This is a genomic window from Agrobacterium sp. 22-210-1 (genome assembly GCF_053522525.1).
The window spans coordinates 684,526-913,324 of sequence record NZ_JBNWCI010000002.1; the positions used below are offsets into that span (position 1 = coordinate 684,526).

Annotated in this window: 211 protein-coding genes, 2 tRNA genes, 1 other RNA gene, 2 pseudogenes and 1 riboswitch (2 of these 217 running past the window's edge); of the genes and pseudogenes, 95 read left to right on the forward strand and 121 right to left on the reverse strand. The window is 59.1% G+C overall.

From position 1 onward, the window contains the following. From ACQZ5F_RS16175 to rfbA, 15 genes are all read left to right on the forward strand, one after another. Positions 1-416, forward strand: partial view of a hypothetical protein gene (locus tag ACQZ5F_RS16175; protein WP_225338683.1) — the 3' end only. It extends 460 nt beyond the left edge of the window; only the last 416 of its 876 coding nucleotides appear in the window; its start codon lies off the left edge, out of view; its stop codon occupies positions 414-416. Positions 417-545: 129 nt separating this feature from the next. After that, entirely contained in the window at positions 546-2,801 is a 2,256-nt protein-coding gene (locus ACQZ5F_RS16180) for a polysaccharide biosynthesis tyrosine autokinase (protein WP_225338684.1), read from the forward strand. Next, positions 2,794-3,471 carry a hypothetical protein gene (locus ACQZ5F_RS16185; protein ID WP_137086772.1) on the forward strand — a complete coding sequence of 226 codons (678 nt, stop codon included), beginning with the start codon at positions 2,794-2,796 and terminating at the stop codon, positions 3,469-3,471. Before ACQZ5F_RS16180 ends, ACQZ5F_RS16185 begins: the two co-directional genes overlap by 8 nt. Before the next feature lie 80 nt (positions 3,472-3,551). Next, positions 3,552-5,177 carry an O-antigen ligase family protein gene (locus ACQZ5F_RS16190; RefSeq protein ID WP_225338685.1) on the forward strand — a complete coding sequence of 542 codons (1,626 nt, stop codon included), beginning with the start codon at positions 3,552-3,554 and terminating at the stop codon, positions 5,175-5,177. A 291-nt stretch (positions 5,178-5,468) separates the two neighbouring features. After that, on the forward strand, positions 5,469-8,438 hold the full coding sequence (locus tag ACQZ5F_RS16195) for a DUF4838 domain-containing protein (protein ID WP_225338686.1): 2,970 nt from the start codon (positions 5,469-5,471) through the stop codon (positions 8,436-8,438). A gap of 185 nt (positions 8,439-8,623) precedes the next feature. Further along, positions 8,624-9,844, forward strand: a complete 1,221-nt coding sequence (locus tag ACQZ5F_RS16200; protein ID WP_225338687.1) for a hypothetical protein — start codon at positions 8,624-8,626, stop codon at positions 9,842-9,844. Between the two features lie 272 nt (positions 9,845-10,116). Continuing rightward, positions 10,117-11,124: a polysaccharide pyruvyl transferase family protein gene (locus ACQZ5F_RS16205; protein ID WP_448730607.1), complete on the forward strand. Its 1,008-nt coding sequence runs from the start codon at positions 10,117-10,119 to the stop codon at positions 11,122-11,124. 15 nt (positions 11,125-11,139) lie between these two features. Beyond that, positions 11,140-12,597 carry a flippase gene (locus tag ACQZ5F_RS16210; RefSeq protein WP_225338689.1) on the forward strand — a complete coding sequence of 486 codons (1,458 nt, stop codon included), beginning with the start codon at positions 11,140-11,142 and terminating at the stop codon, positions 12,595-12,597. Positions 12,598-12,760: 163 nt separating this feature from the next. Further along, positions 12,761-13,630 (forward strand): glycosyltransferase family 2 protein, encoded by an 870-nt coding sequence (locus tag ACQZ5F_RS16215; protein WP_448730606.1) that lies wholly within the window; start codon positions 12,761-12,763, stop codon positions 13,628-13,630. Between the two features lie 339 nt (positions 13,631-13,969). After that, positions 13,970-15,001, forward strand: coding sequence for a glycosyltransferase family 4 protein (locus ACQZ5F_RS16220; protein WP_225338690.1), 1,032 nt, complete (start codon positions 13,970-13,972; stop codon positions 14,999-15,001). A 28-nt stretch (positions 15,002-15,029) separates the two neighbouring features. Beyond that, positions 15,030-15,920, forward strand: coding sequence for a glycosyltransferase family 2 protein (locus ACQZ5F_RS16225; RefSeq protein ID WP_225338691.1), 891 nt, complete (start codon positions 15,030-15,032; stop codon positions 15,918-15,920). Positions 15,921-15,949: 29 nt separating this feature from the next. Continuing rightward, entirely contained in the window at positions 15,950-16,537 is a 588-nt protein-coding gene (gene rfbC / locus ACQZ5F_RS16230) for a dTDP-4-dehydrorhamnose 3,5-epimerase (protein ID WP_137086786.1), read from the forward strand. A 5-nt stretch (positions 16,538-16,542) separates the two neighbouring features. Then, positions 16,543-17,610: a dTDP-glucose 4,6-dehydratase gene (gene rfbB / locus ACQZ5F_RS16235; protein ID WP_225338692.1), complete on the forward strand. Its 1,068-nt coding sequence runs from the start codon at positions 16,543-16,545 to the stop codon at positions 17,608-17,610. Then, positions 17,607-18,506 (forward strand): dTDP-4-dehydrorhamnose reductase, encoded by a 900-nt coding sequence (rfbD, locus tag ACQZ5F_RS16240; RefSeq protein WP_225338693.1) that lies wholly within the window; start codon positions 17,607-17,609, stop codon positions 18,504-18,506. The genes rfbB and rfbD overlap by 4 nt, the downstream gene beginning before the upstream one ends. 34 nt (positions 18,507-18,540) lie before the next feature. Next, positions 18,541-19,404 carry a glucose-1-phosphate thymidylyltransferase RfbA gene (gene rfbA / locus ACQZ5F_RS16245; RefSeq protein WP_225244174.1) on the forward strand — a complete coding sequence of 288 codons (864 nt, stop codon included), beginning with the start codon at positions 18,541-18,543 and terminating at the stop codon, positions 19,402-19,404. A 144-nt stretch (positions 19,405-19,548) separates the two neighbouring features. On the opposite strand, the gene greA is transcribed toward rfbA, so the two are convergent. Further along, positions 19,549-20,031: a transcription elongation factor GreA gene (gene greA, locus ACQZ5F_RS16250; protein WP_225338925.1), complete on the reverse strand. Its 483-nt coding sequence runs from the start codon at positions 20,029-20,031 to the stop codon at positions 19,549-19,551. A gap of 215 nt (positions 20,032-20,246) precedes the next feature. Here greA and eglC point away from each other — a divergent pair, with 215 nt between their 5' ends. Beyond that, positions 20,247-21,644: an endo-1,3-1,4-beta-glycanase EglC gene (gene eglC, locus ACQZ5F_RS16255; RefSeq protein WP_225338694.1), complete on the forward strand. Its 1,398-nt coding sequence runs from the start codon at positions 20,247-20,249 to the stop codon at positions 21,642-21,644. Between the two features lie 78 nt (positions 21,645-21,722). Here the strand turns inward: eglC and ACQZ5F_RS16260 are convergent, their stop codons facing one another. The 6 genes from ACQZ5F_RS16260 to ACQZ5F_RS16285 form a co-directional block, all read right to left on the reverse strand. Continuing rightward, complete coding sequence (locus ACQZ5F_RS16260) at positions 21,723-22,637, reverse strand: TIM barrel protein (RefSeq protein WP_225338695.1); 915 nt, start codon at positions 22,635-22,637, stop codon at positions 21,723-21,725. 33 nt (positions 22,638-22,670) lie between these two features. After that, positions 22,671-23,387 carry a glycerophosphodiester phosphodiesterase family protein gene (locus ACQZ5F_RS16265; protein WP_225244172.1) on the reverse strand — a complete coding sequence of 239 codons (717 nt, stop codon included), beginning with the start codon at positions 23,385-23,387 and terminating at the stop codon, positions 22,671-22,673. 11 nt (positions 23,388-23,398) lie between these two features. Continuing rightward, positions 23,399-24,511 carry an ABC transporter ATP-binding protein gene (locus ACQZ5F_RS16270; RefSeq protein ID WP_225244171.1) on the reverse strand — a complete coding sequence of 371 codons (1,113 nt, stop codon included), beginning with the start codon at positions 24,509-24,511 and terminating at the stop codon, positions 23,399-23,401. A gap of 5 nt (positions 24,512-24,516) precedes the next feature. Next, the gene (locus ACQZ5F_RS16275; protein WP_225338696.1) at positions 24,517-25,599 is read right to left on the reverse strand and encodes a carbohydrate ABC transporter permease; all 1,083 of its coding nucleotides are present in this window, start codon (positions 25,597-25,599) and stop codon (positions 24,517-24,519) included. Next, positions 25,599-26,510 carry a carbohydrate ABC transporter permease gene (locus ACQZ5F_RS16280; RefSeq protein WP_046799793.1) on the reverse strand — a complete coding sequence of 304 codons (912 nt, stop codon included), beginning with the start codon at positions 26,508-26,510 and terminating at the stop codon, positions 25,599-25,601. Before ACQZ5F_RS16280 ends, ACQZ5F_RS16275 begins: the two co-directional genes overlap by 1 nt. Positions 26,511-26,577: 67 nt before the next feature. Continuing rightward, positions 26,578-27,951, reverse strand: coding sequence for an ABC transporter substrate-binding protein (locus ACQZ5F_RS16285; RefSeq protein WP_225338697.1), 1,374 nt, complete (start codon positions 27,949-27,951; stop codon positions 26,578-26,580). A gap of 163 nt (positions 27,952-28,114) precedes the next feature. Here ACQZ5F_RS16285 and ACQZ5F_RS16290 point away from each other — a divergent pair, with 163 nt between their 5' ends. Continuing rightward, the gene (locus tag ACQZ5F_RS16290; protein WP_046799795.1) at positions 28,115-29,254 is read left to right on the forward strand and encodes an ROK family transcriptional regulator; all 1,140 of its coding nucleotides are present in this window, start codon (positions 28,115-28,117) and stop codon (positions 29,252-29,254) included. 28 nt (positions 29,255-29,282) lie between these two features. Here the strand turns inward: ACQZ5F_RS16290 and ACQZ5F_RS16295 are convergent, their stop codons facing one another. Together ACQZ5F_RS16295 and ACQZ5F_RS16300 are read right to left on the reverse strand one after the other, a co-directional pair. Further along, positions 29,283-29,606, reverse strand: coding sequence for a hypothetical protein (locus tag ACQZ5F_RS16295; RefSeq protein WP_448739320.1), 324 nt, complete (start codon positions 29,604-29,606; stop codon positions 29,283-29,285). A gap of 181 nt (positions 29,607-29,787) precedes the next feature. Beyond that, entirely contained in the window at positions 29,788-30,279 is a 492-nt protein-coding gene (locus ACQZ5F_RS16300) for a hypothetical protein (RefSeq protein WP_046799796.1), read from the reverse strand. A gap of 172 nt (positions 30,280-30,451) precedes the next feature. On the opposite strand from ACQZ5F_RS16300, the gene ACQZ5F_RS16305 reads away from it, so the two are divergent. From ACQZ5F_RS16305 to ACQZ5F_RS16335, 7 genes are all read left to right on the forward strand, one after another. After that, the gene (locus ACQZ5F_RS16305; protein ID WP_225338698.1) at positions 30,452-32,404 is read left to right on the forward strand and encodes a BTAD domain-containing putative transcriptional regulator; all 1,953 of its coding nucleotides are present in this window, start codon (positions 30,452-30,454) and stop codon (positions 32,402-32,404) included. An 8-nt stretch (positions 32,405-32,412) separates the two neighbouring features. Continuing rightward, positions 32,413-32,841 carry a hypothetical protein gene (locus ACQZ5F_RS16310; protein WP_046799798.1) on the forward strand — a complete coding sequence of 143 codons (429 nt, stop codon included), beginning with the start codon at positions 32,413-32,415 and terminating at the stop codon, positions 32,839-32,841. Between the two features lie 37 nt (positions 32,842-32,878). Continuing rightward, positions 32,879-34,072: a YcaO-like family protein gene (locus tag ACQZ5F_RS16315; RefSeq protein ID WP_137087987.1), complete on the forward strand. Its 1,194-nt coding sequence runs from the start codon at positions 32,879-32,881 to the stop codon at positions 34,070-34,072. After that, the gene (locus ACQZ5F_RS16320) at positions 34,069-34,782 is read left to right on the forward strand and encodes a TfuA-like protein (protein ID WP_225338699.1); all 714 of its coding nucleotides are present in this window, start codon (positions 34,069-34,071) and stop codon (positions 34,780-34,782) included. Before ACQZ5F_RS16315 ends, ACQZ5F_RS16320 begins: the two co-directional genes overlap by 4 nt. Continuing rightward, on the forward strand, positions 34,779-35,897 hold the full coding sequence (locus tag ACQZ5F_RS16325; RefSeq protein WP_225338700.1) for a hypothetical protein: 1,119 nt from the start codon (positions 34,779-34,781) through the stop codon (positions 35,895-35,897). Before ACQZ5F_RS16320 ends, ACQZ5F_RS16325 begins: the two co-directional genes overlap by 4 nt. 139 nt (positions 35,898-36,036) lie before the next feature. Beyond that, entirely contained in the window at positions 36,037-36,474 is a 438-nt protein-coding gene (locus ACQZ5F_RS16330) for a helix-turn-helix domain-containing protein (protein WP_046799801.1), read from the forward strand. Between the two features lie 94 nt (positions 36,475-36,568). After that, positions 36,569-36,802 (forward strand): hypothetical protein, encoded by a 234-nt coding sequence (locus ACQZ5F_RS16335; RefSeq protein WP_046799802.1) that lies wholly within the window; start codon positions 36,569-36,571, stop codon positions 36,800-36,802. A gap of 177 nt (positions 36,803-36,979) precedes the next feature. On the opposite strand, the gene metE is transcribed toward ACQZ5F_RS16335, so the two are convergent. The 4 genes from metE to xylF form a co-directional block, all read right to left on the reverse strand. Then, a complete protein-coding gene (gene metE, locus ACQZ5F_RS16340) occupies positions 36,980-39,331 on the reverse strand; it encodes a 5-methyltetrahydropteroyltriglutamate--homocysteine S-methyltransferase (protein ID WP_448730604.1) in 2,352 nt (783 codons plus the stop codon). 100 nt (positions 39,332-39,431) lie between these two features. Beyond that, positions 39,432-39,648: riboswitch (cobalamin riboswitch) on the reverse strand. A gap of 60 nt (positions 39,649-39,708) precedes the next feature. Continuing rightward, on the reverse strand, positions 39,709-40,491 hold the full coding sequence (locus ACQZ5F_RS16345) for an ATP-binding cassette domain-containing protein (protein ID WP_046799804.1): 783 nt from the start codon (positions 40,489-40,491) through the stop codon (positions 39,709-39,711). 18 nt (positions 40,492-40,509) lie between these two features. Further along, positions 40,510-41,814: a sugar ABC transporter permease gene (locus ACQZ5F_RS16350; protein WP_404801044.1), complete on the reverse strand. Its 1,305-nt coding sequence runs from the start codon at positions 41,812-41,814 to the stop codon at positions 40,510-40,512. An 87-nt stretch (positions 41,815-41,901) separates the two neighbouring features. Then, complete coding sequence (gene xylF / locus ACQZ5F_RS16355) at positions 41,902-42,942, reverse strand: D-xylose ABC transporter substrate-binding protein (protein WP_046799806.1); 1,041 nt, start codon at positions 42,940-42,942, stop codon at positions 41,902-41,904. A gap of 245 nt (positions 42,943-43,187) precedes the next feature. On the opposite strand from xylF, the gene ACQZ5F_RS16360 reads away from it, so the two are divergent. Then, the gene (locus ACQZ5F_RS16360; protein ID WP_225338702.1) at positions 43,188-44,414 is read left to right on the forward strand and encodes an ROK family protein; all 1,227 of its coding nucleotides are present in this window, start codon (positions 43,188-43,190) and stop codon (positions 44,412-44,414) included. 24 nt (positions 44,415-44,438) lie between these two features. Here the strand turns inward: ACQZ5F_RS16360 and ACQZ5F_RS16365 are convergent, their stop codons facing one another. From ACQZ5F_RS16365 to ACQZ5F_RS16405, 9 genes are all read right to left on the reverse strand, one after another. Further along, the gene (locus ACQZ5F_RS16365) at positions 44,439-45,983 is read right to left on the reverse strand and encodes a glycerol-3-phosphate dehydrogenase (protein WP_225338703.1); all 1,545 of its coding nucleotides are present in this window, start codon (positions 45,981-45,983) and stop codon (positions 44,439-44,441) included. A 267-nt stretch (positions 45,984-46,250) separates the two neighbouring features. Next, complete coding sequence (gene mce / locus ACQZ5F_RS16370) at positions 46,251-46,667, reverse strand: methylmalonyl-CoA epimerase (protein WP_052819576.1); 417 nt, start codon at positions 46,665-46,667, stop codon at positions 46,251-46,253. A gap of 13 nt (positions 46,668-46,680) precedes the next feature. After that, the gene (scpA, locus tag ACQZ5F_RS16375) at positions 46,681-48,822 is read right to left on the reverse strand and encodes a methylmalonyl-CoA mutase (protein ID WP_046799809.1); all 2,142 of its coding nucleotides are present in this window, start codon (positions 48,820-48,822) and stop codon (positions 46,681-46,683) included. 142 nt (positions 48,823-48,964) lie between these two features. Continuing rightward, the gene (locus ACQZ5F_RS16380) at positions 48,965-50,968 is read right to left on the reverse strand and encodes an acetyl-CoA carboxylase biotin carboxylase subunit (RefSeq protein WP_225338705.1); all 2,004 of its coding nucleotides are present in this window, start codon (positions 50,966-50,968) and stop codon (positions 48,965-48,967) included. A 4-nt stretch (positions 50,969-50,972) separates the two neighbouring features. Beyond that, positions 50,973-51,374: a hypothetical protein gene (locus tag ACQZ5F_RS16385; protein ID WP_197283327.1), complete on the reverse strand. Its 402-nt coding sequence runs from the start codon at positions 51,372-51,374 to the stop codon at positions 50,973-50,975. 35 nt (positions 51,375-51,409) lie between these two features. Beyond that, a complete protein-coding gene (locus ACQZ5F_RS16390; protein WP_225244159.1) occupies positions 51,410-51,970 on the reverse strand; it encodes an RNA 2'-phosphotransferase in 561 nt (186 codons plus the stop codon). A 35-nt stretch (positions 51,971-52,005) separates the two neighbouring features. Next, complete coding sequence (locus ACQZ5F_RS16395; protein ID WP_046799812.1) at positions 52,006-52,383, reverse strand: hypothetical protein; 378 nt, start codon at positions 52,381-52,383, stop codon at positions 52,006-52,008. Between the two features lie 122 nt (positions 52,384-52,505). Beyond that, positions 52,506-53,402, reverse strand: a complete 897-nt coding sequence (gene yghU / locus ACQZ5F_RS16400) for a glutathione-dependent disulfide-bond oxidoreductase (protein WP_225338706.1) — start codon at positions 53,400-53,402, stop codon at positions 52,506-52,508. 102 nt (positions 53,403-53,504) lie between these two features. Next, complete coding sequence (locus tag ACQZ5F_RS16405; RefSeq protein ID WP_225244157.1) at positions 53,505-55,037, reverse strand: acyl-CoA carboxylase subunit beta; 1,533 nt, start codon at positions 55,035-55,037, stop codon at positions 53,505-53,507. Positions 55,038-55,156: 119 nt separating this feature from the next. Here ACQZ5F_RS16405 and ACQZ5F_RS16410 point away from each other — a divergent pair, with 119 nt between their 5' ends. Next, entirely contained in the window at positions 55,157-56,575 is a 1,419-nt protein-coding gene (locus ACQZ5F_RS16410) for a helix-turn-helix domain-containing protein (RefSeq protein ID WP_225338707.1), read from the forward strand. Positions 56,576-56,588: 13 nt separating this feature from the next. Here ACQZ5F_RS16410 and ACQZ5F_RS16415 read toward each other — a convergent pair whose 3' ends face one another. Beyond that, on the reverse strand, positions 56,589-57,236 hold the full coding sequence (locus tag ACQZ5F_RS16415; protein ID WP_225244155.1) for a DNA-3-methyladenine glycosylase family protein: 648 nt from the start codon (positions 57,234-57,236) through the stop codon (positions 56,589-56,591). A gap of 54 nt (positions 57,237-57,290) precedes the next feature. On the opposite strand from ACQZ5F_RS16415, the gene gluQRS reads away from it, so the two are divergent. Further along, complete coding sequence (gene gluQRS / locus ACQZ5F_RS16420) at positions 57,291-58,190, forward strand: tRNA glutamyl-Q(34) synthetase GluQRS (protein WP_225338708.1); 900 nt, start codon at positions 57,291-57,293, stop codon at positions 58,188-58,190. Here gluQRS and ACQZ5F_RS16425 read toward each other — a convergent pair. Further along, the gene (locus ACQZ5F_RS16425) at positions 58,158-59,075 is read right to left on the reverse strand and encodes a YihY/virulence factor BrkB family protein (protein WP_225338709.1); all 918 of its coding nucleotides are present in this window, start codon (positions 59,073-59,075) and stop codon (positions 58,158-58,160) included. The genes gluQRS and ACQZ5F_RS16425 overlap by 33 nt on opposite strands. A 180-nt stretch (positions 59,076-59,255) precedes the next feature. Here ACQZ5F_RS16425 and ACQZ5F_RS16430 point away from each other — a divergent pair, with 180 nt between their 5' ends. The 7 genes and pseudogenes from ACQZ5F_RS16430 to ACQZ5F_RS16460 all read left to right on the forward strand — a co-directional run bounded on the left by ACQZ5F_RS16430 (position 59,256) and on the right by ACQZ5F_RS16460 (position 64,571). Continuing rightward, entirely contained in the window at positions 59,256-60,089 is an 834-nt protein-coding gene (locus ACQZ5F_RS16430) for an SDR family oxidoreductase (protein ID WP_046799818.1), read from the forward strand. 17 nt (positions 60,090-60,106) lie between these two features. Further along, positions 60,107-60,304: a twin transmembrane helix small protein gene (locus ACQZ5F_RS16435; protein ID WP_046799819.1), complete on the forward strand. Its 198-nt coding sequence runs from the start codon at positions 60,107-60,109 to the stop codon at positions 60,302-60,304. Position 60,305: 1 nt separating this feature from the next. Further along, positions 60,306-60,884, forward strand: coding sequence for a cob(I)yrinic acid a,c-diamide adenosyltransferase (locus ACQZ5F_RS16440; protein WP_225338710.1), 579 nt, complete (start codon positions 60,306-60,308; stop codon positions 60,882-60,884). Positions 60,885-60,919: 35 nt separating this feature from the next. Beyond that, positions 60,920-61,692, forward strand: a pseudogene (locus ACQZ5F_RS16445) (rhomboid family intramembrane serine protease). Positions 61,693-61,875: 183 nt separating this feature from the next. Continuing rightward, positions 61,876-62,622, forward strand: coding sequence for an electron transfer flavoprotein subunit beta/FixA family protein (locus tag ACQZ5F_RS16450; RefSeq protein WP_003520827.1), 747 nt, complete (start codon positions 61,876-61,878; stop codon positions 62,620-62,622). Between the two features lie 25 nt (positions 62,623-62,647). After that, positions 62,648-63,577, forward strand: a complete 930-nt coding sequence (locus ACQZ5F_RS16455) for an electron transfer flavoprotein subunit alpha/FixB family protein (RefSeq protein ID WP_052819560.1) — start codon at positions 62,648-62,650, stop codon at positions 63,575-63,577. A 112-nt stretch (positions 63,578-63,689) separates the two neighbouring features. Continuing rightward, on the forward strand, positions 63,690-64,571 hold the full coding sequence (locus ACQZ5F_RS16460) for a 3-hydroxybutyryl-CoA dehydrogenase (protein ID WP_052819558.1): 882 nt from the start codon (positions 63,690-63,692) through the stop codon (positions 64,569-64,571). Between the two features lie 51 nt (positions 64,572-64,622). On the opposite strand, the gene tlpA is transcribed toward ACQZ5F_RS16460, so the two are convergent. After that, positions 64,623-65,291 carry a thiol:disulfide interchange protein TlpA gene (gene tlpA / locus ACQZ5F_RS16465; protein ID WP_225338712.1) on the reverse strand — a complete coding sequence of 223 codons (669 nt, stop codon included), beginning with the start codon at positions 65,289-65,291 and terminating at the stop codon, positions 64,623-64,625. Positions 65,292-65,315: 24 nt separating this feature from the next. Here tlpA and argH point away from each other — a divergent pair, with 24 nt between their 5' ends. The 4 genes from argH to ACQZ5F_RS16485 all read left to right on the forward strand — a co-directional run bounded on the left by argH (position 65,316) and on the right by ACQZ5F_RS16485 (position 71,195). After that, complete coding sequence (argH, locus tag ACQZ5F_RS16470; RefSeq protein WP_225338713.1) at positions 65,316-66,716, forward strand: argininosuccinate lyase; 1,401 nt, start codon at positions 65,316-65,318, stop codon at positions 66,714-66,716. 94 nt (positions 66,717-66,810) lie between these two features. After that, a complete protein-coding gene (gene lptM, locus ACQZ5F_RS16475; protein ID WP_003497438.1) occupies positions 66,811-67,014 on the forward strand; it encodes an LPS translocon maturation chaperone LptM in 204 nt (67 codons plus the stop codon). A 13-nt stretch (positions 67,015-67,027) separates the two neighbouring features. Then, on the forward strand, positions 67,028-68,296 hold the full coding sequence (lysA, locus tag ACQZ5F_RS16480) for a diaminopimelate decarboxylase (RefSeq protein ID WP_225338714.1): 1,269 nt from the start codon (positions 67,028-67,030) through the stop codon (positions 68,294-68,296). Between the two features lie 175 nt (positions 68,297-68,471). After that, positions 68,472-71,195 (forward strand): TIGR02302 family protein, encoded by a 2,724-nt coding sequence (locus tag ACQZ5F_RS16485; protein ID WP_448730603.1) that lies wholly within the window; start codon positions 68,472-68,474, stop codon positions 71,193-71,195. 258 nt (positions 71,196-71,453) lie between these two features. Here ACQZ5F_RS16485 and ACQZ5F_RS16490 read toward each other — a convergent pair whose 3' ends face one another. From ACQZ5F_RS16490 to ACQZ5F_RS16500, 3 genes are all read right to left on the reverse strand, one after another. Continuing rightward, positions 71,454-71,813, reverse strand: coding sequence for a response regulator (locus tag ACQZ5F_RS16490; protein ID WP_046799828.1), 360 nt, complete (start codon positions 71,811-71,813; stop codon positions 71,454-71,456). A gap of 142 nt (positions 71,814-71,955) precedes the next feature. Beyond that, positions 71,956-72,498 carry a hypoxanthine phosphoribosyltransferase gene (hpt, locus tag ACQZ5F_RS16495; RefSeq protein WP_003497442.1) on the reverse strand — a complete coding sequence of 181 codons (543 nt, stop codon included), beginning with the start codon at positions 72,496-72,498 and terminating at the stop codon, positions 71,956-71,958. 70 nt (positions 72,499-72,568) lie between these two features. Next, entirely contained in the window at positions 72,569-73,237 is a 669-nt protein-coding gene (locus ACQZ5F_RS16500; protein WP_225338716.1) for a hypothetical protein, read from the reverse strand. A gap of 199 nt (positions 73,238-73,436) precedes the next feature. Here ACQZ5F_RS16500 and ftsE point away from each other — a divergent pair, with 199 nt between their 5' ends. From ftsE to ACQZ5F_RS16520, 4 genes are all read left to right on the forward strand, one after another. Further along, on the forward strand, positions 73,437-74,096 hold the full coding sequence (ftsE, locus tag ACQZ5F_RS16505) for a cell division ATP-binding protein FtsE (protein WP_046799830.1): 660 nt from the start codon (positions 73,437-73,439) through the stop codon (positions 74,094-74,096). Then, complete coding sequence (locus ACQZ5F_RS16510; RefSeq protein WP_225338717.1) at positions 74,089-75,096, forward strand: cell division protein FtsX; 1,008 nt, start codon at positions 74,089-74,091, stop codon at positions 75,094-75,096. Before ftsE ends, ACQZ5F_RS16510 begins: the two co-directional genes overlap by 8 nt. Positions 75,097-75,223: 127 nt before the next feature. After that, entirely contained in the window at positions 75,224-75,940 is a 717-nt protein-coding gene (locus tag ACQZ5F_RS16515; RefSeq protein ID WP_175414656.1) for a YdcF family protein, read from the forward strand. A 115-nt stretch (positions 75,941-76,055) separates the two neighbouring features. Continuing rightward, positions 76,056-76,856 carry a lysophospholipid acyltransferase family protein gene (locus tag ACQZ5F_RS16520; protein ID WP_052819537.1) on the forward strand — a complete coding sequence of 267 codons (801 nt, stop codon included), beginning with the start codon at positions 76,056-76,058 and terminating at the stop codon, positions 76,854-76,856. On the opposite strand, the gene ACQZ5F_RS16525 is transcribed toward ACQZ5F_RS16520, so the two are convergent. Next, positions 76,826-77,380, reverse strand: coding sequence for a gamma-glutamylcyclotransferase (locus ACQZ5F_RS16525; protein WP_137086847.1), 555 nt, complete (start codon positions 77,378-77,380; stop codon positions 76,826-76,828). The genes ACQZ5F_RS16520 and ACQZ5F_RS16525 overlap by 31 nt on opposite strands. A 49-nt stretch (positions 77,381-77,429) precedes the next feature. Here ACQZ5F_RS16525 and ACQZ5F_RS16530 point away from each other — a divergent pair, with 49 nt between their 5' ends. Continuing rightward, the gene (locus ACQZ5F_RS16530) at positions 77,430-78,431 is read left to right on the forward strand and encodes a DUF2125 domain-containing protein (RefSeq protein WP_137086849.1); all 1,002 of its coding nucleotides are present in this window, start codon (positions 77,430-77,432) and stop codon (positions 78,429-78,431) included. On the opposite strand, the gene ACQZ5F_RS16535 is transcribed toward ACQZ5F_RS16530, so the two are convergent. The 4 genes from ACQZ5F_RS16535 to ACQZ5F_RS16550 all read right to left on the reverse strand — a co-directional run bounded on the left by ACQZ5F_RS16535 (position 78,428) and on the right by ACQZ5F_RS16550 (position 81,738). Beyond that, complete coding sequence (locus tag ACQZ5F_RS16535; protein WP_225338718.1) at positions 78,428-78,847, reverse strand: GNAT family N-acetyltransferase; 420 nt, start codon at positions 78,845-78,847, stop codon at positions 78,428-78,430. The two genes, ACQZ5F_RS16530 and ACQZ5F_RS16535, sit on opposite strands and share 4 nt — an antisense overlap. 9 nt (positions 78,848-78,856) lie before the next feature. Beyond that, positions 78,857-79,786, reverse strand: coding sequence for a prephenate/arogenate dehydrogenase family protein (locus ACQZ5F_RS16540; RefSeq protein ID WP_137086853.1), 930 nt, complete (start codon positions 79,784-79,786; stop codon positions 78,857-78,859). After that, on the reverse strand, positions 79,786-80,892 hold the full coding sequence (hisC, locus tag ACQZ5F_RS16545) for a histidinol-phosphate transaminase (RefSeq protein WP_225244143.1): 1,107 nt from the start codon (positions 80,890-80,892) through the stop codon (positions 79,786-79,788). The genes ACQZ5F_RS16540 and hisC overlap by 1 nt, the downstream gene beginning before the upstream one ends. 84 nt (positions 80,893-80,976) lie before the next feature. Beyond that, positions 80,977-81,738: a class I SAM-dependent methyltransferase gene (locus tag ACQZ5F_RS16550; protein WP_225338720.1), complete on the reverse strand. Its 762-nt coding sequence runs from the start codon at positions 81,736-81,738 to the stop codon at positions 80,977-80,979. A 119-nt stretch (positions 81,739-81,857) separates the two neighbouring features. Here ACQZ5F_RS16550 and gloB point away from each other — a divergent pair, with 119 nt between their 5' ends. Together gloB and ACQZ5F_RS16560 are read left to right on the forward strand one after the other, a co-directional pair. Continuing rightward, positions 81,858-82,628, forward strand: a complete 771-nt coding sequence (gene gloB / locus ACQZ5F_RS16555) for a hydroxyacylglutathione hydrolase (protein WP_225338721.1) — start codon at positions 81,858-81,860, stop codon at positions 82,626-82,628. Then, the gene (locus ACQZ5F_RS16560; protein ID WP_046799840.1) at positions 82,628-83,068 is read left to right on the forward strand and encodes a cupin domain-containing protein; all 441 of its coding nucleotides are present in this window, start codon (positions 82,628-82,630) and stop codon (positions 83,066-83,068) included. Before gloB ends, ACQZ5F_RS16560 begins: the two co-directional genes overlap by 1 nt. A 207-nt stretch (positions 83,069-83,275) precedes the next feature. Here ACQZ5F_RS16560 and ACQZ5F_RS16565 read toward each other — a convergent pair whose 3' ends face one another. Continuing rightward, positions 83,276-84,049 carry a DUF3108 domain-containing protein gene (locus ACQZ5F_RS16565; protein ID WP_448730602.1) on the reverse strand — a complete coding sequence of 258 codons (774 nt, stop codon included), beginning with the start codon at positions 84,047-84,049 and terminating at the stop codon, positions 83,276-83,278. A gap of 252 nt (positions 84,050-84,301) precedes the next feature. Here ACQZ5F_RS16565 and rpmB point away from each other — a divergent pair, with 252 nt between their 5' ends. The 3 genes from rpmB to ACQZ5F_RS16580 all read left to right on the forward strand — a co-directional run bounded on the left by rpmB (position 84,302) and on the right by ACQZ5F_RS16580 (position 85,791). Next, the gene (gene rpmB / locus ACQZ5F_RS16570; RefSeq protein WP_003509888.1) at positions 84,302-84,592 is read left to right on the forward strand and encodes a 50S ribosomal protein L28; all 291 of its coding nucleotides are present in this window, start codon (positions 84,302-84,304) and stop codon (positions 84,590-84,592) included. Positions 84,593-84,703: 111 nt separating this feature from the next. Then, positions 84,704-85,342 (forward strand): queuosine precursor transporter, encoded by a 639-nt coding sequence (locus ACQZ5F_RS16575; protein ID WP_046799842.1) that lies wholly within the window; start codon positions 84,704-84,706, stop codon positions 85,340-85,342. Between the two features lie 113 nt (positions 85,343-85,455). After that, positions 85,456-85,791 carry a pentapeptide repeat-containing protein gene (locus ACQZ5F_RS16580; RefSeq protein ID WP_137086859.1) on the forward strand — a complete coding sequence of 112 codons (336 nt, stop codon included), beginning with the start codon at positions 85,456-85,458 and terminating at the stop codon, positions 85,789-85,791. Between the two features lie 3 nt (positions 85,792-85,794). On the opposite strand, the gene ACQZ5F_RS16585 is transcribed toward ACQZ5F_RS16580, so the two are convergent. The 4 genes from ACQZ5F_RS16585 to ACQZ5F_RS16600 form a co-directional block, all read right to left on the reverse strand. Then, complete coding sequence (locus tag ACQZ5F_RS16585; protein ID WP_175414657.1) at positions 85,795-86,772, reverse strand: esterase-like activity of phytase family protein; 978 nt, start codon at positions 86,770-86,772, stop codon at positions 85,795-85,797. Between the two features lie 37 nt (positions 86,773-86,809). Beyond that, entirely contained in the window at positions 86,810-88,714 is a 1,905-nt protein-coding gene (gene cobT, locus ACQZ5F_RS16590; RefSeq protein WP_046799845.1) for a cobaltochelatase subunit CobT, read from the reverse strand. Between the two features lie 105 nt (positions 88,715-88,819). Beyond that, on the reverse strand, positions 88,820-89,809 hold the full coding sequence (gene cobS / locus ACQZ5F_RS16595) for a cobaltochelatase subunit CobS (RefSeq protein ID WP_003509875.1): 990 nt from the start codon (positions 89,807-89,809) through the stop codon (positions 88,820-88,822). Positions 89,810-89,877: 68 nt separating this feature from the next. After that, a complete protein-coding gene (locus ACQZ5F_RS16600; RefSeq protein WP_046800025.1) occupies positions 89,878-90,513 on the reverse strand; it encodes a J domain-containing protein in 636 nt (211 codons plus the stop codon). A gap of 114 nt (positions 90,514-90,627) precedes the next feature. On the opposite strand from ACQZ5F_RS16600, the gene ACQZ5F_RS16605 reads away from it, so the two are divergent. Next, positions 90,628-90,909: a BolA family protein gene (locus ACQZ5F_RS16605; protein WP_046799846.1), complete on the forward strand. Its 282-nt coding sequence runs from the start codon at positions 90,628-90,630 to the stop codon at positions 90,907-90,909. A gap of 217 nt (positions 90,910-91,126) precedes the next feature. Here the strand turns inward: ACQZ5F_RS16605 and aroB are convergent, their stop codons facing one another. Both aroB and ACQZ5F_RS16615 read right to left on the reverse strand, forming a co-directional pair. Then, positions 91,127-92,260 (reverse strand): 3-dehydroquinate synthase, encoded by a 1,134-nt coding sequence (gene aroB, locus ACQZ5F_RS16610; RefSeq protein WP_448730601.1) that lies wholly within the window; start codon positions 92,258-92,260, stop codon positions 91,127-91,129. A gap of 5 nt (positions 92,261-92,265) precedes the next feature. Further along, positions 92,266-92,847 carry a shikimate kinase gene (locus ACQZ5F_RS16615; RefSeq protein WP_046799848.1) on the reverse strand — a complete coding sequence of 194 codons (582 nt, stop codon included), beginning with the start codon at positions 92,845-92,847 and terminating at the stop codon, positions 92,266-92,268. 188 nt (positions 92,848-93,035) lie between these two features. On the opposite strand from ACQZ5F_RS16615, the gene ACQZ5F_RS16620 reads away from it, so the two are divergent. The 5 genes from ACQZ5F_RS16620 to ACQZ5F_RS16640 all read left to right on the forward strand — a co-directional run bounded on the left by ACQZ5F_RS16620 (position 93,036) and on the right by ACQZ5F_RS16640 (position 96,926). Beyond that, on the forward strand, positions 93,036-93,209 hold the full coding sequence (locus ACQZ5F_RS16620; RefSeq protein ID WP_225338723.1) for a histidine kinase: 174 nt from the start codon (positions 93,036-93,038) through the stop codon (positions 93,207-93,209). Then, positions 93,206-94,189, forward strand: a complete 984-nt coding sequence (xerD, locus tag ACQZ5F_RS16625; protein WP_225338724.1) for a site-specific tyrosine recombinase XerD — start codon at positions 93,206-93,208, stop codon at positions 94,187-94,189. Before ACQZ5F_RS16620 ends, xerD begins: the two co-directional genes overlap by 4 nt. Positions 94,190-94,251: 62 nt before the next feature. Then, entirely contained in the window at positions 94,252-95,205 is a 954-nt protein-coding gene (locus ACQZ5F_RS16630) for an acetyl-CoA carboxylase carboxyltransferase subunit alpha (RefSeq protein ID WP_046799851.1), read from the forward strand. A gap of 192 nt (positions 95,206-95,397) precedes the next feature. Beyond that, positions 95,398-96,693 carry a L,D-transpeptidase family protein gene (locus tag ACQZ5F_RS16635; RefSeq protein WP_225338725.1) on the forward strand — a complete coding sequence of 432 codons (1,296 nt, stop codon included), beginning with the start codon at positions 95,398-95,400 and terminating at the stop codon, positions 96,691-96,693. Further along, positions 96,690-96,926: a sulfurtransferase TusA family protein gene (locus tag ACQZ5F_RS16640; RefSeq protein WP_225338726.1), complete on the forward strand. Its 237-nt coding sequence runs from the start codon at positions 96,690-96,692 to the stop codon at positions 96,924-96,926. The genes ACQZ5F_RS16635 and ACQZ5F_RS16640 overlap by 4 nt, the downstream gene beginning before the upstream one ends. Positions 96,927-97,142: 216 nt before the next feature. Here ACQZ5F_RS16640 and ACQZ5F_RS16645 read toward each other — a convergent pair whose 3' ends face one another. After that, entirely contained in the window at positions 97,143-98,273 is a 1,131-nt protein-coding gene (locus tag ACQZ5F_RS16645; RefSeq protein ID WP_225338727.1) for a CobW family GTP-binding protein, read from the reverse strand. Positions 98,274-98,465: 192 nt separating this feature from the next. Further along, positions 98,466-99,524, reverse strand: coding sequence for a D-alanyl-D-alanine carboxypeptidase family protein (locus ACQZ5F_RS16650; RefSeq protein WP_225244296.1), 1,059 nt, complete (start codon positions 99,522-99,524; stop codon positions 98,466-98,468). A 223-nt stretch (positions 99,525-99,747) separates the two neighbouring features. Here ACQZ5F_RS16650 and ACQZ5F_RS16655 point away from each other — a divergent pair, with 223 nt between their 5' ends. Continuing rightward, a complete protein-coding gene (locus tag ACQZ5F_RS16655) occupies positions 99,748-100,911 on the forward strand; it encodes a M20 aminoacylase family protein (RefSeq protein ID WP_225338728.1) in 1,164 nt (387 codons plus the stop codon). 603 nt (positions 100,912-101,514) lie between these two features. Here the strand turns inward: ACQZ5F_RS16655 and ACQZ5F_RS16660 are convergent. From ACQZ5F_RS16660 to ACQZ5F_RS16690, 7 genes and pseudogenes are all read right to left on the reverse strand, one after another. Beyond that, positions 101,515-102,531, reverse strand: a complete 1,017-nt coding sequence (locus ACQZ5F_RS16660) for a class 1 fructose-bisphosphatase (protein ID WP_225338730.1) — start codon at positions 102,529-102,531, stop codon at positions 101,515-101,517. Next, positions 102,482-103,539: pseudogene (gene fba, locus ACQZ5F_RS16665) on the reverse strand (class II fructose-bisphosphate aldolase). Before fba ends, ACQZ5F_RS16660 begins: the two are co-directional and overlap by 50 nt. 32 nt (positions 103,540-103,571) lie before the next feature. After that, positions 103,572-104,546, reverse strand: a complete 975-nt coding sequence (locus ACQZ5F_RS16670; protein ID WP_225244295.1) for an ABC transporter permease subunit — start codon at positions 104,544-104,546, stop codon at positions 103,572-103,574. 27 nt (positions 104,547-104,573) lie between these two features. After that, positions 104,574-106,097, reverse strand: coding sequence for a sugar ABC transporter ATP-binding protein (locus ACQZ5F_RS16675; protein ID WP_225338732.1), 1,524 nt, complete (start codon positions 106,095-106,097; stop codon positions 104,574-104,576). 67 nt (positions 106,098-106,164) lie between these two features. Further along, the gene (locus tag ACQZ5F_RS16680) at positions 106,165-107,100 is read right to left on the reverse strand and encodes an ABC transporter substrate-binding protein (protein ID WP_225338733.1); all 936 of its coding nucleotides are present in this window, start codon (positions 107,098-107,100) and stop codon (positions 106,165-106,167) included. A gap of 237 nt (positions 107,101-107,337) precedes the next feature. Then, on the reverse strand, positions 107,338-108,120 hold the full coding sequence (locus ACQZ5F_RS16685) for a class I fructose-bisphosphate aldolase (protein WP_137086885.1): 783 nt from the start codon (positions 108,118-108,120) through the stop codon (positions 107,338-107,340). A gap of 358 nt (positions 108,121-108,478) precedes the next feature. Then, entirely contained in the window at positions 108,479-109,255 is a 777-nt protein-coding gene (locus ACQZ5F_RS16690; RefSeq protein ID WP_137086887.1) for a GntR family transcriptional regulator, read from the reverse strand. Positions 109,256-109,711: 456 nt separating this feature from the next. Here ACQZ5F_RS16690 and ACQZ5F_RS16695 point away from each other — a divergent pair, with 456 nt between their 5' ends. From ACQZ5F_RS16695 to ACQZ5F_RS16725, 7 genes are all read left to right on the forward strand, one after another. After that, positions 109,712-111,076, forward strand: coding sequence for an ABC transporter substrate-binding protein (locus ACQZ5F_RS16695; protein ID WP_225338734.1), 1,365 nt, complete (start codon positions 109,712-109,714; stop codon positions 111,074-111,076). Between the two features lie 72 nt (positions 111,077-111,148). Continuing rightward, positions 111,149-112,078 carry a carbohydrate ABC transporter permease gene (locus ACQZ5F_RS16700; protein WP_225338735.1) on the forward strand — a complete coding sequence of 310 codons (930 nt, stop codon included), beginning with the start codon at positions 111,149-111,151 and terminating at the stop codon, positions 112,076-112,078. After that, entirely contained in the window at positions 112,075-112,896 is an 822-nt protein-coding gene (locus ACQZ5F_RS16705; protein ID WP_137086893.1) for a carbohydrate ABC transporter permease, read from the forward strand. Before ACQZ5F_RS16700 ends, ACQZ5F_RS16705 begins: the two co-directional genes overlap by 4 nt. Continuing rightward, a complete protein-coding gene (locus tag ACQZ5F_RS16710) occupies positions 112,893-113,924 on the forward strand; it encodes an alcohol dehydrogenase catalytic domain-containing protein (protein WP_225338736.1) in 1,032 nt (343 codons plus the stop codon). The genes ACQZ5F_RS16705 and ACQZ5F_RS16710 overlap by 4 nt, the downstream gene beginning before the upstream one ends. A gap of 31 nt (positions 113,925-113,955) precedes the next feature. Then, a complete protein-coding gene (locus ACQZ5F_RS16715; protein ID WP_225338737.1) occupies positions 113,956-115,290 on the forward strand; it encodes an FGGY-family carbohydrate kinase in 1,335 nt (444 codons plus the stop codon). Positions 115,291-115,344: 54 nt separating this feature from the next. Further along, positions 115,345-116,439 (forward strand): ABC transporter ATP-binding protein, encoded by a 1,095-nt coding sequence (locus ACQZ5F_RS16720; RefSeq protein WP_225338738.1) that lies wholly within the window; start codon positions 115,345-115,347, stop codon positions 116,437-116,439. Positions 116,440-116,457: 18 nt separating this feature from the next. Further along, on the forward strand, positions 116,458-118,149 hold the full coding sequence (locus ACQZ5F_RS16725) for a dihydroxyacetone kinase family protein (protein WP_225338739.1): 1,692 nt from the start codon (positions 116,458-116,460) through the stop codon (positions 118,147-118,149). Between the two features lie 181 nt (positions 118,150-118,330). On the opposite strand, the gene ACQZ5F_RS16730 is transcribed toward ACQZ5F_RS16725, so the two are convergent. Beyond that, complete coding sequence (locus tag ACQZ5F_RS16730) at positions 118,331-119,212, reverse strand: LysR family transcriptional regulator (RefSeq protein WP_225338740.1); 882 nt, start codon at positions 119,210-119,212, stop codon at positions 118,331-118,333. Between the two features lie 167 nt (positions 119,213-119,379). Between ACQZ5F_RS16730 and ACQZ5F_RS16735 the strand changes: the two genes are divergently transcribed. Then, positions 119,380-120,432, forward strand: coding sequence for an alkene reductase (locus tag ACQZ5F_RS16735; protein ID WP_448739321.1), 1,053 nt, complete (start codon positions 119,380-119,382; stop codon positions 120,430-120,432). Between the two features lie 320 nt (positions 120,433-120,752). On the opposite strand, the gene ACQZ5F_RS16740 is transcribed toward ACQZ5F_RS16735, so the two are convergent. From ACQZ5F_RS16740 to ACQZ5F_RS16770, 7 genes are all read right to left on the reverse strand, one after another. Beyond that, complete coding sequence (locus ACQZ5F_RS16740) at positions 120,753-121,442, reverse strand: DUF4405 domain-containing protein (protein WP_225338742.1); 690 nt, start codon at positions 121,440-121,442, stop codon at positions 120,753-120,755. After that, positions 121,439-121,894 (reverse strand): cytochrome P460 family protein, encoded by a 456-nt coding sequence (locus ACQZ5F_RS16745; RefSeq protein ID WP_225338926.1) that lies wholly within the window; start codon positions 121,892-121,894, stop codon positions 121,439-121,441. Before ACQZ5F_RS16745 ends, ACQZ5F_RS16740 begins: the two co-directional genes overlap by 4 nt. Positions 121,895-121,908: 14 nt before the next feature. After that, positions 121,909-122,397 carry a (R)-mandelonitrile lyase gene (locus ACQZ5F_RS16750; protein WP_225338743.1) on the reverse strand — a complete coding sequence of 163 codons (489 nt, stop codon included), beginning with the start codon at positions 122,395-122,397 and terminating at the stop codon, positions 121,909-121,911. Between the two features lie 3 nt (positions 122,398-122,400). Further along, a complete protein-coding gene (locus tag ACQZ5F_RS16755) occupies positions 122,401-122,757 on the reverse strand; it encodes a carboxymuconolactone decarboxylase family protein (protein ID WP_225244292.1) in 357 nt (118 codons plus the stop codon). A gap of 189 nt (positions 122,758-122,946) precedes the next feature. Next, entirely contained in the window at positions 122,947-123,957 is a 1,011-nt protein-coding gene (locus ACQZ5F_RS16760) for an alpha/beta hydrolase (protein WP_225244120.1), read from the reverse strand. A 152-nt stretch (positions 123,958-124,109) separates the two neighbouring features. After that, positions 124,110-125,195 carry an alpha/beta hydrolase gene (locus ACQZ5F_RS16765; RefSeq protein WP_225338744.1) on the reverse strand — a complete coding sequence of 362 codons (1,086 nt, stop codon included), beginning with the start codon at positions 125,193-125,195 and terminating at the stop codon, positions 124,110-124,112. A 120-nt stretch (positions 125,196-125,315) separates the two neighbouring features. After that, on the reverse strand, positions 125,316-126,209 hold the full coding sequence (locus tag ACQZ5F_RS16770; protein ID WP_225338745.1) for a LysR family transcriptional regulator: 894 nt from the start codon (positions 126,207-126,209) through the stop codon (positions 125,316-125,318). 133 nt (positions 126,210-126,342) lie between these two features. Here ACQZ5F_RS16770 and ACQZ5F_RS16775 point away from each other — a divergent pair, with 133 nt between their 5' ends. Together ACQZ5F_RS16775 and ACQZ5F_RS16780 are read left to right on the forward strand one after the other, a co-directional pair. Next, the gene (locus ACQZ5F_RS16775; protein WP_225338746.1) at positions 126,343-127,782 is read left to right on the forward strand and encodes an MFS transporter; all 1,440 of its coding nucleotides are present in this window, start codon (positions 126,343-126,345) and stop codon (positions 127,780-127,782) included. 15 nt (positions 127,783-127,797) lie between these two features. Next, positions 127,798-128,787, forward strand: a complete 990-nt coding sequence (locus ACQZ5F_RS16780; protein ID WP_225338747.1) for an aldo/keto reductase — start codon at positions 127,798-127,800, stop codon at positions 128,785-128,787. A 130-nt stretch (positions 128,788-128,917) separates the two neighbouring features. On the opposite strand, the gene ACQZ5F_RS16785 is transcribed toward ACQZ5F_RS16780, so the two are convergent. The 5 genes from ACQZ5F_RS16785 to iolD are packed head-to-tail and all read right to left on the reverse strand — an operon-like array spanning position 128,918 to position 134,718. Further along, a complete protein-coding gene (locus ACQZ5F_RS16785) occupies positions 128,918-130,081 on the reverse strand; it encodes a Gfo/Idh/MocA family protein (protein WP_225338748.1) in 1,164 nt (387 codons plus the stop codon). Continuing rightward, on the reverse strand, positions 130,078-131,139 hold the full coding sequence (locus ACQZ5F_RS16790; protein ID WP_225338749.1) for a sugar phosphate isomerase/epimerase family protein: 1,062 nt from the start codon (positions 131,137-131,139) through the stop codon (positions 130,078-130,080). The genes ACQZ5F_RS16785 and ACQZ5F_RS16790 overlap by 4 nt, the downstream gene beginning before the upstream one ends. Positions 131,140-131,142: 3 nt before the next feature. Beyond that, positions 131,143-131,955 carry an SDR family oxidoreductase gene (locus tag ACQZ5F_RS16795; protein ID WP_137086913.1) on the reverse strand — a complete coding sequence of 271 codons (813 nt, stop codon included), beginning with the start codon at positions 131,953-131,955 and terminating at the stop codon, positions 131,143-131,145. After that, the gene (gene iolE, locus ACQZ5F_RS16800; RefSeq protein ID WP_225338750.1) at positions 131,952-132,845 is read right to left on the reverse strand and encodes a myo-inosose-2 dehydratase; all 894 of its coding nucleotides are present in this window, start codon (positions 132,843-132,845) and stop codon (positions 131,952-131,954) included. The genes ACQZ5F_RS16795 and iolE overlap by 4 nt, the downstream gene beginning before the upstream one ends. Before the next feature lies 1 nt (position 132,846). Then, positions 132,847-134,718, reverse strand: coding sequence for a 3D-(3,5/4)-trihydroxycyclohexane-1,2-dione acylhydrolase (decyclizing) (gene iolD / locus ACQZ5F_RS16805; RefSeq protein ID WP_225338751.1), 1,872 nt, complete (start codon positions 134,716-134,718; stop codon positions 132,847-132,849). Between the two features lie 105 nt (positions 134,719-134,823). Here iolD and iolG point away from each other — a divergent pair, with 105 nt between their 5' ends. From iolG to ACQZ5F_RS16835, 6 genes are all read left to right on the forward strand, one after another. Continuing rightward, on the forward strand, positions 134,824-135,831 hold the full coding sequence (gene iolG, locus ACQZ5F_RS16810; protein ID WP_225338752.1) for an inositol 2-dehydrogenase: 1,008 nt from the start codon (positions 134,824-134,826) through the stop codon (positions 135,829-135,831). A gap of 3 nt (positions 135,832-135,834) precedes the next feature. Next, a complete protein-coding gene (locus ACQZ5F_RS16815; protein WP_225338753.1) occupies positions 135,835-137,265 on the forward strand; it encodes an NAD-dependent succinate-semialdehyde dehydrogenase in 1,431 nt (476 codons plus the stop codon). A gap of 131 nt (positions 137,266-137,396) precedes the next feature. Next, entirely contained in the window at positions 137,397-138,209 is an 813-nt protein-coding gene (locus ACQZ5F_RS16820; protein WP_225338754.1) for an HpcH/HpaI aldolase family protein, read from the forward strand. Continuing rightward, on the forward strand, positions 138,210-139,178 hold the full coding sequence (locus ACQZ5F_RS16825) for a hydroxyacid dehydrogenase (protein WP_225338755.1): 969 nt from the start codon (positions 138,210-138,212) through the stop codon (positions 139,176-139,178). It abuts the gene before it with no gap. After that, positions 139,171-140,295 carry a Gfo/Idh/MocA family protein gene (locus ACQZ5F_RS16830; protein WP_225338756.1) on the forward strand — a complete coding sequence of 375 codons (1,125 nt, stop codon included), beginning with the start codon at positions 139,171-139,173 and terminating at the stop codon, positions 140,293-140,295. Before ACQZ5F_RS16825 ends, ACQZ5F_RS16830 begins: the two co-directional genes overlap by 8 nt. Before the next feature lie 75 nt (positions 140,296-140,370). Next, the gene (locus ACQZ5F_RS16835) at positions 140,371-141,255 is read left to right on the forward strand and encodes a MurR/RpiR family transcriptional regulator (protein WP_225338757.1); all 885 of its coding nucleotides are present in this window, start codon (positions 140,371-140,373) and stop codon (positions 141,253-141,255) included. Positions 141,256-141,268: 13 nt separating this feature from the next. On the opposite strand, the gene ACQZ5F_RS16840 is transcribed toward ACQZ5F_RS16835, so the two are convergent. The 11 genes from ACQZ5F_RS16840 to ACQZ5F_RS16890 all read right to left on the reverse strand — a co-directional run bounded on the left by ACQZ5F_RS16840 (position 141,269) and on the right by ACQZ5F_RS16890 (position 156,283). Then, positions 141,269-142,024, reverse strand: coding sequence for a sulfite exporter TauE/SafE family protein (locus ACQZ5F_RS16840; protein ID WP_225338758.1), 756 nt, complete (start codon positions 142,022-142,024; stop codon positions 141,269-141,271). Between the two features lie 57 nt (positions 142,025-142,081). Further along, a complete protein-coding gene (locus ACQZ5F_RS16845) occupies positions 142,082-143,095 on the reverse strand; it encodes an ABC transporter permease (RefSeq protein ID WP_046799878.1) in 1,014 nt (337 codons plus the stop codon). Between the two features lie 35 nt (positions 143,096-143,130). Beyond that, positions 143,131-144,666: a sugar ABC transporter ATP-binding protein gene (locus ACQZ5F_RS16850; protein WP_448730599.1), complete on the reverse strand. Its 1,536-nt coding sequence runs from the start codon at positions 144,664-144,666 to the stop codon at positions 143,131-143,133. 86 nt (positions 144,667-144,752) lie between these two features. After that, positions 144,753-145,679, reverse strand: coding sequence for a substrate-binding domain-containing protein (locus tag ACQZ5F_RS16855; RefSeq protein ID WP_225244291.1), 927 nt, complete (start codon positions 145,677-145,679; stop codon positions 144,753-144,755). Continuing rightward, the gene (locus ACQZ5F_RS16860) at positions 145,679-145,816 is read right to left on the reverse strand and encodes a hypothetical protein (RefSeq protein WP_225338760.1); all 138 of its coding nucleotides are present in this window, start codon (positions 145,814-145,816) and stop codon (positions 145,679-145,681) included. Before ACQZ5F_RS16860 ends, ACQZ5F_RS16855 begins: the two co-directional genes overlap by 1 nt. Positions 145,817-146,161: 345 nt before the next feature. Then, a complete protein-coding gene (gene pbpC, locus ACQZ5F_RS16865; RefSeq protein ID WP_225338761.1) occupies positions 146,162-148,240 on the reverse strand; it encodes a penicillin-binding protein 1C in 2,079 nt (692 codons plus the stop codon). Next, positions 148,237-153,690: an alpha-2-macroglobulin family protein gene (locus ACQZ5F_RS16870; RefSeq protein ID WP_225338762.1), complete on the reverse strand. Its 5,454-nt coding sequence runs from the start codon at positions 153,688-153,690 to the stop codon at positions 148,237-148,239. Before ACQZ5F_RS16870 ends, pbpC begins: the two co-directional genes overlap by 4 nt. 121 nt (positions 153,691-153,811) lie before the next feature. After that, positions 153,812-154,000 (reverse strand): Trm112 family protein, encoded by a 189-nt coding sequence (locus tag ACQZ5F_RS16875; protein WP_006310303.1) that lies wholly within the window; start codon positions 153,998-154,000, stop codon positions 153,812-153,814. 10 nt (positions 154,001-154,010) lie between these two features. Beyond that, positions 154,011-154,682 carry an LON peptidase substrate-binding domain-containing protein gene (locus ACQZ5F_RS16880; RefSeq protein ID WP_052819468.1) on the reverse strand — a complete coding sequence of 224 codons (672 nt, stop codon included), beginning with the start codon at positions 154,680-154,682 and terminating at the stop codon, positions 154,011-154,013. Between the two features lie 69 nt (positions 154,683-154,751). Next, a complete protein-coding gene (trxA, locus tag ACQZ5F_RS16885) occupies positions 154,752-155,720 on the reverse strand; it encodes a thioredoxin (protein WP_046799884.1) in 969 nt (322 codons plus the stop codon). 53 nt (positions 155,721-155,773) lie between these two features. Beyond that, on the reverse strand, positions 155,774-156,283 hold the full coding sequence (locus tag ACQZ5F_RS16890) for a prolyl-tRNA synthetase associated domain-containing protein (RefSeq protein ID WP_225338763.1): 510 nt from the start codon (positions 156,281-156,283) through the stop codon (positions 155,774-155,776). Between the two features lie 256 nt (positions 156,284-156,539). Here ACQZ5F_RS16890 and ACQZ5F_RS16895 point away from each other — a divergent pair. Beyond that, a tRNA-Gly gene (locus ACQZ5F_RS16895) sits at positions 156,540-156,614 on the forward strand. An 833-nt stretch (positions 156,615-157,447) separates the two neighbouring features. Here the strand turns inward: ACQZ5F_RS16895 and ACQZ5F_RS16900 are convergent. From ACQZ5F_RS16900 to ruvC, 24 genes are all read right to left on the reverse strand, one after another. Next, positions 157,448-157,524: transfer RNA gene (locus tag ACQZ5F_RS16900), tRNA-Met, on the reverse strand. Positions 157,525-157,659: 135 nt separating this feature from the next. Next, positions 157,660-158,856 (reverse strand): tRNA 2-thiouridine(34) synthase MnmA, encoded by a 1,197-nt coding sequence (gene mnmA / locus ACQZ5F_RS16905; RefSeq protein WP_225338764.1) that lies wholly within the window; start codon positions 158,854-158,856, stop codon positions 157,660-157,662. A gap of 209 nt (positions 158,857-159,065) precedes the next feature. After that, entirely contained in the window at positions 159,066-160,256 is a 1,191-nt protein-coding gene (locus tag ACQZ5F_RS16910) for an OpgC family protein (protein WP_052819464.1), read from the reverse strand. Between the two features lie 493 nt (positions 160,257-160,749). Then, positions 160,750-161,829 carry a Tim44 domain-containing protein gene (locus ACQZ5F_RS16915; RefSeq protein WP_225338765.1) on the reverse strand — a complete coding sequence of 360 codons (1,080 nt, stop codon included), beginning with the start codon at positions 161,827-161,829 and terminating at the stop codon, positions 160,750-160,752. Positions 161,830-162,055: 226 nt separating this feature from the next. Beyond that, on the reverse strand, positions 162,056-163,651 hold the full coding sequence (serA, locus tag ACQZ5F_RS16920) for a phosphoglycerate dehydrogenase (RefSeq protein WP_046799887.1): 1,596 nt from the start codon (positions 163,649-163,651) through the stop codon (positions 162,056-162,058). 83 nt (positions 163,652-163,734) lie between these two features. Further along, positions 163,735-164,913: a phosphoserine transaminase gene (locus tag ACQZ5F_RS16925; protein ID WP_225338766.1), complete on the reverse strand. Its 1,179-nt coding sequence runs from the start codon at positions 164,911-164,913 to the stop codon at positions 163,735-163,737. Positions 164,914-165,120: 207 nt separating this feature from the next. After that, positions 165,121-165,966: an outer membrane protein gene (locus tag ACQZ5F_RS16930; protein ID WP_052819461.1), complete on the reverse strand. Its 846-nt coding sequence runs from the start codon at positions 165,964-165,966 to the stop codon at positions 165,121-165,123. Positions 165,967-166,150: 184 nt separating this feature from the next. Further along, on the reverse strand, positions 166,151-167,503 hold the full coding sequence (glmM, locus tag ACQZ5F_RS16935) for a phosphoglucosamine mutase (RefSeq protein ID WP_046799890.1): 1,353 nt from the start codon (positions 167,501-167,503) through the stop codon (positions 166,151-166,153). A 192-nt stretch (positions 167,504-167,695) separates the two neighbouring features. Further along, entirely contained in the window at positions 167,696-169,660 is a 1,965-nt protein-coding gene (ftsH, locus tag ACQZ5F_RS16940) for an ATP-dependent zinc metalloprotease FtsH (protein WP_046799891.1), read from the reverse strand. A gap of 154 nt (positions 169,661-169,814) precedes the next feature. Then, positions 169,815-171,152 (reverse strand): tRNA lysidine(34) synthetase TilS, encoded by a 1,338-nt coding sequence (gene tilS / locus ACQZ5F_RS16945; protein WP_225244099.1) that lies wholly within the window; start codon positions 171,150-171,152, stop codon positions 169,815-169,817. Between the two features lie 30 nt (positions 171,153-171,182). Then, the gene (gene ybgF, locus ACQZ5F_RS16950) at positions 171,183-172,196 is read right to left on the reverse strand and encodes a tol-pal system protein YbgF (protein WP_225338767.1); all 1,014 of its coding nucleotides are present in this window, start codon (positions 172,194-172,196) and stop codon (positions 171,183-171,185) included. 158 nt (positions 172,197-172,354) lie between these two features. Then, positions 172,355-172,885 carry a peptidoglycan-associated lipoprotein Pal gene (pal, locus tag ACQZ5F_RS16955; protein WP_046799894.1) on the reverse strand — a complete coding sequence of 177 codons (531 nt, stop codon included), beginning with the start codon at positions 172,883-172,885 and terminating at the stop codon, positions 172,355-172,357. Positions 172,886-173,095: 210 nt separating this feature from the next. Then, positions 173,096-174,403: a Tol-Pal system beta propeller repeat protein TolB gene (tolB, locus tag ACQZ5F_RS16960; RefSeq protein WP_052819686.1), complete on the reverse strand. Its 1,308-nt coding sequence runs from the start codon at positions 174,401-174,403 to the stop codon at positions 173,096-173,098. Between the two features lie 20 nt (positions 174,404-174,423). After that, complete coding sequence (locus ACQZ5F_RS16965; RefSeq protein WP_052819458.1) at positions 174,424-175,593, reverse strand: hypothetical protein; 1,170 nt, start codon at positions 175,591-175,593, stop codon at positions 174,424-174,426. A gap of 9 nt (positions 175,594-175,602) precedes the next feature. Further along, a complete protein-coding gene (tolR, locus tag ACQZ5F_RS16970) occupies positions 175,603-176,064 on the reverse strand; it encodes a protein TolR (RefSeq protein ID WP_003506238.1) in 462 nt (153 codons plus the stop codon). A gap of 61 nt (positions 176,065-176,125) precedes the next feature. Continuing rightward, positions 176,126-176,845 (reverse strand): protein TolQ, encoded by a 720-nt coding sequence (gene tolQ / locus ACQZ5F_RS16975; protein WP_003497570.1) that lies wholly within the window; start codon positions 176,843-176,845, stop codon positions 176,126-176,128. A gap of 261 nt (positions 176,846-177,106) precedes the next feature. Beyond that, positions 177,107-177,547, reverse strand: coding sequence for a tol-pal system-associated acyl-CoA thioesterase (ybgC, locus tag ACQZ5F_RS16980; protein ID WP_225338768.1), 441 nt, complete (start codon positions 177,545-177,547; stop codon positions 177,107-177,109). Then, complete coding sequence (locus ACQZ5F_RS16985; protein WP_225338769.1) at positions 177,544-178,080, reverse strand: NUDIX hydrolase; 537 nt, start codon at positions 178,078-178,080, stop codon at positions 177,544-177,546. The genes ybgC and ACQZ5F_RS16985 overlap by 4 nt, the downstream gene beginning before the upstream one ends. Further along, positions 178,077-178,604 (reverse strand): NUDIX hydrolase, encoded by a 528-nt coding sequence (locus ACQZ5F_RS16990; RefSeq protein ID WP_225244097.1) that lies wholly within the window; start codon positions 178,602-178,604, stop codon positions 178,077-178,079. The genes ACQZ5F_RS16985 and ACQZ5F_RS16990 overlap by 4 nt, the downstream gene beginning before the upstream one ends. Beyond that, positions 178,604-179,182, reverse strand: a complete 579-nt coding sequence (locus ACQZ5F_RS16995) for a DinB family protein (protein WP_225338770.1) — start codon at positions 179,180-179,182, stop codon at positions 178,604-178,606. The genes ACQZ5F_RS16990 and ACQZ5F_RS16995 overlap by 1 nt, the downstream gene beginning before the upstream one ends. Before the next feature lie 36 nt (positions 179,183-179,218). After that, entirely contained in the window at positions 179,219-179,437 is a 219-nt protein-coding gene (locus ACQZ5F_RS17000; protein ID WP_082178892.1) for a hypervirulence associated TUDOR domain-containing protein, read from the reverse strand. Between the two features lie 52 nt (positions 179,438-179,489). After that, complete coding sequence (gene ruvB / locus ACQZ5F_RS17005; RefSeq protein WP_225338771.1) at positions 179,490-180,530, reverse strand: Holliday junction branch migration DNA helicase RuvB; 1,041 nt, start codon at positions 180,528-180,530, stop codon at positions 179,490-179,492. 127 nt (positions 180,531-180,657) lie between these two features. After that, on the reverse strand, positions 180,658-181,275 hold the full coding sequence (gene ruvA, locus ACQZ5F_RS17010; RefSeq protein ID WP_046799902.1) for a Holliday junction branch migration protein RuvA: 618 nt from the start codon (positions 181,273-181,275) through the stop codon (positions 180,658-180,660). Between the two features lie 29 nt (positions 181,276-181,304). After that, positions 181,305-181,817, reverse strand: coding sequence for a crossover junction endodeoxyribonuclease RuvC (gene ruvC, locus ACQZ5F_RS17015; RefSeq protein ID WP_003523217.1), 513 nt, complete (start codon positions 181,815-181,817; stop codon positions 181,305-181,307). 249 nt (positions 181,818-182,066) lie between these two features. Between ruvC and ACQZ5F_RS17020 the strand changes: the two genes are divergently transcribed. Beyond that, on the forward strand, positions 182,067-184,376 hold the full coding sequence (locus ACQZ5F_RS17020) for a methyl-accepting chemotaxis protein (protein ID WP_448730597.1): 2,310 nt from the start codon (positions 182,067-182,069) through the stop codon (positions 184,374-184,376). Between the two features lie 128 nt (positions 184,377-184,504). Beyond that, entirely contained in the window at positions 184,505-185,506 is a 1,002-nt protein-coding gene (locus ACQZ5F_RS17025) for an LLM class flavin-dependent oxidoreductase (RefSeq protein WP_046799904.1), read from the forward strand. Between the two features lie 55 nt (positions 185,507-185,561). Here ACQZ5F_RS17025 and ACQZ5F_RS17030 read toward each other — a convergent pair whose 3' ends face one another. Further along, entirely contained in the window at positions 185,562-186,308 is a 747-nt protein-coding gene (locus tag ACQZ5F_RS17030) for a YebC/PmpR family DNA-binding transcriptional regulator (protein ID WP_052819453.1), read from the reverse strand. A 199-nt stretch (positions 186,309-186,507) separates the two neighbouring features. On the opposite strand from ACQZ5F_RS17030, the gene ACQZ5F_RS17035 reads away from it, so the two are divergent. Continuing rightward, positions 186,508-187,011 (forward strand): pyridoxamine 5'-phosphate oxidase family protein, encoded by a 504-nt coding sequence (locus ACQZ5F_RS17035; protein ID WP_142841537.1) that lies wholly within the window; start codon positions 186,508-186,510, stop codon positions 187,009-187,011. A gap of 64 nt (positions 187,012-187,075) precedes the next feature. Here the strand turns inward: ACQZ5F_RS17035 and ACQZ5F_RS17040 are convergent, their stop codons facing one another. The 7 genes from ACQZ5F_RS17040 to ACQZ5F_RS17070 form a co-directional block, all read right to left on the reverse strand. Beyond that, on the reverse strand, positions 187,076-187,918 hold the full coding sequence (locus ACQZ5F_RS17040; protein ID WP_225338774.1) for an MBL fold metallo-hydrolase: 843 nt from the start codon (positions 187,916-187,918) through the stop codon (positions 187,076-187,078). 119 nt (positions 187,919-188,037) lie between these two features. After that, positions 188,038-188,862: a TIGR00282 family metallophosphoesterase gene (locus ACQZ5F_RS17045; RefSeq protein WP_046799908.1), complete on the reverse strand. Its 825-nt coding sequence runs from the start codon at positions 188,860-188,862 to the stop codon at positions 188,038-188,040. Positions 188,863-188,932: 70 nt separating this feature from the next. Further along, a complete protein-coding gene (locus ACQZ5F_RS17050) occupies positions 188,933-189,550 on the reverse strand; it encodes a 5-formyltetrahydrofolate cyclo-ligase (RefSeq protein WP_225338775.1) in 618 nt (205 codons plus the stop codon). Continuing rightward, positions 189,550-190,812 (reverse strand): hemolysin family protein, encoded by a 1,263-nt coding sequence (locus ACQZ5F_RS17055; protein ID WP_046799910.1) that lies wholly within the window; start codon positions 190,810-190,812, stop codon positions 189,550-189,552. Before ACQZ5F_RS17055 ends, ACQZ5F_RS17050 begins: the two co-directional genes overlap by 1 nt. A 231-nt stretch (positions 190,813-191,043) precedes the next feature. Further along, a non-coding RNA gene (ssrS, locus tag ACQZ5F_RS17060) (6S RNA) lies at positions 191,044-191,202 on the reverse strand. Between the two features lie 78 nt (positions 191,203-191,280). After that, positions 191,281-191,658, reverse strand: coding sequence for a cell division protein ZapA (locus tag ACQZ5F_RS17065; protein WP_046799911.1), 378 nt, complete (start codon positions 191,656-191,658; stop codon positions 191,281-191,283). A gap of 10 nt (positions 191,659-191,668) precedes the next feature. Beyond that, complete coding sequence (locus tag ACQZ5F_RS17070; RefSeq protein ID WP_046799912.1) at positions 191,669-191,941, reverse strand: DUF4164 domain-containing protein; 273 nt, start codon at positions 191,939-191,941, stop codon at positions 191,669-191,671. Positions 191,942-192,266: 325 nt separating this feature from the next. Between ACQZ5F_RS17070 and tkt the strand changes: the two genes are divergently transcribed. Both tkt and gap read left to right on the forward strand, forming a co-directional pair. Further along, positions 192,267-194,249 carry a transketolase gene (tkt, locus tag ACQZ5F_RS17075; RefSeq protein ID WP_052819449.1) on the forward strand — a complete coding sequence of 661 codons (1,983 nt, stop codon included), beginning with the start codon at positions 192,267-192,269 and terminating at the stop codon, positions 194,247-194,249. A gap of 62 nt (positions 194,250-194,311) precedes the next feature. Then, positions 194,312-195,322 (forward strand): type I glyceraldehyde-3-phosphate dehydrogenase, encoded by a 1,011-nt coding sequence (gene gap / locus ACQZ5F_RS17080; protein WP_046799914.1) that lies wholly within the window; start codon positions 194,312-194,314, stop codon positions 195,320-195,322. A 186-nt stretch (positions 195,323-195,508) separates the two neighbouring features. Here gap and ACQZ5F_RS17085 read toward each other — a convergent pair whose 3' ends face one another. After that, entirely contained in the window at positions 195,509-195,769 is a 261-nt protein-coding gene (locus ACQZ5F_RS17085; protein ID WP_046799915.1) for a hypothetical protein, read from the reverse strand. A gap of 421 nt (positions 195,770-196,190) precedes the next feature. Between ACQZ5F_RS17085 and ACQZ5F_RS17090 the strand changes: the two genes are divergently transcribed. From ACQZ5F_RS17090 to ACQZ5F_RS17100, 3 genes are all read left to right on the forward strand, one after another. After that, positions 196,191-198,056 carry a potassium/proton antiporter gene (locus ACQZ5F_RS17090; RefSeq protein WP_225244091.1) on the forward strand — a complete coding sequence of 622 codons (1,866 nt, stop codon included), beginning with the start codon at positions 196,191-196,193 and terminating at the stop codon, positions 198,054-198,056. A gap of 67 nt (positions 198,057-198,123) precedes the next feature. Then, entirely contained in the window at positions 198,124-199,326 is a 1,203-nt protein-coding gene (locus ACQZ5F_RS17095; protein ID WP_448730596.1) for a phosphoglycerate kinase, read from the forward strand. A gap of 191 nt (positions 199,327-199,517) precedes the next feature. After that, positions 199,518-200,543 carry a class I fructose-bisphosphate aldolase gene (locus tag ACQZ5F_RS17100; protein WP_046799917.1) on the forward strand — a complete coding sequence of 342 codons (1,026 nt, stop codon included), beginning with the start codon at positions 199,518-199,520 and terminating at the stop codon, positions 200,541-200,543. Between the two features lie 57 nt (positions 200,544-200,600). Here ACQZ5F_RS17100 and ACQZ5F_RS17105 read toward each other — a convergent pair whose 3' ends face one another. Beyond that, entirely contained in the window at positions 200,601-200,756 is a 156-nt protein-coding gene (locus ACQZ5F_RS17105) for a hypothetical protein (RefSeq protein ID WP_003497629.1), read from the reverse strand. A gap of 136 nt (positions 200,757-200,892) precedes the next feature. Between ACQZ5F_RS17105 and ACQZ5F_RS17110 the strand changes: the two genes are divergently transcribed. The 3 genes from ACQZ5F_RS17110 to rcdA all read left to right on the forward strand — a co-directional run bounded on the left by ACQZ5F_RS17110 (position 200,893) and on the right by rcdA (position 203,289). Further along, entirely contained in the window at positions 200,893-202,182 is a 1,290-nt protein-coding gene (locus ACQZ5F_RS17110; protein WP_137086953.1) for an MFS transporter, read from the forward strand. After that, complete coding sequence (locus tag ACQZ5F_RS17115) at positions 202,179-202,370, forward strand: DUF1192 domain-containing protein (protein WP_046799919.1); 192 nt, start codon at positions 202,179-202,181, stop codon at positions 202,368-202,370. Before ACQZ5F_RS17110 ends, ACQZ5F_RS17115 begins: the two co-directional genes overlap by 4 nt. Before the next feature lie 403 nt (positions 202,371-202,773). After that, the gene (gene rcdA, locus ACQZ5F_RS17120; protein ID WP_046799920.1) at positions 202,774-203,289 is read left to right on the forward strand and encodes a protease adaptor protein RcdA; all 516 of its coding nucleotides are present in this window, start codon (positions 202,774-202,776) and stop codon (positions 203,287-203,289) included. A gap of 148 nt (positions 203,290-203,437) precedes the next feature. Here rcdA and rpmE read toward each other — a convergent pair whose 3' ends face one another. Next, positions 203,438-203,659 (reverse strand): 50S ribosomal protein L31, encoded by a 222-nt coding sequence (gene rpmE, locus ACQZ5F_RS17125; RefSeq protein ID WP_046799921.1) that lies wholly within the window; start codon positions 203,657-203,659, stop codon positions 203,438-203,440. A 259-nt stretch (positions 203,660-203,918) separates the two neighbouring features. Between rpmE and ACQZ5F_RS17130 the strand changes: the two genes are divergently transcribed. Beyond that, positions 203,919-205,718, forward strand: coding sequence for an ABC transporter transmembrane domain-containing protein (locus ACQZ5F_RS17130; protein ID WP_225338779.1), 1,800 nt, complete (start codon positions 203,919-203,921; stop codon positions 205,716-205,718). Positions 205,719-205,723: 5 nt separating this feature from the next. On the opposite strand, the gene ACQZ5F_RS17135 is transcribed toward ACQZ5F_RS17130, so the two are convergent. From ACQZ5F_RS17135 to ACQZ5F_RS17160, 6 genes are all read right to left on the reverse strand, one after another. Next, positions 205,724-207,370, reverse strand: coding sequence for an FAD-binding dehydrogenase (locus tag ACQZ5F_RS17135; protein ID WP_448730595.1), 1,647 nt, complete (start codon positions 207,368-207,370; stop codon positions 205,724-205,726). Between the two features lie 88 nt (positions 207,371-207,458). Further along, positions 207,459-208,490 carry a peptidoglycan -binding protein gene (locus ACQZ5F_RS17140; RefSeq protein WP_046799924.1) on the reverse strand — a complete coding sequence of 344 codons (1,032 nt, stop codon included), beginning with the start codon at positions 208,488-208,490 and terminating at the stop codon, positions 207,459-207,461. A gap of 2 nt (positions 208,491-208,492) precedes the next feature. Then, positions 208,493-209,512: a flagellar motor protein MotA gene (locus tag ACQZ5F_RS17145; protein WP_137086961.1), complete on the reverse strand. Its 1,020-nt coding sequence runs from the start codon at positions 209,510-209,512 to the stop codon at positions 208,493-208,495. A 200-nt stretch (positions 209,513-209,712) separates the two neighbouring features. Then, positions 209,713-210,513, reverse strand: a complete 801-nt coding sequence (locus ACQZ5F_RS17150; RefSeq protein ID WP_046800033.1) for an inositol monophosphatase family protein — start codon at positions 210,511-210,513, stop codon at positions 209,713-209,715. Between the two features lie 164 nt (positions 210,514-210,677). Beyond that, a complete protein-coding gene (locus ACQZ5F_RS17155) occupies positions 210,678-211,778 on the reverse strand; it encodes a tetratricopeptide repeat protein (protein ID WP_225338781.1) in 1,101 nt (366 codons plus the stop codon). 8 nt (positions 211,779-211,786) lie between these two features. Beyond that, entirely contained in the window at positions 211,787-212,440 is a 654-nt protein-coding gene (locus ACQZ5F_RS17160; RefSeq protein WP_137086963.1) for a thiamine phosphate synthase, read from the reverse strand. A gap of 104 nt (positions 212,441-212,544) precedes the next feature. Between ACQZ5F_RS17160 and ACQZ5F_RS17165 the strand changes: the two genes are divergently transcribed. Further along, entirely contained in the window at positions 212,545-213,309 is a 765-nt protein-coding gene (locus ACQZ5F_RS17165) for a sulfite exporter TauE/SafE family protein (RefSeq protein ID WP_046799927.1), read from the forward strand. Positions 213,310-213,414: 105 nt separating this feature from the next. On the opposite strand, the gene ACQZ5F_RS17170 is transcribed toward ACQZ5F_RS17165, so the two are convergent. Then, complete coding sequence (locus ACQZ5F_RS17170) at positions 213,415-213,591, reverse strand: YdcH family protein (protein ID WP_225338782.1); 177 nt, start codon at positions 213,589-213,591, stop codon at positions 213,415-213,417. A gap of 235 nt (positions 213,592-213,826) precedes the next feature. On the opposite strand from ACQZ5F_RS17170, the gene ACQZ5F_RS17175 reads away from it, so the two are divergent. The 5 genes from ACQZ5F_RS17175 (at position 213,827) to ACQZ5F_RS17195 (ending at position 216,602) form a co-directional block, all read left to right on the forward strand. Continuing rightward, positions 213,827-214,030 (forward strand): YdcH family protein, encoded by a 204-nt coding sequence (locus ACQZ5F_RS17175; protein WP_006314698.1) that lies wholly within the window; start codon positions 213,827-213,829, stop codon positions 214,028-214,030. A gap of 14 nt (positions 214,031-214,044) precedes the next feature. Further along, positions 214,045-214,545: a 5-(carboxyamino)imidazole ribonucleotide mutase gene (gene purE / locus ACQZ5F_RS17180; RefSeq protein ID WP_077767952.1), complete on the forward strand. Its 501-nt coding sequence runs from the start codon at positions 214,045-214,047 to the stop codon at positions 214,543-214,545. Further along, positions 214,545-215,630: a 5-(carboxyamino)imidazole ribonucleotide synthase gene (locus ACQZ5F_RS17185; RefSeq protein ID WP_225338783.1), complete on the forward strand. Its 1,086-nt coding sequence runs from the start codon at positions 214,545-214,547 to the stop codon at positions 215,628-215,630. The genes purE and ACQZ5F_RS17185 overlap by 1 nt, the downstream gene beginning before the upstream one ends. Positions 215,631-215,769: 139 nt before the next feature. Continuing rightward, positions 215,770-215,895 (forward strand): type B 50S ribosomal protein L36, encoded by a 126-nt coding sequence (gene ykgO, locus ACQZ5F_RS17190; RefSeq protein WP_003497670.1) that lies wholly within the window; start codon positions 215,770-215,772, stop codon positions 215,893-215,895. 101 nt (positions 215,896-215,996) lie between these two features. Beyond that, positions 215,997-216,602 (forward strand): hypothetical protein, encoded by a 606-nt coding sequence (locus tag ACQZ5F_RS17195; RefSeq protein ID WP_225338784.1) that lies wholly within the window; start codon positions 215,997-215,999, stop codon positions 216,600-216,602. A gap of 66 nt (positions 216,603-216,668) precedes the next feature. Here the strand turns inward: ACQZ5F_RS17195 and ACQZ5F_RS17200 are convergent, their stop codons facing one another. The 3 genes from ACQZ5F_RS17200 to ACQZ5F_RS17210 all read right to left on the reverse strand — a co-directional run bounded on the left by ACQZ5F_RS17200 (position 216,669) and on the right by ACQZ5F_RS17210 (position 218,187). Continuing rightward, complete coding sequence (locus ACQZ5F_RS17200; protein WP_006314683.1) at positions 216,669-216,926, reverse strand: DUF2312 domain-containing protein; 258 nt, start codon at positions 216,924-216,926, stop codon at positions 216,669-216,671. A gap of 151 nt (positions 216,927-217,077) precedes the next feature. After that, entirely contained in the window at positions 217,078-217,383 is a 306-nt protein-coding gene (locus ACQZ5F_RS17205; protein WP_052819442.1) for a DUF1244 domain-containing protein, read from the reverse strand. A gap of 15 nt (positions 217,384-217,398) precedes the next feature. Continuing rightward, positions 217,399-218,187 (reverse strand): N-formylglutamate amidohydrolase, encoded by a 789-nt coding sequence (locus ACQZ5F_RS17210; protein WP_046799932.1) that lies wholly within the window; start codon positions 218,185-218,187, stop codon positions 217,399-217,401. 279 nt (positions 218,188-218,466) lie between these two features. Between ACQZ5F_RS17210 and ACQZ5F_RS17215 the strand changes: the two genes are divergently transcribed. Both ACQZ5F_RS17215 and pyk read left to right on the forward strand, forming a co-directional pair. Next, complete coding sequence (locus tag ACQZ5F_RS17215) at positions 218,467-218,865, forward strand: DUF1036 domain-containing protein (protein ID WP_225244082.1); 399 nt, start codon at positions 218,467-218,469, stop codon at positions 218,863-218,865. After that, on the forward strand, positions 218,865-220,304 hold the full coding sequence (pyk, locus tag ACQZ5F_RS17220) for a pyruvate kinase (RefSeq protein WP_062653036.1): 1,440 nt from the start codon (positions 218,865-218,867) through the stop codon (positions 220,302-220,304). The genes ACQZ5F_RS17215 and pyk overlap by 1 nt, the downstream gene beginning before the upstream one ends. 85 nt (positions 220,305-220,389) lie before the next feature. On the opposite strand, the gene ACQZ5F_RS17225 is transcribed toward pyk, so the two are convergent. Then, positions 220,390-222,267 (reverse strand): DUF882 domain-containing protein, encoded by a 1,878-nt coding sequence (locus ACQZ5F_RS17225; protein WP_052819439.1) that lies wholly within the window; start codon positions 222,265-222,267, stop codon positions 220,390-220,392. Positions 222,268-222,476: 209 nt separating this feature from the next. Beyond that, complete coding sequence (locus ACQZ5F_RS17230) at positions 222,477-224,021, reverse strand: sigma-54-dependent transcriptional regulator (RefSeq protein WP_137086973.1); 1,545 nt, start codon at positions 224,019-224,021, stop codon at positions 222,477-222,479. A 169-nt stretch (positions 224,022-224,190) separates the two neighbouring features. Between ACQZ5F_RS17230 and ACQZ5F_RS17235 the strand changes: the two genes are divergently transcribed. Both ACQZ5F_RS17235 and ACQZ5F_RS17240 read left to right on the forward strand, forming a co-directional pair. Next, positions 224,191-226,041, forward strand: a complete 1,851-nt coding sequence (locus ACQZ5F_RS17235; protein WP_225338785.1) for a M3 family oligoendopeptidase — start codon at positions 224,191-224,193, stop codon at positions 226,039-226,041. A gap of 101 nt (positions 226,042-226,142) precedes the next feature. Then, entirely contained in the window at positions 226,143-226,778 is a 636-nt protein-coding gene (locus tag ACQZ5F_RS17240; RefSeq protein ID WP_225338786.1) for an aminotransferase class IV family protein, read from the forward strand. Here ACQZ5F_RS17240 and ACQZ5F_RS17245 read toward each other — a convergent pair. Beyond that, positions 226,775-227,683, reverse strand: coding sequence for a sensor domain-containing diguanylate cyclase (locus ACQZ5F_RS17245; protein WP_225338787.1), 909 nt, complete (start codon positions 227,681-227,683; stop codon positions 226,775-226,777). The two genes, ACQZ5F_RS17240 and ACQZ5F_RS17245, sit on opposite strands and share 4 nt — an antisense overlap. Positions 227,684-227,926: 243 nt before the next feature. Between ACQZ5F_RS17245 and ACQZ5F_RS17250 the strand changes: the two genes are divergently transcribed. Continuing rightward, positions 227,927-228,799: the 5' portion of a homospermidine synthase gene (locus tag ACQZ5F_RS17250; RefSeq protein ID WP_137086979.1), read on the forward strand. Its footprint extends 573 nt past the window's final position; the window shows 873 of its 1,446 coding nt (coding positions 1-873); it begins with the start codon at positions 227,927-227,929; the stop codon falls past the right edge of the window.

Sequence of the window (228,799 nt, forward strand, 5' to 3'; positions counted from 1 at the left end):
ACTTCTCCGAGGTCGTCGGCGAAGGTTTGGCGCTTGCCTATTCCACGGCGATGCAGAGGGGCGACACGATACTCGCAGCCGCGATACAGCTGCAGACCAAGAGCGTCGGCGTGCCATCCGATCTTCTTATTGCATTTAGCGAAAACGTTCAGGGCACGGCCGCCGGCCCTGCAGCTCCCGCAGCCGCCGCTGCAGCTGCCTCACCGATCGGTGGCGCCGGTTCCACACCTGCGAGCGGCAACAGCATTGGTGGCTCGGCGGCCGGAGGCGGTTCAGCCGGCACGGCACAGGCCGGAGGCGGAGCAGCTCCGGCTGGCGGTGGCGGCAGTGGAGCGTCGGGCAGCGCGGCAACTTCGCCGTCGATAACGGTTTCAATCGGCAGCGTAAGTATACAGACAAGCACAAGCCCGATTTGACACTGGCTTCCGCGGTTTCCTTGGGGTATCGCGGTTTTCTGTCTTATGACGCAACGGGACTTGGCGACCGCGGCGCCCGCTAAAAAACAACGAGGCTGACAGTTGTTGCAAAGGCACGATCCCCTGGCGATGGCCGACTACGACAAAAGCGCGTTTACGGCCGATATTATCGATATCGAAACCGCTCTCGCGGCGATCCGTCGGCAATGGCGTATTGTCATCGCTGCTATTGCTGTCGCTGCAGCAATTGGTTTGACCTATATCGTGACCGCCGTCCCGATTTATTCTGCTACGGCAACCCTGCTGATCGACCGCAACAACAGCCAGATCGTCGAGCAACTTTCGACGATCGGCGGCGTCGTGGAGGACGAGGCATCCATTCTCAGCCAGGTCGAGGTTCTGCAATCGGAAACCATCGGGCTTGCGGTCATCAATAGTCTGAATCTGGCGGAAAACCAGGAATTCGGAGCCGCACGCGCGTCGCTTCTAAGCTCGATATTCGATACCATCCGTTCGCTCGTAAATGTTTCCCAATGGTTTTCGCCCGAAAAAGAAACCGTCATCGATGACGAAACCCTGAAACGAGCGCTGTCGGACCAGTTGCTGTCGAACCTTTCCGTCAAACGCATAGGCCGCACTTATGCACTGGAACTTACCTACAGCTCTACATCGCCGGTGCTTGCCGCCCAGATCGTCAATGCGGTAGCTTCCGCCTATCTGGTCGACAAGCTGAACTCCAAATACGAGGCAACGAAGCGAGCCAGCGACTGGTTGTCCGATCGCATAGCCGAGTTACGCCAGAGGGCTCTCGAAACCGATCTGGCCGTGCAGAAATTTCGCGCCGAGCACAATTTGATCTCGGCCGGCAGTAACGGCCTGCTCTCCGATCAACAGCTCGCCGAATCCAACAGCGCGCTGATCCTGGCACAATCGGAAACGGCAAGGGCGCGGGCGCGGGTGCAACGGATCGACCATATCCTCGCTACTGACGATGTCGATGCCGTCGTAACGGATATTCTCGACAGCTCCGTCGCAAATGATCTGCGCAAGAAATATCTCGAATCCTCCAAGGTCGAGGCGGAAATCACCGGCCGGCTTGGCGGCAACCACGTTCAGGCCGTGCGTCTGCGCAACGAAATGCAGGAATACCGCCGGCTGATGTTCCAGGAAGTCAGTCGGATCGCACAAAGTTACAAAAGTGATCTTGAGGTCTCGGAAGCACGCGAAAAATCACTGGCGGAGAGCGTCGCCAGGGCCACTGACGTCAGTAATTCGGCCAGCCAGACACAGGTTCAGTTGCGCGAATTGCAGCGCGAAGCGGAAACCTACAAGAACATGTATCAGACCTTCCTGCAGCGCTACCAGGAGGCGATGCAGCAGCAATCATTCCCTGTGACGGAAGCGCGCGTGATCTCCAAGGCAATGCCGCCTGAGGGGCCGAGCAAGCCAAATAAGCCGCTCGTTTTGGCGTTGTTCATGTTCATGGGCGCCGTAGCCGGCGGCGGCATGGCCGCATTCCGCGAATTCCGCGATCGCTTCTTCCGCACCGGCGAACAGGTTCGCGATGTTCTCGGGCTGGAGTTTCTGGGGAATACCCCTCTCATTCAAAACAAGCCTGCCACGGACAACCTACCGACAGGAAAAGAGAGCAATCCTGCTGCCACACGCCCCTCCAGCATTGGGCGCCACGCTGTAGACCACCCACTATCCTCCTTTGCAGAAACGCTGCGTAGCACCCGGCTCGCAATAGATCTCGGCATTGCTGCGAAAAGCGGAGCGCGGGTGGTGGGGGTAGTATCAGCCTTGCCGAGTGAGGGAAAATCAACGATCTCCATCAATCTGGCGCAGCTTCTCGCCGGGCAGGGCGCGAGAGTGCTGCTGCTGGATGCCGATATTCGCAATCCGGGCGCCACGCGCGCCCTGGCGCGTCACGCCGGAGAAGGCCTGCTCGAAGTGTTGCTGGAAGGTCGCAATGTTCGGGACGTGCTGCTGCACGACGAAAAGACGCGGCTCGCTTTCCTGCCCACAGTCGTCAAGCAGCGCGTACCACATTCCTCTGAGCTGCTGACATCGGCTCAGATGCATAAATTGCTGGCCGAAGCGAGTAATGCCTTCGATTATATTGTCGTAGACCTGCCACCTCTCGGGCCGGTGATTGACGCTCGAGCAATGGCTGGACGAATTGATGGTTTCATCTTCATCACCGAATGGGGTAAAACCGCCCGCAGGGCGGTACGCAATACGATCGAAAACGAAGTCCACATCCGCAAGAAGTGCCTCGGCGTCATCCTGAACAAGGTAGACACGGAAAAGCTGAAGCTCTATCGGGCTTATGGTTCGAGCGAATATTATCATTCGCGCTATACCCGATATTATCATGACTAGACGGGACTATGTGACGCGTCTGCGTAAGTTCTTGGCAGTCGCGCCGGTTCTGATCATTTCCGCGTTTGTTTTATCCATCGCAGCACAAGCATTTTCCGAAAGCCGGCGTTTTTCCGATATTGTCGCGATGGCGAAGATCGCGGACGATAAGAACGGTCTGGCACCCGGTCTTCTGGCGAAAACTGTCAAAGGGCTGCATCCCGTCGTCGCAGAAAAAATCTGCCGTTCAGATATTATCAAGGGTGGATTGCGGCTGGTTCTCGCCGATCTCGATATAAATGGCAAAGATCAGGCCTCCGAGACAGCAGCCGCGCGTCTTGGTTTTGCCGAGACTTATATTCGTCATGCGCTTTTTTGTTTTCCTGCCAATGGCGACGTATGGCTGCGTCTTGCCATGGTTCGTGCATTGCGCAACGCCTCGCCCATGGAAATTGCCGTGCTGATGAATTTTTCTCAGCTTTACGGACCGGCCGACGCCAATCTGATACGTGGACGCTTCGTGATGTGGCAGCAATTTCCAAAAGAAGCCCTACCACAGGCAGACACGGCCCGCGATGCCGACACCGCGATCGTGTGCAGCAAAGGAGGGGAAGTCCTGCGCTGGACCTTGCGTAATATCTGCCCACAAAAGCCGCCGGACAGGATGAAACGCCCAGTCCCGCATCCTTGATCTAAAAGGGCGGCGCGGTCAGGTCTCACCTTCCTTTGAGGCACCGCCACAGCAGCCAATTCCCACAAAGCCGAAAAACCATGCAGCCCACCGAAGCCCTGCCAGAACCACTGTCCTCCTCGCAGCCCCAGCCGCTCGCATTTCAGGACTATTTCCGGGCAATTGCCATCGCCGCGTTCTGGGCGATCTTCCTGCTCACGCTTCTCAATCGGGGCGCGGTTGAGATTGAGAGCCGTATCGTCGTCACGGCGGCAATCTATCTTTTGCTGGTGTCCGCAATCCTTCTACTTGGCCCCCCTCGGGCCGGTGCCGGCAAGGCCATCGCAGCGGCCTGCCTTTTGTTGGGGGGGCTTATCGTTCAGCTGCTGTTTCAGGCATTATTCCTGCCGGGCATCACTCCCTCGCATCCCGCCTGGTCTGTTGCCGCGATGTTCACACAGACCGCGCCCACCGCCACGATATCACTTACCCCGGCTGACGATCGTCTCGGCCTGCTGAGCGCCGCCCTGCCCTTCGGCGCCTTCATAACTGGCCTCGTGATTTTCGATACGAATGAGCGAGCGGCAAAAGCACTGCGATGGTTCGCAATAGGCGGCGGTTGGCTCGCATTGTGGTCAATCATGCAGTTTCTGTTTTTTCCTGAAATGCTCGGCTTCATTCAGAAACGCTTTTATCTTGACAGTCTGACCGGTCTCTTCGTCAACCGAAATACCGCTGCAACCTTTTTCGGCCTCATCCTGCTCACACTTGTTGTGCTGCTGCATAAAAGGCTCCTGGCTCCCAACTGGCGCATGGTGAGGGCTCTGGTGGCAAATCGTCTGACCGTGCCGGATGAACAGAAACGTCTCATCCGCAGCGCGGCTTTCGCCAGTGCGCTTACTGCTTTTTGCTTCATCGCATTGATGCTGACCGGATCGCGCGCAGGGATCATGTCGAGCTTTGCGGCACTGTTGTTGCTTATCCTTTTGACCGTCTTCAACTCCCCCATTCGAAGAGGACGGAATGCGGCACCCCTATGGGGCGGACGGCACGGATCGAAACGACGAGCAGCGATCATGCTTGTCATCGCCATCGGGCTGTTCTCGCTTTTCGCCAATAGGGTGGCGCTTCGCATGGAAGCGCGGTTGGAAGACGACCTGCGCTTCTGCTACATGCCGGGCATCACACGCGCCATCGCCGATAATTGGCCGTGGGGATCGGGGCTTGCAAGCTTTAAGGAAACCTACGCCCCCTATCATGCGGCGCAATGCGGCGTGAACAGCGTTGTCACCCATGCTCACAATGTCTATGCCGAGGGCCTGCTGACGCTGGGCATCGTATTCCCGTTTTACGTAGCTTTTTTTGTGCTCACCCAATTGGCCATATTTTTTCGCGGGGCACGTAAACGCAAACGTTATCGTTACGCTTCCCATCTGGGCTTTGCTGGGCTCCTGCTTGTCGCACTACATTCGACGCTTGATTTTTCGCTACAGATCCCCGGCTTCGCAATGGCTTACGCCGTCTTCCTCGCCCCCGTTGTAACCCTTTGTCTGCATCCGCCGGGAACAGAACGGGATGGGCGGCAACGCCGGAGCCGACCTTCGGCCGATCCCCAGACAAATGAAAGGCTCATGCCGGTAACCCGTTTTACCGATGTCTTTACAGCAGCATCGGAAATCGTCGACACGGTCCCAACATTGGCAACCGGACCCAACAGGCAAAATTGATCAACCGATGAAGACAGGCGACATCAGTTTTCCCTGATGATAGAGTGGATACGGAAAGTGTTTAAACCCGTTTCATAAACGCCTAAGAGGACTTGAAGTAGTCCGTTCGGTTAAAACCAAACAGCATAACGTACTTTATATATTTTTATTTACTGCACTTTCCGGATAATAAAACCAAAATACTCCACTGGAATTGCCTTTGAGTCGAAATTAAGAGGCATTTCCTGACTGAACTAGACTGGTTTTTCAAAAATATATTTTCCATAAATTTAAACAATTTAAGGAATGCCAATGAAAAGGTTTTTACAAAGATCTCTTATCTGCCTTTTCGCGGCATTCAGTCTTCTTTCTCTTCCTGCATTTGCACAACAGTCCGAACTCGTCAAAAACGGCTCTTTCGCCGGCCATATCTTCCCATGGTGGCCGCAAGGCTCGGCTATACGGTTGCAGAAAATAGCCGGACGCGAGGCTGCCTTGATTCCGTCCGGCATGGTCGTACAGGAGAAAATCAGCGTCTCCGGCGGGCGCAACTACCGCCTCTCAATGGATATCCGTAGTGAAGCCACGCAGCCGGGCACGGTTTATGCGCAGATGAGCTTTCGTGGGGCGGGCGTCACGGATGAATGGCAAGGGCCAGCCAAAGTCACATTAGATGGCCGCGAGAATGGGAAATGTACCGCCGATAAAGTTCCGCGGACCGAGAAAGCAGCTTTCGTTACAGGCGGCGATGCGGCCAAATGGCAATCCCACGCCATTGTCTTTACCGCACCGCCTGAAGCCGATCAGATGGTTCTTTACCTTCGTAAAGCTCCGTGCACCCCGGGCGCAGCGGCATTCACCGGCATCTCCATGACACAGACAGAGGAGCCGGCAACCTCAGTTGCCGAAGCCACACGTCAGACCTTGGTGGCAGAGTGGCTTCCACCGCCCGCGGAGCAGGCTTCTAACGCCGAACTCATAAGAAACCAGCTTGCTCGTCCCGCTCCACAGGATGGTCGACATCGCCTGGCGACAGCAAGAGACATGGCAATGCGTGTGCATGTTGGTGTCGATGAAGACGTGATGACGCTTCAGGCCGCCAGCGATCTCTCAAATTTTTCTGCGCAGGTTGCAGGTGCTGTTGGACCCAAACATCTGTCCATAGATGAAGCTGTCGCAGAGCAGCCGCTGCTCGTCGTCGGCCGCCTCAACGCATTTGCCCGTAAAGCGTTCACTGAGGCCGATTTTGAAGAACTGGGAGACGATGGCTTCCTCATACGTTCTTCCGGTCCCCACATCCTGATTGCCGGGCGTACACCGCGCGGCACCATGTATGGCGTCAACTGGTTCCTAGACCGTAAACTCGGCATTCGATGGTTGGCGCCGGATGCGACAACCCTTCCGCTGACGCCAGACATCACGCTACCGTTTCAACACGAGCGACAAATCCCGCGCTTTGGCTTTCGGGAGGTGCTCAGTGTCGAGGCGGAAGACAAGGCATGGCGTCAGCGCAACCTCATGAACGGTGAATCTCACGGCCCCTCCTTCCAATCGTCACCGCCGGCGCTTGATAGCTGGGATAGAAGCTGGGCAAGCCAGGGCATCATAGCCAATTTCTATCAATTATTGCCTCCGGCCATCTATAAGCCGGCTCATCCGGACTGGTATGCGGGCGGGCAACTGGCGATGATGAACGAGGAGATGCGCGCGGAGATGGCCCGGGTGGTTATCGAACGACTACGTGCCTTGCCAGGCTATCGCAGTATCTGGTTTTCCATTCACGATATGGATTGGGGCTGGGATATGGACGCAAGCAGCAAGGCATTCGCCGATCGTCATGGAGGGCATGCTTCGGCGCCACGGCTGGACATGATGATCGACATTGCCCGACGCGTCCGCGCCGAACTACCTGGCGCTCGTCTCGCCTTTAATGCCTATCACTGGAGCTTCACACCGCCGGAAGGCATGACCGTCCCCGATCACATCCTTGTCTATCCGATGACGATCCACGTTAACTACCGCGACGCGCTCGACGGCTCCGCTAACGCCGCCCTCGGCAAGGACATTGCCGGCTGGAACACGATTGCCCGCAATGTTCTTATTTGGGATCACATCACGAATTTCGCCGGCTTCATTCAACCTACTCCAAACATCTTCCCAATCGGCAGATCGATCCAATGGCTGGCCTCACTGGACCACGTTGGGGGATATATGGGTGAAGGCAGCTTCAATACGCCGGGCGCCGAATTTGCCAGCCTGAGAGCGTGGGTGATCGCCCGCCTGCTCTGGGACCCAGAACAGGATATTAATGAACTGGTTCGTGAGTTCTGCGAGGCTTATTACGGGCCTGCGGCTTCTGATATCATCGAATATATCCGTTTCTACCATGAAAAGATCAGCCGCACCGATGATGTTCTGGCAGAAAAGACGACTGTCGATATGGCTATGTTTGACGCCGAGTTTGTCAAACGGGCCGACAGCCTGTTTGACAAAGCCGAGGCATCGGTCCGCGGAACCCGCTATGAAGCCCGGGTGCAGACCGCCCGCATGCCGGTCGATTATGTAATCCTCCTGCGGCGGAACGAATATTCGGACTTGAAAGATCAGATAGGCTTCGACGTAAACACCGACAAAAATCAGCGCTCTGCCCGTTTTTGGAAGGCGATCTCGCAAGCCGGTGTTACCCAATACATTCAAAACGACAAGATTGCAGCCCTGGCTCCTCTTCTGGCCATAGAAAGGCGACTGCCCGAAAAGCCGGATATCGCCATGGATGGGGTGAGCTGGAAAGACATACAGGATATCTCATTTCAACGTTTCGCCGGAGCGAAAAGCGCGATCGTGGCCGATCCCCTTGCCTCTGACGGGGCAGCGGTGGCACTCGATCGGAGCTCGCCGGGTTGGAATATGCAGTTGAAGTTTGACAAATTACCCAAGTCCGGCGAATGGTGGCTTTATGCCGCCCTTCGTACGGATGACACGACGAAAAATGAAGCCGTCGCCAAACTCGGCGCGGCCCCCCCGATGGATTGTTTCGATACAATTGGGCCCGATCAGCTGACTTCCGCTGCATACTCCTGGTTCCAGGTGCCAGGTGGACCTTTTTCATACACGGCCGACCATGCTCGCAGTATTTATCTGGATCCGTTACGCGGGCCTGAGGGATCGAAGGTTATTATCGACAGAATAGTTGCATTATCTCGCCCGTGGCGTGAAACAACCGTTGATCTGCCCGGCAAAAATTTACCGCATGTCAGAACATCCTCCACGCAAAAATGCTAATATTCGCGCAGTGGGATGTGAACTCAGTTACATTCGAAATGCAAAGAAACAAATATAATTTAAGTGAAGACCGCGTTCGTACATGGATATACAAATTTTGATAAATCCATCCTGCTCCGCTCTGTTCACTTATTGCCTAAACATTTAGCGATACGAAAATGCCCCATTTTTGAAGGAATTTATGGGTGAATACCACCTACAGCCAGCCTTGGTCTTTGCCACGGAAAGATGCGATCCCCAAGCGACGAATGCTTCTTCTGGAGATAATTCTGGTCGGCGGCCTGCTTTTATTGCCGCTGCAGGCAGTGAAGCTTTCCATTGCACAACCCGCACATCTCTGGGTGTTAATCGCGCTGGTGGTGATGCTGTTTTATGAACGGCCTCGACTATCGGGAACAGAACTTATCGCCTATGCCGCATTCGTCTATTTTACGCTGGCTCTAACCTTCACGCAGGATTACACGCGCATAAAGGAAATGGATCAGCTCGTTAAATTTGTCCTTTTTTATCCGGCGTTTTATGTGGTGGGAAAATGGTTGGGATGGCACTTCGGTGACCGTTCGCTGCCATTGGCGTACGGCTTCCTATTTATCTTCCTGATTTTTCAATATGCAGCGCAGGCGCTGCATATACCCGTGATCTATGAGGAAATCAGCTTTGGGCAGGGTGCGCTCCATGGAACGTTCAAGGAGCGTAATTGGCTGGCGGTCTATTTTCTCCTTCTCTCCTATGTATTGCTCCTGAAGGATCGCTCAAATCGAGGCTTCTTGCTGTTCTTCGGTCTTAACATTGTTGTCATGCTTCTATCCGGCTCAAAGACGACGTTCATAGCTGCTGGAATCGTGTTTCTCCTGCAATCAAGGCTGCCTTTGTGGATAAAGATCCTGCCGGTTATCATCGGCGCAATGTTTTATCTGTCCATTTTTTCGGAAGAGCTCACCGGCGACAGATTGGCGGTCAAACTGGAGGAAGAACGGGGACTTGCATTCACTGTCAGCCTCGATCTGCTGCGCGCCAATCCGTTTGGTTACGGGCTGGGATTTGTGGAGGCGTTTTTCTCCAACACCTGGATTCAGGTAAGAGGGCTGGGAGAAGGCACAAACTCGGTATTCTCGGTCCCGCTTGATCTCTGGCTAATTGCCGGACCTTTCGGTTTTGCGATGTGGTTGGTGATCTTTGCCGGAGTGGGAAACTCTGCAACCAGGGTGTTGGCGCCAATTGCAGCCTTGTCGTTGCTTAACCCACTACACCAGTCCGAACTGGTCTATTTTTTTATGGGATTTTTGGTATCGCAGGACAAGTTCCAGCGACTTGCACTTCAAAGAGCGAGGAAAATCGCGGAAAGTATCAACGCAACGAATGAATTCAGTCGCGAATACAAGCATAGGGCGGAGAAACTCCCGTAATGTCGGGGGTTTGCCCTCACTCCGCGGCGCATCCCGCTATGGGGGCCCAAGAATAGGCAATCGTCAATTTGGACGTCGCAGTATCACTTGATTGGTTATTTCTCGAAGTCGTTAATGTTGTCCGTGAATATCTGCAAATTCTGCGAACAGGGGAATTTTCGGTCGGCCACCAATCGCAAATTTGTCTGGTCAAAGCGATTTATTTCGCATATGCGAGAAGCAGTTCTATATTTATTTTATTTCTTAAATTCTTACAAAGCGGATTATAAGCCATGTTGGCACCAATTCACAGTGAGCTAGAAGCGCACGCTGCTGTAATGCGGGACCTCAAATCAAAGTTTTCGCAAATTAACGAATGTATCGGAACAGGGGCGAAGGTTGCATACATTGATTACCCCGCACATTTCAATACAGGAGACCTGCTGATTAATATTGGCACCGAAGCATTTTTTTCTCGAAATGGAATTAATGTCGTAAGTCGCTATGCAATCGGAGATCTTGGCAAATATTATTACGAATCCGATAAATTCATTCTAGGAAGACGCCTCCCTCAACTTGATGCGGATATCGCCGGCGGTGCGGTTCTGGTATTCCATGGGGGTGGGAGTTTCGGAGATGTATGGCCGCATCATCAAAAGCTCCGTGAAGCCCTGTTGGAGCGATATAGTGGCGTTAAAGCCATCGTGTTTCCCCAATCGATTCAATTTGGCGACCGAAGAAAATACGACGAAGCCGCCAAATTGTGCGGCAGGCATGGCAACCTGACAATATTCGTGCGGGACCAGGAATCGCTTGAATTTCTGGCTGCCAGTGGGGTACCGGGTGAGATATTGCCCGATATGGCACATGAGCTTTGGGAAAACGCGGCGTTTTTTCCATTCCCTTACACGATCGGAACTGGCGAGCTCCAACAAACACGCATCGACTTGGAGGGGGGCAGTCAAGCTGGCGCCAAAGGTGCTTTCGATTGGGATGACACCCAATCTTCTCGCGACAGGGTATTATACAAGGTATTTTGTGCTTGGCGGCGCCTCAATCCCGTTCCGCGATCAGCTCCCAGCTATAAGGCATGGTATGTTTTGCGGGATCGCGTCATCGGCAATGGCGTCGAACATTTCCAGAAGTTTGAAAGTGTCAGGACCGACCGCTTACACGGTATGATTTTGTCATCACTGCTTTCCAAGCCGATATATTTTGATGATCGCAACAACAAATATCGGAAACTCCATCGATATCATTCCAAGTGGCTCTCAGGGTCGCCGTTAGTTACATCGGCTTGAGCTCTCGGAGGGACCATGAGCTCAAGACTGATATTTGGCCTTTCAGCCAACCTGGCAGGCGGCCTCGTGCCGATGGCGGTGACGTTGATCGTCACACCATTTTACCTTCATTTGGTCGGCCTGGAGCGTTTCGGCGTATTATCTCTCATTTGGCTGCTGCTCGGATATCTCGGCATCTTTGACTTTGGTTTTGGGCGGACTGTAGCGAGTGCGGTCGCTCGCGAAAGTGACGAGCACCGACGGGCGGATTTTTTTTGGACCGGGCTTGCACTTAGCACTCTTGGCGGACTAGCGGGTGCATTTCTCGCTTATTGCATCAGCCGTTTCTTCTTCGACCGCATCTTTTCCGTGAGCGCTGACTTAAGTGGCGAAATTGGAAAGGCACTCCTGACACTTGTGGCCATTTTGCCATTCGTGACCATTTCCTCGGTGCTGACTGGATACCTTCAGGGACGGGAACAATTCGGAAAACTCAATATCGCCCAGTCGGCAGGCACAATTTTGTTTCAGACTGCTCCGCTTCTGGCGGGGTGGCTGGTTTCGGTCGAACTTCCGTGGCTCGCAGTGGGCGCTCTTCTGGGAAGGGTCGGAGGCGTTGTTCTGCTCTTTGCGTACTGCCTGTCATTGTCAAAAGAAGCGCGAGTGCCGCGTTTTAGTATCTCCGATGTCCGCCCCATGCTCAGCTTCGGCGGCTGGACGATGGTCTCCGGCGTCATGAACCAGCTTATGCTAACCATGGACCGGTTTGTTATCGGTGCAGTTTCCTCCCTGCACGCGGTTGCCATATATAGCTTGCCGTATAATGTAATCATTCGGGTCACGCTCATCCCATATAGCTGGTTCTCGGTATTATTCCCGCGCTTCGCCGCAGCCAAACACGATGAAGAAGCTCGGCAGATACTTGAATTCGGAAGCCGTGTGATGTTTCTTACCATCACCCCGATTACCGTCTGCGGCTTAATCTTTCTTAAGCCTTTTCTGGACCTTTGGGTTGGCAGAGAAATAGCTGACCAGGCCGTCCCTCCGGGCACCATACTCATGGCTGGGTTCTGGTTCTACGCAATGACATTCATGCCCCTCGCATTCTTCCAGTCACGCGGCAAGGCTCGCGTGCCGACCCTTGCATATGCGATCGAGTTTGTTGTTTTCGTTCCACTTCTATACTTCGCCGTTGCCAAGGCTGGCGTAATTGGCGCTGCTGGCGCGTGGGTTTTTCGCACCATGCTCGACGGGATCATTCTTTACTGGGCTGCAAATAGAGTGACGGTCTACTGGAAGAATTTCGCCCTCGCCATGCCCTGTCTTTTACCAGTTTCACTGTTTGAGTTACTGGGACGCGATCTGGAATATTACAACGCCCTGAAATCCGTCCTTCTGATCGGATCGCTTGTTTATATCGCATTTTGTCTCCTGCCCTCCGAACGTGGGATGGTGGTGCAGTTCATAAGATCCGTAAGGCGGAAGGCTCTTTGATTAAGGCACTTCGTAATTAAACATATTTCAAAATTTTCATGCACTGCAAAACTTCACCTTGCGATAGCGAAATGAATTGATAGACTACGGCTAAATTCATATCTGCCTGCTTTTTTTACTTTTATCTTTTTTTAGAAAAATACATTGTTTGATAGGGTTACTTTTGAACATTTCACTTGTGACGTCCACAATGCATCGCCCTCGACAAATCGGCGAGCTTTTGGAATCCCTAAAAATCCAGTCGGTACCAGCAACTCAGATCATTGTCGTTGATCAAAGTTCTGATGACGGTACCGAGGAGGTCGTAAAGCGCTTTGAAGGCAGTCTTCCGGTTCTTTTTATCCGGGACAGCCGCAAAGGGCTTTCTCGCGGCCGCAATCTAGGGCTTGAACACGTTACCGGCGATATCGTCGCCTTTCCAGACGACGACTGCATCTATCTGACGGATACCTTAAAACGGGTAAGCTCCGCATTCCTCGATGACGGCGACCTAGGTGTCTACACGGGCATGAGCATCACTCCTGCCGGCGTGCCTTCGCAAGGCCGTTGGGGGATGGTGCCGCATGTCATCAATCGCTTCAATATCTGGACCAGCCAAACCTCCTACACAACGTTCTACCGAGTGCCGACCCTCAAAAAAGCAGGCCGGTTCAACGAAGATCTTGGCGTTGGTTCTGGCACGGTATGGGGTGCTGGCGAAGAAACGGAACTATTGCTACGCGCACTGCGCGACGGTGCAAAGGGTTTTTATGATCCGGGTCTGCGCATCATGCATCCCGAACCGCTGGCGATTTTTGACGACGTCGCGATGAAACGTGGGCGCCTTTATAACCGAGGCTTTGGGCGAGTAATGCGCATGGAGGCGTATCCGCTCTGGTTCATCACCTATATGGCGGGCCGTCCGCTCATCGGCGCCATGGCCGCCCTCGCCAAAGGACAGCTGGGGCAAGCGCGTTATCGTGCCAGCGCGTTTCGCGAGCGCCTGCGCGGCTGGGCCGACGATCCTAACCGGCAAACACAGCGTAATCACTAACTCTCGAAAACGGCTCTAACGGGATGGTATTGGTTTGACCGCATTACAGCCCAAACATTTCATTGCCATGATTGCGGACACCGTGTTGTCGGCAAGAGAGCCGTTTGGCTGCGCGAAAGTGATTGGGGCCGCACCGTCCCTGGTAAGTGGTCGCTATGCCGGATGGAGCGCATCTGTTGTTCCACAACAGAAAACACCCCCCGGTCTGCGGGTAGATTCTTCCGATGGCTTTCCTGAAATCGATCATTCGAGGGTCAACTACGCTTGCCATGAAGCAAACCTCCATCAGCACAGCAGCTCAGGCGCGCGCGCCAGGGCAACAACCAAGGAACCCTTAACGTGCGTCTGAGAAGTGGTGACACATATGCGCCCACCACGACTGTTTTTGCAGACCGGCGGTGGCCTGAAGAAACGGGCATCGGAAAGGTGCAGACCGAAATTGAGGCACGGCTTCCGGCCGACCTGCGCATAGTCGATGTTAAGGTGCGCGGACGGATAGGTTCGCCCTTGTCGCCGCTCTCTATCAGTCACTCGCTTGCCGGACGTGGCGGCAAAGGCGTGTTTTTCAGCGCGGGCTTCGTACCACCGTTAGTTACTAAACTTCCATCAGTGGTCGTTGTGCACGATCTGACCCATCGCCGTTTCTACGGCAAAACCAAGCGCGCTTATTATGACCTGATCTATAGGCCGCTGTACCGACGCTGCGCGGCAGTTATTTGTGTTTCAGAATATACAAGACAGGAGTTCATGGACTGGTCTGGAATGCCTTCAGACAAAGTCCATCTTGTCTATAATGGCACTGAACAGATGTTCCGCGAAGACGGGCTGAGACACAGCCCCGGCTACCCTTACATCTTCTACGGCGGCAATCACCGCAGCTACAAGAACCTGGACAGGCTCGTGCGAGCCTATGCAACCTCCAGCCTGCCCGGCCGGGGAATAAGACTGGTTCTGACCGGAAATCCCAATAATGAGCTTCAGGCGCTGGCCACCGAGCTTGGCATCGACCGGAATTTGATTTTCACGGGCCGACTGCCATCCGAGCAGATCCCTTCACTCTACAGAGGGGCACTCGCAGTCGCCTATGTCTCGCTGTTCGAGGGCTTCGGACTTCCAATCGTCGAGGCATATGCGTGTGGGGTACCGGTCATAACCTCAGATGTTTCGGCCATGCCGGAAGTCGCAGGCGGGGGCGCGCTTCTGGTGGATCCACAGTCCGTGGAAGAGATCAGGGAAGGGCTTGATCGGATCACCTCTGACGAAGCCTTCCGGCAACACCTTATCACGAGCGGCCGCAAGAGACGGGAAGATTTCGATTGGGGCGTATCGGCTCGACACCTTTGGGAAATAGTGAAGGGGGCTGCCATCTAGGCGGTAATTCGGAAACATGGTGAATATTATGGCCAAACGACAGAGACTTCACGTCATCCTTGTCAATTTCCGTACGCCAGAATTGACGATCCGCAGCGTCGGTTCGATACGGGAACGGGGTATCGCCAAGGCTGAAAATATTACTGTCGTCGAGAATTGCTCGGGCGACGATTCAATGCGCCTGATGCAAACCGTCATGCCGGATATCGAGATCAAGGCATCACTGGTCAATGGCGGTTTCGGTGCCGGTGTTAATTTTGGTGCTGCGGGAATAGACGCGGACTATTTGCTGATACTCAATCCCGACACCTATTTCGAGATGGATAGCGTAACACCTGTACTTGATCACATGGACGCCATGCCGGACATCGGAATTGCGGGTCTGGATTTGATCAATCCCGATGGTAGTCGGCAATACGGCGCCCGACGCTTCTACTCGGTACTGGACATCGCTACCCGACGCTTCGGTCAACTTCGTCCATTGATGAAGAGCCGTATAAATCGCCATCTCATGCTCGACGAAACCGATAGAGGCGAACCATTCAATGCTGAATGGGTGATGGGTACGGGTTTCATCATAAGGCGCGACCTGTTTAATCGGCTCGGCGGCATGGAGGAAAACTACTTCCTCTATATGGAGGACGTAGACCTGTGCGCACGCACCTGGATGAGCGGCCGTCGTGTGGTCTATTTCCCAGGCCTTCCACTTGTCCATGATCACCAGCGCCAAAGCGCAGCAAGCCCGTTAAGTTTCGCCGGCCGAGCACATATCCGCAGCCTATTGTTGTTTGCGCGGCGCTTCCATTTGCCACTGTTTCGCTCTCCCGGAATTGCAAACATCATCAGCAGCGGCCGCAAAAAACGGTGGTCGGAAGAACCGCCGACTAACGTGTTTACAACGACGTCTATTGATCTCTGAAGTCGATAGAACAAGCGGAAGATGGAAAAATGCAGTTTGAAAGACTGGATATACCTGACGTGATTTTGATCACGCCGAAGAAGTTCGGGGATGAGCGCGGATACTTTATGGAGTCTTTCCGGAAGAGCCTGTTCGAGGAAGCCGTCGGAAATTTTGACTTCGTTCAGGACAATCAATCCCTGTCAGCGGACGCAGGTACGATCCGTGGACTCCATTTCCAGCTGGAACCCAAAGCGCAGGGTAAACTGGTCTCCTGCGTCACTGGCGCCATCCTTGATGTAGCGGTCGATATCCGCACCGGATCTCCTACCTACGGACACCACGTGACGGCCGAACTTACCCCCGACAATGGGCAAATGCTCTGGGTTCCGGCAGGCTTCGCGCATGGCTTTTGCACGCTCGAGGCGAATACCAAAGCCAGTTACAAGGTAACAGAATATTATAGTCCCGAACATGATCGCGGTCTCGCATATGACGACCCCGAGATCGGCATAAACTGGCCGATCGCCAGCGGCAAAGCGGTCTTGTCAGCCAAAGACCGCCGCCAGCCTGCACTGGCGGAGCTTGGCGCCGTGTTCACCTATTCACAGAGTTCTATCTGTTCATTGGAAGGGTAGCCCATATGCGTGTTCTGGTAACCGGGGGTGCCGGCTTCATAGGTTCTGCTGTTGTTCGTCACCTGGTGCTCGACAAAGGCTACGAGGTTCTAACGGTCGACAAGCTTACCTATGCGGGTACACTGGCCTCTCTTCAGAAGATTATCGATCATCCCAGACACCATTTTTTGAAAGCGGATATATGCGACAGTTCGGCGATCCATGATGCGTTCGAAAGCTTCCGTCCGCAACGTGTCATGCACCTCGCCGCTGAAAGCCACGTGGATCGCTCAATCACCGGCGCGCGCGATTTTGTCGAGACCAATGTGTTGGGCACATTCAATATGCTCGAGCATGCACGTCGTTTTTGGTCGAGCCTGAAGGCCGACGAGAAAGAACCATTCAGATTTCTGCACGTCTCCACCGACGAAGTCTACGGCTCGCTCGGACAGGAAGGTCTTTTCACGGAGGAGACCCCCTACGATCCGAGTTCGCCTTACTCGGCATCCAAGGCTTCTTCCGATCATCTGGCGAAAGCCTGGGCCCGGACCTATGGTCTGCCGGTCATCGTCTCCAACTGCTCCAACAACTACGGCCCGTACCATTTCCCGGAAAAACTCATCCCACTCGTGATCCTCAACGCCCTGGCGGGAAAGGCGCTGCCAATATACGGGACTGGCGCCAATATTCGGGACTGGCTCTATGTCGAGGACCACGCCCGGGCGCTTGATCTCATCTCCGAGAAAGGCCGCATAGGCGAGACCTATAATGTGGGCGGTCGAAACGAGAGACGCAACATTGATGTTGTCGAGCGAATTTGTGCGTTGATGGACGAGTTTAATCCATCAGGTGCGCCACATGCACGGCTGATAACTTATGTGACCGACCGCCCCGGTCACGACGCTCGTTATGCCATCGACGCCACCAAGCTCGAAGTCGAGCTTGGATGGACGGCGCAAGAGAATTTCGACACCGGCATCGAAAAGACCGTCAAATGGTACCTGGACAATCAGTGGTGGTGGGAGCCGCTGAGACAAGATTACTCTGGAACACGGCTCGGATTGATTGAACAGCAGATCAAGGTCGCGTCATGAGCCAGCGGCTGCTTGTTACTGGAATACACGGACAGATCGCAACGGCGCTGGCTGAACGTGCTGTGCTCAACGGATCTTTCGAGATTGTCGCCCTTGGTCGCCCTCAACTTGACCTCGCCGACCCTTCAACGGTGGGTGCAGCGATCGAAATGGCGTCGCCAGACATTATCGTATCGGCGGCAGCGCATACTGCGGTTGATCAGGCAGAATCGGAAGAGGATCTTGCCACACGCATCAACAGTCTCTCAGCAGGAGAGATTGCAAAGGCCGCCCATCGGCTTGGCGTGCCAGTCATCCAGATTTCCACCGACTATGTTTTTGACGGCCAAAAGAGCACGCCGTATTTGGAAGACGATCCCGTCGCTCCAGTCAGCGTTTATGGACGCTCCAAGCTTGCTGGAGAAATAGCGGTTCGCGCCGCAACAGACGAGCATGTGATCCTTCGCACTGCCTGGGTTTACAGCCCATTCGGCAAAAATTTTCTGAAGACGATGTTACGGCTGGCGGAAACGCGCGAAAACCTTTCAGTTGTCGACGATCAGATCGGTAATCCGACCTCAGCTCTCGATATCGCCGATGGCATACTCACAGTGGCCTCCAATCTTCTATCGGATCAATCACGCAGGCTCCGCGGCACTTTCCACATGAGTGGATCCGGTGCAGCAAGCTGGGCTGACTTTGCCGAAGAGATTTTTTCCCACGCCCGCTTGCAAAACGGTCCGTTTGCGACAGTGACGAGGATCGCAACAAGCGACTATCCCACGCCTGCAAAACGTCCGGCGAACTCGCGGCTCGATTGCTCGCGACTGCGGGATCTGCACGGCATCGTTTTACCCAATTGGCAAAGTTCGACCGCTCAGATTGTCGAACGTTTGATCGCCGAATTGCGAGCATAAGTCACCTTATCAAGACAAACGGAGAAAGCACGGCATGAAGGGCATCATACTTGCGGGCGGAAGCGGAACACGATTGCATCCGATGACTTCGGTCCTCTCGAAGCAACTCATGCCGATCTACGATAAACCGATGATTTTTTATCCGCTGTCGACGCTAATGTTGGCCGGCATCCAGGACATATTGATAATCTCGACACCCCGCGACCTGCCCAATTTCCAGGCGCTTCTGGGGGACGGTTCACGCCTCGGGATTTCATTGACCTACGCCGCGCAGCCGACGCCCGACGGCCTTGCCCAAGCCTTCATTATCGGCGCAGATTTCATAGGCTCCTCGCCCTCATGTCTCATTCTGGGTGATAACATCTTCTACGGCCATGGTATAAGCGACGTGATCAAGGATGCGGCCTATCGCCTGGACGGAGCAACAGTGTTCGCCTACCAGGTTAACGATCCAGATCGATATGGCGTCGTTGAGTTTGATAGCTCCATGAAGGCAATTTCGATCGAGGAAAAGCCTGCCGTACCGAAATCCAACTGGGCGGTAACCGGGCTCTACTTTTACGACAATGACGTCATCGACATCGCGGCTAACCTGAAGCCGTCGGCGCGAGGCGAATTGGAGATCACCGACGTCAACCGTGAATATCTTGACCGTGGAAAGCTCAACGTCGAACTTATGGGCCGCGGTTACGCTTGGCTCGATACCGGAACACCCGATAGTCTTTTGGAAGCCAGTGAATTCGTAGCGACACTCGAACGCCGCCAGGGCTTCAAAATCTGCTGCCCAGAAGAAATTGCCTATCGCATGGGCTTCATAACTGAAGATCAAACGCGAAAACTCGCGGAGGGCTACGGAAAGAGCAGTTACGGTCGCTATCTTTCCAAACTGCTTGGCTAGAGCATTTCCAGGAAGAGTGCGTAGCGGCTGTACGCCCAGAAAATACGCGAAACAAATCTGGAGCGCGTCCGACGTTTCACCGTAACAGGATGCGCTCTAAGCTGTTTATGTGTCTACGTTTCCCAAACTCCCGGGTACAAAGCACTATGCCACGTCGATGATTTCAATTTCCTTCCCACCCAAACTGACCAGATCACCGGCCGCTTTGCTCATCAACGCCCGTGCGACAGGGGAAACATAAGACATCGATCCCGCAGAGGGATCGGCCTCGTCTTCACCGACAATCCGGAATTGTTGCGTCCGTCCGTCATCGCGGCTGAAGGTTACCAGGCTGCCAAAGGCGACGATGCCGTCCGCAGGCGGGTGCGGTATGAGTTGGGCGGTGCGGAGACGCTCCGCGAAATACCTGATATCGCGCAGGGGGCTGGCGGAAAGCCGCCTCCTTTCATTGACGTCCTCAATGGCGTTGGCCGCTTCGCAAGCTTCACGCGCGGCGTGCAGTTGCAGTTCCAGCGCTTTCAGTCCGGCCTCGGTCACCAGATTGGGATGTGGCGAAATCACCCGATCGGGCAGAACCGTCTCGGCTGCTGTTTCGGCACTGTCTTCCTTGGTAAAGGCTACACTCAATCCTGGCACTCCAATGTCGTTGAGATGCCGCTTGGATATCTCTCTCCAGTCCAGTTTTGCCATTGCTCCCCGCGACGGAGCAAGAGCGCAACCACAAGAAACCCGCATAGAGGGAACATACCCCTCATTTCTGGCTCTAACGGGAGGCTTTTTGCCCTGCTAGGTTGTCTTGCAGGAGGAGTGAGGACACCAACGCTAACGAACAGGAGACGGCAATGGCCCGGACAGTAGTGAATGCGCTTGGGGATACGCTCTATTATAGCGACAGTTCCACCGGATTTTTCTCCGCCACGGGTTCCGGCCCACTGCTCACCGGCACCGGCGGTAACGATTCCATGTGGGGCGATAGTTCCGTCAATGTGACGATGGCGGGCGGCACGGGCGATGATATCTATTATCTCTATTCCAGCATCAACCGCGCTGTGGAGAATGCCGGGGAAGGCATCGATACGATCGATACCTGGATGAGCTACACCCTGCCCGACAATTTTGAGAATCTCAGGGTGACGGGCGATGGCCGTTACGCTTTCGGAAACGCGCTCGATAACATCATCACCGGTGGATCGGGCAGCCAGACGATCGATGGCGGAGCTGGCAATGATGTTCTGATCGGCGGCGGTGGAGCCGACACTTTCGTCTTCACAAGCGGCAACGGCACCGATCTCATCATGGATTTCAGCGCCAACGATACGATCCGGCTTAACGGTTACGGCATCACATCCTTCGATCAGCTCGTCAGCAATGCCACGCAGCAAGGCAGCGATCTGTGGCTGAATTTTTCGAATGGCGAAGCCGTCGTTCTTGCCGGAACGACCATCGACGACCTTCAGGCGAACCAGTTCGAACTCAGTCTCGACCGGTCATCCCTGACCCAGACCTTTGCCGATGAATTCGATGCGCTGTCACTGCGTAGCGGCGATCAGGGAACCTGGGATGCCAAATATTGGTGGGCTCCGGAAAAGGGAAGTTCGCTGACGACGAATGGCGAGGCGCAATGGTATATCAACCCTGCTTATGCCGGCACGTCGGAGGTCAATCCGTTCAGCGTCGAAAACGGCGTGCTGACCATCACTGCTGCGGAAACGGCACAATCAGTCGCCGATGAAGTCGAGGGTTATGATTATACCTCCGGCATGCTGAACACCTATTCCTCCTTCAGCCAGACCTATGGATATTTCGAAATCCGCGCCGATATGCCGACCGACCGCGGCGCATGGCCAGCCTTCTGGCTTCTGCCGGAAGACGGCTCCTGGCCTCCGGAACTCGATGTCATTGAAATGCGCGGCCAGAATCCCAACACGCTCATCATGTCCACCCATTCGAACGCCACCGGTGAACAGACATCGGTCGTCAACAATGTCAGCGTGCCGAGCACGGAAGGGTTTCACACCTACGGCGTATTGTGGGATGCCGAACATATCACCTGGTATTTCGACGATGTCGCGGTGGCGCAGACGGATACGCCTGATGATATGCACGACCCCATGTATATGGTCGTCAATCTTGCCGTCGGCGGCATGGCGGGAACGCCGTCAGCCAATGATTTCAGCGACGGCTCACAGATGATGATCGATTATATCAGGGCCTATTCACTTTCAGACTGGGCCGCCTGACAAAAACGCCGGCAGTCGCGTCCAGAACTGCCGGCGTTTAGACATCAGCCTGCAGAGGCTGCGTCTTTTTCAGGTTCTTTATTCAGCCGCAAGCTGCGTGCCTACAGCGTTCAGCGACATCAGATGCTGCGCCGTTTTGAGGCTTGCGGGCTGCTCGGCCCGGTAACGGCGGCCGATTTCCATCATCAGCACCGTACCCGGCAGGAAGGTGAGCTCCGAGAAGATGCTCTCCCACTCAATATCACCCCAGCCGAGCGGCATGTGGAGGTCGCCGATACCGAGCGCTGTATTTTCCTGTGTGAAATAGGCCTCGTAGAAGCCCTGCGGCCGGCCGAAGGAATCGTGCACATGCAGGTGGCCGGCGACCGGAGCCATGGCGCGAAGCTGCTCGCGGAAATCGAGACCACGATAGGTGGATTCGAGATAGGCATGGCTGAAATCGATCAGCGCCACGAGATTATCGTGACCCACGGCCTTAACGGTCGCCGCCACTTCGGCCGGCGTCTGGCGATATTGCCCCGGTTCGGTGGTGAAGATGTTCTCCAGTGCAACGCGCACGCCATTGGGCTTGCAGAATTCCGCAAGTTCGAAAAGCGCTTCCCGCTCACGGCTGTCTGCATCGGCCCGCTCGGCAATCTGGTCGGCACGCAACGCACCACCATGCTGAACCAGGATGCCCGCGCCGATACGGTTACAAAGGACAGCGAGCGCCTTGGCGGCATCGATCTGGTAACGGCACGTCACCGGGTCCATGAAATTGGACGAAACCAGGCCATGCACGGTGTAACGAAAATCGAACTGCTTTGCGAGCGCCACGAAACGGTCGGCGCGCTCCTCGATGATGCGGCCGCCCGCAATCAGATCGAGGCTCGTCACGGCGATTTCAACGGTATCGCAGCCAATATCCGCAAGTGCGCGCAGATCACTTTCAAGCGTGGCCAGTTCACCGTCGTCGGAGCCGGCGTTGAAACCGGTACCAATAAGATTGCTCATGTCATCATCTCCAGGGATAGAAATTATGCAAGTTCACGCCGCCGCACGGGCGCGGCGCGCCGTATCGAACAAATCCGGTCTGTCGATATTGACGTAGTCTACCCCGGCCAATGCAATCTCATTATGAAGGTCGACGTCATCCCCGCCATAATAAACCATGACTTCGAGACCGGCCTTGCGGCACGCCGCGACAAGCCCCGGCCGCCGCATCTGCTCCGGCGTGATCTCTATGATCGAGGCATGGTGCACGGCCGCCGCCAGCGAGGGAGACTTGGCGATATCGAGCAACATCATCTTGCGGAATTCAGGCGCGGCTGCCTGCAGGCCCCGGCGCATATCCTCCGAAAATGAAAAGAAGAAAGTATCGCGCACCATGCCGAGATCCCGTACCAGCGCGGCAACCTTGACGGGATCGCAATATTTCAGCTCGACATAAACACCGCAGCGGCCTCGCAAATGGCGCAGATAGGCATCGAGACGCGGCACGACCGCCCCTTTGAACCCTTCCCCGAACCAACTGCCCGCATCCAGCGCATCGATCTCGCCCGACAGGGCATGGCCGATCGGCCCCTTACCATCGGTGGTACGGTCCAGCGTTTCGTCGTGGAAGACATAGAGCACCCCATCCGCACTCTCGCGCACGTCAAGCTCGATATAGTCCGCACCCTGCTGCAAGGCGAGATCGGCGGCGGCAAAGGTATTTTCGGGCGCGAACTTGTTGGCGCCGCGATGGGAGACGATTTTGGGCATGGAATTTCCTGTCAATTTACGGGCTCCGGCTCTCGCGCCGGAATGGTCGAATTGTGAGAAAGATCGGCGTGCAGCCCGGCAATGCGATTGCCGGTAGCATCAAAAACGAGGGTGAGGCCTGATTTGCAGCTGATGCCGACCCGATCACCCGGCGCGTGCCTTATCGTCTCGCCATATTCCAGCGCGTGGATCACGCCCGCGGGCGTGTCGATCGTGTAGAACACCTCACGCCCCATCGGCTCGACGGTGGTGACCGGTCCTTCCAGCCGCGCTTCGGCGGATTTGACGAGCGTAATATCCTCCGGGCGCAAACCGAAAGTGATCTCGCCGTCGCAACGGGCATTGATGTCGAACCTGGCGTCGCCAATCTGCAACTGCTCGCCTTTCGCCTGCCCCTTCAGCAGATTCATCGGGGGAGTACCGATAAAACCGGCGATGAACAGATTGTCGGGCCGGCGATAAAGATCATCGGGCGTGCCGATCTGGGCGATAGAGCCGTTATTCATGCAGATGATCCTGTCCGCCATGGTGATCGCTTCGATCTGGTCATGGGTGACGATCAGCGTCGTGATGCCAAGACGCTTCTGGATGTTTTTCAGCTCGGCGCGCATGGCGATGCGCAGGGTGGCGTCGAGATTGGAGAGCGGCTCGTCGAGAAGCAGGATATTCGGCTCCTTGACCAGCGCCCGGGCCAGCGCGACACGCTGCTGCTGACCGCCGGAAAGCTGCGAAGGTCGCCGGTCGAGCAGCGCGCTGATCTGCACCAGGCTCGCAGCCTCTTCCACCCGCCGCGCCACGTCCTCGCGCGGCACATTCTTGAAACGCAGCGGAAAGGCGATGTTCTGCCGTACCGTCAGGTTGGGATAAAGCGCATAGGACTGAAAGACGATGCCGACATTGCGATCGCGTGCATCGATGCGGTTTACATTGTGGCCGTCGAAAGCGATCTCACCGCCGCTCGGCGCGTAAAGCCCGGCCAGCAGGAAAAGTGTGGTCGATTTTCCGCATCCGGAAGGACCGAGAACGGCGACGAATTCACCATCTTCGATGGAGACCGTCATCGGTTGCAGAACCCGGGTGTCGCCCCAGCTCTTGGTGACTTTGTCGAGAGTGATCCTGGCCATGGTGATTATCCTTTGATCCCGCCGATATTCATCTGGGTGATGTATTTCTGCGTGAAGACGTAAATGATCAGCACAGGCAGCAGATAAACGACGCCGACGGCGGCGATCATGCCGAAGTTCACGCCCACGCTGTCCTGTGCCACGAAGAAGAGATAAAGGCTCATCGTCATCTGGCTTTTTTCGATGAGCAGGGTCTGGACGAAGACATATTCCTCCCAGCCACGCAGAAAGGTGAAGGTGGCGACCGCGATCAGCCCGCCTCTCACCTGCGGCAGAACCACCATGCGGAAGGCCTGAAAGCGGGTCGCGCCATCGGTGACGGCGCTCATTTCGATGTCCCAGGGAACATTGTCGAAGAAGCCCTTGAGAACGAAGATGGCGAAGGGCAGCTCCAGCGCGCTCATGACCAGCACGACGCCGAAGAGATTGTTGAGCAGGCCCATGTAATGCAACTGCACGAAGATCGCGACGGTGAGCGCCAGCGCCGGAAAGGCATGCAGGAGCAGAAGCCCGCGCAGGACGTTTTCACGCCCGGCGAAGCTGAAGCGCGACAGGGCATAGGCGGCGGGCGTGGCGACCAGCGCGACGATCAGGGTCTGGGAAGCGGCAAACAGCAGCGAACTCTGCAGGGCTGTCCAGACGGATGGCATCAGCGCGATGCGCGTGCTGCCGGTTTTCTCGATATCGCGGCTCCACAGAAAGCTGTAGTTCTCGATGGTCAGATGCGGCAGAACCAGAACGAAAACCAGTGTCGCCACCACGGCGGCGAGCGCCAGCCAGAGCAGCATGGGATTGCGCAGGCGAGTGGAAAAAAGCGCAACTGCAACCGCCCCGCAATAGGCAAGAGCCGCGATTGCGCCGCTGCGCCACAGCACAAGCCGGCTGAGATTGTCGTCTGAGGTCGTGAACGACTTCACCACCAGCCATAGATAGGGCAGGAGAACAGGGGCCGAAACCACGGTCAGGAACACGAGGATGACAGGCAGAAAGCTGGCGCGATGGGCAAGGCCGCGCCTTTCAAGCCGCGTCCAGTCCGGCTGCAGACCAGGCACGCGCCCGGCATGGGTTTGGGTATCGGCGAGCGTCATCACAGCACCTCGATTTTAGGGGGAGCAAAGGTCGAGCGCATATTGGTGAGGCGCCATTGAACCAGCGTCACCGCGACGCCGATGGCCATCAGGCCGAGCGCGAGTGCGGCGCCATAGGCATAAGCACCGTTTTCGAAGGCGCGACGGTAGATATAAAGCGCATAGGTGGTGCTGTCGTAGACCGGGCCGCCGCCGGTGATCAGCAGAATATATTCATAGGTCGTCATCAGTGAGAGCGCCTGATAAAGCGTGACAAAACGGATCGGCGCGGAGAGAGCCGGTGCAACGACATGGCGAAGCACGCCCCACTCGCTGGCGCCGTCGATGCGCGCGGCATTGGCAAGGTGCGACGGTATGGAGCGGATAGACGACGTCAGGATGACCATGGCGAAGGACGCACCGACGACGCCGTTCGCCACCACCACCAGAATAAGCGGAAAGTCGTTGCGCAGGTTGAGCACGGGTGCGCCGAGCGCGCCAAGGAACTGGTTGAGCAGTCCGGAAGATGTGGGATCGGCGATCCAGATCCAGAGCACGCCGTAGAGCACGGCCGGACTCATGCGCGGCAGAAGCCACAGGCCGCGAAAGAAATTGCCAAGCCGGTCCGGCATCGCCGTCGTCGTAACGGCCAGAAGCGCACCGAGGCTGATATTGAAGATGAACAGGGTCGCTCCGACATAGATGAGCGTCGTCAACAGCACGATCGGCAGGCGTATGTCGCGCTGGACCATACGCTGGAAATTCTCGGCCGTGAATTTGCCGATCTTCAGATTGGCGCCCATATCGGTGAATGCGATCACCAGATTGACGACGATCGGGGCCAGAAAGAAAAGGCCGAGCAGAAGAAGAGCCGGCGCCAGATAAAAGATCGGCCGGGCCGGGCGGCGCGCCCTGAGCTGAAATTGGGACATCACAATATACCGGTGAGAGCGCAAAAGTGCCGCCCGGCAAGGCCGGGCGGCGTGGTCGAGGGCAAACTCAGTTGCTTGCGGTTTCGCGGATTTCGACGTCTGCGCCGAATTGCAGTTCCAGTTCGTCGGCAATGAAATCGACCGCCTGGGCCGCCGTCATCTTGCCGGTTTCGACCGCCTGCAGACCGCTGAACAGCACCTTGTTATAGCTGCTGAACTTGGTGTGGTTGGGCACGAACTTCGCGAATTTCATCATCGGCGAGGCGGCGGAGAGTGCCCAGTTGTCCTTGTACTTCGGCATCGCCGTCTGGGCGTTGCTGATGGCCGTGTGATAAGAGGTCACGGCGTGTTCGTTGTTGAAATAGGGCAATGTCGCGAGCGCCACGAGATCGGCGGCTATATCGGGATTGGTGCCCTTCGGGTTGAGGGTATAGAGCAGCGGATGCGACAGGTTGGCCGGCTTACCGCCCTTTTCGGCGGCCGGAGCGGCGATCCAGCCGATCTTGTTGAAATATCCCTTGCCGTCGGTCGGCCAGGTCGCGCCGTTCTTTTCACCCACCTGCCAGGCAACCGCCCAGACGCCCTGATGGAAGATGAAGGACTTTTCCGTTTTGAAGGCGGTCTGGATCGCTTCCCAGCTCATGGCCGTATTGTCGACCGGGGTGACGCCCTGCTTGGCATTGCGCTCGTACCAGCCGAGCGCCTTGACCATCTCGGCCTTGGGGAACAAGAGCTTGCCGGTCTTTTCGTCCATGAACTTCACGCCATAGGACTGGAACACCATCAGGTAGTCGATGCCGACATTCGGACGGTGCAGCATGCCGTATTGCGCAACCTTGCCGTCCACCACTTCCTTCGACAGCGCCGTCAGATCGTCGAGCGTGAATTCACCGGCGTCGACCTTGGCCGGCAGGCCCTCGATGAAAGCCTCATCCTTGCCGATCTTGCGCAGCATGTCCTTGTTGTAGAAGAACATGCGGATTTCCGCATCCTGCGGAACGCCGTAAATCTTGCCGTCCGTCGCCCTGGCGGAATCCCACAGAACCGGCAGGATATCGCCATAGACCCAAGGCGTAGCGGCGATCTTGCCTTCCATCGGCATGGCGTAACCGTCCTGCGCGAACTGGCCGATCCACTCATGCGGCAGAACGTATATGTCCGGCCCCTGGCCGACAGAAAACGCCTTCAGCGTATCGAGTGCCAGGGCGTCCCAGCCCTGTACGCTACTGTTGTTGACGTCGATGACAATGCGCTTGTCGACGCCTGCGGCCTTGAACTGCGCGTTCATGATGCCGGCGGCGGCTTCGATGTTGGTGACGCGGCCAGGTCCATTCTTGTCGGCGAGCGTCCAGAGTTTGATTTTGATGTCTTCGGCAAAGGCAACAGCCGGCAAAAGCGTGCCGAGAGCGACTGTCGCCATCAAAGAAAGAAACTTGAACATGTGAATTATTCCCGTTGAAACTTTTTACTTAATTAACTTGCTTAATTAACAGCCTTATGACAGTTTTCGTCGCGAACCATTTCCGATGAAAACATCATTTAATTAAGTTGCTTAATTTACATCTTCATGACAATTCCGTGGGTGGAGTCTGGAGAGCGAAACTTTGACTGAGCGACGAAACGGCGGACTTACGGGCATCGGCACGACGCAGGGCGCGCTTCTGGGTTACATCAGGCGCAAGGGTTCGGCCTCGCGGGTCGAGCTTGCCGATCATTGCAACATAACGCCGGCCGCCGTCAGCATGATGACGCGCAATCTGCTCGAGCGTGGAATCATCGTGGAGGGCGCGCGACGGCAGGAGGGGCGCGGCGCGCCCCATATCGATCTGCTGCTCAAGAAAAACGTCGGTTATGCCCTTGGCGTGCACGCCAATTGTTATCTGGTGATGTTGACGCTCCTGAATTTCGGCGGCGAGATCGTCGGCGAATTGCGGCTGCGCGGCTCCTATCGTGCATTTTCCGATGTGCAGAAGGCGCTTCAGGAAGGATCCGAGGAACTACTGGCAAAAAACGCGATCGACAGGAAGGACCTGATCGGCGCCGTGATTGCCATGCCGACCCGCTTTCACAGAGAGGCCGCGTCGCTCGATCTGGCCGAAGAGGTGATTTCCTGGGCAGATTCGGACCTTTCCGCCATGCTGCGCGAAGCGTTGCCCTGCCCGGTGATCATCGAAAACGACGCCAACGCCGCCGCCATGGGCGAACTCACGCTCGGCAACACGGCCGGGCATGAAAATTTTGCCTATATCTACCTGTCCGAAGGCATTGGCGGCGGCGTCATCATCAAGAACGAGCTTTATCGCGGTTATCTCGGCAATGCCGGCGAGATCGGTGCCTTGCGCAACCGCAACGTTTCGCGACCCTCCTTCGAAGATCTGGCTGCATGGTGCCTCAAGCATGTGGGCGAAAAACCCGCAGGGCGCGCGCCCGATGTCTGGACGGATTATCTGTCGCGCAATCCGGCCGTGCTTGATGCGTGGCTTGAGCGGGCAGGCCCGGAGGTCGCCAGCCTTGGCTTCGCCGTCAGCGCCGTACTTGCACCCACCGCCATCTATGTCGGCGGCACATTACCGAGGATCGTGCGTGAAAAACTGGTGGACTGGCTGGATTTCAAACGCTCGGACCCGTTCAACGGCTCGAAGGTGATACAGCCGCAGATCCTGCTGCCTGAAGTGATCGCGACAGACCCCGTTGCTTTCGGCGCGGCGGCGATGATCCTCCACGGCGTCAGCGAAACGGGCTGACGCCCCGGACCTTCCGGGTTGTCGTGCCCTAACCGAGATTGGTCACCATGAAATAGATCAGCCAGCAATGTGCGATCGCCAATGCCGCCCAGGCCCATTTTGCGACCTTGATATCGGCGTCGACGACGGTATTGCTGATCTCGCCCCCGCCAAGAGCCTCTTCCCCAACCCGATCCTCCCGCGTCAGAGACGTGGAAGAAGCCTTGGAATCCGGCTCGCTGACAATATAAAGCCTGTCGCTGCGCATCAAAGCACGCGGCTCGGCATCGACGCTTTCCGTATGGGAAAGTGCGGCCTGACGGGAGACGCCGTTCACCGCAGGAAGCTGCGATGACACCCGCCTGTTACGCATGTTACCTCGATTGGGCATCATAATTTTCCACATAATAAAAATAAAAATATTCACCGGTAAGCCCGGATAAAGCCGTGGCTTTTCCGGGCATGTCAGAAAGAGCGGCAGCTCACGCCCCGCCTATCGACCAGGTATTCCCCCATGCCCCTGCGTCTCCCCGGACACAAAGACGCCCTTGCATTCAGCGTGCCGGACTTCCCGGCAGATCACGCCTGACCGCGTAAGGCTTGGCCTCCCGCTGGATCAGGAAGACGGATTTCTCGACCGGCAGCGGCTCGACCGTCCGGTACCGTTGAAACCGCCTGGAATATTCGAACCGGATCAGCCTGCCTTCGAACTTCCCGGCCAGAACACGATAGCCGTTGACGAATTCGTTCAGGATTTCCAGTTCCTCTCCCCACAGCCAGCCACCGTAAGAGGTGCCTTCGTTCGAACGCAGCACGATCTCGAAAAAATGCCCGCCCGCCACCACCGGCATGCGGAAAAGAATATCGAGATTATCCTCGTCCTCATCGTCGCATTTTTCAGCCGATAACCTGGCATGGGCAACCTTCGCATGAACCAGCGCCGAGACCGGATAGAACGGGCGTCCCTTGAACCACATGAACTCGCTGACCGCATATCCGACATCGTCGGCACGCTGGTAAGGTTCAATACGCGGCTCGAACGCCATGTAGCTTCCGTTAAACGCTATCACTTTCGAAAATTCCCGATGCCTGCCCGCTGCATATTCGCTGCTTTCAGCCCGTCCTTCATGCTTCTGCCTGCGACAATAGGCAGGCCGCGTCACACCAGCGTCAAATGGAGCGCTATGATGACTTTCAATTTCCCGGACACGTTGTTAGATGGTGATTCATGAGGGGACAAAAGTGGCTGGGAACGCTGAACTGATACCGATCCGGCTTTTTGGCACCCCGCGCTGTGATGCGGTGCGGGAAGCATTTTTCCCGTCCAAGGGCTTTGCGCTCATCGCAGCCCTCATTCTTGCGCCCAACCAGTCGCTTTCCCGCCAGCACGCCGCATCGCTCCTGTGGGAAAATGTCGAGCAGAAACGCGCACTCGGCAATTTACGACAGCTGATTCTGCGCCTTCAGAAGCTGCCCAATGAAGACGAGTCCATCCTTCTGACCGAAGGGAACGATCTGAAGGCGGGAAAGCTGGCGCAGCGGACCGACCTTGCGATCTTTCTTGTCGGCGCGAGAGCCGAAGACCCGATGCGGCGGCTGCAGGCCCTGCTCGAATTTAGCGGCGACCTGCTGGATGGGCTGGATGCCGGGCAAGATCATCTCTACCTCTGGCTGTTGTCGGAACGCCGTCGTCTCAAGGACCTGTTCTTCTCAAGCTACACACAGCTTCTGGAGGAGCTGACCCGCTTCGGCCGCGCCAGCTCCAACGATATCGCGAGACTTGCCGAATGCGCGTGCAAGATCGAACCGGAACGCGAGGAAACCTACCGCGCCGCCATGGCCGCCTATGCGCGGATCGGAAATATCAGCGCCTGCGAGGGCATGTTCGTGCTGTTGCAGGAGCAGCTGCGTCAGGAGGCACGCTCGCCGGAAGCCGAGACCGTGGCGCTGAGACGCCGGATACAGAGCCTCGCCTCAACGATAACCACCCCCGCCGAGCCTGACGAAGCCAGCCGGCGAAAAACCACCACGAAACCGCGCGTCGCCTTCGGCCTGCCGGCCCGGGTGGACGGGCTGCCGGCATCGCCGGTCATGCACGCCTTTATCGAGGATGTCGCCAACAGCCTGGTGCGCTACCGGACCTTTACCGTCCTTTCACCACACAGCACCTTTGCGCTCTCGCGGGACCGGGCCGATGATGGTTACGCCATGCTGCGGACCGACTACAGGATCATGTCGTCGGTTTTCGACGATACCGGCATGTCAGTGGCGCTGATCGAGGAGGCGACCGGCGAAATCGTCTGGTCGCTGGAAGTGGTTCTCACCGAGCGGCACATCCACACCGCATTTCGCCTGCTCTCCAAACAGGTGGCTGCGGCGCTTGCCCGCGAGATCGAGCGGCTACAGGTGGAACCCGACCGGAACCATAGCGGCGAGGCCTACCGGCAATTGCTGGAGGGCCAACAGCTCCTGCGCGGCAAATGCGACCTGCCGCTTCTGCGCAGAGCCCGCTCCATGTTCCGCAGAGCCGTCGATCTCGATCACGGCATGGCCGTCGCCCGCGCCCGGGTGGCGCAGAGCCTGCAGCTGGAATGGTTGATGCTGGGCGGCAACGACCCTCACCTGCTGCACCGCGCCAAGGCGGAGGCCGACGCTTCCGTGGAGATCGACCCTGCCCTCGGCGTTGGCCACTGGATGTGCGCGGTGGTGGCGCTCTACCAGCGGGATTTCGACATATCCGCCGAAAAATTCTTCGAGGCAGAGGCGCTTGCTCCCAACTCCGCCGACCTCCTGCTCCAGCATGCCGATGCACTCGCCCACTTTGGCGATGCCGAAACCGCCTGGGAGAAGTTCCAGCAGGCGATCGATCTCAACCCGCTCGCACCCGATATCTACTGGTGGGCCGGCGCCAGCATCGCCTTCAAGCGCGAGGATTACGGCGCGGCGGTGGAATTATGCGCGCGAATGGAAAATGACGAGCCGGCCCTGCGGGTTTTGACCGCAAGCCACGCGCTGCATGGCGATTTGGCCGCTGCCCGGGAAACCGGCGGCAGGCTTCAGGAAAACTATCCGGGTATGTCGGCGAGGGAGATCAGCAGCCTTTCTCCAGACCGTGACCCGATAGCGAATGAAAAATTCTATCACGCACTTCGATTAGCTGGGATCAAATAGGAGATATTATGTCCTCGCATTTCTTCATTGTCGGAAAAAAGGGCTTCGGCGTTCTTTTCATTCGCACGACGCCGCTCAGGGTTGCGTCCGTATCGCATGAGACGATCGCGGCCTATGAAGCCAGCCACCCCGGCGTGGATGGCTATGCACGCGTCGCGGCTGCGGCAAAGGCCATGCTCGTTCGCCAGGACGGCCAGCCCGAGGCTGAGCTGGACCAGGTCCAGATCCAGGGCATCGAAGCCCTCGTCGCCGGTGGCGCCGTGGTTTCCGAAGCCGATTTCGCCTTTATCGGTGAAGTGACCGACGCCGGCTGGGATTTCAACCGCATGGTGCAGGCGCCAATCGGCGCGGCGCTGAAGGCTGTCGGTCCGGCGGGTTCGGTCACCGGCGAGCTGTTCGACGCCATCCTTGCCGACGACGCCAACTCTGCGCCCTGATCGCGGTTCCGCAGCCTTGACCGCTGCCGGTGCTCCCATATCAGCGACAGCGGCTTCAAGGCATGCAGACGCATCGTTCTTCGATCCCGAACTGCTCCGGCAGTTCGGGATTACCCGTGTCGGTGACGTGACCGGTCTCGATATTATCGGCATACCCGTCTGGTTTGCGGTGCGCCCCAATTCGCGCGGGCTTTCGGTTTCGCAGGGCAAGGGACTTGTTGCGGAACAGGCGCGGCTCTCGGCGATCATGGAAGCAATCGAGGGTGCCGTCGCTGAAGATACCCGCAAACATGTCTCCGCCTTCGGCTCTCTCGAGCAGATGCGGGCAAAAGGCGTTCCTCTCATTCCTTTCGAAACCGTCGGCCGCGTCGATCCGGAAAGGCTGGATCCTCGGCGCGAACGCGGCTGGGTGAAGGGAATATCCGTTCGCCAGCAGCAGGACGTATTTGCTCCTTACGAACTCATCGGAATGGATTTTCGCGCAGATTTCCCCTGGGATCGGCAGGCTTTCCTCATGAGTTCGCAGGGTCTCGCAGCGGGGTTTAATCATGACCATGCGGTTCTCCACGCCTTGCTCGAACTCGTTGAAAACGACGCCTGCTTTCTCGTCGATACTTTCGAAACCCGCACGATCGCGCCAGATCCGGTCACGTTTCCGGCCGGTATCAATGCGTCGTTCGACAGCCTTGTTGAACGCCTTTCAGACATTGACCTGACACCGTCCTTCTTCGACATGACGAATACACTCGGCGTGCCGGTGGTGATGGCAAGCCTTCCCCGCTCGGTTAACGCGCTGGACGGCCCCGCAACCCGCAATGCGGCGGGCGCCGCCTGCCGACCCGCAACCTATGACGCCGCTGTTGCAGCGCTGCTCGAAGCGATCCAGTCGCGACTGACGGATATCAGCGGCGCGCGGGATGATCTCTCCCCGCTGCGTTACCAGCGAGACATGTTGACTGCGCCCGCTTTCGGGCGGCAACCGGTAGAACGGACGCCGGTGCAGCTTGATCTTGCAACGGATGACAGAGCTTTGCCGCCCTGGCGCCAGCTTGCCGAGCGCCTTTTCACCGCAGGAATCGAGGATATTTATGTCTTCGCACTGGAAACGGGTGTCCCGGGCCTCAATGTCGTGCGGGTTCTGGCGAGCGGCCTTACCCCGACCAGTGGAGGCCTGCAAAACATATCGCCGCGGGCGCTCGATCATTTCCTGAACGCCGGAGGTCTTCGATGAAAACCGTGGTTTTTGCAGGCCCCTCCATCCACAGTGTCACTGGCGAAAAAATATCAGGTCTCGATCTTCGCGGACCGGCGGCCTGCGGTGATATTTTCGATGCCGTGCAGCAAGGCGTCCGGACAATCGGTCTCATCGACGGCCTTTATGGGGACTGCGCCGCCGTCTGGCACAAGGAAATCCTGCATGCCCTGTCATCCGGCGTCACTATTCTCGGGGCCGCCAGCATGGGAGCGCTCCGGGCGACGGAATGTGCCGCCTTCGGCATGATCGGCATCGGCGAAATCTTCACGGCCTATCGTGACGGACGACGGTTTTCCGACGCCGATGTGGCGGTCAGCCACGCGCCGGGTGAACTTGGCTATCGTCCAATGACGATCGCGCTGGTCGACGCCGAGGCAACGCTGGAAGCGTGCCGCGATAAAATCGCCACGGAAGAACACGATACTCTGCTGCGCGTTGCCCGACACCTGCATTTTAGCCGCAGAACATGGCGTACCATTGCCGCCGAAGCCGGACTTGCTTCAGAAGTGGCAAATTTTCTGGCCAAAGAGGCCGTTTCCGTAAAAAGAAACGACGCGGTCGAGCTTCTGGAGGTGCTCAAAGCCGGGGACCTGCCATCCCCGCCATCGCCATCATGGAAATTCCAGAACACGGTGTTTTTTCAGCAATTGGCGGCGCGGCGGATGACGGGAGAAAAGATGCCGTGACAATTTCCCGGTCTCCGTCTTTCGTAGCCGATTGTGGTGGACTGATTGACACGATCGCGTTCGCGCTTCCGGCATCGTTTTTTACCGATGATCACGACAGGCATCGCGTCTCGCCACTGCTTCCCATCGGAAACCTGCTTTCGGCTCTGCCCCACGAAATGATGGCGGCCATCATCATTGACCGGGACTGCATTCCATCGGCGCAGGACTGGCTCGAAAGGCTGGCTCCCCCCTGCGCCGCCGAGTTGCTGCCGCTTGATGAAAACAGCCGCATTTCGCATCCGTGGATACAGGATATGGTCCATGTTCGGACCGATGAAAAAGGCGCTGCGACCGAACTGGTTTCGGCAGCGGGAAACGCCAGCGCCAGCGCGCTTGCCACGCGTTTCGGGCTCGTAGCGGCCGTTCCGGACGTCCTTTTGGACGGCGGCAACCAGTTGGTTGGCCCGGATTTTCGGCTGGTAGGCCATTCGAGCCTTGAGGACGGCAGCGGGACAGGTGTCAGGAACAACACTTTAGAATGCTCGCAGCAGTGGCAGAAGGTTCAGGCTCTCGACGGCAGAACAGTCTACAGCTTTGGGTACCGGCCGGAAGACCTTTCTTCGGCAAGACCGGCCCCCATGGCGATGGCCTCCCGGAGAATGCACCAATGCGGTTTCCACGTTGACCAGTTCGTTTCGGTGACCGGTCTGAGACAGGATAACCGTCCGCTGCTCCTGGTCGCCGATCCGGTGGCGCATGCGGGATGCGGCAGCCGTGCAGCGACGGATCTGAAACAAAAACTCGACGCCTCGGTGCATTCGCTGATCCGGCAGGGTTTCGCGGTAAGGCGAAATCCCATTCCTGTTTCCCCGGCCATCGACAGCAACAAATGCATTCCGCGACTTTACAACAATGTCATTCTTGAAAATGTCGTACGATCAGGCCAAAAGCAGCCATTCGTCTGGTTGCCGCATTTCGGCGATGAGGAGGCGCTCGGGGAGTTCGACGAAGACAACAGGCAAATCTGGGCAGGGCTCGGTTTCGATCCCATCTGCGTGACCGGGTGGAGCCATCTTGCAAGCCGCAACGGGGCGTTGCGTTGCGCCACAAAGGTTATAAGCCGGGCTTCGTAGCGTGTTCCGTATCTGTAAAACTGCATTCTTTTGTCAATAAAGGTTCATATTACCCGTGGAAATTGTGTTGAATGTCTACCTTCAACAATATTAATTGATAATTATCCGATTTAAGACCCTCAACATGGAGGAATTTATTATGCAGCCCAAACTTCCCAGCCCGATCGACGTGCATGTCGGCACCCAGATCAGAATGCGGCGCAAGTCGCTCGGCATGAGCCAGAGCGCTCTGGCCGGCCGGCTCGGTATCACCTTTCAGCAGGTCCAGAAGTACGAAAAAGGTGCAAATCGCGTTGGTGCATCGCGTTTACAGGCCATCGCATCCGTTCTCGGTGTCGATGTCAGCTCGCTTTTCGCCAATGCCACGCCCGATGTCGGAAACGACAATCCGGCCATCGGCTCGATAAACGCCATGCAGTCCTTCGTCGCTTCGAATGAAGGATTTTCGCTCAATCAGGCCTTTTCGCGAATCAAGAGCGCAAGCATCCGCCGAAGCATTGTCGCCCTCGTGACATCGCTTGCAGCGACCGAAACGGCGGAAAATACGACCGCGCCAGAGAAGAAGAACGATGAGTAACGCAGGTGTGACGCTCGCGTGACGCTCGATATGGTCGAAAATGAATAACGCGGGATCAACGCGTTTTCATACTGTCGATTGTCGAGAGGGAAGCATGGCGGCGTCTACCACAGCAATACTTGAACAGGACAATGCAGACGAGATTCTGGCGCTTGGAAGGATGGTTTCATACCTTTGCCAGCGCTCGAAATCCATGGAACTGGGCATGTCGACCTATTTCCTGGAAATGGCATTGTTGTCGCTGGCTCAGGATATCAATCAGCACGGCCTGCCGCCTGCAGGCGCAGAGTTGAATTCCAGCGGTTTCGCACCGGCCGATCTGCATTGAGCAATTTCCTATCCGCAGCCGCATAGATGCGTAGCACGAAGCGTTCCCGCACCTTCCTCCAGCCGGGAACGCCTTGAAATGAATTGACGCATCTTGCATCTGCCTGCGCATAACCCCTCCCAAGGGATTTCATCGTAAATGATGATCGAGGCCCGGTTTTTCGCCGGGCCTCGCCTATTATCGGGGCAGCGCGCGCCGAAGTTCCGCAGCTGCGGCGACCATGTTGACGAGCGCCGGCCTCACCTCTACCCATTTGCGGGTTTTCAGGCCGCAATCCGGGTTGATCCAGAGTTGCCGATCGTCAAGCCGCTCCCGCGCCAGTGCCAGAAGGTCAACCATTTCGCCGACGGCCGGTACACGCGGCGAATGGATGTCGTAAACGCCGGGGCCGATCTGGTTCGGATATTTGTAGGTCCGGAAAGCATCCAGCAGTTCCATCTTCGAGCGTGAGGTCTCGATGGAAATCACGTCGGCATCCATTGCGGCAATCGCATCGATGATCTGGTTGAACTCCGAATAGCACATATGGGTGTGGACCTGTGTGTGATCGCCCACGCCGCTCGAGCAAATGCGGAAGCACTCCACCGCCCAGCCGAGATAGTGCTGCCAATCCCGATGCCGAAGCGGCAGACCTTCACGAAGAGCTGCTTCATCGATCTGGATCATCTGCGCGCCTGCCGCCTCGAGATCATTGACCTCATCACGGATGGCCAGCGCGATCTGCCGGCATGTCAAGCTTCTGGCGATATCGTCGCGCACGAAAGACCAGTTGAGGATCGTTACCGGACCGGTCAGCATGCCCTTGACGGGTTTATCAGTGAGTGACTGCGAATATTCCCACCAGCGGACTGTCATCGGTTTCGGCCTCGACACATCGCCGAAGATGATCGGCGGGCGGACATAACGCGAGCCGTAACTCTGCACCCATGCGTGCTGGGTGAAAGCGAAGCCGGAAAGCTGCTCGCCGAAATATTGCACCATGTCGTTGCGCTCGAACTCGCCGTGAACGAGGACATCGAGACCTATTTCTTCCTGCCAACGGATGGTTGCTTCGGTTTCCTTTTGCAGAAAGCCTTCATATTGCGCATCTGTCAGGGCACCTTTCGCATGCGCGGACCGGGCCTTGCGCACCTCCGGCGTCTGCGGGAAGGAGCCGATGGTCGTCGTCGGGAAGAGCGGCAGGGTGATGGCCTGCGCCTGCACCTTCTGCCGTTCGGCAAAGGCGCTCGTCCGCTGCCTGTCGGCCTCGCCGATCGTTCCGATACGTTTCTGCACGGCTGTATTCGTCACCTTTGGCGACGAGGCGCGTGTGGCAGCTGCCTTCGAAGCCGCGCCCAGTTCAGCCGCAACCGCAACCTTGCCCTCACCGAGCGCCCTGCCGAGCGTCGCAAGCTCGCCGAGCTTCTGGGTGGCGAAGGAAAGCCAGCTTTTCAGGTCGGCATCAAGGCCGGTTTCCAGTTCGAGATCGACGGGAACATGCAGCAGCGAGCAGGAAGGGGCAATTTGAAACGCTTCTACGCCCCGTGCGGCAATGGCCGCTTCCAGCCGATCAACGATTGCCGCAAGATCGGCACGCCAGATGTTACGACCATCAATGACACCAAGCGAAAGGACGCGATTTGCGGGCAAAGCCTTCAGCACAGCCTCGAACTCATTGGACGCACGCACCAGATCAATATGAAGACCTGCGACCGGAAGTGCCACAACGGATTCCAGATTGTCCTCAAGCCCACCGAAATAGGTGGCAACGAGGATTTTCAAATCCGGCGCGGCTTTCGACAAGGTCTGATAGGCCATCGTGAGCGCATGGCGTTCACCCTCGGAAAGGTCCAACGCCGCAACTGGTTCGTCGATCTGTACCCAGTCCGCACCGGCCGCATGCAGGCGGCGCAGCAGTTCTTCGTAAACAGGCAATAGCTTCGCCAGCAGATCGAGCGGCTTGAAAACGGCCTCCCGCGCCTTGGCAAGCTTCAGGAAGGTGACCGGACCGAGGATGACGGGACGAGTGTGAATGCCGAGCGCCTTCGCCTCAAGAAAATGCTCGACCGGCTTTTGCGAGGTGAGCACAAAATGCTGATCCTCGGAAACCTCCGGCACCATGTAATGATAATTCGTGTCGAACCACTTGGTCATCTCCAGCGCCCGAACGCCCAACCCGAGAAGGTCATCTGCCCCGTGGGCGTGGCCGCAATCCGCATGGGCCTCGCTCTGGCTGCCACGCGCCATGGCAAAATAGGTCGACAGGGAAACGTCTCCACCTTCCCATCCGTAAACCGAGGGAATGGCACCCACCATCACGGCTGCATCAAGAACATGATCATAGAGGGAGAAATCATTGGAGGGGATGTGGGTGATTCCCTTCTTGCGCTGAAGCACCCAGTTTTCGGCGCGCAGCCTGGCGGCGGTTTCAAGAAGTTCCGTCTCGGGGATCTTTCCCGACCAGAAGCCTTCAAGCGCGAACTTCAATTCGCGATGGCGGCCAATTCTCGGAAAACCGAGCGATGCGACTGGAATGGTCTTGTTTGGCATTGTCATACCCCATTTGGTTGTGGGGGCATGGGTAAAGCGGACGCGTGCAGGCCCGACCTTTGCCGAACCATTGCAGCAACCACCGGGACACCCCGCCCGTGGACGTTATTTTGTCCTGGCAGGTCTCCTGGCTTACGGGTCGTCGCCTTTGCCCGTCTTCCCGGGGGTTTTCACCCCAGTGACGTGGATGGACAAAGGCTCGCCGCTTACAGTTGCGGGGGCAGCTCCGGCCTTGCCGATCGTCGGCGCACCGGATTCCCTCTTAGCTCCGAGATTGAAACATTCAGGCCCGGAGAACCATGACGCCAGCATTTCTCACCACAGGCGTCACGATGTCAATAGACATAAAGAAATCTTTATGTCTTTATTTCCCCAGTTCAGGATGCGACCGCGCCCGGCCCCGGAACAGCACCTGAGGGCACCTTGCCCAGAATGATCATGCCCAGAACCTCGTCTTTAGTGACATCCTCAGTCCGGGCATGGCCGACAACCTTGCCGTTTTTCATCACGAAGACCCGGTCGGCAAGATCGAAGACATCGTGAATATCGTGGCTGATGAGGAAGATGCCGATGCCCTGCCGTTTCAGCTCCTTGACGAGATCGCCCACCTGCGCCGTCTCCTGCGGCCCGAGTGCCGCCGTTGGCTCATCCATGATCAGGATACGGGCATCGAACAGAATGGCGCGGGCAATGGCGACGGACTGCCGCTGGCCACCGGACAGCGCCTTCACCGGCTCCTTGAACCGCCGGAAATTGGGATTGAGACGCCCCATCACCTCGCGGGCTGAGGCTTCCATGGCGACATCATCAAGCGTGCCCCATTTCGTTTTCAGCTCGCGACCGAGATAAAGATTGGCCGCCGCATCGACATTGTCGGCCACGGCAAGCGTCTGGTAGATGGTCTCGATGCCGTATTTCTTGGCATCGCGGGGATTACGGATATCCGCATCCTCGCCATTGATGAGGATATCGCCGCCATCGCGCCGGTAGGCGCCGGAGAGGATCTTGATAAGGGTCGATTTGCCCGCGCCGTTGTGGCCGAGAAGGGCGACCACCTCACCGGGGAAAAGGTCAACAGAGGCGTTTTCCACCGCATGGATGCCGCCGAAGGAAATGGAAATATTGCGCATTTCCACGAGGGGCGTGACTTGGTCCGTCATAGGAGTTCTCCTCGGTTCTTACTTGGCGCGGGCGCGGTAGATGGTGTCGAGCCAGACGGCGACGACCAGAACCACACCGACGACGATGCGCTGGAAGGGCGTATCAATACCCACCAGCACCATGCCGGATTGCAGCGACTGCATGACGAGCGCGCCGAGCATCGCGCCCGCTATGGTTCCGACACCGCCGGCAAGCGAGGTGCCGCCGATGACAGCCGCCGCGATGGTGTAAAGCTCGTCCAGCTCCCCTTGCGCATTGGTGGCCGCGTTGAGGCGGGCGGTGGAGATGGCCGCGGCAATGGCGCAGAGAACGCCCATCAGCGTGAAGATCTTCACCGTGACCCAGCGGGTCTTGATACCGGCGAGTTCCGCCGCTTCCGGGTTGCCGCCAATGGCGAAGACATAACGCCCGAAGCGCAGCCGCGTGGCGATGAAGGTCATGACCGCACCAACCGCAAGCGCCATCAGCACCGGAACGGCAATGCCGTGCGCAATGAACAACCCGCCTTCCGGCCAGGTTATGCCATTGGCGTCAGCATAGTTGCGGGCAATGTTGATCGGCCAGGGATAGCTGTTCACCACCGCCACGAAACCGATAACAATGAGGCAGCCGAGCGCCACCAGAAAATATTCCGCCCAGACCGGCCGCAGCGGAAAACCGAAACGGCGACGCTGATGGCGGGAATTCAGGATGGCCGCCACGATGGCGACGCAGGCGACGACGGCGGCGATCCAGCTCCATGTCGCGCCAATCGAGCCATTGGTGCCGCCACCCATCAGACGGAAGGTGGAATCCATCGGCGCAACGGTACGCCCGCTGGTAATAAACCAGGTGCCACCGCGCCAGACCAGCAACCCGCCGAGCGTGACGATGAAAGATGGCACGTTCAGGAAAGCGATGATCGAACCCTGCAACATGCCGATCGCGCCGCCGACGAGAATGCCGGTGAGAAGCGTGACGATCCATGTCGCCCAATGTTCGAAACCGAGAAGCTGCGGCAGGATTTCCGCCTGCATGACCCCCATGATCATGCCGGAAAAACCGAGGATCGACCCGACCGACAGATCGATATTGCGGGTGACGATGACAAGCACCATGCCGGTTGCCATGACAGCCACGGACGCGGTCTGCACTGAAAGGTTCCAGAGGTTTCGCGGCGTCAGGAACAGGCCGCCAGACAGGATATGAAATCCGATCCAGATCAGAAGAAGCGCCCCGACCATGCCGAGCAGCCTGGTATCCAGCTCCGTGGCACTGATGAAGCGCGTTATCGAGCCTGTCTTTTCCGTCTTTTGCGACGCTGTGGAATTGGATTGGGTCATATCGGCCATGAACTGCCGGTCCTCCTTACATCTGAAAGGCGCCACGCCACCGATGTGGCGCAGCGCCCAAAGCTGGACCTTTGGGTCTTAGTCGCAGGCCTTCACGGTTCCGGCCTTCACACCCTGGCAGGCCGTTTCCTTCTTGATCCAGCCGGCATCGATGACGACGTTCAGATTGTCCTTGGTGATCGCGATCGGCTTGAGGAAGACCGACTGCATCGCTACCTTTTTCGGACCGCCATCAAAGCTGGTGACGCCCTTGATTTCCGTCATCTTCTTGCCGCCGGCCAGTTCCAGCGCGATGCCGGCTGCTTCCTTGCCGAGTTCGCGGCTGTCTTTCCAGACCGATACCGTCTGCGTGCCAAGCGCAACGCGGTTAAGTGCCGCGAAGTCTGCATCCTGACCGGAAACGGGAACCGAACCGGCCATGCCCTGCGCAGCGAGAGCGGCAATAGCGCCACCGGCCGTGCCGTCATTCGAGGCAACGACCGCATCGACCTTATTGTTATTCTTGGTCAGGAACTGTTCCATGTTCTTCTGGGCATTTTCCGGCTTCCAGCCATCGGTATAGGCTTCGCCGACATTCTTGATCTTGCCGCCGTCGATGGCGGCCTTCAGCACTTCCTGCTGGCCGGCGAACAGGAAGTCCGCATTCGGATCGGAAGACGAGCCCTTGATGAAGACGTAATTGCCTTCCGGCTTGACCTTGAACACTTCGGCAGCCTGAAGACGGCCGACTTCCTTGTTGTCGAAGGTGATGTAGAAGGCGTTCTGATTTTCGATAAGGCGGTCATAACCAACAACCGGAATGCCTTCGGCAACGGCCTTCTCCACCGCCGGGCCAATCGCGTCGCTATCCTGCGCCAGAATGATCAGCGCATTAGCGCCCTGCGAAATCAGCGACTCCACATCGGTCAGCTGCTTTGCGGCAGAAGACTGCGCATCGGCGGAAATGTATTTCGCGCCGGCCTTGTCGAGTGCTGCCTTGATGGCCGCCTCATCCGTCTTCCAGCGCTCTTCCTGGAAATTCGACCAGGAAACGCCAACAACGAGATCAGCCGCGATGGCGGCGGTATGCAGGGAAACGAGTACGGCCGTACCCGCCAAAAGCTTGGCAAACGAATTCATGATGTCCTCCCGGTAAGGGCGAAGCCCCACACCTCCATGCAGGGAAAACGCCCGGAAAAAAGCTGACGGTCTCTGTGATTTCACAATTTTCTCGACAGTCGAGAAAATTAATGTCAGAGATTCCCAATGCTGTCAACAACGGCTGCGGGCAGCATCCGGGTGCCTTGATCTTCGCTCTGGCATGCGCCATCAGACGGGGGGTCAACACCACAGGAAAAAGCCGTTCAGGGAGCAGGCCCCAGCCCATGTCCGCCATTGCAAGTACGGAACTGGTGCGCCAGAAAAACAGCCTGTCGGTTATGGCGGCCCTGCGCCTGCACGGCAGCCTTTCCCACACCGACATGTCTTCCTTCACCGGGCTCGCCTCGGCCACCGTCTCCGCCATCACCATGGAACTTGAGCGCGCCGGCCTCATTCTGCGCAAGGAACAGCTCGCCGCCACCGGTCGCGGGCGGCCGCGCATTCTCTTTGCGCCGCGCGGCGCATTCTGCCACGTCGCCATCGTCATCATTTCTTCCGACAGCGTGCAATATTCGCTGGTTGATTATGCCGGCAAGCTGGTGGATCGCTTCACCGAACAGAGGTTAGCTGCCGAAAAAGGCACATTCGGCGGGGCAATACTTGCCGGCCTCGCACGGCTTGCGGACCGCTCGCGCATCGATCGCCACGATATTCTTCAGGTATCTATCAGCAGCAAGGGTCTGGTGGACGCGGCGGCGGCAACGCTCGTCTGGTCGCCGGTGCTCGGCAATGAAAGGATCGATTTCCGGCAATTGCTTTCCGCTGACGGCCGCAATCGCGTGACGCTGAACAATGAAACCCTGCTTGCCGCCAAGGCCATCCGGATGCGCGAGCAGACGAAAGACGAGCCGGCGCCGGAAGCACTCGTCACCCTGTCGCTCGGCCACAGCATCGGCCTCGGCATCGCCCGCTCCGCAGGCGGTACAATCGAGGTCAGCGCCCCCAATTTCGGCCATATGCTGCATCTGGCCGATGGCGCCCTGTGCCGCTGCGGCACCAAAGGCTGTATCGAAGCCTATTCCGGGTTCTACGCCATCCTACGCTCGGCTTTCGAAGCCCCGCCCCAGGCCGAACCGGCCAAATTCGTGCCGATTGCCGAAGTAGACAAGATCGCCGCTTCCGCCCGCGCCGGCGCACGCATGGCGCGCTTTGCCTTCCGCACCGCCGGGCTTGCGCTCGGCAACGGTCTTTCACGCCTGTTCAGCCTGCATGGCCATATGCCGGTTTTTGTGACAGGACCCGGCACCCGTTATTTCGATCTTCTGGAAAACGGCCTGCATGATGGCCTTGCGCAATCTCAGGCGGTACGTTTCGGCGGCATGCCCAAAATCAGCATCGCGCCCGACGAACCGGAACTGGTATTCGAAGGGCATATGGAACACGCGCTTTCCGCTGCCGACGACTATATATTGAGCGCCGATGGCCCGGAGAAATCGGCGCGCAATGCGTGAGGCTTATTGGGAATTGCCAGGAGCTCAGGCCCGCTCCGCCACGGCAACGGTCTTTTCCTCGACGCCTGTCAAAAGCCGGACGAATTCATCCAGACCGGCCGCCTGTTCCTTGCTGAGCAACAGGCCCTGCTTTGTGCGCCGCCAGAGAATATCTTCTGCCGCACAGGCCCATTCATGCTGCACCAGAAAGCGAACCTCACATTCATATAGCGTGCCGCCGAAATGGCGGCCGAGGCCGGATATGTCGGTGGCCGGACCGAGCAGATCTGCCGCTTTGGTGCCGTAATGCCTGACGAGACGTTCCGCGTGGCGGCGCTCAAGAAAGGGATACAGGTCAATCAGCCCCCTCACTTGATTTTCATATCGCTCCACACCGAAATCACCGCCCGGCAGGTGAGAGCCCGGCGTCCATGGTTTACCCTTATCGCCGATCGCCGCACCGATCTTTTCCAGCGCATGTTCCGCCAGCCGCCGATAGGTGGTCAGCTTGCCGCCGAAAATGTTGAGAAGCGGCGCTTCGCCGTCCCCTCCCTCCAACTTCAGCACGTAATCGCGCGTGGCTTCCTGCGCTTTCGAAGCACCGTCATCAAAAAGCGGCCGCACACCGGAATAGGTCCAGATGATGTCTTCCGGCTTTACCGCTTCGTTGAAATAGTCGCTGGCGGCATTGCAGAGATAGGAAATCTCTTCCTCCGAGATGCGCACCTTCGCCGGATCGCCCTTGTAATCGCGGTCCGTTGTGCCGATCAGCGTGAAATCCCGCTCATAGGGAATGGCGAAGATGATGCGGTTATCAGGGTTCTGGAAGAAATAGGCGCGCGGATCGGAAAACTTTCTTCGCACGATGATGTGGCTGCCCTGTACGAGCCGGACATTATGAACATCCTTGCGGCCAAAGACGCCAGACAGCACCTTGTCCACCCAGGGACCGGCGGCATTCACCAGCATACGCGCCTTGTGCGTGGCCGCTCGCCCGGTTTTTTCATCCATCGTTTCGATGAGCCAGAGGCCGCCTTCACGCCGCGCGGAGACGACCCGCGTGCGGTTCATGATCGTCGCGCCGCGATCCGCGGCATCGCGCGCATTGAGTACCACAAAACGGGCGTCATCCACCCACCCATCGGAATATTCGAAAGCCTTGGCGAAAGCCGGTTTCAGCGGCTTGCCCGCCGGGTCCTTGCGAAGATCGAGCGTGCGGGTCGCCGGCAGCAGCTTGCGGCCGCCGAGATTGTCATAAAGAAACAGGCCGAGCCGGACCATCCAGGCCGGGCGTACGCCGCCCTTCTGGATGGGCAGAACGAAGCGCATCGGCCAGATGACATGCGGCGCCATGGCCCAAAGGATTTCCCGCTCCATCAGGGCTTCACGCACCAGACGAAACTCGTAATGTTCGAGGTAACGCAGGCCGCCGTGAATGAGTTTGGTGGCGGCGGAGGACGTGCCGGAGGCAAAATCGCCCTTTTCCGCCAGCGCCACGGAGTAACCCCTGCCCACCGCATCGCGGGCAATGCCGCAGCCATTGATGCCGCCACCGATGACAAAAAGATCGAAAATGTTTTCGCCGGACATGAAGCCTCCGCGACAATGCAGGGGAGGAACCCCTTATGGAAAGACAATTATATAAAAACGAAAACAAAACGAATGTCAAAAGAAAACAAACGAACATTGCAAACGCAAGCAATATCTCCGCCATGAGCAGCGCTTCACAACGTCAGTCTCCCGGAGCACTTTCGCTTTTCTGCGAATCGCGAAAACGCTCTCACTCCTTGTTTGCCGCATTTCCTGACGGAAAATCGGGGGGCACTTTTTCTGGAAATGCTCTAGGAGATTTATGTTTCAGCCATATGTCTGAGAAACCTGCTCAAGCTCATAGAGCACGCCGCCCATGTCTTTAGGGTGCAGGAAGAGAACGGGATTGCCATGCGCGCCGATCTTCGGCTCGCCATCGCCCAGAATTCGGACGCCTTTTTTGACGAGATCGTCGCGAGCCACGAGAATATCAGGCACTTCGAAGCAGAGATGATGGGTGCCGCCGCCCGGGTTTCTGTCGAGAAAAGCGGCAATCGGCGAATTTTCCCCGAGAGGATAAAGAAGTTCGATCTTGGTATTGTCAGCCTGAATGAACACCACCGTCACGCCGTGTTCGGGTAGCGATTGCGGTTCCGAGACATCTGCGCCCAACGCCCTGTAACGGGCCACGGCGGCATCGAGATCGGGCACCGCGATGGCGACATGATTTAGTCTTCCAAACATGGCCGTCCTTCCCTTACGCGTTCCGCCTGATGCCTTCCAGCAGGTCTAGGACCTTGTTGGCGGCATCCATGACATTGGTGCCGGGTCCGAAGATTGCCGAAACCCCGTGGTCGAGCAGAAACTGGTAATCCTGACGTGGAATGACGCCGCCGACGACAACGACGATATCGCCCGCACCCTTCTGTTTCAGCGCCTCGACCAGCTGCGGCGCAAGGGTCTTGTGGCCGGCGGCCAGCGACGACATGCCGACCACATGCACCTTGTTCTGAACAGCAAGATCGGCCGCTTCGGCCGGTGTCTGGAACAAGGGACCGGCCAGCACATCGAAACCGATATCACCGAAGGCGGAGGCGATGACCTTGGCGCCACGATCATGCCCGTCCTGCCCGAGCTTGGCGACCATGATGCGCGGTTTCGTGCCGATCCTCTCAGCAACGCCGGAAAGCCGGGCGGCGAGCGTGGCCAGCTCCGGCTCGTCTTTATAGGCCTCACCGTAAATATCGCTCACCACCTCCGGCACGGCGGCGTGATCGCCGAAGGCCAGGCGCAGCGCATCGGAAATCTCGCCAACCGTGGCGCGGGCGCGGGCGGCGGCGACTGCTGCTTCGAGAATATTGCCCTTGCCGCTGCGGGCGACTTCGGAGAGTGCGACCAGCGCCTTGGAAACATCTCCACCATCCCGGCGGCGTTTGGTGTCCTCAAGCCGGCGGATTTGCGCGGCGCGCACGGCGGCGTTGTCGATGTCCAGGACATCAATATCCTCTTCGGTCTCCAACCGGTAACGGTTGACCCCAACGATGACCTCTTCCCCTTTGTCGACCGCTGCCTGTCGGCGTGTCGCGGCCTCCTCGATCAACCGCTTCGGCAGCCCCTCCGTTACGGCCTTGGTCATGCCGCCAAGCGCCTCGACTTCCTCGATCAGCGCCCAGGCCTTTTGCGCCAGTTCGTCCGTCAGGCTCTCGACATAATAAGAACCGGCTAGCGGATCGACGACCTTGGTGACGCCGGTTTCGTGCTGGAGGATAAGCTGGGTATTACGGGCGATGCGGGCGGAAAATTCCGTCGGCAGGGCAATAGCCTCATCGAAGGAATTGGTGTGCAGCGACTGCGTACCACCAAGCACGGCGGACATGGCCTCAAAGGCGGTGCGGACGATGTTGTTATAGGGGTCCTGTTCCTGCAGCGAGACGCCGGATGTCTGGCAATGGGTGCGCAGCATCAGCGACGAGGCCTTTTGCGGCTTGAATTCTTCCATAATGCGCGACCAGAGGAAACGGGCGGCGCGCAGCTTGGCCGCTTCCATGAAGAAATTCATTCCAATGGCGAAAAAGAACGACAGGCGGCCGGCGAAATCATCGACATTCAGCCCTTTCGCAAGGGCGGCCCGCACATATTCCCTGCCATCCGCCAGCGTGAAGGCAAGCTCCTGCACCAGCGTCGCGCCCGCCTCCTGCATGTGATAGCCGGAAATCGAGATGGAGTTGAATTTAGGCATCTCTTTTGCGGTATATTCGATGATGTCGGCGATGATGCGCATCGAAGGTTCGGGCGGGTAGATATAGGTATTGCGGACCATGAACTCCTTGAGAATATCGTTCTGGATCGTACCCGAGAGTTTTTCGCGCGAAACGCCCTGCTCCTCGCCGGCGACGATGAAATTGGCAAGCACGGGAATGACCGCGCCATTCATGGTCATCGATACCGAGACTTTTTCAAGCGGAATGCCATCGAACAGGATTTTCATGTCCTCGACGCTATCGATCGCCACGCCGGCCTTGCCGACATCGCCTTCTACCCGCGGATGATCGCTGTCATAACCGCGATGGGTTGCGAGATCGAAGGCGACGGAAACGCCCTGCTGGCCGGCGGCAAGCGCCTTGCGGTAAAAAGCGTTCGAGGCCTCCGCCGTGGAGAAACCGGCATATTGGCGAATTGTCCAAGGCCGCCCGGCATACATGGTGGCGCGCGGGCCGCGGGTGAAGGGCGCAAAGCCCGGCAGGCTTTCGAGATGGGACGTGTTTTGCAGATCGTCGGCCGTATAGAGCGGCTTGACCTCTATGCCTTCAGGCGTATGCCAGACGAGTGTTTCCGGTGACCGCTTCAGCTCCTTTTCGGCAAGCTGCAGCCAATCCCGCACCGTTTTTTCACCCGACATGCATCTCTCCCCTTCTGCATTTCATCTTAACATTGTGGCGGGCAATCGTGACCGAAATCCAGCCATGCCCCTGCCGGGCCAAACCTGCCGACCCCGTAAACCGCTCCGGCCCGCATCCGTTCCGGAGAAATGGTAACAGCCATCACTCGAATTCGAGGATCACCTCGTCAACAGCAAGGCTGTCGCCCGGCTTAGCCGAAACTTTCGCGACGCGGCCCCGTTTTTCCGCGCGCAGGATGTTTTCCATCTTCATGGCCTCCACCGTCGCCAGCGCCTGACCGGCTTCCACCTCATCACCCTCACCGACCGAGATGCCGGTGATGACGCCCGGCATGGGGCAGAGCAGCAGTTTCGAGGTATCCGGCGGCAGTTTTTCCGGCATCAGCAGCGCCAGTTCCGCCACGCGTGGGCTGCGCACGCGGGCGACAACATCCATGCCCCGCCAGCGAAGGCGGATCGCGGCACCGGCAAGATCAACCTTGGCGGCGATCACCTCGCCCGCCACCGTGAACAGGCCGAGGCTCTGGCCGGGAAGCCAGCCGGTATCGACACTCAGCGCCGCGCCGTCATCAAAACGGATCGCCGTGCCATCCGTGCCGGTTTCCACGCTGACGCTTCGATGGGACTTACCGAGCGAAACGACCCATTCGTGGCCAACGATGCGGCGGTGATTGCCAATGGTGCCGGAAATCTCCACCGCGCGGCTCTGAAGCCGCTGGTGGATGACGGTGGCGATGGCGGAAAGCTTGCGCGCTGAGGCCTCATCCGGCTCGACGCCGGAAAAGCCTTCCGGAAATTCTTCCGCGATAAAGCCCGTCGTCAGGCGTCCGGCGCGAAAACGCTCATGCTGCATGACGGCCGACAGGAACGGCAGGTTGTGGCCGATACCCTCCACCTCGAAACGGTCCAGCGCCTCTCCCATGGTGTCGATTGCCGTTTCGCGGTCCTCACCCCAGCTGCACAGCTTGGCGATCATCGGATCGTAATACATCGATATCTCGCCGCCTTCGAAAACGCCGGTATCGTTGCGGATGACGGTGCCGTTTTCCTGCTCGCCTTCCTGCGGCGGGCGATACCGCGTCAAGCGGCCGATGGAGGGCAGGAAGTTGCGATAGGGGTCTTCGGCATAAAGCCGGCTTTCGATCGCCCAGCCGTTCAGCTTCACATCCGCCTGCCCGAACGAAAGCTTTTCCCCGGCAGCGACACGGATCATCTGTTCGACCAGATCAATGCCGGTGATGAGTTCCGTGACCGGATGCTCCACCTGCAGGCGGGTGTTCATTTCCAGAAAATAGAAATTACGGTTGCCATCGACGATGAATTCCACCGTTCCGGCCGAATGGTAGCCGACGGCCCTTGCCAGCGCCACGGCCTCTTGCCCCATCGCTTGCCGGGTCGCCTCATCCAGAAACGGCGATGGCGCTTCCTCTATGACTTTCTGGTTGCGGCGCTGGATCGAGCATTCGCGCTCACCGAGATAAAGAATGTTACCGTGCCGATCGCCCAGCACCTGTATCTCGATATGGCGCGGCTGGGTGACAAATTTCTCGATGAAGATGCGGTCATCGCCAAAGGAGGACTTCGCCTCGTTTTTCGAGGACTGGAAACCCTCCCGCGCCTCGGCGTCGTTAAAGGCGATACGCATGCCCTTGCCGCCACCGCCGGCAGAGGCCTTGATCATCACGGGATAACCGATCTGCGATGCAATCTTCACCGCCTCTTCGGCATCACCGATCAGCCCCATATGGCCGGGGACAGTGGAAACACCCGCTTCCGCCGCGAGTTTCTTCGAGGTGATCTTGTCGCCCATCGCCTTGATGGCGCCGACGGGCGGGCCGATGAAAATGACGCCCGCCTTCTCCAGCGCCTCGGCAAAGGCGGCATTTTCCGACAGGAACCCGTAACCCGGATGTACCGCATCCGCCCCGGTCTTTGCGATAGCCTCAAGGATTTTGTCGATGACAATATAGGACTGCGCCGAAGGGGCCGGGCCGATATGAACGGCTTCATCCGCTTGTCTCACATGCAGCGCATTGGCATCCGCATCAGAATAGACCGCGACGGTGGCAATGCCCATTTTCTTCGCCGTCTTGATCACCCGGCAGGCGATCTCGCCGCGATTGGCGATGAGGATTTTCTTGATCATGCGGTTATTCTCCCCTCGCATCGTCATCATCGTCGCGGAATTTCTTTTCATAGGGCATCAGCAAGATCGCCGAGGCAGCGGCCGCCGCGCCGAACAGGGACGCGATGGGCACGACGACCAGCAATACGGGCACGGCAGGATTTGCCGCACGGCCGATGCGCGCGCCCAAACCGCCAATGTCGAGAAAGATCAGCGCTGCACCGACGCAGACGCCGATCAGCACGCCAACTGCCGCATTGAGCGCCATGAAACGCAGCATCTGCCGATGATCGAGCCGTGCGGCCTCCGGCGTCAGTCTGGGTTTCAGGTTGCGGTTACCTGATGCCTTACCGGAGCCAAGGCGAAACCCCTGCCGCAGCCAGCGTTGCAGCCAATCCATATCGATCTGAAATATACCGACACCCATTTCGCCTCCCTCCTCCATTATCAAATTTCACCCCGTCACCTGTCGCTTTCCGCTGAGGAATCCGCAGACACGGTCAGATAGGAAAAAGGCACTGCATCCGTCAGCCAAACGCCATTATCGGCCAGGTAGAAACGGCAACCATCCGCAAACATCTGAGCTGCATCGACAACCAGGACAACAGGCTTTCCATGCCGTTGTCCGACGGTCAGCGCGGTCGTCCGGTCAGCGGAAAGATGAACCTGTTGTCTTTCCCCAGGGCGCAGGCCTTGCTGCAGGATGGAATCGAGAAAACGCGTCGCCGTACCGTGAAACAATTGTGGCGGTGGCTCGACCGGCGGCTGGCCAAGATCGACCTTCACGGAATGCCCCTGTGCCGCCCGGATGCGGCGACCGTCTTCCGACAGCGTGAAGCGCTTCTTGTCGCTTTCTGCGACGACCGCAAGCAAGCCTGCCTCATCGAGCGGCGTGCCACTCGCATTCGCTTTTGCCAAGAGATCTGCGACATCCGCCCAACCCTGATGATCCAGGGCGAGGCCAATACTTTCAGGCGCATGGCGCAGAACATAACTCAGGAACTTGCTGGTCGCTGTCGACATCGAATTTCATTCCCCGTTGGCGGATGACAGCACCCTCAAATCTCGAAGAAATTCTCAAACGATTCCGGGAAATTCTGCCGGGCGACGCGCTCGTCGATGACAAGCATCGCCTGATAGGACAGCGGATCGAAATTTTTTTCCGCCGGAAGAACTTCGCGGCCGAACAGCAGGTTGAGGCGGGCAGCGTCGAGATTGCCGCGCTCGAACGGTTCCGGACCGAAATGGTGCCAGAGCGAGTGCAGGAAGGCGGCGTCGATGCGGTGTTCCTTGGAGTCGTCGCGCGCCCTGCGGGGTATCATCTTGATGGGCGTCACCCCTTTTGGATTGGCGCGACGGATGGTGAACTGGACGCCCGTGCTTGGCATGCCGGAGGGAAACCCCTTGTGTTTGGTCATTTCGGGCAGGTTCGCCATGTCTTTTCCTTCCAGAAGCATTTTCAGTAAAAGCGGGTTCGCTTTATGTCCTGACAATGCGCAAATTCAAATAATGAGAGCGCTTCCACGGTCCAACAAACCAGAAGCGCTCCAGTCTCTCGTTATGCCTTGCCGATCTTATCCTGCGTCTTCGTGTCGAAGTCGGAGGCATCGTGGCGTTCATGCAATTGTTCGGACGGATCGCCCGAGGTCTTGTTGACGATCACGCCGCGTTTTACCGCCGGCCGTTCGCCGATTTCAAGCGTCCAGCGCATGACGTTCTTGTAGCCATCGGCTTCAAGGAAAGCACCGGCATCGCCATAGGCCTGACCGAGCGCGATCTTGCCATACCACGGCCAGACGGCCATGTCGGCAACCGTGTATTCGTCACCGGCCAGATAACGGTTTTCGGCGAGATGCCGGTCCAGCACGTCCAGCTGGCGCTTCACTTCCATGGCGTAACGGTCGATCGCGTATTTGATCTTCACCGGCGCATAGGCATAAAAATGCCCGAAACCACCGCCGAGGAAGGGCGCGGAGCCCATCTGCCAGAACAGCCAGTTCAGCGCCTGCGTGCGGGCATTGCCCTCTTTCGGCAGGAAGGCGACGAATTTTTCCGCGAGATAAACAAGGATCGACCCGCTTTCGAAGACCCGTGTCGGCTCTGGCGTCGAATGATCCATCAGCGCCGGGATCTTGGAATTCGGATTGACGCCGACAAAACCGGAACCGAACTGGTCACCTTCGCCGATCTTGATCAGCCAGGCATCATAGTCTGCGCCCTTGTGGCCGGCGGCCAGCAATTCTTCCAGCATGATGGAAACCTTCTGGCCATTCGGCGTCGCCAGCGAATAAAGCTGCAGCGGGTGCTTGCCGACCGGCAGTTCCTTTTCATGGGTGGGACCGGCAATCGGGCGATTAATATTGGCGAACTGGCCGCCATTGCCCTTGTCCCAGGTCCAGACCTTGGGCACTTCATATCCGGCGGGGAAATTATCTGCAGAGGAATTTTCGGCCATAAAACTCTGTCCTTGTGCGTTTCGGGAGGGCATCCGAAGGTCCGGGCGCCTGAACATCATTATAGTAAGGTGGCCGAAGCATTTTTCCAGCCCCGCGGCGGATCAGAGCGGAATGGTATCGTGTTTCTTCCAGCGGGTTTCGACGTTCTTGTTGCGCAGCGAGGCAAACGCACGGGCGATGCGGCGGCGTGACGAATGCGGCATGATCACCTCATCGATGAAACCGCGTTCAGCCGCCACAAAGGGATTGGCGAAACGCTCCTCATATTCCTTCGTACGCGCGGCGATCTTTTCCGGATCGGAAAGCTCGGAACGATAGAGAATTTCCGCAGCACCCTTCGCGCCCATCACAGCGATTTCCGCCGTCGGCCAGGCATAGTTCACATCTGCGCCGATGTGTTTCGAGGCCATCACGTCATAAGCGCCGCCATAGGCCTTGCGGGTAATCAGCGTTACCATCGGCACCGTCGCCTCCGAATAGGCGAAGAGAAGTTTCGCACCATGCTTGATGACGCCGCCATATTCCTGTGCCGTTCCCGGCAGGAAGCCCGGCACATCCACCAGCGTCAACAGCGGAATGTTGAAGGCATCGCAGAAGCGCACGAAACGCGCCGCCTTGCGCGAACTGTCTATATCGAGGCAGCCGGCCAGCACCATCGGCTGGTTGGCGACAACCCCCACCGTCTGGCCTTCGATACGGATGAAGCCCGTGATGATGTTGCGGGCAAAGGCTTCCTGCAACTCGAAGAAATCGCCTTCGTCGGCCAGCGCGTGGATCAGTTCCTTCATGTCATAGGGCTTGTTGGAACTATCGGGGATCAGCGTATCGAGCCGCGCTTCCAGCCGTACGGGATCATCATGGAAAGGCCGGACCGGCGGTTTTTCGCGGTTGTTGAGCGGCAGGAAATCGAAGAGCAGCCGCACATGTTCCAGCGTTTCGATGTCGTTTTCATAAGCGCCGTCGGCGACGGAGGATTTTTTGGTGTGGGTGGAGGCTCCACCCAGCTCTTCCGCCGTAACGATCTCGTTGGTGACGGTCTTCACCACATCCGGCCCGGTCACGAACATGTAAGAGGTGTCGCGCACCATGAAGATGAAATCCGTCATGGCCGGCGAATAGACGGCACCGCCCGCACAGGGCCCCATGATGACGGAGATTTGCGGCACGACGCCGGAGGCGACGACATTGCGTTTAAACACATCGGCATAACCGCCAAGCGAGGCCACCCCCTCCTGAATGCGCGCGCCGCCTGAATCGTTGAGACCGATCACCGGCGCGCCGTTGCGCACCGCCATATCCATGATCTTGCAGATTTTCTGGGCGTGGGTTTCCGAGAGCGAACCGCCGAGCACGGTGAAATCCTGCGAAAACACATAGACCTGCCGGCCATTGATGGTGCCCCAGCCGGTAACGACACCGTCACCCGCCACCTTCTGCTCCGCCATCCCGAAATCCACCGCCCGGTGGGTGACATACATATCGTATTCTTCGAAGGAACCTTCATCCAAGAGCACGTCGATGCGTTCGCGCGCCGTCAGCTTGCCCTTGCCATGCTGCGCCTCGATGCGCTTGACGCCACCGCCGAGCCGCGCCTCGGCGCGCCGCGTTTCCAACTGCTCCAGAATGCCGGGCATGTTTCCTCCATGCGTTGTCATTACGATCCATAGCCCAGAAAATAGTCGTCCAGAAGCCTTGATCGTGCGCGTGTGCGTGCCATAAATATTTGCAATATTAAATTTTGCAAAGTTGCAACATGGCGACGGAAAAACTCTTCATCGGCCGCAAGGTTCGCGGCCTTCGCGAAAATGCCCGCGCCACGCAGGCGCAGTTTGCCGAACGGCTGGGTATCTCCGCAAGTTACCTGAACCAGATCGAGAACAATCAACGCCCGGTTTCCGCCAGCGTTCTGGTGACGCTGGTGGAAAAATTCCAGCTGGACATGGCGGAACTGGCGACCGGCGAAAATGACCGGCTGGTTTCCGCCGTACGCGAGGCGCTGAAAGACCCGCTATTCATGAATTACGAACCGGGGCTTCAGGAATTGAAGCTGATTGCCCAGAACGCGCCGGGTTTTGCCCATGCGCTGCTGCGCGCCCATCAGGCCTACCGGCAGAACAGCGAACAGCTGGTGCAACTGGATGACCGGCTGGGTCGTGGCACCGCGCAGGTGGAAAGAACCCCCTATGAGGAGGTGCGCGACTTCTTCCACTTTGTCGACAATTACGTCGCCGAGATCGATCTTCTGGCCGAGGAGCTGGCGGAAGAGCTGGAGATAGAAGGCGGCGAGACCTATGGCATTCTGGCAGCGCATCTGCGCAACCGTTACGGCATCCAAATCACGAGAACCGAGGCGGCGGGCGGCCTGATCCGGCATTTCGATCCTGCCAGCAAAACCCTCGCCCTCAGCTCCTATATGGCCGCGCCGACCCGCTGCTTTCAGCTTGCACTACAGATCGCCCAGCTTCACGCCGGCCCAACGGTGGACAGGGTGCTGGCCGGCGCCGGTTTCCGCAATGCGGAAGCCGCAGAAATCTGTCGTATCGGGCTGCACAATTATTTCGCCGCAGCCCTCATCCTGCCCTATGGCCGCTTTCACCGGGCGGCGCAGGAACTGCGCCACGATCTCGAGCTTCTGGCCGTTCGTTTCGGCGCAAGCCTCGAACAGGTGGCGCACAGGCTCAGCACGCTGCAACGGCCGGGCTTGAAGGGCGTGCCGATCTTTTTTGCCAAGATCGACCGCGCCGGCAACATCACCAAACGCCACAGCGCCACACGGCTGCAATTTGCCCGTTTCGGCGCAGCCTGTCCGCTGTGGAACATCCATCAGGCTTTCGAAAGCTCCGACAGGATCGTGCGGCAGCTGGCAGAAACACCTGATGGCGTGCGCTATCTTTCCATCGCCACCCAGATCGAAAAGGCCGGCGCCGGTTTTAATACCGAGAGACCGCGTTATGCCATCGCGCTCGGCTGCGAAATTTCCCATGCGCAGAATTTCGTTTATGCCGATACGCTCGATCTCGGCAATTCAGCCTCCTTCAAACCAATCGGCATTTCCTGTCGGGTTTGTGAAAGGGTGGATTGTGTGCAGCGCGCCGTACCGCCGCTGAAACGCAAACTGCAATTCGATCATCTTTCGCGTGGAGCATTGCCCTACAGCATCGCAGATTTTTAGCCTTCAGAGCCGCTCAGGGCAGCGGCACCATGGCGCGGCGCATGATGTTGGCATAATAACCCCAGAAAAGCCGGGCGGCGACGGAACGCCACGGCGACCAGAGTGTTGCCCGTTCCGCCAGCCATTTCGCTTCCGGCCTCACTTCCAGATCAAGCGCATGCGCCACCGCCGATCTCAGCGCCACATCCCCCACCGGAAAGATATCCGGATGCCCGCCGCAGAACATCAGATAGACTTCCGCCGTCCACGGGCCGATGCCACGAAGCGCCACCAGCTCGGAAAGGGCTGCAGGCCCCTCCTTGCGCACCACGCCGTCAAGATCGATCTTCCCTTCCGTGACAGCGCGCGCCAGCCCTTCCAGCGTCGTCGCCTTGGCGCGCGAAAGGCCGAAGGTGGCGCGCGATTCCGTCGGTGCGCCGAGATAATTTTCCGCCGTGACCACACCGTCGGTGCCGGCAAGAATTCGCGCCCAGATGGCATTGGCGCTGGCGCGCGACACCATCTGCGAGACGATGATATGGGCAAGGCCGGCAAAACCGGGCTCATGAATGCGCAGTTCCAGCGGGCCGGCTTTTTCGATGACGAGGCTGAGCGCAGGATCGAGGCGGGCCAGATGCTCCAGCCCTTCGTTGATATCATCCATTCTGGTAATGATTTTCATCTTCGCATTCCGTATCCGCCCCGCCCGCAGCCGGCTGGCGGGGTGCTTTAAAACATGGCAGAAGAAATCATGCCTTCGCCTCTCCGTCAAAAGCCCGTTTACCGTTTTGCGCCAAGCCCCAACGGCCCGCTGCATCTCGGCCATGCGCTTTCCGCCTTCCTGAACCATGATATGGCGCGGGACAATGGCGGCCGCTTCCTCCTGCGTATCGAGGATATCGACCAGACGCGCTGCACACCGGAATTGGAGCAGGCGATCTATGACGATCTCGGCTGGCTGGGGCTAGCCTGGGAAAACCCTGTCAGGCGTCAATCAGACCATTTCGATGCGTATCGCGTGGCGCTGGACAGGCTGATCGACGCGGGCCTTGCCTATCCTGCCTTTCTGAGCCGTGGAGAAACCAAAGCGATCGTCAAAGCCTTCGAGGCCGATGGCGGGCTCTGGCCGCGCGATCCGGATGGCGCGCCGCTCTACCCATCGGTGGACCGCGAAAGGCCCGAGGCGGAACGGGCGGCACTCCTCGCCTCCGGTCGGCAGCATGCCTGGCGGCTCGATATGGAAAAGGCGATCCGCGCCGCCGGCAGCCCCCTGTTCTGGCAGGAGAGCGGCGATGGCGAGACGGGGAAAATCGAGGCCCGACCCGCACTCTGGGGTGATGTGGTGCTGTCTCGTTCCGACGCGCCTTCGAGCTATCATCTTTCCGTTGTGGTTGATGATGCGCTGCAGGGCATCACCCATGTGGTGCGCGGCATGGACCTGTTCCACGCAACCGCCATTCACCGGCTTTTGCAGCATTTGCTGGACCTGCCGCAACCCGCCTATCACCATCACCGGCTGATCCCGGGCGCGGACGGGCGCAAGCTTTCGAAAAGCGAAGGCAGCACCGGGCTTGCCGCCCTTCGTGCAGAAGGGGAGACACCCTCAGATATCCGCCGGCTTGTCGGTATCCTCTAGCGCCCGCTCACGGCGAGCGCCGTTGCCGCCAATATTACGGCGGATGATCTGCCGCACCTTGTATTTCATCAGGGCCGCATTCATCTCCGCACCGAGCATGAAGATGACGCCCACCATATAAAGAAACACCAGAACCACCATGACAGAGGCGAGACCGGCATAGGTCGCGGCATAATTGGCGAAAGTGGAGAGGTAATAGGCAAAGATCGCCGCGCCGATGACCCAGAAGATCATCGTCAGCAGAATGCCGGGCCAGACGTCCCAGATGCGCCGCTTGCCGGCCGGAAGCCACAGATGCGCCGCCACCAACCCCGCGGTCAGCACGACGATGGTGCCGTAAAGGCCGAGGTTGGAAATGGTGTTCAGTACATCCGTCAGCCACGGAAACCGCTCTTCGGCAAAGGAGGTGGCTACCGGCACGGCCACGAGCACGATGCTGATCCCGGTAAAGACCACCACCGCGATGAGCACGTAAAGCAGGCTGAGCAGGCGGGTAATGTACCACCAGCGCGTCTCGGTGACGCGATAGGCGCGGTTGAGCGAAATTCTCAACGCCTCGACGCCGTTGGACGCAAAATAGGCGGCGGCCAGCACCGAAATCGTCAGCAGCCCGCCGCGCGGAATGGTGAGTACCTGCTGCACCTGCGCCGCAAGCGGACCGGCAATCGCTTCCGGCCAGGTGTCGAAAATCAGATGCACCGCCGTTTCGGAAAACTGGTCGGCACCCAGAAAACCGGCCAGAGCCGTGCCGAAGATCAGGAATGGAAACAGCGCCAGAAGAATGGACAGCGCCATATGGCTTGCCATCGCCCAGCCGTCATCCTCGGCGAAATGGGAATAGGCATCAAAGGCAACCTTGCCTGCCAGGCGCACTGCGGCAACCATGTCACCTCCATTCATCGGCATTTCATTTGTAACTTCGTCGCGAATATGGAAAATCAGCTTCGCTTTGTACAGCGCGCCAACCCGTCTTTCGGTTCCCGCCGGGGCACGAATTTTGCGCAATTCAATTTTCACGGGCCGGACTATCAGGCCAGAACACCATTCGGCTTTCCGGAGCGGCAGATGTCTGAAAAACCCGTCATCATCATCACCGGATGTTCCTCGGGCATCGGCGCTTATTGCGCCGGCGCGCTTCACCGGGACGGCTGGCGGGTCTTCGCCACCGTGCGGCGCATCGTCGATATGGCCGCCCTCGAAAACCAGGGCATCGAAACCCTGATCATGGACTACACAAAGCCGGAAACCATCGCTGCTCTGGTAGACACCGTTTCAGCCCGGACCGGCGGCCGCATCGACGCGCTGTTCAATAACGGCGCCTATGGCCAGCCGGGTGCGGTGGAAGATCTGCCGGTGGAGGCGCTGCGAGCGCAGTTCGAAACCAATGTCTTCGGCTGGCATGATCTGACGCGGCGGGTCATTCCCTTCATGCGCAGCCGAGGCGCCGGCCGCATCGTGCATTGCTCCTCCATTCTCGGCCTCGTCCCCTATCGGTATCGCGGCGCTTATACCGCTTCGAAATTCGCGATCGAGGGGCTGGGCGTGACGCTGCGCATGGAGCTTCAGGGCAGCGGCATCCATGTGAGCTTGATTGAGCCTGGTCCGATCACCTCGAAATTCACCGCGACCGCGCTTGCCCATGTCAGGGACAAGATCGATCTGGAAAATTCGGCCCATGCGGTGGAATATAAACGCCAGCTGGCGCGCATGGATGGTTCAGGCCCCGTCAACCGCCACAAGCTTGGCCCCGAGGCCGTTTTTGCCGTGCTGAAACACGCCCTGACCGCCGCCAAGCCGAAACCGCATTATCCCGTCACCGTTCCAGCCAAACAGGGGCTGTTGCTGAAACGGCTCTTGCCTGCCGGACTGTTCTATCGTCTGCTGCGCAGATTCGATTGAGGAGGAGTAACCCCTAAATGTCCGGCTTCACCAGTGTTCTGGCCCTTATCGTCATGGGCCTTGTCGTCATCGTGCTTATACGTGGCCTTTTCAACATGCTGAAGGGACAGGACGCCAACCGGTCCAACAAGCTGATGCAGCTTCGTCTGCTGTTGCAGGCCATCGCCATCGTGCTGATCATGCTGACGCTCTGGCTCACCGGCGGCGGCCGCTGACATGGTGAAACTGAACAAGATCTACACCCGCACTGGTGACAAGGGCACGACGGCGCTGGTTTCCGGCCCGCGCCGCCTGAAGCACGATCTGCGCGTCGAGGCCTATGGCACGGTGGACGAGACCAATTCGGCGATAGGCATCGTGCGGCTGCACACGAACGGGCTGGAAAAGCTTGATGCCATGCTGTTCCGCATCCAGAACGACCTCTTCGATCTCGGCGCCGATCTCGCCACGCCTGACAGCGGCGAGCCGCTGTCCTACGAGCCGCTGCGCATCCTCGAAAGTCAGGTTACCCGGCTCGAAAACGAAATCGACGAACTCAACGCGACGCTCGAACCGCTGACATCCTTCGTGCTGCCGGGCGGTAACGCGGCTGCGGCCAGTCTGCATATGGCGCGCACGATCTGCCGCCGGGCGGAAAGGCTGATGGTGGCGCTTTCAGTCACCGAGAACGAGATCGTCAGCCCGGCGGCCATCAAATACGCCAACCGCCTGTCCGACTTCCTGTTCGTCGCCGCGCGTTTCGCCAATGATACGGGCAAGGCCGACATATTATGGGTTCCCGGCAAGAATCGCTAAAAACCTAAGACAATCGCGTAACCAAAGGGCATTCGATGTTCATACCGCTGCACGACGCGAATTCCCTGAAACACATCCGGCTGCAATATGTCACGATTGGTCTGATCGTCGTCAATGTGCTGGTCTGGCTGTTTACCGGCGTGCTTGCCAGCGACACACAGGCCAATGCCGCAGCCCTCGGCCTCGGCTTCATTCCAGCAGTCGTGTTCGATTATGCCTATCTGGAGCCGGCCCTTCAGGTGGTGCCAGATGACCTGACCGTTGTCACCTATGCGTTCCTGCACCTCGATTTCTGGCATCTGGCCGGCAACATGCTGTTCCTCTGGGTTTTCGGCGACAATGTCGAGGACGCGCTCGGCCATTTCCGATTCCTGATCTTTTATCTCGCCTGCGCCATCGCCGGTGCGCTGCTGCACGGCTTCGTCGCCCCACCTCGGAAGGGCCGCTGATCGGCGCGTCGGGCGCGGTTTCCGGCGTCGTCGCCGCTTATTTCCTGCTGCATCCCAAGGTGCGGGTCTGGGTGCTGGTCCTCATGCGTATTCCGCTTCCCTTACCCGCCTTCATTCCGCTGGCGCTGTGGATTGGCCAGCAGTTCCTGATGCTGGCGCTCGGGCTGGAACAAAACGTCTCCTGGGGCGCGCATGTGGGCGGCATATTGGCAGGTGCCGTCATGGTGCTTTTCATGCGCAGGCGGGGCGTTCCGCTGTTCGACCGCACCATTGTTCCGCCGAGGGCGGCGCAGTTCAAGAATCCGTCGCAAACGGCAGGGTTGTCGCAAATCGAACGGGGCTATGACGGGGGCGGATAAGCCCGTGAGGAAGAGATAAAGTATTTACGTTAACGTCAACGTAAGATATGCCTTACGTGCATGTGATAATGAACATTGCTCCGTTGTATTTGCGAGAAAAATGCTTATCCATGTCGCCAACCTGTTTTTGGAGGTCCGCGCGGTCTATTCGCCAAGCGGACAGGAGTTTGAGGAAAGCCGCCGATGAAAATCCTTGTCCCCGTTAAACGAGTCGTCGATTACAACGTGAAGATCCGCGTGAAATCGGATGGTTCGGGTGTCGAGCTTGCGAATGTGAAGATGTCGATGAACCCGTTCGACGAGATCTCGGTGGAAGAGGCGCTTCGTCTGAAGGAAGCCGGCAAGGCCGAAGAGGTCGTGGTCGTGTCCATCGGCCCGGCCAAGGCGGAAGAAACGCTGCGCACTGCGCTCGCCATGGGTGCGGACCGCGCCATCCTGATCGAGACCGACGAAACGGTCGAGCCGCTTGCCGTCGCCAAGCTTCTGAAGGGCGTAGCAGAGGCCGAACAGCCCGGTCTCGTTATCGTCGGCAAGCAGGCGATCGACGACGATTCGAACCAGACCGGCCAGATGCTGGCAGCCCTTCTCGGCTGGGGCCAGGGCACCTTCGCCTCGAAGGTCGTACCGTCCGACGGCAAGGTTGCGGTGACCCGTGAAGTCGATGGCGGCCTGCAGACCGTGGAGCTGAAGCTTCCCGCCGTTGTCACCACCGATCTGCGCCTGAACGAGCCGCGTTATGCTTCGCTGCCGAACATCATGAAGGCCAAGAAGAAGCCGCTCGACAAAAAGGCGCCGGCCGATTTCGGCGTCGACGTTTCGCCGCGCCTCAAGGTGCTGAAGACCGAGGAGCCGGCAGGCCGCAAGGCCGGCATCAAGGTCGGCTCGGTGGCCGAGCTGGTCGAAAAGCTCAAAGCTGACGGCGTCCTCTAAGGTTTCGGAAAAGGGAGATATTCTTATGGCCATTCTTCTTCTGGCAGAACACGACAACGCAACCCTTTCCGACTTGACGGCAAAGACGCTGACGGCGGCAACGCAGATCGGCGGCGACGTCCACGTGCTGGTCGCCGGCTCCGGCGCGAAGGGCGCTGCGGATGCAGCAGCGAAACTATCCGGCGTCTCCAAGGTGCTCCTTGCCGACGACGCCTCCTATGCCAATGCGCTCGCCGAGCCGCTGGCGGCGCTGATCATCTCGCTTGCACCTTCCTATGACGTCATCGTCGCACCTGCCACCGCATCTGCCAAGAACGTGCTGCCGCGCGTGGCGGCGCTTCTCGATGTGGCGCAGGTTTCGGAAATCATCGAAGTGGTTTCGCCTGATACCTTCAAGCGGCCGATCTATGCCGGCAACGCCATCCAGACGGTGCAGGCGACTGACGCCAAAAAGGTCATCACCGTGCGCCCGACCGCTTTTGCGGCGGCAGCTGAAGGCGGTTCTGCAGCGGTTGAAACCATCGGCGCTGCCGAAAACCCGGGCCTCTCCAGCTTCGTTTCCGATGCTCTGGCTTCGTCCGACCGTCCGGAACTGACATCCGCGAAGATCATCATCTCGGGTGGCCGCGCGCTTGGCTCCTCGGAGAAATTCAAGGAAGTCATTCTTCCCGTTGCCGACAAGCTGGGGGCCGCCGTCGGTGCAAGCCGCGCCGCAGTCGATGCCGGTTATGCACCGAACGACTGGCAGGTGGGCCAGACCGGCAAGGTGGTTGCACCGCAGCTTTACATCGCCGCCGGCATTTCGGGCGCCATCCAGCATCTGGCCGGCATGAAGGACTCGAAAGTCATCGTCGCCATCAACAAGGACGAAGAGGCGCCGATCTTCCAGGTTGCCGATTACGGCCTCGTCGCCGATCTGTTCGAGGCGCTGCCCGAACTCGAAAAGGCGCTTTGATTTTAACCAGCCAACCAAGGCGGCGCGTTTTTTGAACGCGCCGCCTTCTCTTTTCCGGCGATATGCGTAACATCGCCGACAATGACGCAGACCAGCCACAGGAGAACAGCATATGACCGCCCCCTTTAAGAATATCGGTGTCATCGGAGCCGGTCAGATGGGGTGCGGCATCGCGCATGTTTCCGCCTTGGCGGGTTACAAGGTTCATATCTACGATCTCTCCAAGGATGGCATCGAAGCCGGCCTTGCCACGATCAACGGCAACCTCGCCCGCCAGGTCACCAACGGCAAGCTTTCCGACGACGCCCGCAAGCAGGCGCTGGCCCTCATCAGCGGATCGACTGATATTAACGACCTCGCACCAATGGATATCGTCATCGAGGCCGCGACCGAGAACGAGGAGATCAAGCGCAAGATTTATGCGCAGGTCTGCCCTGTCCTGAAGCCGGAGGCGCTGCTCGCCACGAATACCTCATCGCTTTCGATCACCCGTCTCGCATCTGCAACCGACCGTCCCGAACAGTTCATGGGCATTCACTTCATGAACCCGGTGCCCGTGATGAAGCTCGTTGAACTGGTGCGCGGCATTGCCACCAACGAAAAGACCTTCGACGCGGCCAAGGACTATGTGCGGACGCTGGAAAAGGCGATCACGGTTGCCGAGGATTTCCCGGCCTTTATCGTCAACCGCATCCTGCTGCCGATGATCAACGAGGCGATCTATACGCTTTATGAAGGCGTCGGTTCGGTGGAAGCCATCGACACCGCCATGAAGCTCGGCGCCAACCACCCGATGGGACCACTGCAGCTTGCCGACTTCATCGGTCTCGACACCTGTTTGTCGATCATGCAGGTGCTGCATGACGGCCTGGCCGACAGCAAATACCGTCCCTGCCCGCTGCTGGTGAAATATGTCGAGGCCGGCTGGCTCGGCCGCAAATCCGGCCGTGGTTTTTACGACTATCGCGGCGAGACGCCGGTTCCGACACGCTGAGGCGCAAAGATCAGCTGCGGGAGGAAGAACCCTCCCGCACGACCGGAAAAATTATCTAGCCTTCACCGCCGATACCAGCGCCTTGGCATCCTCACTGTCCCACGCCGCCGGGCCATTCATCGCCGCGAGCAGGCAGCCGTTTTCGTCAAGCAGCATGGTTGCCGGCAGGCCGAAGGCGAGGCCTTCCTTTTTTAGCGTGTTGAAGACACCCATGGAACTGTCGCGATAAAGCTTCAGCGCATCAATCTTGTATTCGTCCATGAAGGCTTTCGGCTTCTCGTCCGCGCCGATGTCGATATTGACGGTGACCACCTCGAAATCATTGCCGCCCTTTTCTTTCTCAAGCGCATTTAATGCCGGCATTTCCTCCCGGCATGGCACACACCATGTGGCCCAGAGGTTGAGCAGAACCGCCTTGCCCTTGAGATCGGCAAGCGTCATATCCTGCGCGTCCGGCCCCTTGAAAGATAACGGGACGACACGTGGTCTATCTGCGGCCGACATGGCAGCCACCTGCCCCTTCAGAAACGGTTTCAGCGAGGCAATGCGGTTTGCGGCACCCTCACATAAACCGGCGTCAGCGACCGCTGCCCCTTGAACAGGGCTCTCAGACCCAATATGCCTGAACCAGACCGCGCCCGCGCCGCACAAGACACCGGCAACGGCAGCAATTGCAACCAATCTGGCGGAAGGAAGCCTGAACGGCCTTTTTTCTGTCATCGAATACTCCAGGGCACTGCGAACATGGCTGACGGCACAGATCAGAAATCCTCCAACCAGATGTGGGGCGGACGTTTCGCTTCCGGGCCATCAGCCATCATGGAAGAGATAAATGCCTCCATCGGCTTCGACAAGAAGCTTTATGCCCAGGACATCCGCGGCTCTATGGCGCACGCCACCATGCTGGCATCTAAAGGCATTATTTCGCCGGAAGATAAAGACAAGATCATCGAGGGCCTGAACACGATCCTGTCAGAAATCGAAGCCGGCACCTTTGAATTCTCGCGCAAGCTCGAAGATATTCACATGAACATCGAGGCGCGTCTTGCGACCCTCATCGGCACGGCAGCCGGCCGCCTGCACACGGCCCGTTCGCGCAACGACCAGGTGGCGCTCGATTTCCGCCTCTGGGTCAAGGAAGAATTGCAGAAGACTGAAGCGCTGCTGACCGCGCTTATCGCCGCCTTCCTCGACCGCGCCGAAGAAAATGCCGATACGGTGATGCCGGGCTTCACCCACTTGCAGACGGCGCAGCCCGTCACTTTCGGTCACCATTGCATGGCCTATGTGGAAATGTTCGGCCGTGACCGCGCCCGCGTGCGCCACGCCATCGAGCATATGGATGAAAGCCCGATTGGTGCGGCCGCACTCGCCGGCACCGGCTATCCCATCGACCGTCATATGACGGCAAAGGCGCTCGGTTTCCGCGAACCTACCCGCAATTCCATAGACACAGTCTCCGACCGCGATTTCGCGCTGGAATTCCTGTCGATCGCCTCGATCTGCGCCACGCATCTGTCGCGTCTCGCCGAGGAGATCGTCATCTGGTCGACACCGCAATTCGGCTTCATCCGCCTGTCGGACGCCTTCTCGACCGGCTCCTCGATCATGCCGCAGAAGAAGAACCCTGACGCCGCCGAACTGGTGCGCGCCAAGACCGGCCGCATCAACGGCTCGCTGATCGCACTTCTGACAGTCATGAAGGGCCTGCCGCTCGCCTATTCCAAGGACATGCAGGAAGACAAGGAACAGGTTTTCGATGCCGCCGAGAGCCTGGAACTGGCAATTGTCGCCATGACCGGCATGATCCGCGACCTCGAAGTGCGCAAGGACCGCATGCGCGCCGCTGCCGGCTCGGGTTATTCCACCGCCACCGATCTTGCCGACTGGCTGGTGCGCGAGGCAGGCCTTCCCTTCCGCGATGCACACCATGTGACCGGCAATGCCGTGGCGCTGGCCGAAAAGAAAGGCTGCGATCTGGCCGATCTTTCGCTCGAAGAGCTTCAGGCCATCCACTCCGGTATCACCAATGGCGTTTTCGACGTTCTGTCCGTCGAGGCTTCGGTCGCCAGCCGCACGAGCTTCGGCGGCACGGCCCCTTCGGAAGTGAAGAAGCAGATCGCCTGGTGGCGCGGACGCAACTGATAAAATCGCGTTACGCTGCGATCACAAGAAACAGGGTGCACAAGCGCCCTGTTTTTCGTTATCAGAGAGGCACATATTTCCTTTGGACAGGCTCATGCTTTCAAAAACCGCGCGCAAACTCATCGTTCCCATCGGCATGACACTCGCTGTCAGCCTTGTTCTCAGCGCCTGCGGGCGTAAGGGCGACATCGATCCGCCGAGCACGCCGGTCGAAATGCGCAACAAGCGCAATGCCGACGGAACGGAGACGAAGCCGGCAACGGCGGAACGCCCGTTCATCCTCGACAAGCTTCTCTGACGGGTAAAAAGCCGTGAACCATTTTGGCTATATCGACGGCGTGCTGCACGCCGAAAACGTGCCCGTGCCCGAGATCGCCAAGGCGGTCGGCACGCCCTTCTATGTCTATTCGACTGCAACGCTGGAGCGCCACTACAAGGTGTTCTCAGGTGCGTTTGCCGATGTGGACGCCATGGTCTGTTACGCCATGAAGGCCAATTCCAACCAGGCGGTGCTGAAGACGCTGGCAAAACTCGGCGCCGGCATCGACGTCGTCTCCGGCGGCGAATTGCGCCGCGCGCTCGGCGCTGGCGTGCCGGCAAGCCGCATCATGTTCTCCGGCGTCGGCAAGACGGTGGCGGAAATGGATTACGCGCTTGAAGCGGGTATCTACTGTTTCAACATCGAATCCGAGCCGGAACTGGAAGTCCTCAACCTGCGCGCGGTCAGGGCGGGCAAGCGGGCGCATGTCTCCTTCCGCATCAATCCGGATGTGGATGCGCGCACCCACGCGAAGATTTCCACCGGCAAGAAGGAAAACAAGTTCGGCATTTCCTATGAACGGGCGCGGGCGGTCTATGCCCATGCCGCCACTTTGCCCGGCATCGAAGTCACCGGCATCGACATGCATATCGGCAGCCAGATCACCGAATTGCAGCCCTTCGAGGATGCCTTCCGCTTGCTGCGCGAACTCGTGGAAGTGCTGCGCGGGGATGGCCATGCGATCAGCCACGTCGATATTGGCGGTGGCCTTGGCATTCCCTATCGCGAGGATAACAATCCGCCGCCACTGCCGGATGCCTATGCGCATATCGTCAAAAACGAGCTGAAAAGCCTCAACTGCAAGATCGTCACCGAACCCGGACGCCTGATCGTCGGCAATGCCGGCATTCTGGTGACGGAAGTCATCTATGTGAAGGATGGCGGTGACAAGACCTTCGTAATCGTCGATGGCGCGATGAACGACCTCATCCGCCCCACGCTTTACGAGGCCTATCACGGCATCCGCCCGGTGGTGCAGCCGGCCGAAGACACGCCGCGCATCAAAGCCGATATCGTCGGCCCGGTCTGCGAGACCGGCGATTATCTGGCGCTGGACCGGGAGATGGCCGCACCGCAGCCGGGCGACCTGATCGCCGTCAGCTCCGCCGGCGCCTATGGCGCGGTGCAGGCCGGCACCTATAACTCGCGCCTGCTGGTGCCGGAGGTGCTGGTGAAGGGTGACAAGTTCCATGTCATCCGTCCGCGTGGCACCTATGAAGAGCTGATCGCCCTCGATTCCGTACCGGCTTGGCTCGACTGACCGTCTATCATACGGCTGGTCGATCACAATTGAGCGAAGCTGCCTAAAAAATGGGGGTGAGGGCTTAGGTGCCCTCGTCTTCGCCACAAAGAATGTTATCCTTGCTCCAGTGATATGAACAGCTCGCCGTTCCGGGAATGGCGTTCGACGTGGCCAGAACCGGGAGAACGGATTGATGACCACAGCCGGAGAGGACAGGACAGGCAGAAAGCGCCCGACTGGCGCATTCGCGCAGCGGCCGGACCTTGCTCGACGGGTTGCCGCCAAGCGGTTCTTCGCGAAAATCGTGCTGTTTTCCGAAAAAATGGCCCCGAAGACGCTGTGGCCGCTGTCCATCGCCGCCGTGTTTCTGGCGCTCGCCTGGTTCGGCCTGTACCGGCACATGCCGGATTTTCTGCGCCTCGGCATTGTTTTCGTCCTAGTTTTCGGTTTCATCACCACACTCCTGCCGATCGTGCGGCTGAAATGGCCAACCGACAATGACGCCTCCCGTCTGCTGGAAGAACGTAATGGCATGGCGCACCAGCCGGTGGGCGTGCAGGAAGACGAACCGGCCTTTGATACCCCCTTTTCCCGCACCTTGTGGAAAGAACACCAGATCCGCATGGCGGAGCGCATTGCCGCGCTCAATGCCGGCCTGCCGAAACCCGATATCGCCCGTTATGACCGCCTGGCGCTGCGCGCCGTTCCGGCATTGCTTCTGGTCACTGCTTTCGGTTTTTCCTATTCCAATGGTGCCGGCACGGTTGCAGATGCATTCCGCAGCCGGCCGGCCGTGGGTCCGCTCAATCCCGATATCCGTCTCGATGCCTGGGTCACACCGCCCGCCTATACGGGCCGCGCACCGATTTTCCTGACCGGACGTGATGCGAGCGGCCGCGACGCGGTTTCCGTGCCGCAATCCTCCAAGCTGACGATCCGCATGACCGGCGGCGATGGCGGTGAGGAAGTGACCTTCGAACCGGAAATGGCAGGCGCGCTGCAAAAGCTTGCGCCGGAAGCTGCACGTGCCGATAGTGCAAGCGGCGACGTCGCGGTTCAGACGCCGGTACGCTCGACGGATCAGCCTGTTGCTCCACGCACTTTCGCGATGGATGTCACCGAAAGCGGCATGATCAGTGCCAATGGCGAACAATGGGTGTTCAACGTCATTCCAGACCAGCCGCCCAGCATTGCCTTCGACAACATGCCGCGCCGCGCCGTCAACGGTGCGCTGGAAATCGGCTTCACCGCCAAGGACGATTATGGGCTGAAAGAAGCCCATGCCATCATCGAGCCGCTCGGCGTTGCGGAAGGCGCCACAGCACTTTACCCGGCGCCCGAATTCAAGCTCGATCTGCCGCGGCAGAATAATCGCGAGATCAAGGGCCTGACCAGCCGCAACCTGACCGAACATCCTATGGCGGGAAAACGCGTGCGCATCACGCTGGTCGCCACCGATGGCGCCGGCCAGACCGGCCGCAGCCCCGCGCATGAAATGGTGCTGCCGGGCCGTAATTTCTCCGAACCACTGGCAGCTTCCATCGCCGAACAGCGGCAGATATTCTCGCTCGACACGCGCCAGATGCCGAAGGCGATCGCCTATAACGAGGCGGTGGGCCTGCGGCCGGAAGAGACCATTCCCAACACGACGCACTATCTGCTGCTGCAATCGGCGCAGACCCGCATGCGGCTCGCCTATAATCAGGAAATGCTGAAGGACACGGCCGATTATCTCTGGGAAATCGCGCTCGGCATCGAGGATGGCGATCTTTCGCAGGCGGAAAAACGCCTGCGCGATGCACAGAACGCGCTGTCCGAAGCGTTACAGCGCAATGCCTCGGATGAGGAAGTTGCCAAGCTGATGCAAGAGCTGCGCGAGGCGATGCAGCAATTCATGAGCGAGCTTGCGCAACGCATGCAGAACGCGCCGCAAGCCAACATGAACCAGCAGGCGCAAAACGTGTTGCGCCAGCGCGATCTGGAAAACATGATGAACCAGATCGAGAACCTTGCCCGTTCCGGCAATCGCGACGCGGCGCAGGAAATGCTTTCGCAGCTGCAGCGCATGATGAACAATCTGCAGGCGGGCCGGCCGCAACGTCAGGGCCAGCAGGGGCAGCAGCAGAGCAGCAAGATGCGCCAGCAGATCGACAAGCTGGGCGAAATTCTGCAGCAACAGCAGAAGCTGATGGATGAGACCTTCAAGCTCGATCAGGCGCTTCGCGACCGCATGCAGCGCGGCGACCCGCAGCAGGGCGGCGAAAGCGAAGACCAACAGATGGGCGAAAACGGTGAGCAGCCACAGCAGGATCAGCAAGGCCAACAGGGGCAGCAGGGTCAACAGGGTCAACAGGGTCAAAATGGTCAGCCGGGCGGACAACAGCCAAGCGACCAGATGACCGCTGAACAGTTACGCGAGGCGCTGAAGAACCTGCGGGCGCAGCAGGATGCGCTCGGCAAGCAGCTCGGCGAATTGCAGCAGGGCCTTCGTGATCTCGGCATGGAACCGGGCGAAAACTTCGGCAAGGCGCAGCAGGAAATGCAGGGCGCCGGCGAGGCGCTGGGCAAGGGCCAGGGTGAGCAGGCCGTCGAGGGACAGGGCAATGCGCTGAACGCGCTGCGCCAGGGCGCGCAGGACATGATGGGCCAGATCATGCAGGCCATGCGCCAGCAGGGTCAGCAGCCGGGGCAAGGGCAGGAAGGCATGGCCGGTCAGGGCGGACAGAACGGCCGCGACCCGCTCGGCCGCCCGCGCAGCACCACCGGCCCGGATTTCGGCGATCAGGTGAAGGTGCCGGACGAGATCGACGTGCAGCGCGCCCGCGAAATTCTTGAGGCCATCCGCGAAAAACTCGGCAACAATCCGCCCGGCGAAATCGAACGGCGGTATCTGGAGCGATTGCTGGATATACGGTGAGGGTTCCCACAGGTAATGGCGCGCCTCGTTACATCCTGTTTCAGAAGCTAAAGCTTCCGTCGTGCCGGACTTGATCCGGCATCCAGCTGCCGCGCGTCTGCGCGGCGGAAAGAGTTCTTTCAGCCCAAGGACTTGGGCTGGCTGGATTCCGGCTCAAGGCCGGAATGACGGAGGTAGGGGACTGCGCTGAGCCAGGGGGCTGACCAACAAAAAAGGCGGCCCGACAGGCCGCCCTTTAAATCTCTGCAATCTCGCCGCTCAGGCCGCCAGCGCCCGCGCCACCGCCTTGCGAATATCCGGAAGCGCAAAGGGTTTGGAAACCACGTCCACAATCTTCGTCGCCAGATCATCAGCCCGTTCGCGCTGTTCGGCATAACCGGTCATCAGCAGGATACGCATGGCCGGGAAGCGTTCGGCGGCGCGGTGCGCCAGCTCGATGCCATCCATGACCGGCATGCGGATATCCGAAAGAAGAAGATCGAAACTGGTCTCCTGAAGCTTCTCCAGCCCCTGCTCGCCGTCAGCCGCCTCATGGGTCTCGTGACCGTCGAGACGCAGCGCGCGGGCGACGAAAGCCCGCAATGCATCCTCGTCTTCGGTAATCAGAATTTTCGCCATTAATCATTGCTCCTGGGCATCATTTCCAGCCATGAGCAACATCGCAGGCTCCTCTTTTCAAGAGGTAAACACCCAGGCTTTCGCTGGGTGAATGGTTAATGAGGCGTCTCCGCCCTGTGCCGTTCCGGCACGGAAAACATGCTCAGGCGTCGCCTGTCACCACGCCGACGAAAGGCAGTTCGCGGAAGGCATAAGCGACATCCATGCCGTAACCCACGACGAAATAGTCTGGACATTCGAAACCGACATAATCGGCCTCCAGATCTTCCTTGCGCTTGACCTTCTTGTCGAGCAGCACGGCAATGGTGACGTTACGCGCGCCGCGCTCGTAAAGCAGTTCCTTGGCGAAACGCAGCGTGCGGCCGGATTCGAGAATATCGTCGATCAGGAGCACATCGCGGTCCTTCACGTCGCTGTCGATATCCTTGACGATCCTCACCCCCTGCGAAACCGTGCCGGCGCCATAGCTCGATAGCGTGATGAATTCGACTTCGGGAGCAAGACCACTATCATGCAGCGCGCGGATAAGATCGGCTGCGAAAATAAACGATCCCTTGAGCACGGCAATGACCAGCAAATCCTTGGTCGGGCCACCGGCAATGTGCTTGGCCATATCGCGATTGCGCTCGGCGATCTGCTCGGCGGTGTAAAGCGGCTCGATGTTTTTTCCACGGACGACGGGCATTCTTTCTCCTGTGCTGCGCCTTGCCGATTTTACCTTTCAGTAAAAATACGAAGATCACGCGTTAGCACAGTCAACGTTCGGACGCACCCGCCTCAACGAAGGAAAGCTTGATGTCAGGCGTTTTTCCACCGGGATGGCGCAACTTTGCCGAAAATCCGTGGCTGAAACCGGGCTGCATCTCTCGTACCGGCGGTTCAATGACCATGCTGGCCACCAATTGCCCCTTGGCCGCAAAGAGATCGGCGCGAAGGGCCGGCACCTCTTCCAGGTTGCCGCCATTATTCTCCACGATGCCACTGATGAGCAGGATATCCATGCCGCCTGCCTCCTGCGGGGTAACGGTCACATGGGAAATGGCGAGCGGGTTTGCCGTGACGGCGGCCTGCTTTTCCGGCACAACCACCGAGAGGCCACCGGAGCAGACGAAAACGAAAATGGCGAGCCCCGCAACCAGCGCTGAATAGGCATCCGCCGACAGGCGCGACAATCTGCGATCCAGCCAGCCGATGAAGGCAAGGCCAAGCGTACCGATAGTGACGGGCGATTTTGCCCTCTGCCGGCGTGCCGCGCCGCGATTGTCGTTTCCGGGCTGACGCGAACGGTTTTCCTTGATGGTGACAAATTCCGCGTCTACCACGTCGTGGATCGGATTTGCCGCCCGCGCCGCGCGGCGCACCGGCGTTTCCGGCATCAGGAGGTCGAAATCGAATGCCGCTTGCCGGCGAGATGAACGGAACATAGCCATAGAATTCCCCGGTCAGGTTTTCCGGCCCGCAAAACTGGGCATTGCAACGAATCCTGCCAAGTTTTAAATTTAATTGGTTAATGCTTCGCAAAAACGGCTCGCGCGGGCCACCGGAACCGGTTTACACCGCGACATCCGGCCCCAAGCGCCAGCGGTTTGCGAACCACCACGAAACGAAGAGACTGGAAGTCCGTTGATCCATTTCGAAAATGTCGGGTTGCGTTACGGCATGGGGCCCGAGATCCTGAGGGACATGACCTTCGATATTCCCAAGGGTTCGTTCCAGTTTCTGACCGGCCCTTCGGGTGCGGGCAAGACCTCGCTGCTGCGCATGCTTTTGATGTCGCTGCAGCCCACCCGCGGTAATATCCGCATGTTCAACCGCGATGTATCGCGCATTCCGCGCAGCGAGCTGCCGATGTTGCGCCGTCGTGTCGGCATCGTCTTTCAGGATTTCCGGCTGCTGGATCATCTGACGACCTATGAGAATGTCGCCCTGCCGCTGCGGGTGCGCGGCAAGGAGGAAAGCGCTTACCGCAACGATGTGATCGAGCTTCTGAAGTGGGTTGGGCTTGGCGAGCGCATCAATGTGCTGCCGGCCATCTTGTCCGGCGGGGAAAAGCAGCGCGCCGCCATTGCCCGCGCGCTGATGGACCAGCCGGAAATCCTGCTGGCCGACGAGCCGACCGGCAACGTTGATCCGCCGATGGCCAAGCGTCTTCTCAATCTCTTCCTCGAACTCAACCGGCTGGGCACGGCTGTCGTCATCGCCACCCACGATTTCGCGCTGATGGACCAGATCGACGCGCGCCGGATGATCCTGACCGAAGGGCGGCTCGACATCTATGAATGAGATCACCCGCAAACAGCTGACCCCGGAAGCGGCCCAGCCGAAGCGGCCGCCCATGCGCATCCGCCCGATGGCGCCCATTCTGCCGCCGTCGAACATTCAGGGCAATGCGCTGATGGTGGTGATCGCCATCATGGCATTTCTCGCCTGCCTGACGCTCGGCGCCGTCTCCATGGTGCGCGCCACCGCCGCCACCTGGCAGAGCCAGATTTCCCGCGAGATCACCATCCAGATCAAGCCCGAGGACGGGCTGGACATGAATGCGGCGCTCAACAAGGCGCGCAATCTGGCGCTCACCTTCGTCGGCACGCGAGACGGCACGATCCTTGACGATGCGGCGACATCGCGCCTGCTGGAGCCATGGCTCGGCAGCGGTCTTGACCTTTCCGAACTGCCGATACCGCGCCTCGTCGTCATCACCATCGATGAAAACAATCCGCCCGATTTTCAGGCGATGCGGGACATGCTGAAGGCCGAGCTTCCGCAGGCGTTTCTGGATGACCACCGCACCTGGGTGGACAGGTTGGTCTCCATGGCCAGAACCACGGTCATGATCGGCCTCGGCGTTCTGATCCTCGTTTTCACCGCCATGGTGCTGACGGTGGTGTTTGCAACGCGCGGGGCGCTTTCCGGCAACCGGCATATCGTTGAGGTTCTGCATTTCGTCGGCGCGGAAAGCAGCTTTGTGGCACGGGAATTCCAGAAACACTTCCTGAAGATCAGCCTTAAAGGGGCGGCCGCAGGCGGCGCGCTCGCCGCAGCGGTTTTCCTTGCCGCCGGTTTCTGGCAATCGAACACGGTCGCCACGCCGCAGAGCGACCAGGCAAGCGCGCTTTTCGGTTCCTTTTCCGTTGGTCTCGGCGGCTATATCGGCATCGCCACAACGATGATCGTCATAGCACTTCTCACGACCATTACGGCACGCGTGACCGTCATCCGCACCATCGACGATATCGACCGCGTCCGCTCCGATCCGTCGAAAAGTGACGGCCTCACATCATGACTTTACTCCCAGAATCCCGTGGCAAACTGAAACCGTCACAGGCCGGATGTAACCTGCGGACGGTGGACAAAAATGCCTGTTCCTTGCCTTAATCGGCGAGTATTCAGGAGGAATGTTTGTGAGTCGGATGGACCAGGATCAGACGACCACGCGACCGGCCAGAAAGGGCCTGTTGTCGCGGCGTGGTCCGTTGCGCCGTTTTATTCGCGGCTTTATCCTTCTTTGCGTTGTTCTTCTCGGCGTTTTTTTAGGCGGCTTCCTGTGGTTCGCTGACTCCGTCGCTTCCATGCGCCCGCCGGAGGGCACGAAGGGCGATGCCATCATCGTTCTGACCGGCGGCTACCAACGCATCGAACAGGCGGTCGGCCTGCTGCGTGATGGCGTGGGCAAACGTTTGCTGATTTCCGGCGTCAACCCGGCCACCACCCGCTCGCAGATCCGCAAGATGACGCAGGGCTCATCCGACATGTTTTCCTGCTGCGTGGATATGGGTTACAAAGCCATAGACACGATCGGCAACGCCAATGAAGCGGCAAGCTGGATACGCGATCACAACTATTCCTCGATTGTCGTCGTCACCAACAATTATCATATGCACCGCAGCCTGCATGAATTGCGCAGCGCCAGCCCGCAGACGCAATTCATTGCCTATCCCGTCATCAGCGCCGATCTTGCCCGCACGAACTGGTTCGTGGAGCCGGATGTGGTCAGAACCATGCTCTACGAATATTTAAAGTTCGTGGCGGCGGCAGGACGCGATCTGACCGGCTTCGGCAAGGGCGATGGCCTGCGCAAGGCCGCCGCTGACCATTCCACGCCGAAGGTGGCGGCCGCTTCTCCATGAGCGGCAAGAAACGCGCTTGCTGCGAGGCCTTGTTTTCGTGTAGGCGTCTGGCATCGGCATCCGGCATCGAGGCGCATCAACGCTTCGGAACGGCTGCGCCCCGGGAAGGCTGTTGATGCTCAAGCTGCGCTCTTTTCTTTTCAATACGCTGTTTTATCTCAACCTGATTGTCCGCATGATCGTGCTGACACCGATCTATTTCATTCTGCCGCGCAAGATCGCCTTCGAAATCCCCAAGAACTGGGCGCGGTCCAACCATTGGCTGATGAAAACCATCGTCGGCACCACCTTCGAGATCGAGGGGCTGGAGAACATCCCGGAAACCGGCTGCATCTTCGCGCCCAAACATCAATCATTCTGGGATACTTACGCGCTGCTGCCCAATCTGCCGGACCCCGTCTACATTCTGAAACGGGAATTGATGTGGATTCCGCTATTCGGCTGGTATGTGATGAAACAGCGGATGATCCCGGTCAACCGCGCCGCGCGCGGCAAGGTCATGCTGAAGGTGATGGAGCGGGCGAAAGAGGAAATGGCGGCGGGCCGCGAACTCATCATCTATCCCGAAGGCACACGCCGCCCGCCCGGCGCCGAGCCAGAATACCGTTACGGTATCGCCCGGCTTTACCGTGATCTGCAGGTGCCGGTCATTCCCGTCGCCATGCATCCCGGCCTCTTCTGGCCACGCCGTTCGACCATGCGTTATCCCGGCCATTTCAAGGTGCGTATCCTGCCAGCCATCGAGCCGGGGCTGGATCCCGATGTGTTTTTCAAGCGATTGATCGACGTCACGGAAAAGGCGAGCGACGAGTTGCTGCTGGAAACCGCGCGCAACAATCCGCACTTGCCGTTGCCGCCAACCGCCATCAAGCGGATCGCCGAACTTCAAGGCACGGGCACGCCCTCCGCCGGCTGAACCACGAGCGTGCCGACATTGGCGGCAATGCTCTCCAGCAGAGAGTCGCGAATGCCCATATCCTGTAGATGCTGCACGGTATTGAAAACGTAATCCGTGTTCGGGCCGGACCGACCCGAGGCAGTCGCGACGATGCTGGCCGCCTCGGCCACAGCAAGACCGCCGATATATTGCTCATGCGCGGGGTCGGCCACATAGGTTACGGCGCTGCCGCGCCTGCCGTCGGCAAATGCAATGGCAACCACCCGTTCCTTGTAGACATTCGTCACCAGTTCGCGCTCGCGCAGATAAGCCATGACGGAATCCTGATCCTTGCCCTGCACGCGAAATGCAACACCGAGGCAGGAGCCGCCGCGCTCCAGACCCAGCACAAGACCGGGCTTTTCCTCCGTGCCACGATAAACGCTGGAACTGATGCAAAGGGAGCGGCGATAGCCATGCAGCCGCGCCTGCTGCCTTTCCTCAAAGGCAAAGCCGGGGTTCCACATCAACGAACCGTAGCCAAAGACCCAAAAATCGTCCATATCCCAAGCCAAATCAAAATTCCCTGAAGTCTGTTCATCGGAGATCAATATGGCAGCGTCAAGCCAATCCGGCACCGCCAAAAAATTCCTCTGGCTTGCCATCGCCGTCGCGGTGGTCATCGGACTTTATACGGCCGGGTGGTTTTATGCCGCCGACAGGCTAAAGCAGACGGTGCTGAACGTCATTGCTCCCTCACAGGCGAGGAATCTCAGCGCCGAATGCGGCGATATCGCCTTCCGGGGTTATCCTTTCCGCATCGGCCTCTTCTGCTCAAAGGTGACCGTGGACGACAGCGGGAACGGCGTTTCCGCGTCTTTCGGCGAGCTTCGCTCGGCGGCACAGGTCTATAATCCCGGCCACATCGTCTGGGAACTCGATTCGCCCGCAGAAATCCGCTCCGCCCATGGCCTGACCGTTTCAGCCTCCTGGCAGAACATGCAGTCGAGCGTCGTCACCAAGCTGAAGGGCATCGACCGCAGCTCGCTTGTCATCGACGGGCTGAAGGCGCAGGCGGTTTCCTCCGTCACCGGCCAGACGATCGACTTCGATGCCGTCAAGACGGAGATGCACCTGCGCCAGAACGGGGCCGATCTTGACGGCGCAATCACGCTGACCGACTCGGCCACCGTCATCAAGGACTGGCCGCAGGTTCTTCCCCGCCTCGACGCCATCGTCGATGTGACGCTCGCGGGTAAGGCGGGCATGGTGGACGGCAGCGACACGTCAGGCCTTTACGGCACAAGCGGCGAGCTTCGCCGGCTGGTGGCCGATATTGGCGACGGCCGCACCATGCGCATCAGCGGCCCCTTCTCGTTTGACAATGAGGGCTATCTCTCCGGCCAGTTCAAGCTGGAGATCGAAAAGCTCGGCGCTTGGTCGGACAATGCCAAACAGGCTTTTCCACAGCTGCAATCCACCATCGATACGGCCCGCAAGCTGCTCGGCGCTCTCGCCGGCGGCGGAGACAGGGCATCCGTCGATCTCGTGGTGGATCGCGGCCGCGCCACTGTCAGCGGCTTCATTCCGCTGGGCAAGATTCCGCCGATTTAACAGAGAGCTTTTGTAAAAAACACCTCAGCGGCATCCTGAATTTTTGGAAGGTTCAGGATGCCAGCTTCTTTGTATCCATTGCGACGATGCCACGTCTGCGGTTCCGGCTCGTCCTGCTGGCTGGAGGTCATCACCAGTGAGGCACCCTGGTCACGCATCAGGGTTTCCCAAAAAACTGTAAGCGTTGCACCAACGCCATGCCCGCGAAACTCGGGAACGACGCGGATCATGTCCATGTAAGGAATCTTGCCCCAGAACATCGAAAACCGCAGAAAACCGACTAGAATCGTATCTTCTTTCGCGACGAGATATTCGCGGTGTCCGACGCAACGCCGCAACCAATCCTCACCGATCCATTTGTCTTCGCGCAGCAGCCATTCGATATCGTCATCCGTCGCCGCCGATATCAGTATCATGCCAGCGCCCTACTTCTTCTGATCCAGCGCGTGGCGGCCGAAGTCAGGCGCGTCAACATCCTGACCAGCCTGCACGATAGAGCGGCGGATGGCGCGGGTGCGGGAAAACAGCTCAAACAGCTTGTCGCCCTCGCCCCAGCGGATCGCCCTTTGTAGCGACGCAAGGTCTTCGGAAAACCGTGCGAGCATTTCAAGGATGGCATCCTTGTTGTGCAGGCAGACGTCACGCCACATGGTGGGATCGGAAGCGGCGAGACGGGTGAAATCGCGGAAACCGGAGGCGGAATATTTGATGACTTCCGATTCGGTCACCGTCTCCAGATCATCCGCCGTGCCGACGATATTGTAGGCGATGATATGCGGCAGATGCGAGACGATCGCCAAAACCTTGTCGTGATGCTCGGCATCCATTTCATCGACGCGGGAACCGAGCGCCCGCCAGAAATCCTTCAGCTTTTCCAGCGCCTTGGCATCCGTGCCCGGCAGCGGCGTGAAGATGCACCAGCGCTCGCGGAAGAGACCGGCGAAACCAGCATCCGGGCCGGATTTTTCCGTACCCGCCAGCGGGTGTCCGGGAATGAAATGCACATTGTCGGGCATATGCGGGGCCATCTGGGCGATGACCGAAGCCTTGGTGGAGCCGACATCGGTCACGATGGCGCCCGGCTTCAGATGCGGCGCGATCTGCTGCGCCACGCTTTCCGAAGCACCGACCGGCACCGAGACGATGATGAGATCGGCGTCCTTCACCGCCTCTGCCGCCGAGACGGTATAATCCGTGCCAAGCGCCAGCTCCTCCGCCCGTTTCAGCGTGTCTTCGCTGCGGGTGGAAATTGTCACATGGCGGGCAAGACCCAGTTCCCTGATATCGCGGGCAATCGACGAGCCGATCAGGCCGATGCCGATCAGCGCGATGCGTTCAAACATGATCTCGCCCATCACGCCTGCCCCATGAACTCGGTGAGAGCAGCGATGACGCCGAGATTGGCCTCTTCTGAGCCGACCGTCATTCTCAGCGCATTCGGGAAGCCGTAACCGCGCACCGCACGCAGAATATAGCCGCGGCGGCTCAGGAACTCATCCGCATCCGCCGCACGCTTGCCATCCTGATCCGGGAAATGGATGAGAATGAAGTTGGTGACCGAAGGCGTGACGGTGAGGCCGAGACCGGTGAAGGTGGTGACCAGCTTTTCCATCCACAGCGTGTTATGCGCCACGGCCTTTTCAACGAAGGCCTGATCGCGGATTGCAGCGGCACCGGCAGCGATGGCCGGCGCGCTCATGTTGAACGGGCCGCGCACGCGGTTCAGCGCATCGATGACGGCGGCCGGACCATACATCCAGCCGACACGCAGCGCGGCCAGACCGTAAACCTTGGAGAAGGTGCGGGTCATCACCACGTTTCGGTTGCCGGAAACCAGCTCCAGCCCGGCTTCGTAATCATTTTTGCGCACATATTCAGCGTAAGCAGCATCCAGCACCAGCACGACATGTTTCGGCAGGCCGGACTGAAGACGGCGGATTTCCGCAACCGGAACATAGGTGCCGGTAGGGTTGCCCGGATTGGCGACGAAAACCATCTTGGTCTTCGGCGTCACGGCGGCGAGGATCGCATCCACATCCACCGCGCAATCCTTTTCCTTCACCGTCACCGGGGTCGCGCCCGCACCCATGATCTGGATCTTGTAGACGAGGAAACCATGCTCGGTGATGATCGCCTCATCGCCTGCACCCAGATAGACATGGCACAGCAGGCCGAGCAGCTCGTCCGAACCGTTGCCGCACATGATATTCGCGATGTTGAGGCCATGCACATCGGCAATCGCCTGACGCAGCGCGATAGCCTGACCGTCCGGATAGATTTCCAGATGGCTGGCGGCCGTACCGAAGGCCTCGATCGCCTTCGGGCTTGGCCCAAGCGGCGTTTCATTGGAGGAGAGCTTATAAACCTTCGCAACGCCGTCCACATGTTCCTTGCCGGGAACATAAGCGGCGATATCCAGGATACCCGGACGCGGAACAGGTTGGTTAAGCTCTGCACTCATTTGATCGACCTTTGGAAAAACGCCGGAGAACCCGACAAAAGCAATGCCGGAGGCATTAGACCGGAATGGCCGTTTTGTCGAGGGTCAGCGCGGCTTTACTTGGCTTGTGGCAGCGCGGGTGGTGGGCACCCCCTGCGGGGCGAGAACCGGCACGAAAACCCGGCGCGAGGCGCGCTGGGTGACGGGCAGTCCTTGGTAGAGACGTTTCTGGGCTTCCACCACGATGACGCCGGAAAAAAGCGGCCAAAGCCGGCGGCCGGTATGTTCGAGATAACGGCGGAATTTCAGCACCGGCCGGCTTGTGGTGGGCGGGAAGAACAGCGCCTCGGCGGTAGCGCCCGGCGTGAAATTGGTTTCGCGCAAAAGCGCCGTTAACTGCCCGCGCGAATAGGGTCGACCAGAACCGAAAGGCGTATGCTCCATGCGTGCCCAGACACCGCGTCGGTTGGGCACGACAATCACCAGACGGCCGCCCGGCGCCAGCACCCGCCAGAGTTCTTTCAGCGTTTCGCGCGGGTTTTCGGCAAATTCCAGCGCATGCACCATCAGAACCCGGTCTATCGACGAATCGGGAAGCGGCAGTTCCTCGTCGAACACCAGCGCCGTTGAAGACAGCTCGCCAGCCGGCCAGTTCACTGCCCCCTGCCCCGCCGGCATGAAGGCGAAAGTGCGCTCCGTATCATGGCGGAACCGTTCCAGAAACGGCACGGCATAACCGAGGCCGACTAGCCGCTCCTCCGGCAAGGGCGGCCACAGCGTCAATAGCGCCATGGTGATCGCCTGCTCGGCCGAGCGGCCAAGCGGAGAATGATAGAATTCGCGCAGATCGACGATATCGGTATTCATGGGCGAGAATGTAGCATCAGGCGGTTGGACTTCAAGGCGTCTGCCCCTACATTGGAAGTCAGTTGGGAAAGTCAGGCGGGCGAATGCGCCGGTTTTGGCCGGCAAACGGAGAGGATACGATGAAACCTTTGGAAATAGACGTCTTTCTTTGCCGCAGCGATAATTTCGGAGTGCTCCTGCATGATCCCGAAAGCGGGGCGACGGCCACCATCGACGCACCGGAAGAAGGACCGATCCTGCGCGCGCTCGACGGCCACGGCTGGAAACTGACCCATATCTTCACCACCCACCACCATCAGGACCATGTGGAAGCCAATCTGGCGCTGAAGGACAAGTTCCGCTGCGAGGTATACGGCCCCTATGACGAGGCGATTGCGATCCCCGGCCTCGATCGCTCGCAGGCCGATGGTGACGAGTTCGAATTTGCCGGACGCCGCGTTCAGGTCATCGCCACACCCGGCCACACGGCGGGTCATATCTGTTATTATCTGCCGGACGACGGCCTGTTGTTTGCCGCCGATACGCTCTTTGCCATGGGTTGCGGTCGCCTGTTCGAACGCCCGGCGGCGGACATGTGGCACTCCTTCCAGAAGCTGATGGCCCTGCCGGATGAGACGCGGGTCTATTTCGGCCACGAATATACGCTTTCGAATGCCCGTTTTGCACTGACCGTCGACCCTGATAATGCCGTGTTGAGCGAGCGCGCGGCGCGTGTCGAGACGGCGCGGAAGGCCAATGAGTTCACCATTCCCACCACCATCGGGCTCGAAAAGCAGACAAATCCCTATATGCGCGTGGCGGATGCCGGCATTCGCAGACATCTCGGCCTTGAAGGGGCCGCCGATGCCGACGTCTTTGCGGAAATCCGCACGCGCAAGGACAATTTCTGATGAGCGCCGATCTGTCTGCGGAAGCGATCATTCGCGAATTGGGGCTGGAACCGCATCCGGAGGGTGGTTTTTACCACCAGACTTTTCGCGACAAGGCAGGCGGCGAGCGTGGCCATTCGACGGCGATTTATTATCTGCTGGAAAAGGGCGTGCGCTCGCACTGGCATCGGGTCACCGACGCGGTTGAGGTATGGCACTATTATGCCGGCGCGCCGATCGCGCTGCATCTTTCGCAAGACGGGCGGGAGGTACAGACCTTCACGCTCGGTCCCGCCATTCTCGAAGGCGAGCGTCCGCAGGTGATCGTGCCCGCTAATTGCTGGCAATCGGCGGAAAGCCTCGGCGATTTCACCCTTGTCGGCTGCACGGTCTCACCGGGCTTCGCCTTCTCGAGCTTCATTATGGCCGAGCCCGGCTGGTCGCCTGGGGATGCGCTATAACCCGCAACGACGGCCTATAGAGTGAGCGGTTGCCGCTTGCTTCTTCTCCCCGCCGGGGAGAAGTCCGCGGCAGCGGGATGAGGGGGCGCCGCCAGAGATATTCGGAGAGGGCACCCCCTCATCCGACCCTTCGGGCCACCTTCTCCCCGGCGGGGCGAAGAAACAATTGGCGCTGTCGGGCGTCACTCATCCCGCCATGAGCCGCAATCAGCCGCCGTATTTCGTGGCCGTAATATAGACCTGACCCACCCGCGTCGGAATGATCGCATAAACAGGCGCATAGACATCCATATTGTTTGACTTGGCGAACCAGATCTCCATCGAGATGGATTTCAGATATTCTATATCCGTGCGCCCCTGCCGGTAGCCCGACTTCGGCACATAACGCGCCTTGCAGACGATGGCGTCACCGTTAAAGCCGTTGGTCTTGAACGGCTTGGTGCCACTGGAGCTCAAAACGAGGTCGAGTCGCGATTCGCCATCATAGATCGGCAGGCGCGTTGGGCAGATGCGGCCGCCTGAGGGTATGATGAGACCGGAAATCGGATCGAGAACCGAGCGCAGGTCGCGGTCCTTCACATCCACCCAATTGTCCGGTCGGGCCTTGGGTTCAGGTTTCACCGTCGTCGATGTGACATTGCCGTTGCGGTAGACGACGTCATAGGTGCGTACCCGCTTGCCATCCTTATAGACCAGCGAATATTCGTTCGCCTGCAGCCGGTGGCCACGCTTGGCCCCGGAAACCGTTGTCTTGCCGGAAATGTCCTTGAGGATGCTGGCAAGGCCAGCGGCGCTGAAGGAACCGGAGATCGAATAATTCGGTCCGTCCATGCGAGTCGAAAAACTTGCCCGCGCAATCGGCAAAATGCCAAGATTGATGCTGTATTCGCTTGTGTGGCGTGCTTCGGCGGCGAGCGAGGGGGAGACGCCCGCAAACGCCATCGTCACGGCCATAAAAATGCTTTTTCCTCTGGCAATCATTTCGATATCACCTTAAAAGAGGCGCGGAAGCGGCCTTATCGGGCGATGATATACGCTGACTTGTGGCAATAAAAAAGCGGATGCCGGTTGAAAACGCCGGAATTTCCTTTCATTTGATCGCGAGCGGCTTGACTGTTAAGTCTCGTCTGACTATAGAACCGCAACTTTCCAATCATGGCCAGTTGGATTGCCACCCCGGTTTTGCCGGTGGCGAGCCAGTGGTGAAACAGACGAAACGAAATAGGTGTACCCATGTCCCGTGTATGCGAATTGACCGGCAAGGGCGTCCAGACGGGCAACAACGTCAGCCACGCCAACAACAAGACCAAGCGCCGGTTCCTTCCGAACCTCTGCCAGGTTACGTTGATCTCCGATGCTCTCGGCCAGCGTTTCCGCCTGCGTGTTTCCGCAGCCGCTCTGCGCTCCGTTGAACACCGTGGCGGCCTCGATGCTTTCCTTCTGAAGTCCGGCGAAAACGAACTGAGCATGCGCGCTCGTCTCCTGCGCCGCCAGATCGCCAAGAAGACGGCTGAAGCTGCTTAATAGCGGTTTCGACATCATCGATATTCAGAGGGCTTGAATGGCTTTTGCCGCTCAAGCCTTTTGTTTTATTTCAGCTCAGCTCCAACTGGTGGCATCACCCAGGATAAAAAAATGCTGACCCTGCGCTATACGCTGATCTACGTTCTCCTGATGACACTCGTGGTCGTCGCTTCCAATATTCTGGTGCAGTACCCGCTCTCCGGATCGCTGCTCGGCGTCAATCTCGGCGATCTGTTGACCTGGGGTGCCTTTACCTATCCGGTCGCCTTCCTCGTCACCGACCTGACAAACCGCCAGTTTGGGCCCTCCATTGCGCGCCGCGTCGTGCTGGCCGGCTTTGTCGTTGGGGTAACGTTGTCCTTCTGGACATCCATCCCGCGCATCGCGGTCGCTTCCGGCACGGCCTATCTCATCGGCCAGCTGCTCGATATTTCTGTCTTCAACCGCCTGCGCCGCCAGCGCTGGTGGCACGCGCCGCTTGCCGGCTCGATGCTGGGTTCCGTGCTGGATACGGCGCTGTTCTTCTCCATCGCCTTTGCCGCGAGTTTTGCTTTTGTCGGCCCCAATGATGCCTTCGCCATTGAAAATGCGCCTATCCTTGGCGTCTTCACTCTCGAAGCGCCGCGCTGGATCTCCTGGGCGCTGGGCGATCTTTCGGTGAAAATCCTCGTCGGCCTCGTCATGCTTCTGCCTTACGGCGCGCTGATGAACACACTGAAGCCCATGCCGGGCGCGGTCAAATCGAGCTGACATTATCCGCCAGCCGCATTTGAAGCTGTGCAGGCGTGCATCAAATCACGCTTGCAAACCCACAGGTGACGTTGCAATCTGGCGTCCGTGGCAAAGCACGAAGGCGGATCGGCATGCAGATCAAGGACGTTATCGACATTGTGGATGCAACGAGCGCCACGCTCTCGGGCTCCAGCTTTGACGACGTCAATCTGTCGGGAACGGTCTTCAACAATGTCAATCTGGCCGGCACACGCTTCAACGACATCAACTTTTCCGGCGCGTCATTTACGGACAGCAACATGTCCGGCTGGTCAATCGATGACGTCAATTTTACCGGATTGAAGCTGAGCAACACGAACCTGTCCGGCGCGCAGATAATGGCATGTCGAATGACCGGCATGAAGATCGACGGCATTCCGATCGAGGATCTCCTCGCTGCTTACAAGGCGGCACAGGAGCGGATCTGATATTCAATCCACCAGCTTGAATTCCAGCATAAGATTGCGCTGGAGAAACGAGTGGTTGTCATCGGACACGATGATGAGGCGTGTCGAGCCATCCGGCCCCTTCACCACATCCATGCCCTCCATATTGTCGATCTGGTAGGCCATGCCCGCTTCCATCAGGATTTCACCATCCACCACCGCACCCGGATGGATATCGGCGCCGCGGATACGGCGGATGCGCATGCCGACGCCCTCGGCGAAATTGAACCGGCGTTCCAGAAGCAGCAGGTCGCCATTGGGCAGGAACGCACCGTCCGTCACGTCGAATGAGGGATGATGCGTAACGGCAAATGTGCCCTTGCGCGGGCCCTCCAGAATGGCGGCAAGAAGATTACCGTCCGTATCGATGCTTTTTTCAGCCACCACGACCAGAGCGCCGGCAAGCGGCGAATCGGCCGGCGATACCGCGAGAGCCTCCATGCCACCATTATGGCGCAGCTCGTTACTGGGAATGAGATATGGCAGGCGGTCGAGCGGCTTTGAGGTAGCGAAGCCCGGATCGGGATAGATATCGATCCTGTGGCGCTGCTCGTAGCTGACGAACACCTTGCCGTCGCGCAGCGCCAGCCCTTCCGCATCCATTTCCATCTTGCGCGGCGGTTCGCGGCCGCTCATGTCCAGCATGGGGGTGATGCGGACATCGGCAAGCCCGGACAGCGCGCCGGCAGCACCACGCGTGATTCTGCCCGTCAGCCAGTGGCCGGTATCCAGCACCGCGATAAATTCCTCACCATCGGGGCGGAAGCGGATGGAGGATATCGCCCCGAACAGCTTTTCCGGGGCGCTCATCACCATGCCGCCGATAAATTCCAGCTTGCCGAACCGTTTTTCGCTGGTGCCGACTTCGAAAGAGGAGAGCAGACGCACGCCCACCGGCACATCGATGGTGGAAGCACCGATGGAAACCGGACATAGCGATATGGCCGCCAGAATGGCGGCCATCGCAAGCGTTTTGCAGGCGGAAGAAGCCCGGCCCCGCTTATCCCGCACGGCGAACCCTGCGGGACGAACCGGAGGCGCTGCTCGTATCCTCGAAGAGCGCTGCGAGCTGCTCGGTCATCGCGCCTGCAAGCTCATCCGCATCCACGATGGTCACGGCACGGCGGTAATAACGGGTCACGTCATGGCCGATGCCGATTGCCAGCAGTTCCACCGGCGAGCGCGTTTCGATCTGCTCGATGACCGCACGCAGGTGTCGCTCCAGATAGTTGCCCGGATTAACCGACAGGGTCGAATCATCCACCGGCGCGCCGTCGGAGATCATCATCATGATCTTGCGCTGCTCGGGGCGGCCGATCAGGCGGTTATGCGCCCACATCAGCGCTTCACCGTCGATATTTTCCTTCAGAAGGCCTTCACGCATCATCAGGCCGAGATTGCGCCGTGCGCGCCGCCACGGGGCATCCGCGGACTTGTAGACGATGTGGCGTAGATCATTGAGGCGACCCGGCGAAGCGGGCTTGCCATTGGCCAGCCATTGCTCGCGCGACTGCCCACCTTTCCACGCCTTGGTGGTGAAGCCCAGAATTTCGACCTTGACGCCCGAGCGCTCCAGCGTACGCGCCAGAATGTCGGCGCAGGTGGCTGCAACCGTGATCGGACGACCGCGCATAGAGCCGGAATTGTCGATGACGAGCGAAACGACGGTATCGCGGAATTTGGTGTCGCGTTCCTTCTTGAAGGAGAGCGGCTGCATGGGATCGATGATGAGCCTGACCAGACGGGCCGGATCGAGATAACCCTCTTCCAGATCGAAATCCCAGGAACGGTTCTGCTGCGCCATCAAGCGGCGCTGCAGCCGGTTCGCCAGCCGTCCCACCGCACCCTGAAGATGGGCGAGCTGCTTGTCGAGAAAGGCGCGCAGCCGGTCAAGCTCGGCCTCGTCACACAGTTCCTCGGCGCGGATTTCCTCGTCGAATTCCTCGGTGAAGATGCGGTAGTCGACCTTCTCGTTGAAATCATCGAAAGGGCTGTTGGGGCGGCGGGTCTCGCCGGGCGTTTCGGAATCCTCGTCGAGATCGTCGGACATTTCTTCGTCCGACATCTCGGCGCCGTCCATCTCGCCTTCTTCCATTTCCTCCTGCGAGGCCTCGTTTTCATCGGCGGGCGTCGCATCGGAGCCAGCCTCTTCCTCGACCTGCTCTTCCTCGGTCTCGTTGGTGCGCGGCTGATCCTCGTTGGATTCCGCTTCCTGGCTTTCCGGCTCGTTATCCTCGTCGCCGAAATCTTCCGCCATCTGCATGGAGGTCAACATCTTGCGCACCAGCCGCGAAAACGCCTTCTGGTCGGTAATGACGCGGGAAAGATCGTTGAGGTCGCCTGCGGCCTTGTCTTCGATGAAGTCGCGCCAGAGATCGAGAACCTTGCCGGCGCTCGCCGGCGGCTTTTCGCCGGTCAGTTTCTCGCGCACCAGAAGTGCCACAGCCTCGGCGAGCGGTGCGTCATCCTTATTGTTGATGCCGGAAAAATTGGCCTTGGCGTATTTTTCCGTATTCATGGCCTTGATATTGGAGGCCATGCCCGGCATGCGCAGCGCGCCGATGGATTCCACCCGCGCCTGTTCGACGGCATCAAAAACCAACTGCGCTTCGGCGCCCTGCGGTGACATCACCGCATGGGTATCCGCATCATGGCAGGCGAGACGCAGCGCCATGGAATCGCCGAGACCACGCGTGATGGCGATCTCCTGCGCCGTGGGTTTCTTGGAAATTTCCGGCAGGCGCATGCGCTCACCGGCAAGGCCCGGCCGCTCATTGGCGAAGACGACCTCAACCTCGGCGTCACCGGCAACGGATCGCACGCACCCGGCAATCGCCTGACGCAACGGCTCCGTATCAACCGCCGTACCCGGTTTCGCTCTGGAATTGTCGCCGCGCCCTGCCATAGTCTTTCCTGTCAGTTGCCGACGCCTGCGGCCCACCCATCAGAGGATGCGCAGCCGCCGGCGTCTTCAAGTCATCGGTGATCTTCTCCGGAAAACCGGGGACGATCAGGCGCTGAGAACGATGTTCGCGGCGCTTTCTTTGAGCTCAACGCCGAAAGCGCGCTGATACTGCTCGGCTACCAGGGTACGCTCAAGCTCGTCGCACTTGTTGAGGAAGGTCACGCGGAAGGCAAAGGCGAGATCGCCGAAAATTTCCGCATTTTCCGCCCAGGTGATGACGGTACGCGGGCTCATGACCGTGGAAAGGTCGCCATTGACGAAGGCCGAACGGGTAAGGTCTGCCACGCGCACCATCTTGGAGACGGTTTCGCGGCCCTTCGGATTGTCGAGGCTCTTCACCTTGGCGGCGATGATGTTCACTTCCTGCTCGTGCGGCAGGTAGTTCAGCGTGGTGACGATGGACCAGCGGTCCATCTGCGCCTGATTGATCTGCTGGGTGCCGTGGTAGAGGCCCGTCGTATCACCGAGGCCAACCGTGTTAGCCGTTGCGAAAATGCGGAAAGCCGGGTGAGGACGGATGACACGGCTCTGGTCGAGCAGGGTCAGGCGGCCAGAGGATTCCAGCACGCGCTGGATAACGAACATCACGTCCGGGCGACCGGCATCATATTCGTCGAAGACCAGCGCGACATTGTGCTGATAGGCCCAGGGGAGAATGCCGTCCTTGAATTCGGTAACCTGCTTGCCGTCCTTCAGGACGATGGCGTCCTTGCCGACGAGATCGATACGGCTGACATGGCTGTCGAGGTTGACGCGCACGCAGGGCCAGTTCAGGCGGGCAGCCACCTGCTCGATATGGGTGGACTTGCCGGTGCCGTGGAAACCGGAAACCATGACACGTCGGTTGTGAGCAAAACCGGCAAGGATCGCAAGCGTCGTGTCGCGGTCGAAAAGATAGTCGGGATCGAGGTCAGGCACATAGGCGTCGCCCTGGGAATAGGCGGGAACCCGCAGATCCGTATCAATGCCGAAAACCTCCCGCACGGACACCGTCGTGTCGGGCAGGTTGGAAATATCAAGGTCGATTTTGCTCATCACGTCTCCAAGGCGGGCGGCAGCCACCCGGCCACATCATCAATCAGGCGGTAAACACGTAAGTTGGCTTAGCAGAAACCTGACTGCTTTAACAATTGATATGCTTGAACAACAGCCCGAAAACGTTCTTCCGAACCACGATCGCCACCATTAGCATCAGGATGGTGCTTTTTGACAAGCTCCTTATAGCGCCTTTTTATCTCTTCCTGCTTCGCATTGGCAGAAAGACCCAGCGTATCGAAGGCTTTTGCCTCCAGCGTCTTCAGCTTGCGGTCCTGCTGCATGCGCTGTCCACCGGCCTTTGCGCCGCCCGCAAAACCGCCGGCGAAGCCGAAGGGATCGCGAATGCGGGCATTGCCGCTGGCGGTGCCGGATCGAAGTGTCGAATGCAAAGGGCTGTCGCGCGCCGTCTTGTTGACGCCCACCGTCCAGGTCGGACGATGACCGGTGATCGCCTCCTTCTGGTAACGGGCGATCTCGCCGTCCGACAGGCCGGAGAAGTAATTATAGCCCTTGTTGTATTCCTTCACATGCTCAAAACAGAACAGGAAGAATTGCCCCTCGGCATTGCGGCCGACAGGTGCGCGGTGAACGCCCGGTTTATCGCATCCGTCCCACTGGCAGGTAGGAGCCTGAACCTCAGGTTCCCGCTCCCTTTTCCGGCGCGTGCGGATGCGGTCGAAATATTTCGAATCCAGTTTCATGATGCCCTGATTATGGAGTGCGAAAAGCCGCACAACAAGAATTGACAAAGCGGAATGTTGCTGGCTTTTAGGTAACCCCCTTCAAGACCAGCCAACAGGAATGGAGCCCTTCGCATGTCCCTGCGAGAACGTATAGAAACGAAGCTCCGTGAGAGCTTTTCACCAGAGCGCCTGAAAGTCGTCGATGAAAGCCAGATGCATGCGGGCCACCAGCCGGATATAACCGGTACGGGCGAGACACATATGCGTGTTCAGATAGTGTCGGAAAGCTTCTCCGGCAAGTCTCGCGTCGAACGCCACCGGGCGATCAATGCTGTTTTGAAGCCGGAACTCGACGCGGGGCTGCATGCGCTCGCGATCGAGGTGGCGGCACCGGGAGAAACGGTGCGGTTTTAGATTAACGCTGTCATCCGGGCCGAGAGCAAGCCCCCTCATCCGGCCCTTCGGGCCACCTTCTCCCCTCGGGGAGAAGAAACCATGCGGCAGCGCTTTGCTCAAAGCTATGCCGCATGGCATTGCCATTGCGGCTTGTTCTTCTCCCCGCCGGGGAGAAGTGCCGGAGCGAAGCGAGGCGATGAGGGGGTACCCTCACCGTTTCTCACCATAAATCACGTCACCCCGGGTGCTTTTCCGAAAGGAACGACTGCACCTCGGAGGCCGCCACATCATCAGCCACGAAAGACTGGCCGATGCCGTGGGTGAGAATGAAGGTGAGCTTGCCGCCCTTGACCTTCTTGTCCTGCGCGATTGCCGTCATCAGCGTCTCGACCGGCGGCAGGTCACCGGGAATGTCCTTCATCGTTGTGGGCAGTCCAACCGCCTTCAGGTGCGCCTCGACACGGGCCGCGTCGTCAGGGCTTGCGAGGTTGAGACGGGCGGAGAACTGGTGCGCCAGCACCATGCCGATCGCCACACCTTCACCGTGCACCAGCCGCTTGCTGTCGTAATTGGTCGCCGCCTCCAGCGCGTGGCCGAATGTATGGCCGAGATTGAGGAGCGCGCGCACGCCGTTTTCCTTCTCGTCGGCCACAACAACATCGGCTTTCGCCTGGCAGCTGGTCGCAATCGCCTGGATGCGTGCGGGGCCGCCGGTGCGAATTTCATCCCAGTTCTTTTCGAGCCAGAAGAAGAAATCCGGCTTGTCGATCAGGCCGTATTTCACCACTTCGGCATAACCGGCGCGGAATTCGCGCGGGCTCAGCGTATCGAGCACAGCCGTGTCCGCCAGCACCAGATCCGGCTGGTGGAAAACACCGACAAGGTTCTTGCCGTGGCGGCTATTGATGCCGGTCTTGCCCCCCACCGAGGAATCGACCTGCGCCAGAAGCGAGGTCGGTATCTGCACAAAACGCACGCCACGGCGCACGATGCCGGCGGCAAAACCCGCGAGATCACCGATCACGCCGCCACCGAGTGCGATGACCGCATCGTTGCGTTCCACACGTGCGGAGAGAACCGCATCGCAGACGGTGACCAGATGTTCGAAGCTCTTGGTTTTTTCACCAGCCGGCAGGGTCAGCGACACCGCCTCGATACCGTCCGTCTGCAGGCCGTCCATCAGGCTTTCGAGATAAAGCGGCGCCACGTGCTCATCGGTGATGATCGCCGCTCTCCTGCCCTTCAGCCGCGCCGAAATCTCGCCGCCCGCCCTGCCGATCAGTCCCGGCCCGATCAGAATATCATAGGCGCGCTCACCGAGCGGCACATGGACAAGGCGTTCGTCGGCGTGGATTTCGGAAGGCGTCATGGTGGTCAGTCTTTCTGTTCGATGCCGGCGATGGCGGCCAGCACTTCAGTCACGATGATTTCCTTGCGGACATCACGGGATTCGATGGTGAGATCAGCTCCGGCATAGATCGGGTAACGTTTCTCCATCAGCGCCGCCAATGTGGCCTTGGGATTTTCGGTCTTGAGAAGCGGACGATGATCGCGCTTGTTGACCCTTTCCCACAAAACCTCGAGATCGGCTTTAAGCCACAGCGAGATGCTGCCCCGCGTGATGTGACGTCTGGTATTGTCGTTGATGAAGGCTCCACCACCGGTGGAGATAACCTTGGGACCGCCGCGCAAAAGCCGCTTGATGACCCGTGTTTCCAGCGCCCGGAACTCTTCCTCACCATAGGTGGCGAAAAGCTCTGATATCGTCATGCGCGAGACACGCTCGATTTCCACATCCGTATCGATGAACTGGACTTTAAGCTGCTGGGCAACCATTCGGCCTATCGCGGACTTTCCAGCCCCCATCAGCCCGACAAAGACGATGTTGCGCCGTCCGAGCTTTGCCCGCGCTTGTTCCCCGAGTGTGGCCGGGACGGATAAATTCGTTTCATTCATAAATTTGAAAGCCCGTTTGGCATGGATATCTGCAAATGTTTACGAAGCGTCAAGCCAAATTGCTGACTGAATGGCGTTGAATCACAATCATCGCCGCATGCGGCACGGGGCGAAAGCCGGCTTTTTGATCTTGCCGCCGCTTTCGCCGCACCGCATATAAGTTCGACCGCCACCTTCACGGAGCCGCCATGCCCACCCTCTTCCGCTTCACGATGATACTGGCGACCATCGCGGGGCTGGTCTATGGCGGCATGGTGCTGCTTGTCATGGTCGTCAAACCGCGCGACCGCGAGGTGACGGTGCGCATTCCGTCCGAACGTCTGAACCCACCGGCGGCAGAACCGGCAAGGCGCACTCCATGAGCGGACTAGCGGCAGGGCGCGACGGCGCGCGGCTCGAAAGTTTTCTGGAGATGATGAGCGCCGAAAGAGGTGCTGCTGCCAACACGCTTTCCTCTTACGAACACGACCTTTCGGATCTGCGCGAATTTCTGGCCGGCCGAGGTCAGTCTTTGACCGAGGCCGCCACGCCAGACCTGTCCGCCTATCTCACTCATCTTTCCACCCAAGGCTTTGCCGCCACCTCGCAGGCTCGACGCTTGTCCTCGATGCGGCAGTTCTATCGCTTCCTCTATTCGGAGGGGCTGCGCGGCGACGATCCGACCGGCATCATTGACGCCCCCAAAAAGGGTCTCAGCCTGCCGAAGACGATGAGTGTTGCCGATGTGACGGGACTTCTCCGCATCGCAGCAGAGGAAGCAGCCACCGTCGGTCCCGGCCAGCTTGCCCGCATCCGCATGCATCTGCTGCTTGAACTGCTTTATGCCACCGGCATGCGCGTCAGCGAGCTCGTCTCCTTGCCGGTCAAGGTGCTGCGGCAGGAAGGCCGCTTCCTGATGATCCGGGGCAAGGGTAACAAGGACCGCATGGTGCTTCTGTCACGCGCGGCCATCGAGGCCATGGAAAAATACGACGCCGCCAGAAAGGCGCTCGCGCCGGATAAAGCCAAGGCGGGGAAAAAAGCCGACGCACCGGAAAGCCCGTGGCTGTTTCCTTCGAGCAGCAAGGAAGGTCATCTGCCACGGCAAGTCTTCGCCCGCGACCTCAAAGATATCGCCATTCGCGCCGGTCTCACCCCTTCGGCGGTGTCACCGCACGTCCTGCGTCATGCCTTTGCCAGCCACCTCCTGCAGAACGGCGCGGACCTGCGCGCCGTACAGGAACTGCTCGGCCATTCCGACATTTCCACGACACAAATCTATACGCATGTGCTGGAAGAACGCTTGCAAGAACTGGTACAAACACATCACCCCCTTGCCAAACAGGGCAAAAACCTTGATTAGAGCGACCGGAACCGCCGGATAATCCGGTCAAACCTTGCGCAAAACGATCGGAAACGGATCTCATGCACAATTATCTCGACTTCGAAAAACCTATCTCGGACCTTGAAGGCAAGATCATCGAGCTGAAGAAGCTTGCCGATGAAGACGAGAGCATAGACACCTCGGAGGAGATCAACCGCCTGGAATCGCGCGTCAATGATGCGATGCAGGATATCTATTCCAAGCTGAATGCCTGGCAGAAAACGCAGGTCGCGCGTCACCCGCAGCGGCCGCATTTCGTTGACTATGCCAAGGCGCTGTTCACCGATTTCACGCCGCTTGCCGGCGACCGCAAATTTTCCGAAGACGCCGCCATTCAGGCGGGCCTTGCCCGCTTCAACGGTCAGCCCGTCGCCATCATCGGCCAGGAAAAGGGTAACGACACCAAAAGCCGCCTGAAGCATAATTTCGGCAGTGCACGTCCGGAAGGTTACCGCAAGGCGATCCGCGTGCTGGAACTGGCTGACCGTTTCTCGCTGCCGGTCGTCACCCTCATCGATACCGCTGGCGCCTATCCCGGCGTTGGCGCCGAAGAACGCGGCCAGGCCGAAGCCATCGCCCGCTCGACGGAAATGTGCCTTAACGTCAAGGTGCCGATCGTATCCGTCGTCATCGGCGAAGGCGGTTCAGGCGGCGCCATCGCCATCGCCACCGGCAACCGCGTCTATATGCTTGAACATTCGATCTATTCGGTGATCTCGCCGGAAGGTGCTGCCTCCATTCTCTGGCGTGACTCGACCCGCGCCAAGGAAGCCGCAACCAACATGAAGATCACGTCCGAAGACCTGAAGTCGCTCGGCGTCATCGACGGTATCATTGCCGAACCGATCGGCGGCGCGCATCGCGACCCGGAAACCGTCATCAACGCCACCGGCGATGTGATCGCCAAGGCGCTGGCCGATCTTTCGCAGCGTTCGGGCACGCAGCTTCGCGCCGAACGCCGCCAGAAGTTCCTGGATATCGGCCGGAATCTCTAACTCCGGCCTTATTTTCCTTGAATATCGCCCCAACTCGGCCATAGTCCGGTCACATCAAAAGATGTATCGGCGGCCGCGGGGGCGGATCCGATTTGAGTTAAGAAGATGTAAACGGTTAATACCGTATTTAAAATACACACGGGACGGTGTAGAACTGCCGCCGCTTCGTGCCATCGTCTTTCGGATCAGATCATGCGTTTGACACATTTTGCACTTCTTGCCTGCACCGCGCTCGTTCTCGCCGGCTGTAACGATACGCTCGAAACCGTCGAACGCGACGTTTCCCACGTCAAGAACAAGGTTGATTACCCGCTGTCTCCGTCCATTCTGGCCGAGATCGACAAGCGGGGCATGGATCGCACCTCGCCGATCATGATCCGCATCTTCAAGGAAGAAGGCGCGCTGGAAATCTGGAAGGCCAGACGCGACAACCGTTTCGAGAAGATCGCCGGCTACGAAATTTGCGCCTGGTCCGGCAAACTCGGCCCGAAGGTGAAGGAAGGCGACCGGCAGGCGCCGGAAGGTTTCTACAACCTGACGCCCGCGCACCTTAATCCAAACTCGAAATATTACCTTGCCATCAATACCGGCTTCCCGAACCGTTACGATGCCGCCAATGGCCGCAACGGCACCAATCTGATGATCCATGGCGCCTGCTCGTCGTCCGGCTGTTATTCGATGACGGATGCGCAGATTCTTGAGATTTACGGTTTCGCCCGTGACGCCTTCAAGGGCGGCCAGAAGACCGTGCAGCTGCAGGCCTTCCCGTTCCGAATGACGGCGGAAAACATGGCCCGCCACCGCCAGAGCGAACATCTTGAATTCTGGAAGATGCTGAAGGTCGGTTACGACAATTTCGAAGTCACCAAGCGCCCGCCGGACGTAAACGTCTGCGAGAAGAAATATGTCTTCAACCAGCAGACGGAAGGCGGCACCTTCAACGGCTCCGCGCAGTGCCCGGCCATGAGCACACCGCCGGCGCTCGTCAGCGCACTTTCGAGCTACAAAAAAACCTATGATCTCGCCTATGAAAAGGCGATGAAAAAATATGACGGCATGGCCTGGTACGACCCCAGCGAAGCGGAGCGCAAGGCGCTGGTCGCCGAAAAGCGCAAGGGCCGCGAACCCGCCTATGCGCCGACCGGTTCGGCGCTGAAGGCCGGCAAGCTGATGAAGGAAACGGAATATGCAGCGCTGATGGAGAAAAAGGCGCAGCAGGTGACGTCGTCTTCACCGGCCACAACTGCAACCGCCTCTTCCCTGCGCGGCCCGCGCCCTTCGGCAGCACAGCCCGCCGCTCCGCAATCGAACCCGGCACCGGCGGCCCCGACAATGGTTGCCACAGCCACCCCTTCGGCGGCCGGACAGAATGGAACCGCTGCCCAGAGCATACCGGTTCCGGCCCTGAACCCACTCGCCTATTCCGCAGCACCTGCACCGGAAGCGCCCGAGAAGAAGCCGTTCTGGAAGTTCTGGGCCAAGGAATGAGCGACACGGCCGAGATAATTTTCGATCTGAGGGGGCTTAAATGCCCCCTTCCCGTTTTGAGAAGCCGCAAGAAACTCGCGGCACTGAAAGCGGGCGATATTCTGACTATCGAGACGACCGATCCGCTGGCGGTGATCGATATTGCGCATATGTGCAATGAGGATGGGCATAGTCTTATTGAGACTGTTGCCTTGGATAAGGGGCATCGGTTTCGGATCGTGAAGGGCGGGTAACCGACGTTCAATGGCGTCGGCCGTGGTTACCCCCTCTGTCCTGCCGGACATCTCCCCCACAAGGGGGAGATCTGCAAGAAGCTCCCCCATCACTTCATTCTCAAATGTCGAGATGGCCGAAACCTCGCCTCGATTCGATCTCCCCCTTGAGGGGGAGATGCCAGGCAGGGCAGAGGGGGGTAACCCCACCCGCCGATTTCAACGCCGTCGCGCGATCTAAAACCGTAACCCGGAAACTGCCAGCGGATTATCCGTCATTGCCTGCCTGTCCGGCCGGTCGATACCCGGCGTACCGGTGAAGGCCGCGAACAGGTCCTTTACGAAAGCCTCCGGCAAATCCTTCGTAATCAGCACCATACGCGTGCGCTGGTCCGAAGGGTCCGGCCAGGCCGAAAGACGCTGAGGCGTGTGGAAAATGTTCTGAACCCCATGCAACACCAGCGGTCTACCCGGATTATCAGACAGCTTTACGATGGCCTTCATGCGCAAGAGCTTTTCACCATGTGCCGAGCGCAGCAGATCCACGAACATGTCGATCGCCATCGGGTTGATCGGCTGATCGTGAATGATCGAGAAGGAACGGATAGACGCATCGTGCCGGTTCACATCGTGGTGATGGTGGTCATCGTGGTCACCATGATGGTGGTGGTGGCCATGTTCATGGCCGTGATCATGCTCCGCCTCTTCACCCAGCCAGCGGCCGACATCGGCATTCTTGCTGCCGGCATCGTAAAGGCCGTTGTCGAGAAGACCCGGAGCGCTCCACTCGGTTTTGTCGCCATCCTCGATTGTCGCACGCGGATTGAGGGCCTGAAGGCGGGCCGTCAACGCGGAAATCGCCGCAGCATCGGCAAGCGCCCGCTTGGTCATCACCAGCCGGTCGGCCACAGCCGCCTGCTTCACCGCCTCTTCGTGATTGTCGAGCGTGGAGAGGCCGTTCACGGCATCCACCACCGTAATCATGCCATTGAGCACGAAATTCTGCGCGATCACCGGATTGCCCATGATCGATTGCATGACCGGGGCAGGATCGGCAAGGCCGGTCGTCTCGATCACCACCCGCTTCACCGGCTTCAGCTTGCCTGTCTGGATACCATCCATCAGTTCCGCCAGCGTATCCACCAGCTCACCGCGCACCGTGCAGCAGAGGCAGCCCTCCGCCAGCTCGATAATACCCTCGCCTGCGCTTTCGACCAGCATGTGATCGATACTGACGTCGCCAAATTCATTGATGATGATCGCGGCGTCACTCATCTCGGGATCTTTGAGAAGCCGATTGAGCAGCGTCGATTTTCCGGCGCCGAGAAATCCGGTGATAATGGAAACCGGGATGCGATCGCGAGACATGCCTTGCCTGTGTGTTGATGGCGGCCCAGGCAGGTCATTGGACGACATGAAACCCGGAACCGCGTGATAAAAACAGAAATCGCCCAAGGCCTGAAGCCGCGGGCGAAACTGTAATATCATAACAGATCAGAGCTGCGAATAGCCAATCCACAAGCGTGGTCGCCCTTCGTCATTGAAGAGCGGTCAAGGCAATCAGAATGTCGGGCGTGGGATCGGGATCGGCACGTTGGCCAACTCGCCCTTGCCGGCAGCCCCCTTGGTCGTGTTGACAGCCACCGTCTCACTGCCCGGAATGAGACCGGCGAAGGAATATTCCGGTGGGCGGGTCATCTCCGTCACATAGGGCGAATGGATGACCATACGGCCGGCTTCATCGCGGCCCTCGCTACGCACCTTGGCAGCCTTCGGGTTGCAGATTTCGGCGCTGACATCGTTCACATCGCCGGTATCGCCATAAGGCGCCAGCGAAGCGAGCGAAACACCCTGACCGGAAGGCGCCGTCAGCCCCATCTGCAGCAGGTCGGCAGACTGGTCGGTTCGTCCGGCAAGGCTGTCCGCGCCCAGCACTACGGTGATGACGGAGCGGCCATTGCGCACGGCAGACGACACCTGATTGAAGCCGGAGGCACAGATGAAGCCGGTCTTCATGCCGTCAGCGCCATCAAAGCGGCCGACCAGCATGTTGAAATTGGCATAGTTCTTCTTGCCGGTGCTGACGCCTTCCAGCGAGAAATAATGGGCATATTCCGGAAACTCGCGCTTGATGATCAGCGCCAGCAGCGCCAGATCACGCGCGGTCGTATATTGCCCCTTGCCGGGCAGGCCGTTGGCGTTCACATAGCGGGTGGAGCTCATGCCCAACCGCTGCGCCTGCGCATTCATCTGCGCCACGAAATTGTCGCTGGTGCCGCCGATGGTCTCGGCAATCGCCACGGCTATATCATTGGCGGATTTGATCAGCAGCAGCTTCAGCGCGCTGTCCATCGTCAGCTTCTGGCCGGGCTTGAAATACATTTTAGAGGCCGGCTGGTCGGCGGCCTTCTTGCTCATCACCACTTCCGTCTGCGGGCTGAGCTTGCCGGCCTTCATCTGCGAAAAGGCGATATAGGCAGTCATCAGCTTGGTGAGCGACGCCGGATACCACTTGCGGAAGGCTTCCTGATGGGAAATCACCTTGCCGGTTTTGACATCCACCACCATTTTCGGATTGGCATTGGCCACAGGCGCCACGGCAACGAGGCCTGCGGTCATGATGGCAACGGCTGCGGAGAGCCGTCGGGCGGCGTTTGGCGATTTAACTGTCTGTGGCAAGGCTTGTCCTCGAATTCCCGTCTTCGGTCGGGGAATGGCAATATTCACCATATATGTCCTAGCAATGGCAAAGTACATTGATTACGTCAATTATGCGGCGCACTATCCACCACGGAGGATGGCTTTTACCACACGCCGCACCGATGAACCCAGGAATGAACGAATGCCGATTTTGAACAGAGCCGCCGAACTTCAACAGGAAGTCAGCGAATGGCGGCGTCACCTGCACGAAAATCCCGAGATTTTGTATGATGTCGACAACACCGCAGCCTTCGTTGCGGACAAGCTGAAATCTTTTGGTGTTGACGAAATCGTGACCGGTCTTGGCCGCACGGGTGTGGTCGGCATCATCCGTGGCAATCTTGCCGGTGGACGCACCATCGGCTTTCGCGCGGATATGGACGCCTTGCCCATTCTCGAGGAAACCGGCAAGCCCTGGGCATCAAAAACAGCGGGCGCGATGCATGCCTGCGGCCATGACGGCCACACCGCCATGCTGCTCGGCGCGGCCAAATATCTCACCGAGACCCGCAATTTCGCCGGCTCTATCGCCGTCATCTTCCAGCCCGCCGAAGAAGGTGGCGCTGGTGCACTCGCCATGGTCGAGGACGGCCTGATGGAGCGTTTCGGCATTAACGAGGTCTATGGCATGCACAATATGCCGGGAATACCGCTCGGCGCCTTCGCCATCCGCAAGGGCGGCATCATGGCGGCACCGGACAAGTTCTCCATCACCGTCAAAGGCCGGGGCGGCCATGCGGCACAGCCGCACCGCACCATCGATCCGATCACCATCGGCGCACAGATCGTCAGCAATCTGCAGATGATCGCCTCGCGCAATGCCGATCCGATCCGTTCGGTCGTCGTGTCCGTTACCCGCTTCCATGCAGGCTCCAGCCACAACATCATACCCAACGAGGCGCTGATTGCCGGCACGGTGCGCAGCCTCGACGAAACGGTGCGTGATCTCGCGCAGGACCGCATCAAACAGATGGCGGAGGGCATAGCCTTTGCCAATGGCGCCGAAGCCGAGGTCGTCTATGAGCGTTATTGCCCGGTGACCTTCAACCACGCCGCCGAGACCGACCACGCCATCCGCGTCGCCCGCGATGTGGCGGGAGACCACAATGTCGATCCCGATGTCGACCCCTCAATGGCCGGCGAAGATTTTTCCTTCATGCTGAAGGAAAGGCCGGGCGCCTTCATCTTCCTCGGCAATGGCGATTCGGCCGGGCTTCATAATCCCGGCTACGATTTCAACGACGAGGCGATCGCCTACGGCATTTCCTACTGGGTGAAGCTGGCTGAACAGCGCCTGACGAGCTGATTGCCGACTGACGCGAAGAAAGCCGGGAAGAGATCGACCGCGATGAAGAACGCGGTTGATCCGCAGGCATCGTCAGGTTAAAGAGCAATTCAGTGTCCACGTAGCTCAGCAGGATAGAGCACAGGATTCCTAGTTGATAATTGGGGGCTTCAGTCCGAAAGGCTGTAGTCGATCTGCTCAAATTCGGGGAACGCTTAGCTGGGCTTCCAGCATGCCAATCCCGAGCCAAGCTTCAGGCGAAAGCCTGTTGAAGGTGTAGAGACTGGTAGGGCAGCGCCTAAAGGCCGCAAGGTCCATGGTGAAGGGACAGTCCAGACCACGAACGCCCTGCCATTCGTGGCGGGACGGCGGTTAAAGCCGAAGTGGTATGAATCCTGGGGTCGGAGGTTCGAATCCTCTCGTGGACACCATTTTCCTGCTTATGAAATTGAGTTTCCTTTGAGGGAAGCTGCGTCAGTTCCGATGGGGCGCTTCGAAGCGAATACTTGAAGCTTTGCAAGCTCCTCATACCAGTCGGAAAATTTGGCCAGAAGATCGTCAAAATTCTCGGCAATCGGCATGTAAGCCGATCCCCAGCGCCGCCACGAGAAGGTGGCGAGTCGATCAGGGCTGCGCCATTCTCGAGTAGTAGCCCGATGCCCGAAATACCTCAGCCATACTACCGGCTATGACGGGCACGCGCTGATGAAGACTTTGCGGTAGCAGGTCAAGAATGTTTTCACGACCAGTCGTTGCAATGCCTCCGGCGGCCGCGAGAAGAAAGGCTATGGGATTGGCCTCGTAAAGCAGGCGAAGCCGCCCTCCGGTTTTCGAGGTTTCTTTGTCCAAGGGATACAAGAAGACGCCGCCTCGAGTGAGGATGCGTTGGATTTCTGCCACCATCGAACCCACCCATCTAGAATTGTAACGCTTGCCTGCAGGTCCTTCTTCGCCGCTAAGGCAGTCGTCGATGTAGGATCTGGTTTCGGCCAGCCAAAACCGCTGCCGGCTATGATTGATTGCGAACTCACGGTATTCGTCGGGAACCGTGATGCCGGATCGCGTCAACTCCCAATCCTGCTCTGAGTTTAGCGTAAACAGGTCCACCTGGTGGCCGAACGTAATGAATAGGCTTGTCGCCGGGCCATACGAAGCAAATCCGGCAAAGACCTGCTTGCGGCCGACCTGCAACAAATCCTCGGGAACCGTGGCTGGTAGTACTGAGAAGATCGAGCCAACGGTGACGTTCACGTCAAGGTTCGACGAGCCATCAAGCGGATCGAAGATCAGAGCATACTTGCCGGATGTGGATATTAGCACTTCGCAATCGAGTTCCTCTGAGACCGCGTACGATATGGAGTCGGTGGTCTTGCAGGCGTCCAGGAAAAGCTGGTTTGCAATCACATCAAGCGGCTTTTGAACTTCGCCCTGGATGTTCATGTTCCCGGTCGCGCCAACTAGGCCTTCTAACGCGGATGTTCTCAGGCGTCTGGAAATCGCGCTGCAGGCGTCGGCAGTCAGAAGGGCTACCTCGACCAGATTGGGATCAGCACCATTATGCATGTGCTCCGCCGCCCATTCTTGAAGAAATTTAGGCATGGAATGCCAGCCCGTCAGCGTAGCGCCGCGCCATATCGTCAAGCGGAATTGTCCTCATACGAGAAGCCTGTCCCGCCGATCCGAAGCACTCGAACCGCTCGATGCAGAGGGCTTCCATGCGGTCGATACCGGGCTTCAGCATTCCGCGCACGTCAAACGAATTGGGATTCGAGGACAGGTACTCTCGCGCCGAACCAGTCAATGCCATCCGTAAATCCGTGTCGATGTTGATCTTTCGGACCCCCATCTTGATGCTCTTGACGACTTCCTCGAGGGGGACGCCATAGGTCGGCGCGATCGAGCCGCCGTTCTCGTTTATCAACTGCTGTAGGTCTTCAGGAACGGTCGAAGCGCCGTGCATGACCAGGTGTGTGTACGGGAGGCGTTTGTGGATAGCCTCAATGACATCCAGAGCCAAAAGGTCACCCGTCGGCTTCCGCGAAAACTTGTACGCGCCATGGGAGGTGCCGATCGCAACAGCCAGCGCGTCCACGCCGGTCGCCGCGACGAAATCCACCGCCTGCTGCGGATCGGTCAATAACTGATGGCGATCGAGAACTCCCTCGACACCGTGGCCGTCCTCCTGCTCCCCGCCTCCGGTCTCCAGCGACCCGAGAACCCCGATCTCTCCTTCCACCGAAACCCCGGCGGCGTGGGCGAAGGCGACCGTCTCAGCCGTAACGCTGACATTGTACTCGTATGAGGAGGGGGTTTTTCCATCGGCCTCGAGGGAGCCGTCCATCATTACGCTTGAAAAGCCGTGCTCCATTGCGCTCCGACAGACAGCCGGCGAGCTACCATGGTCTTGATGGACGCAGAGGGGAATAGACGGAAATCTCTCCGCTGCCGCCTGAAAGAGGTGAGCCAGAAACACGTCGTCGGCGTACTTCCGGGCGCTCTGGCTCGCCTGGACGATGACGGGACTTCCGTTTTTGCCGCCGCACGCATGACGGCCAGCAACGTTTCGAGATTGGTCACGTTGAAAGCCGGCATTCCGTAGCCGTTGTCAGCGGCGTGGTCGAGAATCTGCCTCAGAGAGGTCAAAGCCATGTCTGGTGGTCCCTGCTTTTAAAAGTTGGAGATTAGGTACGGCCGCCCTGAAGTCTGAAGCGATCGAGCGCAACGGCGACGATGATGACGAGGCCCTTGATGATGTATTGCCAGATATCGGAGACACCGACGAGGATGAGGCCGTTCGAAAGGACAGCGATTATCAGCGCTCCGACCAGCGTTCCCCAGATGGAGCCGACGCCGCCCACGAAGCTTGTCCCACCTAGAATGACGGCCGCGATAGCATCAAGTTCGTATGCCTGCCCCAACTGAAGGCCGTTTGCTGCATAGAGACGCGCCGCTGACATTACGCCACCCAGCCCCGCGAGCAGTCCCGAGGTCGCGTAGACGAAGAGTAGAACACGCGGCACCTTGATCCCCGTCAGGCGCGCCGCTTCGGCGTTGCCGCCGATCGCGTAAATCCAGGTCCCTAGCACGGTGCGCTTGAGCACGAACCACGAGGCGGCGATCGTCAGGAGTGCGATGACGGCAAGCCAGGGAACACCGAACAGGGTCCCATTACCGATGAAATCAAATGGAAGTTCGGCATTGAATACGGTCGTGTCATTCCCAAGAAGGCGCGCGACACCGCGAATTGCGGTCAGGGAGCCAAGGGTCACAATGAATGGCGGTAAACGCAGGGCCGAGATGATCGCACCATTCACGAGGCCGCAAATGAGACCGACACCGAGCGCAGCCGGGATGCCCAGCAGCCCCATGTCCGGAAATAACGAGACGAGGACGCCCACCATCGCGGCAGCGGCGAGGATCGAGCCGACGGACAGATCAATGCCACCGGTCAGGATGACGAAGGTCATCCCCGCCGCAAGGACAGTGTTGATGGAGGCTTGTTGCATCACGATCGACAGATTGTTGACCGTGATGAATCTGCCGGTCAGCAGATGGAAGCCGACAGTCAGGATCACCAAGACCGGCAGCATCCCCAGCGCGGTCATCGTGGCACGAAAGTTGGCTCGCTTCTGGTCCGCGGCTCCGCTCATTGACATAGACATTGTCTCCTCCGGTTTTAGTTTTCAGGCGGCGACCGAGGCTCCCGTTGAAAGCGCCATGATCGCTTCCTGGGATATCCCTCCTGTCGGCGCGGGGCATACTTCGCCTGCTATTCGTCCTTCTTGCATCACGAGGACGCGGTCGCTGATGCCGATGATTTCGGGAAGGTCGCTCGATATGACCACGACCGCGATGCCGCTTGCGGCAAGCTCGTCGATAATGCGGTAGATTTCAGATTTCGCCCCGACGTCCACACCGCGGGTCGGCTCATCGAGGATGACCACCTTCGGTTTTCCAGCGAGAATCCGGGCGATCAATGCCTTTTGCTGATTGCCGCCAGACAGCGAACCTACATTCACCGATGCGGATTTCGTCCGGATCGACAGCCTGCTAACCGCTTCGTCGGATCGCTCCTTGGCTTTCGCGAAATTCAGTAACCCGCCGCACTGAGCATCTTTCGCAATAACGGCGATGTTGATGTTCTGATCGATCGACATGTCGAGGAAGAGCCCAAGACCCTTTCGATCCTCCGTCAGGTAAGCGATCCCCGCGTCGAGCGCATCACGCGGAGACGCGATGGCGACCGGCTTGCCGTCAATCTCTATTGTCCCGGACAATTTTGAGTCCGCGCCGAAGATCAGTCGGGCAAGCTCCGTCCGCCCGGAACCAACAAGACCAGCGATCCCGAGAACTTCGCCGGCGAAGGCATCAAACGAGCAATCGAGGACGCGCACTCCATCGTCGACATTCAGCGCTCTCAGCATCAGCTTGCCACGACGCGAGCCGCCACGGGCTTTCTTGTAGAACGAGGTCAGGTCTCGTCCGACCATCATTGAGATAAGCCTATCGGCGGAAAGCTCGCTTCTGTCGAGTGTGCCGACATAGTTGCCGTCCCTGAGCACCGATACCCTGTCGGCCAGGCGATAGATTTCCTCCATCCGATGGCTGATATAGATCACCGCGATACCTTGCGCCTTGATGGCGGCGATAATCTCGAACAGCTTGTCCGTTTCGCGGGACGTAAGGGATGTCGTGGGTTCATCCATCACTATGATGCGGGCATCCACAGCGAGGGCGCGGGCGATTTCGACCATCTGGCGTTCTCCCAGCGACAGGCAGGAGACCTGATCGGTCGGAGCAAAGGTTGCACCTAGTTTCTGCAGGATCGGCTTCGACTTCTGGAGAATCGATCGCCTATCCGTCATGCCGAAACGCCGGGGCTCGATTCCGAGAAAGATGTTCTGCGCCACTGTCAGGTTCTGGGCCAACGACAGCTCTTGATAGATGACGGCGACACCGCTCGAACGAGACGCCACGGGATCGCCAGTTGCCAGACGCTTCCCGGCAAGCAGGATTTCGCCACCGGAGTCGGGTGTATAGGCTCCCGATAAAATCTTCATGAGGGTGGATTTGCCCGCCCCGTTCTCACCCATTAAAGCGTGGGTTTCTCCTGCCGAGACAGTGATTGAGACGTTGTTTAACGCTCGGGTGGCATTGAAAGTCTTGCTGATCCCCCGCATCTCCAACAGCGGTTGATTGGGCGTCATTTGGCAGTCCTCCTCTTCCTCCTGCGACGAGAAAAATTGGGGCGGCACCTCCCACCGCCCCAAGCACTCAGCGCTTTGCGTCCCAGCCGACGTACTCGTTCACGTTGTCCTTGGTGACGAGCTTGGTATCGAGCAGCGTCACTGCCTTTTCGGGCTTCTTGCCGTTCAGAAGGTCGACGGCGAGTTCGGCTGCCTTCTTTGCCATGCCGTAGGGGTCTTGGGACGAGGATGAGACAATACGGCTGTTGCTGCTCTTGAGAGCGGCAACGATATCAGGGGAACCGTCCACCCCTGCGATGATCATCTCGGAGCGGTTAAGCTGCCTGGCAGCGAGATCCGCTCCGATTGCAGTCGGATCGTTCGCGCCGAAAACTGCGTCGATTTTATCGAATCGGGTCAGAAGCGACTGCATCACAGCCAACCCGCCCTCGCGAGAGGCTTTGCCGTCCTGATTATCCGAAAGCACTTTGATGTCCGGATACTTCGAGAAAGCCTGCTTGCATCCCTTCACGCGATCCATGATTGATGAGATCGGAGGTCCGTTGATGATGACAACGTCGCCCTTGCCCTTGAGACGCTCAGCAAGATCAGTGCAAGCAAGTTCACCGGCCTGGACGTTATTCGTCATGACTGTGAGATCAGAGCCTGCAGCAGAAACGTCCATTGCCGCTACAACGGCACCGGCAGCCTTGGCTTTTTCCACGAATGGCTTCACAGCAACGGCATCCACTGCATTGATAAGCACGACCTGAGAGCCACCGGCGATGAAGCTGTCAATCTGGGAAGCCTGCTTGTTGAGATCGTAGTCAGCGCCGACCACGGTTACCTTGGTAGCCGGGTTCTTTTCCTTCAAGCCGTCTTCAGCGCCTTTGATTAACGGAACGAAGAACGGATTGCCAAGCGTACCAACGGTGATGCCGGCTGCAGTAAGTTTGTCCTGCGCGAATGAAGAAACAGGGACGCTTATGACGGCCGCGGCCGTAAGCAATGCTAACTTGTTCATGCACTTCTCCTCCTTTTTGAAGTCATTCAATCGACATTCCGACCGTATTGTCCGTACAAGAAGGACCATAAGTTCTCCCAAATGCAAGTCAATGAGCACTTTCCATTGAAGAAAAGGAGCTCGCCTCAGAACCGAGCAGACCGGGCACCCGCTGAAACCTCGAACAAAGACGGCTGCGCTGGGACAACATCGCAGCCATTCTTCGCCCTCCTGCGAGGCAATCCTGATAACGGGCGATTAGTCTTGGAACTTCACGCTGCGCGTAAGCTTTGCGATCTCGGAGATGGTTTCTTCACCGGTCTTGCGATCACGTTGCCAGATATTGCGGCCAACGATAACACCGCGAGCACCGCCGCGGATCGTCTGAGCAACCGCGTCGATCGTTTCCGACGGAGGGCCGGAGAGCGGACCGCCAGCGATGACGAGTGGAACCTTCAATTCCTCAGCGAGACGCTTTGTGCGCTCCTCGCCAGGGAAAGCGATCTTGATGATGTGCGCACCCAAATCGTAGGCAATACGTGCGACTTTCTCTTCCTGGACGACCACTTCCTCGGTGCGCGGAGCACCCATGATGACTGGTTCGAGAACCAGGGGAATATCCCAACGATCGCAGGAAGCAACGACTTTTCCGACACGCGCGCACATCTGGACGCGCTCGTACCTGGACATATTCCATGGGAAAAGCATCTTCACGGCGTCAACGCCCATGCGGACGGCCTCTTCAACCGTCGTGATCAGGTCGTGCGATCCACCGCCGTCCAGCTCGCGGAATTCGTTGTATGTATCGATCGTCAAGACCCGCGTGAGATGCGGATGGGCCGCGAAGAACTTCTCGGTCTGCTTGACCTGGCCGGGGGTCATCATGAAGCCGGTCACATCATTGTTGGCCCAAGCCGCGAACGGTGCAGACGGCGTCTCGAGGCCTTCGATGCGGTCGAAAATCAGACCGTGATCGACAGGCATGATGATAGCCGCACGATCGCTGGGCAAGGTACGACGAAGACGATATTCCATCGACATGAGATTTTTTCCTATCTTCTCGACGGCTCCGGCCGTCGGATTAGTGCTCCACCCTAGTCTCATTCCGAAATTTTGTACGGACAAGACGGACGATACGTATCTACACTCCGATCTTTTTGGGTGTCAAGGATAAAGTGGGAAGCAGAGACACGCCGGCAGGCGCGCGGCCAGCTCCATCGTCTTCGTTCCATGTCAACGACGAAGCTGAGAAGCACTGATTTCATGAGGATTTTTGCCGCCAGATCAGACGACGAGGACGATTACCATTTTGTAGGCACGGCCTATTGTCGGCGCACCGTCAGCAATGCGCCGCATCGAGCGGAGAGACTCATGCTCGTGAATGTTGAGATGCGCTGGTTTATTCGCTTTCTGCGCTAGACTGCGCAACTTCTACAGGAGCTTCCGCGTCTACGGAGATCGTTACAACATCGCTTCGTACGAAGGACCGGTAGAAGTCGAATACACGTCCGAGTTCAGAGCGAGACGTGGACTGCACGAACAATACAGGCGCTCCTCTGGCGAGGCCCAATAGCTTTGCCGTATCGGCGGGAGCCCCAACGGCTGCCACTTCTCGCCGAGCGGCGAAGATCGAAAAACCTGCCTGCGCGAGCGTCTGGTTCAACGACGCATTCCCTTCAAGCACGGGCTTCCCGAGCAGCAACGCCCCCACATCCGCCGGCATATAATTGATGGAATGCATTGCCGCCTTTCCATCGATATGACGAATGCGTTCGATTGCGAACCCGTTCTCCCCTTTTGGAACGCCTAATCCCTCCGCAGCGAAATCTGGCAAGGGCTCGAAACCAGCACGGAGAACCGAGGTCTCGATGGATCGATCAGGTGAGTGTGCACCCGTTTCCAGAAAGCCCTGGGTAACCTGAAGCTTCCATTGATTTTCGGCAGGATCGGAAACGAAAGCACCCCTCCTGGGCACGATCTTTACCAAACGCTGTTGCTCAAGTGCACGGAGCGTTTCACGGACAGTGGAGCGAGCGAGGTCAAACGATCGACAAAGCTCTGTTTCGCCAGGGACACGGTCGCCGACCTGGTACTTCCCGGTTTTGATTTGCCCTTCGATTATACGCGCGAGCTGGAGATAGTAGGGTTCCGCAGACGTGCGATCGATGTTTTGCATGACGAATCTTTTCCTTTGTCCGAACGAAACGTACACCGAATTGATAGCCGCAGTCCATTGGGTGCGCCCTTACACGGCCTAAACTGATCCCGAGCGTTACATTAATACGACGGGCGCTATTCTACGCCATCCGCTACGTCATTTGGCTTACCGATCCCAGGCTAGCCACACCTGACAAACGCCTGTGAAGGGCTGAGACTCTCCCCTCACATTATCAGGACAACCACAACGGCACATATAAAGCGTACCTGGGGTACGTTATTTGTCCATAGGCGATCAGATTTTTGAGTCCGGTTAACAATTGGATTGACGGCCTTTCAATATTTTTGTACGTACAGAACATACAGTTCGAATTACTCTGGTGGAGAGAGTTATCTTGCTGTCGGTTCGGCGCGCTCGTCGCCACCGTTGAAGCTTCCGACAATAGTGTCGGATTTTTTGGGAGAGGAAGTCTCTATGTCTATGACTATGTGGCGACCGGCCATTGCCGGTGCGCGTGTGAGCACGCTTGCGCTTTCGATCGCTCTTGGCCTGTTGGCGGTCCGATCGGGCCATGCGGAGGAAGTGACTCTGACGGTTGCCCTCGCTGCAAACCCACAGATGGAAACAGCAGCGAAGCTTATCGACAACTTCTATGCCAAGTACCCGGACATCAAGGTCAAGTTCCAGACGCTCCCGGAAAACCAGCTGCGTCCAACAGTCCTCAAGGACGTCGCCACCAAGTCCGGCCAATTCGACGTTGTCATGATCGGCGCGTACGAAGTCCCGCTCTGGGCGGAGAAGGGCTGGATTGCCAACCTCAGCAAGGAGTATGTCGAAAAGGATACGGAATGGAAGGCTGATGACCTTCTGACCCCAATACGCGACCTCGTATCCTTCAAGGGAGATATGTTCGCGACGCCGTTCTATGGTTCTTCGTCGTTCATGTTCTACCGAAAGGACCTCTTCGACAAAGCCGGCCTCAAGATGCCCGAGCAGCCGACATGGGATCAGGTTGCCGAGTTCGCTGCGAAGCTCGACGACAAGGCCAACAACGTTTCCGGCATTTGCTTGCGCGGTATCCCGGGCTGGGGCCAGAGCCTCGCGCCGCTGACGACCGTGATCAACACCTTCGGCGGCCGTTGGTTCGACGAGAAGTGGGAGCCGCAGCTCAGCTCGGAAAAAAGCAGGGAAGCGATCAACTTCTACGTCAAGCTCCTCAAGGAACATGGCCAGCCGGATGCTGCCAAGGACGGATGGCAGGAGTGCCTGCAGCTCTTCACCCAGGGCAAGACCGCCATGTGGTATGACGACACGGTCTTCGCTGGCCCGGTCATCGACCAGGCAAACGATCAGGTAAAGGGCAACGTCGGCTTTGCTCTCGCTCCGATTAAAGTGAAACCGGGCTCTGGCTGGCTGTGGGCGTGGGGTCTGTCGATCCCGACCACCAGCCAGCATCAGGATGCTGCCTGGAAGCTCATCTCCTGGCTTACGAGCGAAGATTACATCAAGCTCGCAGGTGAGAAGGCTGGTTGGGGCACCGTGCCTCCGGGCTCTCGACAGTCCACCTACAAGCTGCCGGAATACGAAAAGGCCACCAAGGACTATGCCGATCTGACCCTCAAGTCGATCAGCGCGGCAAATCCGCTGAAGCCGACCGTCGATCCGGTTCCGTACACTGGCGTGCAGTACGTCACGATCCCAGAATTCGAACAGATCGGCGACTTCACGTCACAGCAGCTTGCCGGCGCGATCAGCGGCCAGATGAGCGCTGACGATGCGATAGCCACCAGTGAATCCAAAATCAAGGAGATCATGGAGGATGCGGGCTACATCAAGTAGTTGAGCCCGGGCGGGCCGCCCACCTCCCGGCGGCTCGCCAAACTTCAGGATCGTTTATGCGGATGAAAAATCATGTCACCGATTTTGCTATCAAGCAACGGCCGGACGGCACGCGCCCGTCGTAGTTTCGCAACAGGCTGGTGGAACCGGCTCCCGCTCCTTCCGGCGCTGATCTTCGTGATTTTGGTCACGCAGCTGCCTTTCGTCATCACTCTCTATTATAGCCTCCAGCGCTGGAATCTGGTTTCGACCACGGCACCGAGATTTGTCTGGTTTCGGAACTTCTTCAACGCCGTCAGCGATGCCGTCTTCCTCAAGGCGATTTTCAACACTGCCGTGATGACCTCCTCGATCGTTATTGCTTCGGTCGTCGTCGGCGGGCTGCTGGCGACTGGGCTCAATCGGGAATTCCGGGGTCGGACCATTGCCCGCACCCTCGCAATCACACCGTTCTTCATCATGCCGGTAGCCGCCGCGCTTTTCTGGAAAACAGGCATCTACGATCCGACGTTCGGCATTCTTGGTTGGATCACCGACGAGATTGGCATAGGCCGTATCAACTGGATCAGTCAGTATCCGCGGCTAACGATCATCATTCTGACGACGTGGCAGTGGTCCGCCTTCGCGCTTCTCATCCTTCTGGCCGGCATGCAGTCGTTTCCGCCGGAAGTCGCCGAGGCAGCAGAAGTTGACGGAGCAAGCCGTCTCTATGTGTTCCGCCGTCTGATGTTGCCGCATCTGCGTCCGTTCATCGAACTGACAGGCCTCCTCGTTGCCATGTACGTGCTCGAGAACTTTGCAGCCATCGCCATCCTGACGAATGGCGGCCCCGCCTATTCAACGACCAACCTCTCATATTACGTCTACCTCGAGGCATTCAGCTCCTTCGACCTTGGGCGCGCCTCTGCCTTCGGAATGATCTCTCTCTGGCTTGCCATGGCTCTGACCATTCCGATGCTGCGAGTCGTGTCCGGGATCTTCAAGGAAGGAGGGCGCGCATGACCCGCCGGCGCACAAGTTACTTCGATCTTTTTCTGACCGCTCTAACCTGGATCGGTACGCTGGTCATGTTCACGCCGATTGCGTGGATGATCCTCACGAGCTTCAAGACGGAACAGGACGCGGTCAGCTATCCGCCGAAACTGTTCTTCACGCCGACGCTCGATCACTATCGTCGCATCTTCGAGAACGATTTCGCGTCCTTTGCCACGGCATCGATCATCGTCACGGTCGTCTCGACGGCCATCGTGATCATCCTCGCCGTGCCTGCTGCCTTCGCTCTCACCGTTCGCCCGGTGCCAAAATGGCGGGATGTGCTCTTCTTCTTCATCTCGACGAAGATGATGCCCATCGCAGCTGGCATCGTGCCGATCTACCTCGTCGCCCGCGCCTTCGATCTTTTGAACACATCGACAGTCCTGATCATAGTATACACGTCAATGAACCTGCCGTTGGCAATCTGGATGATCCGATCGTTCATGGTTGAAATCCCCAGGGACGTATTCGACGCCGTCGAGGTCGACGGAGCGGGCCGCGTTCGGGAAATGGTCCAGATCATTGTGCCCTTGATCAAGCCGGGCCTCGCTTCCACGGCACTTTTGTGCGCGATTTTTGCCTGGAATGAGTTCTTCCTCGCGGTGAACTTGACGACGACGGTCAGCACGCTTCCCGTCTTCTTGCAGAAATTCCTGAGTTTCGGCCAACTTTACACAGCACAGGTGGCAGCCGTTGCGACACTTATCAACATTCCTGTCGTCGTGGCTGGCTGGTTGGCCCAGAAGAGCCTGACACGAGGCCTAACATTCGGAGCAGTGAAATGAGCTTGGATAATTTGTTCGGCGGCGCGCCCAGCGGCAAGATGAAAGCCGTCCGGATAACGCAGGACCATCAGATCAGCGTGATCGAGACGACGGTCCCAGTGGTTGCCGATGACGAAGTGCTGGTGAAGCCGACCTGCTGCGGCATCTGCGGAACGGACCTGCATATCCTCAAGCACGGGTTTGTAGGAACGAACTACCCCGTCATTCCCGGCCACGAGTTCGCCGGCCATGTGGTGGCTACAGGACGAAACGTGCGGAACGTGAGGGCCGGTGATTTCGTGGCCGTCGATCCGAACGTTGTTTGCGGAGAATGCCGCTGGTGCAAGTCAGGCCGTCCCAACCTCTGCATCCACCTGACGCCGATCGGCGTGGGCCGACCAGGCGCTGCCGCTGAATACGTTGCGGTGCCAGGCCGCAATGCGTTCCGGGTGAATGAGTCCATCGGGTCGGATGTCGCTGCGCTCATCGAGCCCCTCGCCTGTGCGCTGCATGCCGTGAACTCCTCCCAGGGTATCAAGGACCGTCAGGTTCTTGTCCTCGGCGGCGGCACCATGGGCCTTCTCATAGCCATCGCGGCCAGGCACTCGGGCGCTGGAAAGGTAACCCTTGCTGATCCGGCCGCGGCGAAACTGGATATCGCTCGCAGCGTCGGCGTGGATGCCGCGGTACAACCCAACGAACTCGGCGGTGAACTATTCGACGTTGTCTTCGAAGCCGCAGGTGTCCCTGCCGCCCTCAAGCAGGGTCTGCAACTGGTCGAGAAGACCGGAGCCTATGTACAGGTCGGCGTTCACGACGAGCATGCCGAAGCGTCATTCGTGCCCTTCAAACTCTACGAGCAGGAGTTTCGGTTCATCGGTTCGAACTCTTGCGCCGACAAGTTCGGCGCGGCTGTCGAACTGATGCCGGACATCCAGGAAAAGGCCAAGCTCCTCATCGGCGAGAGTTTCCCGGTCTGGAACTTCGACGGTGCGGTTCAAAGCATGCAGGCCGGGAAGTCCATCAAAACCCAGCTCCGCTTTGCTTGAGCATCGTCATTCGCATTGAGGAGAACGTTGAATGATAGTGTGCGGCGTCGATATCGGGACGACCAATCTCAAGGTCTCGATCGTTGATGAGGCGGGCGTCTCAAGGTGGACGCGTGCAATACCGACGCCGCGTGCATCAGCACCTTCGGGTGCCGGCGTTGATGCGGCCCAGCTGGTGCGGGCCATCGAAGACCTCATCATCGAGGGTTGGACTTCGGTTGGACAGGGCCAGCCGCTTTCCGCGATCGCAACGACGGGCGTTGGCGAGGACGGCATTTGCGTCGATCGCTCGCTGGCCCCCTTGGATCACGCGATTCCCTGGTACGATCGACGCGCCGTCGCCGAGGCTTCAGAGATACGTGACAGCGAGGCAGCCACAACCCGCGCAGGCATAGAAATGGAGCACACACGCACTGGAGCAAAGTGGCTGTGGCTACGCCGTCACCAGCCGGCGCTGTTCTCAGACAGCACGTGGATCGCGCTCACGGATTATCCATCGGTTGTTTGGACCGGCCGCCCGTTCATAAGCGAGACACTGGCATCCCGCACTGGCTGCTACGATGTCGCGCAGCGAGACTGGATCGAAGGGTTGCTGGAATTCTGCGGCGCGCCGGCTTTGCCGGAGGTGCTCCGGGCGGGAGAGGTTGTTGGCCGTGTGCAAGACGGTCCACTGACATCGTCAGGTGCGGTCAGCACCAACACTTTGGTCGTCGCAGGCGGACACGATCACCCCGTTGCTGCCGCAATGATCCAGAGAATCGACCCAACGGCCCGCGTGGATTCGATAGGGACCGCGAACGTTGTTTACGGGGAGTCAGCGACGTTCCCGCTTGATCGCTTCGACAAGTATCTCGCGTTCATGGTGCCCGTACAGGCGAAACTTGGCGTAGCCTGCCTCGGCGTTTTTGAGTTTTCCTCGGCGGTCCAAGCCTTGCAGTCGCGGGGTGTCGATATCCGAGCCGTGCTGGCGCTTCCAAAAATTTCCGGAGAGCCCCGCTTCTTTGCATCGACAAAGGACCTGCCCGGCGAAGCAGATGCCCGCGCGGTTCTAGAAATGGCTGGCATTACTGCGCGGAGAATGTTCGACCATATGCGGTTGGCGGGCGTCCGCGATGCTGCGATTTACGCAACGGGCGGGTGGAGCCGTTCTCGGGCGCTCCTGGAACTCAGAGCCAGCATTTTCGGTCGATCAATTCGTGTTCTGAGCGAACAGGAACCGGCGGTCGTCGGCGCGGCACTTCTTGCCGCTGAGGGGTTGGGGGAGAGCGTCGATTTCTCCACGGGCGTAACCACTCGAACCGTCGATCCAGATCCGCGCTGGCTGGCATTCTACGAAGAGAATTATCAGGCGTACTTCAACGCCTGAATGGTCGGCCACTCGATGACGCCGACTGATTTTACGAACATTAGGGAGGATTTCATGTCCGTAATCGCAATCGAAAACCTGCACAAATCCTTCGGCGCGTTCAACGCCGTCGACAATCTCAACCTGACTACGGAGGATGGGGAGTTTGTCGTGCTCGTCGGTCCATCAGGCTGCGGCAAGACAACGACCATGCGTATGATCGCGGGGCTGGAAGGTTCGACGTCGGGCACGATCAGCATCGATGGCGAGAACGTCACCGACCAGACTCCTTCCGAGCGCGACGTTGCGATGGTCTTCCAGAACTACGCGCTCTACCCCCATCTCACGGTCTACGAAAACATGGCCTTCTGCCTTAAGGTGAGGAAGTGGACCAAAGATCAGATCGACGCTCAGGTCCGGAAGACCGCGAAGGCGCTGGATATCGAGGCCCTTCTCGAGCGTAAGCCCTCAGCGCTCTCGGGTGGCCAGCGCCAGCGCGTGGCCCTCGGACGCGCCATCGTACGCGAACCCCGCGTGTTCCTGATGGACGAACCGCTCTCCAACCTCGATGCGAAACTTCGCATCGAAATGAGAGCCGAAATCGTCAAGCTTTGCCGACGCCTCAAGATCACAACCTTCTACGTGACGCACGACCAGCTCGAAGCATTGACGATGGGGCACCGTATCGTGGTCATGCGAGGCGGCATCGCGCAGCAGATCGATACTCCGCAGAACATCTATGACACCCCGGTCAACCGGTTCGTCGCAGGTTTTATTGGGAGCCCCCCGATGAACTTCATCAGCGCCCGGATCGACAACGGCGCTCTGGTTGGGCCGGACTTCAGGCTGATACCTGAGGGGAGCGTCGGCGATGCGCTTCGTTCGCGCACCGGGAGCGTGATCGCGGGAGTTAGACCCGAGCACCTTTCGCCGCAGGTTAATGCCGCCGCCAGCGACGTCGGTGCGATTAAGGGACGCATCGAACTCATCGAGCCGCTCGGCTCCCAGGTGATGATCCAGGTTTCGGTCGGCAGCGATTTGATATCGGCGCAGTTCGAACGCGGACCTGAAATCGATGTCGGAAAAGAGATCTTGCTGCTACACCGTCCTAATAGCATCCACGCTTTCGACGCGACAAGTGAGCGCTCCGTCCTAGCGCCCGCGAACTGAGTATATCTGGAGATAGTCATGAAGAAGCTGATCAACGATCCGTCCACCGTCGTACGTGACATGCTCAAGGGTGTGGTCGCCCTCAGTCCCGCAACTATACTGCTTGCCGACGAAAACGTGGTGATACGCTCCGGTCTTCCCGAAAGCGGAAACCGGAAAGTCGCCGTGCTCTCGGGCGGCGGCAGCGGTCACGAGCCAGCTCATGCCGGATACGTCGGAAGCGGCATGCTCACCGTCGCCGTGGCAGGTGATGTCTTCACATCACCGAGCACCGACGCAGTTCTCGCAGGCATCAAGGCCGCCGCCGGGTCTGCTGGCGCGCTGGTCATCGTGAAAAATTATACCGGAGATCGCCTCAACTTCGGCCTGGCGGCAGAGCTGGCGCGTGCCGAGGGTATACCCGTTGAAATCGTCGTGGTTGCAGACGACGTCGCCCTCAAGGACACCGTTTCCGCCGACCGCCGCCGCGGTATCGCCGGGACTGTCCTCGTGCATAAGCTCGCTGGCGCGGCGGCGGAGCAAGGTCTCCCACTTGCCGAGGTTGCGCAGATTGCCCGTTCTGCGGCCGACAAGCTCGCGTCGATGGGGATATCCCTGGGCTCATGCACCCTTCCAGCGGTTGGAAAGCCAGGCTTCGTTCTTGGAGAAGAAGAGATCGAAGTCGGTCTCGGAATCCACGGAGAACAGGGTGTCCGCAGAATGCCGATCGCCTCGGCCGGTGAACTGACTGCTCTCGTTCTTGAGACGATCGAAGCCGATGGAAAGATCAAGAGCGGCGACCGGGTGGCGCTGCTGGTGAATGGCCTTGGGTCCACACCGCCAATGGAGCTTTCCATCGTGGCCGGCGCCGCAGTCGAACTGCTTGAGAAAAAGGGGGTCACGGTCGAACGGGCCTGGGCCGGCACCTTCCTGTCCGCATTGGACATGCCGGGCTTTTCACTGTCGGTGATGCATGTTGACGAAACGTCGCTCGCTTTGATCGACGCACCGACAGACGCCAGCGCCTGGCCCCGCGGCGGAGCGGTGAACCGAAACCGCGTTCTTCCCTCCACGGCGCAAAACGATGCGCCTGCCTCCGACACCAAGGTCACCGCAGCCGGCGCAAGACTTCAACAGGCCGTCGAAGTTGTGGCGAAGGCCCTGATCGCTGCAGAGCCGCATCTAACCGAACTGGACAGCATAACCGGCGACGGCGACCTCGGCGCGAGCATGAAACGCGGTGCGGAAGCAGTTCTGGCCCTTCCCAATGAGAGTTATTGCGACGTAGCCACCGGACTGATGGCCATGGCCAACGCGATGAGGAAGGCCATCGGCGGCAGCTCGGGTCCGTTCTATGCGACGGGTCTCATGCGTGCCTCTCGACATCTTGCCGGCGTTGAAGCTCCAACAGCGACGCAGCTTGCCGACGCATTTCTGGCGGCGGTTCAGGCAGTCTCCGATCTGGGCGGTGCCAGGCCGGGCGACAGAACGATGATCGACGCACTACACCCGGCCGCCACGACTTTCGCGGAGAGCCTCGCTTCCAATCAAGACGCGACTCATGCCTGGAAAACGGCTGTCTCCGCCGGCGTTGGCGGAGCGGAAGCAACGAGCGCCATGCGCCCTCGACTGGGTCGTGCGAGCTATTTGGGGGATCGCGCCATCGGGCATCCTGACGGTGGTGCGGTCGCCGTCACCATATGGCTTCAGGCGATCTCTTCAGCGATCTGATCAATCAACGTGCGTGTCGGCACTCGATGCGCGAAAAAGGGCAAATGCCACGTTGGGTGCCGAGTTCCGAACGAAGTACCCAATTTGACCGGCCCACCATAGGCCGGTCGCACGGAGCATAGATTTCACTGACTTTGATGGTGACGCTCGCTAGACCCGATCGGTCCATTTCAGGTTTGCTCTAGGTCACATCCCGGAGCTTTTCCCGCAGGAATTCAATGAACCGCTGGGTCTTTGCGGGAAGTAATCGCGTCTCCGTCACCGCATAAACGGGGTTGGGCTCTCCGATCCATTCTGGAAGCACCGGAAGCAGCTTTCCCGCCGCAAGCTCGTCCGCGACGATCCGCTGGGGGAGAAAGACGACCCCCATATCCAGTGCGGCGAGCTTTCGGATCATCGCTACACTGTTTGTCCGAAAGCTACTCGAGGTTTTGACTGTGATCCTCTCGTGGCTGGAATGCAATGTCCAGGAAGATGATGTGGAGATGGCCAGGCATTCGTACTTCTCCAGATCGCTGGGATGCCCAGGCTCTCCATTCGCCTCAAGGTATTTCGGCGACGCATAAAGCCGCGCGGAAACCCGCGCCACTACGCGAGTGATGAGCCCGGAACCCTCCGGGGAACCCATGCGGATTGCAAGATCGAACGGCTCTCCAACAAGATCGACGTTCCTTGGCGTCAGGTCCATGTCGAAGGTTATCCCCGGATATCGCTGCGCGAATTCGGGTAACAATGGCGCGAGATAGGTTGTAGCGAAGTCCACCGGGAGAGAGACCTTGAGCACTCCGGTCGGCCGCGCCACCATGTCGCCAAGCTCCTCATGGGCGATACGCGCTTCCTCGACGATCCGCTTGCTGCGTTCGTAATAAAGTTGTCCCGCCTCGGTCAGTTCGATCTTGCGTGTCGTCCGGTGAAGAAGTCTCAGTCCGATGGATTCTTCCAGCATGGAAATTCGCCGCGACAGGGTCGAGTTTGGCATCCCAAGCGCTTCTGCGGCTTTTCGGAAACTATTGGCTCGGACGACTTCAACAAATAGCGCCATATCATTCAGATAGTCAGGCATTGCTCCACCTATGGAATAATCAATTCCAATATGAGGCGTTTATTCCAATATTTTAAGCCCCTATTTGTTGATCACGAAGATTACTGAAGAGAGAGCGTGACAGATGAAGCGTGACACGGCGAAGGTCGGGGCGGCAACCTATTTGCAGGCGCTCATAGCGGCAAGCGATACGCTGCTCCAGCGCGATCGAAGTGTCGAACCGCCTGGCGATGGCCCCGATGACCAGGAGCCGAGCGCAATACGACGGTACGCCTGGCCCGCTCGCCGCCGAGTACTATTCCCAGCGCGCCAGTCTCGGGCTGATCATCACCGAAGGCACGCAGCCCTCGGATGATGGCCAAGGATACACCCTGACACCAGGCATCTACACCGATGCGCATGTGAGGGGCTGGAAGGAGATCACGGACGCGGTGCATGCCAAGGACTCGCATATATTCATCCAGTTGATGCATGTGGGCAGGACGTCGCACCCCGACAACACGCCGCATCACCGACAGGCGCTCGCGCCGTCCGCCATCGCCCCCAAGGATCAGATTTTCACGCCGACGGGCTTTCAGGCCGTTCCAGAGCCCCGCGAGATGAGCGCTGACGATATCCATCAGGCCATTGCCGACTTCCGCTATGCCGGCAAGCGCGCCATCGAAGCCGGGGCAGACGGCGTCGAAATCCATGGCGCGAACGGCTATCTCATCCAGCAGTTTTTCGCGCCCAACGCCAACCAGCGCACTGACGCATTTGGCGGCACGATCGAGAACCGTGCGCGCTTCGCCATCGAGGTCGCAAAAGCGGTAGCCGACGAAATCGGTCCCGAGCGCACGGGCATCCGCCTGTCGCCGGGCGCGACGCTCGGCGGCCTCGATGAAGGCTCCGACGGCCCAGACTTATACCGATACCTTGTCGGCGAACTCGACAAGCTGGGACTGGCGTATGTTCACGTCATGCATCTCGGTAGCGAGTCGTTGCTCGCCGACATCCGCAAGCTTTGGCACAGGGCGCTGATCATCAACCGCCCTGGCCGCGCCTTGGCCGACATAGGGGCGGATATTGTCAACGGACTGGCCGACATCGAGTCCTATGGGCAGTTCACGCTGGCAAACCCAGATTTCCCGGAGCGCCTCAAAAAGGGAGCCAATATGAACCCGGCTGACCGTATGAGTTACTTCGGTGGCGATGCTAAGGGCTTCATTGACTACCCAACGCTCGAGCAGGCGACCGCATGATGCTTCCGATCAATCTGGACAACTCGATCAAGCACAGTCATCTGCGCGGCGATTTCGATATCGAAATCCTGCACCCAGGTCTGGCTCTGGGCTGAGGTGTCTGCACGGGGATGGACAAGGCTGGAGCAACAATCACGAGCACCAATCAGCTCATGGCTGAACTGGCTGGCAATTGGGCCACGCCACAGGGTGGCCAGTTGGCTCAAGTGCTTGTCGAGGCCCTGACGGCTGAATATCCCCGCTTCCCCCGCAACCAATAATGCCGGGGTAAGCGGTGATCCCGAGATGACATCATCCGTTTGGCATGTCTGGAATAGTGCTCACTCGCACGCCATTCTTCGACGCGCCCGCATTGAAACAAGCCTCAAGCCGAAATGGGTTGCGGCAATGTATAAGCCGACTATGGAGGCGTAGTTCACGAAGAAGCCCAACGTCGACGCATTGAAATCCCACATGTCCAGCGAATAGCGCAGCATCAACTTCGATCCGAACGCCATGTCGAACGAACTTCTCACACCCCAGGCCATGATAAGGACCGTCAGCAAACGCAGGATCGCAGTCTGGCAAGCGCCCCGAGCAGGCATTCCAATCATTCCATAGAAAACGTTCATCACAACCTGCCAGCGCGTTCCGAGATGGATGCCAACGATCAGTAGCATCCAGTATCCCGTGAACATGTGGATTTCCCGGACGGCGAAAGCACCGCCCATCGCCGTGAGCGGGAAAAGATCGCGCGATATCAGCAGGCTCGTTAAGAACATGATGGTCATTGCGATTGCCAGGCTGACAATCGTGATCAGATTGATGATGCGGGTGACATCCAGCTTCCGTTTCGTCACGCCGCCATACCAGCGGCGATTAAAGACGTTATGAACAATCACCAGCGTGAAAAGCACCGTTCCGAACAGCTCGTGCGACAGGTTGTCCAGCCACCAATAGGCCAGACACGCAACAATCAATCCGACGGCAATGAGGTCGAGGACCAGACGAAACCGCAAGACGCCGTTCATTTAAGTTCGAACCGGCGCATTTCGTTGAACGTGTACAGGAAATCCCTGTCGGCCCGTGAGGTATGACAGCGCTGACAGCGGGCGGTGTTCTCGTCCATGTTGATCGTGCCGTCCGGCTTGAACCATTGGAACTGCCAGTCGGCAGTACGGCGGTTTTCGTCGTAATCCTGCCCCCAGCCCTCGCCCTTCTCCATGATGAAGTAACGGAAGAGCTTGCCACCGCGATAGTCGACCAGCGCGACATGGGTGCCGTTGGGAATGGGATCGCCACGCTTGACGGCCTCGATTGCTTCACGGGTGGTCATGATGTGCTCCGTAACCTCCCCCCGCTCGACTGTCGTATAGTGTATGAGCTTGTCGATTTCAGGCATGGTTGCGCGGGTCGGCTCGGCACGGACCTGCATGCCGACGAGAAATACGGCGCTTGTTACGAAGGCGGCGGCACCCGCCATATACACGACCCTGTTCAATCAAGGCCTCCATCAATCTTGGTGTATTGCTCGTCGGTCACATGTTCCATCCATTCCACCGTCTGGCCGTCCAGGGCCTCCGCCACGGCGATGTGCGACATCCCGACTTCAGGTGAAGCGCCATGCCAGTGTTTGACGCCTGGAGGTATCCAGACGACATCTCCGGGTCCGATCTCCTGGATGCCGCCATCCCAGTGCTGAACTCGCCCCGCACCGTCCGTCACGATCAATGTCTGACCGAGGGGATGCGTATGCCAAGCGGTGCGGGCAGCGGGTTCAAAGGAAACGACACCGCCACCGACCCGGGCGGGCGACTGGGCCTGGAAACGGGACTGCACCTTGACGGAACCGGTGAAATAATCCGGCGAGCCTGCGGTTGTCGTCTGATCGTTGAAACGGGTAACCGTTACGGCGCGATCCGGTTCGGCGAAAGCTGCCGTGGCGCTAAAGGCCATGGCGGCGGTGACCATCGATTTCGTATTCATGGATTATTTCTCCGCAAAGACGTCTTTGGCGATCGCAACCGCGGAAACGCCGCTCGGCCAGCCCGAATAAAAAGCCATATGGGTGATGGTCTCAACAATCTCCTCCTTCTTCAGCCCGTTCTGCAGGCCAAGGCGGATGTGAGAGCGAAGTTGATCGGGACGATTAAGAGCGATCAGCGCTGAGATCGTTACGAGGCTCCGGTCACGTTTGGAGAGTTCGGGACGTTCCCATATGTCGTTGTAAAGAACCCCATCCGTCAGGTCGGCCAATTTCGGGGCGGTATCGCCCATCAATTGCTGGGCGCGCGTCTGCTGCTTTTCCGGCTGTGCCGTTTGCGTTGCTGTCTGGGCGTGTGTCATGGAAATGAAACCGTTGATGAGAGTGATGCTCGTTGCGAGAAAGAGACTTGTGGCGAATGCCTTCAAAGCTTGGCTCCTTAAATTGATCGCGTGCTCGCACGGCCGGTGACAGCAGGCATTGAACGACCCATCGTCATGACGAGCCCTTAACCCTGCGGTCACCGGTGAACGAACCGCTGATGGAAGATGTCAAACCAGGGTCCGGCCGAAGAAGGGTGTCAGCTTGTCCACCGCCGCTTCGACATATTCGGGTACCCAGTAGGTTTCGATGTGCTTTGCGCCCTTGATCGTGAAGAGTTCTTTGTCCTTCGTGCCGGTGGCCCTTGGGAACGCATCTTCGGTCATGTAAAGCGTATCGGCCTCGCTTCCGGCGATCATCAGCAGCGGCACGTCGATAAGTTCGATCTCGTCCGTCGCATCCCAGCGCATCAGGTCCATCAGGCTGCTCATCGTGTATCTGAAGGTCGAGCCGGGATGTGCATTAGTGCGCCAGTAATAGTGATAACCCTGTCGATAGAGGTCGAAAGGCAGGGCTTCGATCTGCGCATCCGTGAGGTTCGCGTCACCCGCATAGAGAACCTCACCGCCGGCCGCTTCCTGCGCGCGGGCAGCGGACGCCTGTTGCAAACGCTTCTGGATCGTATCCATCTGCGTATCCTTAAAACCGTTGCGGCGGACTCGCCCGGAATTGAACATGCTGAGCGTCGCCACCGCCTTGAAGCGCTTGTCGGTCTTTGCCGCTGCAAGCGAATAACCGCCACCGCCGCAGATGCCGAGCAGTCCCAGACGCGCCGTGTCTACACCAGGGAAGCCGCTGATGAAGTCCGCCATTCCGTGGATATCCTCGATGCGATGCTGAGGTTTATCGACGCTTCGCGGTGCGCCACCGCTTCCGCCCTGATAGGCGGCATCGGCCGTGATCGTGATGAAACCGCGCTCCGCCAGATGCTGGGCATAAAGGCCCGTGGTCTGCTCCTTCACGCCACCATTCGGATGCGCCAGCACGATTGCAGGGTATTTCCTGGCAGGATCGTAGTCGGCCGGGGTATAAACGTTGGCGACGATATCGAGGCCGTTCAGTTTGTACGTCACCGGATGGATGTTCACCTTGCCGGGCTCGTTTTTGGTCAGCGCGCCATCATAGACGAGCGTGAAGGGGTTTTGCTTGTAGTCGGCAGCGACGGCTTGGGTCGTCGTCATGGTTGACACTCCTAACATTGCACCAGAGATGAAGAGGGCCGAAGCTCCGAGGAACTCCCGTCTCTTTCCGTTGATGATTTCGTGCGCCATCGTCAGGCTCCTCAATTTGTCGGAAACGCGCGCACCGACCTGTTGAGGTACGCGCGCATGGATCAGTCGAGCTTCTTGTCGGCGAGGAATTTCGAGACCTGATCGGCGATCTCGACATTGTTCAGGTCCGACATCAGGAAATGCGTGCCGCCCTTGATGCCGATATCCGGCAGGTGAACGAGCGTCGCGTCGCCACCATGCCTGTTGACGGCCTCCACCCAGAGCTTCGCCATTGCCAGCCTGACGCGCCAGTTGTCCTGCCCGCGTTCGGCGGTCGGTTCCGTCGGGAAATTATCGCCGTAATAGATGACGATCGGCAGGCGCGTCAGTTTTTCGAAGTCGGCGGCGGGAACAGCCTCGGCTTTCAGTGTGCCTGCGGCGCTCGGCATGTCCCCGGGTATCTCGCCTTCGGGGAAGATGAACCCGCTTCCAGGCTCCAGTGCCACGATACCCTTGACGTTCGGGTTCTTGATCGCCGTCAGCCAGCCGGGACCACCCGCCTGCGAGTGTGTGAACAGGATGGCAGGCCCCGTCCTGTCGAACAGGGCCGACATGGCATCGGAAATTACCTTGGCATCATACGGTCCGGTGTTCGGCGTGACCGAACGCAGGAATTGATCGAGCGCTGCCGGATCGCGGGAGAATTGAACATTGCCGAAATAGTCCGGCCATTTGCCGATACGAAACTGGTCGAAGAAGAGCTGGTCATAGGGTGTCGGCTCGATCGTCGTTGCAACCGTGCTGTTGCCCGCGCGGCCTCGGCGCGGCTGGTCGACAAGGTAAGTGGAGTAGCCACGGCGCAGGAAGATATTCTGGAAGCCCTCGCGGCCATCCGGCGTCGTCTCCCAGCTGCGCGCCGACTGGAACGCGCCATGCAGCATGACGATCGGCAGCGGCTTCGGATTTTGCGGAATCTGATAGAACACATAGGCGTGGTCGCCATGCAGCGTCTGGCCTTCGGCTGTCGGCGCATTGTTGTTGTAGGTTCCGGGTTTGCTCGAAACCGTACCGCCGACTGCAAAGCTTCCCTGCTGCTCAATGACAAGGGGTTCGACCTTTGACGCTGTCTGGGCAAAGGCGACGCTGCAGGACGCAGCGATGGCGGAAAATACGAAGATTGAAATGGTTTTGGTAAAAATCTTTGGCATGGCTCTCTCACAACATGACGTTGAAAGAAGGCTAAGCGAACAGCGCTCCAGTGATTAGATACCCATTTACGATTGAAGCCATTAGCTACGCTTATCAATCACTTTTAGTTTATTAGCGGGTTATCCGCGATATCGAAGCGCGTCCACCACAAGGGCAAAGGCCGGAGATGCGTGACGTCGATTTGGATAATAAAGGTGGTAACCGGAAAAAGGCGCGCACCAGTCTTCGAGAACCCGTATCAGTGCTCCTTTCGCTATCTCGTTCGTAACAAGGTCCTCCGGCATATAGGCAAGGCCAAGTCCCCGTTTTGTGGCATCGAGGCGCATTGCAATGTTATTGAAGACAAGTTGCCCTTCCACCCTGACCTTGAGTTCATGGCCATCCTTCTCGAATTCCCAGGCGAGGATGTTGCCGTAGGTCGGCATGCGAATCTGGATGCAATTGTGGGAGGTTAAATCCTCGGGTACTTCCGGCCAGGGATTCTGCTGGAAATAGGATGGCGCGCCAACCACGGCCATGCGCATCTCGGGGCCGATCTTGACCGCGATCATGTCCTTTGCAAGCTGCTCACCGAGCCGGACCCCTGCGTCATAGCGCTCCGCAACAATATCCGTCAGCCCGTAATCGACGGTAATCTCGACATTGATGTCGGGGTAATTCGAAATGATTTTTTCAAGTGCCGGCGCAAGAACGGAGATCGCGGCGTGTTCCCCTGTCGTGATGCGCACGGTTCCCGCGGGTTTGTCCCGCATGTCGCTGAGCGCCGAAAGTTCGGACTGAATTTCGTCGAACCTTGGACCTGCGGTCTGGAGCAGGCGCTCACCCGCAGCCGTGGGCGACACGCGCCTTGTCGTTCTCGTCAAAAGCCTCAGACCCAGTCGCTCCTCGAGACTGCGCACCGTCTGGCTCAATGCGGACTGCGAGACACCCAGCTTGACGGCGGCCCGGGTAAAGCTCTGCTCACGCGCGACGGTAACGAAGGCAGCCAGATCGTTGAAGTTCTCCTGCGGCATTCATTAGACATCCTTATAGCTTCATGCCGATTACTGCCCCTAATCGAAAAGATCGGCAAGGAATATCTTTATGGCATCAAAACCACAGCTTCGCCGTGGAAAACGGTATTGCCACCCGTAGAACGGAACCCTGATGCCAAAAAGACAAGCGACCACCGCCCCTGCCAACAAAACCGCGATCCTCGCGATTATCCTCGTGAGCTACGTGATGATCGTTCTCGACATCTCGGTCGTGCTGACCGGGCTTCCGAAGATCCATCACGAACTGGGGTTCACCGACGCCGGGCTGGCATGGGTGCAGAGCGCCTATACGCTGACCTTCGGTGGTTTCCTGCTGCTCGGCGCTCGCGCCGGCGACATTCTGGGACGCCGGCGCATGTTCATCATCGGTATGGCTATATTCACGCTGGCTTCCGTCGCCATCGGGGCTTCACAGTCCTCCGCATGGATGCTGTCATGGCGGGCAATACAGGGACTGGGCTCCGCCATCCTTGCGCCCTCCACGCTGGCCCTCCTCCAGATCAATTTCGAAGAAGGCGAAGAACGCGTCCGTGCGGTGTCGCTCTATAGTGCCGCGGCTGGTGTTTCAGCCACAGTCGGACTGATTGCCGGCGGCCTTCTCGCTGACTGGCTGTCCTGGCGCGCCGGCTTCCTGATCAACCTGCCGATCGGGATCGCAATGATCCTTGCGGCCCGCACCTGCATCCCCGAGACGGCAAAGCAGCCGGGTGCCCTGGACGTTCCTGGAGCGCTCTCCTCGACGATCGGCATGAGCGGGCTCGTCTACGGTTTCATCCGTTCAGCACAGGCTGGCTGGGATACGACGACCATCGTCATCCTTGTCATTTCGATCACGCTCCTAGGCCTTTTCATCCTCATCGAGCGCCGTGCACCGCAACCCATTCTCCCACTTCGGCTGTTTTCGGATCTCGAGCGTTCGGGTGCCTACGGCGCGCGTGTCCTCTATCTCGGCGCGATGGTCGGTTTTTTCTTTTTCACGACGCTTTACCTTCAGGAAGTCGCCGGCTTGCGCCCGGCGCTTACGGGTCTCGCCTTCGTGCCGGCAACGATGCTGCACGTACCGATCGCCATGATCGTGCCGCGCCTCATCCAGCGCTTCGGGCGTAACACGGTCCTTGTCACAGGCACGGTTGTCGGCATCGTCGCCATGGGCTGGCTCAGCCGCGCGGGCATAGGCTCCAATTACTGGACCGCCATCGCAATGCCGATGATATTGATCGGGATCAGTCAAGGTTTGGTACTGAGTCCCCTGACCTCCTCCGGTGTCGCCCGGGTGGATCATGCGGATGCCGGGGCCGCATCCGGCGCAGTCAACGTTGCCCACCAGATGGGCAGCTCGGTCGGTCTCAGCCTGTTGATCGCCATTGCGGCCATCGGCTCTGCTGGCCTCACTGGCGCGGAACTCACCGCCTACCGTGCGTCGCATGCCTTCGAGGCCGGAACAGTGATGCTTATGGCAACATTGGTGATCGCGCTTTTAACCATCGTGCCGGCCGCCACACGGCGGGCACCCGCCGAAACACAGGCCGCCCCGACAGAAAGCGCGGCCTGATCAAGGAGCAGAAACATGCAAAAACGCAAAATCGGAACCCTCGAAGTTTCCGCCCTCGGCCTTGGCTGCATGAGCATGAGTTCGGCCTATGGGCCAGCGGCCGATAAAACCGAGATGATCAAGTTGATCCGTTTTGGCCATGAGCGGGGCATCACATTGTTCGATACCGCTGAAGCCTACGGCCCTTTCGTCAACGAAGAGCTTCTCGGCGAGGCCATCACGCCCATACGTGACATGGTCGTCATCGCCACCAAGTTCGGCTTCGACATCGACCTTGAAACAGGCGAACGCCGCGGCGGCACCAATAGCCGGCCGAAGCACATCAAAGCCGTCGCCGAAGCGAGCCTCAAGCGGCTCAGGACTGATCGCATCGACTTGTTTTACCAGCACCGCGTCGATCCGGCCGTTCCCATCGAGGATGTCGCAGGCGCTGTGAAAGACCTGATCGATGAAGGCAAAGTCCAGCATTTCGGTTTGTCCGAGGCGGGTGTCGGCACCATCCGCAAGGCCCATGCCGTTCAGCCCGTCACCGCCGTCCAAAGCGAGTACTCCCTGTTCTGGCGCGGACCTGAGGCCGAGTTGCTTCCGGTACTTGAAGAACTCGGGATAGGTTTCGTGCCGTTCAGCCCCCTCGGTGCTGGCTTCCTGACAGGTAAGATCGACGAAAATACCCGGTTCGACCCAACCGATTTCCGCAATGCTGTTCCGAGGTTTTCCCCCGAGGCCCGCAAAGCCAACATCGCACTGGTCGATGCCATCAAGGCCATAGCCGACAACAAGCAATCGACACCCGCCCAAGTCGCTCTTGCTTGGTTACTGGCACAGAAACCATGGATCGTCCCTATCCCCGGCACAACCAAGCAGCACCGCCTTGAAGAAAACCTTGGTAGCGTCGATCTTGAACTGACCTCGACTGACCTTGAGGAAATCAACACGATCCTCACGAAGATCGAAGTCGTCGGCAACAGGCTTCCAGAAGCGGTGCTGAAGATGACCGGCCTTTGAGGATGGCCGTTCGAACGTCCTCCGTGTCACGTCAATGGAAGGCCCGGCAGAGAAATTCGCGCGGCCTTCCGGGCCGGCAGGGCCTGTCCGGAAGACCGATTTTCGGCATAATCCGTCTTTGGCTGCGCGCCTATACCGCCACCGGGGTAATCCAGCGCGGATCGGCGCTTTCGGCACTGTCCACCACCGCTTCCACAAAGGCCACACCCTTCAACCCGTCATAGGCAAGCGGGATGTTGCGGCCGATGGCTGCCGGTTCGCGCCCCGCCTTGCGGGCGCGGATGGCTTCCGCAAAACCGGCATAGAGGTTGGCGAAGGCTTCCAGATATCCTTCCGGGTGGCCGGGCGGGGTGCGGGTTCGGACCCTCGCGTCTTCGGAAAGATCGTCCGCACCGCGCTTGATGGTCTGCACACGCCCATCAAGTGGGCTATAGACGAGTTCGTTCGGCTGTTCCTGAAACCATTGCAGCGAGCCGGTCGCGCCGAACACCCGCAGACGCACGCCGTTGGAATTGCCGAGCGCCACCTGCGAAGACCATAGGAGGCCGCGCGCTCCGCCCTCATAACGCATCATCACATGGGCATTGTCATCCAGCGCCCGTCCCGCCACGAAAGTGGCGAGATCGGCGGTGAGGGACTGAAGTTTCAGCCCGGTCACGAAACCGGCCAGATGATAGGCATGGGTGCCGATATCGCCGATGGAGCCGCCGCGGCCGTTCTTTTTCGGATCGGTGCGCCACGCCGCCTGGGCATTCCCCTGCTGCTCGATGGCCGTCGCCATCCATTCCAGCGGATATTCCACCTGCACGGTGCGAACCTCGCCGATCTCGCCAGCCACCACGCGCGCGCGGGCTTCATGCACCATCGGATAGCCGGAATAGGTGTAGGTCACCCCGACGAAACGGCCGGTCTCTCGCGACAGCCTTTCCAGCGCGATGGCATCCTCCAGCGTGGCTGTCAGCGGCTTTTCGCAGATTACATCAAACCCGGCCTCGATCAGCGCTTTGGCGATCGGATAATGGGTGAAATTCGGCGTGCAGATCGCAACCGCGTCGACGCGGTCTTCTCGGGAAATCTCGCCGGCAATCAACTCCTGATAACTGCCATAGCTGCGGGCGGGGTCTAACCCCTCATTGATCGCAAAGGCGCGACCCCGGTCGGGATCGACATCGAAGGCCCCGGCAACCAGTATCCATTTGCCGTCAAGGCGCGCGGCGAGACGATGGATATTGCCGATATACGCGCCTTGGCCGCCGCCGATCATGCCCAGGCGAAGTGGTCTTTCGATAGTCATTGTTCCTCCAGCCCCAGCATGGCGCGGTTGGCGTTGCGATTGGCACCGGATTTGACAAAATCGTCAAAGGCGCGGTCCGAAACGCGGATGATGTGATCGGCGATGAAACGCGCGCCTTCAGACGCGCCGTCCTCCGGGTTTTTGACGAAACATTCCCATTCCAGCACCGCCCAGCCATCGAAGCCGTAGGTCGTCAGCTTCGTGAAGATCGCCCCGAAATCGATCTGCCCGTCGCCCGGGCTGCGGAAGCGCCCGGCCCGTTTGGACCAGGGCTGGTATCCGCCATAGGCGCCCGATTTTCCGTCAGGGCGGAACTCGGCGTCCTTGACGTGGAAGGTCTTGATCCGCTCATGGTAGTGATCGATGAAAGCCAGATAATCCATTCCCTGCAAAACGAGATGCGAGGGGTCATACATCAGGTTCGCGCGGGGATGCTCCTTGACCTTGTCGAGAAATAGTTCCCAACTGTGCCCGTCATGCAGGTCTTCGCTCGGGTGGATTTCGTAGCAGACATCCACACCATAAGCGTCGAAGTCGTTGAGGATCGGCGTCCAGCGGCGGGCGAGTTCGTCGAAACCTTCCTCGACCAGCCCTTCCGGCCATTGCGGATAGGGATAGAGATAAGGCCATAGAAGCGCGCCGGGAAAGGTCACGTGACGGTCGATGCCGAGACGCTTGGAGGCGCGGGCGGCAAAGCGCAGCTGGTCTTCGGCCCATGCCCGACGCTTTGCGGGGTTGCCGCGCACATGCTCCGGCGCAAAACTGTCCATGATCGCGTCATGGGCGGGATGAACCGCCACAAGCTGACCGGTGATGTGGGAGGCAAGCTCGGTGATCTCCAGCCCATGCTCGCCGAGCATGCCTTTCAGATCGTCGCAATAGGCATCGCTTTCCGCCGCCTGTTTCATGTCGATCAGTCGCGTATCCCAGGTGGGAATCTGCACGCCCTTGAAACCCTTGGCCGAGGCCCATTGCGCCAGCGAGGCAAGCGAATTGTAGGGCGCCTCATCCGCCGCGAATTGCGCCAGAAAAACGCCCGGTCCCTTGATGGTCCGCATGGCCTATTCCTCCAGCTTTTTGGCGGGCACCGGCGCGTCGTCGTAACCGCCATAGACCGATTGGTCGAAGGGGATCACCGCACCCGTCATCATGCCGCCATCGTCGGACGCCATCCACAGAATGGCGCGGGCCACCTCGACAGGATCGAGAATCCGCCCGAACGGCTTGGCCGCCGCCGCACGGTCGATGAAATCGGGATCGCCCGTCTCGGAGAGGACGAGCTTGCGCTCGTGATCGGAATTCATCCAGCCGATATCGAGCTGGTTCACATGGATACGATGGCGCATCAGCGAAAAGCCGGCATGGCGGGTGACGGTGGCTAGTGCCCCTTTCGAGGCCGCATAAGGCGCAAGGAAAGGCTGGCCGGTCAGGCCCGACATCGATCCGATGTTGACGATACGGCCTTCGATGCCCTCGCGGATCATCACCTTCGCCGCATCCTGAATGAGAAAGAACGGCGCGCGCGTATTGACCGCGAACATGCGATCGAAGAGCTCGGGCGTCGTGTTCAGCATGTTGCCGCGATCCGTCAGCCCCGCCGCATTGACGAGAATATCGACACGCCCGAAGCGTTTGTCGGCAGCCGGGATGATGGTGCGGACATCATCGATGTTGCCGAGATCGGCCGCCACCACTTCGACAGGCACGCCCGTTTTCTGGGTGATGGCGCTTGCAACAGCCTGGCCCTTTTCCACACCGCGCCCGACGATGACGATCCCCGCGGCACCGGCCTGCGCAAATAGCTGCGCAACGGCTGCGCCCAAGCCCTGGGTTCCGCCGGTAATAACGGCGATTTTTCCTTCAATACGGTTCATTTCACAACCTCATAACCAGCGGCGTCCATGACGCGCAGCAATTCCCTGTGCCCCTTGCGGGCCATGTCCAGCGGCGGGTTCCTGACAGGATCCTGTTCCGCCTCGACCACGAACCAGCCCTCGTAACCTTTCGACGCCAGCGCCTTGACGATTGCCTCGAAATCCAGACTGCCATCGCCCGGAACGGTAAAGACGCCCTTGATGACGGCGTCGAGGAAGCTCTCCCGGCTTCTGTCCAGCCCATCGACAACCTCTTGCCTGATGTCCTTGGTGTGGACGTGGGTAATGCGCGCATGGTGGTTTTCGATGACGCGCATGACGTCCCCACCGGCAAAAGCCATATGCCCGGCATCGAACAGCAGCGGAACGGAAGAGTGCTTCATGAAGAGATCGAGTTCAGGCTCGGTCTCCACGACGGCCGCCATATGGTGGTGGTAGGAAATCGGCATGCCCTGCCCCGTGCACCAGTCGGAAAAATCAGACATCCTGCGGCCATAGGCCGCCATGCCAGCCTCATCGAGCCGGGGCTTGGTGGCAAGCGGGGCGGAACGCACGCCCTGAATGGAGCGTGCCGTTTCCCCATAAACGATGCAGGGCGCACCGGCGGCGATGAAGAATTCCATCTGCTGCGCGATACGGTCTTTCTCCGCCTCGATGTCGCCATCCAGCAGCAGGCCGGAGAACCAGCCGCCACACACCGATATGCCGTAACGGTCGAGGATCGGCCCAAGCTCGGCCATGTCCATGGGAAACCGGCGTCCGGTCTCCATTCCGGTAAAGCCGGCTTCGCTCGCCTGCCGCAGGCATTCCTGAAGGCTGACATCATCGGAAAGCTCGGCAAGATCGTCATTCCACCAGGCAATCGGCGCGATACCAAGTCTTGCTTTCATGTCAAACTCCCACTCGCTGCGCCTTGCGGATGTTTTCCTGCGCGGCGCGAGCGGCTCGCACGGTCTCGAAGGTGGAGACGGAGGGAACGCCGACATCCCAGTCGGCATCGCCCGGCACCCATTTCCATGCATCGGAGACGATGGAGATGACGGTCACGCCCTCGTTGCCCTGCGCCCAGATCATCGCCTCTTCAAGATCGGCGAGGCTCTCCGCCTTGCACGCATGGGCACCCATGGCTTGCGCATGTTTGACGAAATCCACATGCAGCGGATTTTCCCGATCCCTGATGCGGCAATCCGCAAGCAGGTTGTTGAAGCCGGGCACACCCTTGGCCTGCTGCAGGCGGTTGATGACGGCATATCCGCCATTGTCACAGACCACCACGATCATCCGGTGCCCGGTGAGCGCGGCGGAATAGATGTCGGAGTTCATCATCATATAGGTGCCGTCCCCCAGCATGACGATCGGAACGCCGCCGGCACCGCCCGGCCCTTCCTGCGCCATGGAGCAGCCCCAGCCGGCGGCGATTTCATAACCCATGCAGGAAAAGCCGAATTCGCAATCGAACGTATTGGGGTTCTTCACCCGCCATCCCTTCGTCACCTCACCCGGCGTTCCGCCCGCCGCCGCAATCAGGGTGTCTTCGGGCCGGGCGACGCGGTTCAGTACGCCGACCACCTGCGCATAAGAGGGAACCGGCGCATTGGTGACGCGCTGATGCTCGTCCAGCAGATTATCCCATTCTGCGAACAGCGTTTTTGCCCGCTGCATATGGGCGGCATCGGCCTTATACGCACCGAGCGCCTGGTCCAGCTCGTCAATGGTTTCGAGTGCATCGCCGACCACGGAAAGCGCCCGGTGTTTCACCGCATCGAAGCGGGCGGCATTGACGGAAATGAACTGCGCATCGCGGGAGAAGGCCGTCCAGGAACCCGTGGTGAAATCCTGAAGCCGGGTACCGATCGCCAGCACGACATCCGCATCCTTGGCCAGCGCATTCGCCGAAGTTGATCCGACGATGCCGATCGGCCCGGCATGGACCGGATGGTGATGGGTGAGCGCGCCCTTGCCGGCGATGGTTTCGACAACGGGAATGCCGCGCTTTGCAGCGAAATCGGCAAGGCGTTCTTCCGCCAGCGAATAACGCACGCCACCGCCGGAAATGATGAGCGGACGTTTTGCCTGCGCCAGCAGCCGGGTTGCGGCCGCCACAGCGTCACGGTCAGGACGCGGCCGAGGAATTTTCCAGACCTTCGGTTCAAAAAAGACCGCCGGATAGTCGAAAGCGATTTCCTGCGTATCCTGCGCAAGACCGATGAAGGCCGGGCCGCAATCGGCCGGATCGAGCATGGTGGCGACCGCCTGCGGCAGCGATTGCAGCAATTGTTCCGGCAGCACGATCCTGTCCCAGTAACGCACCACGGATTTGAACGCGTCATTGACGGTGAGGGTCGGATCGCCAAAATGCTCGACCTGCTGCAGAACCGGGTCCGGCAGGCGGCTTGCGAAAGTATCGCCCGCAATGAGGAGAACGGGCAGCCGGTTGGCCATGGCGACGCCGGCAGCGGTCACCATGTTCAGCGCCCCCGGGCCGATCGATGTCGCGGCCACCATGATCTGCCTGCGCCGTTTTGCCTTGGCAAAACCGATTGCGGCAAGCGCCATGGATTGTTCGTTCTGCCCGCGCCATGTCGGCAACTGGTCCTGCACCGTCTCCAGAGCTTCGGAAAGGCATGTGACGTTGCCGTGCCCGAAAATGGCGAACACGCCTGCAAACAGGGGAACGCGCTCTCCGTCGATCTCGGTAAACTGGTTGCACAGGTAACGTACTAGCGCCTGGGCCATGGTCAGGCGTAAGGTCTTTGCGGTCATCTCGCCTCCTCCTGCGGATGGTTGTTGATATGTTTTTGGAATACATATTGACAAATTCGGTACTTTGCAATGATTATTGCCAAATACCTCGGGAGGAAAATTTCAATGCTGAGAATTGCAGTGCTTGGTGTGGGCCGTATCGGCCGCATGCATGCGGAAAACATCGTCGCTCATCCACGCGCGACATTGGCTGGTATCTTTGATGTATACGAGCCCTCGGCGAAAGAAATTGCCGAAAAGCTTGATGTGACACGATTTGAGTCGGCCGAGGCGGTTTTTGCCTCGCCTGAGGTCGACGCCGTACTGATCGCCACCTCAACCCCCACCCATGCGGATCTGCTGGAAAAGGCGGTTGCCGCCGGAAAACCGGTGCTCTGCGAGAAACCCATCGATCTCTCCCTCGACCGCGTCAACGCCTGTGCAACAAAAATTGCCGGCAGCGGCGTGCCGATCATGCTCGGCTTTGTCCGGCGTTTTGACAGCGGACACCGCGCCGTGCGTGAGGCCGTCGAAAACGGAACGATCGGCGATCTGCATCAGGTCGTCATCACCTCGCGCGACCCTGGCATGGCTCCCGCCGCCTATATCGAAATGTCGGGCGGCATTTTCCGCGACATGACAATCCATGATTTCGACATGGCCCGTTTCATTCTGGGTGAAGAAATCAGCCAAGTCTCCGCCACCGGTTCACGGCTGGTCGACACGGCGCTGATGGAGCAATGCGGCGACTACGACACCGTGACCGTAGTTTTGAAAACCGCTTCGGGCAAACAATGCATGATCAGCAATTCGCGGCGTGCCGTTTATGGCTACGACCAGCGGGTCGAAGCCTTCGGAAGTGCCGGCATGGCGATTTCCGAAAACCGGACGCTCAATCACCTGCGTCTCTACACCGAAAGCGGCACCGACCATGCAGCGCCGCTGATGAACTTCTTCATCGACCGCTATGCCGATGCCTTCGCAGCCGAAATCAGCGCCTTTGTCGATGCCGTGGAGCAGGGCAAAGCACCGGAGGTCGGCTTCGAAGACGGCAGGCAGGCCCTGCTCCTTGCCGAAGCGGCGATCCGTTCCGCCGCCGAAGGGCGCACCGTCAACACCAGCGAGATCGGATAAGCCATGTACGCGAATTTTGGACTTTTCATCGACGGCCGCTGGCTTACCGGCGCTGCAACGGGAGAAGTCGTCTCTCCGGTCACCGGCGCGGCGCTGGGTGAAGTGTCGCTTGCCACTGCCCGCGACACCGGCGATGCAATCGACGCTGCGGCAGCCGCCCTCCCGAAGCTGCGCGCCATGGGTGGCTTCGCCCGCGCCGAAGCGCTGCATCGGGCCGCTGACGAAATGTTACGACGTGCCGACGAAGGCGCGAAGATGATCTCGCTGGAGACCGGCAAACCGATTGCCCAGGCAGGTCGAGAATGGAGCCTTGCCTGCGACCAGTTCCGCTGGTTCGCCGAAGAAGCGCGCCGCATCTATGGCCGCATCGTCGACAGCCGGGTGCCCGGCGGACGGTTTGAAGTGACCCGCGAGGCCGTGGGCATCGTTGGCGCTTTCACCGCCTGGAATTTCCCGGCTGCCCTTCCGGCGCGCAAGCTTGCCCCGGCGCTCGCCGCCGGATGCCCCGTCGTGCTGCGCCCCTCATCCCAGACGCCGGGTGTCGCCATGGTGATGGTCGACTGCCTCAGGGCAGCCGGCCTTCCGGATGGCGCCGTCAATCTCGTTGTCGGTTCGACCGCCAATACCTATGGCCCGATCATGGCGGACAAGCGCGTGCGCAAGGTGTCGCTGACCGGCTCGACACGTGTGGGGCAGCAAATGATCCGCGATGCGGCGCAGACCGTGAAGAAAGTCTCCATGGAACTGGGCGGCAACGCGCCTCTCATCGTCTATGACGACGCGGATCTCGATAATGTCCTCGACCTTGTCGTACCCACCAAGTTTGCAAATTGCGGCCAGGTCTGCGTCACGCCGGATCGCATCTTTGTTCACGAGAGCCTTCACGACTCCTTTGTCGAGGGTTTCGTGGCCCGCACGGCGAAGATCAGGCTCGGCGACGGGCTTGATCCCGATACCGGCATGGGTCCGCTCATCAATGCCGGCCGCCTTGAGGAAATCGAGGCGGTGGTCGCCGACGCCCTACGCGCCGGCGCAAAAATCGCCCATGGCGGTAAACGCCCGCCTCACCTCAACCACGGCTTCTTTTTCGAGCCCACCGTGCTCACCGGTGTGACGGACACGATGAAGGTCTTTGCCGAAGAGAATTTCGGCCCGATTGCCGCAATCACCCGCTTCAGCACCGAGGAAGAGGTTCTGGAACGGGCCAATGCCTCCGACATGGGCCTTTCCGCCTATGCGTTCACCCGTTCGGCGGAAAGGGCACGCCGAACGGTAGCGACGCTGAAAGCCGGCATGGTTGGTATCAACAGTTTCGCGCTCGCCGCATCCGAAGCGCCTTTCGGCGGCACGAACCATTCCGGCATGGGGCGTGAGGGCGGTATAGAAGGGATAAGCGATTATCTCGAAACCAAACTCGCCCAGATCGTCTTTTAGAGCATTTCCAGTAAAAGTGCGTAGCGGTTTTGCGTCCGGAAAATGCGAAAAAACAAAGTGATAGAGCACGTCCGACAAACCCGTTTTAACCGGACGTGTTCTAGCGACGGATATTCTTGCAGGAGAAAATCATGCGGAAAAACAAACTGAAGGAAATCTGGGCCGAAGGACGTCCGGTGCTGCATGGCTGGCTTTCCATCGCCAGCCCGTTCAGCGCCGAAATCATGGCGGCGCAGGATTATGACGCCATCTCCATCGACATCCAGCACGGCGCGGTTGATTACAAGGATGTGCTCGGCATGTTTCAGGCGATGCGCGCCTCCGAAAAGGTGCTGATGGCGCGGGTGCCCTGGCTCGACCCGGCATGGATATCGAAGGTTCTGGATGCGGGCGCCTATGGCATCATCTGCCCGATGATCAACAACCGGGCGCAGGCTGAGCAATTCGTCCGGTACATGCGCTACCCCCCGCTCGGGGAACGCAGCTTCGGCCCCACCCGCGCCGTTTACGCCGCCGGCGGCAATTACGCCGCGGAGGCCAATGACGAAATCCTCGCCTTTGCGATGATCGAAACGGCGGAAGCGATGGACAATCTCGAGGAGATCGCCTCCACCCCGGGCCTCGACGGGATCTATGTCGGCCCCGCCGATCTCAGCTTCTCTCTTTCGAAAGGGCAATTGACGCCCGCCTTCGACCGGGAAGAGCCTGAAGTCATCGACGCCATCAAGCGCATCCTCGATGCCTGCCACCGCAACGGCATCAAGGCTGCCCTCCATTGCGGCACGGCGGATTACGCAGCACGCGCGGTGGAATGGGGTTTCGACATGACCACCGTATCCGGCGATTCGCGCCTGCTGGCCGCGGCGGCGACGGAATCGACCGCGACGTGGCGCAGGCTGGTGGAAAAGACCACCAAAAAAACCGATGGCAAAGGGGGGTATTGAATGCCGAACCTTCTCGTGGCCGGAAAACTTCATCCTTCCGGCGAGGCGATGCTGCGCGATCTGCCCTCCCTCGGCTTCTCCGTCCGCTATATCGAGGACGTCTCCGAAGCCTCCTACGCACCCTTCATCGAGGAAGCGGATGCCATCGTCATCCGCACGCAACCGCTTTCGGCAGCCACCATTGCAAAGGCCGGGCGGCTGAAAGTGGTGTCCCGCCATGGGGTGGGTTACGATAGCGTCGATCTTGCCGAACTCAACCGCCGCAACATAGCGCTCACCATCGTCGGCGACGTCAATTCCGTCTCCGTCGCCGAACATGCGATGATGCTGCTGCTGGCGGCTGCAAAGCGGGCCATCCTTGCAGACCGTGCGGTTCGCGAACCGGGGCAGTGGAGCTGGCGAAACAGGCTGGAGCAGCAGGAAATATCCGGCAAGAACCTCCTCATTCTCGGTTATGGCCGGATCGGGCGGCATCTCGCCAGAATGGCTTCGGGTTTCGGCATGCATATCCGCGCCTACGACCCCTACCTGCTGCAATCGGGATGGCCAGAAGGGCCAACAAGACCCGTATCGCTGGAAGAGGGCCTGCCCTGGGCCGACTATATTTCCGTGCATATTCCCAAAGGGCCAAGCCCGGCAATCGGGGCCGCCGAAATCGCGCTGATGAAACCCGGTGTCGTCCTGTCAAACACGGCCCGTGGCGGTGTCGTTTGTGAAAAGGCGCTCAGCGAAGCGCTTGCCTCGGGTCATGTCGGTGCGGCCGGGCTTGATGTCTTCGATGACGAACCGCCGGAAAGCTCCTCCCCGCTGCTGTCGCAGTTCAATACCGTCCTGTCGCCGCATATTGCCGGGCTTACGACGGAATGCGGGGAGAGGATGGCGATTGCGTCCATCCAGAACGCCGTCAATTACCTGAAAGGGACGATCGATCCCGGCCTCATCGTCAATCCGGAATTTGCCCATGTCTGAAAAACCCGTTCTCCGCGTCGGCCTCATCGGCACCGGCTTCATGGGCAAAGCCCATGTCTTCGGTTTCGCCTCTGCCCAGAAGGTCTTCGACCTGCCCTACCGGATCGAACTGCACACCGTTGCCGACATCACCGAAGACGCAGCCGCACGGGCGGCGGCGGATTTCGGCTTTGCCCGCTTCACGGCGGACTGGCGCAGCATCATCGCCGATCCCGATATCGATCTCGTCGACATCACCGCGCCGAACGCCCTGCACAAGGAGATGGCGCTTGCCGCCATTGCCGCCGGCAAACACGTCTATTGCGAAAAACCGCTGGCGCCGCTTGCCGCAGATGCCGGCGAGATGGCCGCTGCCGCGGCTGCGCGTGGCGTCAAAACGCAGGTGGGCTTCAACTATCTCTGCAATCCCATGCTGCGGCTGGCGCGGGACATGGTGGCGGCGGGCGAACTTGGCGAGATACGCGGTTATCGCGGTCTGCATGCCGAAGACTATATGGCCGAGGCCTCCGGCGCCTTCACCTTCCGTCACGATCCTGCTGGCGGCGGCGCGCTTGCCGATATCGGCTCTCACGCGCTTGCCACAGCCGAATTCCTGCTCGGCCCGATAACCGAGGTGATGGGGGATTGCGTGACGCTGATTGCCGAGCGGCCGGATGGCAGGGGCGGCAAACGCAAGGTGGAAGTGGACGATGTGGGCCGTGCCTTCCTGCGCTTCGCCAACGGCGCGCAGGGTTCGATCGAAGGCAACTGGATCGCCACCGGCCGCAAGATGCAGCATGATTTCGAGATCTACGGCGACAAGGGTGCGCTTTATTTCACGCAGGAACGCTTCAACGAGCTGCATTTCTATTCCGCCGCCGATCCGGCCGGCCGCCGTGGCTTCCGCAGGATCGAGGCTTCGCCCGATCACGCGCCCTATGGCCGATTCTGCGTGGCACCCGGTCACCAGCTCGGCTTCAACGACCTGAAAGCCATCGAAATCGAAGGTTATCTGAGGGCGATCGCGGGAGAGGCGCCAGAGCCTTTCGGTTTTGCTGCCGGCCTGCGCATCCAGCGGCTGGTCGAGACAATCCAGCGCTCATCATCCGCCCGCCAATGGATGGAGGTCGCCGGCTGAAAACCGTGATCGCGAGACGGGCTGCGGGCCTTCATGCCCCTTGGAAAACTGCAATAAATATTGCAGTATCATGCCATGAAGCAACAACCGCAGCCCGTCGAACCTCCGAAAGATTACGAAGAACTGATCCGCCTCATCCATGATCGTCACGATCAGATGAGCAAGACCTATCAGCGGATTTCCGTCTATCTGACGCAGAACCCCAATGAAGTCGCCGTGCATTCGGTCAATACCATTGCCGAGCGGCACAATATCCACGCTTCCAGCTTCGTGCGGTTTGCGCAGTCGTTGGGCTACAAGGGTTTCAAGGAGCTGCAGGCGCTGTTCCAGAAACGGCTAGCGACAGCGGCTCCAGGTTTCGAGGCGCGCGTACGCGCACTCGATGACGAGCTGCAGAGCCGCGAGGACCGTTCCGAATACGGTTTCCTTCACGACCTTGTCGTCAGGGACATTGCCTCCCTGCAGGACCTTCTGGAGCGCATCAGCGCCGAACAGCTCGGCACCGCCGCAGACCTCATAGAGGCCGCCGGCACCGTCTATCTCGTCGGCCAGTTGCGCTCCGCGCCAGTGGCGGAACTGCTGCGCTACATCCTCACCATGCTCGGCAAGCAATGCATCCTTCTCGATCCGGGCGGCGGCCTCGCCACCCATATGGCGCGGACGATGAAGACTGGCGACGTGCTGATCGCCGTATCCTTCCGCTTTTATGCGACGGAGGTGGTGAATATCGTCGAGGAGGCGGAAAAGATCGGCGTGCCGACCGTGGCAATTTCCGACAGTACCCTGTCGCCTCTGGCAAAATCGGCAAAGGTCCTGTTCTCGGTCCCCGAGCACGATTACAGCTTTTCCCGGTCTCTGGCCGCGCCGATGTGCCTTGCGCAGGCTCTGGCCGTCGCCGTGGCCGCGCGCGTTCAGAAGAACGAAACGGCGCCACGCATTCCGACGGTTACGGGCCTCTAGGCACCCACACTCCTTAAAGCCCTGTCACGCCGTCCCAGATCAGCTTCACCGCCACCAGCGCCACGGAAACATAGGTCAGGGGATAAAAGATCGAGGCGCGCATGTGGCGCACCGTCCAGGCGCCAAGCCATGTAGAGGCGATCGCCAGCGGCACCATCAGGGCGGCGCGACCGAGATTCTGTGCGCCGAAACCGCCGAGAGCCGCATAGGGCACGAGTTTCAGGACATTGGTGATGGCAAAGAACATCACATTGGTACCGGTGAAAACCTTCGGGTCCATGCGAAGCGGCAGCAGATAGACCTGCAGCGGCGGCGCGCCGGCATGGGCAACGAAACTGGTGTAACCCGCAAGCAGGCTCCAGAACCGGCCTGCCATCGGCCGCTCCTTCGCAACCGTCACCAGAACGCCCCTCGACAGCACGACGCGCAGCACGAACACGGCCGAGACCAGGCCGACAATCAGGCGCACCACGGCATCCGAGGTGATCTCGGCGGTCATCCAACCAAGCCCGATGCCGAGGACGGCTGCCGGCAAAAGCTGCCGCATGATCCGCCAGTCGACCCAGTTGCGCCAGGCCGCCACGCCGACCATGTCCATGACCACCAGAATAGGTAGCAGGATGGCGGCCGCCGTGACCGGCGACATCACCAGCGCCATCAGCGGCACGCCAAGCAGGCTCATGCCGCCGAGCCCGCCCTTGGAGAGCCCGACCAGCACAACGGCGAGCACGGTGACGCCCAGTTCCAGAGGAGAGTTGAAAAGGTTCAAGTGCATCTCCTCGGCAATGCCGTCGGCACCCCAGCCGGGGCACCACGCGTATGGATATCAGCCCTTCCGGAGCCGGGCTTTTTGACGGTAGACATCAGCAACGACCGCGCTGACGATGATCAGTCCCTTGACGATCTCCTGATAGTAAGCATCCACGCGCAAAAATGTGAAGCCCGACATCATCAACCCCAGGATCACGGTGCCGATAACCGTGCCGAAAATGCGTCCCCGCCCGCCGGAGAGCGACGTGCCGCCGATAACCGCCGCGGCTATGGCGTCAAGCTCGTACATCATGCCCATGCCGGCCTGCGCCGTCTCCGCGCGGGCGGCGGTGACGATGCCGGCGAGGCCCGCGAGCAGGCCGGCAATGGCATAGACCTTGACCAGATGCAGCTGAACATTGATGCCTGACACCCGGGCCGCCTGCATGTTGGCGCCGATCGCATAGGTGAACTTGCCATAACGCGTATAGCGCAGGGCAATATGGAAGGTGACGGCAACGAGCAGGAAGATCACGACAGGCCATGCGCCCGAGCCGATCGAGGCGAAGCTCTCGGTCGGGAAGGAGATCGGCTGACCCTTCGTATACCATTTGGCGATGCCGCGTGCGGTGACCATCATGCCAAGCGTGGCGATGAAGGGCGGTATTCCCGTCACCGCTATGAGCATGCCGTTGACGATGCCGGCAATGAGGCCGAGGCCCAGGCCGACGGCCAGCGGCACCACCACGGGCATATCGGTCAGTGCGGGATAGATGGCCCTGGCAAAATCACTGCTTTGCGCAAAACTCATGGCGATCATGGCGGTCATCGCCACCACCGAGCCCGAACTGAGGTCGATGCCGCCGGTGATGATGACCTGGGTGACGCCGACGGCAATGATGCCGACGACGGAGACCTGCAGGATCATGATCGTCAGGCGCTGCGGGCTGCCGAGAAAGCTTTGCCCCTGCACGAACCATCCGAGCAACTCAAACACAAGTGCGACGCCGATCAGCACGGTCAGAATATTCAGTTCCTGCGGCAGCTTGCGCCTTTTTCGTTCGACCGGTTCGGTCTGTACGCTATCCATAATTTTTCCTCCCCGGCATTGCCGCCGTCGCAGCCTCAGCGGGCCGCCAGTTCCATGATTTTGACTTGGTCCGCTTCGGCGCGATCGAGAATCCCGGTCATATGCCCCTCATGCATCACGACAATCCGGTCCGACATGCCGAGAACCTCCGGCAGTTCCGACGAGATCATGATGACGGCGACACCTTCCTTCGCCAGACTGGAAATAAGGCGATGGATTTCTGCCTTGGCGCCGACATCAATGCCGCGCGTCGGTTCATCGAGGATGAGGATTGCCGGCTTCGTCAGAAGCCAGCGGGCGATCAGCACCTTCTGCTGGTTGCCGCCGGACAGGTTTTCGATCCGCTCGTCGAGATCGGGCGTCTTGATGCGCAGCGCCTTCTTCATGTCTTCGCATAGCACCGTCAGCCCGCGCTCATCGACATAACCCATGGTCGCGTGGCCATTCTGAAGGGCCGCAATCTGCATGTTTTCAAGAATCGAAAGCGGCAGAAAACAACCGGTTGCCTTGCGGTCTTCCGTCAGCAGCGCCATGCCCCTGCGCATCGCATCCGACGGCGAATGGATCGTGACCGGGGCACCGTCGATGCGGATGGTCCCTTCACTCGCCGGCACCACCCCAAAAATCGCCTCCGCAACGTTGGAGCGGCCGGAGCCCACCAGCCCCGCCACGCCGAGGATTTCGCCGCGATGCAGATCGAAGGAAATACCGTGGAAAACCCCGGCCAAACCGAGATCCCGAACCTCAAGGACGACGTCACCGATCGAGGCTTCCTGCTTGGGAAACATGTTGGTGATCTCACGGCCGACCATCATTCTGATGATGTCGTCCCGCGTGACATCGGTGCTCGCATGGGTTCCGACATATCGTCCGTCGCGGAACACCGAAAACTCGTCGGCGATCTCGAACAGCTCGTTCATCTTGTGGGTGATGTAGACGATGCCGATATTGCGTGACCGCAGGTCGCGGATGATATCGAAGAGATGCGCGACCTCCGATTCCGTCAGGGCCGATGTCGGCTCATCCATGATGAGCACGCTGGACTGGTAACTGACGGCCTTGGCGATTTCGACCATCTGCCGCTGCGCCACCGTCAGCGTGCTGACCTCCGCCGCCGGATCGATATTGATCTTCAGCTGGTTAAACAGCGCCTGCGTCTCCGCCAGCATTTTCGCATGGTCTATGAGGCCGAGACGGTTTTTCGGTTCGCGGCGGATCCAGATGTTCTCCGCCACGGTCATCCAGTCCATCAACGCCAGTTCCTGATGGATCATGGCGATGCCGCGCTCCAGCGCATCGCGGGGACTTTTCAGACGGACGTCTTCTCCCCGGAGCCTGACGGTGCCGGCATCGGGGCTGTAAATGCCGGCGATAATTTTCATCAGCGTCGACTTGCCAGCGCCGTTTTCGCCCATCAGCGCGTGCACGGAACCGGGGCGCAGGCGAAACTGCACATCATCCAGCGCGACGACACCCGGAAATTCCTTGCGCACACCCTCAATTTCGAGAAGGTATGGGCCTGCGGCCTGCTTGAAGCGTTCGATCGCCTCTAAGGTGGTTGTGGAAATCATGTCTCACCCGTCCTTTATCCGGCCAGCGGCCGGGCCGTGATTTGCCGTGCCGGCGACCGGGGCAATGCTCGGTCGCCGGCCACAAATCAGTTGCTGGACTTGTATTGAGCGACATTCGCAGGGGTGACGAGTTCGAAGGGTACATCGACCTTGTGCTCGAATTTTTCACCACGTGCGATTTTCAGCACGGTATCGAGCGATCCTTCGCCCTGACCCTTGGCGGACTGGTAGACTGTAACGTCAAGGTCGCCCGCTTCCATGGCCGCCAGCGCATCCTGCGTTGCGTCAACACCGGCGACGACGACATCCTTCATGCTGACGCCGGATGATTTCAGCGCCTGGATCGCGCCGAGCGCCATCTCGTCATTGTTCCCAAGCACGATGGTCGGCTTCATGCCCGATGTAATCCAGTTCGTCATCAGGTCCATGGCCGGGGTGCGCATCCAGTTCGCGGTCTGCGCGTCCAGCACCTTGATGTCCTTGCAGGCATCGCTTTTAAGGACACGTTCGGCCGCCGCGGTGCGGCCGCGCTGACCGGTGGTGCCAAGCTGGCCCATCAGAATGACCGCATCGCCCTTGCCGCTCGCAAGCTTGCAAACCTCTGTCGCCTGCAATTCGCCAGCCTGTTCCTCATTGGAACCAACCCATGCCTGCTTTTCCGGGAATTTCTCCATATTAGCCGGAAGCATGTTCACGAAGACAAGCGGGATACCCGCCTGATCGGCGATCTTCGACATCGCTCTGCCGGAATCCGCGTCCACCAGCATGGTGATGATGCCATCAACACCGGCCGCCACGAAGTTTTCGATCTGCGACTGCTGACGGGCGATATCGCCCTGCGCATCTTCCATCTGGACTTCGACGCCGAGATCCTTGGCATGGCGCTGAATGTTGTGACGTAATACGGTGAGATAATTGTCGTCGAAAAGCGACATTGCCACGCCGATTTTCTCAGCATGGGCAGCGCTTGCCATCAGGGCGCAGAATGCGGTTGTGATTGCGATTTTTTTGATCACGAGATTTTCTCCTCCTCTTTTCCCCGCACGTGACGAATGTGTGCGATCACCCAAACCGGCGCCTCCCGGCTGTCTCCAGGCATGGCTTCGCCGGTGACGGATGCAGCAGCAAAATCCGCCTCAAGCGAAGTCATGTCCTGTCGATCAGTCGAAACGGCAGCACTGTTTGCGCGCAGCTTTAGTGCTACGCCCGTCTCTCCCATGCGACCGGGTGTTTTCCGGGCGCAGTTTCAACATAGCTGGATGAAACAAGATTCGCAACAAAAATTGCAGAATTTATATACGGCAATAAAATTTCCAAAATCTCACTCGTCGACCTGGACCCATCAAACCCGGATGCCACGGTTTCGCGGACCGCACCGTGCGACTAGAGCGTTGTCGCATTTCCGAACGGAAAACCGGGAGCCACTTCTCCTGGAAATGCTCCCTATTGCTTTTGAGGAAGAGCAGATGAAAGCGGCACGGTCTGGCCGCAAAACTCATTCGACGAAAACGCGTACGCTCGAAGCACGCCCATCGGCATCGATCACCGTGAGGGTGGAAAACCCTTGCCCCTCGGGTCGCCATTCGCTGTTGCGGCGATGGGAAGCGTCGGGCAGAGGCATGCCATTCGCGAGCCAGCGGAAGGGAGCACGCCCGCCTTGCAGCTTCAGCACCAGCGGTGAAATGCCCGACTGGCCGGAAAGCTCAACCCTTGCTCCTTCCGGCGGATAAACGATGCGCGGGGCGCTTTCGCGTCTCGAGGCCGAAAGCAGGCCGCTTGCGGTCAGGGTGAAACGCCGCTGATTGGCGGGAAGGTCGGCAACGGTAACGCGCGCAACGCCGGAGGGCGCAACAGGCATCGGCGTGATCGCCACACCGGATTTTGCGAAGGCCTCAAACAGGATCGGGGCCGCCGTCGCATAACCGGCAATACCCGGCACCGCGCCATTATCGGCCCGACCGACCCAGACGCCGATCACATGCCGCCCGTCATAACCCACTGACCAGGCATCGCGGTAGCCGTAGCTCGTGCCTGTCTTGTAGGCGATGCCGCGCTGTTTCATGCCGAGCGGCGGCAGCACGCCAGAGAGAATGTCCGAGACATTCCAGATTGCGGCATCGGAAAACAACCGGTCGCCGACAAGGCGCTCAGGGACTGAGCGGACGCCGTCACCCAACCGCACGGGGTCACCGCTGCCGGCAAGCCCGGCATAAAGCTGCACCAGATCAACAAGCGAAGTACCCGCACCGCCAAGCGCAATGGCAAGTCCGGGCGCCTCGTTTGACGGAAGTACCAGCCGGACACCCGCCCGCCGGAACCGCACCATCAGCGCCGATGGGCTGACGGCATCGAGCAGTTTGACGGCAGGCACGTTGAGCGACAATTGCAGCGCCTGCCGGATACTGACATCGCCCTGATAATGCATATCGAAATTGCGAGGGCGATAACCGGAAAAGTCGGCCGGGCGATCCTCGATGATGGTTTCCTGCCCGACAAGACCGTCTTCGAAGGCAAGACCGTAAATGAACGGCTTGAGGGTGGAGCCCGGCGAACGCACAGCCCGGCTCATCTCCACGAAACCACGCCTTGCCGTATCGAGATAATCCGCCGAGCCGACCTCCGCGAGAATATCACCGGTCTGGGCGTCGGCCATGACGATGGCGACGGAGACCTTATCGCCAAGCTTCTCCGCAGCATGGCGCGCAACACCTTCCAGTTCCCGCTGGATCGGCAATTTGAGCGTCGAGTGCGCCTCGGCAGCATTGGGGAACTTCACCCGTGCGGCAACGGCCATATGCGGCGCATAGGCCGGCAGGTCCCGCCGGTTGGAAGGCACATCCGCAAGTGCCGACCGTTCCGCCTCCCCCTCGCCCACCACGCGTTCCACGGCAAGCCGTTGCAGCACCCGCTCGCGCGCCTGCTTCGCCGCCTCCGGAAAACGGTCCGGACGACGTTTCTCCGGCAGTTGCGGCAGCGCCACCAGAAGCGCCGCCTCCGCGGTATCGAGCCGGCCCGGTTCCTTGCCGAACCACGCGAGGCTTGCAGCCCTGACACCTTCGAGATTGCCGCCATAGGGCGCGATATTCAGATAGAAATCGAGGATGTCAGCCTTGCTGAGCCTCCTTTCGATCTGGAGCGCACGCATGGCCTGCAGCAATTTTGCCGAGAATGAGCGGTCGGCGCGCGGCTCGATCAGCCGCGCCACCTGCATGGAAAGAGTCGAAGCGCCGGAGACGATCCGGCCGTTGCTGGCCAGTTGCCAGGCGGAGCGCAAAAGCGCCCATGGATCGACCCCGTGATGATCATAAAAACGTTGATCCTCATAAGCGACAAGCATGCGCAGGAACTGCGGATCGACCTCTGCAGCGGTGGTTTTCAGCCGCCAGCGGCCATCGGGTGTCGCAAAGGCGCGCAACAACTTGCCGTCACGATCCAGCACCTCGAAGGATCGTTGCCGCGCAGCATCCAGCGGCGGCGGATAGGCTTTGTCCAGCGCATCAAGACCGAAGGCCGCGCCGCCCATAAGCAACGCGGCCGTCACGATGCCGACAATGATCGCCTTGCGTCGCCTCATGGGGTTGCCGAGCGCACCTCCATGCGGCCGGTTGCCGTGCGGGCGGCAAATTGCGGCCGGTACATATCTTCCACCGAGGCTGCCGGATGATCATAGGTGCCCGGGGTAACGGCACGAACGACATAGGCAAGCGCAATTTCCGAACTGTCGCCGGCCGAGCGGTCGAAGGCCGCCACGAAACGGTCATAGCGGAATTCGGTATGGGCCGCTTCCGTTTCCGGCAACCAGTCGAAATTCGAAAGCGCTGCCGAATTGACGAGGCTCGGATTGTCGATTTCGAAGCCGGAGGGCAACAGATCCGTCACCAGAATGCGTGATTGCCAGTTATTCTGCGGCACGACGTTCAGCACCACCACATAACGCTCGTTTTGCGTGACCTCGCTCGGGTTCACCTCCTCACCATCCATGGAATAATAGGTGCGGGTGATGGTGAAGCCCTCGCCACCGGCGGCAAGCGGCTGCGCCGGCGGCGCCACCGTGGTGACAACAGCCGTGACAGGATCGGCCGAGGCATTGGCGATCTTCAGGGGAGCTGCCAGCAATTCATCGCCACTCATCCGCTTGCCGAAACCGCCGGTCTGCAAATCACCGTTCACATCGAGACGGATATCCTTGTCCTCGCCTTTGACAGCGCGGGCGGCCAGCAGCATCCAAGCCTGTTCCTGGGTGCTGGTATAGGGCTTCTTTTCCCATTCCTTCGCCACGGCACCGGCAAGCTGCGGCACGACGGCCGGAACCGGGCGGCTTTCGGCCGCAAGCGCCAGCGTCGCAGCACCATCCCGCAGCGCAGAGCCGTAATCTGCCCGCGCGAAGCTGACATTGGTGGCGCGACTTGCCATATCGAGCGAAGCGCCGAACACGGCCTTGGAACGGGCCTGATCGCCATAAAGCGAAAGGGCGGCGGCAACCTGCGCCTTGGCGAGCGGCGTCGGGAAATCAGCAAGTGCCGTATCCGCGTAATAACGCAGATCGTTGATCGCCGCCTTGCGGTTGCGCGCCAGCACATAAAGCGAATAGGCGATCTCGTTACCGCGATCCTTGACGTTGCTGTCATAGGACAGGCCGTTCTGCAGATTGTTCAGCGCCTGCACCATGGCCGCTTCGGGAACATCGTAATTCTGCTCGCGCGCCCTTGTCAGGAAGTCGCTGATATAGGCATCGAGCCACAGATCGCCATAACCCGGCGACCAGAGGCCAAAACTGCCGGAACTCGACTGGAAGGACAGCACGCGGTAGATCGCCTCCTGCACCCGCTTGCGGGTATCCGGATCTTCGGTGAGGCCGGTATCCTTCGTCATTTCCGAGAGATAAAGCAGCGGCAAAGCGCGGCTCGTCGTCTGCTCGGCGCAGCCGTAAGGATATTTATCCAGCATCATCACCAGCGCCGGAATATCGAAGGCGGGCGAGCGCGTGACGTTGACGGCGACCGAAGAGCCGAGCAGCATGCTGTCGGCCAGAAGATCGCCGTTGATCGTCAGGCTGCTGTTCGGCGCAATCTTGATTTCGCGCCGCGTCGTCACCGGCAGAACGGCCGGGCGCACCGGAACGTTCAGAACCTGCTCCAGCGAGATACCAGCGGCATTGGAAACCTTGATGGTGATTGCGCCATTGCCGGGCTGTTCACCGGTCAGAGGGACTGTCAGCGACGACTTCCCACCCTTTTGAAGCGCCAATGTCTGCGACATCTCGCCCTGATCGACCGTCAGGGCCGTGTTGCTTGTCACATCCAGCCGGTAATCGCCGGCCTCGCCATCGGTATTGGCGATATCGAGCCGCAATTGCGAGACATCGCCGGGAGCGAGGAATTTCGGTGCGCTGGCAGTCACCACAACCGGATCGCGGATGACGGCATCGGAGACCGCATGGCCGACACCCGTCTTCGTCCAGGCGACCGCCATGATGCGGGCCGTGCCGTTGAACTGCGGAATATCGAAACTGACAGTCGCCTTGCCGTCGTCGTCAAGCTCGACCGGACCGGCAAAGAACGCCACCAGCTTTTCGGTGGGCGGGCTGCCTTGAAGGGCTGCCCCTGCGCCATCACCACCGGTGCGCAGCCGGCCGGTGGCGCCCAGCGAACCGTCGATCAGGCGGCCATAGAGGTCGCGGATTTCCAGCCCCAACCGGCGCTGGCCGAAATACCATTCATCCGGCTTCGGCGGCTCATAACGCGTTAGGTTCAGGATGCCGACATCCACCGCCGCAACAATGGCATAGGCCTTTTCGCCGACACCAGCGCCCGCAACCGTGATCGGAATTTCAAGCGGCTGGCGCGGCAGCGTCTTCTGCGGCGCACCGAGGGTCACGGCAAGCTTGCGCTCGACCGGGTCGACAGCAAGCCACTTGATGCCGATGGCCCGCATCGGCATGCGGCTTTCCTGCGCATCGCCGGGCCGGAACAGCGTGGCGGTGACGTAAGCGCCCGCACCCCATTCCTCGGTGACCGGAATGTCGATCTCGCCGCCATCCGCGCCGATCTCGGTATTCTGAACGGAAATCAGCTTTTCAGAGCCGGACGTGATCATCAGCTCGCCGGCAAAACGAGAGGAGACCTTGAGTTTGGCCGTATCGCCGATCTTGTAGCTTTGCTTGTCCAGCGCGATTTCCAGCGCATCCGGCGTTTCGGTCGAGCTTGCCTCAACGTAGAAACCGGCATCGAATTCAACGCTGGAAACAGGTGCGCCATTGCCGGCGCCCTCCACTTCCAGCCGGTAGCGGCCCCAAGTGACCGGCACGGAAATCTCGCTGCCATTGGCATCGACGGACAAGGTGCCGGCCTCTTGCTGCTTGGTATATTCCACCGGCTCGTAACGCCAGGAATTGCCCTGACGATACCATTGATAGTTCCGCTCAACCTTGATGAGCTTCCAGTTGAGGCCGCTCATCGCCTGTTTTACGCCATCGGCACCAACGCCGATGATATGGAAACGACCGACGGAATTCTGGGCGAGATCGCCGGAAAATTGCGGCTTGATGCCGATAACAGAAGCTTCCGCCTTGATAGGCAGCGTCAGCGAACGCTCCACGGCACGTCCACCCGCCTCTTGCATGCGCACGGTGATGTTGGCGGAAAGAAGCTGTGTGGTGGAGGGCAGATCGGTGAGATCAACATTGAAGCTCGCCTTGCCCTCTTCGTCCAGCACCGGCAGATCGGCAAGCGTCGTGCGGTTCTCCTCTTCGCTTTCCTCATCCGCCAGACCGAAGAAATAACCTTCGAAATCAGCGCTGGTGCGCGTTGGCTTGATGGCAACCTCACCTTCCAGTGTCAGGCCGGCGGCGGGCGCGCCATAGAGATAACGGCCGTCGACATCGATTGCCGTTTCCGCGCCAGGGTCAATCTGCTTTGCCTTGCTCGAGAGGTCAAACTCGGTACGGTCAGGCACGAAATCATCGACCAAAAAACTCTTTTCGCTGATCGCAGGCGTTTTCGGATCGGTATGGATGCGCACTGTCCAGGTGCCGCGCATCGCATTTGCCTGCAACGGCAGATCGACCGCATGGCCGCCCAGCGCCTTGCCATCGCTGACGAAGCGCCGGTCCTCGACACCGTCAGGGCGCGAGAAGATGAAGGTAAGCGGCAGATCCTCGATTGCCTTGCCATCGACGTCGCGAGCAAGCGCTGCGGCATGCACGGTCTCGCCGGCGCGGTAGATGCCGCGTTCGGTCCAGCTGAACACATCGATCGCGCCGGGTGCTGCACGTCCCGTCACGCCGCGATCCGAAAGATCGAAGCCGGCACGGGTCATGTCGAGGAACACGTAATCCTTGTCGCCGTTCCGTGCCGTCAAGATTGCGGGCGCCTGCGCAGCGGTGCCGCGCATCAGGCCGGCGGAAAACACCGCGCGGCCATCCGCATCGGTCTTCGCAGTGCCCAGTACCTCGTTATTCTTGGCGAGCAGCTGCAAATCCACATCTGCCAGCGGCTTCGCGCTGCCAAGTGCACGGACAAAGACATTCAGACCATCGGTTCCGGCATAGGTGGTGATGCCGGTATCCGACACCAGGAACCATTGCGTGGCGCGCGAATCCCAGGTTTCCGGTGCAGTGCCCGGCGGCACGGCGGTCAGCACATAGATGCCGGGCTTACGTTCCGGCAAAGCTTCATCCACCGGGAAGCTCGTCACCACATCCTTGTTGAGATCCGGCTGGATATCGATCGCGCCCTGCCAGACGAGTTCGCCGATTTCGTTTTCGATACGGTCGGCATTGTAACCGTCCATCTGCGTCAGAAACTGCGAATTGGAAAGAAGCGAAGTGATGTTGCGATCACCGACGCGATAGAGCTTCAGATCAGCCTTGTCGGCATTAACAGAGACGATCGGAATGCCGCGGCGCGCAGTCCCCGGCAGCACGAAATTCTCACCCGTGAAGCGCACGGTCGCGGCGCGGTCACGCACGTAAATATCGAGATTGACCTGCTTTTCCAGAGGCTCTTCCACCGAGGACGGCAGGCCGGCGCGAAACGCGATCTTGTAACGCTGGCCATGGCTCAGGCCTTCCACGCAGATCTCGCTGCCCTTCGCCTCGATGGCCTTGGGGGCAGCGCCATCGAGCGTGATGAAGGAGGAATAATCGACACCGTTCTTTACCAGCGGTTCGGAAAACTGCACGCAGGCGCGCGGGCTGACGCTATCCGTATCCACCGTGTTGTTGATGACACGGAAACCCTGACGCGTGCGCAGGTCGGCATAGGCCGCCTTTGTCTGTGCATTGTCGGTGAGCGCAAGGCTCTCCTTATAGGCGTTGAGTGCTGCGCGATAATTCTGGGTTCTTTCGAAAGCCTTCGCCAGCCGGTTCAGGGCCTCGGTACGGGCGCTGACCGTGCGGCTCAGCTGATAGGCGTTGATGGCAGCAGACGCCGCCTGCCCGGCAATCGAATAATTATCGGTGACCTGCGCCGCCTTTTCCGACAATTCCGCCCAGAGCGCGCCGTCATCAGGCGTGATCGCAAGAGCCTGTTTATAGGTCGTGACCGCATCGGGAATATTGCCCGCAGCGACCTGCTGCCGCGCCGTCTGCACAAGGGCTTCCACGCCCTGTTCGTCACCGTCACTGGCAGCGAGGCCTGATTTCAGCCGGCGGGCTTCCTGCTGCAGGCTGTCCGTCACGAAGGAAAGGCGCTGCGGCGCGCCGATATCGGCTTCCGCAGCCACTTCCACGATCTTGCCGGCAACTGCGCCCGGGAAGGCGTTCAGCTGGTTGAAATCCGATTTGAGGAAGCACCATTTCACCTTGGGATTGTAGGTGAAAGCCTTGCAGGCAGCGTCGCCGACGCAAATCTCGCCGCATTGTTCCAGCGAGACATTCTGCTCCGTTCGAAGATCGAAGCCGAAATAATCGCCGTTTTGCGTGGTTACCACTTTCCGCGAAGGTTCGGCCGCCGTAGCCGGGAGAAAAATCAGGGCGGTAGAGACCGCAACCAACGAAATCCGAACGAGCGCGCGCAACGACATCAGTATTCTCCCCGCAACAGACATGTCGGGCGGGACTCTGGTCAAATCCACGCATGGTTGTCAACGCATCTTCGTCAATTCACAACAGGAGGATGCGTGGAGGCCAGCAAAGGGGGGAAGGCTAGTCTTCTATTTTACGCGCTTCGGAAATCAGCATGATCGGTACGCCGTCGCGGATCGGGTAAGCGAGCCTTGCGCTTTCGGAGATCAGCTCGTTGTGGGTCCGGTCATAAGAAAGGCGTCCCTTGGTCAAAGGGCAGACCAGCAGCTCCAGGAGCTTCGGATCGACATTGCTCATCCTGTCGTCCATGGCGACAATCCTATTGCAGCACGGTACCGCCCTCGCCCGACCCTTGGGCAAGAACGATCTCGGTGATGGCGATCAATGTTTCGGCCCGCGTCTTCAGGTCGGGTGCTTCAAGCAGCGCCTGTTTTTCGGCCGGACCGAAGGGAGACATCATGGAAAGGGAATTGACGAGGACACGATTGCCCGCCCTTTCCACGCTTTCCCAATCAGCCTCCAGCTGGTTTGCATCCAGAAACGCGCGGAATACCCTGAGCAGGTTTTCACGATCCACCGCCTCTTCGTTATATTCGCCGGAAAGATCGGCAATGAAGGGCGCATGACGGAAGCTGCGATAAGGCTTGTCGGCCTCCACCTCTTCAAGCAAGCGGAAACGGCAGACACCGGTGAGAGAGATGACGTAACGGCCATCCCCGGTTTCGGAAAAGGAAGTGATGCGGCCAAGACATCCGACCGCACTCAAAGGCCCGCCTTCAATCCCCGCCTCAATGACATGCAGGGCCGGCTGCACCATGCCGATGACACGGTGGCCAGCCAGGGCCATGTCGATCATGGCGAGATATCTCGGCTCGAAAATATTGAGCGGAAGATGGCCTTCCGGTAGCAGCAGGGCACCCGGCAAGGGAAACACCGGTACGGTTTCCGGCAGATCGTCGTTCTTCACATATCTCGCATTTCCGACATGCATGGGATCAAGCCCCCTGTTCACCGCTGCCCGGCCGGCGGAATCAACCGCCGCGGCCGGGATATGCCCGCATTACGAAAACAATATTGCCGAAAGCTTCCGGCGGCCAGCGACGGTTGCCGGGTCCTTGAAGCCCCAGGCTTCGAAAAACTCCAGAAGCTGGCGGCGCGCGCCGTCATCATCAAAGGTGCGGTCCTTGCGCATGACATAGAGCAGATGGTCTGCCGCTTCATCGCGCCGCCCCTGGGCGTTCAAGACCTTGGCGAGCTTTACCCGCGCCTCGTGATGATCGGGATTGAGCGCCAGATCACTTTCCAGCGCCACCGGATCGCCGATTTTTCGAGCTTCCTCATATTGCGCGATCTTTTTCAAAACGAGCTGAATGCCCGCATCTTCGTTGAGCTCCGCAGGCAGGGAGGAGAGCAGTTCGCTGGCCCGCTCATACTGACCGGCAGCGATCATGCATTCAGCGATACCGGCAATCGCCGCGGGGTTTTCCGGATCGGCCTGCATGACGGCGCCGAACAGCTGTGCCGCACCGTTAAAATCGCCATCCGTCAGAAGCTGTTTCGCCTCGGTCAGAGCCGCCTCGATTTCGGCTTTCGGATCACCCGCATCCGGGCCGGCGATCTTGTCGATGAACTGCTTGATCTGGCTTTCCGGCACCGCGCCCATGAAGCCATCCACCGGCCGACCATCGGCAAAAGCGACGATGGCGGGAATGGACTGGATGCCGAGCTGGCCCGGAATCGAAGGGTGATCGTCAATGTTCAGCTTCACAAGCTTCACACGGCCATTCGCTTCGTTGATGACCTTTTCGAGCACCGGCGTCAGCTGCTTGCACGGGCCGCACCAGGGCGCCCAGAAATCCACCAGAACCGGCTGGCGGCGCGATTCCTCAAGAACATCCTTGGAGAAAGCAGCCGTCGTTGTGTCCTTGATGTGACCGGAGGCCGCACCATTCAGCTCGCCATTATGATGCGCGCTTGCAGACATCTGCCCGCCATAGGAACCGCCGTAAGGATTATTCGTGTCGCTCATGCCGGTCTCCCGCAATTTCTGTCGCATGTCTCAGTTGAAGCAAAGATCGTATCTCACTCACTGACTTTCAAGACAAGCGGCGCATGTCCGGTCGCCTCAAGAAAGCGAATGAGATCCTTCGACGCGATCGTCGTCGTCTGGTCGTTGGAAAGCGGATGGCCATTGACCAGTTCGTTTTCCAGAAGATCACTGTCGAGCACGAAGGTGACCTGCCTGCCAGTGTCGTTGATCGCCCCAAATACCGTCACCGATCCCGGTACGACGCCCAGATATTCGAGCATTTTTTCCGGCCTGCCAAAGGACACGCGGCTTGCAGCACCTATCGTCTTGTGAACGCTTTTGAGATCGACGACCGCATTCTCTTCGACAGTCAGAACAAAATATTGATCCTTTTTGTCCTTCACGAAAAGGTTTTTCGTGTGGCCTCCGGGAATGAGATCGCGCAGCGACTGGGACTCAGCAACGGTAAACACCGGTTCATGCTGTTTCGTGGTATGAGAAATGCCGAGCCCATCCAGAAACTGGAAAAGCTCCGTTGCCGTCCTGGGAGAATTCTCCGCCATATTCCGCCGCCCGCCCCTGCCGATTTCGATACCGTTGCACTCCTGATTAAGGTGGCAACCGGCGCTTGGCAACGCAGGAAAAACCGCAGATATGAAAAACCGCCAATCATTTCCGTCGCTTGTCGCATTTTTCAAAGAAATTTTCGCGTTTTTGTCATTTCCCTGTTGCATTCCAAAATCGATTGAGCGATATAGCGCCCGTCGCCGCAACATGGTGACCCACGGTTCAGCGACTACCCCGGACCGGTGGATTTGAGCGGGTGTAGCTCAGGGGTAGAGCACAACCTTGCCAAGGTTGGGGTCGAGGGTTCAAATCCCTTCGCCCGCTCCAAATTTTCCAAAAAAGCCGAATCTTCACGGAATACTGAACTTCAGACCAGCGAGTTATGCAGGGTTATGCGGTTCGGGCTCAAGAGTTCGCCATCTTCTTCGCCCCGTCAGAACAGCGGTGAAATTATCGGACGAATGGAACTTCCCCCGGAAATGGCCGTTTCAGATGCGAGGCTCCTAACCTCAGTTCCCCTCTGAATTGCCCGCCATGAGCGGGCATTTTTTTAGGGCAACTGTCGCCAAGAAATAAATCCGCCCGTCTGGAACACCGCCCGTATACAGGGCGTTCTCCTGTGCTTGATCAACACCGGGGGAACACCCATGTCCGCAATCTCGAAAACTCTTTTGATTGCAGCACTCGCTGCCGTGACGATGCCGGCCGCCTCCTTCGCCGCAGACATGATCATTTATGGCCACGACCAGCCTCCACGGCACAGAAACCATTATCAACCACGCACGGCTGAGAACACCTATTCGAATCGTACAGAAATGCGCTGCTCCGAGAACATCGTCTCCTATCAAGCGCCTTACCAGCGGCATACGGAGCTGGTCACGCTCTGCCATCCGCCACTAAATTGGCGAACGGAGCCGTCCACGGCAACAATATGGTCGCCATGATCTTGCCATAATTCATTCGATGTGCTTTTGTGCAGCCGCCCTTGTGGGAGGGGGTAGAGGTCGAGACCCGCTGGCTGCATTTTGGCAGCAGGCGGGTTTCCCTTTTTTTGGCAACCACTATGGGCCAGTACGCTGCTGAGGCACTTTCCGGCCTTGGGCAGACGGCAAAAAACAGGCGCACAAGGCGCTCATTTAATTTTGTACTTTGGATGAAAATGGTAGCGGGAGAGGGACTTGAACCCCCGACACGCGGATTATGATTCCGCTGCTCTAACCACCTGAGCTACCCCGCCACAGGGGAAACGTGACAGTCATGTGACCGGCCGTTCCTTCAGGATGAGCGGCTTATAAGGTGCCGCTCCCCAAAGTGTCAAGCGCAAGATGCGCAAAAAATTCGCTTTCCACCTCGCTGCAAAAAGCGAACCGTTTCAGGCCGCAACCGGCTTTTCCAGAAGCGCCTTCAGCGAAGCCTCGGCTTCCACCGAGCGTTCCGACCGTTCGATGAAACCGCCGCCGTAAACGCGGGCATCCGCGCCCGGCGCTGAATAGAGCACGCAGGCCTGGCCAGGGGCGACGCCCGCCTCGCCGGTCATCAGATCCACATAGATGCCGTTTTCGTCGGCATGCAGCACCGCTTCGGTTGGCGGACGCGTGGAGCGCACCTTGGCGAAGCAGGTAAAACCCTGCCCGGCATCATTTGCCAGCGCGTCATCGCCCAGCCAGTTCATATCACGAAGATAGACCCGGCGGGTTTCCAGCGCTTCGCGTGGACCAACGATGACACGGCGACCACGTGCATCAAGATGTACGACGTAGAGCGGCTCTCCCGTCGCCACACCGATGCCCCGGCGCTGGCCGATCGTATAATGCACGATGCCATCATGGCGGCCGAGCACACGGCCGTCCAGATGGACGATATCGCCGGCCAGAGCCGCATTCGGCTTCAGCTTGTTGATGATATCGGTATATTTGCCCTGCGGCACAAAACAGATGTCCTGGCTGTCGGCCTTTTTGGCCACGACAAGCCCCATATCTTCCGCCAGCGCCCGCGTTTCGGCCTTGGAAAGGCCGCCTAGCGGAAAGCGCAGGTAGTCGATCTGCTCCTGCGTGGTGGCAAACAGGAACCAGCTCTGGTCACGGTCGCTGTCGATCGGGCGATAGAGCGCCCGGCGTCCCGGCTGGCCGGAGACGGGGTTGGGGCGCGAGCGGATATAATGGCCAGTTGCCAGCGCATCGGCACCCAGCTCCTGCGCCGTGGCGAGCAGATCGGCAAATTTTACCGTCTGGTTGCAGGCGACGCAGGGGATTGGCGTTTCGCCCATCGCATAGGCTTCGGCAAAGGGATTGATGACGGTTTCACGGAACCGTGCTTCATAATCCAGCACGTAATGCGGAATGCGCAGCGTTTCGCAAACCCTGCGCGCATCGTCAATATCCTGCCCCGCGCAACAGGAACCGGCGCGGTGCACGGCAGCACCATGGTCATAGAGCTGGAGCGTAATGCCGAGGACATCATAGCCCTCGCGCTTGAGGATACCGGCTACAACAGAAGAATCGACGCCACCGGACATGGCGACAACGATCCGGGTATCTTCCGGCCTCTTGTCAAAATCGAGCGTATTCACGTTTTTTCCCATCGTCAGTCATAACGGGGGTAAAGGCCCCGCCGCCTGTCGGTCATCCGCTGCGTGGGCATCAGCCGGAAAAACCGGACTGTCGTGCCTCGCCATCCTGCGGATTTAAGGGCTGCATATAGAAAGGAATGGCCGCGCACGCAAGTACGGGGCGGAAAACCGCCCCGTAAAGCCCTCAAACACCGGAAATGACAGTGGTGTTAAGCGCCGGCCGTCTTCTGGCCACTGCTGCCGATCCACTTGTCGCGCTCCCGCCACAGGGCGGGCAAAGCCAGCAATCCGATCGCCGTGAAGGCAATCAGCGTCTTGCTGACCTGCGACAGTTCCGCCGTACGGCCGTCCAGATAATAGACGCCGTAGACGATCGCCACGTGCCAGACATAGACCTGCAGCGAGTGGCGGCCGAGCAATTGCAGGAACTTCAACGACAGCACCCAGATCACGCCTTCGGCAATGGAGCGCACGAGCGGATTGTGATGCTTCGGACCGGCAATCACCAGCCAGGTGAGGCCGACGCCGACGGCGAGGAAGTTAATGAGATAAACAGGCCCGAAATCGGCGCGGATTTCCATGGTCGAGAACTTGCCCATCATGAACTCCGGCATCAGGCCCCAGGCCGTGGCGATGCGCAGCGGCAGGAAGAACAGGCAGATCAGCAGCGCAGCCTTCGGCAGCCACGTGTGCTGCGGCGAGAAGATCGCCTTCCACGGAATACGGTTCTGCGCCGTCATCGCACCCATAACCAGTGCCGAATAGAACACCAGCTGCCAGCCCAGCAGGTTGAAGCTGACGCGTATACCCTGCTCGTCCGCACCCTTGACGAGTTCGTTGAGCGGCGTCGTGACGATCTGCTGCAGGCCGAGCTGGCCCGCCATCCAGACCAGCAGGGAGCCGGCCATGACATAGGCCCACTTGCCATCGAGGCAGAGCTTCACCAGCACCGGCGCAAATATCATGTAGACGATATATTGCGGCAGAATATCCATGAAGGTCGGCTGGAAGAGGAATGTCGCAATCGCCGCAAGTCGCAACGGATCGTCAAATGACGTCATGCCAAGCCAGTTGTACCAGATATAGGGTGCATGCGGGATGACCATGCGGAAGAACAGCACGGCGATGACGAGACCCATCGCGTAACGATAGAGTTCCAGCGCCCGGTTCCAGATCATCTGCTTGCCGGCATCATAGCCGTATTTCATCATCTTGCGCGCATAGACCATGCCGATCAGCAGGCCGGACAGGAACACGAAGCCCTGCGCGTCCTCGACAAAGGCAAACTGCCGGTGATTGATTTCCACCAGCCAGAAGCCGCCGGCAAACACCAGATGGTTGATCAGCATGAAAACGAGGAAGTAACCACGCATCCCGTCGATCAGATCAAAGCGTTTCATCTCGATAGCTCTCCGTTCTCACAGGGCCTGCGTTGCCCGGCCACCCAGCCCGGCTTGCGGGAGGCGGGCCGGGGATTGGATTGTCAACGCTGTTTTGCGGCTGAGGTTCCCTTTCCAAAGCGGTTTAGAACCGGCGCGAAAAGTCACATTGACGTGTATGCCCCGTGGTTAAGACGCGGGGACTGAATGCCGGATGAATGAAAAAAGGCCATTCCGTGGAAGCGCTGAGCCATGCGCAGACAAGATGCCTTGGCAGGGAGCACGCAAACCCTTGCATGGCAGGGCGAAAGGCCAAATCGGAATTTGCGGGTGCGGCAGATATCACCCGTTAGATTTATCAGCCGTTTTGTTGCCCTGTCCCGCCTCCGCCTGTGCCGGGCCGCAACCCGAATCAACACCAAAATCGAAGACATCGCGGGATTCTGGCAAACGAAAGCCCGGAGGTTGGTAAACCTCCGGGCCGCTCAGTTTAAAAAAGAAACTCGCTATCGCCTCAGGCGGCAGCCTGAATGGCGGCGACCTGCCAGTTGTCGTTGCCGCCACGGCGCACGAAGGTCCACATTTCCACCGCTTCGGAAGGCTTGTTCTCGTCACCCTCGATAACCTTGCCCGAGGTGCGATCGCGCATGATGTCGATGGCGGAGTAGCGCATGGCCACCGTCGCATAATCCTGGCCCTCTTCATGCCAGGCTTCGGCGACATCGCCCTGCAACAGCGTCACGTCGCGGACGTCGTTTTTCACACCGCTCGTGGCATTGTCGCTCAGTTCCTCGGCGAGATAGGACATGGCTTCCGGGGTCGTCAGCTTGCGCAACGTGCCGTAATCCTCTGCAGCATAGGCCGACTGGACGTCTTCCAGCATTTTCTGGAAGGTTTCGAGGTCGCCCTGGGTGATGCCGATTTCATCGCCTTCCGAAATGGCGTTGGCGTGCGCCACCGGCTTGGCCGTTGCGGCAGTGGCCGCGGCCGCGCCGCCCGCAGCACCGGCAAGCGCGCCGATCTTCGGGATTTTGAACGAGGATGCGGAAGGACCTGCCTGCGAGCCACCATTAAAGGAGGAACCGGAATGATCCGTGCGCTGCGAGCCGCCGGCTGCACCATAAGCGGGCTGGCCCTGACGGCGCGATGCGAAGAAACGCATGGCGAGCATCACCAGACCACCGATAAGCAGTACCTGCATCAGCATGCCGAAGAAACCGGCCATACCGCCAAAACCGCCGCCCATCAGCATGCCGAACAGGCCGCCCATCAACAGGCCGCCCATAAGACCACCCATCATGCCGCCAAACAGGCCACGGCTCTGCTGCGGGGCCGCCTGCGCACCGGGGCGCGCCGGCTGGGCAGCACCCGGTACCGCCTGGTTGGTATTGGGGGTCATGCTGCGATTAATCGGCGCGGTCTGGCCCGGTGCAGTGGTGGTCGAAGGTGGTGCTGAATATGTCCGCGTACCACGGCTGCCGAAACCACCGCCGGCACGGCGTGCCTCGGCCATATCAACCGCCACGAAAGACACCGCGATACCAAGTGCGGCGACTGCGAACAAACCCTTGAAGCGCCGAAAGGCAGCAAACATCACTATCTCCTGTTGGCCGCCCTCCCATGAGCGGCATGTCAGCAGGCGATATAGCAACTCATGATCATCATTTTTAGACCACCCGGCTTAAATTTTTCGTGATACGCAACCGACACGCGAGACGGTCGCACATTGCCGTGAAATCAATGGTCGGAAAAACGAAAAACCCGGCACAGGGTCTCCCCTGAACCGGGCCTTATTGTCCCCTTGGGAGGAACGATGGGTATCAGTCGACGTTGAAAGTCAGCGGCTTGACCTGGCGGATCGCCGGGTTGGCGCGCAGCTTGTCCAGCACGGTTTCGGAAACCGGACCATCGACATAAAGCAGCGCGATGGCGTCGCCGGCTTCTTTTTCACGGCCAAGCTGGAAGTTGGCAATGTTGACGCCAGCTTCACCAAGCGTCGTGCCCATGAAGCCGATCATGCCGGGAACGTCGGTATTGGTGATGTAGATCATGTGCGAACCGACATCGGCATCCATGTTGATGTTCTTGATCTGGATGAAGCGTGGCTTGCCATCCGAGAACACCGTGCCGGCGACCGAGCGGATCTGGTTTTCCGTCTTGACCGTCAGCTTGATGTAACCGTCATAAACGCCGGTCTTGTCGCGCTTGACTTCGGACAGGATGATGCCCTTTTCCTTGATCATGACAGGTGCCGAAACCATGTTCACATCGGCAACCTGGCTGCGGATCAGGCCGGCCAGCAACGCACTGGTCAATGCCTTGGTGTTCATGTTGGCGGTTGCGCCGTCATAAAGGATTTCGATTTCCTTGGTGGCGCTTTCCTGCACCTGACCGACGAAGGAGCCGAGAACATCCGCCAGACGGATGAAGGGCTTCAGGCGCGGTGCTTCTTCAGCCGTGATCGACGGCATGTTGATGGCGTTGGAAACCGCACCCTTGACGAGGTAATCCGACATCTGCTCGGCAACCTGAAGAGCGACGTTTTCCTGCGCTTCCGTGGTGGATGCGCCAAGATGCGGGGTGCAGACGACGTTCGGCAGGCCGAAAAGCGGGCTCTCGGTGGCGGGCTCGACTTCGAACACGTCGAAACCGGCGCCGGCGACATGGCCGGACTTGATGGCTTCGGCAAGCGCCGCTTCATCCACCAGACCGCCACGGGCGCAGTTGACGATACGAACGCCCTTCTTGGTCTTGGCAAGGTTCTCTGCATTGAGGATGCCGCGCGTCTTGTCGGTCATCGGCACGTGCAGGGTGATGAAATCGGCCTGGGCCAGCAGTTCGTCCAGCTCAACCTTGGTGACGCCCATTTCCTGCGCACGCTCCGGCGAGAGGAAGGGGTCATAGGCGAGAACATGCATCTTCAAGCCCAGCGCACGCGAGCAGACGATGGAGCCGATATTGCCGGCGCCGATGACGCCGAGCGTCTTGCCGGTGATTTCGACACCCATGAATTTTGACTTTTCCCACTTGCCGGCCTGCGTGGAGCTGTCTGCGGCCGGAAGCTGGCGGGCGACGGCGAACATCAGCGCAATCGCATGTTCCGCAGTGGTGATGGAGTTGCCGAAAGGCGTGTTCATGACGATGATACCGCGGCGCGAGGCTGCCGGAATATCGACATTGTCGACGCCGATACCGGCGCGGCCGATGACCTTGAGGTTGGTCGCCGCCTCGATCAGCTTTTCGGTTGCCTTGGTGGCGGAACGGATGGCCAGACCATCGTAATTGCCGATGATTTCGGCAAGCTTGTCCTTGTCCTTGCCGAGCTTCGGCTGGAAATCGACTTCGACGCCACGATCGCGGAAAATCTGGACGGCGGTTTCCGACAGTTCGTCGGATACGAGTACGCGAGGTGCCATGGTTTACGGGCTCCTTGAAAAATGGTGCAGTTTTGAAAGCGGGGAATGCGCGGCCCTGCATCAGCGCAGGGCCGGTATCTAAATCAGGCGGCAGCCTTGGAAAGTGCTGCCTTCTGCGTCTGGTAGGCCCAGGCGAGCCAAGGCATGACGGCTTCCATATCCGCCGTCTCGATGGTTGCGCCGGCCCAGATACGCAGACCGGACGGGGCGTCACGGTAAGCGCCGATATCGAGGGCGACATTTTCCTTCTCGAGCAGGGCAACGACGCCCTTGGCGAAATCGGCCTGTGCGGCCGCGTCCAGCGCCTGTACTTCGGGATCGACGATCTTCAGGCAGACGGAGGTGTTGGAACGGGTTTCCGGCTTGACGGCCAGATTGGCGATCCAGCTATTCTTCTCGATGAAGTCGTAGATAACCTTGGCATTGGCATCGGCACGGCCGATCAGCGCCTTGAGGCCACCGAGGTTCTTCGCCCACAGCAGCGCGTCGATATAGTCCTCAACGCAAAGCATGGACGGGGTGTTGATGGTTTCGCCGGTGAAGATACCTTCGATCAGCTTGCCGCCGGAGACCATGCGGAAGATTTTCGGCAGCGGCCATGCCGGCGAGTAGCTCAGCAGGCGCTCGACAGCGCGGGGCGAAAGAATGATGACGCCATGGCCGCCCTCGCCGCCCAGAACCTTCTGCCAGGAGAAGGTGACGACGTCGAGTTTCGTAAAGTCCATGTCCTGCGCGAAGGCTGCCGAGGTGGCATCGCAGATGGTCAGGCCCTTGCGGTCGGCCGGAATGAAATCGGCATTGGGAACACGAACGCCTGATGTCGTGCCATTCCAGGTGAAAACCACGTCACGGTCGAAATCGACTTCAGCAAGGTTCGGCAACAGGCCATAATCGGCCTCGAACTTGCGCACGTCCTTCAGCTTCAGCTGCTTGACGACGTCTGTGACCCAGCCGGCGCCGAAGCTTTCCCAGGCGACCATATCGACGCCACGTTCACCGAGCAGCGACCAGAGCGCCATTTCAACAGCGCCGGTGTCGGATGCAGGAACGATGCCGATGCGATAATCGGCGGGAACATCAAGAATTTCACGGGTGAGATCGATGGCCTGCTTCAGCTTGGCTTTGCCAACCTTGGCGCGATGCGAGCGACCGAGCGGTGCATCGGAGAGAGCATCTAACGACCAACCGGGACGCTTCGAGCAGGGACCAGAAGAAAAATGTGCATTGCCCGGACGGAGGTCCGGCTTCACGATATCTGTCATTTGACTACCCTTTCAGATAGGCGCCTCTCGTTAGGGAGAGGTGTCCTGCCGTCGTTGCTATTCCTGTCGCCGATCTCAGTCAAGCGGAATATGTCGCTGCGCAGAAGAATTTTGGTCCATATGCGTCATGCGCCAAGCCGCTAAAACAAAACCGCCTGCACCCAAGGAGGATGCAGGCGGCTTGAAGCTATCAGTCTGGCGTGACGTTTATTTGTAAACGGCAGGCTGCAGCGGAATATCGGCAGGCGGCATATATTGCGCCGTATCGCAACCGTTGAAGACATAACGGCCACCGACGCGCACTTCATGCGAATAAAGGCCCTTGTCACGGCCCGGACCGCCGCCATTCTCGTAAGCGAACATATCGCCCTTGTTGATGTGGCGGAAACGATAGCCGATATCAGCCTTCAGGTTACAGGTGACGTCGATCGAAGCACCTGCCATCAGGGCATAAGCGAAGCGCCACTTGCCCTTGCCGCCGTGCTCGGTGGTCGGGTCGCAGCCCAGGCCATTGACGCTGCATGATGTGTTGCGCAGCTTGTCCCACTTGACGTAGGAGCCACCGATACCGCCGCCGACATAAGGCGTGACACGGCCATAAGTGCCGAGATCGACATAGGCGTTGGCCATCAGCGTGTAGGCCCTCAGCGAGCTGAGATCAGCCGAAACACAGCGACCCGGAACGGAGCCGCAGAAACCGCTCGTGGAGCCACGGAAATCCGATTTGCCCATATAGTCGAAGGTCACGTCACTGCGGAAATAGTTGTTGAACTGATAACCGACACCGGCGCCGACGACATAACTGTCCTTGATATCAGCCGTATCGAAATCCTGCAGATAACCACCCGGTCCGCCCTGATAATAATGGGCGCCGCGCAGCTTGTTGAAGGAATAACCGACGTCGCCGCGCAGATACCAGCCGCTGGACTGCGTGATCTGAACTTCCGGCGCCTCGACATAGGCGGGCGCTGGTTCGGCTTGGTAAAGGTCGGCGCCGACGGCGCTTGTGCCGGTCAGCAGAACGGCCAGAAATCCGGCCAGGGCGTTTTTCATGACTTCCACTCCAGAATAGGCACGTGCGTTGCGGCAGCTGCCAGTGAACTGTTCAGTCACGGAGAGTGGCGTAAAATGGTTAAGTCCCGATTAACCACGATCATTCACTATATTTATTAGCAAACACGCAAAGAAAAAGCCGGCTTAAAGGCCGGCTTTTGTCTTTCGTTACTGTCGCGATAACTCAGGCGGCCGAACGGGCGCTGGAGATGACGCCGACCAGATCGTTGACGATCTTTTCGACTTTTGCGCTATCGTCGCCCTCCGCCATGACGCGGATCAGCGGCTCGGTGCCGGAAGGACGGATGACGAGACGGCCATTATTGGCCAGCGCGCTTTCCGCATCGGCGATTGCCTGCAGCACGACCGGATTTTCAAGCGGCTTGCCGCCGGAAATGCGCACATTTTTCAAGAGCTGCGGCACCGGCTCAAACTTCCGGCAGACTTCACTGACCGTGCGGCCGGAACGCTTGACCTTGGCGAGAACCTGCAATGCTGCGACAAGGCCATCACCGGTCGTGCCGTAATCCGACAATACGATATGGCCGGACTGCTCACCGCCGACGTTGAAATTGTGGTTGCGCATGTGCTCGACCACATAACGGTCGCCGACCTTGGTGCGGGCAAGAGTGAGGCCCTTGTCGCCGAGGAACCGCTCCAGGCCAAGGTTGGACATGACGGTCGCGACAATACCGCCGCCGCGCAGCGTGTTATCGTCGGCCCAGCTATCGGCGATGACCGCCATCAGCTGGTCGCCATCAACGATCTCGCCGCGTTCATCGACGATGATGACACGATCCGCATCGCCATCGAGCGCGATGCCGATATCGGCCCGCACTTCATGTACCTTCTTCTGCAGGGCTTCCGGATGGGTGGAGCCGCATTCGAGGTTGATATTGATGCCATTCGGCTCATTGCCGATGGTGACGACTTCAGCGCCGAGTTCCCAGAGTGCCGCCGGAGCCACCTTGTAGGCTGCGCCATTGGCGCAGTCGATGGCGATCCGCAGGCCGCTCAGCGTCACATCACGCGGCAAGGTGCGTTTGACGAATTCGATATAGCGGTAGATATCGCCATCCACGCGCTTGGCGCGGCCGATCTCGCTGGGCTTCGCCAGCTGCGCGTATATATCCTTGTCGAGAAGATCTTCGATCTCCAGTTCCAGCTCGTCGGAAAGCTTGTATCCGTCAGGCCCGAAAAGCTTGATGCCATTATCCGAGAACGGGTTATGTGAGGCCGAGATCATCACGCCGATATCGGCGCGCAGCGAGCGGGTGAGCATGGCGACGGCCGGCGTCGGAATAGGCCCGAGCAGGAAGACATCAAGGCCGGCGGCGGTAAAACCGGCAACCAGCGCATTCTCCAGCATATAGCCCGAAAGCCGGGTATCCTTGCCGATCACGACGCGATGGCGATGATGGCCACGCCGGAAGATCGTGCCGACGGCAATGCCCACACGCATCGCCAGATCCGGCGTCATGGGGAAGACGTTCGATTGTCCGCGGATACCATCGGTTCCGAAATAACGGCGTGCCATTTGAACTCCAAATCTTTTCCAGCATTCCGGCAAAGGGTGAAACAGCCGGAAGCGTTTTTTGGCTAGATGCCACAAACCACGATAAACAGCACGTAAATTACCGCAAAAATGGCTTATATCTTGTTACCAAACTGAAAAGGCCACCCGGAAAACCGGATGGCCTTTTACAATAGCTTGCCTTGGTACCGGCAATCAGTGCGGCTGCGGCTCCATGCCGCCTTCGGCCTCGCCGTCGCCCTTGGCTTCGCCGTCACCCTTCACTTCACTGGGCCCGTCCTTCTTGGCACCGGCCTTCGGCACCGCCGAACCACGGCTGCCCGGAGAATCGTCACCCAGATCACGCGCGGGCTTCTCGCCCCTCAGCAATGCCTTGATCTCGTCGCCCGTCAGGGTCTCATATTCGAGAAGGCCCTCGGCAATTGCCACAAAGCCATCGTGGTTGTCCGTGAGGATACGCCGTGCCTCGGTATAGGCCTCGTCGATCAGACGTCGAACTTCGGTGTCGATGGTCTGCGCCGTCGCCTCGGAGACGTTCTTCGACTGAGAGACGGAATGGCCAAGGAACACTTCCTGCTGGTTTTCACCATAGGCCACCTGGCCGAGAGCGTCGGAGAAGCCCCATTGTGTCACCATCGCGCGGGCAAGCTTGGTGGCCTGCTCAATATCCGAAGACGCGCCTGACGTGATGTTTTCCTTGCCGAAGGTCAGTTCCTCGGCAACACGGCCACCCATCATGATGACGAGGCGCGACACCATCCACTTGTAGCTCATGGAGTAGCGGTCGCCTTCCGGCAGCTGCATGACCATACCAAGCGCACGGCCGCGCGGGATGATCGTTGCCTTGTGCAACGGATCGGCCACGGCAACCTTCAGCGCAGTAATCGCATGACCGGCCTCATGATAGGCGGTCAACTTCTTTTCGGCCTCGGTCATGGCGGAAGAGCGGCGTTCCGCACCCATCATGATCTTGTCCTTGGCATCCTCGAATTCCTGCATGGTGACCACGCGCTTGTTGCGGCGGGCGGCCATCAAGGCGGCTTCGTTGACGAGGTTCATCAGATCCGCGCCCGAAAAGCCGGGTGTGCCACGGGCCAGAACCTTGAGATCGACATTCGGCGCCAGAGGTACGTTGCGGATATGCACCTTGAGGATGCGCTCGCGGCCAACAATATCCGGGTTCGGCACAACGACCTGACGGTCGAAACGGCCGGGACGCAGAAGTGCGGGGTCAAGAACATCAGGACGGTTGGTGGCGGCGATGAGGATGATGCCTTCATTCGCCTCAAAACCGTCCATCTCGACCAGCAGCTGGTTCAGCGTCTGTTCGCGTTCGTCGTTACCGCCGCCAAGACCGGCGCCACGATGGCGGCCGACGGCGTCGATTTCGTCGATGAAGATGATGCAGGGTGCATTCTTCTTGGCCTGCTCGAACATGTCACGCACGCGGCTTGCGCCGACGCCGACGAACATTTCCACGAAGTCCGAACCGGAAATGGTGAAGAACGGCACATTGGCTTCGCCAGCGACGGAGCGCGCCAGAAGCGTCTTACCCGTACCGGGCGGGCCGACCAGCAGCACGCCGCGCGGGATCTTGCCGCCGAGCCGCTGAAACTTCTGCGGGTCGCGCAGGAATTCAACAATTTCCTCAAGGTCCTGCTTGGCTTCGTCCACGCCTGCAACATCATCGAACGTCACACGGCCATGGGCTTCTGTCAGCAACTTCGCCTTGGACTTGCCAAAGCCCATCGCGCCGCGCGAGCCGCCCTGCATCTGCCGCATGAAGAACAGCCACACGCCGAGGATGAGGAACATCGGCAGAAGCGTGCCGAGATAGCTCAGAAAGCCGGAGGAGCCGTCGCTTTCGGGACGCGCCACGATGGTGACGTTCTTGCTCTGCAAGCGCTCCATCAAGCTGTCGTCGATGACGGGGGAATAGGTCTGAAAGGCCGTGCCATTTTCGGTATAGGTTCCGAGAACCCGGTTACCGGTGACGGTCACGTCGCGAACTCGCCCGGAATCCACGTCACGAAGAAACTGGGAATACGGGATTTCCCGCGAACCCGTTTGCGTCGGCGACGTCTGGAACATGCTGAACAACGCGATCAGCAAGAGGGCGATCACGGCCCACAAGGCGAAATTTCTGAAATTTGGGTTCATCGAACTCCCCGAACTCACACGGACATATCTGCTGCCCGCTATTATGTGCCCCTAACATAAGGACGACATCTGCCGTTGCCAAGGCGAACGGCGTTATCTGATGCGTTTTGGTGTAAAAAGTATTCCAAGGCAATTCACGAAAAAGAGGCCCGATTTAAACCGGGGGCTGTGGATATGCCGGGCGGCCGAATAAAATTGCGATTGCATTCGCCAACTCAAGGTCGAAACGCGGCAGGAAAAGATCAAACGGTGCAAGCCTTGGCATAATCTCAACGCCGCCCTCAAGGGAGTTCGATCCGGCAACCGCTGCGGCGATTTGCGGCAGGCCCGCCATCGCCGATTTTGCCACACCGGGCGGCACCGAAGGAAAAAGCCGGGCCGCTTCCGAAGCACCGCCCACACTGGCTGCGGCAACGCGGATCGGAAATGTGGGTCCGTTCCTCACAAAAAAGCGATCGTCCCACAGCCCCTGTTCGGAAACCTCGAGACGAAGCTCCGGCAGGTTTCGCTGCTCACGGAAGATATAAAGCCCATCCCGTCTGCGATCGAGCAGAACGCGGCCAACTGTCATCCGACCGTTTTCACCGGCTTTGAGAAATTGCAGAACTCGCGCCATGCTACGAGCAGCCGGAAAATAGGCCCTCCCGCCAAGCGTGGCGATGAGCGCCGCCAGCCCGTATCGGAACTCGGGGGGATCGACCAGCTTGTTGTCCACCGGCAATCTGGCGACTGCGGCATGAAAGATTTGCGCGTGGTTGCGCAGGAAATCGGCGCTTTTTTCAGAAAGCGCCTGCCTTTTGACGGCGGCCTCCGCATCAGGCTGCACCGGAGAATCGGGAAGCGCCTGCCGCACGCGCACGCGCTCATATTTTGTATTCTCGTTGCTCGGATCATCAAACCAGCCACACGAGCGGGATGATACGTAGTCGCGGATTGCCTGCCTCTCACATTTCAGGAACGGCCGCATGATCCAATAGCGCCCATCGTATAATACCGCGTCCGCCATGCCGGAGAGGCCGAGATTGTCAGCCTCCGCGCTGCGGGCGGCACGCATCGCCACTGTTTCCCGCTGGTCGCCGATCGTATGCCCAGTCACGACGAGATCGGCGCCGACCTCCTGGGCGACCTCGGCGATCAGGCGGTAGCGGGCAAGACGGGATGCTTCGGATATGCCGGCAGCCGGCTTGATGCCACCCCATCGGCGCGTGGCATGAAAGATATTCAGTTCTGCACAAAGCGCGGCAACCTTGCGGGCCTCATCGGCGGATTCCGCTCTCAGCGCATGGTCGACAGTAATGGCGGAAAGCCGCAATCCGTCGCAACCCGCCTCCGTCATTACCTCATGTAATGCCAGCAACAGGCCGGTGGAATCACTGCCGCCGGAGATTGCGACGAGGATATGAGTGGGTTTACGGAAATTTTCGACGAAAGACCTTGCCGCCGCAAGCGGCGCAACTGTGTTCTCGCTTAGAATGCGGGCATCAACCGGCATGGAAAGACCGCCACCATGGCAGGAAAAAGATCAGCAGCTCAGCCGCTTCTGTTCGCTCGCAACCTTGTTCAGTACGGTCTTCGACGCACTGGGATAACGCTTCGGCACCTCGCGCAGCGTGGCGCAGGCGGTTTCGGTATTGTCGAGAGCTGCAAGCGACATGCCGAGCTTCATCAGCATTTCCGGAGCTTTTGGCGATTTGCCATAGGCCTGATGACCATTGAGGAAGGTTTTAGCCGCCTCGTTGAACTTGCCCTGCGAATATTGCGCCTCGCCCAGCCAGAAGCTCGCATCCGCAGCCTTGGTTCCTTTGGGATAACCCTGCAGGTATTGCTGGAACCCCTGCTCGGCCAGCCTGTAATCGCCGGAAAGAACGTGGCCGTAAGCGGCCTGATAAATATCGCTCTCGCTGGTCAGCGCCGCCGTGTTGACCGGATCGGTCTTGCGCGGCGTATTGCCGGTGGTCACACCGGGAAGACTGCCGGAAGAATTGTTGGCGCCCTGATTTAGCGTCCCACCGATTGGCATTCCCTTGGAATCAAGCTCGATAGAGCCGAGCGTCGTCTCTCCCGGTGCGCCTGTCGGTGCATTGGATGGAGCAGACGGCGAAACGGAAGCGCCACCCTCGGGTGGCGTTTCGATGATCGTTGCAACGTCGTCGGTCGGCGGCGTGGCCGGACTTACCGGACTGGCCTCCGCCTTCTTTTTCGGCGCCGTAGGACTTGCGCCCTTGCCGCCGGCATTACCACTTTCCAGTTCCTGGAAGCGGAATTCATTGTCTTCCTGCGCCTTGCGGATCGTTTCCTGCATCTGCAAAAGCTGGAAGCTCATTTCTTCGATACGGCCGTTGAGCTGCCGGATCTGCTCTTCAAGCTGCTGAACCTTATAGGCTTCATTGGCCTGAACCCGCACAATCGGGGCCTGCTGAGAGTTGATCGTGCCGAAGCTACCCCCCGCACCGAACAGCGGACCCGAAACGGCGATGCCGCTCAAGCCGGTGCAGGCTGCAAGCCCCAGCATTCCCGCCACGACAAGTTTCTTCATCTCATTCGTCCTGCCTTAACTGATTTGCACCGGAATGGCGCAAGCCGGATTTTTTCCATATCAACCAAAAAAGCAACTTAACTTCGGCCAAACTATGAAAAAAACGAAAGGCGGCCCGAAGACCGCCTTCCATTCAAGATCACAATAACGTCAGGCAATCACATGCCCGCGCCACCAAGAACTGTCACGGCGCGGCGGTTCTGCGACCAGCACGAGATGTCGTCACAAACGGCGACCGGACGTTCCTTGCCGTAGGAGATCGTCTTCATGCGGTTTGCCGGTACGCCCTGGGAGGCCAGGAAGTCACGGGTCGAAGCCGCACGACGGGCGCCGAGCGCCAGGTTGTATTCACGCGTACCACGTTCGTCGGCATGGCCTTCGACCGTAATGGCGTAGTTCGGATAACGGGCAAGCCACTGGGCCTGGCGCTGCAGGGTCTGCTGCGCATCGGCGCGGATCGAGGTCGAGTCCGTATCGAAGAAGATACGGTCGCCGACGTTGACCGTGAAGTCCTGCTGGGAGCCCGGCGTTGCGGAACCTGCGCCACCGAGACCGAGTTCACCGGCATTGTTCGGCATGTTCTTCTTCGCGCAGCCTGCAAGAGCAAGCGCGAGCGTCATGGCGATAACAGCCGGGTTACGGGCCAGTTTCTGCATCGGGCTGAGTGCCGAAATGTGTGTACGGCTCATCGCCGGTCTCTCCTTGGAATTTCAATAACGTTGCCAGACACTAACTGATCGCGGTTAATAGCCGGCAAACGCTTATGGTTAACAGAAAGGAAATGTCCCACTTTTTTGCTCCCTCACAACACTTTGCGGCAAGAAAGAGGCGCTTTCCCGTGTGGCATGCTTAAAAACATGGTGGCGCCGGACGAGCCGGCGCCACCATGGCAGTCAATATCAGTCCAGAAGCGGCGACCATGCCGGGTCCGAAGCAAAGGTTGGCGTCTTGATGAGCTGTTCATTGTAGCCCGTCAGGTCGATCGAATAGAGCTGCGGACCACCGGCACCGGCATTCTGGCGGAAGAACATCAGCACGCGGCCATTCGGCGCCCAGGTGGGGCCTTCATTGTGGAAGCCGCTGGTCAGAATGCGCTCACCCGAACCGTCGGTCTTCATCACGCCGATCGAGAACTTGCCGCCCGACTGCTTGGTAAAGGCGATCAGATCGCCACGCGGCGACCATACCGGCGTGGAATAGGAACCGTCGCCGAAAGAAAGACGCTGCTGGCCGGAACCATCGGCATTCATCACGTAAATCTGCTGGCGGCCGCCACGGTCGCTTTCAAAGGCGACGCGCTGACCATCCGGCGAAAATGACGGCGCCGTATCGATCGCCGACGTGTTCGTCAGCCGAGTCGTGGTGCGCGAGCGCAAATCCATAGTGTAGATATTGGCGTTGCCATCCTGCTGCAGGCTCATGATAACCTTTTGTCCGTCAGGCGAAAAGCGTGGCGAGAACGTCATGCCGGGGAAGTTGCCGACGACTTCGCGCTGTCCGGTTTCTAGCTGCAACAGGTAAACGCGCGGCTGCTGACCCTCGAAAGACATGTATGTCACTTCCTGACGGTTCGGCGAGAAACGCGGCGTCAGAACGATGTCGTTCGAATTGGTGAGGTTGCGGACGTTGAAACCATCCTGGTCCATGATCGACAGCTGGCGCTTACGGGCCGTCTTCGGGCCGCTTTCGGAGACGAAAACGACGCGGGTGTCGAAGTAGCCCTTCTCACCGGTGATGCGCTCATAGATGGCATCCGCGATGATATGGGCAACGCGCCGCCAGTTTTCCGGCTGGGTAAAGAATTGCTGGCCGGTCATCTGTTGGCCCGCGAAAGTATCCCACAGACGGAACTCGGCACGCAGGCGACCATCGCTTTCGCGCGTCACGCGGCCAGTCACGAGCGCCTGTGCGTTGATGACCTTCCAGTCTTCAAAACGTGGCTGCTGATCCGGGCTGGTAATCTTTTCGATGAAGGCACTCTTGTTGACCGGCGCGAAGAGGCCGGAACGCTGCAGGTCGGCGGCGATGACCGCCGAGACCTGTGCGCCGATACCGTCGCTCGACATGAAGTCGGTGATGGCGATGGGCAGCGGCTCGACGTTACCCTTGTTGATGTTGATTTCCACCCGCGCAAAAGCCGGTGCGGAGAAAACCGACATGAGGGCCGCGACAGCGAGCACCAGCCGGATCGGCGAGAATATTTTCATGTTGCCAGGCCTTTCAGCATTCATAGCAATTCACTGGGATCGAAGTTCACAACGACTTCGTTCCATGCGTCATATTTGTCGGCAGGAAGGTTCGTGAACGGAGCAGAACGCATGATGGCGCGATAGGCTCCGCCAGAAAGGGCACGGCGCGTTCCTTCGGAACCACCCGTCGCCTCGATCTCGGGCCGGCCGATGATGGTTCCATCACGGTCGAGCTTCATGGTGACCCGAACGCGAACGTCCGAGGCATCCGCCATGCCGGGAATGATTTGCCAGTTCTTCTGGATCGCGCCACGCAGCGCATCCATTTCCGTCTGGCTGAGCGTAGAACCGCCCGTTGTCTTCTTGCCGCCAAGCGAAGCGGTTTGCGTCGACCGCTTCGCCCCGCCACCGGAGGGCGCCTGCTTGTTCAACAGGGCTGCAACATCGTCGGCGTTGAAATCACTTTCCTTGGACGAGGCGGATTTCGCCGTCTCCTGCTTCTTCTCGCCCGGCTTCTTGTCGGAAGGCTTGTCGGTCGACTTTGCCTGATCGGGCTTGGTCTCGGCCGGTTTTTCAGCGGGCTTCTGCTCGGCAGGCTTGGTCTCAGCCTGCTTCGGCTCTTCCGGCTTTGGCGGCTCAGGACGGGAATTCGGACGCGGCACGTTCTGCGGCACGGGAATTTCGGCCGGCTCCTGCTGCGCGGGCGGCGGCTCTTCGGCCTTGGTTTCCTGCGGCGGCGGCTCCGTCTTCGGCTGCGGCGCGATTTCAGGCTTGGTCTGCGGCAAGGCGGCCATTTCCTGCGGCTTCGGAGCCGAGGTCTCTTCCTTGACGATTTCCTTTACTTCATTCGCCTTGGTATCGACGACCGGCTGCGGCTTCTCCTGCTTTGGCGGAGCAGCGGCGCTGATATTGTCGTTGGGCTTTGTGGTCGGCGTCGGCGGCGCTTCTATATCGGCCGTGTTATTGCCGACATTCTGGGCGTTTTCGACGATGTCAGGACGCGTGGTCGGAACAGGGGCCGACTTCTCCGCTTTCGGAGCGTTCTTGTCGCCCTGCTGAATCTGGCTCAGCTCCTCGATAGGCACCAGTTCCACCGGCAAGGCCTCGGCCTGCGACACGTCTAGCGGTTCCGGCGAGCCCAGGGAAACCAGGGCGAAAGCCAGAAGCGACGCATGCACAATCGCGGATGTGGTGATGCTGCCCTTCATCGTTTTACGTCAATTGTCCTGTTTCTGCTGGGTCACAAGGCCGATATTCTTGAAGCCCGCCGCCTGGATACGCGCCATCACATCGGCGACGACGCCATATGCGGCAACGGAATCCGCACGTACGAAGATACGTTCGTTATAACCTGTCGTGGCGATCGCCTGCAGCTTGTCGGCCACCTCGGCCGCCTGGATTTCGGTTTCCTGCAAATGGATCTGGCCATTGGCATTGACAGAAATCGTGATCGGCTGCGTGTCCGAATTCAGCGCATTGGCGGATGTCTGCGGCAGATCGATCGGCACGCCGACCGTCATCATCGGTGCCGCCACCATGAAGATGATGAGCAACACGAGCATGACGTCGACGAGCGGCGTCACGTTGATCTCGCTGATCGCGCCGCCTTTGCGCCGTCCGCCGCGCCCACCCCGGCGTCCACCGGAACCGCCGCCGCTGCCACCTGCTGACATACCCATATTATTTACTCCATTTTGCCTTGCGGCAAATTATTGCACAGCATGCAAGTTGCGCGGCCGCTTACTGGGCGGCCTGCCGTGTCTGAAGTTTTTCATCGATCTGGCGCGACAGGATCGCGGAGAACTCGTCGGCGAAACCTTCCATACGGGCGGAAAGCTTGTGCGCGTCGGCCGTGAACTTGTTATAGGCGATAACCGCCGGAATAGCCGCGACAAGGCCGATGGCCGTTGCCAGAAGCGCTTCAGCGATACCGGGCGCCACAACCGCAAGGTTGGTGGACTTCGAACCGGCAATCGCCTGGAACGAGGTCATGATACCAACGACCGTACCGAAGAGGCCGATAAAGGGACCTGCCGAACCGATGGTAGCCAGCGAACCGAGGCGGGCCTCATATTGTTCGCCTTCACGGGCAATCGTCACGTCCATTGCCCGGTCAATGCGCATCTGCAGACCGATGGGCGAACGCGCACCGCGTTCGAATGATTTTTTCCATTCCCGCATGGCGGAAACGAAAATTGCCGCAAGACCGCCATTCTGGCGCTCCGCCAGAGTGCGATAAAGCTCTTCAAGCGACTGGCCTGACCAGAACACCTGTTCGAACTGGTCGAACTGGCGCTTTGCCTTGCCGAAGCTCACATATTTGTCAAAGACGATCGCCCACGTCCAGACCGAGGCGGCGATAAGTCCGATCATCACGAGCTTCACGATGAGGCCCGCTTGCATAAACAGTGCCCAGAGACTTACATCGTGCGTCGCCGCTGCCAAACCTGCCTGTTCCATAAATATCCAATCCCCGAATCCAAACGCCCGGTACGGGACCGGGCGATTCAAACGCGTGTTAACGCTCGAAGTCATGCGGCCTCAGCCGTTAACCCCTTTGCCATACCCCGATACTTGCCAGTAAGCCTTACTTGCCAATAAATTTGGTGAAAGGAAGGCGTGCGCCGCACAAATGCCAGTTGCTAAAGTAAGACACCATTATGGTTAAAGGAGTGTTACAGCCGGGCCACGCCAGATGGATTTACTCGACGGGGCCGTCAATTACTTCAGGAATTTTTCCGCCACCGTCTCCGGAAGACGCCTTGGCCGGCCATTGGCATTGATGACGGCGATGATGACCTTGGCGGCAACAAGCAGTGTTTCGCCGCGCCGGATTTCCTGATTGAGCACCATTTTTGCGCCACCGGCCTTTTCGGTCACAGTGGTGATTATCAGCACATCATCCATCCGCGCCGGGGTCTTGAAATCAATCTCCATGCGATGAACGACGAAAACAAGGCCTTCCTCGTCAGCGGTCAAAAGCGCGCTCTGCTCGCAGCCGAGGCAGCGCAGGTAATCGGTGCGGCCGCGCTCGAGAAAATGCAGGTAGCGCGCGTGATAAACGAGGCCGGAAAAATCCGTGTCCTCATAATAGACGCGTTGCGTCAGGCGGTGCCCATGTTCGATGAGTTCGCCGGAAAGCGAAACCACAAGCTCGCTCATAATGTCTCCTCGGTAAATTCGTCTCTATCGATGTCGCCTTCACGAACGATGAAATGTTCATGGCGCGGCGGCAGCACCTCAATGCGGTCTGCAATAAAGCGGGGTCTGAGATCATGCTCTCGCAGAGTGGGAGATTGCGCACGCAGCCAGCGGAACTCCACCTCGACACCATCCAGAACCCGGTGAACGACATCACTTTCATGGAAGGGAAAAGCCTGGCGAAGCGACACCAGATAATAAAACGCCAGCTCATGGGCGGCATAATCGCCATAAACAAAGAAATTCTCGGCGGACCATAAAAGGCGTTCGACCGAACAATCTCGCTCAAGCTCCTCGCCAATCTCGCGGATGATGGTTTCCTCGGAGCTTTCGCCGATTTCCGCCCGTCCGCCCGGCAAGGCCCAATAATTGTCGCCAGCACCGCGCTGAACGAGAATATGATCATTTTGGAAGATCAGCGCCGCCACGCGCATGCTGAAAAGCTGCGGTTTCCGGTCCAACCGGATCATATGGCGTTCGGGGGCAAAAGTCATTTGTCATCCAGATCGCCGTCATGCCAGACGAGGTGTCTTGTTGTCTGCGGCAGGTGTTCTATTTCGTCGGCGATGAAATAAGGCGGAATATCCAGTTCCGTCAACGCCTGCCGGCTTGCCGCCACCCAGCGGAATTCCAGTTCGTTGTCGCCATCCTGAACGCGATGGATGATGTCGGTCGGATGAAAGGCCAGCGTCTGCGGCAGGTCCATCAGGTAATAAAAACCGAGTTCGTGCCAGTCCTTGCCCTCGTAGTGGAAAAAATTCTCAACCGCCCATAAAAGCCGCCCGACCTTGGCCTCGACGCCAAGCTCCTCCACCATTTCACGCGCCAGCGTTTCTTCCGAGCGCTCACCCATTTCGGCACGGCCACCCGGAAAGGTCCAGAATTTTTCATGTGACGCCCGGTGCACCAGCACATGACCATCACGAAACGCCAGGCCCGCAACGCGCATCTGGAAGATGCGCTTCGGCTTGAATTTCATACGGATGCGGGTGTCCTGGCTTTTATTATCATGCGTCATCATGCTGGCCTGTGGGCTGGAAACATCAAATCATCTTCCGTCCACCTTAACGCATCCACCTCGTCTTTTCTCGCCTTTGCATCATCTCCCACAATGAATTCATCCAGTTGCGGCGGTTTTATCGCCGTGCCGGACAGCATGGCATGCGCCTGCCCGCGATGATGCGTCTGGTGCTGGAAGAGATGTGAGAGGACATCGTCGCAGCGATCCTGCTGGATGCGCGTGCCGCGATGGATATTGACCGTGGCCGCGAGGCCGTCTTCATCCAAACCGTCAACAAAGGCGATCAGTACCTCGTCAAGTTCCGTCTGGGCGCTGCCCAGTTCCGCCATGGTGGCGAAGGGCTCATCTTCGGCAAAGGCGGCCAGACCGAGCGTTCCACCCTGCAGGGCATCGATATAGAAGCGGTCGACAGTGTAGATGTGATTCAGCGTAGCCCTGAGAGTGGGGAAAAAACTGACGCGCGGAGCGATGAAAGCTTCCTGCGAAAGCTGCAGACAGGCCTGATGCAGTCGAAAGTTGGCCAACCGGTTGTAACGAGCGAGTTTGCGGAAAATCCGCAGCGGATCGTAAGGCATCAGCGTCCCTCCGTGACCGCCGGATGGCGGCGTTGTTCAATCGGCCCGCTCAAGCTCCGATCGGCTTTTCAGAACATTTGCGCCGTCTTCCTGTTCGATCAGAAAAGCGGGCTCGTCCTTGCTCGCCTTCCGCTTGATCCTGAAGCCGGCGATTGTGCGCTCAACGTCATCAGTGAAGGTCTCGACAATCTTACCTTCACCGGTGCCACTACCCCAATTCCAGCGAACTTTCGTTCCCTTGCGAAATGCCGACATGATCATCTCCTTGCCAAAGATGGTCAAATGCCAGCCCGCCGGGCTTGTTCCCTCACTCCTCCTCCAGCGTCAGTCGGAACTGCGCCGCCTCAAGGTCCTTCGGCGGCTGCATGCCCAGATGTTTCCAGGCCGTGCCGGTCAGAATACGCCCGCGCGGCGTTCGCTGGATGAAACCCTGCTGGATCATATAGGGTTCGATAATGTCCTCGATCGCATCGCGCGGCTCCGAGAGCCCGGCGGCGATGGTTTCGATGCCGACAGGGCCGCCGCCGAAATTGACGGCGATCATGGTGAGATAGCGCATATCCAGCTGGTCGAGACCCATTTTATCGACCAGAAGCCGTGTCAAAGCCTCGTCGGCGATCTCGCGGGTAACGGCTTCCGCCCGCGCCACCTCGGCGAAATCACGCACCCGGCGCAATAGCCTTCCGGCGATACGCGGCGTGCCGCGTGCACGCCTTGCCACCTCGCGCGCGCCTTCATCGGTCATATTGAGGCCCATAAGCCGTGCGCCGCGCCGAACGATCAGTTCCAGTTCGTCGACCGTGTAGAAAGCCAGCCGGACGGGAATGCCGAAACGGTCGCGCAGCGGTGTCGTCAGAAGGCCGAGACGGGTCGTTGCGGCAACAAGGGTGAATTTGGAAAGATCGATCTTCACCGAGCGCGCCGCCGGTCCCTCGCCGATGATGAGATCGAGCTGGAAATCCTCCATCGCCGGATAGAGGATTTCCTCCACAGCAGGGTTTAGACGGTGGATTTCATCGATGAACAGAACATCGCGCTCCTCGAGATTGGTGAGAAGCGCGGCAAGATCGCCTGCCTTGGCAATGACCGGCCCTGATGTGGACTTGAAGTTGACGCCAAGCTCCTTGGCCATGATTTGCGCCAGCGTCGTCTTGCCGAGGCCGGGCGGGCCGACGAACAGTACGTGATCAAGCGCCTCGCCCCGGTTCTTGGCGGCTTCAATAAATACCTTGAGATTGGCGCGGGCTTCTGCCTGGCCGGTAAAATCGTCCAGCGACTGCGGACGTAGCGTGGTGTCGATATCCTCGCCGCGCTTTTCCGGGGTAATCAGTCTCTCCGCATCGCTCATTCAGGGCATTCCATTGTTATAGCCGAATTCATCAGGTAACCGCCGCCGCTATATCATGAGTATCGCAACAACGCGCTTCACGAAATTCAGGATATGTATGGGCTACACGCCCGCTTACCAGCCATTCTTACCGCGAAAGCTCTTTCAGCCCGAGCCGGATCAGCTTGGCGCTGTCCCCGCCCTCGCCGCCATTCTTCAGCGCGGCGGCAACGGCATTGGCGGCCTGATCACGCGAATAGCCAAGATTGGTGAGCGCGGAGACTGCGTCGGCAACAGGCGCGGAAGCAACGCCTTCCCCAAGTTCCTGCTTGAGCCCGATGGACGCCGAAGCATCCCCAGCGAACGCAGGCGCCTTGTTGCGAAGTTCCGTCACGAGGCGAACCGCCACTTTCGGCCCCACGCCGGGCGCACGCGAAATCATTACCTTGTCCTGAAGCGCGATGGCATTGGCAAGCTCGGAGGGCGACAGCGTGGAAAGGACGGCCAAAGCCACTTTCGAACCAACCCCCTGCACGCTCTGCAGCAGGTTGAACCACTCTCGCTCCAGCGCCGACAGAAAGCCGAACAGCTTCAGCTGGTCCTCGCGCACGTAGGTTTCGATGAACAGCACCACCGCCTCCCCGACGGAGCCGATTTTCGACAGTGTGCGCGCCGAACAATAGGCGACGTAACAGACGCCGTGCACATCCACCAGCACGTAATCCGCGCCGATTTCCTCGATGCTGCCCTTCAGTTTTCCGATCATGATGCCGCCCGCTCAATGAGACCTTATATTCAACCGGCCGCCAGGAGCCGCCGCATCCTGTCACCGCCGCGATTATGGGCGTGGCAGATGGCGATGGCGAGCGCGTCCGCTGCATCGTTACCCTTGAATTCGGCCTTCGGCATCAGGATTTTCAGCATCATGTGAATTTGCTGCTTTTCGCCGTGCCCGACGCCGATGACCGCCTTCTTCACAGCGTTCGGCGCATATTCGAAGACCGGCAATCCCGCACGTGCCGGAACCAGCATCGCAATGCCGCGCGCCTGGCCGAGTTTCAGCGTCGCCACTGCGTCCTTGTTCACGAAAGTCTGCTCCACCGCCGCCTCATCGGGCTGGTGGCTGTGCACGATGTCCGCCAGCCCGTCATGCAACTGGCAGAGCCGGGAGGCGAGGTCCATATCACCATCCGACGTTACCGTGCCGGAAGCGACAAACCGCAGGCTGTTGCCAAGGGTGTCGATGACACCCCAGCCGGTGCGCCGCAGTCCGGGGTCGATGCCAATGATTCGAATCGTCTTTTGCATGAGTTACCTTATCTTTCCGGCTGCGACCCTGCCAGCGATAAGTGAACAAAACGACAACATTGCTCAAATTTGCAATGCAGCATTTACCTCTGCTTAAACCGCGTACCGCATTGTTCCCCCACAAAACCAACAAAAGGGGAGCTGCGGACATGATGATCCGCAGCACAATATTTTCGCCATATCAGCCGTCCGATGGCGCCATCCATGCGTGGCGCGGGAACTGATCCGGCATTGGGGGCTGCTTCGGCCATGCTGAATCGTTTTCATTCCATATCCACCAAAGTGCTGGTGATTTTCCTGGCGCTGATGGCAATCTCTACCGGGGCTCTGACCCTTCTCGGTTATCAAAGCAGCAGTGGCGTTCTCGAAGAACAGGCGTCGAAATCCATGGAGAGCATTCTCGTCTTCCGTGGCGACATGCTTCAGGAACGCCTTGAACAGCTGAAGACGCAGGCGGACTCCATCGCCAAGATCGAAGCACTGCAAATGGCTGTTGTTTCCATGCGCAGCGGCTGGGCAACCGTACAAAAGAATTCCGGTGACGCGAAGGCGGAACTGCAGCGAGTCTTCGTCAAGGAAAATCCCTTCGGTGAAAAGGAAAAGCTGATCAAGCCGGAAAGCCCAAGCGGCTTTTATTATTCGACCCATGAAAAGACCCAGACGGATATCGGCGGATATCTGCAGGGAACGCCGTTCAGCGACGTCCTTTTCATCGATCCGGCCGGCACGGTTTATTACTCTTATCTGAAGGGAACGGCCTTTGCGGAAACCGTGACCGGCGGCGTCTGGGCGGAAAGCGGTCTCGGCGCAGCATTTACACGCGGTGCCGCGAATGCCGAAAAAGCCGTCAACGACATGGCGCAAACCAGTTTCTCCGGCCTGCGCATAGATGCCGCAACGAAAGAGGTCGGTATTTATTTCGGCGTTCCGGTCGTCAAATTCGGTGCCTTCAAGGGCATCGTCCTCTTCCGCGTCAAGGAGGACGTGTTCAGCCAGATACTCGCAAAGGGCATCGCGGCCGGCAGTTCCGAACAATCGGCAATCATTTCGGCGGATGGCAAGGTTCTGGGCGAGCAGAGCGAAAAGCTCATCGGCCTCGACCCGGCAATCTACGGTTTCCATGGACAGGCGCTGAACGCCGCCGGCATGACGATTGCCAAGATCGACCGCCCGGATGGCGAGGCCAATGCCTATGCCCGCCCCTTCTCCTTTGCAGGTGAAAAATATCTCGCCGTCGAAAGCATGTTGCGCAGCGAGCTGAACGCGGGTTCCATCTCGATTGCCGGCACACTTGCCGTGATCGGCCTTTGCGTTCTGGCCGCCATGTGTGCGGCGACGGCCTTTTTCGCACGGCGCCTGTTCGCCCCGCTGGAAAAGCTCGCCGGGCTGACCGGCGAAGTGGCGGCAGGTCGTCTTGATGCGGAGATCGGCAATCAGGACCGGAAGGACGAGATCGGCCGCATGGCGCGTGCGCTCGGCAGTTTCCGTGAAAAGCTTATTCTGCAGCGGGAGATGGAAGAGACCGCATCACGCACCCGGGAGGAAGCCGAAACAGCCCGCCGCGCGCATCTTGCGCAACGGGAGGCCGAGGCCGGAACCCTGCAAATGGTCGTGCAGTCTCTGGACGAAGGTCTGGACCGGCTGGCGAACGGCAATCTTGCCTATCGTATCGACACCGTATTCCCCGACGATCTCGAAAGCCTGCGCCACAACTTCAATACGGCGCTTGCCCGGCTGAGCGAAACCATGCAGGCCATCGGCGGCAATTCCACAGCCGTTCGTGGCGGTTCCGAAGAAATGCGGGTGGGTGCCGACCAGCTGGCAGAGCGCACCGAGCGGCAGGCGGCCTCCATTACCGAGACGGCAAGCGCCATCAAGGCCATCACCGTGGCCGTCCGCGACCAGATCGAACGTGCCGAACAGGCAACGCGGATCGCCCATGACGCGAGCACGGAGGCGACGGCATCCAGCCGCGTGATGGAGCAGACCATCGCCGCCATGGAGGCGATCCAGACCTCATCGCGCCAGATCAACCAGATCATTGGCGTCATCGATGAAATCGCTTTCCAGACGAACCTTCTCGCATTGAATGCGGGTGTGGAAGCTGCCCGCGCGGGCGACGCCGGCAGGGGGTTTGCGGTTGTGGCACAGGAAGTGCGTGAACTGGCGCAGCGTTCGGCCGCCGCTGCCAAGGAAATCTCCAGCCTGCTGAAACGCTCCACCGACGAGGTTTCCGCAGGTGTTGTCTTAGTCGAAAAGGCAGGCGCTTCGCTCACCGGCATCGGCAAGCATGTACAGACCATCAGCTCCCGCATCGAGGAGATCATGGAATCGACCCGCGAGGAAGCGCAAACGCTTGCGGAAATCAATGGCACCGTCACCAGCCTCGACACCATGACGCAGCAGAATGCCGCCATGGTGGAGGAAACGACGGCCGCCATTCATAACCTCGCCTCCGAAGCGGGCGAGATGGACGGCAGGCTCGGACAATTCGTGCTGGCCACTGACGGGCAAGCAGCGGGACACGGCAAAACCCGTCAGTTCCGGCGGGCCAGCTGAGTTAAAGGGGCCTCTTCGGAGGCCCCAATTTTTTTGAACCATCCATCAATTCTATGCGACTTCTATGGTAAATCGGGACACGCGCCTTACATCCGCAGCAAAGATTTGAATTTACGCAGGAGCGTCGGATGATCCCCTTTTCCATTCTCGACCTTTCGCCCATCGGCGAAGGCGAGAGCGTCAGCACGGCGCTTGAAAATTCCCGCCGCATGGCAATCAAGGCCGAAGACCACGGCTATAACCGCATCTGGCTGGCGGAACACCACGGCATGCCGGGCATTGCCAGCGCGGCAACATCGCTCGTCATCGCCCATGTGGGTGCGGCCACGAAACATATCCGTGTCGGCTCCGGCGGCATCATGCTGCCCAACCATTCCCCTCTCGTCATCGCCGAGCAGTTCGGCACGCTAGCGGCGCTGCTGCCCGGCCGCGTCGATCTCGGTCTTGGCCGCGCGCCCGGAACCGATATGCGCACGGCACGGGCACTGCGCCGCAATCTTGATGCCGGTGCGGAAAACTTCCCGCAGGATATCATCGAACTGCAGCGTTACCTCGGCCCGCCACAGCAAGACCAGGCGATCCTCGCCGTGCCGGGCATGAATTCCAACGTGCCGCTCTGGCTGCTCGGCTCCAGCACATACAGCGCGCATCTCGCCGCGGCACTTGGCCTGCCCTATTCCTTCGCGTCACATTTTGCCCCTGACATGCTGATGGAGGCGATCCATATCTATCGCGAGCGCTTCCAGCCCTCCGAAGTGCTGGACAAGCCCTATGTGATGGTGGGTGTGATGGGTGTCGGCGCGGATACGGATGAGGAGGCGCAACATCTCTTCACCTCGTCCCAGCAGCAATTCGTCAATCTGCGCCGCAATGTCCGCACCCCGTTCCCGAAGCCGGTGCACAGCATGGACGGTTACTGGAACGAGATGGAGCGTTTCTCGGTGGAGCATACATTGCGTTTCGCCGCCGTCGGCTCGCCCGAAACGATCGAGCGTCATCTCGGTGGTTTCCTTGCCGAAACGCAGGCAGACGAACTGATCGTATCGATGCCGATCCATGACATCGAAAAACGGCTGCGTTCCGTGGAAATTTTCGCCGATGTGCGGAGTTCCATCAGGAAGGCGGCCTGAATAAAAAAGCCCCGGAGCGAGAGAGCTACCGGGGCTTTTTATTAAATCTGAAACGTCAGGCGGAGAGCTTGGCGAGAATTTCTTCGGAAACCTCGAAGTTGGAATAGACGCTCTGCACGTCGTCATCGTCTTCGAGATTGTCGATGAGCTTCATCAGCGACTGCGCCTTTTCTTCATCCACCGGCACCGTGTTCTGCGGCTTCCAGATGGCCTTGACGCTTTCGGCTTCGCCCAGCACGCCTTCCAGCGCCTTGGAAACCTCGTTCATCGCTTCGAACCCGCAGATGATGGTGTGGCCGTCTTCGGAGGATTCGACATCGTCGGCGCCCGCTTCGATGGCCGCTTCCATGACCTTGTCGGCATCGCCGACTTCGACCTTATAGGTGATTTCGCCAACGCGGTCGAAGGAGAAGGAAACGGAGCCCGTTTCACCCAGCGCGCCACCGGCCTTGGTGAAGATGGAGCGCACGTTGGAGGCGGTGCGGTTGCGGTTGTCGGTCAGGGCCTCGACGACGACGGCAACGCCACCCGGGCCGTAACCCTCGTAACGGACTTCATCGTAGTTTTCGCTGTCTGCACCGGAAGCTTTCTTGATCGCGCGCTCGATATTGTCCTTCGGCATGGACTGGGCCTTGGCGTTCTGGATTGCCAGACGCAGGCGCGCGTTCATGTTCGGGTCGGGCATGCCCGCCTTTGCCGCAACGGTGATTTCACGCGCAAGCTTGGAAAACATTTTGGACCGTACGGAGTCCTGCTTGCCCTTGCGGTGCATGATGTTCTTGAACTGTGAATGACCAGCCATGGAAAACCTGATTGTCTTAATTTGGAGATTGCGGGCCTTATAAGTGCGATACGCCCGCCGTTCAACCCCGCAAGCGCTTTCTCTTCCGTCAACAATAGAAGGAACTGATTTATCCGCTTCTCGTTTTGATCATGAACGCGGCACATGAGGGCATGGATTTCTCGCCGTCGCAGCAAAACAGACCGGAAGGAGAAAACACATGGTCAGCCTGACTGAAGCAAGAGAAGCCCCGGCCCGCCAGCTCTGGGACGAGATCAATTCCGTCCATGCCGGCATGCTCGGTCTGGAAGGCCTGCACAACCATATGCAGCCCATGGCGCCTCATGCTGACCCGAAGACCAACACCATCTGGTTTTTCTCCAAAAAAGACACCGATCTCGTAAAATCGCTGAAGTCAGGCTCGCGTGCGCATTTCTGCCTCGTCGGCAAGGACCATGATTATCACGCCTGCCTCTCCGGCATTCTGGAAGCGCGTGACGACAGGGCGAAGATCGACGAATACTGGAATTCCGTCACTGCCGCCTGGTTCGAACATGGCAAGGCCGATCCGCTGCTGACGATGCTGGCGCTTCACGTCGATGATGCCGATATCTGGGCGTCAACCGACAGCACGCTGAAATTCGGCTGGGAAATCGCCAAGGCCAACATGTCGGATGACAAGACACCCGACGTCGGCGTCCGCCAGCACCTCACCTTCGCCTGACACCTTTGCCTGGTTCTAGCTCCTGATTTTCCGGGCTCCCCCGGCCTTCCTCGCCCACCGCCTGCTACATGCCTTTCGGCACCAGTATCTGCGGTTGGCGGGGAAGGTTTCTCATTGAAACGCGGATCACCGGATCGGCGGCATAGGCAATCTGGAAACTTTCACCAAACATTGTCAGAAACTGCTCGAGCGGCGGCCCGGTGCGGTGCATCGGCAGGATCAGCGCGGAGCGCAGGCGTTTCACCACCCGGCTCATGCTGTCGGCCCCCATGGTCAGGCCGCCATCCACCGGAACCATCAGCACATCCAGGCGACCTATTTCGGCATAATGCGTATCCGTCAATTCGTGATGCAGGTGGCCGAGATGGCCTATGCATAGTCCTGCAACTTCGAAAATGAAGATGGAATTGCCGTTTTCCTGGAAGGATTCATAGTCACCCCAGCGGTTGCGGATATCGGTCGCGACATTGCGGATATAGACATCGCCCACCAGAACCTTGTGCTCGGCCTTTTCGCCCGGCGTATCGCTCCAGCCATGCAGCACGTGTTGAGTGGCTGGATCCGGATTGAGGGTGAAATGGGTCGAATGCGCCCTGTTCATCGTCACCACCGTCGGGGTGACGGGCGGGCGATAGACGCCATTATAGTCGGTGGCGATCGTCACCCCACCGGGGCTTTCGATAAGATAGGTGGAATGGCCGATGAAGCTGATCTTCACTTCTTCCCGGGAAGCGGCCTGGGCAAGCTGAACGCCGGGTGGATTGAAACTGGCGAACATCACACCGGGAATATTGCGGGCAATCGCCTGGCACTGGCTGACGGGCGGGCGACTTTCCGTCTGGGCGAAGGCCGCTCCCGCGCAGGTGAGCAGTCCCGTTATTGCAAGCATTAGCACACGCAGCATCATGCCACTCCCCTGAACTTGCGAAGGGCAGAGGATGAGACAGGTTTTGCAAGGCGTCCAGTTGCAAGAGCTGTGGGAATGCTCACAATCTCGTCATTGTGAGCATTCCCGCTGAAGGAGGGTCAGGCCCAGAAAGACGGAAGGGTTTCGGAGAGCCTCGGTCCGATGCGCAGTGGCGCAATCTTTTCAGCCAGTCCGGTGCGGTCGGAAATTTCGACACCGACGCCGCAGATCGTCGCCGGCCCGCTTGCCGCCTCGAAGCGCCCCTTCGGCATCTTGGAGATGAAACGGTTGATCGGCTCTTCCTTCTCCATACCGAGCGAGCTGTCATAATCACCGCACATGCCGGCATCCGACATATAGGCGGTGCCGCCATTGAGGATTTGCGCATCCGCCGTCGGAACATGCGTATGGGTGCCGACAACGAAGCTCGCACGGCCGTCGACGAAATGGCCGAAACACTGTTTTTCGCTGGTTGCCTCGGCATGAAAATCGAAAATGATGGCGTCGGCCTGCTCTTTCAGCGGGCAGGCGGCAAGAATAGTCTCGGCCGACTTGAAGGGATCGTCCAGTTCCGGATGCATGAAGACGCGGCCCATAATGTTGGCGACGAGGATGCGCGCGCCGTTGCGGGCATAAAAAATGCCCGAGCCCTTGCCCGGCGTACCCTCAGGATAATTGGCGGGACGCAGGAACTGGTCGTGGCGCTCGCAGAAGGAAACAGCCTCCTTCTGGTCCCAGACATGGTTGCCCGTCGTCACCACATCGGCGCCGGCATTGATGGTCTCGAGGTAGATATCCTCGGTAATGCCGAAACCGCCGGCGGCATTTTCACCGTTGACGATGACGAAATCGAGCTTCAGATCGGAAATCAGTCCCGGCAACCTGTCCCAGACCGCCGTGCGTCCGGTCTTGCCCACCATGTCTCCGAGAAAAAGAAGTCTCATTCACCGCCCCGTTTTGCGTATGTTCTTTGGATTGCGTCCCTCTAGCGGGTAATCCGTGTTTTAAAAAGTGCTAAAGCGCCTTTTGCCCTTGATCGGGCATTGACCGCCGTGCGGAAAACCAGCGCAGGCCGCTCTCCGTCAGAATTGCATCAAGCGGCACGTCATGCGGCTCCGCCGGCACCAACGCTACTTCCTGACAATCAAAGGCGACACCGATGAGAACGGGGCTCCGACCCTTGCCATGCAATCGCGCAATGGCGCGGTCATAGTGGCCCGCGCCATAACCGATACGCTGACCATGCGCGTCAAAGACAGAGAGCGGCACGAGCAGAATATCCGGATCGAGAACATCCGCATCCGCCCCCGGCCCGGTCGTGCCGAAGCCGGTCTTCACCAATGTGGTGTCCGCGTCGAAGGCGCGAAAAACGATGGTTTCGCGGTCCAGCACAACGGGAAGCACAAGGCGCCCGCCCTTTGTCCGCAGCGCCTCCATCAGCGGCCGGATATCGGCCTCGGAACGGATCGGCATGAAACCGGAAATGATCGCGCCCGGCGCAAAGGGGATGGCGGATGCGCCATGGGCGGTCAGCGCCTGGCTCTTTTCCTGCCGCTCGGCCTGCGTCAGCGCATCACGCACGGCAAGCCTTTCGCCGCGCAGTCTCGCTTTTTCGGCAATGTCGCCAGACATCAGGCGGCCCGGCTCACGAGCACCTTGTCGATACGATGGCCATCAAGGTCGATGACTTCGAAACGCCAGCCGTTGCGGGTGATGTGCTCGCCCAGTTCCGGCAGACGACGGAACTCATCCAGCACCAGACCGGCAACGGTCTCGAACTCGGCATCCTCGTCGATCTGGAATCCCATGCGGTAAGCGAACTCATCGGCCGGCATCCAGCCGGCGACGAGGAATGAACCGTCCTCGCGCTCGACCATTGCCGGCTCCTCGTCATTATCTTCCTGGAACGCGCCGGTGATGGCCTCCAGAACGTCGCCGGAGCTGACGATACCTTCGAAATGGCCGTATTCGTCATAGACCAGCACCATATGCACCGTTGAACGGCGCAGCGACTGGATGACGTCCACGGCGCTGGTCAGATCCGAGACGACAGGAACTTCGCGCAGAAGCTCGCGCACATCCAGCTCCTTGCCGGAGGCAAGCGCATCAAAGGCGTCCTTGGCGAAAAGCACGCCGAGAATTTCATCGGAAGCGCCGTTGCGCACAGGTAGGCGCGACCGCTGCGTGCCGCGAAGCTGCTCGCGGATTTCTTCCGCGCTGTCTTCGATATCCACCACTTCCACGTCACGGCGCGGCGTCATCAGGCCACGCGCATTGCGGTCGGCAAGACGCATGACGCTGGTAATCATCGCCGATTCCTCGGTCTCGATCACGCCAGCGCTGTGCGCCTCGGCCAGAACGGTGCGAATTTCGTCGTCGGTCACCGACGCGTTGGACTCGCCGCTATGGCCGAGAAGGGCAAGAACGGCCTTGCCCGACTTGTCGAGCAGCCATACCAGCGGCGCGCCGACCCGCGACAGCATCACCATGGTGGGCGCGACGCGCGCGGCAACCTTTTCGGGATCGCGCAGAGCGATCTGCTTGGGCACCAGCTCGCCAACGATCAGCGACAGATAGGTGATGGCGACAACCACCGAGCCGACACCGATTGCATCGGCGGCACGATCCGGAACGCCCTGCTCCAGAAGCCATGCGGTGAACCGGGCGCCGAGTGTGGCGCCGGAAAATGCACCGGACAGAACGCCGACCAGCGTGATGCCGATCTGCACTGTGGAAAGAAAGCGTCCGGGATTTTCGGAAAGGCCGAGCGCCATGGTGGCGCCTCTGCTGCCTTGCGCGGCAAGCACCTTGAGCCTCGCCGGTCTGGAGGAGACAACGGCAAGCTCGGACATGGCAAGCACACCGTTCAATACGGTGAGCAGGACCACGATCATAATTTCAGTAAACAAGTTTAGCTCTTTGGGCTGTTGAACGGCACGTCGCGGTTTTGGCCGCAGCGCCCTTTCTATAAAAAGGGCATGACAGACATACCAATCCGGATAATAGGGAATTGTTCCGCCATTGCAATGACGGCGCTATAAAAAAGCCGTTCCCGGCAGTAGTTAAAAATAACTGTCGACGATAAAATAATCAGGTGAAGAACCGGGGTTGACCCGAAACTTCAAGCGCGATCCACGGCGACCGATGGAGATTTACGATCCTGGGTGCCTACAAAAGTAGGTGGGCACCGTGTGTCCAGCCCCACGGGACTGGCCAGGGACAGCTCCCTTTGGATCGAGTATGGCCCCAGGGATTGTGGTTCCTGTCGGGAAGCGCAGAACGCATCCAAGATATAGGACGGATCGGGGAAAACCGCCAGAGGGGCGGTGCGAAATTTTGCCGCCTCAAAACTCTTCAACCAATCAATGCGCCGCGGGCTTCGGCCGGGCCAGCAGTTTGTCGGTTATTCCGTTCAGGCGGTCAGCCAGATCGCCGATGGCAAGCGCCACCATCTCGTCCGACTTCGCCTTGTGCTCGGCCATGCCATCGCGGTTGCGGGAAAGGGAAGTGACTTCGCCTTCCAGCTTCTCGAGCTTGCGGTTGATTTCGGAAAGCTCGTCCATCACCATGATGCCGGCCATGACGGTGAGCCTGAGATCACCGATTTCACCGAACTGGCTCTTGAGGTGCCCGACATAACGGTCAAAACGCGTGGCAAGGTCGGTCAGGTGATCTTCCTGCCCCGCTTCGCACGCCATGCGATAGGCCTTGCCGTCGATCATAACAGTGACTTGCGCCATGAAACCGCTCCTATCGATCCAGCACCGCGCGGATCGTTTCCATCGCCGTCACCAGACGGCGGGAAACCTCGCGGTTGACTTCTTCAAGACGGTTGGCGCGAAACTCGGCCTGATCCAGTTCCTGCGCCAGCCTGGCGCGGTCGACATGGACCCGTTTGACCTCATTATCGATCTCGCCCGTCTCCCTTTGCCGCTCGATACGCATATCGATGGCATTTTCGAGATTTGTGATGGCAGCATTCAGCTCCGTCAGCGCAGATTGTACGGTCTTCTCAGCCGACATCGTTTTTTCCAACTCGCACGCCACCGGGCGAATCGTCCGGTTTCAGGCCTTTTCAACAATCACGAGGTTATTACCCGATTTATCATCCCGTCAATCAAACCAGTGCATTGAGGCGTTTTGCTCTGTGGATGAACGAAGAGACGCCGGCCCATATCGCACGAATTTTGTCAGGACACCCGGTTTTCTAAACGATTTTTTCTCCCGGAGCGAACCGCAAACGCCCGTGGATTTATTGACTTGCCGGCCTCACCTGCTATGGATCAACCCGCTTTTTGGATAGTTGCGTAAAACTATCTCCTTTCACCCGGAAACAGACGGAAAAGCCATGATTTCTCGCGACAAACACAACCGGATGGCAAATGCGATCCGCTTTCTTGCCATGGATGCAGTGGAGAAGGCCAATTCAGGCCATCCCGGTCTGCCGATGGGCGCAGCTGATGTCGCCACCGTTCTCTTCACCCGTTACCTGAAATTCGATCCCAAGGCGCCGCTTTGGGCGGATCGTGACCGCTTCGTGCTGTCGGCGGGCCATGGTTCGATGCTTCTTTACTCGCTGCTCTATTTGACGGGCTACGAGGACATGACGATCGACGAGATCAAGCGCTTCCGTCAGTTCGGTTCCAAGACCGCCGGCCACCCCGAATATGGCCATGCGACCGGCATCGAAACCACCACCGGCCCGCTCGGACAGGGCATCGCCAACGCCGTCGGCATGGCAATCGCTGAGCGCAAGCTGGAAGAGGAGTTCGGTTCCGACCTGCAGAGCCACTTCACCTATGTGCTTTGCGGCGACGGCTGCCTCATGGAAGGCATCAGCCACGAAGCCATCGCGCTTGCCGGCCACCTGAAGCTCAACAAGCTCGTTCTGTTCTGGGATGACAACAACATCACCATCGACGGTGAAGTTGGCCTTTCCGACAGCACCGACCAGATTGCCCGCTTCCAGGCCGTTCACTGGAACACCATCCGCGTCGATGGCCATGACCCGGACGCGATTGCCGCCGCCATCGAAGCCGCGCAGAAATCCGACCGCCCGACCTTCATCGCCTGCAAGACCGTGATCGGTTTCGGCGCGCCCAACAAGCAGGGCACCCACAAGGTGCACGGCAACCCGCTCGGCGCCGAAGAAATCGCCGCTGCGCGCAAGAGCCTCAACTGGGAAGCCGAAGCTTTCGTCATTCCGGAAGACGTGCTCGATGCATGGCGCCTCGCCGGCCTGCGCTCCACCAAGACCCGCCAGGATTGGGAAGCCCGCCTCGAAGCCGCTGAAGCCGGCAAGAAGGCCGAATTCAAGCGTCGTTTCGCCGGCGACCTGCCCGGCAATTTCGACAGCTCCATCGATGCCTTCAAGAAGAAGATCATCGAAAACAACCCGACGGTTGCCACCCGCAAGGCCTCCGAGGACGCGCTCGAAGTCATCAACGGCATCCTGCCGGAAATGGTCGGTGGTTCGGCTGACCTGACGCCGTCCAACAACACCAAGACCAGCCAGATGAAGTCCATCACGCCGAGCGACTTCTCAGGCCGTTACCTGCATTACGGCATCCGCGAGCACGGCATGGCAGCGGCCATGAACGGCATCGCGCTGCATGGCGGTCTCATCCCCTATGCCGGCGGCTTCCTGATCTTCTCGGATTATTGCCGTCCGTCGATCCGTCTTGCGGCCCTCATGGGCATCCGCGTCGTCCACGTTCTGACGCATGATTCCATCGGCGTCGGCGAAGACGGTCCGACCCATCAGCCGGTCGAGCAGATCGCTGCCCTTCGCGCCATTCCGAACCTTCTCGTCTTCCGCCCGGCGGATGAAACCGAGACGGCGGAATGCTGGCAGCTGGCTCTCGAGCAGAAGCATCGCCCGTCCGCACTGGCGCTTACCCGTCAGAACCTGGCGCCTTCGCGCAAGGAATATGAAGAAAAGAACCTTTCCGCCTACGGCGCTTACGAGCTCGTATCGGCAAGCGACGCGAAGGTTTCGATCTTCGCCTCCGGTTCGGAAGTCGAAGTGGCGCTGAAAGCCGCTGCAACGCTGAAGGACAACGGCATTTCGGCCCGCGTCGTCTCCGTTCCCTGCTTTGAACTCTTCAAGGAACAGCCGGAAACCTATCGCAATGCCATAATCGGCAAGGCGCCGGTGAAAATCGCGGTGGAAGCCGCCATCCGCCAGGGCTGGGATTATTTCATCGGTTCCGACGGCGCTTTCGTTGGCATGCATTCCTTCGGTGCGTCCGCGCCGGCGAAGGATCTCTTCAAGCACTTCGGCATCACGGCGGAAGCCGTTGTCGCCGCAGTCGAGGCAAAACTCGCGTGAGGGCCCCAAGCCCTCACCATTCACGCAAAGACCAAGCCCATATCTTGATCGGGAGACTGTAAATGACTGTAAAAGTTGCCATTAACGGCTTCGGCCGCATCGGCCGCAATGTTCTGCGCGCCATCGTCGAATCCGGCCGCACCGATATCGAAGTCGTTGCCATCAACGACCTCGGCCCGGTTGAAACCAACGCTCACCTGCTGCGCTACGATTCGATCCACGGCAAGTTCCCGGCCGACGTAAAGGTCGAAGGCGACACCATCATCGTCGGTGGCGGCAAGCCGATCAAGGTAACGGCCGTTCGCGATCCGGCAACGCTGCCGCACAAGGAACTGGGTGTCGATATCGCGCTCGAATGCACGGGCATCTTCACCGCCCGCGACAAGGCCGCCGCTCACCTGACGGCTGGCGCAAAGCGCGTCATCGTTTCCGCTCCGGCTGACGGCGCTGATCTCACCGTGGTTTTCGGCGTCAATGACGACCAGCTGACGAAGGACCATCTGGTCATTTCCAACGCCTCCTGCACCACCAACTGCCTCGTGCCTGTTGTGAAGGTTCTCGATGACGTCGTTGGCATCGATCATGGCTTCATGACCACGATCCACTCCTACACGGGCGACCAGCCGACGCTGGACACCATGCACAAGGATCTGTACCGCGCCCGCGCCGCAGCCCTGTCCATGATCCCGACCTCGACGGGCGCCGCCAAGGCTGTTGGCCTCGTTCTGCCGCACCTCAAGGGCAAGCTGGACGGCACGTCTATCCGCGTTCCGACCCCGAACGTTTCGGTCGTCGACTTCAAGTTCATCGCCAAGCGCGACACGAGCGTTGAGGAAATCAACGAAGCGATCAAGTCCGCTTCCAACGGCAAGCTGAAGGGCATTCTCGGCTATACCGAAGAACCGCTGGTTTCCCGCGACTTCAACCATGACAGCCATTCGTCGATCTTCGCGATCGATCAGACCAAGGTCATGGAAGGCAGGTTCGTGCGCGTTCTGTCCTGGTACGACAATGAGTGGGGCTTCTCCAACCGCATGTCGGACACGGCCGTCGCCTTCGCGAAGACCATCTGAGCATAAATCGCTCCATCAAAAAACCGGCAGGAGCAATCCTGCCGGTTTTTGTTTGTCGAAAAAAGCCGGCGGGACTGAGGGATCCCGCCGGCGCCGATCCTGAAGCAAGGCGGGGACGCTTCGGATCGAAACAATCACCGGAGGCGAGAGGAACCAGCCCGTCGCCAGCCTTCCGGCAGGCAACCCTCACTTTCTGTTGTTGATGATGATCGGGTCGTGTGAACCGGCACTGCTCCAGATCGTATCGAAAGTCTGTTGCCGCAAATCACTTTGCTGCATGGAAAGCTTCATCATGCAGTCGGCAAAATCCCGTGAACCTTCAGGGTAGCCAAAGACACGACAACGCTCGCGTTGCGCGGCCATGTTTTCAGCTGTCTGCTCAGTGCTGGAGCAACCCGAAACAATCGAGCCTGCCGCCAGTAATATAAAGATGGATATTCGTTTCATCCGATCGCTCCGGTAATGATGAAAAGCAATTCGGAGATGACAACTAGCGCAGCTGGATTATCGCTATGTTACGTGAAAACACGGCTGCCGAATCTATTTCAACAATCTGCCTATCCCTCCCAAGCAAAAGCTCCAGGTGCGGGACAGGCGTTGCTTCAAGCGCGAACCTTCGCTCACTCGCCGAAAAAATTCCCATTTCCTGCCTTTGTCTGGTCCATTTTGAGACCGACAAGAAGCACAGGGACAACGGTCGTGCGCAATGCACTTCGGCCCTGCCGTATCATTCGATACACCCCGCCTTGCGTCGCCTTTCAACGCCAACCGACTGAAGCGCTGACAGACCGCAACCCGTGGCGCATTGGCTGCAGACGCGCAGAGCATTCATTGCATCGGCCAACGCGGTTTGAATGAGGCGGTGGACGTGGAATCATTTTATCTCCTGTTGCTCGTGGCAACTGTTCTGGTTCTCGTCGCAGCCTTTTCCAGCCTCATCGCCTTCCGGTTCGGCGCACCGCTGCTGCTGCTCTTTCTGATGATCGGCCTTGCCGCAGGCGTAGATGGCCTCGGCATCGAATTTACCAACAATCCGCTTGCCTATATGCTCGGCTCGCTTGTGCTTGCCGTCATTCTTTTCGACTCCGGTTTCGGCACGTCGATACAGTCCTTCCGACTTTCGGCAGCCCCCGCCGTCGCACTTGCCACAGTCGGCGTCATCCTCACTTCCGTCTTTTTCGCCGGCGCGGCCGCCCTGCTCCTCGGGCTCTCCTGGCTGGAGGGACTGTTGCTCGGCGCGATCGTCGCCTCCACGGATGCGGCGGCCGTGTTCTTCCTGCTGCGCATCGGCGGCATCCATATCCGCGATCAGGTGCGTTCGACGCTTGAAGTCGAATCCGGCACCAATGATCCGATGGCGATCTTCCTCACCATCGCCCTGGTCGAAATCATCGCCAAGGGCCAGGGGCTGGCCGGCATCGACAGCGGCTTTTTGCTGCTTTTCATTGAGCAGATGGGCCTTGGCGTGATTTTCGGCCTGCTCGGTGGCGTCATGATCGCCACCGTGGTCAATCGCTTCGCCGCCGACCGCGGGCTTGCGCCGATCTTCGTGCTGGCGCTGGCGCTACTTGTCTTCTCTTTCACAGGGACAATTGGCGGCAGTGGTTTTCTGGCGGTCTATGTGGCGGGCATCGTTGCCGGCAACCGCAGGATTTTCGCCAAGGAGACCATCAGACGTTTCCATGAGGGGCTGACCTGGCTTGCCCAGATCATCATGTTCCTGATGCTCGGCCTTCTGGCCACCCCGTCGCAATTTCCGGCAATCGCCATCCCGGCCGTGCTGCTGGCGCTTTTCCTGATCTTCGTCGCCCGCCCGCTCGCGGTGTGGCTCAGCCTCATGCCCTTCAGCTATACCCAGCAGGAAACATCCTTCGTGGCATGGGTCGGCCTGCGCGGCGCGGTTTCCATCCTGCTTGCCATCATGCCCATTCTCGGTGGGCTCAACGATGCGCAGATCTATTTCAACGCTGCCTTCATCATCGTTTTGGTATCGCTGCTGGTGCAGGGCTGGACCATCAAGCCGGTGGCGACAAGGCTCGGGCTGATCGTGCCCCCGCGCATGGGCGACGTCGACAAGCTGGAAGTGGACCTTCCCGGCACCGCCAATCACGAGCTGATTTCCTACCGTGTCGCCAAGGGCAGCGCCATCATGCAGGGCGAGCGCATTCCACGCTGGGCGATGCCCTCGCTGGTGGTGCGCGACGGCAAGTCGATCCGCTACCAATATGCCGGTCGGCTGCGCGAAAACGATCTCGTCTATCTTTTCATCGCGCCCGGCTATTCCCGCCTGATCGACCGGCTGTTCGCCAGCGCCCTGCCGGTTGCCGATGACGACGCCGATTTCTTTGGCACCTTCGCGATCTCACCCGCCCGACCGGCCAAAGAGCTGGATGCGGCCTATGGTCCCGGCCTGATTTCTCAGACCGAACAAGCCATGAGCATCGCCGAATTGATCGAGGCGCGTCTTGCAGGAAAAGCCGATTATGCCGACCGCGTGCGCCTTGGTTCCATTGTCCTCATCGTTCGAACGCTGGACGAACATGAGGCCATCACCGGCATCGGCATCTCACTGGAACCGGTCGAGCCGGCCACCAGCCTGCCGATCTTCATCAGCTTCGGCGAGATCATCCGCCGGGTGCGCGACCATCTGGCGCAGCGGCGTCAATTGCGCTCCGGCAATGCCATCGAGGACACTGCCGCGCCTTCGAACGCAGTGAGAGAAAATGAGGCCTGACCGGCTTGCGTCGGCAATCAGGCATAGTATGGTCCGTGCCGAACTCGCAACAAATCAGGATCGACCTATGCCCGCTTTCAAGACCATCGACGACCTTAACGACATTGCCGGAAAGCGCGTTCTCGTCCGCGTTGATCTCAACGTGCCGGTTGCGGATGGCAAAGTAACGGACGCGACCCGTATCGAGCGGGTTGCACCGACCATTCTGGAACTGTCCGGCAAGGGCGCGAAAGTCATTCTGCTTGCCCATTTCGGCCGGCCGAAGGGCGAACCGGTGGCCGACATGTCGCTTTCGCAGATCGTCCCCACCGTCGAGGAAGTGCTCGATCACGCCGTTTCCTTCGCAGCCGATTGCATTGGCGCGCCGGCAGCGGATGCGGTCGCGAAGATGAACGATGGCGATATCCTGCTTCTGGAAAACACCCGTTTCCACAAGGGCGAAGAAAAGAACGATCCGGCCTTCGTCGAAGCTCTGGCGGCCAATGGCGATATCTATGTGAACGACGCCTTCTCCGCCGCCCACCGCGCCCACGCTTCCACCGAAGGCCTTGCACGCCATCTGCCCGCCTATGCCGGCCGCACCATGCAGGCCGAGCTTGAGGCTCTGGAAAAGGGCCTCGGCCAGCCAGTCCGTCCGGTCGTCGCCATCGTCGGTGGCGCCAAGGTTTCGAGCAAGATCGATCTGCTGATGAACCTCGTCAAAAAGGTCGACGCCCTTGTCATCGGCGGCGGCATGGCCAACACCTTCCTCGCCGCCCGCGGCGCACAGGTCGGCAAATCGCTCTGTGAGCATGATCTCGCCGAGACTGCAAAGCAGATCATGATCGAGGCCGCGACATCCGGCTGCGCCATCGTGCTGCCGGAGGACGGCGTCGTCGCCCGCGAATTCAAGGCCGGTGCCGCCAATGAAATCGTCGACATCAACGCCATTCCTGCCGACGCGATGGTTCTCGATGTCGGCCCAAAATCGGTTGAAAGCATCAAGGCCTGGATTTCCCGCGCCGAAACGCTGGTCTGGAACGGCCCGCTCGGCGCCTTCGAAATCGAACCCTTCGACGCGGCGACCGTTGCCGCTGCAAAACACGCGGCGGAATGCACCAAAGCCGGCAAGCTCGTCTCCGTCGCCGGCGGCGGCGACACCGTTGCCGCGCTCAACCATGCCGGCGTTTCCGAGGATTTCTCCTATGTTTCGACGGCTGGCGGCGCCTTCCTCGAATGGATGGAAGGCAAGGAATTGCCGGGCGTTGCCATCCTGACCGCCGCCAAGTAAACTCACCCTACTTGCCTGACACGAGGCCGGACAAGCCATGCTTGTCCGGCCTTGCTTTTTGGTAAGCGGCACCGGGAGGAAAAGTTTCAAACGATTGAAATCATTTCAATCGTTTCAATGAGTTAGCGTGCCATTTCCCTGCCCTGGAACTTCTGTTATCGGAAATTTATTGTGCCTTGGGAGAATAGCAAATGACCGAACGTCTCGAAGACATTGCAATCAAAATGGTCGCCGACGGCAAGGGCCTGCTCGCCGCCGACGAATCCACGGGAACGATCAAAAAGCGTTTCGACAGCATCAATCTGGAGTCCACCGAGACCGCCCGCCGCGATTATCGCGAGATGCTGTTCCGTTCCGACGACGCCATGAAGAAATACATCTCCGGCGTCATCCTTTACGAAGAGACCCTGTTCCAGAAGGCTGCCGACGGCACGCCTTTCGTGGATATCATCAAGGCGGCCGGCAGCCTGCCGGGCATCAAGGTGGATATCGGTGCAAAGCCGATGGCTTACCACCCACATGAATTCATCACCGAAGGCCTCGACGGTCTTTACGAGCGCCTGCGCAAATACCACGAGGCTGGCGCCCGTTTCGCCAAGTGGCGCGGCGTCATCACCATAGGTGAGCAGCGTCCGAGCTGGGGTTCGATCAAGGCTAACTCCCAGTCGCTCGCCCGTTACGCCGCTCTCTGCCAGCAGGCGGATATCGTGCCGATCGTGGAGCCTGAAGTGCTGATGGACGGCGAACCCGGCACGCACGACATCGATCGCTGTGCGGAAGTCACGCAATGGGTTCTCCAGACCGTCTTCGCAGACCTGTTCGACGCCCGCGTCAACCTTGAAGGCATGATCCTCAAGCCGAACATGATCATCGACGGCAAGAAGGCTCGTAAGGCTTCCGTCGAGGAAGTGGCGGAAAAGACCGTCAAGGTTCTGAAGGCCACCGTGCCCTCCGCCGTTCCGGGCATCGCCTTCCTTTCCGGCGGCCAGTCCTCCGAAGAGGCGACGGCGCATCTCTCCGCCATGAATGCCGGCTACGACCTGCCCTGGTCGCTGACCTATTCGTATGGCCGCGCCCTCCAGGATACAGCGCTCAAGACATGGGGCGGCAAGCAGGAGAATGTCGCTGCCGGCCAGCGTGCCTTCACGCACCGCGCCGCCATGAACAGCCTTGCCGCAAAGGGCAACTGGAAGCTGGAACTCGAAAAGGCCGCATAAGGCCAGGCCGACAGCCATGCCGAAAAATCAAAGCCGCCCCATGGGCGGCTTTTTTCTTTACGGGCGCAGAAGCAGCGTCGCCGACCAGATGACAAAGGCTGCGACCGCTATCTTCCAGCAATCGCCTCTTTTCTTAAGGCCCGGCAGGCCGAGCGGCCGGATGATCTGGACCACCATGGCAAGCAGTAAAAAAAGGCCGATCGCCTTTGTCATTTATTGAGCCTTTTCTTTATTTCTGCATCGTCACAGGCTGGACATTTTTACCGTTCACCAGAAGAGTGCAACTCATTCGGGTAATCCCGTTTTGTGACCTGTCCGACCGCCCGTCCGAACGCATGAGAGTGTCTTCATGAGCAGAAATCTTCTACCCGTATTCGCTCTTTTATCCAGCACTCTGTTTCTTTTTCTTGGCAACGGCCTTCAGGGCCTCGTGCTGCCGGTTCGCGGTTCGGCGGAAGGTTACTCCAATGAAATCCTGGGCTTTCTCGGCACTTCCTGGGCGGCCGGCTTCGTCATCGGCTGCTTTGTGGCGCCCGCCATCGTTCGCCGTGCGGGGCATGTGAGGGCCTTTGGCTCCTTTGTCGCGCTCATCTGCCTGACGGTGCTGATGACCGGCCTGATCGTCGATGATGTCTGGTGGATTGCCCTTCGCGCACTGACCGGCTTCTGCACGGCCGGCACTTCGATGATCATCGAAAGCTGGCTGAACGAGCGTGCCACCAATGAGAGCCGCGGCATGATCTTTTCGCTCTATATCGCCATCACGCTGCTCGGCGTCGTGGCGGGGCAGATGATCGTGCCGATGGGCGACATCAGCAATACGTCGCTGTTCATGATCTGCGGCATCATCTATTGCATCGCCATTCTGCCGGCCACGCTTTCCAAGGCGGCGAGCCCCCAACCCTTGCAGAAGGTCAGCCTGGATTTACCGGCGCTCTACCGCAATTCACCGGTGTCCTTCATCGGTATTCTGATGATCGGCATCGCCAACGGCGCTTATGGTACGCTCGGCGCTGTCTTCGGCGCGCGGGCTGGCCTGGACCCGACCATGATAGCCATCATGGTGTCCGTCACGATTTTCTTCGGCGCGCTGGCGCAATTTCCGGCAGGCCGTCTTTCAGACCGGATAGACCGCCGTTACGTGTTGGCTGGATTGGCCGGGCTTGGCGCCGTCGCGGGCCTTGCCGTTGCCGTGGTGCAGCCGCGTGATGTCTATGTACTGATTTCCATGGTCGCCATTTACGGCGCCGCCGCCAACGCGCTTTATCCCATCGCCGTGGCGCATGCCAACGACTATGCCGCCGCTGAAGACTTCGTCAAGGTCTCGGGTGGATTGCTGCTGCTTTACGGCATCGGCACCATTATCGGCCCAACACTCGGCGGTGCGGTCATGACCTATTCCGGCCCTTATGCCCTGTTTTTTGTGACAGCCGTGGCCCACGTGCTGATCACCGCCTATGCCATCATCAGAAGCCGTCAGCGCGCCGCCCTTTCAACCGGCGAGAAGGACAATTTCTCGACGATGATGCCAACCACACCTTCACCGCTCGTCACGCCGGAAAGTATTGCGCTTGACCCCCGCGCGCCGCAATATCCCGAAGACGATGGCGACTATGTGGAAAAAGGAGCAGGCATATGAGCCTCTTTGACGATGACCGCCCACAAAAACCCGTGGCGCATGAGATCGGCAGCGATCTCAGCCTTCTTTCAGTCGATGAGTTGGGTAGCCGTATCGACCTTCTGCAAGCGGAAATCACCCGGCTGGAGGAGGAGAGGACCCGAAAATCCGCCGGCCGACTAGCGGCGGAGAACCTCTTCCGATCCTGAGAGCAATTCAAGAAAAGGCCGCAGGCAATGCCCTTCGGCAGCAGTCTGCCGCGCTGATGGTAAACGGGAATAAATATTCTGGCGCAGTCTTTCGTTTACCATTAACCAAAAATTAAGCTTTCTGAGAGATTACTATACATGTCCAGTTCTTCTGGACCTCAGGCATCTTCTCCATTCGGCGAATTGGTCTGATTTTTCTCCCTGTTTTACCTTGAGAGCCGCTTTCGCGGCTCTTTTTTTACCGCGCACCGGATTCGGTAAAACTGTGGGTATTAACCCTTCTTTAATAATTGCCTTGCGCATTTCGGGTAAAGATACCATCCTGAAAACACTAAAAGGCCGGAACAAAACATCCGAGTCTTCGTTGCCTGACAGTGTGGTGCGTGAGCAGGGATTTAAAGAAATGTCGGAACAGGTTTTAAATACCATAAGCTTTGCGGGGCGCGCTGCTGCTTCCAACCAGTTCAAAACCCTCTATACTGAAGGCATGACTTTGGTTGAGGAAACGGCAAGCTATCTCGACGGCGCCGGCCGTGTTGCCTCGAAGGTTTTGCCGCGCATGGCATCGGTACTTTATGCAGCGGAATCGATGCGCCTCACCACTCGCCTGATGCAGATGGCCTCCTGGCTGCTTCTGCAGCGCGCCGTCAACAATGGCGAAATGACGCGAGACCAGGTTCTGAGCGAAAAGAGCAAGGTGCGTCTCGACAGCTTCAACGTCGACCGCAACGCGCCCGGCTGGAACGACCTGCCGGAATCCTTCCGTGATCTTATCGAGCGCTCGCTACGCCTCCAGAACCGCATCGCCCTGCTCGACCGCGAAATCTATCGTCCGACCGAAGCCACCAAGGTGCCGGACAATGAAAACAGCGTGCAGGCGCAGCTCAATCTCCTGCGCACGGCTTTCTCGATCAACTGAGAAAAGACCACCTTATCCGGACAATTTGAAAAGCAGGCTCACCAGCCTGCTTTTTTGTGTCCGCCAATACCGTTTGTCGCCCCTGGAAACGGCAACAAAAAAGCCCGGTTTTACCGGGCTTTTTTTAAACGATCCGTTCGCAAGAGAATCAGAAACCGAGGTTGCCGAAACGCTTGTTGAACTTGGAAACGCGACCACCGCGGTCCATAAGCTGCTGGTTGCCGCCCGTCCATGCCGGATGGGACTTGGGGTCGATTTCAAGGTTCATGACAGCGCCTTCCGAACCCCAGGTGGAGCGGGTTTCGTATTCGGTGCCATCGGTCATGACCACCTTGATCGTGTGGTAAGCGGGATGGATATCAGCCTTCATGACAATCTTCCTGGTTAAGTGACGTGCGGTCCATTGCCGCAATTGCGTCAATTGAGCCATTTCAATAAATGAAGCCATAGACCAGATGGGCTATGGCTTCCCAATTCGATGCGGAGCCTATACATGAAGGTCGCCGAGATAACAAGAGCCTGCCATACCCTTGTGAAAGGAGATGGCCGCTAGGGCAGGAATTTTACCGCACGCCGGAAATCTCTCCCTAAAAAGCCAAAAATGGCATGGAACGAGGAGCATCAGGCACGTGGCAGACATAGAAGAGCAGAAAGCGGCAAAACAGAGAAGCCTGAAGCCACTTCTCAGCCTGTTTCCCTATCTCAGACGTTATCGCGGCCTGATGGCGGCGGCCCTTTTTGCGCTTGTTCTTTCTTCCGCCACCACACTGGCCCTGCCGCTTGCCGTTCGTCGCATCATTGACCACGGTTTCCAGACGCCGGATGGCGGCATGATCAACAGCTATTTCGCCGTGCTTCTGGCGATTGCTGTCCTGCTCGCGCTCGCCAGCGCCATGCGTTATTATTATGTCATGACCATTGGTGAGCGGGTCGTCGCCGATCTGCGTCGCGATGTCTTTGCCCACCTCACCACATTGTCGCAGCAGTTTTTCGATAGCAACCGCTCCGGCGAACTGACCTCGCGGCTGACCGCGGATACGGTGCAAATACGCTCAGCTTTCGGTTCATCGGCCTCGGTGGCGCTGCGCAACATCATCATGTGTTGTGGCGCAGTGGCAATGATGATCTATACCAGCCCCGGCCTTTCCGGCCTCGCGCTGCTTGCCATTCCCTTCATCGTCTTTCCGCTGATCGCCTTTGGACGGTCTGTTCGCGCCCGCTCCCGCACGACGCAGGATACGCTGGCCAATTCCGCCGCCTATGCGTCCGAAACGATCGCCGCGAGCCGCACGGTGCAGTCCTTCAATGCCGAAGCGCTTGCGAATGCCCGTTACGGCGCCTCCGTGGAAGCGGCCTATCAGGGTGCACGCGCGGCGATCGGCGCCCGCTCCATCCTCACCGCGGTCGCCATTGCGCTGGTCTTCGGCAGCGTCGTCGGCATTCTCTGGTATGGCGCGCAGAGCGTCCTTTCCGGCGGCATGACGGCGGGTACGCTTGGTCAGTTCGTGCTTTATTCGGTCATCGCCGCAAGCGGCCTCGGCCAACTCTCGGAAGTCTGGGGTGAACTGGCGCAGGCGGGTGGTGCCGCCGAACGGCTTTCCGAACTGTTGAACGAGCGCTCGCCCGTCGCGGAACCCACGGCGCCCCTCGCCATGCCGCAACCGCCACGCGGCGAAGCGGAATTCGAAAATGTCGATTTTGTCTATCCGCTGGCGGCGGGACGCCCGACCCTTTCCGGCCTTTCCTTCAAGGTCAGCGCCGGCGAAACCGTTGCCATTGTCGGCCCATCAGGCGCGGGCAAAAGCACGGTGTTTTCGCTGCTGATGCGGTTTTACGATCCGCAGCAGGGCCGCATCACGGTCGATGGCGCTGATATTCGTGACATCAGCCTTACCGATCTGCGCGCACGCCTGTCTATCGTTCCGCAGGATGTGGCGATCTTTGCCTCATCCATTCACGATAATATCGCCTTCGGCCGGCCGGAGGCGACCCGCGAAGAGGTCCGCGCCGCCGCCATCGCCGCCCAGGCCGACAGTTTCATCGAGCGCCTGACAGATGGTTACGACACGCAGGTGGGCGAGCGCGGTGTGACACTTTCCGGCGGCCAGCGCCAGCGCATCGCCATTGCCCGCGCCATTCTGCGCGACGCGCCGATCCTGCTTCTCGACGAAGCGACCTCGGCGCTCGATGCGGAAAGCGAAACGCTGGTGCAAAAGGCGCTCGATGAGCTGATGAACACCCGTACCACCATCGTCATCGCCCACCGCCTCGCCACGGTTCTGAAGGCAGACCGCATTCTGGTGATGGATGACGGCCGCGTCATCGAGGAAGGCACACATCAGAGCCTCATTCGCCAGAACGGCCTTTATGCGCGGCTTGCACGACTGCAATTCCAGACCGGCCCGGATGAGCTGCGCGCCCAGGCGTGAGCCGTTTAAGCCAACACGCTGCGCCCCGCAATGCGGCCTGAAAACAGGCAACCGCCAAGGAATGTGCCTTCGAGCGCATTATAGCCATGCATGCCGCCGCCGCCAAAACCGGCCACTTCGCCAGCGGCATAGAGGCCCGGCACCGGCTCACCGGCAGCATCCAGCACGCGCGCCTCAATATCCGTATGCAGGCCACCGAGCGTCTTGCGCGTCAGCACGTGCAGGCGCACCGCGATCAACGGCCCCATCGCCGGATCAAGCAAGCGGTGCGGTTTTGCGGTCCGCATCAGCTTGTCGCCGAGATAACGGCGCGCGCCATGGATCGCGGTTACCTGCGCATCCTTGCTGAAACCATTCACGATTTCCCGATCACGCGCTTCAATCTGCCGGCGGATATGATCGATATCCAGCCGCGCGTCGCCGCTGATGGCGTTCATTGCCACCACAAGCTCCTCCAGCGTGTCGCGGACAGCGAAATCCTCACCGTGTTCCATGAAAGCCCGCACCGGCCCCGGCGGCTCCTTGCCCAGCCTTTTGAGCAGCAGCCCCACATCCTTACCCGTCAGATCCGGGTTTTGCTCGGAGCCTGAGAGGGCGAATTCCTTCTTGATGATCGCCTTGGTCAGAATGAACCAGCTATGACCGCTGTCGCGCTCGCCCAGCATTTTTAGCGTGCCGAGCGTATCGAAGCCCGGCATGGCGGGGGCGGCAAGACGGTTTCCATCCGCATCGCACCAGAAGGATGAGGGGCCGGGCAGGATGCGGATACCGTGGCCCGGCCAGATCGGGTCGTGGTTCTTCACACCCTCGGTGTAGTGCCACATGCGATCAGGGTTGATGACGGCTCCGCCCGCCGCTTCGGTGATCCCGATCATGCGGCCATCCACATGTGCCGGCACGCCGCAGACCATATCTGCCGGCGGCTTGCCCAGCCGCTCCACCGGCCAGTTGCGCCGTACCAGCTCCTGATTACCGCCAATGCCACCCGAACTGACGATAATCGCCGCGGCCGAAAGGGTGAAATCGTCCTCAACTTCGCGGCTGCTCTGTTGCCCACGCAACACCGGATCCGTTGCAAGGACTGCACCGGAAACGCCAGCCACCCGGCCATCGATGATATCCAGATGGTCGACGCGGTGGCGGAAACGAAAGTTGAGCCGGCCACTTGCCGCCATGACCTTCGCCTTTTCGATGAAAGGCGCCAGCACACCGGGGCCGGTTCCCCAAGTCACATGAAACCGCGGAACGGAATTGCCGTGACCATCGGCCAGCGCCCCGCCACGCTCGGCCCAGCCGACCACAGGAAACCAGCGCATGCCGAGGCGGTGCAGCCATTCACGTTTCTCACCAGCGGCGAAAGTCAGATAGGCTTCAGCCCAGCGGCGTGGCCAATAATCCTCGGGACGGTCGAAACCAGCCGAACCGAACCAGTCCTGCCTTGCGAGATCGAGATTGTCACGCACCCGCATCCGGCGCTGCTCGGGGCTATCGACAAAAAACAGACCTCCCAGCGACCAGAAGGCCTGTCCGCCAAGGTTCTGCTCGCCCTCCTGATCCACGACACAGACGCTCAGTCCTCGTTCGGCCGCTTCGGTCGCCGCAACCAGCCCGGCAAGCCCTGCACCGACAACGATCACATCATATCGTTCCATCAACCCCTCCCAGATATGACGGAATTACCTTTACGCGAACGTAAATCCACTTCGGCAAGAAGGCAACCACCATGATGCGGCGGCGATGTCAGCGTTCGGTCAGCTTGAGTTCGATACGACGGTTCTGCTGCCGCGCATCAGGCGTATCGCCTTCTGCAATCGGCTGATATTCGCCAAAACCAGCGGCAACCAGCCGGTTTGCCGGCACACCCCTGGAGATCAGGAACTTCACCACCGAGGTGGCGCGGGCCGAGGAAAGCTCCCAATTGTCGCGGAAACGGCCCGAACCGGAAAGCTGGACATTGTCCGTATGGCCATCCACGCGCAGGACCCAGTTGATCTCCGCCGGGATTTCCTTGGCGAGATCGATCAGTGCAGCCGCGAGCTTCTCCATTTCAATTTGCCCTGCCGGATTGAGGTCGTTGCCACCGGAGGGAAACAAGACTTCGGACTGGAAGACGAATCGATCGCCGACGATGCGGATGTTTTCGCGGTCTGAAAGAATTTCACGCAGCCGGCCGAAAAAATCCGAACGATAGCGGTTCAGTTCCTGCACCCGCTGCGCCAGCGCGACATTGAGGCGGCGGCCGAGATCGGCGATCTTGACCTGAGAGGAAGTGTCCTTGGCTTCCGATGCCTGCAAGGCAGCTTCCACCGAAGCGATCTGTGCCCTCAGCGCCGCGATCTGCTGGTTGAGCAATTCGATCTGCGCAGAGGCACGGGAATTGGCCTGTTTCTGGTCGTCCAGTTCGCCGGTCAGGCTACCGATCCGGGCATTGGCGTTGGCATTGCTGCCCGATCCCGCATCGAGAAGCGCCTGCAGGCGCGACCGTTCGTTTTCCGATGACGCGAGCGTCGATTGCAGGCTTGCCAGCGCGTCCTCAATATCCTGCTTGTTGCCCTTTTCCATGGCCAGAAGTTCGGTCAATTCGGCAATCTGGCTGTTGAGGCGCGTCAGCACCTCGTCCTTGCCGGTAATTTCCCGCGACAGCACGAACTGCGCCAGCACGAAGACGGTCAGCAGAAACATGATGGCCATGAGCAGCGTCGACAGCGCATCGACGAAACCCGGCCAATAATCCACACCCCTGTCGCGGCGGCGGTTGCGCGCAAGCGCCATGGCTACTCGCTCCCGTTATCGTGCCGGGTGCGTCCGGGAGATTTTGTCTCGCTGTCGATCCGGGTCGATAATCGGTCAAGCGTGCGGCGGAGCGATTTCGATTCCTCCTGCTGCGCCTCGATCCAGTCGCGCAGCATCTGCTGTTCGCTGCGCATATTCTTGACGAGGCCCTGAATGCCTTCGGCAAGGCTGGTCATGGCCGCAAGCGAGCGCTCGGTGCTGACCATGGCGCCCGGTTCCGCCTTGAACTCCCTCGGTCCTTCCACGCCCGTATCCGTTACCGAAGACAGCCAGTTTTCAAGCTGGGTGTAAAAGCGGTTCTGCGCACGTCCCGCCTGAAGATCGAGAAAACCAAGGATCAGCGAGCCTGAGAGACCAAGAAGCGACGAAGAAAACGCCGTTCCCATGCCCGCCAGCGGTGCAGTGAGACCGGCCTTGAGCGAACCTAGAATATCGTTGCTGTCGCCGGCGCTCGGGTCGAGCGACTGGATGACATTGCTGATGGCGCCGATGGTGCCGATCAGGCCCCAGAAGGTGCCGAGCAGGCCGAGAAACACCAGAAGGCCAACGAGATAACGCGATGTGTCGCGGGTCTCATCAAGGCGCGTCGCGATGGAATCGAGAATTGTCCGCTGCGTGACGGCGGAAAGCCTGACTTCACCGCGCTTGCCGATCAGCGTGCTCATGGGGGCGAGCAATTTCGGCGCGCGGCCAACCTTTTCGGCGCTGCCGGCGGCGCGGAAAGCATTAAACCAGCGCACTTCCGAACGCAGGCTCATGGTTTGGGTAAACACCAGAATGATGCCGATGGCGAGAACGCCAAGAATGAAGCCGTTGAGACCGGGATTGGTCATGAAGGCGGTATGCGCCTGCCGGTAAAGAATGGCCGCCAGAAAACCGACGAGGATCAGAAACAGAACCATCGTCCACAGAAACGGTGTGGGGCTGGACAGCTTGTGGCTGTATTGCCGCGTGGTCACCGGTTTCTCGACGCCGAGATCAAGTAACTCCGAATCCGCCATAACGTTCGCATTCCCTTCGGTCACGTATCTAGCGGAAGCTATTTGAAAATTGCGACGATTTGAAGCGAAAAGCCGGTCTTTCGTCACAGGCATTTTACAAAACCGGAAGCGGACCGTGCGGAGAAAAACAAAAACGCCCGGCAGGGGTTCGCCGGGCGCCTGAAACTTGCATTAAACGGCAGGTTTTCTGCCGAAATCGATCAGCGGCCCGGTATCGGGCGGTTGGCGACTTCCACAAGCGACTTGTGGATATATTCATTTCCAGCCGCAACAGTGCCGCTGCCGAAGATATCCGTGCCGCCCTTGATGTCGGAAGCAAAGCCGCCGGCCTCACGAATCAGCACCAGGCCGGCCGCCATATCCCAGGGCGAAAGTTCGGCTTCCCAGAAACCGTCGAGACGGCCCGCTGCGACATAAGCAAGGTCGAGTGCTGCAGCGCCCATACGGCGGATGCCAGCAGCTTCGCCCATGACGTGACGAAGCTCGACGAGGAATTTGCCGTGATTGCCGCGGCCGAGATGCGGAACGCCGCAGCCGATGACGCAATCGGTCAGCGCCTTGCGCGCAGCAACGCGAATGCGGCGATCGTTGAGGAAAGCGCCGCCGCCGCGCTCGGCGGTGTAGAGTTCGTCGGTGGCTGGATTGAAGATCACGCCGGCAACGACTTCCCCGTTGCGCTCCAGCGCAATGGAAACGGCGAAATGCGGAATGCCGTGCAGGAAGTTGGTGGTGCCATCAAGCGGATCGACGATCCAGCGATGCGCACCATCCGAGCCCTTTTCCTCGCCGCCTTCCTCGCCCAGAAAGTCGTAGGTCGGGCGGGCTTTCATCAGCTCGTCGCGCACGATCTTTTCGGCTTTCAGGTCTGCCTGCGAGACGAAATCGCTCGGTCCCTTGACTGAAACCTGAAGGTTCTGCACTTCACCGAAGTCACGCGACAAAGACTTACCCGCCTTGATGGCGGCCTGAACCATGACATTGAGAAGGGCTGAACGGGCCATCGAATTTGTTTCCTGGAAAGCTTGCGAACCGCCCGAAAGCGCATCGGGCAGGCACGTCATTATTTTCTTGAATTGAAAGTTTGCGGTTCAAGACCACAAAACGCGCGGAAATTCAAGGCAAAAAGCCCGCATCGGCAAGCTGGCACCAGAAGACCGGGCCTGCATTACGTTGGGCGGAAACGATTTGCGGCCTCGATCCCCTTTTTCTGCTGCTCGTCGGTGATGCCGAGATAAAAATCCTCGAGAGCCGGATCCTTCAGTCCGGCGCGGCGGGAAAGCACATACCATTTGGCCGCTTCCACCGGATCGGGCCGGGTGCCAAGCGCCTGAATGTAAAGATGCGCCACCTTGTTCTGCGCAATGACATTGCCGCGCTGCGCTGCGCCATAAAGCCAGCGGAAGCCCTCTTCCAGATTTCTCTCGCCACCAAAACCGTTGACCAGCCAGATGCCGAGATCGACCTGTGCAGTATCGTATCCTGCCTTTGCGGCTCGCATCAGCCAGTCCCGCGCCTTGGCCTTCTTGTCTGCCGGCACATCCTTGACCGACCAGTAAATCTGCGACACCGCATATTGCGCGTCGGCAATGCCCTGCTCGGCAGATTTTTCGTAAAATGGCATGGCCATCAGCAAGCCCTTGGCGCCGGGATTTTCCGAAACCAGTATCTGCCCCCAGTTGAACTGGGCGGACGCATTGCCGGCTTCCGCCGCACGGCGCATGAAATCGTCGGCCTTGACCTTGTCGCGGGTGACGAATTTGCCTTCCATCAGGATCAGGGCGAATTTGAACATGGCGACGGGATCGCCGCCCTGCGCCGCCTGCTGATACCAGAAGGCCGAGGTCTTCTCATCGCGGGCAATGCCGAGGCCGCGCGACATCATTTCGGCGACCAGCGTCTGTGCGGACGCGTCGCCGTTCTGCGCGCGGTTCAGCGCCTTGTCGAGCGCCTGCACATATTCGCCTCGCTGGAAATGCCCGTAGGCCTCATCCACTCGCCCCTTGAATTCCTTCTCAGGCGGCAGTGCCGGCAGGTCCGCGCCCATGCGCTGATAGACATTGACGCCCTGCGACGGCTGCAGATCCTTCTGTTCCTCGGATTGCACCCTGCCCTGACGGGAAGGCTGCGCCTCATCCTCCATCTGGCGGGAGAGCGCATTGCTTTCGCTCTGCGGCCCGGATTGAGCAAAGGCAACGCCCGCCGGCGGGCCGAAAACGAGCGCCAGCAGCGAAACGGAGAAGCATAAAGGAACCGAGCGCATGAACATCGCCTGTATCAACCGCCAAACCGTGGCGCTTTTTCGTCAAGCAAAGCGTTGATTTCGGAAACGGCCTGGGCGGCACCGGCGGCATTGTCGAAAACGCCTCCGCGCATCGCCACAAATTCCACGCCGGTTTCAGCCACGGCAACCACCGACGACGGATCCGTACCGCCCATGACGATGGCCGGGATTTCGATCATCGATGCCCACCACTCGCCGAGCGCCAGGTTTTTGGGATGCGCCTCCGGTTTGATGTCACCTTCCAACTTGCCAAAAAACACATAGTCCGGATTGGACTCGCCCATCTCCAGAGCCTTGTGGCGGTCATCCGCATTGCCGCCGCCGACAATGAGCTTCGGCGTAAAGTTTTCCACGGCCTCGGCAAGCGCCTCGGCATTACCAGCCACATGCAGGCCATCCGCCTTCACCCGGCTGGCGACGCGGCTGTCGCCGGCGATGAGGGCGGCAGCACCCGCCTTCTGAACGATCGGCACAATGAGTTCGGCCCATTTCTGAAAAGAGGCGTCATCCAGGTCGTATTGCGGGATGATGACGGAAGCCACATCGCCGCCACGCAGTGCGCCTTCCAAATCTGTCGCCTGCTTTTGCGCATCGCCCGATTGCGGGACGATCAGGACAAGGCGGCAACGGTCTTCAACTATGGTCATCGGTTCGTCCATTTCAGGCAGAAGACACTTCCGGCGCGATCTGCACTCGTTTTGATAAGATAAATCCGATAAACCGGACCGGCGAAAGGATCAACCATCCATCCATGCTGACCGATTTTCATTTTTTTCTCGTCGCCATTCCCGCAGTCGTGCTTGTCGGCCTTTCCAAGGGTGGACTGGGCGGTGCGCTGGCACTGATGGGTGTGCCGCTTATGGCGCTTGCGATCCCGCCCGTGCAGGCTGCGGCGATCTTCCTGCCGATCCTGATCGTCATGGATCTGGTTGCGCTCTGGGCCTGGCGGCACCACAATCATCGCCAGACGCTCCTCATCATGCTACCCGGCGCAATCGCCGGCATCACGCTCGGTTGGGCCACCTCTAGCCTCATATCGGCAGACGCCATGCGCCTTGTCGTCGCCTCGGTTACCATCCTCTTCGTCATGCGTTATTTTTACGAGAGCTTCAAAAGCCGAAGGGGACAGGCAATTCCGGCGAAACCGCAAAGACCGACAGCCGCAACGCTCTGGTCCAGCCTGTCGGGTTATGCAAGCTTCGTGGCCCATGCCGGCGGCCCGCCTTTCCAGATCTATGTCCTCCCCCTGAAGCTCGATCCCAAAACCTATACCGGCATGAGCGTCCGTTTCTTCGCCATTATGAACGCGATCAAGCTCATCCCATACTTCGCACTGGGCGCGCTGGACGCCACCAACCTCAAGACATCGGCAAGCCTGCTGCCGGTGGCGATGCTGGCGACACTCGCCGGCGCAAAGGTGGTGAAATACATGAAACCGGCGGTGTTTTATCCGCTCATGTATGCCATGGCGCTTGTCGCGGCGCTGAAACTGCTATGGGACGGACTGCCTTTATAGCCTTCGAGCCAATAAAAAGCCCCGGCTGCACCGCGGTGCTGCCAGGGCTTAAAGAAATCCAACCGTCAGCCCTTCATTTCATCGAAGGCTGCGGTTTGGCATTATTCAATGCCTAGTGGAGGCTTTGAGCCTCTGCAATTCGTCCTTCAGGCGCAGTTTACGACGTTTGAGGTCGGCAATCTCCGTATCGTCCGAAGACGGGGAAGAAAGAATACTTTCGAGCTGCTCCTCCAGAGCGCCGTGTTTCTTTTCGAGCGATGCAATATGAGCCTGAATGGTCATGCGGCACGTCCTTCCTTTTTTAAACCTACCTCCAGCTCTCCATCGCTGGAGTTTCAGGTTTGCGACGACAATGTGACATGGATTACCGATATTGTCGAAGGCGAAATGAAGGCAATAAGTGGGCAATTTGGTCGCAAGGGATAACTTCCCGTTACCGCGATTTGATGATAGAGGCTCGTGAACGATGACATACGCGCCGGAGGCTATCCGGCTGGCATAAAATGGGGATGACAAGATGCCCGATCAGGACCAGGCGGACATCAGGCTCACGCTGGCGCGGCTGCGCCAGGAGCATGAGGACTATGACGCGGCGATCAACGCGATGATCCAGACCAGCTGCGACGCGCTGCGGATACAGCGCATGAAAAAGAAGAAGCTGGCCGTCAAGGACAAGATGACCCAGATCGAAGATCAGGTCATTCCCGATATCATCGCCTGATCTGGAGAAATCACGTGACAGCAGAGACACCCCCCGTCGCCATCATCATGGGCAGCCAGTCTGACTGGGAGACCATGAAGAACGCCGCCGATACGCTCGATGCGCTTGATGTGGAATATGAAGCGCGCATCATTTCCGCCCACCGCACGCCGGACCGGCTTTATGACTTCGCCAATGGCGCCAAAGACGAAGGATTCAAGGTCATCATCGCAGGCGCGGGCGGCGCCGCCCATCTACCGGGCATGACGGCCGCCATGACGCCGCTGCCTGTCTTCGGCGTTCCCGTACAGTCCAAGACCATGTCCGGACAGGACAGCCTCTATTCCATCGTGCAGATGCCCGCCGGCATTCCTGTCGGCACGCTTGCCATCGGCAAGGCCGGCGCCATCAATGCCGCACTCCTTGCGGCCGCGGTTCTGGCGCTTGGCGACGACGATCTGGCCGACCGGCTGGATGCATGGCGCGCACGCCAGTCGGCGGCTGTCGCCGAATATCCGATGGACAGCGCCCAGTGATGGCGAAGATGAATGATCTGACCATCGGCATCATTGGCGGCGGGCAGCTTGGCCGCATGCTGGCGATGGCGGCGGCGCGCCTCAACCACCGTACCATCGTGCTGGAACCGCAGGTTGATTGTCCGGCCGCCCAGGTTTGCAACGACCAGATCGTCGCAGATTATGACGATGAGCGCGCCCTTGCGGAACTCGCCCGTCGCTGCGATGTCGTGACCTACGAATTCGAGAACGTGCCTGTGGCGGCAGCCGAAACGCTCGCCGCCTCCGTTCCCGTCTATCCGCCGCCGCAGGCGCTCAGCGCCTCACAGGACCGGCTGACGGAGAAACGCTTCCTAAACGGTTGCGGCATTCCGACGGCCGATTTTCGCGACGTGGACAGCCAGGAAGAGCTGGAGGCCGCCTTGGCAGCTTTCGGCGGCAAGGGCGTCCTGAAAACCCGCCGCATGGGTTATGACGGCAAAGGACAGCGCCTGTTCCGCGGCGGCGAGGACAGCACGGGTGCTTTCGACGCGCTCGGTGGCGTGCCGCTCATCCTTGAGAGCTTCGTCGCCTTCGAGCGGGAAATATCGATCATCGCCGCTCGCTTCAGGGACGGCACCGTCGTCTGCTACGATCCGGCTGAAAACGTCCATCTGAACGGCATTCTGCACACATCGACCGTGCCGGCAGCGCTCTCCGAAGCGGCTGCGGCAGTTGCCGTCCAGTCTGCGGAGAAGCTTCTGGCGGCGCTCGATTATGTCGGCGTCATCGGCATCGAATTCTTCGTTCTTCCCGATGGCTCGCTGGTTGCCAATGAAATGGCGCCGCGCGTGCACAATACCGGCCACTGGACGGAAGCAGCCTGTGTGATCTCGCAATTCGAGCAGCATATGCGCGCGGTATCTGGCCTTGCCCCCGGCAGCGCGGTCCGTCATTCGGATTGCGTCATGACCAACCTCATCGGTGACGACATTGATGATGTTCCGGCATGGCTGTCGAAAAAAGACTGTCTCGTGCACCTCTACGGCAAGACGGAAGCACGGCCCGGCCGCAAGATGGGCCACGTGACCGAGCTTTTGCACACAGGAAAAGCCTCAGTCTTTTAAGGCAAAGACACCGGAAAGTGTTGACAGGCAGGGGTCAAACGGGTAATTGCCTGCCAACCGAAAAGAGCGCGCCCTGTTGCGCGCTTTTGATTGTTTGAATAAGCACGGTAAAAGCCGTGCAAAACTGCGGACCAGTAAAATGAAAATCAAGAATTCGCTTAAAGCGCTTAAGGCCCGTCATCGCGATAACCGCCTGGTTCGCCGCAAGGGCCGCGTCTACATCATCAACAAGCAGAACCCGCGCTTCAAGGCTCGTCAGGGCTGATTGACTGCGACTGCGGTTCGCGATCAATGTCGCGGATCACTTTGTTGACAGAGCAAAACTTTGCATTTGATATTGGGCGCAGGCGGGTTAATCTTTAGCCCATGCGCCCAAATCGTTTTTGCATGGCTATTATCGTCGCTCAGGGTCTCCTGTTATCAGGACTGACTTCCATTGCTCATGCCGCAGACGGACAAACGCCGGCGGCGGCGGAAGCCGCGCCTTCACCGGTCGGAACCATCGACACGCTTTTTGCATCGCTAAAAAAAGAGCGGAATGCGGTCAAGGCGCGCAGCATCGCCAACCAGATCGCGTCCGAGTGGAACGATTCCGGCAGCGCGACGATCAATCTCCTGATGCAATGGGCAGGCGAAGCCTCCGACGAAAAGCGCAATGCCGCCGCCTATGATTTTCTCGACCAGATCATTCTGCTCGATCCGGGCTATGTGCAGGCGCCCTATCGCCGCGCCATGGTGCATTTTGCCGATGGCGACACCCGCAAGGCCATGGCGGACATAAACCTGACGCTGGAAAAGGAGCCGCGCTATTTTCCGGCGCTGGCGAGCCTCGCCAATATCCTCGAAGCCTCCGGCCGCGAAGAGCTGGCGCTGAAGGCTTGGGAGCGTTATCTGGCGCTTTATCCTGCCGACAAGGATGCCCGCAAACAGGCCATCGATCTTTCCGAGAAGCTTGCCGGTACACGCGGCTAAGTCCTAAGGGACCAAACAAAAATCGCCGCAAAAGCGGCGATTTTTTATTGAGCGATCGTCAGCCGATCACTCCATGCCAAGTGCCGCCATATAGGTCTGCAGGATGGTTTCTTCCTCGATACGCTCGTTGGCGTCCTTCTTGCGCAGGCGGATGATGGTGCGGATTGCCTTGGTGTCGTAACCACGACCCTTCGCCTCACCCATGACATCCTTGATATCACCCTGAATGGCAGCCTTTTCTTCTTCGAGACGCTCGACGCGCTCAATGAACTGGCGCAGTTCTGCGGCGGCGACGGTTTCGGTGGTGCTCGTTTCGTCCATCATATCATCCTTCGTAGTGGCGGCTCGTCTGAGCCTTGTTCATTCGATCCGGTTGGAAGCTCCCACCGGTCGCCGCCACTCGGGCGGCACAAATTCAGGCCTGTGAACTGCCCATTGCGGGGCCTCACGTCAAGTCGTTTCCATCGATCGGGGGTTATTCCTTGGGTCTGTTCTGCTCGAAGGCGGCTTTCTGGGCGTCGCTCGCCTCCGCCTGATGTTTTTCCTTCCAGTCGTCATAGGGCATGCCATAGACGATTTCGCGAGATTGCTCCTTGCTGAGCGGAACACCCGCCTCCTCAGCCGCTTCCCGGTACCAGTTAGAAAGGCAATTGCGACAGAAGCCCGCCAGATTCATCATATCGATGTTCTGCACATCGTGGCGCTCGCGAAGATGCTGCACCAGACGGCGGAAGGCGGCTGCCTCGAACTCGATCTGCCTGTTGTCATTCTCTTTCGTCATAGGGCAACTCCAGACTCAGTACGGGCCGGTGCGGGAGGCGAACAGCTGATATTCATGCAAAACCGGATCGTCGTTCATTGCGGCAAAAATGGGAGCGAGCCGGTCCGACCAGGCCGCAATACCCTCCTCATCCGCGATCAGATCCTGCCGAACCTCAAGAAGCGCATGCGGTATGCCCTTCATCATGCAGTGGCGATACATGGTATCGCCCTTCAGCGCCCCGTCATAGGGTTCGTTGTCGCCGACGAGAATGTCGCCAGTGGCGCGCAGGTGCGCCAGGAGCGGGTCGACCGCACGGTTATCCGTGTCCCACAGAACCGCCGCATGCCACGGTCGCGGCGTTTCTTTCCAGAAGGGCGTGTAGGAATGCAGCGACAGAACAAGCGGCGCTTCACCCGAGGCTTCGGCAACACCGGTCAGCACGCGATCAACGGCATCGTGATACGGCCTGTGAAAAATCTCGATGCGCCTTTGCCATTCCTCATCCGAAATCGGGTGATTGCCGGGAATGATCGCCCCGTCCGAAATTTTCATGATGAGAGTGGGATCATCCTCACCGCGATTCGGGTCGATCAGCAGCCGAGAAAACCGTCCGAGCACCGCCGGAACGCCAAGACGGGCCGCGAGCGAGCGCGTCAGCCCTTCTATGCCAATATCAAATGCGATATGCCGATGAAAAGCGGTTTGCGGAAGGCCAAGTTTGCCGTAGTGTGCCGGCAGAAGGTTCATCGCGTGGTCCGCCAGAAGAACCATGCCTTTGTCATATTCGCCTTCTATGATTTCATAAGGTATGAAGTCGTTCATCGATGATTTTCTGGGGCAGGATTGAGGAGAAAAGCTTGATGGCATGGCTTGAGGCCGGGCGCAAGTTTCGGCGGAAGAACAGCCATCTACCTTACCGCACTCACGATCCCACGAACAATATAATCGATTAAACTCGCGTTGACTTTCTTTGGCGGCCACGCCAAGAAGTGTGTTCATTATAACCATGGAATCCGGATGGAAGCCGTGACTCAGTCATCTCTCGCTCGTCCTCGCCACTTTCGGCATCTCGCCCGTCTTTTTTCCGCAGCGGCATTGTTTATGACCCCGTTTGTGTTCGTGGAAACCGCACATGCGGATTTTCGCGTCTGCAACAGCACGCAAAATCTCGTGGGGGTCGCAATCGGCTATCGGGCACAGGAGGGCTGGGTCAGCGAAGGCTGGTGGCAGGTCCCCTCCTCGACCTGCGCGACGCTGATCGAGGGTGAGTTGCAATCGCGTTATTATTATCTTTATGCCGAAGATGCCGCCCATGGCGGCCGCTGGACCGGTGACGTCAACATGTGCGTGGCGGAAAACGAGTTCAAGATCGGCGGCGTAGATGATTGTTATGCCCGCAGCTTCCAGAGAATGGGTTTCAAGGAATATGACACGGGCAGACAGGGCAGCTGGATGGTCCAGCTTTCCGATACGCCAGGCACACAGGGAAATCAAAACTGATGAAGCGTAACCGCAAAGTCAAAATTCTTGCAACTCTCGGCCCAGCCTCCTCGGAAGAGGCGATGATCGAGAAGCTGCATCTCGCCGGCGCCGATCTCTTCCGGATCAACATGAGCCACGCGAGCCATGACGTGATGCGGACGCTCATTCAGCGTATCCGCTCGGTTGAAAGCCGTAACGGTCGTCCCATCGGTATTCTGGCCGACCTGCAGGGTCCCAAGCTGCGCGTCGGAAAATTCGCCGAAGGCAAGGTCGATCTCGTTGCAGGCCAGACCTTCACGCTGGATAATAACGACACGCCCGGCGACAATACCCGCGTTTTCCTGCCGCATCCCGAAATTCTCGAAGCGGTCAAGCCAGGCCACCGTCTGCTGATCGACGACGGCAAGCTGCATCTGCGCGCTGAAAAATGCGACGGCAAGAGCATCGTCACGACCGTTGTTTCCGGCACCAAGATTTCAGACCGCAAGGGTATCAGCCTGCCCGACACCCTGCTCGGCGTTGGTGTCCTGACCGATAAGGACCGCGTCGATCTCGATGCCGTTCTCGCCACCAACGAGGTGGACTGGGTTGCGCTTTCCTTCGTCCAGCGCCCTGAAGACCTTGCCGAAGTGCGCAAGATCGCGCGCGGCCGCGTTGGCCTGATGTCGAAGATCGAAAAGCCGCAGGCCGTCGAGCGTATCGAGGAAATCATCGAGCTTTCCGACGCCTTGATGGTCGCGCGCGGCGATCTTGGTGTCGAAATGCCCCTCGAAGCAGTTCCGGGCATCCAGAAGCAGCTGACACGCGCCTGCCGCCGCGCCGGCAAGCCGGTCGTCGTCGCCACTCAGATGCTGGAATCGATGATCACCGCGCCCGTCCCAACCCGCGCGGAAGTGTCTGACGTCGCCACCGCCGTCTTCGAAGGCGCTGATGCCATCATGCTCTCGGCTGAATCCGCCTCCGGCGATTACCCGGTCGAAGCCGTTTCCACCATGGCCTCCATCGCCAGCACCGTGGAACAGGATCCGCATTATTCCAACATCATCTATGCGCAGCGCGCCCAGCCGGAGCCGACAGGCGCCGACGCGATTTCGCTCGCTGCCCGCCAGATCGCCGAAACGCTGAAACTGTCGGCGATCGTCACCTATACCTCGTCCGGCACGACGGGTCTGCGCGCAGCACGCGAACGGCCGCAGGTGCCGATCATTGCCCTTTCACCGATCATCCAGACCGCACGCCGCCTGTCGGTCGTCTGGGGCCTGCACTGCGTCGTCACCGGTGATGCGAGCGATCTCGATGACATGGTGAACCGCGCTTGTCGCATCGTTGTTTCCGAAGGTTTCGGCAAGCCGGGTGACCGCATCATCATCTCTGCCGGCGTGCCGCTCGGCACCCCCGGCGCCACCAATATGGTGCGCATCGCCTATATCGGCTCGGACGGCCAGAGCGGCGTCTGATAAAGGAATATCCAGGAATTAAAAAACCCGCCGGCAACGGCGGGTTTTTTTGTTGGCCTTTCGGCCATATCAGAAAAAGCAGGGTTCAGTGCATCTTCACCGGTGTGCTGAAGCGGCTGGACTCGATTGCTGCCGCACCCGGCTTGAAGCTTGCCGATGTGGCCGAAGCCGACATGTCGTGGCTGAGCATGCGGTTGGCGATAACACGCGGCGCCTTTACCGAACGTCCGGTCGTACCCTTGTTCTGGTTGAGCGCCCAGTCAGAGATCGAATCCTGCGTCAGGCGACCACCACCGACCATCGCCTGGTGGGAAACGGCCGCATCCTGCTTGCTCGGGCGCGAGCCCTTGGTCGGCAGGCCAGCGGTGAGACCACCATTGATGGCGGGCTTCAGATCGAAAGCGTCACCGAAACCTTCCTGCGGCTCCGCCTTGGCGGTTTCAGCAGGTGCAACCGTGACCTTGTGGTTGACGGCAGCCGGGAATTGCGCGGCGGTCGGCATGGCGGCGGACTGGACCTGCGAACGGGCAGCCTGGCCGCTCTGCTCCAGAGCCGCAACAACCGTCGGAGAAAGCGTATCCTGCCGAGCCTCGGCGAGATCGTCTTCGCCTTCCGGATCGGCATTGGCGGCAGCAAGAAGGGCTTCAGCCACTGCCGGGCGATTGGCGGGAACCGGAACCGAGGCAAGCTCACCGGTCGCCGCAGGGGTCGCACCATCGGCGGACGCCGTCAGGATCGATCCTTCCGCATCGCCTCTCATGCCACGCGGCCCGAGAAGGGTGGGCACAGGCACGGAGACCTCAGCCAGATCGGCGAATTGCTGGCGCTCGGCCGGAGCGGAAGCGGGCGTCGGCGTTGTCGCGGCCTGAAGAGCATCCTGCGCGGCATTGCGGGCCGGCGAATAGAGCGCTGTGGCGAGACCGGTATTGGCCGGCGGTTGGTTGCCGAAGGCAGGGCGAGCCGTCGGCAGCGGCGCATCGTTCACGCCAGGAAGGGATTGTGCCGAAGCAACCGCAATCGTCGGTTCAGGCTCGGGAGCGGCCTGTGGCGGCGTTGCCGGGCGAGCAACAGCCGGGCGTTCTGCGGGTTCCGGCGCTGCGATGCTATCGGGATCTTCATCCTCGTCGCCACCGCCACCAAAGAGTGCCTGCAACAATGTCTTGCGCTTGCCGCCGCCACCCGAGGAGGCCGGGCCGGAGCCGGCGCTGGACGCAACCTGAATGGAGGAAGAGCTGACGCGCTTCTTGTAGTCCGCCAGCGCCTGCTCATAACCGGGAAGCGGCTTGCCGTCGGAAGGAAGATGCAGCGTGTTGCCGTTCGGGAAGATACGCACCAGTTCCTGGCGGCTCATGCGCGGCCAGGCGCGAACGCCGCCGACATCCATGTGCACGAAGGGAGAACCGGAACTGGGATAAAAGCCGACGCCACCGATCTGCATCTGCATGCCGACTTCGCGCAGGCGGGAGAGCTTGACGCCAGGAATGTAGAAATCCATGGCCTTACCGAGCATATGCTGGCTTTTTTCCGCGACACCCTTGGTACGTGTCCGCAGGAGACCGTTGGTTTCCGGCGAGCGGAAAGCAGAAACGACATTGATATAATCGGTCGCGCCGCTACGGCGATAAACTTCCCAAACGAGATCGAAAAGGCGCGGGTCCATGCGCGTCGGCTGGTTGCGACGCCAGTCGCGCAGGAAGCGGTTCAGCTCCTGCAGGCCCTTCTGGTCGTATTTTCCATTGCGCTTGAAGGTGATGACCGCCTTCTCGCGTGTATGGATATAATACAGTTTGAGGCTGCGCGTTTCGGCGGCGGCTTCCGTCGCCGAAACACCTACGAAGGGCATTGCGGCGAGCATCAGGCAGGCAAAGGTGACAGCGCGCGCCGACAGCTTCGTGCATATATCCTTGATCAAGCCGCGCGCAATCTTTGTCGAAAGCGCGTTATTCCGATGCAGATATGGCAATTCGATCCCCGCCTGGAAGACAATTTATGTCACATTGCCTCAAATGAACGTCAAATACGGTGACACGATGGCAAAATTGCCACACACATGCAACCTTCCTCTACATAGTGAATCAGCCACTAACAAGAGGTTTATAGACGGTAAGCGGATATCCTTGCTCAGAAGTTAACAAATTTCACGATCTGCCGGGCAATGCGCCATTCGCGGCGTCATGCGGCATCTCGAAGAGGATCGTCGGGATCGATGCCATAATCCTTCAGTTTCCGATAAAGCGTCGAGCGGCCGATGCCGAGTTTTCTGGCGACCTGGCTCATCTGCCCGCGATAGAAACGGAGTGCGAAGCGGATAAGCTCTTCTTCGATCTCGGCCAGCTTTCGAATGTTGCCCGCTTCGTCCATGCTCGAGATCAGGTTTCCGCCCCGGTATATGGTGGTGGAAACATCCGTTGCCTCTTCCACAGCAGCGTGGCTTTCGGCAAGCGGAGGCGGCGGCGAATAGGCGGCCAGCTTCAGCGACGACCCGGATGGTGAACGGATGGCATCACCCGTATCGTCCATCGCCGCGAATTCCGGCAGCTGCAGCGCGATCTGCGGAAAATCGGTATCCGCCAGTTCCTCGCCCTGCGACAGCACGACGGCGCGGAAGACCGCGTTTTCAAGCTGGCGGATGTTGCCGGGCCAATCATAGGCCGTCAGAAGCGCCAGCGCGCTGGCATCGAGGCCAACGGGATTGGGCAATTTCTGCTCGGCGGAAAAACGCTCGGCAAAAACCCGCGCCAGATGAGGAATGTCTTCCTTACGGCGACGCAACGCCGGAATGGTGATGGGGAAAACGTTGAGACGGTAATAAAGGTCTTCGCGGAAACGACCTTCCTTCACCTCTTCAATCAGGTTCTTGTTGGTGGCGGAGATCAGCCGCACATTGACCTTCTGCACCCGCGCCGAGCCGACGGTTTCGATTTCACCCTGCTGAACCGCGCGCAACAGCTTCACCTGCACATCCAGCGGCAGATCGCCGATTTCATCGAGGAACAGCGTGCCGCCATCGGCTTCCATGAATTTGCCGATGTGTTTTTCCGTAGCACCGGTAAAAGCGCCCTTCTCGTGGCCGAACAGGATGCTCTCCACCAGATTATGCGGGATGGCACCGCAATTGACGGTGATGAACGGCTTGTTCGCCCTGTCGCCTGCCGACTGGATAGCGCGGGCGACCATTTCCTTGCCGACACCGGATTCGCCTTCCAGCACCACGGGAATGCTGGACTGGGCGGCGCGCTGCGCCAGTTCTATGACCCTCAGCATTGCCGGGCTGGCGGAAACGATATCGGTAAAATTCACTGCATTGCTCCGTCCGCGCCTGCCCGTGCGGGCCTTTGCCTCTCTCCTGTCCAGCTTGAGGGCATTGGAAATGGCCGCGCCTATCCTTTCCGGCGAGACTGGCTTGACGACGAAATCAAAAGCGCCGGCGCGCATGGCCTGCACGACGGTATCGATGCCACCCTGGCCGGTCTGAACGATGACGGGAACATCGGTGCCAAGTTCACCAACGGCTTTCAGAAAAGAAAGACCGTCCATTTCCGGCATCATGAGGTCGAGGACGATGACATTGATCTCGCCGCTATATTGCTTGAGCAGCTCCAGCCCCGCCCTGCCGTTTTCGGCAAGCAAGGCCAGATGCCCATAACGTTCCACCGCATTTTTGAGCAGGCGGCGCTGGACGGGATCATCGTCTATCACGAGAACATGCGCGGTCATTTTTGGCTCCGGTTTCCGGTTTATGGACCTGCGTCATGCGGTCCCTTGTGCCGCACTCTGGCACGGGAGACTTGAACATCCAGTTTTGAGATTTGCTTGCATTTTATCCATTGCTGCGGGAAACAAAGGCCCCATATGCTTCGCAAGCATAATCAGAAGGACGCGTTCGATGACCCTCAATCGCCTCACCCCGCAGCCCGCATTCTCCCTTGCCGAAACCTCCGGTCCCGTGCTCGGTGACCTGCCCGGCTGGAAGCTCTCGGATCTCTACCCGTCGGGCGATTCACCGGAATATAAGGGCGATATCGAGAAAGCGGCGGCAATGGCGACCGCTTTCGAGGATAAGTGGAAGGGCAAGCTTGAGGCAGCCGCAAAGGCATCGGGCGAAAAAGGCATCGGCGCGGCGCTGAAGGAATATGAGGCGCTGGACGATCTTATCGGCCGTATCGGCTCCTTTGCCGGACTGACCTATTTTTCCGATACATCCAACCCGGCAAACGGCAAGCTATATGGGGATGCCCAGGCGAAGCTGACGGATATTTCCGCACATCTCCTGTTCTTCACGCTTGAACTCAACCGCATCGATGATGCGACGATGGACGCCTGCATGGCGAATGACGCCGCTGCAGGCCACTACCGGCCATGGCTGGTGGATTTGCGCAAGGACAAGCCGCACCAGCTAGACGACCAGCTGGAGCAGCTGTTCCTCGAAAAATCGATGACCAGTGCGGCGGCCTTCAATCGCCTGTTCGACGAAACGATGGCCGATCTACGTTTCGACATTGACGGCGCAAGCCTTCCCCTGGAAGTGACGCTCAACATGCTGCAGGAGCCGGAGCCTGAAACCCGCAGGAAGGCGGCACAGGCGCTGAGCGCCACCTTCAAGAACAATCTGCGCGTTTTCACCCTCATCACCAACACGCTCGCCAAGGACAAGGATATTTCCGACCGCTGGCGCAAGTTCGAGGATATTGCCGATAGCCGCCATTTGGCCAACCGCGTCGAGCGCGAAGTGGTCGATGCATTGGCCGCCGCCGTAAAGAAAGCCTATCCGCGTCTTTCGCATCGATATTATGCCATGAAGGCGAAGTGGCTCGGCATGGAGCAGATGAATTACTGGGACCGCAACGCGCCGCTTCCCGATACCTCGAACACGATCATTCCATGGGATGAAGCGAAGGACACCGTCCTTTCCGCATACGGAAACTTCGCACCTGAGATGGCCGATATCGCCCGCCGTTTCTTTGACGAGGAATGGATCGACGCCCCCGCCCGTCCCGGCAAGGCGCCGGGCGCATTCGCGCATCCGACCGTGCCTTCGGCCCACCCTTACGTGCTCGTCAATTATCTCGGCAAACCGCGCGACGTGATGACGCTCGCCCATGAGCTTGGTCATGGCGTACATCAGGTGCTGGCCGGTCAGCAGGGCGCCCTGATGTGCGCCACGCCGCTGACGCTTGCCGAAACCGCTTCCGTCTTCGGTGAAATGTTGACCTTCCGCAAGCTGCTCGACGACACGAAGGATGTGAGGGAGCGCAAGGCCATGCTCGCCCGCAAGGTCGAGGACATGATCAACACGGTCGTGCGCCAGATCGCCTTTTACGAATTCGAGCGCAAGCTGCACACCGCCCGCAAGCAGGGGGAACTGACCTCCGAACAGATCGGCGAATTGTGGCTTTCCGTGCAGGCTGAAAGCCTCGGCCCGGCAATCCGCATTTCCGAAGGCTACGAGACATGGTGGACATACATCCCCCATTTCATCCATTCGCCCTTCTACGTGTATGCCTATGCCTTCGGCGATTGCCTGGTAAACTCGCTTTACGCGGTTTACCAGAAGGCCGAGACGGGCTTTCAGGAGAAATATTTCGAACTTCTGAAGGCAGGCGGCACCAAGCACCATTCGGAGCTTCTCAAACCCTTCGGCCTCGATGCCACCGATCCTTCCTTCTGGGACAAGGGGCTTTCGATGATCGAGGGATTGATCGACGAGCTGGAAGCGCTGGACAAAAAACAGGCTTAACCTCTCACCAGCCGGCAGGGCTATCCTATTTCGGACAAGCTTTGCCGGTTGATAGTGCCGGCGCAGAAACCGACCATGATGACAGGCGACGAGCACAGGCAATGAAACGCAAACCTGCCGATCTGACCTTGAGGGAAACCCTGCGCTGGGAGCCGCAAACCGGCTTTCAGCGCATCGACCAGCATATGCGCCGGCTGCTGCGTTCGGCCGATGCGCTCGGTTTCCGCGCCCCGGCCAACGCCGTTCAGGCGCTGGAAAAGACGGTGGGCGGCGAAAAACCGCTCTGCGTCAGGCTGGTTATGAACTACAAGGGCGAACTCGATATCGAGGCGGCCGATTTCAGTCCCGTACAAACAAATGCGGTCTGGCGCGTTCGTATCGCGACAAAAACCATGCTCGATTCCACGGATACCTTCTATCGCCACAAGTCGTCGCGCCGCGAGCCCTATGATGCCGCCCGCGCCGAGTTTTCAGCCGAGGAAGCGGATGAGGTTCTTCTGCTCAATGAACGCGGCGAATTGTGCGAGGGATCATCGACCAGCATTTTCGTCGAAATGCCGGATGGGCAGCTGCTGACGCCGCCGCTCGACAGCGGCATCCTGCCGGGCGTGCTGCGCGCCGACCTGATCCGCGGACGCAAGGCGCGCGGACAGGCGCTGAAACCGCAGGACGTCGGCGGGCGGCGGCTGTTCGTCGGCAATTCGCTGCATGGGCTTATTGCGGCTGAGTTGATTTAAGCAGTCACCGCCAGAAGCCGGTCGCGGCCTTTTTCCTTGGCCGCATAAAGAGCCTGATCGGCACGCATAAAAACATCATCGGCGCTTTCCGCCATCCGATAGGTCGTCATGCCGGCCGAGCAGCTGTAAGAAAAATCGGGAAACTCGGCCAGAGGTCTTGAAAGCCGCACCCTCTGCAGCAGCCGCTCGACGATTTCCCGGCCCTCCGCCACGGTGCTGCGCGGCAGGACGAGCATGAATTCTTCACCGCCGATCCTGCCGAAAAAATCCACCCGCCGGATGACGGAATGGGCGATGCCGACAAAATCGCGCAGCACCGCATCACCACATTTATGGCCGAAACGATCATTGATCTGCTTGAAAAAATCGATGTCGAGCGTGCAGAGGCAAAAGGGTGCTTCAAGCCCCTTGCCGACCCGTTCCACCTGTAGTGCCAGCTTGGCGAAAACGAAACGGCGGTTCGCCGTTCCCGTCAACTCATCCGTCTGCGAGGCGCGCACAGCCAGGTCCCGGTCCTGCCGCAGCGCCCGGTAACCCTGGCGTAGTTCGGTCACGTCACTGGCAATGCACAGCATCCAGCCATCCTGCTGCACCGTTTCCGTCATCCAGAACCAGCGACCGTCATACATGTCCATCTCGAAGGCGCGGTAGGGCAGCTTGCCGCGCCGGGACTGCGCCGACAGGAGCCAGCCTTCGAAATCCCTATGTCGAACGACAACACCGGTTTGCAGGCGATGGTTCAGCCGCATGATATCCGCCCAAGTCGGAAATTCTTCCGGGGTAATTTGGAAGCTTTCCTGAAATGACGGGTTGGCATGGCGCAGCCGGTCTTCGGAATCATAAAGGGCAATCAGAACGGGGGTGGCACCTTGAAGCGCTGCGACACGCTCGATGAAACTGTCCAACAGGCAATTCTCCTGTGATGGCGAAAACTCCTTGTCGTCATTGACCAGAGCCCCCCAGCACCTGGTCTCAACACGAAAAGAAGAACTTGATTATAAACGCAGTCTCTAAAATGCGAAGGGGCAGAATGCGCCTGCATGTGTGCTTTCACCCCAACCGTCATATGTCCGTCATCCACCTGCCCTTTATTGTGGCACGCTTTTGTGATCTAGCTTACTTATTGGCTGAAAAAGGAAAATTGACGAATGACGGACGCAAACCATCCGATTTACGGCGATATTGACGGCCCCATCATCATGATCGGCTTCGGCTCCATCGGGCGCGGTACTCTTCCGTTGATCGAACGTCATTTCAATTTCGACAAGACCCGGCTCGTCGTCATCGATCCGCGCGAGGATATCGCTGCGTTTCTGGCCGAGAGAAATATTCACCACATCCGCACACATCTGACCAAGGAGAATTACAAGGAAGTTCTGAAGCCGCTGCTCAAGGGCGTTCAGGGCCAGGGCTTCTGCGTCAATCTTTCGGTCGATGCCGCTTCCGTCGATCTGATGCGGCTCTGCCGCAAACACGGCATGCTCTATATCGACACGGTGGTTGAGCCATGGCCGGGCTTTTATTTCGACGCTGATGCCGACAATGCTTCCAGAACCAATTATTCGCTTCGCGAGACCATGCTGAAGGAAAAGGCACGCAAGCCGGGCGGCACGACGGCCGTTTCCACCTGCGGGGCGAACCCCGGCATGGTGTCGTGGTTCGTGAAGCAGGCGCTGATCAATCTCGCCAAGGATACCGGCCTTGATATCGAAGAGCCGCAGCCGCATGACCGCGAAGCCTGGGCAAAGCTCATGAAGCAACTCGGCGTCAAGGGCGTGCATGTGGCTGAACGCGATACGCAGCGGGCAAAAGATCCCAAGCCCTTCGGCGCTTTCTGGAACACCTGGTCGGTGGAAGGTTTTATCGCCGAGGGTTTTCAGCCCGCCGAACTCGGCTGGGGCACCCATGAAAACTGGATGCCGAAAAACGCGAAAAAACAGAAGAAGGGCAGCAAGGCGGCGATCTATCTCGACCAACCCGGCGCCAATACGCGGGTGCGGACATGGTGTCCGGGACAGGGG

Coding starts and splice junctions, on each gene's coding strand:
- ACQZ5F_RS16180 (WP_225338684.1), top strand. CDS start 546: ATGGCCGACTACGACAAAAGCGCGTTTACGGCCGATATTATCGATATC.
- ACQZ5F_RS16185 (WP_137086772.1), top strand. CDS start 2,794: ATGACTAGACGGGACTATGTGACGCGTCTGCGTAAGTTCTTGGCAGTC.
- ACQZ5F_RS16190 (WP_225338685.1), top strand. CDS start 3,552: ATGCAGCCCACCGAAGCCCTGCCAGAACCACTGTCCTCCTCGCAGCCC.
- ACQZ5F_RS16195 (WP_225338686.1), top strand. CDS start 5,469: ATGAAAAGGTTTTTACAAAGATCTCTTATCTGCCTTTTCGCGGCATTC.
- ACQZ5F_RS16205 (WP_448730607.1), top strand. CDS start 10,117: ATGTTGGCACCAATTCACAGTGAGCTAGAAGCGCACGCTGCTGTAATG.
- ACQZ5F_RS16210 (WP_225338689.1), top strand. CDS start 11,140: ATGAGCTCAAGACTGATATTTGGCCTTTCAGCCAACCTGGCAGGCGGC.
- ACQZ5F_RS16225 (WP_225338691.1), top strand. CDS start 15,030: ATGGCCAAACGACAGAGACTTCACGTCATCCTTGTCAATTTCCGTACG.
- rfbC (WP_137086786.1), top strand. CDS start 15,950: ATGCAGTTTGAAAGACTGGATATACCTGACGTGATTTTGATCACGCCG.
- rfbB (WP_225338692.1), top strand. CDS start 16,543: ATGCGTGTTCTGGTAACCGGGGGTGCCGGCTTCATAGGTTCTGCTGTT.
- rfbD (WP_225338693.1), top strand. CDS start 17,607: ATGAGCCAGCGGCTGCTTGTTACTGGAATACACGGACAGATCGCAACG.
- rfbA (WP_225244174.1), top strand. CDS start 18,541: ATGAAGGGCATCATACTTGCGGGCGGAAGCGGAACACGATTGCATCCG.
- eglC (WP_225338694.1), top strand. CDS start 20,247: ATGGCCCGGACAGTAGTGAATGCGCTTGGGGATACGCTCTATTATAGC.
- ACQZ5F_RS16260 (WP_225338695.1), bottom strand. CDS start 22,637: ATGAGCAATCTTATTGGTACCGGTTTCAACGCCGGCTCCGACGACGGT.
- ACQZ5F_RS16265 (WP_225244172.1), bottom strand. CDS start 23,387: ATGCCCAAAATCGTCTCCCATCGCGGCGCCAACAAGTTCGCGCCCGAA.
- ACQZ5F_RS16270 (WP_225244171.1), bottom strand. CDS start 24,511: ATGGCCAGGATCACTCTCGACAAAGTCACCAAGAGCTGGGGCGACACC.
- ACQZ5F_RS16275 (WP_225338696.1), bottom strand. CDS start 25,599: ATGACGCTCGCCGATACCCAAACCCATGCCGGGCGCGTGCCTGGTCTG.
- ACQZ5F_RS16280 (WP_046799793.1), bottom strand. CDS start 26,510: ATGTCCCAATTTCAGCTCAGGGCGCGCCGCCCGGCCCGGCCGATCTTT.
- ACQZ5F_RS16285 (WP_225338697.1), bottom strand. CDS start 27,951: ATGTTCAAGTTTCTTTCTTTGATGGCGACAGTCGCTCTCGGCACGCTT.
- ACQZ5F_RS16295 (WP_448739320.1), bottom strand. CDS start 29,606: ATGCGTAACAGGCGGGTGTCATCGCAGCTTCCTGCGGTGAACGGCGTC.
- ACQZ5F_RS16300 (WP_046799796.1), bottom strand. CDS start 30,279: ATGGCGTTCGAGCCGCGTATTGAACCTTACCAGCGTGCCGACGATGTC.
- ACQZ5F_RS16305 (WP_225338698.1), top strand. CDS start 30,452: ATGGTGATTCATGAGGGGACAAAAGTGGCTGGGAACGCTGAACTGATA.
- ACQZ5F_RS16310 (WP_046799798.1), top strand. CDS start 32,413: ATGTCCTCGCATTTCTTCATTGTCGGAAAAAAGGGCTTCGGCGTTCTT.
- ACQZ5F_RS16320 (WP_225338699.1), top strand. CDS start 34,069: ATGAAAACCGTGGTTTTTGCAGGCCCCTCCATCCACAGTGTCACTGGC.
- ACQZ5F_RS16330 (WP_046799801.1), top strand. CDS start 36,037: ATGCAGCCCAAACTTCCCAGCCCGATCGACGTGCATGTCGGCACCCAG.
- ACQZ5F_RS16335 (WP_046799802.1), top strand. CDS start 36,569: ATGGCGGCGTCTACCACAGCAATACTTGAACAGGACAATGCAGACGAG.
- metE (WP_448730604.1), bottom strand. CDS start 39,331: ATGCCAAACAAGACCATTCCAGTCGCATCGCTCGGTTTTCCGAGAATT.
- ACQZ5F_RS16345 (WP_046799804.1), bottom strand. CDS start 40,491: ATGACGGACCAAGTCACGCCCCTCGTGGAAATGCGCAATATTTCCATT.
- ACQZ5F_RS16350 (WP_404801044.1), bottom strand. CDS start 41,814: ATGACCCAATCCAATTCCACAGCGTCGCAAAAGACGGAAAAGACAGGC.
- xylF (WP_046799806.1), bottom strand. CDS start 42,942: ATGAATTCGTTTGCCAAGCTTTTGGCGGGTACGGCCGTACTCGTTTCC.
- ACQZ5F_RS16360 (WP_225338702.1), top strand. CDS start 43,188: ATGTCCGCCATTGCAAGTACGGAACTGGTGCGCCAGAAAAACAGCCTG.
- ACQZ5F_RS16365 (WP_225338703.1), bottom strand. CDS start 45,983: ATGTCCGGCGAAAACATTTTCGATCTTTTTGTCATCGGTGGCGGCATC.
- mce (WP_052819576.1), bottom strand. CDS start 46,667: ATGTTTGGAAGACTAAATCATGTCGCCATCGCGGTGCCCGATCTCGAT.
- scpA (WP_046799809.1), bottom strand. CDS start 48,822: ATGTCGGGTGAAAAAACGGTGCGGGATTGGCTGCAGCTTGCCGAAAAG.
- ACQZ5F_RS16380 (WP_225338705.1), bottom strand. CDS start 50,968: ATGATCAAGAAAATCCTCATCGCCAATCGCGGCGAGATCGCCTGCCGG.
- ACQZ5F_RS16385 (WP_197283327.1), bottom strand. CDS start 51,374: ATGGGTGTCGGTATATTTCAGATCGATATGGATTGGCTGCAACGCTGG.
- ACQZ5F_RS16390 (WP_225244159.1), bottom strand. CDS start 51,970: ATGTCGACAGCGACCAGCAAGTTCCTGAGTTATGTTCTGCGCCATGCG.
- ACQZ5F_RS16395 (WP_046799812.1), bottom strand. CDS start 52,383: ATGGCGAACCTGCCCGAAATGACCAAACACAAGGGGTTTCCCTCCGGC.
- yghU (WP_225338706.1), bottom strand. CDS start 53,402: ATGGCCGAAAATTCCTCTGCAGATAATTTCCCCGCCGGATATGAAGTG.
- ACQZ5F_RS16405 (WP_225244157.1), bottom strand. CDS start 55,037: ATGCCCGGCATTCTGGAGCAGTTGGAAACGCGGCGCGCCGAGGCGCGG.
- ACQZ5F_RS16410 (WP_225338707.1), top strand. CDS start 55,157: ATGGCGACGGAAAAACTCTTCATCGGCCGCAAGGTTCGCGGCCTTCGC.
- ACQZ5F_RS16415 (WP_225244155.1), bottom strand. CDS start 57,236: ATGAAAATCATTACCAGAATGGATGATATCAACGAAGGGCTGGAGCAT.
- gluQRS (WP_225338708.1), top strand. CDS start 57,291: ATGGCAGAAGAAATCATGCCTTCGCCTCTCCGTCAAAAGCCCGTTTAC.
- ACQZ5F_RS16425 (WP_225338709.1), bottom strand. CDS start 59,075: ATGGTTGCCGCAGTGCGCCTGGCAGGCAAGGTTGCCTTTGATGCCTAT.
- ACQZ5F_RS16430 (WP_046799818.1), top strand. CDS start 59,256: ATGTCTGAAAAACCCGTCATCATCATCACCGGATGTTCCTCGGGCATC.
- ACQZ5F_RS16435 (WP_046799819.1), top strand. CDS start 60,107: ATGTCCGGCTTCACCAGTGTTCTGGCCCTTATCGTCATGGGCCTTGTC.
- ACQZ5F_RS16440 (WP_225338710.1), top strand. CDS start 60,306: ATGGTGAAACTGAACAAGATCTACACCCGCACTGGTGACAAGGGCACG.
- ACQZ5F_RS16450 (WP_003520827.1), top strand. CDS start 61,876: ATGAAAATCCTTGTCCCCGTTAAACGAGTCGTCGATTACAACGTGAAG.
- ACQZ5F_RS16455 (WP_052819560.1), top strand. CDS start 62,648: ATGGCCATTCTTCTTCTGGCAGAACACGACAACGCAACCCTTTCCGAC.
- ACQZ5F_RS16460 (WP_052819558.1), top strand. CDS start 63,690: ATGACCGCCCCCTTTAAGAATATCGGTGTCATCGGAGCCGGTCAGATG.
- tlpA (WP_225338712.1), bottom strand. CDS start 65,291: ATGACAGAAAAAAGGCCGTTCAGGCTTCCTTCCGCCAGATTGGTTGCA.
- argH (WP_225338713.1), top strand. CDS start 65,316: ATGGCTGACGGCACAGATCAGAAATCCTCCAACCAGATGTGGGGCGGA.
- lptM (WP_003497438.1), top strand. CDS start 66,811: ATGCTTTCAAAAACCGCGCGCAAACTCATCGTTCCCATCGGCATGACA.
- ACQZ5F_RS16485 (WP_448730603.1), top strand. CDS start 68,472: ATGACCACAGCCGGAGAGGACAGGACAGGCAGAAAGCGCCCGACTGGC.
- ACQZ5F_RS16490 (WP_046799828.1), bottom strand. CDS start 71,813: ATGGCGAAAATTCTGATTACCGAAGACGAGGATGCATTGCGGGCTTTC.
- hpt (WP_003497442.1), bottom strand. CDS start 72,498: ATGCCCGTCGTCCGTGGAAAAAACATCGAGCCGCTTTACACCGCCGAG.
- ACQZ5F_RS16500 (WP_225338716.1), bottom strand. CDS start 73,237: ATGTTCCGTTCATCTCGCCGGCAAGCGGCATTCGATTTCGACCTCCTG.
- ACQZ5F_RS16510 (WP_225338717.1), top strand. CDS start 74,089: ATGAATGAGATCACCCGCAAACAGCTGACCCCGGAAGCGGCCCAGCCG.
- ACQZ5F_RS16515 (WP_175414656.1), top strand. CDS start 75,224: ATGGACCAGGATCAGACGACCACGCGACCGGCCAGAAAGGGCCTGTTG.
- ACQZ5F_RS16520 (WP_052819537.1), top strand. CDS start 76,056: ATGCTCAAGCTGCGCTCTTTTCTTTTCAATACGCTGTTTTATCTCAAC.
- ACQZ5F_RS16525 (WP_137086847.1), bottom strand. CDS start 77,380: ATGGACGATTTTTGGGTCTTTGGCTACGGTTCGTTGATGTGGAACCCC.
- ACQZ5F_RS16530 (WP_137086849.1), top strand. CDS start 77,430: ATGGCAGCGTCAAGCCAATCCGGCACCGCCAAAAAATTCCTCTGGCTT.
- ACQZ5F_RS16535 (WP_225338718.1), bottom strand. CDS start 78,847: ATGATACTGATATCGGCGGCGACGGATGACGATATCGAATGGCTGCTG.
- ACQZ5F_RS16540 (WP_137086853.1), bottom strand. CDS start 79,786: ATGGGCGAGATCATGTTTGAACGCATCGCGCTGATCGGCATCGGCCTG.
- hisC (WP_225244143.1), bottom strand. CDS start 80,892: ATGAGTGCAGAGCTTAACCAACCTGTTCCGCGTCCGGGTATCCTGGAT.
- ACQZ5F_RS16550 (WP_225338720.1), bottom strand. CDS start 81,738: ATGAATACCGATATCGTCGATCTGCGCGAATTCTATCATTCTCCGCTT.
- gloB (WP_225338721.1), top strand. CDS start 81,858: ATGAAACCTTTGGAAATAGACGTCTTTCTTTGCCGCAGCGATAATTTC.
- ACQZ5F_RS16560 (WP_046799840.1), top strand. CDS start 82,628: ATGAGCGCCGATCTGTCTGCGGAAGCGATCATTCGCGAATTGGGGCTG.
- ACQZ5F_RS16565 (WP_448730602.1), bottom strand. CDS start 84,049: ATGATTGCCAGAGGAAAAAGCATTTTTATGGCCGTGACGATGGCGTTT.
- rpmB (WP_003509888.1), top strand. CDS start 84,302: ATGTCCCGTGTATGCGAATTGACCGGCAAGGGCGTCCAGACGGGCAAC.
- ACQZ5F_RS16575 (WP_046799842.1), top strand. CDS start 84,704: ATGCTGACCCTGCGCTATACGCTGATCTACGTTCTCCTGATGACACTC.
- ACQZ5F_RS16580 (WP_137086859.1), top strand. CDS start 85,456: ATGCAGATCAAGGACGTTATCGACATTGTGGATGCAACGAGCGCCACG.
- ACQZ5F_RS16585 (WP_175414657.1), bottom strand. CDS start 86,772: ATGGCCGCCATTCTGGCGGCCATATCGCTATGTCCGGTTTCCATCGGT.
- cobT (WP_046799845.1), bottom strand. CDS start 88,714: ATGGCAGGGCGCGGCGACAATTCCAGAGCGAAACCGGGTACGGCGGTT.
- cobS (WP_003509875.1), bottom strand. CDS start 89,809: ATGAGCAAAATCGACCTTGATATTTCCAACCTGCCCGACACGACGGTG.
- ACQZ5F_RS16600 (WP_046800025.1), bottom strand. CDS start 90,513: ATGAAACTGGATTCGAAATATTTCGACCGCATCCGCACGCGCCGGAAA.
- ACQZ5F_RS16605 (WP_046799846.1), top strand. CDS start 90,628: ATGTCCCTGCGAGAACGTATAGAAACGAAGCTCCGTGAGAGCTTTTCA.
- aroB (WP_448730601.1), bottom strand. CDS start 92,260: ATGACGCCTTCCGAAATCCACGCCGACGAACGCCTTGTCCATGTGCCG.
- ACQZ5F_RS16615 (WP_046799848.1), bottom strand. CDS start 92,847: ATGAATGAAACGAATTTATCCGTCCCGGCCACACTCGGGGAACAAGCG.
- ACQZ5F_RS16620 (WP_225338723.1), top strand. CDS start 93,036: ATGCCCACCCTCTTCCGCTTCACGATGATACTGGCGACCATCGCGGGG.
- xerD (WP_225338724.1), top strand. CDS start 93,206: ATGAGCGGACTAGCGGCAGGGCGCGACGGCGCGCGGCTCGAAAGTTTT.
- ACQZ5F_RS16630 (WP_046799851.1), top strand. CDS start 94,252: ATGCACAATTATCTCGACTTCGAAAAACCTATCTCGGACCTTGAAGGC.
- ACQZ5F_RS16635 (WP_225338725.1), top strand. CDS start 95,398: ATGCGTTTGACACATTTTGCACTTCTTGCCTGCACCGCGCTCGTTCTC.
- ACQZ5F_RS16640 (WP_225338726.1), top strand. CDS start 96,690: ATGAGCGACACGGCCGAGATAATTTTCGATCTGAGGGGGCTTAAATGC.
- ACQZ5F_RS16645 (WP_225338727.1), bottom strand. CDS start 98,273: ATGTCTCGCGATCGCATCCCGGTTTCCATTATCACCGGATTTCTCGGC.
- ACQZ5F_RS16650 (WP_225244296.1), bottom strand. CDS start 99,524: ATGACCGCAGGCCTCGTTGCCGTGGCGCCTGTGGCCAATGCCAATCCG.
- ACQZ5F_RS16655 (WP_225338728.1), top strand. CDS start 99,748: ATGCCGATTTTGAACAGAGCCGCCGAACTTCAACAGGAAGTCAGCGAA.
- ACQZ5F_RS16670 (WP_225244295.1), bottom strand. CDS start 104,546: ATGTCAATGAGCGGAGCCGCGGACCAGAAGCGAGCCAACTTTCGTGCC.
- ACQZ5F_RS16675 (WP_225338732.1), bottom strand. CDS start 106,097: ATGACGCCCAATCAACCGCTGTTGGAGATGCGGGGGATCAGCAAGACT.
- ACQZ5F_RS16680 (WP_225338733.1), bottom strand. CDS start 107,100: ATGAACAAGTTAGCATTGCTTACGGCCGCGGCCGTCATAAGCGTCCCT.
- ACQZ5F_RS16685 (WP_137086885.1), bottom strand. CDS start 108,120: ATGTCGATGGAATATCGTCTTCGTCGTACCTTGCCCAGCGATCGTGCG.
- ACQZ5F_RS16690 (WP_137086887.1), bottom strand. CDS start 109,255: ATGCAAAACATCGATCGCACGTCTGCGGAACCCTACTATCTCCAGCTC.
- ACQZ5F_RS16695 (WP_225338734.1), top strand. CDS start 109,712: ATGTCTATGACTATGTGGCGACCGGCCATTGCCGGTGCGCGTGTGAGC.
- ACQZ5F_RS16700 (WP_225338735.1), top strand. CDS start 111,149: ATGTCACCGATTTTGCTATCAAGCAACGGCCGGACGGCACGCGCCCGT.
- ACQZ5F_RS16705 (WP_137086893.1), top strand. CDS start 112,075: ATGACCCGCCGGCGCACAAGTTACTTCGATCTTTTTCTGACCGCTCTA.
- ACQZ5F_RS16710 (WP_225338736.1), top strand. CDS start 112,893: ATGAGCTTGGATAATTTGTTCGGCGGCGCGCCCAGCGGCAAGATGAAA.
- ACQZ5F_RS16715 (WP_225338737.1), top strand. CDS start 113,956: ATGATAGTGTGCGGCGTCGATATCGGGACGACCAATCTCAAGGTCTCG.
- ACQZ5F_RS16720 (WP_225338738.1), top strand. CDS start 115,345: ATGTCCGTAATCGCAATCGAAAACCTGCACAAATCCTTCGGCGCGTTC.
- ACQZ5F_RS16725 (WP_225338739.1), top strand. CDS start 116,458: ATGAAGAAGCTGATCAACGATCCGTCCACCGTCGTACGTGACATGCTC.
- ACQZ5F_RS16730 (WP_225338740.1), bottom strand. CDS start 119,212: ATGCCTGACTATCTGAATGATATGGCGCTATTTGTTGAAGTCGTCCGA.
- ACQZ5F_RS16740 (WP_225338742.1), bottom strand. CDS start 121,442: ATGAACGGCGTCTTGCGGTTTCGTCTGGTCCTCGACCTCATTGCCGTC.
- ACQZ5F_RS16745 (WP_225338926.1), bottom strand. CDS start 121,894: ATGGCGGGTGCCGCCGCCTTCGTAACAAGCGCCGTATTTCTCGTCGGC.
- ACQZ5F_RS16750 (WP_225338743.1), bottom strand. CDS start 122,397: ATGAATACGAAATCGATGGTCACCGCCGCCATGGCCTTTAGCGCCACG.
- ACQZ5F_RS16755 (WP_225244292.1), bottom strand. CDS start 122,757: ATGACACACGCCCAGACAGCAACGCAAACGGCACAGCCGGAAAAGCAG.
- ACQZ5F_RS16760 (WP_225244120.1), bottom strand. CDS start 123,957: ATGACGACGACCCAAGCCGTCGCTGCCGACTACAAGCAAAACCCCTTC.
- ACQZ5F_RS16765 (WP_225338744.1), bottom strand. CDS start 125,195: ATGCCAAAGATTTTTACCAAAACCATTTCAATCTTCGTATTTTCCGCC.
- ACQZ5F_RS16770 (WP_225338745.1), bottom strand. CDS start 126,209: ATGCCGCAGGAGAACTTCAACGATCTGGCTGCCTTCGTTACCGTCGCG.
- ACQZ5F_RS16775 (WP_225338746.1), top strand. CDS start 126,343: ATGCCAAAAAGACAAGCGACCACCGCCCCTGCCAACAAAACCGCGATC.
- ACQZ5F_RS16780 (WP_225338747.1), top strand. CDS start 127,798: ATGCAAAAACGCAAAATCGGAACCCTCGAAGTTTCCGCCCTCGGCCTT.
- ACQZ5F_RS16785 (WP_225338748.1), bottom strand. CDS start 130,081: ATGACTATCGAAAGACCACTTCGCCTGGGCATGATCGGCGGCGGCCAA.
- ACQZ5F_RS16790 (WP_225338749.1), bottom strand. CDS start 131,139: ATGCGGACCATCAAGGGACCGGGCGTTTTTCTGGCGCAATTCGCGGCG.
- ACQZ5F_RS16795 (WP_137086913.1), bottom strand. CDS start 131,955: ATGAACCGTATTGAAGGAAAAATCGCCGTTATTACCGGCGGAACCCAG.
- iolE (WP_225338750.1), bottom strand. CDS start 132,845: ATGAAAGCAAGACTTGGTATCGCGCCGATTGCCTGGTGGAATGACGAT.
- iolD (WP_225338751.1), bottom strand. CDS start 134,718: ATGACCGCAAAGACCTTACGCCTGACCATGGCCCAGGCGCTAGTACGT.
- iolG (WP_225338752.1), top strand. CDS start 134,824: ATGCTGAGAATTGCAGTGCTTGGTGTGGGCCGTATCGGCCGCATGCAT.
- ACQZ5F_RS16815 (WP_225338753.1), top strand. CDS start 135,835: ATGTACGCGAATTTTGGACTTTTCATCGACGGCCGCTGGCTTACCGGC.
- ACQZ5F_RS16820 (WP_225338754.1), top strand. CDS start 137,397: ATGCGGAAAAACAAACTGAAGGAAATCTGGGCCGAAGGACGTCCGGTG.
- ACQZ5F_RS16825 (WP_225338755.1), top strand. CDS start 138,210: ATGCCGAACCTTCTCGTGGCCGGAAAACTTCATCCTTCCGGCGAGGCG.
- ACQZ5F_RS16830 (WP_225338756.1), top strand. CDS start 139,171: ATGTCTGAAAAACCCGTTCTCCGCGTCGGCCTCATCGGCACCGGCTTC.
- ACQZ5F_RS16835 (WP_225338757.1), top strand. CDS start 140,371: ATGAAGCAACAACCGCAGCCCGTCGAACCTCCGAAAGATTACGAAGAA.
- ACQZ5F_RS16845 (WP_046799878.1), bottom strand. CDS start 143,095: ATGGATAGCGTACAGACCGAACCGGTCGAACGAAAAAGGCGCAAGCTG.
- ACQZ5F_RS16850 (WP_448730599.1), bottom strand. CDS start 144,666: ATGATTTCCACAACCACCTTAGAGGCGATCGAACGCTTCAAGCAGGCC.
- ACQZ5F_RS16860 (WP_225338760.1), bottom strand. CDS start 145,816: ATGACTTCGCTTGAGGCGGATTTTGCTGCTGCATCCGTCACCGGCGAA.
- pbpC (WP_225338761.1), bottom strand. CDS start 148,240: ATGAGGCGACGCAAGGCGATCATTGTCGGCATCGTGACGGCCGCGTTG.
- ACQZ5F_RS16870 (WP_225338762.1), bottom strand. CDS start 153,690: ATGTCGTTGCGCGCGCTCGTTCGGATTTCGTTGGTTGCGGTCTCTACC.
- ACQZ5F_RS16875 (WP_006310303.1), bottom strand. CDS start 154,000: ATGGACGACAGGATGAGCAATGTCGATCCGAAGCTCCTGGAGCTGCTG.
- ACQZ5F_RS16880 (WP_052819468.1), bottom strand. CDS start 154,682: ATGCATGTCGGAAATGCGAGATATGTGAAGAACGACGATCTGCCGGAA.
- trxA (WP_046799884.1), bottom strand. CDS start 155,720: ATGAGCGACACGAATAATCCTTACGGCGGTTCCTATGGCGGGCAGATG.
- ACQZ5F_RS16890 (WP_225338763.1), bottom strand. CDS start 156,283: ATGGCGGAGAATTCTCCCAGGACGGCAACGGAGCTTTTCCAGTTTCTG.
- ACQZ5F_RS16910 (WP_052819464.1), bottom strand. CDS start 160,256: ATGAAACGCTTTGATCTGATCGACGGGATGCGTGGTTACTTCCTCGTT.
- ACQZ5F_RS16915 (WP_225338765.1), bottom strand. CDS start 161,829: ATGTTTGCTGCCTTTCGGCGCTTCAAGGGTTTGTTCGCAGTCGCCGCA.
- serA (WP_046799887.1), bottom strand. CDS start 163,651: ATGGCACCTCGCGTACTCGTATCCGACGAACTGTCGGAAACCGCCGTC.
- ACQZ5F_RS16925 (WP_225338766.1), bottom strand. CDS start 164,913: ATGACAGATATCGTGAAGCCGGACCTCCGTCCGGGCAATGCACATTTT.
- ACQZ5F_RS16930 (WP_052819461.1), bottom strand. CDS start 165,966: ATGAAAAACGCCCTGGCCGGATTTCTGGCCGTTCTGCTGACCGGCACA.
- glmM (WP_046799890.1), bottom strand. CDS start 167,503: ATGGCACGCCGTTATTTCGGAACCGATGGTATCCGCGGACAATCGAAC.
- ftsH (WP_046799891.1), bottom strand. CDS start 169,660: ATGAACCCAAATTTCAGAAATTTCGCCTTGTGGGCCGTGATCGCCCTC.
- tilS (WP_225244099.1), bottom strand. CDS start 171,152: ATGCCGGTTGATGCCCGCATTCTAAGCGAGAACACAGTTGCGCCGCTT.
- ybgF (WP_225338767.1), bottom strand. CDS start 172,196: ATGAAGAAACTTGTCGTGGCGGGAATGCTGGGGCTTGCAGCCTGCACC.
- pal (WP_046799894.1), bottom strand. CDS start 172,885: ATGAGCCGTACACACATTTCGGCACTCAGCCCGATGCAGAAACTGGCC.
- tolB (WP_052819686.1), bottom strand. CDS start 174,403: ATGAAAATATTCTCGCCGATCCGGCTGGTGCTCGCTGTCGCGGCCCTC.
- ACQZ5F_RS16965 (WP_052819458.1), bottom strand. CDS start 175,593: ATGAAGGGCAGCATCACCACATCCGCGATTGTGCATGCGTCGCTTCTG.
- tolR (WP_003506238.1), bottom strand. CDS start 176,064: ATGGGTATGTCAGCAGGTGGCAGCGGCGGCGGTTCCGGTGGACGCCGG.
- tolQ (WP_003497570.1), bottom strand. CDS start 176,845: ATGGAACAGGCAGGTTTGGCAGCGGCGACGCACGATGTAAGTCTCTGG.
- ybgC (WP_225338768.1), bottom strand. CDS start 177,547: ATGAGCGAGCTTGTGGTTTCGCTTTCCGGCGAACTCATCGAACATGGG.
- ACQZ5F_RS16985 (WP_225338769.1), bottom strand. CDS start 178,080: ATGACTTTTGCCCCCGAACGCCATATGATCCGGTTGGACCGGAAACCG.
- ACQZ5F_RS16990 (WP_225244097.1), bottom strand. CDS start 178,604: ATGACGCATGATAATAAAAGCCAGGACACCCGCATCCGTATGAAATTC.
- ACQZ5F_RS16995 (WP_225338770.1), bottom strand. CDS start 179,182: ATGCCTTACGATCCGCTGCGGATTTTCCGCAAACTCGCTCGTTACAAC.
- ACQZ5F_RS17000 (WP_082178892.1), bottom strand. CDS start 179,437: ATGTCGGCATTTCGCAAGGGAACGAAAGTTCGCTGGAATTGGGGTAGT.
- ruvB (WP_225338771.1), bottom strand. CDS start 180,530: ATGAGCGATGCGGAGAGACTGATTACCCCGGAAAAGCGCGGCGAGGAT.
- ruvA (WP_046799902.1), bottom strand. CDS start 181,275: ATGATCGGAAAACTGAAGGGCAGCATCGAGGAAATCGGCGCGGATTAC.
- ruvC (WP_003523217.1), bottom strand. CDS start 181,817: ATGCAAAAGACGATTCGAATCATTGGCATCGACCCCGGACTGCGGCGC.
- ACQZ5F_RS17020 (WP_448730597.1), top strand. CDS start 182,067: ATGCTGAATCGTTTTCATTCCATATCCACCAAAGTGCTGGTGATTTTC.
- ACQZ5F_RS17025 (WP_046799904.1), top strand. CDS start 184,505: ATGATCCCCTTTTCCATTCTCGACCTTTCGCCCATCGGCGAAGGCGAG.
- ACQZ5F_RS17030 (WP_052819453.1), bottom strand. CDS start 186,308: ATGGCTGGTCATTCACAGTTCAAGAACATCATGCACCGCAAGGGCAAG.
- ACQZ5F_RS17035 (WP_142841537.1), top strand. CDS start 186,508: ATGGTCAGCCTGACTGAAGCAAGAGAAGCCCCGGCCCGCCAGCTCTGG.
- ACQZ5F_RS17040 (WP_225338774.1), bottom strand. CDS start 187,918: ATGATGCTGCGTGTGCTAATGCTTGCAATAACGGGACTGCTCACCTGC.
- ACQZ5F_RS17045 (WP_046799908.1), bottom strand. CDS start 188,862: ATGAGACTTCTTTTTCTCGGAGACATGGTGGGCAAGACCGGACGCACG.
- ACQZ5F_RS17050 (WP_225338775.1), bottom strand. CDS start 189,550: ATGTCTGGCGACATTGCCGAAAAAGCGAGACTGCGCGGCGAAAGGCTT.
- ACQZ5F_RS17055 (WP_046799910.1), bottom strand. CDS start 190,812: ATGATCGTGGTCCTGCTCACCGTATTGAACGGTGTGCTTGCCATGTCC.
- ACQZ5F_RS17065 (WP_046799911.1), bottom strand. CDS start 191,658: ATGGCGCAAGTCACTGTTATGATCGACGGCAAGGCCTATCGCATGGCG.
- ACQZ5F_RS17070 (WP_046799912.1), bottom strand. CDS start 191,941: ATGTCGGCTGAGAAGACCGTACAATCTGCGCTGACGGAGCTGAATGCT.
- tkt (WP_052819449.1), top strand. CDS start 192,267: ATGATTTCTCGCGACAAACACAACCGGATGGCAAATGCGATCCGCTTT.
- gap (WP_046799914.1), top strand. CDS start 194,312: ATGACTGTAAAAGTTGCCATTAACGGCTTCGGCCGCATCGGCCGCAAT.
- ACQZ5F_RS17085 (WP_046799915.1), bottom strand. CDS start 195,769: ATGAAACGAATATCCATCTTTATATTACTGGCGGCAGGCTCGATTGTT.
- ACQZ5F_RS17095 (WP_448730596.1), top strand. CDS start 198,124: ATGCCCGCTTTCAAGACCATCGACGACCTTAACGACATTGCCGGAAAG.
- ACQZ5F_RS17100 (WP_046799917.1), top strand. CDS start 199,518: ATGACCGAACGTCTCGAAGACATTGCAATCAAAATGGTCGCCGACGGC.
- ACQZ5F_RS17105 (WP_003497629.1), bottom strand. CDS start 200,756: ATGACAAAGGCGATCGGCCTTTTTTTACTGCTTGCCATGGTGGTCCAG.
- ACQZ5F_RS17110 (WP_137086953.1), top strand. CDS start 200,893: ATGAGCAGAAATCTTCTACCCGTATTCGCTCTTTTATCCAGCACTCTG.
- ACQZ5F_RS17115 (WP_046799919.1), top strand. CDS start 202,179: ATGAGCCTCTTTGACGATGACCGCCCACAAAAACCCGTGGCGCATGAG.
- rcdA (WP_046799920.1), top strand. CDS start 202,774: ATGTCGGAACAGGTTTTAAATACCATAAGCTTTGCGGGGCGCGCTGCT.
- rpmE (WP_046799921.1), bottom strand. CDS start 203,659: ATGAAGGCTGATATCCATCCCGCTTACCACACGATCAAGGTGGTCATG.
- ACQZ5F_RS17135 (WP_448730595.1), bottom strand. CDS start 207,370: ATGGAACGATATGATGTGATCGTTGTCGGTGCAGGGCTTGCCGGGCTG.
- ACQZ5F_RS17140 (WP_046799924.1), bottom strand. CDS start 208,490: ATGGCGCTTGCGCGCAACCGCCGCCGCGACAGGGGTGTGGATTATTGG.
- ACQZ5F_RS17145 (WP_137086961.1), bottom strand. CDS start 209,512: ATGGCGGATTCGGAGTTACTTGATCTCGGCGTCGAGAAACCGGTGACC.
- ACQZ5F_RS17150 (WP_046800033.1), bottom strand. CDS start 210,513: ATGGCCCGTTCAGCCCTTCTCAATGTCATGGTTCAGGCCGCCATCAAG.
- ACQZ5F_RS17155 (WP_225338781.1), bottom strand. CDS start 211,778: ATGTTCATGCGCTCGGTTCCTTTATGCTTCTCCGTTTCGCTGCTGGCG.
- ACQZ5F_RS17160 (WP_137086963.1), bottom strand. CDS start 212,440: ATGACCATAGTTGAAGACCGTTGCCGCCTTGTCCTGATCGTCCCGCAA.
- ACQZ5F_RS17165 (WP_046799927.1), top strand. CDS start 212,545: ATGCTGACCGATTTTCATTTTTTTCTCGTCGCCATTCCCGCAGTCGTG.
- ACQZ5F_RS17170 (WP_225338782.1), bottom strand. CDS start 213,591: ATGACCATTCAGGCTCATATTGCATCGCTCGAAAAGAAACACGGCGCT.
- ACQZ5F_RS17175 (WP_006314698.1), top strand. CDS start 213,827: ATGCCCGATCAGGACCAGGCGGACATCAGGCTCACGCTGGCGCGGCTG.
- ACQZ5F_RS17185 (WP_225338783.1), top strand. CDS start 214,545: ATGGCGAAGATGAATGATCTGACCATCGGCATCATTGGCGGCGGGCAG.
- ykgO (WP_003497670.1), top strand. CDS start 215,770: ATGAAAATCAAGAATTCGCTTAAAGCGCTTAAGGCCCGTCATCGCGAT.
- ACQZ5F_RS17195 (WP_225338784.1), top strand. CDS start 215,997: ATGCGCCCAAATCGTTTTTGCATGGCTATTATCGTCGCTCAGGGTCTC.
- ACQZ5F_RS17200 (WP_006314683.1), bottom strand. CDS start 216,926: ATGATGGACGAAACGAGCACCACCGAAACCGTCGCCGCCGCAGAACTG.
- ACQZ5F_RS17205 (WP_052819442.1), bottom strand. CDS start 217,383: ATGACGAAAGAGAATGACAACAGGCAGATCGAGTTCGAGGCAGCCGCC.
- ACQZ5F_RS17210 (WP_046799932.1), bottom strand. CDS start 218,187: ATGAACGACTTCATACCTTATGAAATCATAGAAGGCGAATATGACAAA.
- ACQZ5F_RS17215 (WP_225244082.1), top strand. CDS start 218,467: ATGACCCCGTTTGTGTTCGTGGAAACCGCACATGCGGATTTTCGCGTC.
- pyk (WP_062653036.1), top strand. CDS start 218,865: ATGAAGCGTAACCGCAAAGTCAAAATTCTTGCAACTCTCGGCCCAGCC.
- ACQZ5F_RS17230 (WP_137086973.1), bottom strand. CDS start 224,021: ATGACCGCGCATGTTCTCGTGATAGACGATGATCCCGTCCAGCGCCGC.
- ACQZ5F_RS17235 (WP_225338785.1), top strand. CDS start 224,191: ATGACCCTCAATCGCCTCACCCCGCAGCCCGCATTCTCCCTTGCCGAA.
- ACQZ5F_RS17240 (WP_225338786.1), top strand. CDS start 226,143: ATGAAACGCAAACCTGCCGATCTGACCTTGAGGGAAACCCTGCGCTGG.